The organism is Streptomyces hokutonensis (assembly GCF_042751305.1).
GTDB lineage: Bacteria > Actinomycetota > Actinomycetes > Streptomycetales > Streptomycetaceae > Streptomyces > Streptomyces hokutonensis_A.
The window spans coordinates 162721-328383 of the sequence record NZ_JBHYWD010000004.1 but is presented as its reverse complement, the minus strand read 5'-3'; the positions used below and the strand labels follow the sequence as shown (position 1 = coordinate 328383).

The following is a 165663-nucleotide window of genomic DNA, read 5'->3' as shown; positions in this document are numbered from 1 at the left end:
TTATCTATAAACCCCCCCCGCGCGCGGGCTTTACACCGCCGGAATACCCCAACCCCCGCGCGCCCCAATCACCCCCCCTCCCAAACCGCCTCCCCCCCCCTCTTCCGTGTCTCAACGGCCGCGCAGCTCCCGGTACTTGGCGACCAGGGCCGTCGTCGACGCGTCCAGGCCCGGCACCTCTGCCCCCTCGGTCAGGGCGGGTTCGACGCGTTTGGCGAGGACCTTGCCCAGCTCGACGCCCCACTGGTCGAAGGAGTCGATGTTCCAGACCGCGCCCTGCACGAACACCTTGTGCTCGTAGAGCGCGATGAGCTGGCCGAGGACCGACGGGGTCAGCTCGCGGGCCAGAATCGTAGTGGTGGGGTGGTTGCCCTTGAACGTCTTGTGCGGGACCAGCTCTTCCGGCACACCCTCGGCACGCACCTCGTCGGGTGTCTTGCCGAATGCCAACGCCTGTGTCTGCGCGAAGAAGTTGGCCATCAACAGGTCGTGCTGCGCCTTGAGGCCGCCGCTCAGCTCGGCCACCGGCTCGGCGAAGCCGATGAAGTCGGCCGGGATCAACTTCGTTCCCTGGTGGATGAGTTGGTAGTACGCGTGCTGCCCGTTCGTACCGGGCGTGCCCCACACCACCGGCCCGGTCTGCCAGTCGACCTCCTGGCCGTCCCGGCCCACGTACTTGCCGTTGGACTCCATGTCCAACTGCTGGAGATACGCGGTGAACTTGGAGAGGTAGTGGCTGTAGGGCAGTACGGCGTGCGACTGCGCGTCGTGGAAGTTGCCGTACCAGACGCCCAACAGGCCAAGCAGCAAAGGCACGTTGGACTCGGCGGGTGCGGTGCGGAAGTGCTCGTCGACGAGGTGGAAACCGTCGAGCATCTCGCGGAAGCGGTCCGGTCCGATCGCGATCATCAGCGACAGTCCGATCGCCGAGTCGTACGAGTAACGCCCGCCGACCCAGTCCCAGAACTCGAACATGTTGGTCGTGTCGATGCCGAACTCGCTCACCTTGCCGGCGTTCGTCGACAGCGCCACGAAGTGCTTGGCGACGGCGTCCTGACCGGCCTTCAGCTCGGTGAGCAGCCAGTCGCGGGCGGAGGTCGCGTTGGTGATCGTCTCGATGGTGGTGAACGTCTTCGACGCGATGATGAACAGCGTCTCGGCCGGGTCGAGGTCGCGGGTGGCCTCGTGCAGGTCGGCGCCGTCCACGTTCGACACGAAGCGGACCGTCAGATCGCGGTCGGTGAAGCTGCGCAGCACCTCGTACGCCATCGCCGGACCGAGGTCGGAGCCGCCGATGCCGATGTTGACGATGTTCTTGATGCGCTTGCCGGTGTGACCGGTCCACTCGCCGGAGCGGACGCGCTCGGCGAAGTTCGCCATCTTGTCGAGTACGGCGTGCACGGCCGGGACGACGTTCTCGCCGTCGACCTCGATCACCGCGTCGCGCGGGGCACGCAGCGCGGTGTGCAGGACCGCGCGGTCCTCCGTCACGTTGATCTTCTCGCCGCGGAACATGGCGTCCCGCAGCCCGAACACGTCCGTGGCCGCGGCCAGCGCGTGCAGCAGCCGCAGGGTCTCGTCGGTGACGAGGTGCTTCGAGTAGTCGAGGTGCAGGTCACCGACCCGGAGCGTGTAGCCGGTGCCGCGTCCGGGATCGGCGGCGAACAGCTCCCGCAGCTGCACCTCGCCGAGCTCCTCGCGGTGCTTGGCCAACGCGGTCCACTCGGGCGTCTGGTTGAGCCTGGTACGGCCGTCTGCGTTCATTGCGACTTCAGCCTTCTTTCCTACCGACCTGGGGGCCGGTTCCAACCTAATTGATCAGCCCGTGGCGTGAGCCGACGTCGCGCCGTCCTGCGGGGCAACAACAGGTACGTCCGGCTTGACCCCAGGTATCAGTGCGATGACCGACAGGACGAAGAAGGCGGCGGTGAGCAGCGCGGGTGTGTTCAGTCCCCAGGCCGTCGCGGTGAGGCCGCCGAGGAGGGCGCCCAGCGGGGCTCCGGCGACGGCCAGGGTACGGAAGGCGGAGCTGACCCGGCCCAGCATGTCGGCGGGGGTGCGCTGCTGCATCAGCGTGGTCGTGTTGACGTTCCACAGCATTCCCATGAAGCCGAAGACCGCGAGAGCCGCCACCACGGCGGTCAGGCTGCGCACGCTGCCCATGACGACGAGGGCGGCGATCTGGACGAGGCCCGCGAGCAGCACGCTCCGCAACGGACCGAGCCGGACCGTGATCCGCCGGTTCAGGACTCCCCCGGCCAGGCCGCCGACGGTGTACGCGGTGGTCGCCGCCGCGTATCCGGTGGTGCCCGCGTGCAGCCGGCCGGTCACCAGGACGACCAGGGTGGCGATCAGGGCGCCCATGCCGATGTTGCACAGGGCCGTCGCGGCGCACAGCCCGCGCAGGGGCCGGTCGCGCCACAGAGTGCGCAGCCCGTCGGCGATCTCCCCGCGCAGGGTGCCGCCCGCCGGTCTCGGCGTCCGCTCGGGTGCCCCGGCCCGCAGGGAGGCGACCAGCGCGGCGGCCAGGAGGAAGGTCCCCGCGTCGGCCACGAAGGGCACCGCCGCCCCCGCGGCGATCAGCAGGGGCACCACGGGTGCCCCGATCAGACCGCCAGCGATCTGCTGGCCGGTCATCAGCCGGGCGTTGGCGCTGCTGAGCGCCGCGCGGTCGACGAGGGCCGGCAGCAGGGCCGTAGAGGCGTTGTCGAAGAGGGTCTGGAGTGTGGTCAGTGCGAAGGCCAGCGCGATGAGCAGCAGGATCGAGGCGTGGCCGAGGGCGACGGCCACCGCGAAGACGGCCACGAGCAGGGCGCGGACCGCGTCCACCGTCCACATCGCGCGCCGCTGGTCCACCCGGTCGGCGACCGCGCCGCCGAGCAGTCCGAAGACGATCCAGGGCAGATAGCCGCAGGCGGTCACGGAGGCGATGAGCAGGGGCCGGTCGGTGAGCGAGACGGCGAGCAGGGGCAGTGCGGCTCCGCGCAGCGCGTCTCCGAACCGGGAGATCACGGCGGCGCTCCACAGCCGCCCGAATCCCCCGCGCCACGCGGGCACATGACTGCCCGTCACCTCGACCGTCGTCACTGCTCCCCCTCACGATTCGCCGATGCGCAAACCGTAGAGGGTGCCACTGACAATGGGTCCGGAGGCGGCCTGCCGCCGGGGTGTGAAACAGCTCCGGCCAGACACCTTGTGGGCGTCCGGCCGGTTCAACTCCTAGATTTCTCCCCGCAGTTTGGCGAGCGCCTCGGCGAGGATCGCCTCGCCGTCCGCGTCGCTGCGCCGCTCCCGTACATACGCGAGGTGCGTCTTGTAGGGCTCGGTGCGCGGCGGGTCCGGCGGGTTGTCCCGGTCCTGTCCGGCGGGAAAGCCGCAGCGCGGGCAGTCCCAGGTGTCGGGGACCTGCGCGTCGCTGGCGAAGCTGGGCTGCGTCTCGTGCCCGTTGGAGCACCAGAAGGAGATGCGCAGCCGGGGCGCGGACTCGCCACGCTCGGCCTCGCCCATCGGCCCCGCCCCGACCCGGCTTCCACGGATCGCGTTGCCACTTGCCACGGTCGTAACTCCCTGCGTGATGGTGCCGCGAAGCGAGTCGGCGTTTCGCTCCGTTGCGAGCGCCTCAGTCTACGTAAGGCCCAACGCGCGTCCAGTGGTTGGAGTTACAGCCCCTACACCTAGACGCAAGCCCCATGATAGGCCGCGCTCAGCTGCGCGTACCGAACATGGGGCCTTACGTACGGAATGTGCGAAGGAACGTGCGGTCAGTTGGTCTTCATCAGCAGACCGAGCACGACGATGCAGGCGAACCAGAGCAGACCGAGCACCACGGTGATGCGGTCGAGGTTGCGCTCGGCGACCGAAGAACCACCGACGGACGACGCCATGCCGCCACCGAACATGTCGGAGAGACCGCCGCCCTTCCCCTTGTGCATCAGCACCAGCAGCATCAGCAGCAGGCTGAAGACGATCAGGGCGATCGAGAACCCCAAAACCACGGCTGGACCAACTTCCTCGGATTCGGACGGACGACGGGGACACGGCTGTGGAGCCATGTCCCCGCAAGGGTACGACGGATCGTCGCTAAGGCCTACTCACGGTCTCACTGGTCGCGGAAGCGCACGATCTTGACGAACTCGTCGGCGTCCAGCGAGGCACCGCCGACCAGGGCGCCGTCGACGTCGGGCTTGGCCATGATCTCGGCGACGTTGCCGGACTTGACGGAGCCGCCGTACTGGATGCGGACCTGGTCGGCCAGCTCCTGGGTGTACAGCTCGGCGAGCTTGCCGCGGATGGCCTCGCAGACCTCCTGGGCGTCGTCGGCGCCGCAGACCTTGCCGGTGCCGATGGCCCAGACGGGCTCGTAGGCGATGACGACGGTCTCGGCCTGCTCGGCCGGGACGTCCTTGAGGCCGCCCTCGACCTGGGAGAGCGTGTGGGCGACGTGGTTGCCCGCCTCGCGGATCTCCAGCTCCTCGCCGACGCACAGGATCGGGGTGAGGCCGTGCTTGTAGGCGGCCTTGACCTTGGTGTTGACGATCTCGTCGGTCTCGGCGTGGTACTGGCGGCGCTCGGAGTGGCCGACGGCCACGTACGTGCACTTCAGCTTGGCCAGCATCGCTCCGGAGATCTCGCCGGTGTAGGCACCGGAGTCGTGCGCCGAGATGTCCTGGGCGCCGTACTTGATCTTGAGCTTGTCGCCGTCGACCAGGGTCTGCACGGAGCGCAGGTCGGTGAAGGGCGGCAGGACGGCGACCTCGACGGCCTCGTAGTCCTTGTCCGCGAGGGCGAAGGCGAGCTTCTGGACGTGGGCGATGGCCTCGAGGTGGTTGAGGTTCATCTTCCAGTTGCCCGCCATCAGCGGCGTGCGCGTGCTCATTAGTGGTCAGTCCTCCAGTGCGGCGAGGCCGGGGAGCGTCTTGCCCTCGAGGTATTCGAGGGAGGCGCCGCCGCCGGTCGAGATGTGTCCGAATGCCGTCTCGTCGAAGCCCAGGATGCGGACGGCGGCGGCGGAGTCGCCACCGCCGACGACGGTGAAGGCCTGGGAGTCGACGAGGGCCTGGGCGACCGCCTTGGTGCCCTCGGCGTAGTCGGGGTGCTCGAAGACGCCCATCGGGCCGTTCCAGAAGATGGTGGCCGCGTCGGCGAGCTTCGAGGCGTACAGGGCACCGGTCTCGGGACCGATGTCGAGGCCCATGTGGTCGGCCGGGATGGCGTCCGCGGCGACGGTGACGGGGTGGGACGGGGCCTTCGTCTTCAGGTCCGGGAAGGCGGTCGCGGCCACGACGTCGACGGGGACGACCAGTTCGACGCCGTTCTTCTCGGCGCGCTCGACGTACTCGGTGACGGCGGGCAGCTGGTCGTCCTGGACCAGGGAGGCGCCGATCTCGTAGCCCTTGGCCTTGAGGAAGGTGAAGGCCATGCCGCCGCCGATGAGCAGCCGGTCGGCCTTGCCGAGGAGCTGGTCGATGACGGCGAGCTTGTCGGAGACCTTGGAGCCGCCGAGGGCGACGACGTAGGGCCGCTTGACGTCCTCGGTGAGCTTCTTCAGGACGCCGACCTCGGTGGCGATGAGGTAGCCGGCGTAGTGCGGCAGCCGGGCCGGGAGGTCGTAGACGGAGGCGTGCTTGCGGTGTACGGCGCCGAAACCGTCGCCTACGTAGACGTCGGCCAGGGCGGCGAGCTGGTCGGCGAACTCGCCGCGCTCGGTGTCGTCCTTGGCGGTCTCGCCGGCGTTGAAGCGCAGGTTCTCGATGACCGCGACCTGGCCGGGCTCGAGGCCGCGCACCGCGTCGTGGGCGGCGGGGCCGATGGTGTCCTGGGCGAACGCGACGGGCGCGCCGAGGAGTTCGGCGAGCCGCTCGGCGGGCTGGAGCAGGGAGAAGGCCGGGTCCGGGGCGCCCTTGGGGCGGCCCAGGTGCGAGGCCACGATCACCTTGGCGCCGGCCTCGACGAGGGCCTTGATCGTGGGCAGTACGGCGCGGATGCGGCCGTCGTCGGTGATGAGGCCGTCGGCCAGCGGGACGTTCAGGTCGGCGCGGACGAAGACCCGCTTGCCGTCCACGCCTTCGGCGAGAAGTTCGTCGATCGTCTTCATGAAAGGGGCTCCTAGGGAGGGCTCTTCAGGCTCTTCGGATCCGAGAGGGCTGATCGATCACTACGTAGTAGCCGATCGATCACCACGCAGCGCAGGGCTCGGACAGCGCGGCGTGCGCTGCCCGAGCCCTGGCTCACATCGAGTTGCCTGCTCTGGGAACTAGAGCTGGCCGCCGACGAAGACCGTGAGGTCGACGAGGCGGTTGGAGTAGCCCCACTCGTTGTCGTACCAGCCGAGGATCTTCACCGTGTTGCCCTCCTGGACCATGGTCAGGAGGGAGTCGAAGGTGCAGGAGGCCTGGTCGCCGACGATGTCGGAGGAGACGATCGGGTCCTCGGTGTAGGACAGGTAACCCTTGAGGTCGCCGTCCTCGGAGGCCTTCTTGAACGCGGCGTTGACCTCGTCCTTGGTGACCTCGCGCTGCAGGGTCACGACCAGGTCGGTGGCGGAGCCGGTCGGGACCGGGACGCGCATCGCGATGCCGTCGAGCTTGCCCTTGAGCTGCGGGAGGACCAGGGCGGTGGCCTTGGCGGCGCCGGTGGTGGTCGGGATGATGTTCTCGGCGGCGGCACGCGCGCGGCGCAGGTCCGAGTGCGGGAAGTCCAGGATGCGCTGGTCGTTCGTGTACGCGTGGACCGTCGTCATCAGGCCCTTGACGATGCCGAAGTTCTCGTCGAGAACCTTGGCCATCGGCGCCACACAGTTGGTGGTGCAGGAGGCGTTCGAGATGACGTGGTGCTGGGCCGCGTCGTACTTGTCCTGGTTGACGCCCATCACGATCGTGATGTCCTCGTCCTTGGCCGGAGCCGAGATGAGGACCTTCTTGGCGCCGCCGGCGATGTGCTTCTCGGCGTCGGCCTTCTTCGTGAAGATGCCGGTCGACTCGATGACGATGTCGACGCCCAGCTCGCCCCACGGGATGTCCGCGGGGTTGCGCTCGGACAGCACCTTGATGGTGTGTCCGTCGACGGTGATCGTGTCGGCGGTGTGCGACACCTCGGCCTTGAGTCGGCCCAGGATGGTGTCGTACTTCAGAAGGTGAGCGGTGGTCGCGGTGTCACCCAGGTCGTTGACAGCCACGATCTCGATGTCAGCACCCTGCTCCAGCAGCGCGCGGAAGTAGTTACGACCGATGCGGCCAAAGCCGTTGATGCCTACGCGGATCGTCACGAACCGATCTCCTCGTTGGTACGCCGGCTCAGTGCCGGCGAGTTGTATGGGATGTCCCCGACCGCCTACGACCCTACCCTCCTGAGGCCTCCGTGGTGACATCGAGATGCCCCATACACCGCAGGGCGGTCCGTACCCGCCAGTAGGGGTACGGACCGCCCTGGATGTTCATGACATCGTCACACCGAGTCAGCTCTTCAGAGCCGCCAGTGCCTTCTTGAGCAGGGCCGCGCGGTCGGCGGCCGAGGTGACCTGTTCCAGGCCGAAGCCCAGCAGCACGGTCCGGTCGGTGGTGACCGCGCCGTACGTCTGGAAGAGGGCTCCGGTGCGGGTCCAGTCGTTCAGGACCGCGGGGCTGCCGGCGGGCGGGCCGGTCACGGTCCAGGCGCCGAGGGAGGTCTCGAAGCCCTCGGTCTGGGTGGCCGTGCCGCCCACGACGAGCGAGGTGTCGTCGGCGAGGACGCCGTGGCCGCCGGTGCCCGGGTCGGTGATGTAACTGAGCGAGACCTCCACGGACTTGCCCGCGTAGGCGCTCAGGTCGAAGCCGACCTGCTGCCAGCCGTTGGAGGCGCCGGTGAGGCTGTTCCACGAACCGGTGGTGCCGGTCGCGGTGCAGCCGCTGCTGGCGACCGTCAGGTAGTGCTTGAGCCACGGGTGCTCGGCGACCAGGAAGCCGGCCTCGCACTCCGTCGGTACGGCGGTGCTGGTGGCGCCGCCGACCTCAGGGAGCGTGGTCCAGTCGTCGGCCCCGCTGGTGTGGACCTCGACGACTGCGTGGTCGTAGCCGGGCTCGGTGTCCCACAGCAGCTCGGTGCGCAGCGTGGGCTTGTCGGCCGCGGTCACTCCGCTGAGGTCGATCGTGCGGGTGAGCCGCTTGTAGGCGTCGTCGGTGTGGACGGCGGCGGCCATGTAGGAGCCCGCGTAGGGCCCGTACGGGTTGACGGTCCCGGCGAACTTGCCCGCCCCCGCGCTCGCGAACTGCGGGTACTTGGTGGGCGACAGCGAGTCGGAGGTGACGCTGTAGGTACCGGCCCGGTCCAGCGGGTTGCCAGGCGCGCCGCTGAGCGGTCCGATGAAGCCGTCGAGCTTGCCGGAGCCGGTGAAGCCGGTGGCCCCGGGGGTCGACGTACGCGAGTAGGCGCCCAGGTAGTACTGGCTGAAGTCGTTCGAGGGGGTGCCGTCGGCGAGGGAGACGGAGCCGCCTGCCTGTTCGCCGGCCTCGATCAGCTTGCCGCCCTCGTTGAGGAAGGCGCGCAGCTGGAGCTGGGTGTCGTTGCCGGGTCCGGCCGGGCCCGAGTAGTGGACGACCGTCTTGAAGTGGTCGAGCACGGCGAGCGCGTCGGGCGCGCCCTGGGTGGCGACGTCCCAGACGAGCGCCTTGCGGCCGTTCGCCTTCAGCGCGTCGACATAGGCCTGCGCCTGGGTGGCGGCAGCGCCCTCCTCGGCGACGACAAGGGTGTCGGCCGAGGGCAGCTTGGCGACCGTGTACGTGAAGTGGGCGCTGGAGGTGGGCTTTCCGGCCTTCGTCCGGCCGGTGAACCACACCTCGACCTTGTCGCCCGGGTCGCCGTCCTTGACCTTGGCCCGGTACTCGTCGAAGTACAGGTTGTCGTCCCCGCCGTAGGTCTGGCCGCCCTTCCAGGACTTGAGGGCCGCGTCGTGCGTACGACCTCCGTTGACGCGGTACTTGAGCTCCTTGTCGCGCACGGACTTCCGTACGACCACGGAGACCGTCTGGTCGGCGCCGCGCGCGTACGACGTGGCGAAGGTGGCCGGGGTGAAGTCGGCGGCGCTGAGGCCGACGGACGACTTCGGCTGGTCGGGGTGGACGGCCGTCTCGGCGACGGAGAGCGCGAAGGGGATGTTCTTCGCGAACTCGTCCTGGATCAGCTTCTCGTCGTCGGGGAAGTTGAAGACGGACTGGCAGTCGGCCGCGTTCCAGGCGTCGTTGGGGTCGATGTTCGACGCGGTCTGGCAGGTCGACATCTCCGGGGTGAACATCGACATGCCGTTGACGTTCGACGCGTGGCCGTCCGCCTCGCCGTTGGTCGTGTACAGCTCCGAGGAGACCTGCGAGTGGTAGCCGGGGATCGCCGGGTTGTCGGGCGTACCCGCGAGCGCCTTGTAGAGCACGTCGTCCGGGGTGGGCGTCGCGACCTGCCAGCCGACTCCGTAGAGGAGGAGTTCGGCGGCGGAGTGGTAGTTGATGCCGTAGGTGAAGCCGATGCGCTTCTCGAAGTTGTCGAGTGCCTGTGTCTCGGGCTCGGAGGCGGGGGCCGTGCCGCGGTAGGTCTCGCTCGTCGGGTTCGGGGACGAACCCTCGTCGTCGTAGCCCCACTTGTAGGCGAAGTTGCGGTTGAGGTCGACGCCGTCGCCGGCGGAGATGACACCGTCGCCGTTGACGTCCCGCAGGTTCTTGCGCCACAGACGGGTGTTGGAGTCCTTGAAGGTGTAGTCGTAGCCGTCCGGGTTGGCGGAGAGCACGAACCACAGTTCCGTGGAGTCGACGATCTTCTTGATGCGCTTGTCGGTCTTGTAGTTGTCCAGGTAGTAGTGCATCAGCCGGCGGGTCATTTCCGGCGTGATCCACTCGCGCGCGTGCTGGTTGGACACGTACAGCACCGAGGGCTTGGAGCCGTCCTTGGTCTTCTTCGCGTTCTTGGTCAGTTTGAGCGCGAGGATGTCCTGGCCGTTGATCGTCTTGCCGATGGACTCGACCTTGGTGAGACCGGGGTTGGCCTGCCCGGTCTTGACGATCTCCTCCTTCAGACCGCCGCTTCCGCTGTACGGCCGGAACACGCCCTGCGCCGCGTCCTCGACGCGTGTCTCGGCCTTCGCCGAGAGGGTGTGCTCGGTGAGATCGACGCCCTGCTTCTCCAGCTTCTGTGCCTGCTGGTCGGTCAGGTAGACCTCTACGGAGGTCTTGCCGGCGGCCGAGAACTGGTTGTCGCCGAGTTCGTGCGCGTCCTGTCCGGCCTTCAGGAGCAGGGGTATCTGCTTCTGGGTGACGTCGGCGTGGAAGACCTTGACCTCGTCGGGGTCGGCCTTCGTGGAACTCCCGCCCTGCGCCTGGGCGATGGGTGCGATGCTCGCCCCGGCGATCAGGAGCGCGCCGACAGCGAGGATCGATCTCGCTCTGTGTCTCATGAACCCCCCTTGCGGTTGTCCGCCACAGCAGCGAACAGTTGCCAGGCTCATGACACTTCATGATCGAGTCAAGGGGGCGCATCGCGACGGTCAAACGCCGATGCGGCTGCCCAAGGGGACATCCGCACCGGCGTGTTGAGTGATCGTCAGGTGACAGGGGGGCCTCAGCCGACCATGTTGTCGGCCATCTCCTCGGTGATGCTGGACTCCGTGCCCGGGATGCCGAGGTCCTGGGCCCGCTTGTCGGCCATCGCCAGCAGTCGGCGGATACGGCCGGCCACGGCGTCCTTGGTGAGCGGCGGGTCGGCGAGCGCGCCCAGCTCCTCCAGGGAGGCCTGCTTGTGGTCCATGCGGAGCCGGCCTGCGGCGGCCAGGTGCTCGGGGACCTCGTCGGCGAGGATCTCCAGGGCGCGCTGGACGCGGGCGCCGGCGGCGACGGCCGCGCGGGCCGAGCGGCGCAGGTTGGCGTCGTCGAAGTTGGCGAGACGGTTCGCCGTGGCGCGCACCTCGCGGCGCATCCGGCGCTCCTCCCAGGCCAGCACCGACTCGTGCGCGCCGAGCCGGGTGAGCAGGGCGCCGATCGCGTCGCCGTCGCGGACGACCACCCGGTCGACCCCGCGCACCTCACGGGCCTTCGCCGCGATCGACAGCCGACGGGCTGCGCCGACCAGCGCGAGCGCGGCCTCCGGACCCGGGCAGGTGACCTCCAGGGAGGAGGACCGGCCGGGCTCGGTCAGCGAGCCGTGGGCCAGGAACGCCCCGCGCCAGGCCGCCTCGGCGTCGCAGGTCGCCCCGGAGACCACCTGCGGCGGCAGGCCCCGGATGGGGCGTCCGCGGCCGTCCACGAGGCCTGTCTGCCTCGCCAGCTGATCGCCGCCCGCGACCACCCGGACGACGTAACGGGAGCCGCGGCGCAGTCCGCCGGGCGCCATCACGATCAGTTCGGAACTGTGGCCGAAGATCTCCAGGATGTCCCGCTTGAGCCGGCGCGCCGCCATCGCGGTGTCCAGCTCCGCCTCGATCACGATGCGCCCGCTCACCAGGTGGAGGCCTCCGGCGAACCGCAGAATGGCGGAGACCTCCGCCTTCCTGCAGCAGGTACGGGTGACGGGGAGCCGGGAGATCTCATCCTTCACCGCTGCCGTCATCGCCATGGGCCGATCCTTCCATGCATCCGAAAAATACGGTCGTACGCGGCGGCCAACAGCTCCGGGTCGTGCCTTGGAGTTCCGTCGGTCCGGGCCACCGGCGCCAGCTCGACCGCGGCGTCCAGCCGCTTGGCGGCTTCGGTGAGCGACGCGCGATCGGGCACGGCGGCCTCGTCGGCCAGCACCACGTCCAGGGCGAGTTTAGGGGCGTGTCGTCCCAAAACCTCCAAATGACGCTGCGGGGAGAAGCCATCGGTTTCTCCGGGCTGCGGAGCGAGGTTCAGGGAGAGTACCCGGCGCGCCTTCGTCTCGGTGAGCGCGTCGAGCAGTTCCGGCACCAGCAGGTGCGGGATCACCGACGAGAACCAGGAGCCGGGACCGAGCACCACCCAGTCCGCGTCGAGCACGGCGGCGACGGCCTCGGGCACGGCCGGCGGGTCGTGCGGCACGACGTGCACGGACATCACCTCGCCGGGTGTGAGCGCCACGGTCGCCTGCCCCCGGACGGTGTCGACGTCGTCGGGCCGCGCCGGATCGTGCCCCTTGACCAGCGCCTGGAGCTCCAGCGGTACGGCGGACATGGGCAGCACGCGCCCGTGCGCGCCGAGGAGCTTGCCGACCAGGTCGAGGGCCTGGACATGGTCGCCCAGCTGCTCCCACAGGGCGACGATCAGCAGATTGCCGACCGCGTGCTCGTGCAGGTCGCCCTTGGACTGGAAGCGGTGCTGGATGACCCGGGCCCAGGTCTGGCCCCAGTCGTCGTCGCCGCACAGCGCGGCGAGGGCCTTGCGCAGGTCGCCCGGGGGCAGCACGCCTAGTTCGTCGCGCAGGCGCCCGCTGGAGCCGCCGTCGTCGGCCACGGTGACGACGGCGGTGAGGTCGCCGGTGATCCGGCGCAGTGCGGTGAGCGAGGCGGACAGGCCCATTCCGCCGCCGAGGGCGACCACCTTGGGCTGGGTGCCGCGCCGGCGCGGTTTGCCGCCGCGCGCCTCCACGGGCCTGGTCGTACGTCCCTCCGGCACCACTCGGCGCAGCCGGCCGAGCCGTGGGCTGCGTCCCGTCATTCCCGTCCCATGTCCCGGTGTACGACCACCGTCTCGACGCCCTCGGCCACGAGCCGCGCGGCGAGCTTCTCCGCCGTGGCGACCGAGCGGTGCTTGCCGCCGGTGCAGCCGATCGCGATCGTCACGTACCGCTTGCCCTCACGCCGGTAGCCGGCCGCGATGAGGCGCAGCAGCTCGGCGTACCGGTCGAGGAACTCCTTGGCGCCGGGCTGGTTGAAGACGTACGCCGAGACCTCTTCGTTGAGGCCGTTGAAGGGGCGCAGCTCCGGGATCCAGTGCGGGTTGGGCAGGAAGCGCATGTCGGCGACCAGGTCGGCGTCGACCGGGAGGCCGTACTTGAAGCCGAAGGACATGACGGTGGCCCGCAGTTCGGGCTCCTCCTCGCCGGCGAACTGGGCGTCCATCTTGGCGCGCAGTTCGTGCACGTTGAGGCTGGAGGTGTCGATGACGAGGTCGGCGTCGCCGCGCAGTTCGCGCAGCAGCTCGCGCTCGGCGTCGATGCCGTCGACAATGCGGCCGTCGCCCTGGAGGGGGTGCGGGCGGCGCACCGACTCGAAGCGGCGCACCAGGGCGTCGTCGGAGGACTCCAGGAAGACGATCCGCCGGGTGACGTTCTTCGACTCCAGGTCGGCGAGGGACTCGCGGAGGTTGTCGAAGAAGCGCCGGCCGCGTACGTCTACGACGACCGCGATCCGGGCGACGTTGCCCTGGGAGCGGGCGCCGAGCTCCACCATGGTGGGGATCAGCGCGGGCGGGAGGTTGTCGACGACGAACCAGCCGAGGTCCTCCAGGCACTTGGCGGCGGTGGACCGCCCGGCCCCGGACATGCCGGAGATGATCACCAGCTCGGGGATGGCCGCCTCGGGCACCCCGGGGGTCGCGCTGTCCGTACTCACCTGTGCTCCGTCGTCCTGGACCTCTTGCTGCGGAGCCTGATCGTCGCCGGTTTCCTTGTGCGTCCGATCTCGGTCCGCTGTGGGCTGCTTCTCTTGTTCGCTCATGTCTCCTGCCCCCGTCGCTCGTCCGGGGCGCCCGCGGGTACGGGCTCCCCCGGTGCACCCGCCGTCGTCGGGGGTGTCCCGTCTTCCATGTCATCCATGATCTCTCCAGTCGCCGTGTTCACGGCGGGTGCGGCCGGGGCCGCCTGGGCGAGGGCCACCGCGATGGTCTCGGCGGTCTTGCGACCTATGCCCGGAACCTCGCAGATCTGATCGATTGTCGCGGATCGCAGCTTCTTCACCGAACCGAAGTGCTTGATCAGTGCCTGTTTGCGGGTCTCGCCGAGTCCGGGCACGTCGTCCAGGGGGCTCGCCCGGAAACGCTTGGCACGCTTAGCGCGCTGGTAGGTGATCGCGAAGCGGTGGGCCTCGTCGCGGACGCGCTGGAGGAGGTAGAGGCCCTCGCTGCTGCGGGGCAGGACCACCGGGTCGTCCTCGCCGGGCAGCCAGACCTCTTCCAGGCGCTTGGCGAGACCGCACACGGCGATGTCGTCGATGCCGAGTTCGTCGAGGGCCTTCTTGGCGGCGGCGACCTGCGGCTGCCCGCCGTCGACGACGACGAGCTGCGGTGGATAGGCGAACCGCTTGGGGCGCCCCTCGTCGTCCTTCAGGTCCGCCAGCTCGTCGCCGTCCGCCCACTCCCCCGTCTTCTCCTTCTCGGCGAGATAGCGCCGGAAGCGGCGGGTGATCACCTCGTGCATCGAGCGGACGTCGTCCTGGCCCTCGAAGCCCTTGATCTGGAAGCGGCGGTACTCGCTCTTGCGGGAGAGCCCGTCCTCGAAGACCACCATCGACGCCACGACGTCGTCGCCCTGGAGGTGCGAGATGTCGTAGCACTCGATCCTGAGGGGGGCACTGTCCAGGTCGAGGGCCTCGGAGATCTCCTCCAGGGCGCGCGAGCGGGTGGTGAGGTCGGAGGCGCGCTTGGTCTTGTGGAGGACCAGGGACTGCTGGGCGTTGCGCGCGACGGTCTCCATGAGGGACTTCTTGTCGCCGCGCTGCGGGATGCGCAGCGACACGTTCGCCCCGCGCCGGTCGGTCAGCCACTGCTGGACCGGCTCAACCGGGTCGGGCAGCGCCGGGACGAGGACCTCCTTGGGGACGGAGTCCCCGGTCTCCTCGCCGTAGAGCTGCTGGAGTGCGTGCTCGACGAGGGCCGCGGTGGTGACGTCCTCGACCTTGTCGGTGACCCAGCCGCGCTGGCCGCGCACGCGTCCGCCGCGGACGTGGAAGATCTGGACGGCCGCCTCCAGCTCGTCCTCGGCGAGCGCGATCAGGTCGGCGTCGGTGGCGTCGGCGAGGACGACCGCGCTCTTCTCCATGGCCTTGCGCAGGGCCTCGATGTCGTCGCGCAGGCGGGCCGCCCGCTCGTACTCCATCTCCTCGGCCGCCTCCGTCATCCGCTGCTCCAGGCGGCGGATGTACGTGCCGGTGCGGCCGGCCATGAAGTCGCTGAACTCCTCGGCCAGTTCGCGGTGTTCTTCCTCGGAGACGCGGCCGACGCAGGGCGCGGAGCACTTGCCGATGTAGCCGAGCAGACAGGGGCGGCCGGTGCGGGCGGCGTTCTTGAAGACGCCCGCCGAGCAGGTGCGGACGGGGAACACGCGCAGCAGGAGGTCCACGGTGTCGCGGATCGCCCACGCGTGTCCGTACGGCCCGAAGTAGCGGACGCCCTTCTTCTTGTGACCGCGCATCACCTGTACGCGCGGGTACTCCTCGTTCATCGTCACCGCGAGGTACGGGTAGCTCTTGTCGTCGCGGTACTTGACGTTGAAGCGGGGGTCGTACTCCTTGATCCAGGAGTACTCCAGCTGAAGTGCCTCGACCTCCGTGGACACCACCGTCCACTCCACCGACGCGGCCGTGGTGACCATCGTGCGCGTGCGCGGGTGGAGTCCGGCCAGGTCCTGGAAGTAGTTCGCCAGGCGCTGGCGCAGGCTCTTCGCCTTTCCGACGTAGATCACCCGGCGGTGCTCGTCGCGGAACTTGTAGACCCCGGGCGAGTCCGGGATCTCTCCCGGCCTGGGGCGGTAGCTGGAGGGATCGGCCATGTTTCACACCCTACTGGCGCGGAGTGACAGCGCGGCGGGGCTGTGGACAACGCCGGGCACGCCCGGCTGAACTCCGGCCGGAACTCCTACCGCGACTCCAGAAAGGTGAGAACCGCCAGGACCCGGCGGTGGTCGTCGGCGGCCCCCGGGAGACGGAGTTTGCCCAGGATGCTGCGCACGTGCTTCTCGACGGTGCCCTCGGTGCCCCACAGCCTGCGGCCGATGCCGGAGTTGGAGCGGCCCTCCGCCATCAGTGCCAGCACCTCGCGCTCGCGGGCGCTGAGGACGGACAGCGGATCGTCGCGGCGCTGCGCCGAGAACAGCTGGTGCACCAGGGAGGGGTCGACGACCGAGCCGCCCTTGTGGATGCGGTCGAGGGCCTCGATGAAGTCGTCGACGACCGTGACCCGGCTCTTGAGGAGATACCCGATCCTGTGCCCGCCTGCCAGCAGCTCCAGGGCCTCCTCGACCTCGACGTACGCCGAGAGGACGAGGATGCCGGTGCCGGGGTGGCGCTCCCGGATCGTACGGGCCGCCTTCAGTCCCTCGGTGGAGTGGTCCGGGGGCATCCTGATGTCGACGATCGCGAGGTCGGGCCGCTCGGTGTGGACCAGTTCCAGGAGCCGTTCCGCGTCACCGGCCTGGCCGGCCACCTCGTAGCCCAGGCGTTCGCACAGGCTCGCCAGACCCTCTCTGAGCAGGACGTCGTCGTCCGCGAGGACGACCCTTCCCCGCGCGGTCTGCTGCGATGCGTCCATCGTCTCAGGCGCCCCTTGCCCGACCGGTGCCGTGCGCCAGGCACAGCCTGCCGGACCGGGTCGGGTACGGCTAGCGGGTGTGGGAATTGGAGGTTGACCGTGACGACAGGGGCCGGGTCCGGACGATTCTCGTAGCAGTGCGGACGCGAGCGGAGCGGTCGCCCCGGGTGAGGGGTCGCGGGCCGCGGTTCGGAAGGGCTGCGGGAGATGCGGCGGACACGGGCGGGGAGACGACGGCGGTCGGTCCGTGTCCGCCGGTACGAGGACGACACCCGGTCCCCGAAGGACATTCTGGACCCCCGGGACCCGGACGTGGTGCGCGCCAGGCAGCTGTGCGCGAGTCCCTCGCGGCGCCAATAGAGCCGGACGGTCGCCTCTCCGTCCGAGAAGACCGCCCGAGGCGTACGCGACGTCAATGAGTCCACGCTCCCCCGGCCTGGACCCCCACCGCGTACTCCTCGGGGGGTCACGACTCCGTCCGGGGCTGCGGCAGCCGTACGGTGAGTGTCGTGCCCCCTCCCGGTGGGCTGTCGACGCGACAGCTTGCCGCCGATCGCCTCGACCCGGTCGACGAGTCCGATGAGCCCCGAGCCGTGCCCGAGGTCGGCGCCGCCCACTCCGTCGTCGGCGATCGTCACCTCCAGGCCGTCGTCCCCGGCCCGCGCGGTCACCCGCACGAAGCTCGCGCGCGCGTGCTTGGCGGCGTTGGTGAGGGACTCGGAGGTCACGTAGTAGACGGCGACCTCCGTCTGTTCCGGGAGGCGGTCCGGGGGCAGCCGCAGGTCGAGCTCCACCGCGACGGCCGAGCGGCGGGCGAGCGCGCGCAGGGCGGGGCCGAGGCCGCCCTTGGAGAGGATCGCGGGGTGGATGCCGCGCGCGACCTGCAGCAGGTCGGTGAAGGCGTCGTCCAGGCCCTTGGCGATGTGTTCCAGTTGCTCGGCGAGTTCCTCCGGCTGTTCGTCCAGCATCGACTGGGCGATTCTGAGGTCGAGTTGGAGCGAGACGATCCGCTGCTGGATGCCGTCGTGCAGATCGCGTTCGATACGGCGCCTGGAGGCGTCCCCGGCGGCCACCACGCGTGCCCGTGACGCCGTGAGCTGGTCGCGGCTGTCGGCGTTGGCGAGTGCGGTGGCGACGAGTTCGGTGAAGTCGGCGAGCCGGGACTCGGTGCCTGGGGGCAGCGGTTCGGGTCCGGCGGCGGTCGCGACGACCGCGCCCCACAGCCGGTCGTCCAGGACGATGGGGGCGCCGACCGAACGGCCCACGCGCGCGGGGCGGGCGGTACGCGCCACCTCCGCCGCCGCGGCCGTCTCGGCCTCCACGGCGGGACTGCGGGCGGAACCGACGACGGTGGCCGTGCCGTCGGCGCCGTAGCGCAGGACGGCGGCCGAGCCGCTGCTCAGGACCTTGCCGACCTGGTCGGCGACCTCGGAGAACACCTCGTGCGGTGGCACCCCGCGCGCGACGAGGGTGGCGACGCGGCGCAGGGCGGTCTGTTCACGGGCGGCGCGGCGGCTCTCGGTGACATCGCGCACGGCGGCGTAGATCAGGCCCTCCGCGGTGACCGGGCGGGCGCTCCACTGGAGCCAGCGTTCGGTGCCGTCGTCCCGGAGGAAGCGGTTCTCGAACTCGCCCAGTTCGGCACCCTTCGCCAGCCGGTCGAGGGCGGCACGCGTGCGTGCCCGGTCCTCCGGGTGCACGAACTCCAGCCACGGTCTGCCGAGCAGCGCCTCGGCGGAGTGGCCGAGGGTCCCCTCGAAGGCGGGGTTCACGCGCTTGAAGTAGCCGTCGAGTCCGGCGATGCACAACAGGTCGCGAGAGAGGTGGAAGATGCTCGCCAGTTCCTGCTCTGCCTTGTCGCGTCGCCCGTGGGCGGCGGCGAAGGACGCCATGGTGCCGTTCACGCCGTCCAGGAGCCGCGCCCAGGCCCCTTCGAAGGCGACGACGTCCGCGCGGTGGCCGAGCCGGTTGTCGTCGATCGCCGCGCTCATGGCGTTGATCTCGGCGGCGAGCCGCCCGGTGGTGACCCGCAGTTCGCGGAACGTGTCGGCGACGGCGCCGAGTTCGTCCCGGCCGGTGTACCAGATGTCGTACGACAGATCGCCCTCGGAGAGCACGCGGGCGCCCGCGGAGACCTCGCTGAGCGGGCGGGTGATCGACAGCCGCAGGGCCAGTGCGAGGACGGTGACGGCGGCCAGGACGGCCAGGACGGCCAGCGAGACGGTGAGGTCGCGGGTCTCACGCGCGCGTGCGGTGTCCAGGTCGCGCGTGGCGTCACGGCCGAGTTCGGCGACGGCCCGGTGCCGGACGACGCGCAGCGCCTCGATGCGTTGGGTGGAGGCGGTCAGCCAACTGTCGTACGTGGGCCAGGCGTTCCGCTCGGCCTGCGGGTCGGCGAGGGTCTCGCGGGTCTTGCGGACGACGAGCCCGGGGTGCTGGAGGAGGACGACGTACAGCCTGCTCCTGAGGCCGGCGGGCGCGGTCTGGCCGAAGTCGTCCAGGAGCGCCTTCTCCAGGGCGGCCCAGCGGTCCGTGACGATGGGGTGCGGGGCGCCCGGGGCGGCGAACAGGACGGCCAGCTCGGTGCGTTCGCGTTCGGCGGCCTCGATGGCGTTCAGGAGCGCGATGTGGGCGTCGGCGGCCTGGCCCGAGGTGCGGGTCGGGCGGCCGGACTCCAGGGTGGCGGCCAGTTCCAGGAGATCGTGCTCGATCGTGTCGTACTGGTCGGCGAGTTGGGGCGCTGTGAGCGAGCCGGTCCCGGTCTGCAGCCGCAGGGCGCGGAGTTGACGGCTGCGGGCGTCGAGTCGGCCCGGCACGTCGAGCGGTCCGATCCGGTCGGCGGCGTCGAGGTCGTCGGTATTGCCTCGACGGGCGCGGACGCCGTCTCCCGGGCCCGGGAGACGGCCCCTGACGTCGTCCTGGTCGATCTCGACCTCGACGGCGAGAACGGCTTCGACGTCGCGCGCCGCCTGGCGGGCGACGTACCGGCGGTGATTCTCTTCTCGACCCACTCCAGGGAGGACTTCCAGGAACTGATCGCCGCCAGCCCCGCGCGCGGATTCCTGGACAAGTCGTCCCTGTCCGCGCGGGCGATCAGAGACGTCCTGAGCGACGGCGACCCGGCCCCACCGCCCTGAACCCACCCACCACGACTCGGCCAGGTCACACCGGACTGTTGGGCGACAGGTGTTGTCGGGACTTGGTCAACACGCTTCAATGCGGGGGAACTCGGGGCGTGAACGACGGCGTACGGATGTGAAGACCCTTCTCCGGCGCCGACGGGGGCCCCGAAGCAACCCGCGCGAACGGCCTGACCAGCCGTTGTGAACATTCACAGAAAGGGCCCTGCATGCCGCACGCCACACAGCAGGCGGATGCCGCCACCGCCGAACTCGACTTGGCCCTGCGCGGCGGCCCGTTCCATGTCGCACTGCGCGCCGCCATCGCCGCCCGCGGACTGCCGCTGCAGCGCGTCCAGCACCATCTGACGCGCTACGGGGTCAAGGTCGGCGTCACCAGCCTGAGTTACTGGCAGCAGGGCGCCCGCCGCCCGCAGCGCCCCGAGTCGCTGCGCGCCGTACGCGCTCTGGAGGAGATCCTCCAGCTCCCGGAGGAGTCCCTGATCCGGCTGCTCGCCGAGGCCGAGGAACGCGCTGTCGCCGCCCGTCCCGCGGCCCGCTCCTACCGCTCCTTCGTCGAGGCCTCGGGCGTCCTGGAGCAGCTGCTGGCCGAGCTGGAGTCCACGCCCGACAGCGGGCTGCACACCTTCGGGCACCACGAGCGGGTGCGCGTCGGCCCACGCCGCGAGCTGGCGAGCCGCGAGTCGCACCACATCGTCCGCGCCCACCGGGACGGCATCGACCGCTTCATCGCGGTCCACTACGGCGACCCGGGCTGCACCCCGGAGCACATGACAGTGCACGCCCTGGAGAACTGCCGCACGGGCCGCGTCCGCCGGCACCACGACACCGGCATGCTGGTCGCCGAACTCCTCTTCGGCACCCGGTTGCGCTCCGGAGATACGTTCCTCTTCCGCTACGGCGTCGAGGACGGCACCGCCGGTGTCTCCCGCGAGTACGTCCGCGACTTCGGTTCCGCGGGCGGCCAGTACGCGCTTCAGGTGAGCTTCGACGAGAACACCCTGCCGACGCGCTGCCACCGCTTCACCCAGCACTCGGCGGCGGCCCCGCGCAGCGGCCGTCAGGAGCTGCGCCTGACCGGACACCACTCGGTGCACCTCGTGGAGCCGCGGATGCGGTCGGGGATCGTGGGCATCGGCTGGGACTGGGAGTGAGCCGCCGCGGCCTCGGCGCCCCAGGGGTCAGGCGCCCGGCCCCGCGACGATCCTGCCGTTCTCGGCCGTCACCTTCAGCTCCGTCAGCGGCTCGGTGGCCGGCGACTGGAGCACCTTGCCCGTGGTGGCGTCGAACTGGCTGCCGTGGCACGGGCAGATGAGAGTCGTGCCGTCCAGCTTGTTGATGGGGCACTGCGCGTGCGTGCAGATCGTGCTGAACGCCTTGAGGGTGCCGTCCGCGGCCCGGCTGACCACCACGTTGCTGTCCCGGTAGAGCTTGGCACTGCCCTTGGCGACCTCGCTCTCCGCGCCGAGGTCCACGGGCGCGGTCGGCGTCGCGGAGGCCCCTGAGCCGCCGCCCGAGCAGGCGGTGAGTCCGAGCCCGGCGACGGGCGCGACGGCCGCTCCGCGCAGGACGGTACGACGGCTCGGGACGGGGCGGCCGGGCATGCGGGTCTCCAGCTGTTCGGGCTGTGTTCGGGCTGTTCAGAGGTCGTGCAGGCCGACGATACCGGTGGAGGTCCGCCCCCTTTTGAGCCGGGTTCACACCATGAGCGCTCACGGTACGTAAACGTTTGCGCAAGCGTTTACGTCGAGCGCCGGATGGGATAGGTTCCGGGCCGGAAGACCTGCCGTGCTTCAGACAGGGGGGACCCACGGTGGCCACCATGGCGGACGTCGCACGCAGCGCCGGAGTGTCCGTAGCGACCGTCTCGCACGTCCTGAACGACACGCGCCCGGTGCTGCCGGGCACCCGGCAGGCCGTGCTGAGCGCGATCGAGGAGCTGGGCTACATCCCCAACACCCTTGCCCGCTCCCTGGTGACGTCCCGCACCCGTTCCATCGGCCTCGCGGTGTCGGCGATCAGCAACCCGTACTTCACGGAGATCCTCCAGGGCGTCGAGGCCGGCGCCCTGGAGCACGGTTACAGCCTGCTCATCGCCGACCCGCACGACGACCCGGAGCACGAGCTCAAGGTCGGCCGACTCCTGCACGAGCGCCGGGTGGACGGCATGATCGTCGCACCGTCGGCGGACCCCGACGCCCTGGTCGCCTACCTCGGGCGGCACTCCGTACCGACGGTGTTCCTGGACCGGGTGGTCGAGGCGCCCTCGGACGACATGTCCCCCTCCGACCAGGCGCGCCCCTCCGGCCAGGCGGCCCCCTTCGACCAGGTGTGCGCCGAGAACATCGAACCGACGGCGCAGCTGGTCACCCACCTCGCCGGACTCGGCCACCGCCGGATCGGCCTCGTCGCGGGCCTGCCCGGGCTCAGCACCACCGGCGAGCGGATCGCCGGATACCGGCACGGCCTCGCCGCCGCCGGACTCCCTTACGACGAGCGGCTGTTGGCGCACGGCGACTCCGAGTCGGCCGCCGCCGAGCGGGCCACCGCGGCCCTGCTGTCCCTCGCCGCCCCGCCCACGGCCCTGGTCACCGCCAACAACGCGATGACCATCGGCGCCCTGCGCGCCCTGCGCGAGCGCGGTCTGTCCGTCCCCGGCGACCTCGCGCTGTGCTGCTTCGACGACTTCGCCTGGGCCGACCTGTTCGAGCCCCGGCTCACCGCGATCGCCCAGCCCAGCAAGGAGATCGGCGCCGAGGCCGTACGGCTGCTGCTGGACCGGCTCGCGACCCCGGACCGGCCCGCCCAGGTCTTGCGGCTCCCCTCCGCCTTCGTCCACCGCACGTCGTGCGGCTGCTCCGAACAGCCCGAACAGTCCACGAAGGGAAGCGTCTCGTGATCGTCGTCGCCGGTGAGGCCCTGATCGATCTGGTACCGCAGGGCCCGGGCGCCCTCGCGCTCCTCAAGCCGGCGCTCGGCGGCGGCCCCTACAACACCGCCGTCGCCCTCGGCCGTCTCGGCTCCGCCGCCGCCTTCTGCTCGCGCGTCTCCCAGGACGCCTTCGGCGAGGCCCTGCTCGCCGGGCTGCGGCAGGCCGACGTGGACGTCCTGGACGTACAGCGCGGCCCGGAGCCGACCACCCTCGCGGCGGCCACGCTCGACGCGAACGGCTCGGCCACCTACTCCTTCTACGTCGACGGCACCGCCGACCGGCTCTTCGCGATGCCCTACGCGCTGCCGGCCGAGACCGAGGCGGTCTCCTTCGGCACCTGTTCGCTCGTCCTGGAGCCGGGCGCGAGCGCGTACGAGGAGTTGATGCGGACCGCTGCCGCGCAGGGCGTGTTCACCGCGCTCGATCCGAACATCCGGGCCGGTCTGATCCCCGACGCGGACGCCTACCGGGCGCGTTTCAGGAGCTGGCTGCCGCATGTGTCGCTGCTGAAGCTCTCCGAGGAGGACGCGCTGTGGCTCGGGGGCAATCCCGTCGAGTGGCTGGCCGCCGGTCCCTCGGCCGTCGTGATCACCCAGGGCGGCGACGGTCTCACCGCGTTCACCCGGGACGGCAGGGTGTATCCGGTGCCGGGCGAGAAGGTCGACGTCGTGGACACGATCGGGGCCGGCGACACCGTCAACGCGGCGCTGCTGCACGGTCTGTCCGCCCGCGACGCGCTGTCCCCGGAGGGGCTGGCCGGCCTCGGCCGCGACGGCTGGACCCGGTTGCTCCGGTACGCGGCGCGGGCGGCGGCGATCACCTGTTCCCGGGCGGGGGCGGAACCGCCGTACGCCTCCGAACTGGGCGATCTGTAGCGGGCGTTGAACAGATGCGGCGCCCTACGGGAGTTCCCGTAGGGCGCCGCATCCGTGTGTCCGCTCCGCGCCGGTCAGGCCTTGCGGGCCCGCGTCGTCTTCTTCGCGGGCGTGGCCTTCTTGGCGGGCGCGGCGGTCTTCTTCGCGACCGCCGCGGTCTTCTTGGCAGCCACCTTGCGCGGGGCCTTCACGGGGGCGCCGTCGCTGATCCGGTCGGAGTCGAGGATCTCGCGCAGGAACTTCCCGGTGTGGCTGGCCCCCACCGCGGCGACCTGCTCCGGGGTGCCCTCGGCGATGACGAGACCGCCGCCCGCGCCGCCCTCGGGGCCCATGTCGACGACCCAGTCGGCCACCTTGATCACGTCGAGGTTGTGCTCGATGACGATGACCGTGTTGCCCTTGTCGACCAGGCCGCCGAGCACGGTGAGGAGCTTGCTGATGTCCTCGAAGTGCAGGCCGGTGGTGGGCTCGTCCAGGACGTAGACCGTACGGCCGGTGGAGCGGCGCTGGAGCTCGCTGGCGAGCTTGACGCGCTGGGCCTCACCGCCGGACAGGGTGGTCGCGGACTGGCCGAGCCGGACGTAGCCGAGGCCGACGTCCTTGAGGGTGTTGAGGTGGCGGGCGATCCCGGGGACCGCCTCGAAGAACTCCGTGGCCTCCTCGATCGGCATGTTCAGGACGTCGGCGATGGACTTGCCCTTGTAGTGGACGTCCAGCGTCTCCCGGTTGTACCGGGCGCCGTGGCACACCTCGCACGGGACGTAGACGTCCGGCAGGAAGTTCATCTCGATCTTGATGGTGCCGTCGCCCGCGCAGTTCTCGCAGCGACCGCCCTTGACGTTGAAGGAGAAGCGGCCGGGCAGATAGCCCCGGACCTTCGCCTCGGTGGTCTCCGCGAACAGCTTGCGGACGTGGTCGAAGACTCCGGTGTACGTCGCCGGGTTGGACCGGGGGGTGCGGCCGATGGGCGACTGGTCGACGTGCACGACCTTGTCGACGAGGTCGTCGCCGTCCACGCGCGTGTGCCGCCCCGGTACGTTCCTCGCGCCGTTCAGCTCGCGGGCCAGGTGCGTGTACAGGATGTCGTTGACCAGGGTCGACTTGCCGGAGCCGGAGACGCCGGTGACCGCGGTGAACACACCCAGGGGGAACGAGACGTCGATGTCCTGGAGGTTGTTCTCCCGGGCGCCGTGCACCGTGAGCCGGCGGGACGGGTCGAGCGGGCGCCGCATCTCGGGCAGCGGGATGGCCTTCTTGCCGGACAGGTACTGACCGGTCATCGACTCTTCGTTGGCGAGCAGCTCCTTCAGGGAGCCGCTGTGCACGACCTTGCCGCCGTGCTCGCCGGCGCCGGGGCCGATGTCGACGATCCAGTCGGCGACCTTGATGGTGTCCTCGTCGTGCTCGACGACGATGAGCGTGTTGCCCATGTCGCGGAGCCGGACCAGGGTCTCGATCAGCCGGTGGTTGTCGCGCTGGTGCAGGCCGATGGACGGCTCGTCGAGGACGTACAGGACGCCGACGAGTCCGGAGCCGATCTGCGTGGCCAGGCGGATGCGCTGGGCCTCGCCGCCGGAGAGGGTGCCGGCCGCGCGGTTCAGCGAGAGGTAGTCGAGGCCGACGTCGACCAGGAAGCGCAGCCGTTCGTTGCACTCCTTCAGCACCCGCTCGGCGATCTTCTTGTCGCGGGCGTCGAGCTTCATCGCGCCCAGGAAGTCCGCGCAGTCGCTGATGGACATCCCGGAGATCTCGGCGATCGACTTGTCCATGATCGTGACCGCGAGGACGACGGGCTTCAGTCGCGTGCCGTGACAGGTGGGGCAGGGCACCTCGCGCATATAGCCCTCGAAGCGCTCCCTGCTGGCGTCGCTCTCCGCCTCGCCGTGCCGGCGCTTGACGAAGGGGACGGCGCCTTCGAAGGGCGTCGTGTAGACCCGCTCACGGCCGTACCGATTCCGGTACCGGACCTCGATCTGGGTCTTGTGGCCGTAGAGCAGGGCCTTCTTGGCGCGCTGCGGGAGGCCCGCGAAGGGGATGTCGGTGCGGAAGCCCAGGGCGTCCGCGAGGGCGCCGATGAGACGGCCGAAGTAGTCCTTGGTGTGGCCGTGCGACCACGGGTGGATGGCGCCCTCGTCCAGGGATTTGTCCTCGTCCGGGACGATCAGCTCGGCGTCGACCTCCATGCGCGTGCCGATGCCGGAGCACTCGGGGCAGGCGCCGAAGGGCGAGTTGAAGGAGAAGGAGCGGGGCTCCAGCTCCTCGAAGGACAGGTCGTCGTAGGGGCAGTACAGGTGCTCCGAGTACATGCGCTCGCGCTCGGGGTCGTCCTCGGGGAGGTCGACGAAGTCGAGCACGACCATGCCGCCGGACAGCCCGAGGGCGGTCTCCACGGAGTCGGTGAGGCGGCGCTTGGCGGAGTCCTTCACCGTGAGGCGGTCGATGACCACCTCGATGGTGTGCTTCTCCTGCTTCTTCAGGACGGGCGGCTCGGAGAGCTGGATGGTCTCGCCGTCCACGCGCGCGCGGCTGTAGCCCTTGGTCTGGAGGTCCGCGAACAGGTCGACGAACTCGCCCTTGCGCTCGCGCACCAGCGGCGACAGGACCTGGAAGCGGCTTCCCTCGGGCAGTGCCAGGACCTTGTCGACGACGGCCTGCGGCGACTGGCGCGTGATCGGGCGGCCGCACTCGGGGCAGTGCGGCTTGCCGATGCGCGCGAAGAGCAGACGCAGGTAGTCGTAGACCTCGGTGATGGTGCCGACCGTCGAGCGCGGGTTGCGCGAGGTCGACTTCTGGTCGATGGAGACGGCCGGGGAGAGACCTTCGATGAAGTCGACGTCCGGCTTGTCCATCTGGCCGAGGAACTGGCGGGCGTACGAGGAGAGCGATTCCACGTAGCGCCGCTGGCCCTCGGCGAAGATCGTGTCGAAGGCCAGGGAGGACTTGCCCGACCCGGACAGGCCCGTGAAGACGATGAGCGAGTCGCGTGGCAGGTCGAGCGAGACATTCTTCAGATTGTGCTCGCGCGCGCCACGGACGATGAGACGGTCGGCCACGCCGGTCCGCACCTTTCTTGAGAGAAGTGACAGGGGCGGGGCCCCCGTCGTTCTCAGACTAGGGGGAGCCACTGACAACGCCGGTCGGAATCCCGGCCGAGGCATAACAACCTCCGGCCTTCCAGCATGCCCGACGCCGCACCCGACGATATAGCACGTGCATTCGATTTACGGCACGGCTTCACCACCTTCACCCAAAGGTGTGGCGGGGCTAGGGTCAGCAGCATGATTGATCACGCTCATGACCTGGCCTCTGTACATGACGCGACCGAACGGCTCCTCACCGCAGCCGCCGCACTGGACAACGCCTCGGCCGCCGAGCCGTCACGGCTGCCCGGCTGGAGCCGCAATCACGTCCTCGCCCACATCGCCCGCAACGCGGACGCCCTCGTGAACGTCCTGGAGGGGCGCCCCATGTACGCGACGGCGCACGTCCGCGACGCCGACATCGAGCGCGACGCCCCGCGGCCCCTCGACGTCCAGCTCGCCGACGTGCGCGAGAGCGGGGCCCGCTTCCAGGCGGCGGGCACCGCTCCGGCGGACTGGTCGCGCCGGGTGGAGCTGCGCAACGGGGTCGTCGACACCGCGTCGCGCGTGCCGTTCCGGCGGTGGGTCGAGGTCGAGCTGCACCACGTGGACATGGGGATCGGGTACGAGCTGGAGGACCTGCCCGAGGAGTTCACCCAGCGGGAGATCGACTTCCTCGCCGAGCGGTTCACCGGGCACCCCGACGTGCCGTCGACACACCTTTCGGACGGCACGCGCGCGTGGAGCACGGGCCGGCCCGCCGAGAAGCCCGAAGCCACCGTCACCGGCGGCCCGGCAGATCTGCTCGGCTGGCTCTGCGGACGCCGCGACGGGTCCGGCCTGACGGTCGACGGCGGCTCCTTGCCGGCGCTTCCCCCGCTATAGACCCCCGGCCCTGGCGTAGAGCCGCTGATGCCACTCGTTGGCGTCGCGTGCGGGCCGGGTGGCGAGGACCGGGTTCGGGCCGGTCTCGATGAGGTGCAGAAGCGTCCAGGCGACGCCGTAGCAGTCGTCCGGGCCGAAGCAGGAGACGAGCGCCCGGGCCTCCTCTCCCGTGACCGGCTTCGGGATCGCGTCGAGTTGGCCGGCCCGTCTGTCGATCTCCTCTTCGCTCGAGTCCCGGTCGGGAAGCGGGCCGTCGGCGAGGAACGTGCGCACTTCGGCTCTCATGGGGGAATGATCGGCCTCCGCCGCCACCGCGCTCAAGGCATCCCGGTTCCGCACTCGAATGTCCGGGAGATGTCGGCCGCTTCGGAACGTCCTCCGGAAACGGATTAGGCTGACCGCCATGACGTACAGCGGCGAGGTCACGGTCGGCGGACCGGCGGATGTGCACGAACTCACGGACCTGATGATCACCAAGATCGCGGTCGGGCCCATGAACAACAACGCCTATCTGCTGCGCTGCCGGGCCACGGACGAGCAGTTGCTGATCGACGCGGCCAACGACGCGGAGACCCTGCTCGGCACGATCGGCGACGACGGCATCGTGTCCGTCGTCACCACCCACCAGCACGGCGACCACTGGCAGGCGCTCGCCGAGGTCGTGACGGCCACGCGCGCGCGTACGTACGCGGGCCGCGAGGACGCCGACGGCATCCCGGTGCCGACCGACGTCCTGGTCGACGACGGCGACACGATCCGGGTGGGGCAGGTCGAACTGACCGCGCGTCACCTCGTGGGCCACACCCCGGGCTCGATCGCGCTCATCTACGACGACCCGCACGGGCATCCTCATGTGTTCACCGGGGACTGCCTGTTCCCGGGCGGTGTGGGCAACACCCGGAAGGACCCCGAGGCGTTCGCCAGCCTGATCCACGACGTCGAGACGAAGATCTTCGACGCGCTCCCGGACGAGACCTGGGTCTACCCGGGGCACGGCAACGACACGACGCTGGGCACGGAGCGTCCGCATCTGCCGGAGTGGCACGCGCGCGGGTGGTGAACCGTTGAACCGCGCCGGGGCCGCCCTCAGATGGGTCGGCCCCGCTTTGGTGCTGGGGCACCGCAGCAGGCCTCGGGAGGCCGAACCACCGCCTTCAACACGTTTGAGTGAATCCTCCCGGTAAGCGGCAACCGGGCGTCTTCCCTGCAAGTCACACATCTCGCATTCATCAGCGAGGACCCCAGGGGAACCCATGAGCAACCAGCCGCCCTACCCGCCCCAACAGCCCTACGGACAGCCCCCGTTCCAACCGGAGCCCCCAAAGAAGCGCTCCGTCGGAAAGGTCGTCGGCCTCGGCTGCCTCGGCATCGTCGGCCTGTTCGTCGTCGTCGGCATCATCGCCGCCGTGATCGGAGGCGGCAGCAGCGACTCGAAGAGCTCGGCGTCTGTCGGCAAGAGCCCCGACAAGGCCGCCGCCGACACCAGGAAGAGCGACACGAAGAAGGACGCCACCGACGACAAGGTGGTCTTCAAGGTGTGGGGCACTGCCCCCGCCGGCGCCCTTGGCGGTCTCGACATCGGCTACGGCTCCGACTCGGACACACGCAAGGGCACGTTCAAGGACGGCAAGTTCGAGGCGACGCTGACCCTCGACAAGGGCGCCTTGTACTACAACGTGCACGCGCAGCTCCAGGGCTCCGGGGACATCAACTGCTCGGTCACCGCGGACGGGAAGACGAAGAAGGGCCACGCGTCCGGCGGCTACAACATCTGCACCGCACAGCTGAGCAGCAACTTCACCGGGGGCTGGTCGTAGCCGGTTCTGCGGGCGGGGAGCGCGGGGGCGGCGCGGGCCATCGCCGGCCACCCGAACACGAACGGAACGACTGCCTCTGGGGGGACCATGACCGACACCAGCGTGCCGCCGATGCCACCGATGCCACCGATGCCACCGGACAATCCGGCGCCACCGGCAAAGAAGTCGCGCACCCATCTCGTCGTCATCGCCGCCGTCGTGGCCACCGGCGTCGTGGTCGTGCGGTCCGGCAATGACGACAGCATGCCGACCGCCACCGCCAAGGCGAACGCCTACAACGGGGACGCCGTCACCCCGGAGCAGCCGGCTCCGGAGCCGACGTACGCCGAGGTCGACGCCGACAGTTTCACGATCGGGCTGAAGACCACCGAACGGCAGTGCTTCGGGTCGGCGGGCTGCAACGTGACGGTCGAACCGGATCTGACCTTTCTGGGCGACAGCGAGGGGATCGATCCGGACGCCGTGTACCGGATCACCTACGAGATCCACGGCGATGAGTCCGGCCCGGTCATCGAGACAGCTGACCTGTCGGATCGGTCGAGCCTGAACTACTCGCCGTCCGTAATCAGTACGGCTTCGGCGGCCACCACGGTGTCCGTGGAGATCACGGATGTCTCGGTTCAGGCAGGATGAGACGCTGCGGGTTGGTCGTACATGGGCTCAACTCCCAGCGTGAACGACTCCGCACGCGCCCCGCGCAGCCTCCGCGCGCGCCCCGTGTGAATCCTTCGCACGCGCCGGTGTCGTACGCGCGCTCCCGGCACACATGGTTGCGCGGTCAACTGGAAGCAGCCCCGTTCAGGATGACGGCTCCTGTGCGGATGGGCCGCCGGTCCATCGATCCCCGCCCTCGACCGGCGGCCCCGGCAAGCGCGTCGCGGGCGGGATCACACACGGGTTGTTCACGAAAACGCAACACCCGTTCCCAATATGCGGACATTGAGGGCTGTGACCTCGACAAACAGGACGTTTGGCTGTCACTCTCCCGCCATGCACCTTGCCCCTCGCGCACCGCGTCGCGCGATAGCCGCCGTCACCATAGCCCTCTTCGCCACCGCTGTCGGCTGTGCTCCGCAACCGGACGACAAGGCCTCCGACAAGGCCTCCACGTCCGCCGGGACCACCTGCGCCAAGGGCAAGCTGGCCACCCAGACCTCCGGCAAACTGACCATCGCGACGGACGAACCGGCGTACGAGCCCTGGTTCGAGGACGACAAGCCCGCCAACGGCAAGGGCTTCGAGTCGGCGGTCGCTTACGCCGTGGCGAAGCAGCTCGGCTACGACAAGAGCGCCGTCGTCTGGCAGAGCGTCCCCTTCAACAAGGCCTTCGCGCCCGGTGTGAAGACCTTCGACTTCGACATCAACCAGGTGTCGATCAGCGCCGAGCGCAAGAAGGCCGTCGACTTCTCCTCCGGCTACTACGACGTGCGCCAGGCCGTCATCGCGCTCAAGAGCAGCAAGGCCGCCAAGGCGACGACCATCGCGGGTCTGAAGGGCCTCAAGCTGGGCGCCCAGGTCGGCACCACGAGCCTGAACTACATCAGCGACGTGGTGAAGCCGACGCAGCAGGAAGCCGCCTTCTCCAAGAACGACCAGGCCGTCTCCGCGCTCAAGAACGGCCAGGTCGACGCGATCGTGGTCGACCTGCCGACCGCCTTCTACATCACCTCGGCCGAGGTGACCAACGCGAAGATCGTCGGCCAGTTCGAGAACCAGGGCGGCACGCCCGAGCAGTTCGGGCTCGTGCTCGACAAGGGCAGCGACCTCACCTCGTGCGTGACGTCGGCCGTGGACGCCCTCCGCAAGGACGGCACCCTGGCGGCGCTGGAGAAGCAGTGGCTGTCCGACGCCGTCGACGCCCCGGTCCTCAAGTGACCGTGGTGAAGGACGAGTCGGGCCGGGAGGGCGCGGACGACAAGGGCGACATGCCCGGCGGGGGCGACTCGTACGTCCCCTCCCAGCGCCGCCTGGAGCGTGAGCGGCACAAACGCGCGCGTGCCCGTCGCGCGACTGCGATCGCCGCGGTGTCGACCCTGGTCACGGCCGTCGTCCTCTACCTGGTCGTGGTCAGCGCGCCGGGCTGGGAGCGCACCGAGGAGACGTTCTTCGACGGGCACTACGCGCGCGAGGCGTTCCCCAAGGTTCTCGAAGGTCTGTGGCTGAACATCCGGCTGCTGCTGATCTGCGGCGTCCTGGTGCTCCTCCTGGGGATGCTGATCGCCATCGCCCGTACCTTGCGGGGCCCGGTGTTCTTCCCGCTTCGGGTGCTGGCGGCGGCGTACACGGACTTCTTCCGCGGACTTCCGCTCATCATCAACCTGATGATCGTGGTCTTCGGAGTGCCCGCTCTGCGTCTCCAGGGCGTGACCGTCGACCCCGTGTGGCTGGGCGGTACGGCGCTGACGCTGACGTACTCGGCGTACGTGGCCGAGGTGTTCCGCGCCGGCATCGAGTCCGTGCACCCCTCGCAGCGCGCGGCGGCCCGTGCGCTGGGCCTGTCCAACCGGCAGGCGCTGCGGCACGTGGTGCTCCCCCAGGCCGTACGCCGGCAGGTGCCGCCCTTGTTGAACGATCTGGTGTCCCTCCAGAAGGACACCGGGCTCGTGTCGATCGGCGGCGCGATCGACGCCGTACGGGCGTCCGACATCATCGCGCAGCGCGCCCTCAACTACACCCCGTACATCGTCGCGGGGCTCGTCTTCGTGGCGCTGACCATCCCGATGACCCGCTTCACGGACTGGGTGACGGCCAGGATGGACCGGCAGCGCGCCCAGGGAGGCACGACATGAGCACCGACGACACCGCTCCCGTGCTGCACATGGAGTCCGTCCGCAAGACCTTCGGTACGTCCGTCGTCCTGCGGGACGTCGACCTGGAGGTTCCGCAGCACACCGTGACCGCGCTGATCGGCGCCTCCGGCTCCGGTAAGTCGACTCTGCTGCGGTGCGCGAACCTCCTGGAGGACATCGACGACGGCGCGATCTGGCTGGACGGCGAGGAGATCACCGACCCGCGCGTCGACCAGGACGCGATTCGGCGCCGTATCGGCGTGGTGTTCCAGGCGTACAACCTGTTCCCGCACATGACGGTCCTGGAGAACATCACCCTCGCCCCGCGCCGGGTGCACGGCGTGTCCCGCGCGGAGGCCGAGGCGCACGCGCGTGAGCTGCTGGAGCGGCTCGGGCTCGGGGACAAGGCGGGCGCCTACCCGGACCAGCTGAGCGGCGGCCAGCAGCAGCGGGTCGCGATCGTGCGCGCCCTTGCCGTACGGCCGCGGCTGCTGCTCTTCGACGAGATCACCGCCGCGCTCGACCCCGAGCTGGTGGGTGAAGTGCTCGCCGTCGTCCGGGACTTGAAGGACGAGGGCATGACCATGGTGCTGGCCACGCACGAGATGGGTTTCGCCCGGGACGTCGCCGACCAGGTGTGCTTCCTGGACGGAGGCGTGGTCCTGGAGCGCGGCACCGCCCAGCAGATCTTCGGCGACCCGCAGCAGGAGCGCACCCAGCGCTTCCTGCGACGGATCGTGGAGGCCGGCCGGCTGTGACGGGGCGTCTGTAACTGGTGGTCTGTAAGGGGCGTGCGCCTGGAGGCCGGTGCTTACGCGTCGGCCTTCCCCGCCCCCGCCAGCGCGGCCACCCGCTCCACGCCGAACACGTACCCCTGCACTCCGCACCCGGCGATGACACCGTCGGCGCGCAGCGAGACGTAGGAGTGGTGCCGGAACGACTCGCGCTGGTGGATGTTGGAGATGTGGACCTCCAACACCGGTAGCCCGTCACAGGTGTTGAGGGCATCCAGGATCGCGATGGACGTGTGCGAGTACGCCCCCGGGTTGATCACGATGCCGCAGTGGTTGAGCCGCGCCTCGTGGATCCAGTCGACCAGCTCGCCCTCGTGGTTGGACTGGCGGAAGTCCACCGTGCCGCCGTGCCCGGCCGCCGCCTTGACGCACAGGGCCTCGACGTCGGCGAGCGTGTCGGAGCCGTAGATCTCCGGCTGGCGCTGGCCGAGGAGGTTCAGGTTGGGGCCGTTGAGGATCATGATCGGGGCGTTGGCCAGGGTGCGGGGCACGGTTCCTCCGGTCCGTTCGGACATGTCGTTCGAGATGGACCGCCGATTGACGGCCACTGCTCGGACCCGGTCTATCACGCCGCCTCCGCACCACCGTGCGCCCCCCGTAACCGTTGTTCACTGTGGGTAGTTGACGCGGCATGCACGATGCACGCACCGTAAGCCCACCGTCCATGCTGCGGCTCGCCGCCGCCTCCCTCGCCGGAACAGCGATCGAGTTCTACGACTTCTTCGTCTACGGCACGGCGGCGGCCCTGGTCCTCGGCCCCCTGTTCTTCCCGACGTTCTCGCCGGTCGCGGGGACGCTGGCCGCCTTCGGAACGTTCGGGGTGGGCTTCGTGGCGCGGCCGCTGGGCTCGATCCTGTTCGGGCACTTCGGAGACCGGCGCGGGCGGCGGCCGGTCCTGGTCGCCTCGCTGCTGCTGACCGGTGCCTCGACGGTCGCGGTCGGCTGCGTACCGTCGTACGGCTCGATCGGGGTGGCCGCTCCCGTGCTCCTCCTGGTGCTGCGTTTTCTGCAAGGGCTGGGGCTCGGCGGGGAGTGGGGCGGGGCGGTACTGCTGACCGCCGAGCACGCGCCCGCCGGGCGGCGGGGACTGTGGTCGAGCTTTCCGCAGATCGGGCCCGCGGTGGGATTCCTGCTGGCCAACGGCGTGATGCTGGCGCTGTCCGCGACCCTGACCGACGCGCAGTTCGCGCAGTGGGGCTGGCGGGTGCCGTTCTGGGTGGCCGGGGCACTGGCACTGGGCGGGCTGTGGCTGCGTTCGTCGCTAGTCGAGAGCCCCCGGTTCCTCGAAATCGACGACCACGCGCGCGTGCCCCTCGCCGAGGTCGTACGCGAGCACTGGCGACTGGTCCTGCTGACCGCCGGGGCGCTGTCCGTCGGGTACGCCATCTTCTACGCGGTGACGACATGGTCCCTCGCCTACGGCACCGAGCGGCTCGGGGTCGGCCGTACCGAGATGCTGGCCTGCATCATGGCCGCCGTGGTGGTGAAGGGCTCGCTGACCCCACTGGTGGCGCTGCTGAGCGACCGCTACGGGCGCCGGCCGCTGTGCCTGCTGGGGTGCTCGGCCGCCGCGCTGTGGATGTTCCCGATGGTCGCGCTGCTCGCCACCGGCGCGCCGCTGCTGATGTTCCTCGGATTCCTGGGGGCGCTGCTCGCGTTCGTGACGATGTTCGCCGTGCTCGGCGCGTATCTCCCGGAGCTGTACGAGCCGCGGGTGCGCTGCACGGGCGCGGCCGTGGGCTACAACCTCGGCGGGGTGCTCGGCGGCGCGCTCACCCCGATCGTGGCGACGGCGCTCGCCGAGCACGGCGGACGCGTCCCCTGGGGTGTGGGCGCCTATCTGACGGGGGTCGCGCTGTTCAGCCTGGGCTGCTTCGCGCTGCTGCCGGAGACCAGGCCGGTGGCGGTGGCAGTCCCCGAGCCTGCCGTCGGGTGACACGGCTACGGGTTGATCGCCAGCTCCAAGTACGCCGCGAACAGCACCAGATGAACCCCGCCCTGGAGCGGTGTCGCCCGTCCCGGCACCACCGTCAGGGAACTGACCACCACGGTCAGGGCGAGCAGCACCATGTGGGTCGAGCCGAGGCCGAGGACGAGCGGTCCGGAGAGCCAGATGGACGCCAGGGCGACGGCGGGGATGGTGAGACCGATGCTGGCCATGGCCGAGCCGAGCGCGAGGTTGAGGCTGGTCTGTACGCGGTCGCGGCGGGCGGAGCGCAGGGCGGCGATGGTCTCGGGAAGCAGGACGAGCAGGGCGATGATCACGCCGACGACGGCGTGGTGCAGCCCGGCGGCCTCGACGCCGGACTCGATGGTCGGCGATACCCCCTTGGCCAGCCCTACGACACCGATCAGGGCGAGGCCGAGCAGGCCCAGGCTGATCAGGGCGGTGCGGGCGGTCGGCGCGTCCGCGTGGTGGTCCTTGGTGATCACCGCACCCTGCCGGGAGACCGGCAGGAAGTAGTCGCGGTGCCGCACGGTCTGCGTGGCCACGAAGAGGCCGTACAGGGCGAGTGAGGAGAGTGCGGCAAAGGTGAGCTGGGCGCCGGAGAACTCCGGGCCCGGCTTGCTGGTGGTGAAGGTCGGCAGAACCAGGCTGAGCGTGGCCAGGGTCGCCACGGTGGCGAGGGCGGCGCCGGTGCCCTCGGGGTTGAAGACCGCCGTGCCGTGCCGCAGCGAGGCGACGATCAGGCACAGGCCGACGATGCCGTTGCAGGTGATCATGACGGCCGCGAAGACGGTGTCTCTGGCGAGGGTCGAGCTCTTGTCGCCGCCGTCGGCCATCAGGGTGACGATCAGGGCGACCTCGATGATCGTGACGGCGACGGCGAGGACCAGGGAGCCGAAGGGTTCGCCGACGCGGTGGGCGATGACCTCGGCGTGGTGCACCGCGGCCAGGACGGCCCCGGCGAGGACCAGAGTGACCAGGGCGACGACCACGCCGGGCAGGTCCTTGCGCCCCCAGGTGAAGATCAGCAGGACGGCTGCGAGCACCGGTACGAAGGTCGTCCACCGGGTGGTGAGCGACCTGAGCCGAGTGATCATGAAGAGATCCTCGCAGAGGCGTACGGGCCCCGCACTCCGGCGTCGCGGAGCCCCTCGCGCACTACTTGAACTCGGTCATCTCCAGTACGTCGCAGTCGGTGAAGGACGGTGGCCTGGTACACAGCGCGGCCATCTGCTGGGCGAATTCGGTGGTACCGGGATCGCTGCTGTTGCGCATGGCCTCCTCGTACGAGTCGAACTCGATCACGACGAGGACATGGCCGGGCTTGCTCCGGTCCCGCAGGACGAGGCGGTGGGTAGGCCCGCCGTCGCGGCCGGCCATGCGCTTGTCCGCCTCCTCCGCCAGCGCTCGCATCTCGTCGAAGCGGTCGGTCTCGAAGTCGACGATCTGCACGAATTTCATCGCTGCGTCCATGGATGCCTCCACCCGGCCGTGCCACCCCCGGGGCGGGGGCGCTCGGTATCCAACGAAGCACCGGGAGCGGCGGTCGGCAATTCATCGTGCGGTGCTCCCGGTGATCGTTGTTCCTACGTCCGGCGTGGTCAGACGTCGACGCTGTCCTTCGCAGCGCCTTCGGTCCCCCTCTGCGCCGCCTCGGCCGCCGCCTGCTTCTTGTTGGCCATCAGGCTGGTGATCGTGGTGACGATCAGGACCCCGCAGATCACGCCGAGGGAGACCGGTATGGAGATCTCCGGGACATGGACGCCGGACTCGTGCAGCGCGTGCAGCACCAGCTTGACGCCGATGAAGCCGAGGATGACCGACAGGCCGTAGCTGAGGTGGACCAGCTTCTTGAGCAGGCCGCCGATGAGGAAGTACAGCTGCCTCAGGCCCATCAGGGCGAACGCGTTGGCCGTGAACACGATGTACGGGTCCTGCGTCAGGCCGAAGATCGCGGGGATGGAGTCGAGGGCGAACAGCACGTCCGTCGTACCGATGGCGAGCATCACGACCAGCATCGGGGTCATGACCCGCTTGCCGTTCTCCTGGATCCACAGCTTGGTGCCGTGGTACCGGTCGGCCACGCCGAAGCGGCGCTCGGCGGCCTTGAGCAGCTTGTTCTCCTCGAACTCCTCGTCCTCCTCGTCGGTCCGGGCCTCCTGGATGAGCTTCCAGGCGGTCCAGATGAGGAAGGCGCCGAAGATGTAGAAGACCCACGCGAAGTTGGCGAGGACGGCCGCGCCCGCCGCGATGAAGATGGCCCGCAGGACCAGGGCTATGAGGACGCCGACGAGCAGCACTCGCTGCTGGTACTGCGAGGGCACGGCGAACTTCGCCATGATCAGGACGAAGACGAAGAGGTTGTCGACGCTCAGCGACTTCTCGGTGATGAAGCCGGCGAAGAACTCGCCGCCCGCCTGGCCGCCTCCGAAGACGAGCAGACCGAGTCCGAAGAGTCCGGCGAGGGCGATCCAGACGATCGTCCAGATGCCGGCTTCCTTGATCGACACGTCATGCGGCTTGCGGCCGATGAAGAAGTCGACGGCGATGAGGGCGGCCAGCCCCACGATGGTCAGGACCCACAGGGTCACGGAAACATCCACTACTGCTCCTCCGGCGGTATTAACGGCAAATGGTCAGCGTCGTCGCTACCGGAGGTCTCTTCCACCTTGGACGGGCGTCCAAGGCCGACGCCCCGGGATCTGGCCTGATCCGTATTGACGGGTACGCCGCAGCAGATAGGGAGTACTCCCCTCCGTACGGAGAAGCTTACCCCAATCACCAAGGAAAGGTAAAGCAATTACCAAAGAAAGGATAAAGATGCAGGTGGGGGACCTTTACCTGTACTTGGTGCGAGCCGTCGCGACCTCGGTCAACACCCGCTGGAGCACCTGGCTGCCGGGCGGCACGAGCGAGGGCTCGTACGTCCAGGCATGACCGACCCACGGGTCGGCGAGATGGTCGTCGGGCAGCGGGGTGAGTCGCATCAGCGAACGCCAGAGCGGGTCGAGCAACGGGCCGTAGCCTGCCGCGTCCTCGCGGTCCGCGACCATCATCAGATGGACGCCGACGGCCGGTCCCTCGTCCGCGAGATAGCGCAGCTGGGTCACGGCACGGTCGTCGAAGCCGTGCGGGAAGTCGTTGACGATCAGCAGCTGTTCGGCCGTGTCGAGGCCGGGCGGCAGCGAGTCGGCGGCTCCGCCGCGCACCGCCATCTGCACCAGGTCCACCCGCTGGGTGAGCCGGGCCAGCACGTCCGCGACCCCGGCGGCCCCCACGGCGGGCGGCGCCGCGAGCACGCCGGTGTGCACCAGCGGGACCAGCGCCTGCGCCGCCGAACCGGCCGGGTCGATGACGTGCACGGCGAACTCGCCCACCGGATAGACGGCCAGCAGCCGGGCCGCGTGCGCCACGGCCGTGTCGAGCGCGAGGCGCCGCAGCTCGTGCGAGTCGGCGAACGAGCCGTCCAGGGACTCCCCGCCGCCGCTGTCGATCCACAGACCGCGCTCCAACGGCAGCCGCACCAGCATCGGAATCCGCAGGTCGGGGCTCTCCGGGAGATGGAGGTCGCCCAGGCGCAGGGCCATGGGGATCTCCATCGGGACGCGGTAGCCGTGCCAGACCGGGTTGTCCCAGCCGGCGAAGGCAAGCGGGAGCGCGGGTTCGACCACCTCGGACTCGGCAGCCAGTTGGGCGAGGTCCCGGTCGAGGGCCGCCCGCGCCTGGTCGACGAGTTGGGCGTGCTTGGCCTGGGCCGTCTCGCGGGCCGCGTCGCCCTGGCCGCCGATCCGGCTGCGCGGGTCGGACAGCGCCTGGTCGAGCTCCTTCTCCATGCGCGAGTCGGCGAAGTCGACCGCGCTGCGATAGGCGGCCATGGTGCGGGCCAAATCCTCGAACATGCCCCACACCTGGTTGTAGAGCCGCTCCTCCATCGACCACCCGGTCGCGTCACCGGCGACGGGCTGCGCGGCCTGTCCGGGCGGAGCCGGGGGCACGGTCGGCGCGGGCGACGGGGGCGCCCCGGTCTGCCGACGCGGGTGGCTGTAGTCGATCGGGCCACCGGTGGCGGGGGCTGCAGGCTGGGCGGGAGCCGGGTCGGCGGGGTATCCGGGCGGCGGCGCCACAGCGCCTTGCGCACCGTACGGAGAGGTCGACGGCTGCGGTGCTACGGCGCCGGAGGCACCCGGTGTCGCAGGGCCGCTCCCGTCGGGACCGATGCCCGGTGTGGCCGTCTGGCGGGAGCGGTCGCCGTCCGTGGTGCGCGGCGGAGGTGCCGCCACTGAGCGGGCCAGGCCCCGGGCCACCGCTTCGTTGATGGTGCCCGCGAGGTGGGCGGCCTGGGGCAGGCCCTGGTCGGTGAGGAGTTCGGCCAGGCCGCCCGCGTAGCCCTGGCCGACGGCGCGTACTTTCCAGGCGCCCTGTCTGCGGTACAACTCCAGGGCCACTACGGCCGATTCGGCGTCCAGGCCGGTGATCGTGTAGGTGGCGACCTCGGTGCCGTCGAGGCCGGTGACCGCGACGAAGGGTGCGGCGACGGCCCCGAAGCGGGTGGGGCCGTCGGCGCCGAGGGGCAGCGCGAGCAGCACGCTGACACGGTGGACGGCCTCCGGCATGGCTCCGAGGTCCACCGCGAGGCGGTGGTCGGCGGCGGCCTGCTTGGAGACCTCAAGGCCGGGCAGGGTGGGTGTGCCCGGGTGGGCCACCCACTCCACGCCGTGGATCCTGCCGCGCTCGTCGCCGAGCGTGGCGGCGGCCACGACCGGCTTGCCGGCCGCGACCCGGATCTCCAGACGCATCTGGGAGAGCGGGTGGTTCTGCCCTCGCACCAGCTCGGCCGCCATCGCTCTCGTCCCCCTGCTCAGCCGTGTCGTCTCGTGTGCGCCGGGCCGCCGCCCTAGAGGTGCGGCAGGATCGCCGGCATCAGGTCCTGGAAAGTGCGGCCGTTGGTCGGTGTGCCGAGGGCCGTCAGGGTCCAGCCGGAGCCGGAGCGGTGCACCTTCGCCATGATCTGGGCCGTGTACTGACCGCCGCCCGCGAGTGTGTAGCGGGCCAGTTCCTGGCCGTTGGTCTCGTCGACCAGGCGGCAGAACGCGTTCTGCACCTCCTGGAAGGTCTGGCCCGTGAAGGAGTTCACGGTGAAGACGATCTGGTCGATGTGGACCGGCACGCGCGCGAGGTCGACGAGGATTGCCTCGTCGTCGCCACCCTGGCCGACACCGCCGACGAGGTTGTCGCCCGTGTGCCGGACGGAGCCGTCGTCGCTCACCAGGTGGCGGAAGAACACCACGTCGACCGGCTGCTTGTCGGCGAACAGCACGGCGGACGCGTCGAGGTCGATCTCCCGGGTACGCGTGCCGAACAGGCCGCGCCGGGGAGCCGCCTGCCAGCCGAGACCCATGCGCACCGCGGTCAGGCCGGTCCCGTCGTTCTTCTCAAGACTGATGGCCTGACCCTTGGTCATGTTGACGGTCACGGCTGTTCCCCTCTCGAACTGTCCCCTGTTGCCGCGGAATCCGCGGCTGCCCAGAACCCTACGCAGCGGCACTGACAGTGCCGAACCCCGCATCGGACTTTGTGTCGGTCTTGCAACACAGAGCGCATACCCCGAGGTCCGGCGGTCCACCCGGGCGATCAGGCCAGGCCGCCCTCCTTCATCTGCCGCAGCTCCTTCTTCATCTCGTGCACCTCGTCGCGCAGCCGGGCGGCGACCTCGAACTGGAGGTCCGCGGCGGCGGCGCGCATGCGTGCGGTCATCTCCTCGATCTGCTCGGCGAGTTCGGCCGCGGGACGGTCGGTGGGCACCCCGTCCTTGGCCTTCCCCTTGGCCGACTTGGACGCCTTCGCGGCCTTGCCGCCGAGCGCGGGCACGGGAGCCTTTGCGCCCTTCCCGTCCTTGCCCGCCTTGCGGTAGCCGGAGCCGAGCAGCTGCTCCGTGTCGACGTCCTCGCGGGCGATCTGCGCCACGATGTCGTTGATCTTCTTGCGGAGCGGCTGGGGGTCGATGCCGTGGGCCGTGTTGTACGCGACCTGCTTCTCCCGGCGGCGGTTGGTCTCCTCGATGGCCTTCTCCATCGCCGGGGTGATCTTGTCGGCGTACATGTGGACCTGGCCGGAGACATTGCGCGCCGCGCGGCCGATGGTCTGGATCAGGGAGGTGCCGGAGCGCAGGAAGCCCTCCTTGTCGGCGTCCAGGATGGCGACCAGGGACACCTCGGGCAGGTCGAGGCCCTCGCGCAGGAGGTTGATGCCGACCAGGACGTCGAACTCGCCGGAACGCAGCTCGCGCAGCAGCTCGATACGGCGCAGGGTGTCGACGTCGCTGTGCAGGTACCGGACCTGGATGCCGAGTTCGAGGAAGTAGTCCGTGAGGTCCTCGGCCATCTTCTTGGTGAGGGTGGTGACCAGGACGCGTTCGTCCTTCTCGGTGCGCTTGCGGATCTCGTGCACCAGGTCGTCGATCTGGCCCTCGGTGGGCTTGACGACGACCTCGGGGTCGATGAGCCCGGTGGGGCGGATGATCTGTTCGACGGTGCCGTCCGCCCGGGAGAGCTCGTACTTGCCGGGGGTCGCCGACAGGTAGACCGTCTGTCCGATGCGCTTCTGGAACTCCTCCCACTTCAGGGGGCGGTTGTCCAGGGCGGAGGGCAGCCGGAAGCCGTGGTCGACGAGGGTGCGCTTGCGGGAGGCGTCGCCCTCGTACATCGCGCCGATCTGCGGGACCGTGTTGTGCGACTCGTCGATGACGAGGAGGAAGTCCTCCGGGAAGTAGTCGATCAGCGTGTTCGGCGGGGAGCCTGGCTCGCGGCCGTCGAAGTGCATCGAGTAGTTCTCCACGCCGGAGCAGGAGCCGATCTGGCGGAGCATCTCCAGGTCGTACGTGGTGCGCATGCGCAGGCGCTGGGCCTCCAGGAGCTTGCCCTGCTTCTCCATCTCGGCCAGCCGCTCGCCGAGTTCCTTCTCGATGTCGTTGACGGCCCGCTCCATGCGCTCGGGGCCCGCGATGTAGTGGGAGGCCGGGAAGACGTAGAGGTGCTCGTCCTCGCTGATGATCTCGCCGGTCAGCGGGTGGAGGGTGGAGAGGGCCTCGATCTCGTCGCCGAACATCTCGATGCGGACGGCCAGTTCCTCGTAGACCGGGAAGATCTCGATGGTGTCGCCGCGGACGCGGAAGGTGCCCCGGGTGAAGGCCACGTCGTTGCGCGTGTACTGGATGTCCACGAAGCGGCGCAGCAGCTGGTCGCGGTCGATCTCGTCGCCGACCTTGAGGGGGACCATGCGGTCCACGTACTCCTGCGGAGTACCGAGGCCGTAGATGCAGGAGACCGAGGCGACGACGATGACGTCGCGGCGGGTGAGCAGCGAGTTGGTCGCGGAGTGGCGCAGGCGCTCGACCTCCTCGTTGACCGAGGAGTCCTTCTCGATGTAGGTGTCCGACTGCGGGACGTAGGCCTCTGGCTGGTAGTAGTCGTAGTACGAGACGAAGTACTCGACCGCGTTGTTCGGCAGGAGCTCGCGGAACTCGTTGGCCAGCTGGGCGGCCAGGGTCTTGTTCGGCGCCATCACCAGGGTGGGGCGCTGGAGCTTCTCGATCATCCACGCGGTGGTGGCGGACTTGCCGGTGCCGGTCGCGCCGAGCAGGACGACGTCCTTCTCACCTGCCTCGACGCGCCGGGCCAGCTCGGCGATGGCCGCCGGCTGGTCGCCGCTGGGCTGGTAGGAACTGACGACCTCGAAAGGCGCCACCGTGCGTTCGATGTGGGAAACGGGCCGCATGGAACCAACCGTACGACCCGCCACTGACAACGGGGTCGGATCAGCGGTTCTGCGGGGTGCGGGAGCGGCGGTGTCCGAGCTCGCGGTCGGCGCGGACCGGGGTGCGCCGGGGGTGCGGGACGAGGGCGCCGGCCGGGACGCCGGGCTTGTGCTCGACGGGGACCCTGGCGGGCTTGCCCATGACCATCATCGGGTCGAACATCACGACGACGCCGGCCAGGAGGAGGAAGGCGAGGGGGCCGATCATCATGGGCGCGAGCAGTGACGCGGCGGAGACTCCGTCGGTGGTCGCGGCCGTGCCGTGGATGTGGACGGTGAGGGCGGCCATCCCGGTGTAGTGCATGCCGGTGACGGCGAGTCCCATGACGAGGCTCGCGCCCACGCTCCACAGGAATCCGCGGACCTGTCCGGCCGCCCACAGGGCGCTGATCGCGGCGACGACCGCTATGACGACGGAGGCGGTGACCGTGAAGGTGTTGTATTCGAGCTTCCCGTTGAGGCGCATGCCGGCCATGCCCAGGTAGTGCGCCGAGGCGATGCCCAGGCCGGTGAGGGTGCCGCCGGTGAACAGGGCCGTCCCCCTGGCTCCCCGGTAGCCGACGATGAAGATCCCGACGCCCACCATGACGATGGCGACGGCGAGGCTCGCGAAGGTCATCGGTTTGTCGTAGTGGACCGGTGTCTGGCGGACCGAGAAACCCATCATCGCGATGAAGTGCATCGTCCATATGCCGGAACCGATCGCCGCCGATCCCAGGGCGAGCCAGCCGGGCCTCCAGGACTGGGCCACGAGCATCGATCTGGTGGTGCAGCGCAGGCCGAGCGCACCGCCGAGGCAGGCCATGAGGTAGGCCACCAGCGGTGTGACGAGTCCGTAGCTGAAACCGTCGACCGTGCCCTGCATGCGCAGTAACCCTTCCGCCCTGTTCCGTCCCGCAAATTCCTGAAACCCGCCCAGCCCCAGGACCGCAGGAACGGTCAGGGTCGACGCAGAGAGTATGACCCCCACCGGAATGGTCGAACGATTTTCCGGCAAAGAAACACGGCCCCGCCCCACTTGTGCGGCACCGGTGAGCGGACTTGGGCAACTCCATTCATTCTGTGTCCATCCCGTACCCCACGGGTAGTGACGTTCCGCTGTCATCCTTGAGCTGTATGTGATCGCTTGACGCGAGGAGTACGCATGCACCTGCGCGCAGTTGCCGCCTCGACCACCGCGCTCCTGGGGGCCGCCGCCCTCCTGCTCCCCTCCCCCCGGGCCAGTGCCGGTGACGCCGCCCAGTGGCCCACCGTGGTCGCCCATCGCGGCGCGTCCGCCTACGCCCCCGAGAACACCCTGGCCTCCATCGACAAGGCGGCCCGGCTCGGTTTCCAATGGGTGGAGAACGACGTCCAGCGCACCAAGGACGGCGAACTCGTCGTCATCCACGACGACAGCCTGAAGCGCACCACCGACGTCGCGAAGGTGTTCCCCGACCGGGCCCCCTGGAAGGTGAAGGACTTCACCGCCGCCGAGATCGCCCGCCTCGACGCGGGCGGCTGGTTCGGCCCCGCGTTCACTGGCACCCGCGTGCCCACGCTCACGCAGTACATGCGCGAGGTGGAGCACAACCACCAGAGCCTGCTCCTGGAGATCAAGAACCCGGAGCTGTACCCCGGGATCGAGCAGCAGACCCTCAAGGTCCTGGGCAACGAAGGATGGCTCGACCAGTCCCACCTCGGCGGCCGGCTGATCGTGCAGAGCTTCAGCGCGGACAGCATCCGGATCGTGCACGACCTCGCCCCGGGCATCAGGACGGGCTTCCTCGGCACGCCTTCCGTGTCCGCCCTGCACGATTACGCCGCCTTCACCGACCTGATCAACCCGTCGTACGGCTCGATCTCCGCGAGCTATGTCTCCGCCGTGCACGGGTTCACGGGCCCGCACGGCACTCCGATGGAGGTGTACGCCTGGACCGTCGACGACGTGCCCACGGCGTGGAAGGTCGCCGGGTACGGCGTGGACGGCATCATCACCAACAAACCGGACGTGGTGCGTTCCGCGCTGAACGGGTTCTGAGACCGCTCGCGGGGCGTTGTCAGTGCCGGGTCGTACGGTGGGCGCATGGACAGCCATGGGCAGAACGAGCAGCGGGTCGTGTGGACCGTCGTCGGCACCGACATCGGTCCGCTGCTGCTGGCCGCGACACAGGACGGCCTGGTCAACGTCGTGTTCCACGCCACGGACACGGTGCGCGACAGGACACTCGACCGGCTGGCGTCCCGGCTGGGCACCGAACCGGTCGAGGCACCCGACTCCCCCTTGCTGGCCGAGGCGATACGCCAGTTCGAGGCCTACTTCGCCGGTGCGCAACGGGACTTCGACCTGCCGCTCGACTGGTCCCTGATCTCCGGCTTCAACCGGCAGGTGCTGCGCGAGCTGGCGTCCGGCGTGCCGTACGGCTCGGTCGTCGGTTACGGCGATCTGGCCGGGCGGGTCGGTCAGCCTCGCGCGGCCCAGGCGGTGGGGGTGGCGATGGGTTCCAATCCACTGCCGGTCGTGGTGCCGTGCCACCGGGTCGTGGAAAGCGATGGTGGCATCGGCGGGTTCGGGGGCGGCCTGGAGACGAAGAGGAAGCTGCTGGCGCTGGAGGGAGTGCTGCCCGAGCCGTTGTTCTGAGCTCGAGCAGGGGACTACGGGGGGAGAGACCGTGCTGGGGAAGACCGGTTGCACATGCGGTCACAGTGGCATCGGGTGCGCGCTGTGACCGCCGTGGAAGAGCGAGCCGTCACGGCCGAACGGCTGCCCGCCCTGCGGCGCCGGGTGTCCGGTGTGCTGATCACGACCCAGATCCTGGGCGGGCTCGGTGTCGCCACCGGGATAGCGCTGGCCGCCGTCCTGGCCAAGCAGATCAGCGGGACCGAGTCGCTGTCCGGGCTGGCACCCACGGCGACCGTGACGGGCACAGCGCTGCTGTCGATGCCGTTCGCTGCGCTCATGACGGCGCGCGGCCGGCGTCCCGGACTGGTCCTCGGCTATCTGGTCGGGGCGCTGGGAGCCGGTGTCGTGGTGCTCGCGGCGAGCATCGGGAGCTTTCCGCTGCTGCTGGGCGGCATGGCCTGCTTCGGGGCGGCCTCGTCGGCGAATCTGCAGTCCCGGTTCGCCGCCGCCGATCTGGCCGAGCCGGAGCAGCGGGCCCGGGCCATCTCGCGTGTCGTGTGGGCGACGACCATAGGCGCGGTCCTCGGACCCAACATCGCAGCGCCCGCGGGCCGTAGCGTCTCCGGGCTCGGGATACCCGAGGCTGCGGGCCCCTTCCTGTGGGCGGGCGGGATCTTCCTGGTCGCCGCGGTCGTGGTCGCCGTACTGCTGCGGCCCGATCCGTTGTTGACGGCCCGGGCGCTCGCGCCGGAGGAGGACCGGTCGCCGGCCGCGCGGTCGTTGCGGGCGGGGTTCGCCGCGGTGGCCACCTCGCCTCGGGCCCGGCTCGCGTTGGTGACGGTGGCCGTGGTGCACACCGCGATGGTGTCGGTGATGGCGATGACTCCGGTCGAGCTGGGCCATCACGGGGCGAGCATCGATCTGGTGGGGCTGGTGATCAGCGGGCATATCGCGGGGATGTACGCGTTCTCGCCGCTGATGGGGAGACTGTCCGACCGGGTGGGGCGGCTGTCCGGGATAGGGCTCGCGGTGGGGCTGCTGGCCTGTGCAGCGTTCCTCGCCGGTACGGCGGGCGGGAGTCACGGACGGATCGCGCTGGGGCTGTTCGTGCTGGGCCTGGGCTGGTCGGCGGGGCTCGTCTCCGGCTCGGCGCTGCTCACCGACTCGGTGCCGCAGCCCGCGCGGGCCGCCGCGCAGGGCCTGTCCGACCTCACCATGAACACCTCGGCGGGCATCGGCGGGGCGGTGGCCGGCCTGGTGGTCGCGAAGGCCAGCTACGGCTGGCTGAACCTGGCCGCCGCCTGCCTGCTGATACCCCTGGCCGCGCTGGCGCTGGTCACCCGCTCCCGGAAAACGCCGGTTTCCGATGGCCCGCGGAGGGTGGCCGGGACGCCGAGCCGGTAGCAGACTCCGCCATGCGCGCGCACAGCCACTGGCATCCGGGGGATCGGAGCCGAAGGGACGGCGATCACGCATGAGTGGAAGCGGAAACAGGGCAGTCGCGTATCTCAAGCCGGGAGCGGTCGAAGTCAGGACCATCGACTACCCGACGCTTGAACTGCAGGACGGGCCGGGAGTCGCACCGGACAACGTGGGCCGCAAGGTCCGGCACGGGGTGATCCTGAAGGTGCTCGCCAGCAACATCTGTGGCAGTGACCAGCACATGGTGCGCGGTCGGACGACCGCGCCCGAGGGGCTGGTCCTCGGACACGAGATCACCGGAGAGGTCGTCGAACGGGGTCCGGACGTCGAGTTCATCGACGTGGGCGACATCGTCTCCGTACCGTTCAACATCGCCTGCGGGCGGTGCCGCAACTGCAAGGAACGCAAGACCGGCATCTGCCTGAACGTCAACCCGGCCCGTCCGGGGGCGGCTTACGGCTATGTCGACATGGGCGGCTGGGTCGGCGGTCAGGCCGAGTACGCCTTGGTCCCGTACGCGGACTTCAACCTGCTGAGGTTCCCGGACCGGGACGAGGCACGCGAGAAGCTGCTCGATCTGACCATGCTGTCGGACATCTTCCCGACCGGTTTCCACGGTGCGGTCACCGCGGGCGCCGGGGTCGGGTCCACGGTGTACGTCGCCGGGGCGGGTCCGGTCGGGCTGGCGGCGGCAGCGTCGGCGCAGCTGCTGGGCGCCGCGGTCGTCATCGTCGGCGACCTCAACGCCGAACGCCTGGCCCAGGCGAGGAGTTTCGGCTGCGAGACCGTCGACGTCTCGCGCGGCGACATCGGGGAGCAGATCGCCGAGATCCTCGGCGAGCCCGAGGTGGACGCGGCGGTCGACGCGGTCGGCTTCGAGGCGCGGGCCCATGGCCCGAACGCCCCGGAGGCGCCGGCGACCGTCCTGAACTCGCTGATGGGCGTCACGCGCGCGGGCGGTGCCCTGGGCATCCCCGGGCTGTACGTCACCGATGACCCCGGTGGCATCGACGAGGACGCGAAGAGCGGCACCCTGAAGGTGCGGCTCGGCCTCGGCTGGGCCAAGAGCCACCGGTTCACGACCGGTCAGTGCCCGGTGATGACGTACCACCGGAGTCTGATGATGGCGATCCTGCACGGGCGCGTGCACATCGCGAAAGCGGTCAACGCGACCCCGATCGCCCTGGAGGACGCACCGCGCGGCTACGCCGAGTTCGACCAGGGCGCCAGCCGCAAGTACGTGCTCGATCCGCACGGGACGCTGGCGGGCATCAGCCCGGTCTGACGTACGGGAAAGTGGGGGTCACGCACGCGTGGCCCCCTTTTTCCACGTCAGGTGCTGGTGGTGTCCCCCACATTCGGCGAGGGTTTGACCGGGCACGACGCCCGCCAGGGATGAGGGAAGACCGAAAAACAGGAGGCGCGTGGTGCTGGTGGTGTCCGAGGAAGTACGCGAGGCGATCGACGCGCGTCGACCCGTGGTGGCCCTGGAGTCGACGATCATCGCGCACGGGCTGCCGCGCCCGCGCAATCTGCAGGTGGCGCTGGAGCTGGAGGCGGCGGTACGCCAGGAGGGCGCCGTCCCCGCGACGATCGCCGTGCTCGACGGGCGGCCTCATGTCGGCCTGGACAAGGAGCAGTTGGAGCGGGTCGCCAACGAGGACGGGATCCGCAAGCTCGGCCACCGTGATCTGCCGCTCGCGGTGGCGGCGGGGGCGAGCGGGGCGACGACGGTGTCGGCGACGGCGCTGCTGGCGGCGCGTGCGGGCGTCCGGGTGTTCGCGACCGGGGGCCTCGGCGGGGTGCACCGGGAGTGGACGGTGACGCAGGACGAGTCCGCCGACCTGGGGCTGCTGGCCTCCACCCGGATCACGGTGGTGTGCGCGGGCGTGAAGTCGATCCTGGACGTGCCGGCGACCTTGCAGCGCCTGGAGACGCTGGGCGTGGCGGTCGCCGGCTACGGCACGGACCGCTTCCCCGGCTTCTACCTCTCCGACTCCGGATACCCCGTGGACTGGACGCTGGAGACCCCGCAGCAGGTGGCGGCCGTGATGCGGGCGCAGGACGCGCTCGACGCCCCGGAGTCGACACTGATCGTCGCCAACCCCGTGCCCGAGGACGAGCAGTTGGATCCCGCGCTGCACGCGCGCGTGCTCGCCGACGCCCTGCACGCGTGCGAGGCGGAGGGCATCACCGGGCAGGCGGTCACCCCGTTCCTCCTCGGCTACCTCGTGGAGCACACCGACGGCGCCTCGCTGAGCGCCAACCTGGCGGCCGTGCGCGGCAACGTACGGCTGGCGGGGCGGATCGCGGCGGCCTGGGCCGAGGAGGCGTGACGACCGGGCCGACCGGCGCGCTCCTGGTCGTCGGGGACGTCGTCACGGACATCGTGGCCCGGCATCGGGGCCCGCTCGCCCCGGGCACCGACACGGCCGCGGTGATCCGGACCGTGCCGGGCGGCGCGGGCGCCAACGTGGCGTGCTGGGCGGCCCATTGGGGCTGTGCGGACGTGCGGCTGCTCGGCCGCGTGGGTGCGGACGCGGCGGCGTGGCACGAGCGGGAGCTGGTCGCTTCCGGGGTGCGGCCCCGTCTCGTCGTCGATCCGGAGGCGGCGACCGGGACGGTGATCTGCCTGGTCGACACGGGAGCCTCGGCCGAGCGGACGTTCCTGACCGACAGTGGCGCGGCGCTGCGGCTCGGCCCCGAGGACTGGTCGGACTCGCTGCTGGACGGCGTCGTGCGGCTGCATCTGTCGGGCTATCTGCTGTTCTCCGCGCCGAGCCGGGCGTTCGTGGCCGCGGCGGTGGAGTCGGCACGCGCGCGTGGAGTGGCGGTGAGTCTGGATCCGGCGTCGGCGGGGTTCCTGGTGGAGCTGGGCGTGGACCGTTTCCTGGCGCTCGTCGAGGGGGTGGACGTGCTGCTGCCGAGCCGGGACGAGGCGTGTCTGCTCACCGGGTTGCCCGATCCGGCGGACGCGGCGGCCAAGTTGAGCCGTCATGTCCCCCTGGTCGTCACCAAGCAGGGCGCCGAGGGAGCCCTGCTGGCCCACTCCGGCACGGTCCACGCGCGCGTACCGGCCGAGCCCGCCACACCCCGGGACACCACGGGCGCGGGCGACGCGTTCACGGGGGCGTTCCTCGCGACCCTGCTGACGGGCGCCGATCCCGAGAAAGCAGCGCGGGAGGGATGCCGGGCGGGGGCGCGAGCGGTGGAACGGGTGGGAGGGCGGCCGCCTGGGCGGGAGTGACGAAGCAAGCCCGCCTCCCGCAGCCACCCGGGGCCAACTCCCGCTCCCCGCCTACCCCTTCCGCCCCCACGCCGAGATCATCGGTGCCGTCGCCAGGTCCATCGTGCCGGAGGCGACGTTGGCCAGGTGACGGTCGATGTCCTCGTCCGTGGCGAGGCCTGCGGTGACGAGCTGGTCGCGGATCTGGCGGACCGTGGCGGATTCCAGGGCGGCGCAGGCCGGTGAGGTGACCGGGAAGTACGCGTCGGCCTCCACCCGGCGCAGGCCCGCCTCGCGGAGCAGGCGCGGGAGTTTGCGGCCATAGGAGAGGTCGGCGCCGCGGTCGGCGAGGAGGGCGCGGAAGCCGTTGCGGAGACGGTTCGCGAGTTGCTGCTCGGGACCGTGTTCGTCGGGGCAGAGCAGGGGCTGGAGGGCGGGGTCGGCGTCCTCGATCAGGAGGCGTCCGCCGGGGCGCAGGGACTTGATCATCGAGCGCAACGCCCGTTCCCGGTCCGGGACATGGACCAGGACCAGCCGGGCGTGCACCAGGTCGAAGCCCTCCCCCGGCGGCTCCTCGGCGCCGACGTCGTGGACGCGCACCTCGATCGGCGGGCGGCCCGCCGAGGCGACCTGGGAGGTGTCGATGTCGGTTGCGAGAACCTTCCCCGTCGGTCCGACCTTCTTGGCCAGCCAGGACACCACCGAGGTGCCGCCGACGCCGACCTCCCAGACCCGCCAGCCGGGTCCTACGCCGAACCCCTCCATGTGCCGGAACGTGGTGGGGTCGAAGAGCGTGGCGAAGGCGTCGAAGCGCTGCCCCGCCTCTGACTGCCGGTTGTCGAGGAGATACCCGTCGGATCGCGTCATGCCGCGATCATCCCAGTTGCTCCGCTTCTCGGGAGGGGACGACGCTCCGGTTCCCCACCCCCTCGCCACGACCGTGCACCTGTTCATCCACAGCCGGGAACAAAGCGGAGGATTCCGTTCCCACAGGCTTACCCGCCGCTCACGTCGGCCTGGCAAACTGGCACGCCAGGCGCAGAAATGCGATGCGAGGGGATCCACGCAAGGAGATCCGGATGTCCATGGCAGGGAATCTTCGGAAGGTCACGGGCCTCGGCAGGGTCGGCGGCCTCCGCAAGGTGGCACGGCTGGCGCGGCGGCGCCCGCGGGTCGACCTGAGCCACCACGCCCGGTCGCCCCTGGGCTCCTCGGTGGTGAAGTGCGTCACGTATCAGGACGGTGTCCGGGTCCCGGTCGGCGGCGATCTGGTGGACGCCGTCGAGCGGGTGCGCAAGAAGGACGACGGGTTCGTCTGGCTCGGTCTGCACGAGCCGACGAACGAGGAGTTCGCGGGCATCGCCGAGCTCTTCGACCTGCACCCGCTGGCGGTCGAGGACGCGATCGAGGCCCATCAGCGCCCGAAGGTGGAGCGCTACGGCGAGACGCTGTTCGCGGTGTTCAAGACGGTCTGCTACGTCGAGCACGAGAAGCTGACGGCGACGAGCGAGGTCGTGGACACCGGCGAGATCATGGTGTTCGTCGGCGCCGAGTTCGTCATCACCGTGCGGCACGGACGGCACGGCTCGCTGGGGCCGCTGCGCGAGGAGTTGGAGTCGAACCCCCGGCAGCTCGCCAAGGGGCCGGCCGCGGTGCTGCACGCGATCGCGGACCACGTGGTCGACGACTATCTGAGCGTCACGGACTCGGTGCAGGCGGACATCGACCAAGTGGAGACGGACGTGTTCGCGGAGAACGGCGCGCGGGCCGACCCGGGCCGTATCTACCAACTCAAGCGTGAACTGCTGGAGTTGAAGCGGGCGGTGGTCCCCCTCAGCGGTCCGCTGGAGGCGCTGTCCACGCGGCCGATGCGGGTGGTCGGACCGGAGATACAGGCCTACTTCCGCGATGTCTCCGACCACCTGCTGCGGGCGAAGGAGCAGATCGCGTCCTTCGACGAACTGCTCAACTCGATTCTGCAGGCGCACCTCGCCCAGGTGACGGTCGCGCAGAACGAGGACATGCGGAAGATCACGGCCTGGGCCGCGGTGATCGCCGTACCGACGATGGTGTGCGGTGTGTACGGCATGAACTTCGACAACATGCCGGAGCTGCACTGGCGGTTCGGCTATCCCCTGGTCCTGGTCGTGATATCCCTGGCCTGTCTGGCGCTGTACCGGGGCTTCCGGCGCAACGGCTGGCTCTGAGAGGCAGCCGCTGAACCGGAACCGCCCGGCGGTTCAGCGCATGCCGCTCCGGGCGTAGACGCTCTCGACCCAGCCGGCGAGCTGTTCCTCCGTCAGATGCTGGGCGAGGTCCGCCTCGCTGATCATGCCGACGAGGCGTTTGTTCTCGATGACGGGAAGCCGGCGGATCTGGTGTCCCTGCATCTCCTGGAGCACCTCGCCGACATCGGCGCCGGCGTCGATCCAGCGGGGTGTGCCCTGGGCCATCTCGCCCGCGGTGATCTTCGCCGGATCGTGGCCCATGGCCACACAGCCGACGACGATGTCCCGGTCGGTGAGGATGCCGCAGAGCCGTTCGTTCTCGTCGCTGATGGGCAGGGCTCCTACGCCCAGTTCGCGCATCAGCTGGGCGGCGCGGTCCAGGGTTTCATGGGCGGGGATCCACTGGGCGCCCCGGTGCATGATGTCTCCGGCGGTGGTCATGAAGTACCTCCCGGTGCCGGACGGTCGGCGCGGCACAGAACGTTCCGCTAGTCCCGGCGCTCTACATTCTCGCCGCGCTGCGGTGCGAACGCACCCGGACGGTCGGGACTTCCGGTGCCCCGACCGGAAATCCGGGACGGCACTCGGACGGCGCTCAGACCTGGAAGCCCACGATCTTCTCCGGCGCGACGCGGACGATCACCCGCACCTGGTCGTCCCGTTCGCCGGGCGGGTCGATGCCGAGGTACTTGTGCGAGAGCTCGTGCGGGAGCCGCTTGTCCGGGTCGGGGAGGATCTCGGCGGTGCCGCGGATCTCGACCGAGACGTAGGGGTTGGCGAGGTCGAACACCGACAGGCTGACGCGGGGGTCGTGGCGGAGGTTGCGCACCTTCTGACGGTCCTGGAGGGAGGAGAAGAGGACGGTGTCGTCCTCGCGCTTGATCCAGACCACCGAGGTCTGCGGGGCGCCGTCGGGGCGGAGGGTGGCGACGCTGGCGAAGTTCTTGCCGTCGAGAAGGGCACGGACGGAGTCGTCGAAGATCGGCATGACGACACCCTAACTAAATGCATGCGCATATAAAAGCCTTTGCGCGAGGCAGGCCGCTCAGCCCTTGGGCAACCCGCCCCACGCCGGGTGACGTGGATCGTCGGCGCGCACCAGGACGTCCGCCGTACCGGCCGGGTCGGTCTCGTCCTCGTAGCGCTCGAAGGCGGGCAGGGTCCAGTGCTCGGTCTCGGGGGTGCGGCGGCGCAGGGCGCCCGGCGAGAGGAGGACGTGGAGGGTCAGGTCGAAGGGGAACCAGTGCCGAAGGAGGAAGGGACCGTGCAGCAACAGGAGGGCGCCGGGCGGGAGTTGGACGTAGGGGCTGCGGGTGGCGCGGTCGGCGGCCGGGTCCCACAGGTCGGGCAGGACACGGCCGTCGCCGTCCGCTTCGAGCGGGCCGAAGACCTCGCGCCACAGGGCCCGGGTGTCGAACCAGCCGTCGTAGTAGGCGTCGGCGTCCTGGCGCCCGTACTCCAGCCGCAGGGAGGCGGGGCGCAGGAAGCCCTCCGTGCCGACGACGAGCGAGGGACGGCCGCGGATGCGCAGCGCCTCCGCGACCCGCTCGGCGAGTTCGCCCGGGCGGGCCGCCGGGGCGCCGTCGAAGGCGATGCGCGGCCAGGGGCCGCCGTCGGCCGGCTTGAGGTCGAGCAGGCGCTCGGCGAGGAGGTCGCCGAGCCGGTCCCAGGTGATCGCTTCCAGTCGCACAGGCCCCATGATGCGCCAGGCCCCGGTCAGGAGGTGTCGCGCGAGTGGCTCCGTCGGGCGGCGAGCAGGTGCGGGAGATGGGTCTCGCTCCAGGCGCGGGCGACGTCGAGGAGAGGAATGAGGCTGCGGCCGAGAGGGGTGAGGGCGTATTCGACACGCGGCGGGTTCTCGTCGTATGCGGTCCTGGTCAGCAGGCCGTCGCGCCGCATGGCGCGCAGGGTCTCGCTGAGGACCTTGGGGGTGACGGCCCTGAGCGGGACCTGGAGTTACGTGAAACGGCGCGGGCCGCCTTCGAGGCAGCGGACGACCATGCCGGTCCTCCCCCACTGCCTTAAGGGCGTGGGCGGTGCCCCCAGTCCCCCACCCTGAAGGGCATCACGGAGGAAGGGCAGACGGGGTCGAACATGTCGGGGGCCAGTGGGTGTTGCCCTTCGTCGGCCGTCGCTTCGGTCATCCGTCGAGGCTAGGCGCCGATACCGTTGAAGTAACCGGGCCTCCGGTCCCCAACGTCCTGGTCGGGCGGCGAAGGACGTTGCCGGGCAAGGGGGTTGGGCATGGACGGGATCGTCGTCTTCGGGGCCGGGGGCCGGGCGGGACGGGCGGTGACGGCGGAGGCGCTCGGGCGCGGGTACGAGGTGACGGCCGTGGTGCGGGATCCGGCGCGGTACGCGGAGCTCGCCACGGAGGGCGTCTCGGTCGTACGGGGTGATGTGACCGATGCCGGGTCGGTGCGGGACGTCGCGGGCGGGGCGGTGGGCGCCGTGCACGCGGTGTCGCCGTTCAGCGGGCCCGAGCAGGGGTTCGCGTCGCTCGATCCCGAATTCTTCGTCAAGGCGGCGGACGCGCTGCTGGCCGGGCTGGCCTCGGCGGGGGTGCGACGGCTTGTCGCGGTCGGGCTGTTCGCGAACCTCATCGGGGCGGACGGGCGGCCGGTGATGGACGACGCCTCGGCCTTTCCGCCGGAGATCCGACCGTTCGCGCTGGCTCACACGGCGGGTCTGCGGCGCCTGCGGGAGGCGGGCGAGGGCGCGGTCGACCGGCTGACGCTCACGCCGGGCGGCGGGCTGGACCAGGACGCCCCACGCACCGGGCGCCACCGCTTCGGCGACAAGCGGGTGCCGGAGGGTGCGCCCGGGCTGTCGTACGCGGATCTGGCCGTGGCGGTGCTCGACGAGATCGGGACGCCGAGCCGGCACCGGACGCGTGTGTCGGTGTTCGTGCCGCGCGAGGCGCATGTGCGGCGGACGTAGAAGACAGGAGAGGAAGGCAGGAGAGAGCAGGAGAGAGGTGGTCGGTGGCAGGGAATGGATCTCGTATGGCATCGCTCTCGACTCCCCCGATCCGCAGCGGACTTGTGGTCGGCAGCGGACTTGTGGTCGTCCAGCCGCTCAGGAAACGGCACTGTGCGGGGTGTCGTCGTGGGCCGTTGGCGCTGCTGGTCGTCGAGGGCGGGGTGCCGCGGTGTCTCGACTGCGTCGACCTCGGGCATCTGGTGTTCCTGCCGCGCGGCGACACGGCGCTGACACGCAGGGCGCGGGAGGAGAGCGCGCTGTCGGCGGTGGTCGTGCGGTTCAACCGGCGGCGGGGCCGGTACGAGCGGCAGGGCGTCCTCGTCGAGGAGGCGGGGCTCGCCCGGGCCGAGGAGCGGTGCCTCGCGGACGCGGAGGCACGGCGGCGGCGCCGGGTGCGGGACGCGGGGCGGCGGGCTGCGGAGGACGTGCGGTTCACGGAGGCGTTCGCGGCGGAGATACGACGGCTGTTCCCCGGTTGCCCCGAGGTACGGGCCCGGACGATCGCCGCGCACGCCTCGCTGCGGGGCAGCGGGCGGGTGGGGCGGAGCGCGGCGGGACGGGCGCTGTCCGAAGGCGCGGTGGTCTCGGCGGTGGTGGCGTCCGTACGGCATGTGGACACGCCCTACGACCAGTTGCTGATGAGTGGGGTGCCGAGACACGAGGCACGACGGCGGATCTCTGCGGGGGTGGAACGGGCGCTGCGGGACTGGCGGGATGCCCCGGCATGACGTTCGCCGGTGTCGACAGGTGTCCGTGGCCGGGCGGCCTCGTGGACGCACCCGTATGCCCCGGCGATTCTCGGCCATGGTTGCGCGGGCGGGGATGGGTTCGACTTGTCGTGATGGTTGGTGGTGGGCAGGATCTCGGCTCTACGGGCGGGAGTTGGTGTCGGCATGATCGGTGAACCGTACTTCGCGCTGACGGTTCTGGGGGTGCTCGCGACCGGGGTGATGGCGGGCGTGTTCTGTGCCTTCTCCGTGCTGGTCATGCGGGGGCTGGCCGAGTTGCCGCCGGCGCAGGGTGTCGCCGCGATGAACGCGATCAACAGGGCGGCGACGACTCCCGCGTTCATGCTGCTGTTCGCCGGTTCGGCGCTGGTGTGCGCGGTGATCGCGGTGGTGACGTTCGTGCTGTGGCCGGATCAGGGGACGGCGGAGTTGCTGTTGGGCAGCGCGCTGTATCTGTTCGGGTCGTTCGGGCTGACCCTCGTCGCGAACGTGCCCCGCAACGACGCCCTGCTGAAGCTGGACCCGGGGACCCCGGAGGCCGCCGCGTACTGGCCGTCGTACGTACGCGAGTGGACGATGTGGAATCACGTCCGCGCGGTGACCTCGGCCGCCGCCGCGCTCGTCTACATGCTGGCCCTCGCCTGAGCGAAGTCCCAAGATCAACTGGGCGCGGGCTGAGGAACGCAGGCAAAGGGCGGCACAAGCCTGCGGAAACCTCCGTGAGAAAGCGGTCTCGCCCACTCTGCGCGCTCGGCCGGGGAGCCTTATCGTGGCTGAAAGAGTGCCGCTCGATGACGCACGGCCTGTCGCATGCGGACGCAAGGAAGACCGCCATGGCCGATCCCAAGGGATTTATGACCACTCCGCGCGAGGAGTGGCCCCGCAGGCCCGTCGACGAGCGGGTGCGGGACTGGGACGAGGTGTATGTCCCGGGCGCGCTGCTGCCGATCGTGAGCAGACAGGCCGACCGGTGCATGGACTGCGGTGTCCCGTTCTGCCACGACGCCTGTCCGCTCGGCAATCTGATCCCCGAGTGGAACGATCTGGTCAGCCGGGAGGACTGGCGGGCGGCGGCCGACCGGCTGCACGCCACCAACAACTTCCCCGAGTTCACCGGGCGGCTGTGCCCGGCGCCGTGCGAGGCCGGTTGCGTGCTCGCCATCAACCAGCCCGCGGTCACCATCAAGAACGTCGAGGTGGCCATCGCCGACCGCGCGTGGACCGACGGTTTCACGCCACCCAGACCGCCGGACCGGTTGTCCGGGCGGACCGTCGCGGTGATCGGCTCCGGGCCCACCGGCCTTGCCGCGGCACAGCAGTTGACGCGCGCCGGGCACACGGTCGCCGTGTACGAGCGGGACGACCGGCTGGGCGGGCTGATGCGGTACGGCATCCCCGCGTTCAAGATGGAGAAGCGGCATCTGGAGCGGCGACTGGAGCAGATGCGGGCCGAGGGCACCAAGTTCCGTACGTCCACGACGGTCGGGCGGGATGTCGGAGCGGCCGAACTGCGGGCGCGCTACGACGCGGTGGTGATCGCCACGGGAGCGACGGCGTGGCGTGAACTCGCCGTGCCGGGGCGGGAGTTGACCGGCATCCACCAGGCGATGGAATACCTGCCGCTGGCCAACCGGGTGTGCGAGGGTGACCTGGCCGAGTCCCCGATGTCCGCCGCCGGGAAGCATGTCGTCATCGTCGGCGGCGGCGACACGGGGGCCGACTGTCTCGGCACGGCGGTGCGTGAAGGGGCCGCGTCCGTCACGCAGTTGGACATCTACGCCCAGCCGGACGCCGAGCGCGACGAGGACGCGGAGCCCTGGCCGACGTATCCGAAGATCTACCGGCTGTCGGCCGCGCACGAGGAGGCGCGGGATCTGGAGACCGCGCCCGCCGCGCACGCGGACGCCCGGCTGTTCGCGGCCTCGACCCTCCGCTTCGAGGGGGACGCGGACGGGCGGGTGCGGTCCTTGCACCTGGTCGAAGTGGACGCGGAGCGGCGCCCGCTGGACGGTTCCGGGCGCAGCCTGCCCGCCGATCTGGTGCTGCTCGCCCTCGGGTTCTCCGGGCCCGACCGGGCCGACGGGCTCATCGATCAGCTGAAGCTGGCGATGGCACCGCGCGGCACGATCACCCGGGACGCGGACTTCGCGACGAGCGCGCGGGGCGTGTTCGTCGCGGGGGACGCCGCCCGGGGCCAGTCGCTGATCGTGTGGGCGATCGCGGAGGGACGGGCCGTGGCGGCGGCCGTCGACCGCTATCTGACGGGGAGTTCGCAGCTGCCGGCGCCGATCGGGCCGTACGACCGGCCGATGACGGTGTGACGCGTGGGGGTGTGATGGGCCGGCTCAGCGTCGCTGGTCCGTGCCCGCCACCTTGGCGGTCGCCAGGGCCACCCGGTTCCAGGTGTTGATCGTGAGGATCAGGGACAGGACGTGGGCCAGTTCCTGCTCGTCGAACTGGGCGGCCGCCTGCGCGTAGACGTCGTCCGGGACACCGCCGTCGGCCACCAGGGTCACCGATTCGGTGAGGGCGAGGGCCGCCTGCTCGCGCTCGGTGAAGAAGTGCCGGGCCTCGCGCCAGACGGCGACCATGTGCAGCCGGTCCTCGCTCTCGCCGGCCTTGCGGGCGTCGTTCGTGTGCATGTGGAGGCAGTACGCGCAGTGGTTGAGGTGCGAGGCGCGGATCTGGATCAGTTCGACCAGGGCCGGGTCCAGGCCCTCGCGGGCGGCGGCGTCGAAGCCGATGAGCGCGCGGAAGACCTTCGGGGCGGAGCGGGCGAGGTCGAGGCGGGGCGTCGTAGTGATGACCTGGGCGTTCGTGTTCGCGTTCGTCGTCATGTGACAAATCTACGAGCCGGAAAGACCCCCTGTAGGGTGCATTTCCATGGCGGAATCATGGGTCAATTCGGCGGAGCGGATCGGCGCCGATCTGCATCTGGAGCTGGCGGGCGGCGGCGGTCGGCGGGCCGCGCTCATCGACGCGCTGCGGGAGGCCGTGCACGGCGGTCGGCTCGCCCCCGGTACCCTGCTGCCGCCGTACCGCTCGCTCGCCGCCGACCTCGGGGTCGCCCGCAACACGGTCGCGGACGCGTACGCGGAACTCGTCGCGGAGGGCTGGCTGACCGCGCGGCAGGGCTCGGGCACCCGGGTCGCCGACCGAACCCGGCCTCTACGGACGCAGCAGGCGCGACACGCCGAGAACGGCCCGGTTACGGCACCTCCACGCGCGCGTGCGCCCCGGCACGACCTGCGGCAGGGCACGCCCGACGCGTCGGCGTTCCCGCGCGCGGCCTGGCTGGCGTCCTACCGGCGGGCGCTCCAGCGGGCGCCCGACGAGGTGTTCGGGCCCGGCGACCCGGCCGGCCGGGTCGAGCTGCGGGAGGCGCTCACCGAATACCTGGCACGCGCGCGTGGCGTACGCACCGCACCCGACCGGATCGTGATCTGCTCCGGCTTCGCGCACGGGCTGCGACTGCTGTTCGGCCAGGGCGGTGGCGGGCCGCTGCGCGGACCGCTGGCCGTGGAGGCGTACGGACTCGGCTTCCACCGGGAGCTGCTGCGGACGGCCGGCGTACGGACCGTGCCGCTGTCGGTCGACGAACACGGCGCGCGCGTCGAGGAGTTGGCGAAGGAGCGGGCCGTACTGCTCACGCCCGCGCACCAGTTCCCCACCGGCGGCCCGCTGCACGCCGAGCGCAGGGCCGCCGTGATCGACTGGGCACGCGCGCGTGGCGGGGTGGTCCTGGAGGACGACTACGACGGCGAGTTCCGCTACGACCGCAGGCCCGTCGGCGCCGTCCAGGGCCTCGACCCGGAGCGGGTGATCCTCCTCGGCTCGGTCAGCAAGAGCCTGTCCCCCGCACTGCGTCTGGGCTGGATGGTCCTGCCGGAGCGGTATGTCGAGGGCGTGCTCGCGGCCAAGGGCGAGCGCGAGGCCTGGGCGAGCGTCCTCGACCAGCTGAGCCTCGCCGACCTCATCACGTCGGGGTCCTACGACCGTCATGTGCGGCGGATGCGGCAGCGGTACCGGAGCCGCCGTGACCGCCTGGTCGCGGCGCTCGCCGCGCGGGCCCCGGGCATCGAGGTCACCGGGGTCGCCGCGGGCCTGCACGCGGTGCTGCGGCTGCCGCCCGGCACGGAGCGCTCCGCGCTGAAGGCCGCCGCGTGGCAGGGCGTGGCGCTGGACGGCCTGGCCGCGTTCCGGCATCCGGAGGCGCCGACCACCGTGCCGGGGACGGCAGTTCAGGACGGTCTCGTCGTGGGGTACGCGACACCCTCGGAGGCCAGGTTCGGTGCCGCGCTGGAGGCGCTGTGCGAGGTGCTGCCGCCCGGCGAAGCCGCCTGTGGCCCGTGACGCGCGCCTCTCCCGCGGCTAACCGCGCACATGCAGGCCGAATCCCTTGCGGCCAGGCACTTCCAGGCCCTCCTTCAACCGCAGTGACGGGATCTCGTAGTCGCCGAAGTTCTGGCGCCGGAACGCGATCGGCTCGGTCGTCTCCAGCGACAGCAGCCGCTCCTTCCAGGCTTTCGCGGCGTCCTCGAAGTCGCTGTCGGTGATCCTGTCGGTGCCGTACAGCACGAACGGCGGCAGCACCTCGACACCCGGGTAGTACAGGATCCCGTGGTGGATCGGGAACAGGAGGTCCTCGATCGGGCCGTTGATCCCGCGGTCGGTGTAGTGGGACTCCGGGCCTCCGACGGTCACCGACAGGATCGCCCGGCGCCCCTGCAGCGTCCCCTCGCCGAAACGCTCGCCGTACCGCGTCTCGTCGTGCACACCGACTCCGTACGCGAAGTGGAAGGAGAACACCCGGTCCACCCAGCCTTTGAGGATCGCCGGCATGGTGTACCACCACATGGGGAACTGGAAGACGACCGTGTCGGCCCACAGGAGCTTCTCCTGCTCGGCTGCCACGTCGGGCGTGAGCGCGCCGGCGTCGTACGCCCCGGCCGAACTCGGCACCACCCGCAGCGGGTTCGTGGCGTGCTCGCCGAAGTCCGCCGCGTCCACCACGGCCTTCCAGTTCATCGCGTACAGGTCGCTCACCCGCACCTCGTGCCCGGCGGCCCGGAGAGTGGACACGGCGAGGTCCTTCAGCGAGCCGTTCAGCGAACGCGGCTCGGGGTGGGCGTGGACGATGAGCGTCTTCATGGCGGATCCCTTCGACAAGGTGTACAGCCACAGATGCTCGGCGGCCCGAGGTCGCGTCGTACAGGGGCGCCTCTTCCGTCGGACGGGACTTCCTGGTATCGGCAGGACCATCCTCAAGTGTCTTGTCCGCGGCGATACTCGGGGGCATGGATGATCTTGCGGGATTCCTGCGGACCCGGCGTTCGCGGGTCGACCCGGCGGCCGTCGGCATCCCCGTCGACAGCCGTCGCCGGGTCGAAGGGCTGCGCCGCGAAGAGGTCGCGCACCTGTCCGGAGTCAGCGTGGACTACTACGTACGCCTGGAGCAGGGACGCGCGACCCAGCCCTCCGGGCAGATCCTGGACGCGCTCGCCCGTGTCCTCGGCCTCGACGAGACCGAGCGCGGGCACCTGTACCGGCTCGCCCGGCAGCGCCGCCGGCGCGCGAAGGCGCCGGGCGGGCGGCTCCGGCCGGAGCTGCTGCGGGTCCTCGGCCTGGTCGCCGGCGCACCCGCGCTGATCATGGACCACCGCCTGGACGTGCTCGCCGGGAACCGCCTCGCCGGGCTTCTCTTCGGCCGACCGCTGCCGGGCCTGAACACCGCGCGGCACATCTTCCTGGAGGAGGCCGAGCGCGGCCTCTACGCGGAGTGGGAGCAATGCACCCTGGACGTGGTCGGGCATCTGCGTCTGGCCGCAGGCCAATACCCCGAGGATCCCCGACTGGCCTCGCTCATCGGCGAGTTGGCGATGGGCAGCGAGCGTTTCCGCCGCCTCTGGGCCCGTGCGGACGTGCGCGCCCGCACCCATGGACGCAAGGCTTACCGGCACCCGCTGGTCGGGCTGCTGGAACTGCATCAGGAGAACTTCGCACTGCCGGGCGAATCAGGCATGGAACTGCTGGTGCTGTCCGCGGCCCCCGGCAGCCCCGCCGAGGACGGGCTGCGCCTGCTCGGGAGCCTGGGCGCGGACAGCGATGGGGCGCATCCCATCTCAGCGGAATCGACGGATTCAATCAGAACCAATGGTGACTGATACCAAATTAATCAGGTTCGGTAAGGAAAAAGCATTCAGCACAGCTGGGTCAGGGACCGGGTCAGGACAGCAGGAAATCCGCCGCGCCCGCTTTCGCCCCCTCGATGAAGGCCGTCATCTCGTCGGTGGTGTAGATAAGTGCCGGCCCGTCCGGGTCGGTGGACTGGCGGACGGCGATCCGGCCGTCGGCGAGCTTCATCGCCTCCAGGCAGTTGCCGCCGTTGCCGCCGCTCCACGGCTTGTGCCAGCCTTCGCTCCCCAAGTCCCGCGCGGGCATTCCGTTGTAGACGCTCATACGCGGCTTGATGCGATCCATTCACAGCTCCTTGCGGAGATCCTTGAGGATCTCCTTCGTGCGATGTGCCGTAGCGGCCTGCGCCGCCATGCGGTCCATGACCTCGAGATGGGTCGCCACCTCTTCGCGCGCGTCCAGGTAGACGGCGCCGGTCAGGTACTCGCTGTAGACCATGTCCGGAAGTTCCGGCATGGCAAATCGGAACAGCACGAAGGGCCCGTACGTGCCCGGGTGCGGCCCCGAGGAGAACGGGGCGACCTGAAGGGTCACGTTGGGCAGCTTCGTGGCGTCGAGCAGTTTGTCGATCTGGGCACGCATCACCTCCGGGCCGCCGACCGGGCGGCGCAGGGCGGTCTCGTCCATGACGGCCCAGAAGCGGGGCGCATCGGGACGCGTCAGCAGGTCCTGGCGCTGCATACGCAGCGCGACATGGCGCTCGATCTCGTCGGGCTCGGTCTGGCCGATGGCTCCCGACAGCAGCACACCGCGCGCGTACTCCTCGGTCTGCAGCAGCCCGGGCACGAAGTGCGGCTCGTACGACCGGATCAGCGCGGCGGCGCCCTCCAGGCTGACGTGCATCGAGAACCAGCCGGGCAGGATGTCGTGGAAACGCTGCCACCAGCCCGGCTTGTTGGCCTCCTCGGCCAGCTGGACGAAGGCCACGGCCTCCTCGTCGGAGACTCCGTAGGACTTCAGGAGGAGCTGGAGGTACGGGATCTTGAGGGAGACCTCCGCCATCTCCATACGGCGGACCGTGGCGGGCGCGACGCGCAGGACCCTGGCGGCCTCCTCGCGCTTGAGCCCGGCGCGTTCCCGCAGGTCCAGCAGGCGCCGGCCGAGGACGACCTGGCCGACCGTCGGTGCGGACCGCGGCTCGCTCACGCTCCACCTCCCCCCAATGAGTCCCGTTGAGTCCCGTACGGCGAATGAGCCCGGCGGTTGAATCCTGACAGCCCTGCGGCGCCATTCGAAGACTCATTCGAAGATCGGAAGAGACCTCCGGAGATTCCAACTGGCGCCGCGCGACGTTCTGTTGCGAGCAGTGTGCCACGACCGTGCAGAGCGTCATACGGCACTCTGCATATTTCATAGTGACACTTGCCAAGTGTTCACGGCGGGGCGATAGTGGCAAGCGTGATTCCGTCCGCGCCCTTAGGAACAGACGCCGCCGCAGGCCGCCTCGGCCTCGGTGCCGCCACGGGAGCCGCCCCAGGTGGGGCCGCTGCCGAGCGCCGGTTCCGGTTCGAGCTGGCCGCCCATCCGGGTTCCCCCGCCCAGGCGAGACGCCTGACGCGGGCCCGGCTGTCCGGCTGGTCCGTGTGCGAGGACACCTGCGACACGGCGGTTCTGGTCGTCTCCGAGCTGGTCACCAACGCCATCGTGCACACCGCGAGCAGCCACATAGTCTGCGAGCTGCACGACGGTGACGACCTGGTGCGGATAGCCGTCCGTGACGAGGGCTGCGCTCCTGGTGAGTCGTATCCGTCCCCGCAGCGGCCCGATGAGGAGCACGGGAGGGGACTGCTTCTCATCGACGGCCTGTGCCGGGCCTGGGGCGCTCAGGAACACGGACCCGGCCTGCTCGTCTGGGCCGACCTGCCCCGGCAGGCCGACCCGGCCCACGGCCACCACCCGGCCCCCGGCCACGACAGCTCCGTACCGCGCAACGACCTGGGATGGGGCGCACGACCCAAACCGGTGCCGTCGGGCGGTGCGGGCGACGAGGACGAGGCGACGGCACACTTCGGGGCCTTCGAGAATCTGGGCGTATATCCGGCACGGGGGCATGGGGATGCCCCCCGCGGGCATGGGGGTGCCGGCGAGTTCGGAGGCCTGGATCTCGGCGGCTTCGGGGGCCGGGAGCACGGAAACGGGGTGGGTCCCGGCAGCGGGACCGGCTCCGTTCACCGGAGCCGGGAGGCCGCCGGACACTTCGGGGAGCCGGGCCGGGAGGAAACAGGATCCTCCAGAGGCCGGGGCCACCTGGACGCCGGCGACCTCCCGGACTCCGCGGACTCCGCGGACATGGCCGGTACCGGGGATTCCGGCGGGTTCGGGGACTTCGGGTCGGGGGTCGAATGGGTCTGAGCGGCGCTTCCGGTCCCGGCCAGGTACTCAGTCTCGACACGCTGGTCCGTCTGGGGCGCGCGCTGCACGGACCGGGCACGCCCCGGCGACTGCCCGTCCCCGAGGGCATGACGGCTCCGCTCGGCTGCGACGCGGTGGCGGTGCCCGCGCGTTTCGGACCGCTGGTCCTGCCCCGGCTGCCGCGCGTCGGCTGTGTCTACGCCGACGAGGCGCACTGGTGGTGGATCGTGCCGTCCGACTCCGACTACGCGCTGGACTGGCCTTCTCCGGCGCGGTACACCGCCGGGGCGCTGGTGCCGGACGCGCCGCGCGCGCCCGGGCTGATTCATCGGCCTGACGGGAAGCTGCCGTATACGCCGCCGATACCGTTGTATCTGGCTGTGTGCCGGGTTACGGGGGCCACGCCTTCCTGGTCCCGTCCTATTAGCGCGTAGCGCGTAGCGCTTCGCGGGGCGGGGTGTTTCTTGTCTGCGGGCCGGTGGGGGCTGGTCGCGCAGTTCCCCGCGCCCTTTTGGGGCGCGCTCTTCCCGGCGTACGCCCGCGCGTCCGTAACCCCCTTCCCATGCGCTCTCCCCCACACCGCCCCGCCCCGCGATAGTGGCCGTTCGTCCGCTATCGGGGGAGGTCGACGGTGGGAAGCAAGGGTGACTCGGGGCAGGCGGGGCCGTCCGCGTCGGAGCAGCTGCTCTTCGGTGGGCCCTTGCGGTACGACATGGGGTGGAACCAGCACACCGACGCGTTCCTGGAGCTGAGTTTCCGGGCCATGGTGACGCGGTTGCCGGCGATGCTGGGGTCGAGTTTCCGGCTGGCCTGGCAGGCCGATCCACGGGCCGCGCGGATCGTGCTGGCCGCCGAGGCGGGCCGGGGTGTCACGCAGGCGGTGAGTCTGCTCGCGGTCAACAGCGTGCTCGGACGGCTGATCACGGGCGGCGCGATCGCGGACCGGCTGCACGGTGCCGTACCGGCGCTGGTCACGGTGGCCGCCGTACTGCTGGTGGGCGCGCTGCTGCGGGCCGCGTCGACGTATGCGACCGGGCGGCTGGAGCCGAAGGTGGAGCGGGTCGCCACCGAGTTGTATCTGGAGCGGGCGGCGGCCGTGGAGCTGGCCGCGATCGAGGACCACGCGTTCCACAAGCTGCTGGACACCGCGCAGTACGGTGCCTCATCGGCCCGCCGCATGATCTCGCTGGCGACGCGGGTGATGAACGCGGTGATCTCGCTGATCGCGGCGGCCGGTGTGCTGACCGTGCTGCATCCGGCGCTGCTCCCGCTGCTGGTGACGATGACGCTGCCGAGCGCGTGGGGCGCCCTGACGAACGCGCGGCGCCGCTACGAGTCGTTCCACATCTGGGTGCAGCACGCCCGCGCCGGCCATCTCATCAGCGAACTGCTCACCGAACCGGAGGCGGCTCCGGAGATCCGCGTCCACGGGGTCGGCCCGTTCCTGCTGCGCCACTTCCATGAGATGTCGGAGAGCGCGGAGGCGGAGCAGGCCCGGCTGGCCCGGCTCGCGGCCCGTACCGGGCTGATCGCGGCGACCTGGACGGGTCTCGCGACGGCGGCGACGTACGCGACGCTGGGCGGGCTGCTGCTGTCGGGTGCGATGGCGCTGTCGGTGGCGGGTACGGCGGTGATCGCGATCCGCACCGGTTCCGGGAGCCTCGACACGCTGGTGCTGGCGGTGAACCAGCTGCACGAGGAGGCCCTGTTCGTGGGCGATCTGGAGAAGCTGTACAAGGAGGCGGCGGAGCGGGCGATTCCGGTCGGCGGGGCGGCGCTGCCCGAGGAGCCGCGGGAGATCCGCTTCGAGAACGTCACGTTCAGCTATCCGGGCGAGTCCACCCACCCCGCGCTCGACGACGTCACGCTGAGTCTGCCGCTCGGCCGGATCATCGCGCTGGTCGGCGAGAACGGCTCCGGCAAGACGACCCTGGTCAAGCTGCTGGCCGGGCTGTACCGGCCGGACCGGGGCCGGATCCTGTGGGACGGTGTCGACGCGGCGACGGCCGACCGGCACCAACTGGCCGACCGGATCGCGATGGTGGCGCAGAACTTCAAGCGGTGGCCGTTCACGGCCCGGGTCAACGTGGCCGTCGGGCGGTCCGCCGCGCCGCTCACCGAGGAGCGGGTGGCCGGTGCGCTCGCCGAGGCCGGTGCCGAGGACGTGGTCGCGGATCTGCCGCGCGGCCTGGACACCCTGCTGGCCCGAAACTTCAGCGGCGGGCACGAGCTGTCGGGCGGCCAGTGGCAGCGGCTCGGCATCGCCCGGGCCGCCTACCGCAAGGGCCGCATCCTGATCGTGGACGAGCCGACCGCGGCCCTCGACGCCCGCGCCGAGCTGGAGGTCTTCGAGAAGATCCGCGCACTGGCCGGCACCGGCCAGACAGTCGTCCTGATCACCCACCGGCTGGCGTCCGTACGCCACGCGGATCTGGTGCACGTCCTCGACCAGGGGCGGCTGGTGGAGTCCGGGACGCCCGACGAACTCCTGCTCAGCGGCGGTGTCTACGCGGAGTTGTACGCGCTCCAGGCGGACCAGTTCACGGCGAAGGTGCCCGCCCCGAAGGCGGGCTGACGGGTCAGGCGGCCACGTCCACGGTGTCGGCGCTGCGCACGATCACCAGGAACATGTCGCTCGCGATGTCCATGACGACCTCGGCGGGCAGCCCTTCCAGACGGCGTGCCTGCGCGAACTCCTCCGCCGGCCAGGAACCACGCGGCCCGCCGGCGGGAAAACGCTGAAGCACCGTTCGCCCGTTCACCCTGTACCTCCCTGTCGTGCTGAACCCTGAGACCTTTGTGAAGCCTCGTAGAGTTAAACGCCGACAGTACGGTGAACGGCTCGCGAAGTGACGGTACTGAGACATAGTCGACACCTGGCCACACATCTTGAACACAGGTTCCCGTATCAGTCCTCGTACTCGTCGTGATAGCGGATGCGCTCGCTGCCCGCGGGCGCCCCGAGTGCCGACGCGCGCCCCTTCGGCTCCTCCCACTCCTCCTGCCGCCCCAGCGCGGTCAGGTCCAGGAAGGACGTGGTCGAGCCGAGCCCGTCGAGCCCGCGCTCATAGGTCGAGTAGGTGTGGAACACCCGGTCACGGTCCCGCAGGAAGCAGCTGACCCCGGGCCGCTCGACGGGCTCCCCGTCCCCGACGAGCGTCACGTCGAAGTCCCAGTTGAACTCCCCGCCGAAGGACGAGTACCAGGGCACCGTCCACCCCATCCGCGCCTTGAACGGCAGGATCTTCGTGTACGGCGCCCTCGACACGGCGGCGAACGTGGTGCCGCGCGCCTTCAGATGGGCGAGATGTCCGATCTGGTCGAGGAATGCCGAGCAGCTGCGGCAGCCGGCATCCCACTCCGGCGCGAACATGAAGTGGTAGACGACGAGTTGGCCGCGCCCTTCGAAGAGGTCGAGCAGGGTGGCCTTCCCGTCGCCGCCCTCGAAGAGATACTCCTTGTCGATCTCGACCATGGGCAGCCCGCGCCGCTCGGCGTTGAGCGCGTCCCGCGCGCGTGTGGCCGCCTTCTCCTTGCCGAGCAGTTCCTCGCGCGCCGCGCGCCACTGCGCTCGCGAGACGATCTCCGGAAGCGACATGGGCCCTCCTGTGACAACGGTCCGTTGAGGGGTGGACCGGGGCACGGACCGGAACTCATCGCTGCCGCGGGAAACTTCTGGAGATTCGTCGGAAACCTCTGGGGATCGGTCGGCCTCTAGAGATTCGTCGCGTACGACACCGGGAGCGTGAGCAGCCCCCGCGCGCGCAGCGAGGGCCGCCACCGCACCTCGCCCTCCCCCAGCTCCAGCCGGGGGAACCGCTCCAGCAGCGCGGCGAGCGCGATCTCGGTCTCGGCGCGGGCCAGCGGCGCGCCGAGGCAGTAGTGGATGCCGTGGCCCAGTGAGAGATGCCCGGTGGTGTCGCGCGCGAGGTCGAGCCGGTCCGGGTCGGGGAAGCGGTCGGAGTCACGGTTCGCGGCGGACGGGGACACCCAGACCGTCTCGCCGGCGGGGATGGTGACCCCGCCGATGGTGACGTCCTGGACGGGGAAGCGCCGGATGGCGAGCAGCGCGGGCCCTTCGTAGCGCAGGAACTCCTCTACGGCGGCGGGCAGTTGGCTGGGGTCCTTGCGCAACGCGGCGAGCTGCTGCGGGTGTTGCAGCAGGGCGAGCACGGCGTTGCCGATGAGCTGGACGGTGTTCTCGTACCCGGCGAAGAGGATGAGGAAGGCCAGCGACATCAGCTCGTCCTCGCTGAGCCGGTCGCCCTCGTCGCGTACCGCGATCAGGTCGGAGAGCAGGTCGTCGCCGGGCTCCTCCCGTTTGTCGGCGAGGAGTTGGGTGAAGAAGCCGAGCATCGCGACGACGGCGTGCCTGCCGGCCTCGGGCGGTGTCCCGGGGGCGGGCGCGACCAGGGTGTCGGTCCACACCCGGAAGTCCCGCCGGTGCCGGTCGGGCACGCCGAGCAGGTCGCAGACGACGGCGATGGGGAGGGGCGCCGCGTAGGAGGCGATGAGGTCGGTGTCGCCGTTCTCGCCCAGTGCGTCGAGGAGTTGGTCGGCGGTGCGCCGAACGGGCGTACGGAGCTGCTCCGTTCGGCGCGGGGTGAAGGCACGGCCGACCAGGCGGCGGATGCGGGTGTGGTCCGGCGGATCCATGTTGAGGAGGTTCGCGTCGAGCGCGGGCGGCAGCGCGAACCCCTTGTAGGTCCCGGCCGTGGCATGCCTCTTGTCCAGCGAGAGCCGCGGGTCGGCCAGCGCCGCCCGGACGTCCTCGTACCGGGTGACGAGCCAGGCGGGGGTGCCGTCGGGGCCGGCGATACGGTGCACGGGGGCGCTGTCGCGCAGGCGCCGGTACACGTCGTACGGGTGGTCGAGAAGGCCGTCCGCGAGATCCATGGAGAACAGCCTAGAGGCGAACGGGGCGCGGCTCAGGTGTCGTATTCCTGGATGCGCCGCCCGTGACTCCGGTCGACCAGCGCGGGCAGCCGGTCCCCCAACTCCCGTACGACGGCGGGCACATCGAGGGTCAGCAGCTCGCGGTCGCGCATCAGGACACGGCCGTCGACGATCGTGGTGCGGACGTCGGCGGAGCGGGCGCTGTGCACGAGGGTGGCGGCGAGGTCGTGGACGGGCTGAGTGTGCGGCCCGGTGAGGTCGACGAGGATCAGGTCCGCCCGCCGCCCCGGCGCGACGGACCCGATCGAGTCACCCAGTCCGACCGCCCGGGCGCTCTGGAGGGTGGCGTGGTGCAGCGCCTGACGGGACGTCAGCCAGCGCGGGTTGCCCTCGGTCGACTTCTGGACGAGGGAGGTGAGGGCCATCGACTCCCATACATCGAGGGAGTTGTTGGAGGCGGCACCGTCCGTGGCGAGTCCGACCGGGATGCCGATGGCGCGCAGGGCGCGGATCGGAGTGGTGTCGGGCCAGCCGAACCTGAGGTAGCCGCGGGGCGCGGTGGCGACCGCGACACGGCCGCTCGCGCGCTCCAGGACGGGCAGGTCGCGTTCGGTGATGCCGGTGCCGTGGGCGATGAGCAGATCGGTGGCCAACAGGCCGGTGCGGTCGAGGACTTCGATCGGTGTGAGGCCGTGGCGGGCGAGGCTGGTTTCGGTCTGGTCTCGGTTCTCGGCGGCGTGGAGGTGGACGGGGAGGCCGTGTTCCAGGGCGAGTTGGGCGGTGGCGGCGAGGTCGGCGTCGGTGACCGTGTAGGGGGCGTGCGGGGCGAGGGCGGTGGTGATGCGACCGCCGGCCGCGCCCCGGTGCCGTAGCGCGAACTCCACTGACTTCTCCCGGCCTTGAGGCCCCTGGGAGGAGAAGTAGGCCTCGCCGAGGTGGGCGCGGATCCCGCACTCGGCGACCACGGCGGCGACCGTGTCCATCGAGAAGTAGTGGTCGGCGAAGCAGGTGACCCCGGCGCGGATCATCTCGGCGCAGGCGAGCCGCGCCCCCAACTCGACGTCTTTTTCGGTGAGGTTGGACTCGACGGGCCAGACGACGTCGTTGAACCACTCCTCGGTGGGGAGGTCCTCGGCGAGCCCGCGCAGCGCGACCATCGGCGCGTGGGTGTGACAGTTGATCAACCCCGGCAGGACCACCTGCCCGCGCGCGTCGAGGCGTTCGACGGCGACGAGGCCGGCCACGTCCGCCGCGCCCGTCACCGACGCGACGAGCCCGTCCCGTACGACGATCGCGGCGTCCTCCCTGAACCCGATCCGCTCTTGATCGTCGTGCACGAGGACGGTGCATCGGGTGATGATGAGATCGGCGGCAGCTTCGGTTCGAGAGGGCCTCATCACGCCAACGTACGACGCCGTCCTCGTGTCGCGTGAGCCGAACCGCGCATCCCGGCGTTGCTCTGTCGCGGACCGGTCCGGGCCAGCACCCTTGGCTCAGGACAAGGCTTCTGGAAGGAGCCCGACATGCTCCTCGGCACCTGGAACCTGGAGAACCTGTACCGTCCCGGCGGCCCGTTCGGCCCCAAGGACAAGGCCGCCTACGAGACGAAACTCGCCGCCCTCGCCGCGGTGATCACGGAGCTGGACCCGGTGCTGCTGGGCGTCCAGGAGGTCGGGGAGCCCGAGGCGCTCCAGGACCTGGCCGGGATGCTGAGCGGCGAGTGGCACATCGCCCTGTCCGCGCATCCGGACGGCCGCGGCATCCGGGTCGGCTTCCTCAGCCGTACGGCACCGCAGGTGATCGCCGACACGAACACGTTCCCGGCGAAGCTGCGCCCCGTGCAGTCCGACGACTCGGGGGCCGTGGAACCGACCGCGGGCCGGGGCTTCCTGGCTGTGGAGGTCACGACGGACAGCGGCACGGTGACGGTGGCGGTCGCCCATCTGAAGTCGAAGCTGCTGACCTACCCGGGCAACCGTTTCTTCCCCCACGACGAGGGCGAACGGGCCCGCTACGGCGCCTACGCGCTCTACCGGCGGGCCGCCGAGGCGGCTTCGCTGCGGGCGCTGGCGGACGAGCTGCTGGCCGGCGAGGGGAAGACCCGGGACGTGGCGGTGCTCGGCGACATGAACGACGAGGTGCAGGCGGCCACCACGCAGATCCTGCTCGGCCCGCCCGGCTCGGAGATCGGCACACCCGGCTACGACCGGCCGGACCGGGGCGACGCGGTCCGGCTGTGGGACGTGGCCCCGCTCATCCCCGCCGACCAGCGCTACTCCCGGATCAACTCCGGGCGCCGCGAGCTGATCGACCACATCCTGACCAGCCACCATCTGGTCCATCGGGTCACGACAGCCGGGACCGGGCTGCCGGGTGACGGAACGTTGCGGCTGCCGTCGGTGGGGCCGGATCCGGCGGAGCGGCGCGGGGCGCCGGGATCGGATCACGCCCCGGTGTGGGTGCGGGTGGAGTGACCGGCGGCCCAAGTGGCTATACGGCGACCGGGAGTTCGATGGCGCGGAGCCCGACCCGCCCGCGCCCCCGCTCGAACTCCTGTAGCAGCTCGGTGAGTTGCTGGACGTGCCGCGGCGTGAGCCGTCCCGTGTCGTCGAGGTGGACGGCGCAGGCGGTGGTGGTGTCGACGAGCCGTTCGAGGACGGCGGCGACCTCGTCGGTGCCCTCCGTGTGCCGGGCGAGGGCGGGGAGTTCGGCGGCCGAGACGGCGATGGTGCCGCGGGCCTCGGCGAGCGTGCGGTAGGCCTCGCGGCGCAGGGTCCAGCGCTCGGCACGGTCGCCGGACTCGCTCAGCACGTGCACGAGATAGGCGTGCGCGGCATCGCCGGCGGCCGCGAGCCGTGCCCGCACTCCCCCACCGCTCTTCCCCGGCATCGGCAGATGTCCGACGATCAGCACGATCGCGCAGGCCAGCAGTGTCTCGCCGATGCGGCTCGCGGAGGCCTGCGGTTCCCCGCCGACCATCACGAGGGAGAGCACCAGGACGGTGACGACGGCGGTCTGCGCGGCGAAGTGCCGGGTGGCGACCGGGATGAGCGCCCCGCTCAGCGCCACGAGCGCGATCAGCCCCTCGGGCCGGGGCAGCACGGCGGCGAACCCGGCGAAGAGGAGCGCCCCCAGTACGGTCCCCGCCGCCCGGCTCAGCGCCCGGGAGGCGAGCGGCCCGAGGTCGGGCTTGACGAGGAAGACGGCGGTGGCGGGCAGCCAGTACCAGTGCTCGTGCAGCCCGTACCAGCGGGCCTGGTGCAGGGCCTGCGCGACCCCGACACTGGCCCCGAAGCAGAGGGCGACCCGCAGCCCGTACTCCCGCCCACCGGCCCCGAGTGCCCTACGCAGCAGATCGGTTGCCGTCCGCTTCCGCGTGTGCAGATCACTCCCCTCCGCCTGGTCGAAGGCGTCGGCGGCGTGCAGCAGGGCGTCGTCGAGGGCGCGCAGCGCGGGCGCGGAACGGTTCGGGGCGGGCAACGGCCCGGTGTGCGCGTTGTCGCGCACGGCGGCGGCGAGCCGGCGCGGCCCTTCACCCGCGCGGGCCGACACCGCCTCCCCCGCCCAGGCGAGCGCGGTCGCGGCCTCGGCGAGCGGCAGCGCGGCGGCGTACTGCCCGTGCAGCCGCCGCTCGGCCGCGGAACTGGCGTACCGCCGCAGCCTGGGCCCGGCAAGGGCGTCCTGCGCGTGATCGAGAGCGGCGGTGAGCGCGGCGCGCCGGGCCGTCGCGTCCGGCCCTCCGGTGGCGTCGAGGAGCGCGGCGATCGCGTCGTAGACGGCGGCTACGGCGTCCCGCTCGCCGTCGAAGCGGTAGTCGCCGGCGATGGCCCCGGGCGTGGGCAGCGCCAGCCGCAGCCCGACCAGCCAGGCGGCCCCGGCGAGGAACGCGAGGGCCCGCTGCCAGCCCGGTTCGGGCAGGGGCATCCCGGCGCCGATGGCGGAGGCGACGAGCAGTTGCGTACCGGCACCGGACGCGACCGGCCCGATGGCGCTGAACCCGCCGGCGACCAGCCCGATCCCGGTGAGGAGGAGCGTCAGTACGACAGCTCCGACGTGCTGCCCCGCATACGTCCCGACGAGCAGCCCCGAGGCGCCCGCGAGGGCGGGCCCACCGAGCCGCTTGACGGAGGCCCGCCGGCTGCCGGGCCGGTCGTTGATCCCGGCGAGCATCGCGCCGAGCGCGGCCAGCACGCCAAGAGACGTCCGGTCGAGGAGTACGGCGAGGAGGAGAAGCGGCCCGGCGGACAGCGCCCCCCGCGTGACCGCGCTCCAGGGAACCGGCCCGCGCTGGGCGCGGAGCGTGTGGGCGAGCCAGGGTGGAAGGGACAGTGCGACGGTGCGTCGGGACACGGAGCTCCTGTCGTGACGAGGGCGGGGTGTGCCTTCGGGCGACGGTGGCCGGGGCGGAACTGAGGCTGTGTGTCCACGGTAGTTCGGGGACTTGTGCGGAGCGGGCCGGTGGTATTTCGAGGGTGTGAAGGTTGGCCGTAGCGGCGCCTTCTTTATGAACGCAACGCCCGGAAGACGGCTTCCGCGTCGGAAACCGCGTGCGTGAGCGCCTCCGGTTCCGGGCGCAGCCCCGCCACGATGTCGTCGACGCGCCGCAGCCCGGCCCGCTCCAGCAGCCGCTTCTCGTTCGTCACCCACTCCCCCCGCCCCGCCAGCACACCGTGCCCGGCCTGTACGGCGGCCACGGCGAGCGCGCCGGCGACCTCGGTGAGGCGGCCCTTCGGCGCGTGGTTGTCCCGCGCGTACGCGAGGGTGGCACGGGCGGTGCCGTGCCAGCGTTCGGCGGCGGAGCGCCGCAGCTTCTCGGGATAGGCGTCGGGGCGGGGCAGTTCACCCCGCAGCACTCGGTTGATCGCGAGTTCGGCGACCACCAAGTAGCTGGGGATTCCGGCCAGATGGAACAGCAGCGGCTCCACCCGGAACCGCCCTTCCTCCGCCTCCGCCGACTCCCGCTCCACCACGGCCAGATCGCGATAGTGCACATCGACCCGCCGCCAGTCGACGGTCAGCCACGCTCCCCCGTTGCGCCGGATCGTGGTGGTGCCAGGCGTGCAGGGTGACGGGGTGGAGCCGCCAGCCGCCGTCGGCCGCCGGTGCCGGCAGGCTGCGTACGCGCAGCTCGGCGACGCCGTTCGCGGCCCGCCGCGCGGCGACGGCCCTGGGCACCCGGTCGGCGGCGGGCTCGGGGCGCTCTCGCGGCCTGAGATCAGGCCCCCGGACCGATTGTCAGTGGTGCGCGCTTCAATGGAGTGGTCACTGAGAGTCACCACGGGGGAGCGGTCGATGACAGCGCACGAGACGAATGACGGCGGGCAGGGGCAAGCCGACGGTGAGGGCGACTCGCAGGCCGCGCGTACGCATCTCTCGGCGGCCGGGCTGCGTGCACGGGGATGGACGGCCGGCATGGTGCGTCAACTGCTCGGCGAACCAGACCTGTTCCGGGCCAACCCGCATGTCGGGTCGTCCCCGCCGACCCGCCTGTACCACGTCGAACGGGTCGAGGCCGCCGAGCGCAGCGACGCGTTCCGGGCCGTCGCGGCGGCTGCCGCGCGCCGGTCCGCCGCGGCCAGGGCCGCCGCCCGGCGCAGACGGCGCGAGGTCCTGACGCGCATCACGGCCGAGCGCCGATCGACGTAACGCGCCCAACCCCGCAGAGGCTGACGGAGGAGTAATTCGGATGCGGGACCGTCGTCCACGTGATCCGCTGTCGTCCTGCAATTCCACGCCCGCCGCCGCCCCTGGGAGACCCCGTGCTCGAACGCGTCACCGTCCCCGGTCTCTTCCCACCGCCGACGTACTCCCACGCCACCGTCGTCGAGGCCGGTACGAAGCTCGCCTTCCTCGCCGGGGCCGTTCCGCTCGACGCCGGCGGCAAGGTGGTCGGTGAGGGGGACGCGGTGCGGCAGGCCGAGCAGGTGCTCGCGAATCTGGGTGAGCAACTGCGGGCCGTCGGCAGCGACTTGGGGCATGTCGTGGCGACGGACGTGTACGTCGTGAGCAGTGAGCCCTCGGTGCTGTCCGCCGTGTGGGAGGTGGTCGAGGCATCCGGGCTGAGCGCGGGGCCGCACTCGTCGACGCTCATCGGCGTGGCCTGCCTCGGGTACACCGGGCAGCTCGTGGAGATCACGGCGACGGCCGTCGTACCGCCCGCACCGGCGGAGGTGGCTCAGCCGTGAACTCCGGCCCGGAGACCGTCGTCACGCTCCGCCGGGCGACCGCTCCCGACGCCCGCTCCGTCGCCGACGTGTGGCTGCGGTCCTTCGCCGCCGCGCTGCCGACCGTTGTCAGCCCGCGGTCCGCCGATGACGTGCGCGGGTACTTCCGGGATGTCGTCGTGCCGTTGCGCGAGGTGTGGGTGGCCGATGCGGGGGACGGTGGCGGAGTCGTGGGGCTGATGGTGCTCAACGGCGGTCTGCTGTCGCAGCTCTACCTCGATCCGGACTGGCGCGGGCGCGGCCTCGGGGATCGGTTCGTGGAGCTGGCCAAGGAGCGGAGTCCGGGGGGCCTGCGGCTGTGGACCTTCCAGGTCAACAAGCCCGCCCACCGGTTCTACGAGCGGCACGGCTTCGTCGCCGTCGAGTTCACGGACGGCAGCGGCAACGAGGAACGCGAGCCGGACGTGCGGTATGTGTGGGAGCCCAAGTCCTAGGTCAGGGGGCTGCGTTGCGGGCCAGTTCCAAGGCGTACGACGGCCACCACTGGCCCGCGGGCGGGCCGCCCCGGCAGGTGCCGTCGGACTCGCCGGGGCGTTTGATCCAGAGGTAGGCGTCGAGAAGGGGGTTGTCCGTGCGGGTCGTCGGCGGGGTGCCCAGGGCGCGGCCGGGTGGATTGCACCAGGCGTCGGTGCCGGCGTAGGGGCCGTTGCCGTTGCGGCTGGTGTCGATGACGTAGTGCGTGCCGGCGAGGTCCTTGGAGAGCTGGTCGCCGTACGCCGAACTCGCCTTGTTCGTCTGGAAGTTGGAGACGTTCAGGGCGACCCCGTCGGCGCGGGCGACCCCGGACGCCTTCAGCGCGTCGACCAGTCGCCAGGCCTCGGGGATCCAGCCGGAGTTGCCGGCGTCGAGGTAGACGTGGGTGCGCGGTTGGCGTTTGAGGTGGTCGACGGCGTAGGCGAGCAGGGCGTAGCGGTCGTTCGCCACGACCCGGGTGCAGCCGGCGACCACCTGGGCGACGGCGTCCGGTTCGACGATGACGTAGGCGCCCCGGCCGCCGAGGGCGGTCGCGAACTCGTCGATCCAGGTGCGGTAGGCGGCCGCGGTGGGGGCGCCGCCGAGTGAGTACTGGCCGCAGTCGCGGTTCGGGATGTAGTACGCCACGAGTACGGCGAGGCGGCCTGCGCGGGCGGCGGCGGTGGTGCGGGCGCGGACGAGTGGGCCGGGGTCGGGGCCGTTGAGCCACTCGGCCTCGGGTCTGGTGGCGATGCGGTCCATGAGCGTGGCGTCGGCTGTTCGGCCGTCCTCGCGCCAGGTGGCCGCCTGTTGCGCGGCTCGGGAGTCGGGGGTGGTCCAGAAGGGTTCCGGTACGTCGCGGGTGGCCCCGGCGCAGAGTCCTGCGAGGAGCGTGGCGAGGAGGGCTCGCTGTACCGGCGTGGGCAAGGGAGGCTCCGTTCTTGCCGGTGGGGAGTTGTCCTTCCGGGAGTTTGCGGGGCACGCCTCAACGAGTCGCCGTAGCTTCGGTCAGGTCGTTGCGAGATCACCCCTATGGATGAGCTATCGAGAGTGCCGCGATGTGTTGTTCGGCGGCTGCGGCGGCGTCGTGGCTGGTCGCGCGGTTCCCCGCGCCCCTGAAGGGGCGCTGCCCCACGCCCTCCTTTTAGGCACCGGCCGCGCATAGCTCCCCGCCCTGCTCGTCCTCAGCCCCAGCCCCACCAGTGACTCCGCCAGTTTCACCGCCGCGCCGACCCCGTCGACCACCGGCAGCCCCAGCTTCTCCCCCACCGCGCGCTGCAGCCCCGTCATCCCGGCGCAGCCCAGCACCAGCACCTCGGCGCCGGCCGCCCGTGCCCGTTCGGCCGCCGTGAGGAAGGCCGCCTCCGTGCGGGCCTCGTCACCGCCCAGGTCCAGGACACTGAGCCCCGTCCCGACCACCGCCGCGCAGTTGCGGCCCACCCCGGCCAGCTCCAGGCTGTCCTCGATCTGGCCGCAGGACCGTTCCAGCGTGGTGACGACGCCGTAGCGGCGGCCCAGCAGGCAGGCCAGATGGGCGGCGGCCTCGGTGATGTCGACTACGGGTACGTCCACCAACTCCCGGACGCCTTCCCGCCCGTGCTCCCCGAAACCGGCCATCACGACCGCGTCGTAGGACGGGCCGTCGTAGGTCCGCAGCAGGTCCATGACGGCCGCCGCCGAGAGGTAGCTGTCGAGCCAGCCCTCCGCCGACTCCGGTCCCCACGCGGGGGTCAGTCCGGTCACGGTGGTGCCCGGGCCTGCGGCGGCCCGGGCACCTCGTACGATCTCCTCGGTCATCTCCTGCGTGGTGTTGCAGTTGGTGACGACGATGCGCACGCTCGTCAGACCTCCAGAGGCTGGGCGGCGGTTCGCTCGGAGCGGCAGATCAGCAGGTACAGGCCGGCGCCGAGGGCCGTACCGATGAACCAGGAGTACGGGGCGACGTCGCTGAACGTCTTCACCAGTGCGAGTACGGCCGCGACGCCCGCCGAGGGCAGGAACGCCCACAGGGCCTTGGGGTTGACGCCCTTGCGGTAGTAGTAGCGGGAGCCGGGGGTCGCGTCGAAGAGTTCTTCGACGTCGATACGGCCGCGCTTCACCCAGTAGTAATCGACCATGATCACGCCGAACAGCGGGCCCAGGAAGGCGCCGAGGCCGCCGAGGAAGTAGTTGACGACCGTGGGGTTCGAGAAGAGGTTCCACGGGGTGACGACCAGTGCGGCGACCGTGCTGATCATGCCGCCGATCTTGAAGGTGATCTTCTGCGGCCAGACGTTGGCGAGGTCGTACGCCGGTGAGACGAAGTTGGCGACGATGTTGACGCCCATGGTGGCGACGGCGAACGTGAACGCGCCGAGCACCATCACCCAGGTGTTTCCGACCTTGGCGACCAACTCCGCCGGATCCGTGATGGCCTGTCCCCAGACCTCCAGCGAGCCGGCCGTGACGATCACCGAAACGACCACGAACGCCGTGGAGTTGATGGGCAGGCCCCAGAAGTTGCCGCGGCGGACGGTCTTGTAGTCGGGCGCGAAGCGGGAGAAGTCGCAGAAGTTGAGCATCAGCGTGCCGTAGGTGGCGAGGATCAGGCCGATCGCGCCGAACCACTGCCGCCACTGCTCGCCGAACGAGACCGGGTGCGGGGTGGAGGTCAGCGAGATCGACCAACCGGCCTTCGCCAGCACCCAGACGGCGAGCGCGATCATCACCAGCCAGATCGCCGGGCCGCAGAAGTCCTGGAACTTCCGCACCGACTCCATGCCCTGGCTGATGATCACCGCCTGGATCAGCCACAGGGACACGAAGGAGACCCAGCCGAGGGCGTCAAGTCCCAGGAAGGAGTGGTGGGTCCAGGACTCCAGGCCCGGCCAGGCGGCCAGCAGCATCACGTTGACGGCGACGGAGGCCAGATAGGTCTGGATGCCGTACCACATGATGGCGATCACGGCCCGGATGAGGGCCGGGATGTTGGCACCCCACACGCCGAAACTGATGCGGCTGACCACCGGGAACGGGACGCCGTGGGCCTGTCCGATCCTCCCCATCCAGTTCATGCCGACGTAGATGAGCACGAAGCCGACGAGGAGGGAGGTGAAGACCTGCCAGACGTTCATGCCGAGGACCAGCAGGCCAGCGGCGAAGGTGTAGTTGCCGAGGTTGTGGACGTCCGACATCCACATGGCGAAGAGGTCGAAGACCTTCCAGTTGCGCTTGTCGGCGGGGGCGAGGTCTTCGTTGGTGAGCCGGGGGTCGGGGACGAACGCTGGTGTGCCGGTGGCTTCGGCACGGTCGGCGAGGGACACGGGGCCTCCAGGACAAGGGGACGGAGGATCTGGGAGGGGGTGGGGGGTGAGAGCAGGATGGCTACCGATGTCGTTTGGTATACCAAACTGCCGTCATAGTCCTCCCGTCAACAGTTCCGGCCGATGTCCCCACTGTTAACGCTCCGTAAAACACCCCCGGAGTCGGCGAAGATGGCCCCATGAGCTCCATGACAGCGAAGATCGAACCCCTCGGGGCGGTGCGCGAACGCGTCCTGGCGACCCTGCGGCAGGACATCATCGCCGGTCGTCTCCGTCCCGGAGACCGGCTGGTGGAGCGCGAGCTGGCCGAACGCTTCGGGGTCTCGCGGGTGCCGGTCCGGGAGGCGATCCGGGCCCTGGTCGCGGAGGGCTTCGTCCTGTTCGAGTCGGCGCGCCGTACGGTCGTACGGCGGCTGACCCCGACCGACGTAAAGGAGCTGTTCGAGCTGCGCGAGGCGCTGGAGGTCTACGCGGCCGGGCTCGCCGCGTCCCGCGCCACCCCTCAAGCACTCGCCGAACTACGGGAGCTGCTGGACAGCGCGGCGGAGGCCACCCGGTCCGACGACGCCGAGGCGATCACCGACGTCAACACCCGCTTCCACGACCGCATCCTGGCCCTGGCCGGCAACAGCCTGCTGATCTCGGTCATGGAACCGGTCGACGGCCGGCTGCGCTGGCTCACCCGGCAGAACGAGGAGTGGCCCCAACTCCTCACCGAGCACGAGGAGTTGTACGAGGCGATCGCCTCCGGCGACCCGGACCGCGCCCGGGCCCACGCCCTCAGCCACGTCCAGGCGAACTACCGCTCCACGGTGCGCCACCTCTTCGGCGACCAACCGGACTAGCCGACGAACGAGGCCGGCCGGCCAACTGGGCTAGCGGCGGGCGTACTTGTCCGTCGCCGCCACCAGTGCGTCCACGACACCCGGCGTGCCCAGGTCGTGCCCGGCCTCGTCCACGATCACCAACTCGCTCTCGGGCCAGGCATGTTGAAGCCGCCAGACGATGCCGAGCAGGTTGCCGAGGTCGAGGCTGCCCTGGACCAGGGTGCCGGGGATGCCCTTGAGCAGGTGCGCGTCCCGGAGCACCACCCCCTCGTCGTTGCCCTCGCCGAGAAAGTGGTCGTTGCCGAAGTAGTGCGTGACGGTACGGGCGAAGCACATCCGGAACTCCGGGTCCTCGTACCGCTTTTCGGAGCGCGGCGGGGCGGGGATGATCGCCGTCTCCCAGTCGGTCCACGCACGCGCCGCCCGCTCCCGCACGGCGCGGTCGGGGGACTCGATGAGCCGGTTGTAGGCGGCGGCGAGGTTCCCGTCGCGTTCGCCCGCGGGCAGTTCACCGACGAACCGCTCGAACGCCTCCGGGAAGAGTTTCCCAAGTCCCCTGGTCAGCAAGGCCACTTCGGCGTTGGATCCGGTGGCGACACAGGTCAGCACCAGCTCCGACACCGCTTCGGGATGCGTCTGCGCGTACCGCAGTCCGAGCACCGAGCCCCAGGACGCGCCCCGCACCAGCCACCGTTCGATCCCCAAGTGCGCTCGCAGCAGTTCCAGATCGGCGATCAGGTGAGCCGTCGTGTTCACGCTCATGTCGGTGTCGTAGGCGCTCGCGTGCGGCGTGGAGCGTCCGCACCCGCGCTGGTCCAGCAGCACGATCCGGTAGGCGGCGGGGTCGAAGAAGCGCCGGGCGTATGGGGAACAGCCCGATCCCGGACCGCCGTGCAGCACGACCGCGGGCTTGCCGTGCGGGTTTCCGCAGGTCTCCCAGTGGACGAGGTTGCCGTCTCCGACGTCGAGCATGCCGTGGTCGTACGGTTCGGTCTCCGGATACAGGCCCATCCGGCGACCGTAACGCCCGCCGCGACCCGCCTGCCACCGGTTATCACGCGACCGGCAGCCCCGCCGCCCCGGCCGCCGTGCGCAGCACGTCCCGCAGCATCGCGGGGGTGAGCTTCCCGGTGAAGGTGTTGCGCTGGCTGACGTGGAAGCAGCCGAAGAGGTCGAGGCCGTCGAGCGGCACCCGCACCCCGTGCCCGAACACCGGACGCGGTCTCGGCACGGCCCATCCCGCCGCCGCGAACGCGGGCAACGCGGCCTGCCAGCCGAAACCGCCGAGCACGATCACGGCCTTCAACGTCGGCCGCAGCAGCGTCAGTTCCTCGACGAGCCAGGAGCGACAGGTGTCGCGCTCCTCGGGCGTGGGCTTGTTGGCGGGCGGTGCGCAGCGCACCGGCGAGGTGATGCGCACGCCGTACAGCTCCAGGCCGTCGTCGGCACTCACGGCGGTCGGCTGCGAGGCGAGGCCCACGTCGTACAGGGCCTCGTACAGTACGTCCCCGGAGCGATCGCCCGTGAACATGCGGCCGGTCCGGTTCGCACCGTGCGCGGCCGGGGCGAGGCCGATGATCAGCAGGGGCGCGTCGGCGGGACCGAAGCCGGGTACCGGGCGGCCCCAGTAAGTCCAGTCGGCGAAGGCCGCGCGTTTGGTGCGGGCGACCTCCTCACGCCAGGCGACCAGCCGGGGGCAGGCCCGGCAGCCGGTGATCCGGCGATCGAGGTCGGACAGGTCCATCCCCTCACCGTACGGTCTCCGCCGATCACCGCGCGGGCTCCGGTGCGGACCGGGCCGAGCTCCGAGCAGCCGCGGATCAGCCGATCACCCTGACCAGCAGCGTCGGCAACCGCCCTGCCCGCTGTCCCCCGGGGACTAAAATCGCGGCATGGCTTCCGAGGGCGTGCACGAGAGCGACGACGTGAGCGACGAGACCGACGACCATCGCCCCGCGCCCGAACCGCAGGGCGATGCCGTGGCCGCCGCCGCCGTCGCCGCCGGTCCCTCGAACGGCGAGAGCGTCCGCGTCGACAGCTGGATCTGGTCCGTCCGTCTGGTCAAGACCCGCTCCATGGGCGCCGCCGCCTGCAAGGGCGGCCACGTCCGCGTCAACGGCGAGCGGGTGAAGCCCGCCCACTCCGTCCGCGTCGGCGACGAGGTACGACTGCGCCACGAGGGCCGGGAACGGATCGTCGTCGTGAAGCGCGTCATCCGCAAACGGGTCGGCGCTCCCGTCGCCGCCGAGTGCTACGTGGACAATTCCCCGCCGCCCCCGCCCCGCGAGACCGTCGCCCCGGCCGGTATCCGCGACCGCGGCACCGGCCGCCCCACCAAGCGCGACCGCCGCGAGCTGGAACGGCTGCGCGATCTGCCCAACCCCGATGCCGGTCCCGACGCGCCCCGCGACACACATCGCAGGGCCCACCGGGGCACGCAACGGTGAGATCCGGCGCGGCTGTCAGTCCATCGGCACCGCCCGCACCCACACCCGGTCCGGTGTCAGATAGCTGTCCACCTTCAGTCCCGCCTCCGCCAACGCCTCCTCGAACTGGTCTTTCGTCAGCGGCCGGGACCGGAACGTCTGGGTCCAGACCGCGTCCGGGAACACATACTCCGCGCGCACCGAGTTGACCCCGTCCCCGACCGGCTCCGCCGACACCAGCCGCAGGGTGAAGCCGCTGGGGTCGACCCGCTCGCGCGGCAGGTTCGAGTGGTAGTCCTCGCCCTCCCGCTGGATCAGCACACAGCCGCCCGCCCCGACATGCCGTACACAGGTCCGCAGCAGTCCGCGCCGCACCTCGGCGTCCCCGGCGTGCACCAGGAACGACGCCAGCATCACGACGTCGAAGGTCTCGCCCAGGTCGAGGTTCTCGATCGGACTGCATATCGTGCGCGCGCCCCGGACCCGCTCCAGCATCTCGGCGGACTCGTCGACAGCCGTGACCGTGAACCCGCGCTCCAGGAGGGGATGGGTCGCCCGTCCCACCCCGCTGCCCAGCTCCAGGATGCGCGCGCCCGCCGGCACGGCCGCCGTGACGATGTCCGGCTCCGCTCCCACGGGCAGCCGTGAGTACAGCTCCACCGCGCAGCCGTCCGGGGTGATCACCCCGGGTCCGGTCCCCTCGTACCCCTCACGCATTTCGAGTCGCATGCCCGCCCAACGGCTCGCGACCGCACGCCCGTTCCCGACTCGCACTGGTTCACCCGTACGAGTCAATTCCCTTGGGAGAGGCAACCGTTGGGGCGGCAACTGTCGAAAAGGAACCCTCCGGATCCGGTTGGCGGTCCGGGCTCAGAGCGGGAACCACCCATGCCCGATGTACCAGTGCCCGCCCGCCCGCAGATGATCCCCGACGACCCGCTCCACGGACGTACGCCGGGGCAGGGTCTCCACCGCCAGACCGCCGTTGCCGAAGACGAACTGGACCGGCTCGGCGTCGGCCGGCTCCGTGTCGTCGTGGGCCACCCGGAACCGTTCCTGGAAGTGGACGATGTTCGAGTCGGCCGGGAGGTGTTGCTTCAACTGCCGGTCCAGCAGCCAGGAGTGGCAGACCGCGACCGCGTGGCGTTCCTCGGGGAAGTGCCGGGCGAAGAACGGGCGGGCCAGGTCGAGCGAGCGGTCGCAGGCGGTCGGCGAGAGCGGTCCATGGAAGTCGGGGATGTGCAGGTTCAGGCAGGGTGTCCCGGGCTCGACGTCGAGTCCGGCCGCCGCGAGCGCCCGCGCGGTGCGCTCTCCGAGCCGCGCCCGTTCGTACTGCAGCCGCCCCAGTTGGTACAGCTCGCCGCGGAAGTGCGGGACGAGCCACTGCGGGGCCGGCACGCCTCCCCCGCCGTACCGTCTGTGGTTGACCGCGATGTTGCGGCCCAGGTCGGCGAGGGTGCGCCGGGAGACGTCGGCGGGGATGCCGCGTTCGCGGTGGTACGCGCGCGTGGCGGGCAGCGCGGCGGCGAACACGTACACGGAGAAGTAGGTGCCGATCTCCGGCGGGGCCTCGGGCAGCCGGGCCCGGAACAGCTCGGTGAGCCGGGTCCAGTGGCCGTACTCCCCGATGTCCTTCAGCAGTTCCCCGACGCACTCCTCCAGGAGCCCCATCGCGTCGGTGTCCCGCGCCAGCACCCGGCGCAGTCGGACCAGTTCGTTGATGTCCTCGTGGGGTACGGCGAGGTCGAGCAGGATCTCGGGCAGTTCCTCGGCGTCCGGCAGCACAGTGCGTTTCCCCTCCCTGTCGGGTCTCCTACCTGTGGAGAACGTCCGACCCGAAGAGTACGTTTCAGGGAGGAGTAGTGATCCTGATGCGTACGGGCAGTGAGCCGACGACCGCGCGCAGTCCGCTGCGGGCGCGGTTCTGGCTGAGCGTGTGGGGGCTGGTCTGGACGATCTTCGGCACGGCGGCGTTCGCGCTGGCCGGGCGCCCCGGGTGGGCGGCAGCCTGCGGGGTGCTGTGGTTGGTCGTCACGATCGACATGACCATGATCCTCAGACATATGCGCCAGGGCCCGCACTACCAGCCGGGCCCCGACATCCCGCCCTACCGGCCGCCGGAGCACCGCCACCCCTGACCGGCTCGCGCGCGGGCGCCTACCCGTCGAAACGGGCCGCCTTCAGGTACTGCGGCTGGGGATCGAGCGCGGCGGCCAGCCGGAAGTGGCGTTTGGCCTGGTCGGCGCGTCCCTGCCGCTCGTAGGTCCGGGCGAGCGCGAAGTGCGCGAACGCGTTGTCCGGCTCTCGCTCCAGGACGATGGTGAACTCCAGCTCGGCGGGGCGCAGTTGCGCGGCGGCGAAGAAGGCACGCGCGCGCAGCAGGCGGGCGGCGGTGTTCTCGGGGTGCGCGTCGATGACGTTGTCGAGCAGCTTCACCGCGCCCCGCGGGTCCCGCGCGGCGAGCAGTTGCTCGGCGGCGCGGAAGTCGATGACATGCGTCTCCGGAGTACGTCCGGTCGTTCCGCTGTTCTCGGGCACGGCGAATTCCTTCCCTCGCTCGCGCGTTTCAACGCCCGGTGGAAGGCCCGCTATTCCTGGGGTGGCTGCTGGGGCGCGTGGGCCCTGCGCACGAGTTCGGCCCATACGTCCCGTGCGCGCCGCTCCAGCGCCTCCAGGGGTACGTCGTTGTCGATGACGATGTCCGCGATGGCGAGCCGCTTCTCGCGCGTCGCCTGGGCGGCCATACGCGCGCGTGCGTCCTCCTCGGTCATGCCACGCAGCCGCACGAGCCGGTCGAGCTGTGTCTCGGGACTCGCGTCGACGACGATCACGAGGTCGTAGAGCGCGGCCAGGGCGTTCTCGGCGAGGAGGGGGACGTCGTGGATCACCACGGCGTCGTCGGCCGCGGCGGTTTCGAGCTCGCGGGAGCGTCTGCCGACCAGGGGGTGGACGATCGAGTTGAGGACGGCCAGCTTCTCGGGGTCGGCGAAGACGATGGAGCCCAGCTTCGGCCGGTCCAGGCCGCCGTCCGCGCCGAGCACGTCCTCGCCGAAGGCCTCGACGACGGCCGCGAGCCCGGGAGTTCCGGGCGCGACGACCTCGCGCGCGATGCGGTCGGCGTCGATCAGCACGGCGCCGTACCCGACCAACAGCCGTGACACTTCACTCTTACCGGCACCGATGCCGCCGGTCAGGCCCACCTTCAGCATGAGCCGAAGCTTAGGGCCTGCCACCGACAAGGCATCCGGCGACCGTCAGCCGTCCCCCTCGCGCTCCGCCAGGAAGCGCTCGAACTCCTGCCCGATCTCGTCCGCCGACGGGATCTCGACCGGCTCGGCGAGCATGTTGCCGCGGCTCTCGGCGCCCGCGGCGGCGTCGTACTGGTGCTCCAGGCCCTGGACGAGTGCCACGAGCTCCTCGTCGCCCTCCTGGATCTGGCGGTCGATCTCGGTCTGGGTGCGGTGGGCCTCGGTGCGCAGGGAGTGCGCGATGCCCGGCAGGACCAGTCCGGTGCCCGCCGTGATGCCCTCCAGGACAGTCAGGGCCGCGTCCGGGTACGGGGAGCGGGCGATGTAGTGCGGGACGTGCGCGGCGACGCCCAGGACGTCGTGGCCGGCCTCCATGAGGCGGTACTCGACGAGCGCCTCGGCGCTGCCGGGGACCTGCGCCTCGTCGAAGGGGCTGCGGTGGCCCGGGACGAGGTCGGTGCGGTTGCCGTGCGGGGTCAGGCCCACCGGGCGGGTGTGCGGGACGCCCATGGGGATGCCGTGGAAGTTCACGGACAGACGGACGCCGAGCCGCTCCACGATCTGCTGGACGGCCAGGGCGAAGCGCTCCCACTCCACGTCCGGCTCGGGGCCGGAGAGCAGCAGGAAGGGCGCTCCGGTGGCGTCCTGGACCAGCCGTACGTCGAGGGTGGGCTCCTCGTAGTCGGTCCACCGGTCGCGCTTGAAGGTGAGCAGCGGGCGGCGGGCGCGGTAGTCCACGAGCCGGTCGTGGTCGAATCTGGCCACGACCTGGTGGGGCAGCGTATCGAGCAGTCGTTCGACGATCTGGTCGCCGGTCTCGCCCGCGTCGATGTATCCGTCGAAGTGGTAGAGCATGACAAGACCGGCCGACTCCTGGGCGAGCGCCATGTCGACGACGGCCAGGCCCTTCGGCTCCCATGCGTACAAACCCTGCGGATCAAGCACTGTGACCGCTCCTCCTCGTGTTCGTACTGCACAACGCCCTACAGGGCATGGGCATTCCCGCCCATGCCCCTGATCAGGCACCTCTTACGGGCTTTTCATGCGCCGCTCCCCTGTGTCACCAGGAGGGCGCCCACGTCAGGAGGACAGCACGCGCGCGTGGAGCGCGGTCACGGCCCTGCGGGCGGAGGAGAACGCGCCGTGCTGCCAGGCGTCGGTGTAGCTGAGCCAGTCGCCGGCGAAGTAGACGCGTCCCGTGGGTTCGTTGAGCGGCTTGTAGCGGACGTCGTCGGGGCCGCCCGGGGTGTCGTGCCACGCGGCCTCCAGGTGGGGCGTCTGACGCCAGTGGTGGGAGAAGGACGATGCCAGTTCGCTGCGGTACTTCTCCCCGTAGATCTTCACGCCCGCGGCCACCGCCCGCTCCTCGCGCCCCTTCGGGGTGAGCTTCGCGTACGAGTCCGCGTCGTCGTCGTAGTTGTAGTACCCGATGAGGACGCCCCGCTCACCGTGGAAGCCGTACGAAGGGTGCCAGATGTGGGTGACGTCCTGGTCGGTCTCGGTGATACCGCCGTAGATCCGGTGATCCAGCTCCCACCAACGGGACTTGTACTCCAGGCCGATCTTCGCGGCGGAGGACGGGGTGATCGCCTCCAGTGCGGTCTGGACGCCGGTGCCGAGGTTGTGCGGGATCTTGGCGAGGATGTTGGGCGGGAGGGCGCCCACGCAGTAGTCGGCCTCGACGACCTTCGTACGGCCACCCTGCGTGTAGGTGACCGAAACACCGCTCCCCTTGTCGGTGATTTTCGAGACGACCGCTCCGGTGCGGATGCGATGCGCGCCGATCGCGCGGGTCAGCGCCTTCGGTATCTGGTCCATGCCGCCGACCGGCTGGAACATCAACATGGCCTGGTCGAAGCCGAATTCGAAGGAGAAGTAGCGGCCGACACCGCTGGCGAGGACCTCGGAGGCGGTGGGTACGTCTCCGAGCAGCACACCGGGGGTGCCCGCGGCGGCCGGTACGGTCGTGTACCCGCGCCGCTCACCGCCCGTGTACGCCAGCGTGTCGCCCAGCTCGCCCCAGTCCTTCAGGAACTCGACGAGCCGCTCCTGGTCGGTGACGGTCAACTCCTTGTCCAGGGCGCCCTTGTCGGTGGCCTTGGCCAGCAACTCCGAGACATAGCCGTAGACATCGGCCTTGGCGGTGCGATAGCGCTCGGGTTTGGTCATGCCGGCGGACTCGTTGTAGATGTACGCGTCCGCGTTGACGTTGGTGAACACCTGGATGGGGACGCCGAGTTCACGGCAGTAGTCGAGGGTGACCATCCACTGCGGGATCCGCGCGGGACCGCAGTTCATGTAGTGCCCGTCGGCGAAGCGGGCGGTCTGCCGGTTGCCGTAGAGGTCGGTCGTCGTGTCGCCGCCGCGGACGGTGAAGTTGCGGCCGCCGGTACGGCCCCTGGCCTCCAGGATCGTACAGTCGTAGCCGGCCTTGCCCAGTTCGTACGCCGTGGCCAGTCCGGCGATGCCGCCGCCGACGATGACGACCTTGGCCGCGCCGCGTCCGGTGAGCGTGAAGTCACTTGCGTTCAGGGCGCGGAAGGGCTGCTCCCGCCGGGCGGCCTGTGCGGTGGGGGCGAGCCCGAGGGCGCCCATGGTGGCGAACATGGTGCCCGCGCCACCGGTGAGACCCACGTTCCGCAGAAAAGCACGTCGGCTCTGGTTGCTTGCCATGGTCCGGCTCCCCTCTCCGATCATGATGACCGGGGAAGAGTGCCAACGGCCGGTTACGGTACGGCAGTTACTGATGTATCCCGCAAGTTTCTGCAAGGCCGGGGAAACGGCTGAGGGGCCGCACCTCGAAAGGTACGGCCCCTCAGTTCAAGAGCTACTGCTCAGGTGATCAGCTCTGGCCGCCGGCCAGCTTCTCACGCAGGGCAGCGAGCGCCTCGTCGGACGCCAGTGCACCGGAGGTGTCCGCACCCTCGGAGGAGTACGAACCGCCACCACCGGCGGCGGCCGGAGCCGCACCCGGGGTGTCGACACCCTCGGCCGCCGCCTGGGCGTCGGCCTCGCGGGACTTGATGACCTGCGCCTGGTGCTGCTCGAAGCGCTGCTGCGCCTCGGCGTACTGGTGCTCCCACGCCTCCCGCTGGGTCTCGTAGCCCTCGAGCCAGTCGTTGGTCTCGGGGTCGAAGCCCTCGGGGTAGATGTAGTTGCCCTGGTCGTCGTACGACGCGGCCATGCCGTAGAGCGTCGGGTCGAACTCGACCGAGGCCGGGTCGGCACCGAAGGACTCGTTGGCCTGCTTCAGGGACAGCGAGATCCGGCGACGCTCAAGGTCGATGTCGATGACCTTGACGAAGATCTCGTCGTTGACCTGGACGACCTGCTCCGGGATCTCCACGTGGCGCTCGGCCAGCTCGGAGATGTGCACCAGACCCTCGATGCCCTCGTCCACGCGGACGAACGCACCGAACGGAACCAGCTTCGTGACCTTGCCGGGCACGACCTGGCCGATCTGGTGGGTGCGGGCGAACTGCTGCCACGGGTCTTCCTGGGTCGCCTTCAGCGACAGGGAGACGCGCTCGCGGTCCATGTCGACGTCGAGAACCTCGACGGTGACTTCCTGGCCGACCTCGACAACCTCGGAGGGGTGGTCGATGTGCTTCCAGGACAGCTCGGAGACGTGAACCAGACCATCGACGCCACCCAGGTCCACGAAGGCACCGAAGTTGACGATCGAGGAGACCACGCCGGAGCGGACCTGACCCTTCTGGAGGGTCGTGAGGAAGGTCTGGCGGACCTCGGACTGGGTCTGCTCCAGCCAGGCACGGCGGGACAGGACCACGTTGTTGCGGTTCTTGTCCAGCTCGATGATCTTGGCCTCGAGCTCCTTGCCCACGTAGGGCTGGAGGTCGCGGACACGGCGCATCTCGACGAGAGAAGCCGGCAGGAAGCCACGGAGGCCGATGTCGAGGATGAGACCACCCTTGACGACCTCGATGACGGTACCGGTGACGATGCCGTCCTCTTCCTTGATCTTCTCGATGGTGCCCCAGGCGCGCTCGTACTGGGCGCGCTTCTTCGAGAGGATCAGGCGGCCTTCCTTGTCCTCCTTCTGGAGAACAAGGGCTTCGATCTCGTCGCCGACCTTGACGACCTCGTTCGGGTCGACGTCGTGCTTGATCGAGAGCTCGCGGCTCGGGATGACACCTTCGGTCTTGTAACCGATGTCGAGCAGGACCTCGTCCCGGTCGACCTTCACGATGACGCCGTCGACGATGTCGCCGTCGTTGAAGTACTTGATCGTCTCGTCGATCGCGGCGAGGAAGGCTTCCTCGTTACCGATGTCGTTGACCGCTACCTGCGGGGTGGTGGCGGTGGTCTCGGTGCTGCTCGTCATGTGGGAAAGGGCTCCGGTACGGACATTGAAGTCGTAGGTACTGCTCACGCCGAGAGCCTTTTTCGCTTCGCTCTGCAGAAGGCCGGACAGCCAAGGAAGCGCCGATCCGGAACACCAGGTGTCCGATGGCGCCTCGAAAACCGAGGGGACATACATACAGATGCGAGCGCAACCTGCTACGTCTGAGGTGCGCAGGCCCGCAGCGCAACTTGTAGCATACGGGGGCAGCCAGGCAGGGTCAATGCGCGAAGGCGCACACCCGGGGCGGATCGCCGCATACCCGGCACAAAACGTGTCCCGCGAGGCCACGCAGGCCTGACACACCCCTTCAGTGACGCCACCGGGGCAGCCGCACCGTAGAGGTGACGGAAGAGTACGACGAGGGAGCCGATCATCCAAGAGCCCGATACGTTCGAACCGGAAGCCACCCGACGTGACGCCGACGTCACCGAGAGTTCCCGCGCCAACCGCGGCTGGTGGGACCGGAACGCGGACGACTACCAGGTCGAGCACGGCACGTTCCTCGGCGACGACCGGTTCGTGTGGGGCCCCGAGGGCCTCGACGAGGTGGAGGCCGAACTCCTCGGCCCGCCCGAGGAGCTGAAGGGCAAGGACGTCCTGGAGATCGGCGCCGGCGCGGCCCAGTGCTCGCGCTGGCTGGCCGCCCAGGGCGCCCGTCCGGTGGCCCTGGACCTCTCGCACCGCCAGCTCCAGCACGCGCTGCGGATCGGCGGATCGTTCCCTCTGGTGTGCGCCGACGCCGGCGCGCTGCCCTTCGCGGACGCGTCGTTCGACCTGGCGTGCTCGGCCTACGGGGCGCTGCCGTTCGTCGCCGACCCCGCCCTGGTGCTGCGCGAGGTGCACCGGGTGCTTCGGCCCGGCGGCCGGTTCGTCTTCTCGGCCACCCACCCGATCCGCTGGGCGTTCCCCGACGAGCCGGGCCCCGAGGGACTGACGGTCTCCGCCTCCTACTTCGACCGCACTCCGTACGTCGAGCAGGACGACGAGGGCCGCGCGGTCTACGTCGAGCACCACCGCACCCTCGGCGACCGCATCCGCGACATCGTGGCGTCGGGCCTGCGCCTGGTGGACCTGGTCGAGCCGGAGTGGCCGTCCTGGAACACCGCCGAGTGGGGCGGCTGGTCGCCCCTGCGCGGCAACCTGATCCCGGGAACGGCCATCTACGTCTGCGAACGCGACCGCGGGCGGGACTGAGCAAGAACGCGGGCACGCGCGCGTAGAGGCCGTTTCGCAAGCCGTACGACACTGGGGGCGTGATCCGCTACGACGCCCTCGACGCGCTGCCCGTCCGCAGTGCCCTGCCCGGACTCGACGCCGCCCTGGAGGCGGGCGGTGCCGCCGTGCTCGTGGCACCGCCCGGTACCGGCAAGACGACGCTGGTGCCGCTCGCGCTCGCCGGGCTGCTCGGCAAGGGGAACGAGGGGCCCGCGCGGCGGGTGGTCGTCGCCGAACCGCGGCGGATCGCGGCGCGGGCGGCGGCCCGGCGGATGGCGTGGCTGCTCGGCGAGAAGGTCGGGGAGAGCGTCGGCTACACCGTGCGCGGTGAGCGGGTCGTGGGACGGCACGCACGCGTGGAGGTCGTCACGACCGGAGTGCTGCTCCAACGCCTGCAGCGGGACCAGGAGTTGTCGGGCGTCGACGCCGTGATCCTGGACGAGTGCCACGAACGGCACCTGGACGCCGACACCGTGGCGGCCTTCCTGGTCGACGTACGGGAGGCGCTGCGCCCGGAGTTGCGTCTGCTCGCGGCGTCCGCGACCACCGACGCGCAGGGCTGGGCCCGGCTTTTGGGCGGGGCACCGGTGGTCGAGGCGGAGGGCGTCGCGTACCCGGTGGAGGTCGTGTGGACGCCCCCGGCACGACCGGTACGGCCGCCGCACGGGATGCGCGTGGACCCGGCGCTGCTCACGCACGTGGCGTCCGTGGTGCGGCGGGCGCTGGCCGAGCGGGACGGGGACGTGCTGTGTTTCCTGCCCGGCGTGGGTGAGATCGCCCGTGTCGCCGGGCAGTTGGGGAACCTCGGTGACGTCGAGGTGCTCCAGGTGCACGGGCGGGCACCGGCCGCCGTACAGGACGCGGTGCTGTCTCCCGGCGTGCGGCGGCGGGTGGTGCTGGCGACGTCCGTGGCCGAGTCCTCGCTGACGGTTCCCGGTGTACGGGTGGTCGTCGACTCCGGGTTGGCTCGGGAGCCGCGGGTCGACCACGCGCGCGGGCTGAGCGCACTCGCGACGGTACGGGCCTCGCAGGCGGCCGGGCGGCAGCGGGCGGGGCGGGCCGGGCGGGAGGCGCCGGGGGCGGTGTACCGGTGCTGGGCGGAGGCCGAGGATGCGCGTCTGCCGCGTTTTCCGGCGCCGGAGATCAAAGTGGCCGACCTGACCGCGTTCGCCCTCCAGGCGGCCTGCTGGGGCGATCCTGGGGCGTCGGGGCTGGCGTTGCTCGACCCGCCTCCCGCCGGGGCGATGGCGGCGGCGCGGGGTGTGCTGACCGCGGTGGGGGCGGTCGACTCGGGTGGGCGGGCCACGTCCCGGGGTGTGCAGTTGGCTCGGCTGGGGTTGCATCCCCGGTTGGGGCGGGCCTTGTTGGACACGGGGGCGGCCGGTGCGGAGGTTGTCGCGCTGCTCAGCGAGGAGGCTCCGCGGGAGTACGGGGATGATCTTGCCGGGGCCCTGCGGCTTGCTCGGCGTGGGGGTGACGCCTACTCCGGGCGGTGGCGTACGGAGGTTCGGCGGCTGCGGGCCGTAGCAACAGAATTTTCCCACCCACCCACCCGTTACAACAGCGACGACGCCCTCGTAGGCCTCGTGGCCGCCCTCGCGTACCCCGAACGTGTGGCCAAGGCCGACGGCGGTTCCTATCTCCTCGTCTCCGGCACCCGCGCCGAACTCGGCGACAACAGCCCCCTCCGCGGCGCCCCTTGGATCGCCATCGCCGCGGCCGACCGGCCCATCGGCAAGGGGCACGCGCGCGTGCAGCTCGGCGCTGTCGTCGACGAGGACGTCGCCCGGTTCGCGGCCGGGGCGTTGCTCAGCGAGGTGGACGAGGTGCACTGGGCCGGCGGTGACGTGGTCGCCCGGCGCGTCGAGCGGCTCGGGGCCGTCGAGCTTGCGGTACGGCCGCTCAAGGACGCCGACCCCGTTGCCGTACGGGACGCGCTTGTTGAGGGGCTGCGGCAGGAAGGGTTCGGACTGTTGCGGTGGTCGGCGGATGCCCAGGTGTTGCGGCAGCGGCTGGCGTTCCTGCGGCTGAACGTCGCGGCGCCGTGGCCGGACGTGTCCGACGAGGCGCTGCACGCGCGCGTGGACGAGTGGTTGGAGCCGGAGTTGGGGCGGGCGCGGCGGCGGAGTGATCTGGGGCGGATCGAGGCGGGGCAGGCGCTGCGGCGGTTGTTGCCGTGGGCCTCGGGGGACGCGGGGCGGTTGGACGAGCTGGCGCCGGAGCGGTTTGCCGTGCCGAGTGGGTCCAGGGTCCGGATCGACTACGGGAACCCCGAACAGCCCGTGCTGGCCGTGAAGTTGCAGGAGATGTTCGGGCTCCACGAGTCGCCGGAGGTCGCCGGGGTGCCGGTGCTGGTGCATCTGCTGTCCCCCGCCGGGCGGCCCGCCGCCGTGACCGCCGATCTCGCGTCCTTCTGGAAGGACGGGTACCGGGGTGTGCGGGCCGAGTTGCGGGGGCGCTATCCGAAGCATCCATGGCCCGAGGACCCGGCGACCGCCGAGGCCACGCGGTTCACCAACGCGCGGCTCAGGCGGTGACGGGTTCCGGTTCCTGGACCTCGGTGGGGGCGGGGTCGCCGGGGCGCCTGCTGCGGGCCTCCAGGTAGAGCGAGAGGGCCAGCAGGAGGAGGCCGAGGCTCAGGAAGCCCCAGGGGAGGTAGGAGACCATCAGAAGGACGAGCGTGCGGTTGGACTTCACCAGGGCGACGGTGTGCTTGATGTAGTCCTCGCGCATCTTCACGTCGCCGGCGAACGCCGTCACCTTCGCGCGACCGCTCAGGAGGGTGCCGCCGCGCAGTTCCTCCTTGTGGATCTCCTCGCCGTAGACCGGTGCTCCGGTGACGGGCTCGACCCAGAACTTGCGGACCGTGGTGTACCAGCGGGTGGTGCCGGTCTTGGCGACGTCCTCCGGGGTGATGCCCTTGACGGGCATCGTCCTGGGCAAGGGAACCTTGGTCCACGGGATGGTCTGCTCGAAGTAGTAGACCTTGACGCCGCGGAAGTTCTGGGTGCCCTTGTAGTGGATCGGGTTGGTGGTGCGGGTCTGCGCGTCGAAGTACTCGTAGTCCCGTTTCTGGGTCAGGAACGGCCACTTGAACTCGATGCCGTCCCGTTTCACCGGGTCGCCGTCGACCATCTCTCCGGCGGCGTGGACGGGCTCCTGGGTGTGCGCGTCGAAGATGTAGCGCTCGGGGATCGAGGAGACCATCTTGCCGTCGGGGCCCTGGACGTAGGACAGGCCGTCCCAGACGACGACGTCCCGCCCCGTCGTCTTGTCGATCTTCTTGGCGGCCTCCACGTTGCCCTTGAGGGTCTGCACGATGGTGACCTTGGGGACCGTCTTGGCCTTCAGGCCGTCGTAGTCGAGGAGGGTGGCGTTCTTCGCCTCCAGGACCATGTCCTGGTACTGGTTCGCCGGGATCTTGGCCAGCCGGGGGAAGGCGTACCAGCGCAGCAGCGGGGACAGTGCCGTGAAGAACACGGCGAGGGCGAGCAGGATCAGGCTGGCCTTGCGGCGCATCTCGGCCTCCCCCTCAAGGAGTCAAACGCTTGCGCAAACGTTTACGGGTGCGCGGGCACCGTCGTCAGCAGCGGTTTCGGGGAGGTCTTCCCCATCGGCGAGCCCATCGCGGTGATCGTCAGGACCAGCGCGAAGGCGAGCACGAGTCCGGTCGCGGCGGCGATCAGGGCACGCATGACGGGCCTCCCGACGGACAGGAACTGATAGGTCGTCAGGTCGGGCACCGTAGCAACGCACGGGCGAGATGAGAACACGTTGCACACGGACGAGGGGCGGACACGACGAGGGCGCCCGCCCGCCGGAGCGGAGGGGCGCCCTTGTCGCAGGGTCGCGCGGTGGGACTACGCGCTCGGCGACGCCGACGGGCTCGGGTCGGCCGAGGCACTCGGGCTGGGCGAGGAGGTGTCGGTCGCCGCGGCCACGGTCAGTTCGACCGTGAGGGTCGCGCCGCCCGTGGTGGTGATGCGGAGGAGGAAGGTGCCGGTGGTGTCGTCCGCGTACAGCTTCGGCAGCTTCAGGAGGCCGTCGGCGTCCGTGGCCAGGCCGGTGAGGGTGCGGACGGTCTTGCCGTCGGCGTCCTTGAAGTAGGGGCCCTTGTCGTTCTCGGTGGCGTCGTCGGCCGCCTTGATGAGGGTCGCCGTGGCCGCGACCTTGCCGGCGACCGCGCCGCCGTAGGTGGCCTTCACCTCGACCTGGTCGGCGAACTCGCCGCCCGGGGTACAGGTCAGCGCGGTGGTGCTGGTGCGGGCGAGGGTGTCGGCGACGCGGGGCGTGACAGTGGCCGTGTAGTCGAGAGCGGCGATCGTACGGCCCAGCAGCGTGGCGCGGACGGTGAAGTCACCGGTGGTCTCGCCGGCCTCCAGGGCCGGGGCGACGGCCACACCGGAGGCGTTGGTGACGGCCAGGGCGACCTTCTCGCCACCGGCGAACGTGGCGTCCGTGGTGCCGACGATCGTGAACCGGACCTTGACCTTGGCGACGCCCTTGCCGGCCGAGTCCTGGGCGCGGGTGCTGATCTTCTTGGTGAACGCGCCGCCCGCCGTCGCGGTGAGCTTCGCCGTGCCCGCGTCCGCCAGCTTGGCCACCGTGTCGGTGGGGGTCGGCGTGGGCGTGGGTGTCGGGGTCGGCGTGGGCGTCGGGGTGGCCGGCGTGGAGGGGCTCGGCGTCGAGGTCGTCGGAGTCGACGGGGAGGGCGAGGGCGAGGGGCTGGCCTCGGAGCCGTCGTCGCTGCGGCCGGAGGGCAGGGTGCCCGTGCCGTCCGGGACCGAGTGGGTGCCCTTGCGGTAGTACTCCAGCCACGACAGGACCGTGTTCAGGTAGTCCGTGGAGTTGTTGTAGCTGAGGATCGCGCTGTGCAGGCCCGCGTCGGTCGACAGGTTCCAGTCGTTGCGGCACAGGTAGTGGCCGGCGGCGAGCGCGGCGTCGTAGACGTTGTTGGGGTCCTTGACCCCGTCGCCGTTGCCGTCACGGCCCGCCCACGCCCAGGTCGACGGGATGAACTGCATGGGTCCGACGGCCTGGTCGTACTCGCTGTTGCCGTCGTACTTGCCGTTGTCGGTGTCCCGGATGAGCGCGAAGCCGTTGCCGTCGAGCGCGGGGCCGAGGATCTTGGAGGTCGTGGTGCCGTTCGCGTCGACCTGGCCGCCGCGCGCCTGGCCCGACTCCACCTTGCCGATGGCGGCGAGGAGTTGCCAGGGCAGGTTGCAGCCGGGCTTGGAGGTGGCGAGTTCGGCCTCGGCCTTCTTGTAGGCGTCGAGAACGGTCGCGGGAATGCCCGCCTCGGCCTCGCCCACCGAGACCGGGGTCCCTATGGAGGGCGACTGACTGGGGCTCGTACTGGGGTTCGGGCTGCTCAGCGGCGGGAGATCCGTGTAGTACGGCGAGTCTCCGGTGGCGCTGCTGTGGTCGGTGATCCCGTCGGGCGTCTCCTGTCCGGCAACGAGCGTTCTGTGACCGCCGGTCGCCGCCGGAGCCTGGGACGCGGACAGTGCCGCAACCGCTGCCGCGGCCACCGCTGTCGTCGCCGCACCCTTGCGCAGCCGCCTGCCGAAATGCGCCGTCATGGAGTGAACCCCTCCCAGGGACGCCCGAGCGCCCGTCCTTGTCTGTTGCCTCTGCGCCTGTTGTGACGGTCGAGCCGCACCGCAGGTTGCCCTCGTGGTGGTTATCGGATGGTGTGTACTTGTTCTCCGTCTCCGCCCGCCCGCGGGCCCCGCGTGGGGACCCAGGCGACCCTACGACAACTTGCTTTGCACGGGCACCCGTTGGTGGCCGTTATTCACCACCTGGCCATATGCCGATGACTCCTACGGGGAGCCCCTGTTGCCGTTCACTTTGAGTCATGCCGCCGCCGTACTGCCCGCCGTGCGCGGCGACGGCAGCGGGCGCGGCCGACTGGTACCGGCGGTGCTGGTGGCGGGCTCCTTCGCCCCCGACATGACCTACTACGCGGCGAGCGCGGTCCCCGGGGCGATGGAGTTCGGGAACGTCACGCACTCCTTCCCCGGCGTCTTCACGGTCGACGTCCTCATCACCTGGACGACGACCGCCCTGTGGCTCCTGCTGCGCGAACCCCTGGTGGCCCTCCTCCCCCGCGCCCGGCAGGCCCGGACGGCGACCCTGCTGCGCTGCGGCACGCCACGCGCGCGTGCCACCCCGTCACTGGCCGCGTGGTGGTACGTCTCCGCGGTCCTCGGCGGCCTGACCCATGTCGTGTGGGACGCGTTCACGCACCACGACCGGTGGGGCGTCCGGCTGTTCCCCGTCCTCGACCGCACGGTGGGCGGCCGACCGCTGTTCTCGGCTCTCCAGTACGGCAGTTCGGCGGTCGGCGCGCTGCTGATCGCCGCGTTCGTCGTACGTGCGCTACGACGTGTTCCGGCCACCGCGCCGGTGGGGGTGCCCGTGCTGTCGGTACGGGACCGGTGGGCGGCCGGTGCCGTCCTCGGTGGCTGCGCGCTGGTGGCGGCGGTGGAGCGGGCGTCCCACTGGTGGGCCTACTGGGGGTCGACGGCGAGCGCCTGGGACCTGATCCCGACCCTGTGCTTCGGGGCGGGGGCCGGGCTGGTCCTGGGCGTGCTGCTGTACGCCGTGGGCGTCCGTGTGTGGCGCCCGGCGACCTCCGGGTCACCCGACGAGGTCAGCGCGGAGCGGAGCCGTCCGGCGGGGTCGCGATGAACACCGTCATGGTGTGCACGGAGCGTGACCTCGGGAGCCGGGTGAGCACGAGGTCCAGGTAACTGCGGCCCAGCTCGGCCCAGAGCCGCCACACGGGGGTGCCGGTGGGCGTGGTGGCCGGCCCCTGCGGGTGTCTGGCCTGTTCTCGGGGGTCCACGGCCGTGTCGTCCCGGAACGTGAGGCGGCACCGGAGTCCTGCGGCCGTGTGCCGTACGGCCATGGCGAGGTCGGCGGGGATGCGGGCGGTGCTTGCGCCGGCGGCGAGGGCCGGGACCGGCGGGCGGGGCGTGACCTGGGCGGCAGCGGCGCCCGCTGCCTGTATCCGGGTCCGCGACCGGCCCGACCGGCGATGGAGCATGCGTATACCCATGCCCGCATCCTTACGGTCACCGGGCGCCGGGGGCCCCTCCGCGAGGGCCACGCGGGTGACGGGTCCTCCGGGGGTTGCGGCGGAGAGTCGGAGCGGGCTCAGTCGGAAAGCCCGCTCGGGACAACCCTCCGCCGCGGCGCCGCAGGCTAGTGCGCCGCCGACTCCCAGTCCGGGCCCACCCCCACCGAGACGTCCAGCGGCGCCCGGAGATGTACCGCGCCCGCCATCTCGTGGCGGACCAGTTCCTCCGTGGCCGCCCGCTCCCCGGGGGCGATCTCCAGGACGATTTCGTCGTGGACCTGGAGAAGCATGCGGGACTTGAGGCCGGCCTCGCGCAGGGCGGCGTCGACCTTGAGCATGGCCATCTTGACGATGTCGGCCGCGGTGCCCTGGATCGGGGCGTTGAGCGCCATCCGCTCGGCGGCCTCTCGGCGTTGGCGGTTGTCGCTGTTGAGGTCGGGGAGGTAGCGGCGGCGCCCGAAGAGAGTCGCCGTGTATCCGGTGGCCCGTGCCTCGTCGACCGCGCGGCGCAGATAGTCCCGTACACCGCCGAAGCGCTCGAAGTAGGTGTCCATGAGGACCCGTGCCTCGCCCGCGTCGATGTTCAGCTGCTGGGAGAGGCCGAAGGCTGAGAGCCCGTAGGCGAGGCCGTAGGACATGGCCTTGATCTTGCGGCGCATCTCCGCGTCGACCTTGGAGCCCTCGACGGAGAACACCTGGGAGGCGACCGTGGTGTGCAGGTCCTCGCCGGAGGTGAACGCCTCCAACAGGCCCTCGTCCTCGGAGAGATGGGCCATCACGCGGAGTTCGATCTGGCTGTAGTCCGCGGTCATCAGGGACTCGAAGCCCTCGCCGACGACGAAGCCCCGGCGGATCGCCCTGCCCTCGTCCGTGCGGACGGGGATGTTCTGCAGGTTCGGGTCGGTCGACGACAGACGTCCCGTCGCGGCGACGGTCTGGTTGAACGTGGTGTGGATACGGCCGTCCGTCGCGATCGTCTTGATCAGGCCCTCGACGGTGACGCGCAGCTTCGCCTGTTCGCGGTGGCGGAGCATGATGACCGGCAGTTCGTTCTCCGTCTGGTTGGCGAGCCAGGCCAGGGCGTCGGCGTCGGTGGTGTAGCCGGTCTTCGTCTTCTTTGTCTTGGGCAGGCCGAGCTCGCCGAAGAGGACTTCCTGGAGCTGCTTGGGCGAGCCGAGGTTGAACTCGTGTCCGGCCGCCGCGTGCGCCTCCTTCACCGCCTGCTGGACGGCACCGGCGAACATCTGCTCCATGGCTTCCAGGTGGGCCTTGTCGGCCGCGATGCCGTACCGCTCCAGGCGGGCGAGCAGGATCGAGGTGGGCAGCTCCATGTCGCGCAGGAGGTCCGCCGCGCCGACCTCCTGGAGGCGCTCCCCGAAGGCGTCCCCCAGGTCGAGGATCGCGCGGGCCTGCACCATCAGGGCGTCCGCCTCGGCGCCGTCGTCCGCGCCGAAGGCCAGCTGGCCGGCGGCCGTGGCGGCGGGGGCCAGCTCGCGGCCGAGGTACTCCAGGGACAGCGCGTCCAGGTCGAAGGAGCGGCGGCCGGGCTTGACGAGGTAGGCGGCGAGCGCGGTGTCCATGGTGATGCCGTTGATGGTCCAGCCGTGCTCGGCGAAGACCCGCATCGCGCCCTTGGCGTTGTGGAACACCTTGGGGCGGCCGGCGTCGGCCAGCCAGGCCGCGAACGCGTTCTCGTCGCTCTCGTCCAGCTCGGCGGGGTCGAACCAGGCGGCCGCTCCCCCGGCGGTGGCGAGCGCGACCTCGGTCACCGAACCCGAGCCGAGGGCCCAGGTGTCGACGGTGGCGACGCCGAGGGGCTCGGTGCCGTAGTCGGCGAGCCAGCCGGGCAGTTCGCCGGTGGCGAGGACCGAGCCGTCGACCGCGACACCGCTCTCGGCGGGCGGGGTCGCGTCGGCCTCCTCGGCGCCCGGGTCGACGGCCAACAGGCGCTCGCGCAGCGAGGGGTTGCGGATCTCCAGGGTGTCGAGAACCATCGCGACGGCCGTGCGGTCGTAGGGAGCCCGCTCCAGGTCGACGACCGTCTTGGGCAGCTCGACGTCCTTGACCATCTCGGTCAGTCGGCGGTTGAGCTTGACCGCGTCCAGATGGTCGCGGAGGTTCTGCCCGGCCTTGCCCTTGACCTCGTCGACGCGCTCTACGAGGTCGGCGAAGGAACCGAACTGGTTGATCCACTTCGCGGCGGTCTTCTCGCCGACGCCGGGGATGCCGGGGAGGTTGTCGGACGGGTCGCCGCGCAGGGCCGCGAAGTCGGGGTACTGGGCGGGCGTCAACCCGTACTTCTCGACGACCTTCTCCGGAGTGAACCGGGTCAGCTCGGAGACGCCCTTCGTCGGGTACAGCACCGTGGTGTGGTCGGACACCAGCTGGAAGGAGTCCCGGTCGCCGGTGACGATCAGCACGTCGAAGCCTTCGGCCTCGGCCTGGGTGGCGAGCGTGGCGATGACGTCGTCGGCCTCGAAGCCGTCGACCGCGAACCGGGAGACGTGCATCGCGTCGAGCAGCTCGCCGATCAGCTCGACCTGGCCCTTGAACTCGTCCGGGGTCTTGGAGCGGTTCGCCTTGTACTCGGTGAACTCCTCGGAGCGCCAGGTCTTGCGGGACACGTCGAAGGCCACCGCGAAGTGCGTGGGCGCCTCGTCGCGCAGGGTGTTGGCCAGCATCGACGCGAAGCCGTAGATCGCGTTCGTCGGCTGGCCCGTCGCGGTCGTGAAGTTCTCCGCGGGCAGCGCGAAGAACGCGCGGTAGGCCAGCGAGTGCCCGTCCATCAGCATCAGCCGTGGACGGTCTCCGCCGGAGCTGTTCCCGGAGGTCTTGTCGGTCTTCTTCGATGCTGTCTCTGCCACGACCCCGATCCTGCCACGCCCCACTGACAGTCGGGGTCACGGTCGCCGCGTCGGACCGCGCGGCCGCGGTCGAACGCGCCCCGGCCCGCCGCAGCGAGGAGCAGGAGCCGGACGGGCCCACCCCGTCCCACCCCGGACCCCACGCCTCACGCACAGGCCGAAACCATTGAGCCCACGAACCGACCTCGGCCTTGTCACTGCCGCGTGCGAGGATCGGAGACGTAGTGCACACGTGCCAGCGAAGGAGAGGCCCGCGATGGCCACGAAGCCGCCCAAGGGCGATCCGGTCCAGGACGCCCCGCAGGTCACCGAGCCGAAGCATGCCGCGGCCGGCCTCCCGGCGATCGGGCACACACTGCGCATCGCCCAGCAGCAGATGGGGGTGAAGCGCACCGCGCTGACCCTGCTGCGGGTCAATCAGAAGAACGGCTTCGACTGCCCGGGCTGCGCCTGGCCGGAGCCGGACCACCGGCACGCGGCGGAGTTCTGCGAGAACGGCGCGAAGGCGGTCGCCGAGGAGGCCACCCTGCGCCGGGTGACCCCCGAGTTCTTCGCCGCGCATCCGGTGGCCGATCTCGCGACCCGCAGCGGCTACTGGCTGGGCCAGCAGGGCCGTCTCACGCACCCCATGTATCTCCCCGAAGGGGCCGACCGCTACGAACCGGTCACCTGGGAGCGGGCGTTCGACATCGTCGCCGAGGAGATCGCCGCCCTCGGCTCACCCGACGAGGCGCTGTTCTACACCTCGGGCCGCACGAGCAACGAGGCCGCGTTCCTGTACCAGCTGTTCGCGCGGGAGCTGGGCACCAACAACCTGCCGGACTGCTCGAACATGTGCCACGAGTCGTCGGGTTCCGCGCTGAACGAGACGATCGGCATCGGCAAGGGCAGCGTCCTCCTTGAGGACCTCTACCAGGCCGACCTGATCGTCGTCGCCGGCCAGAACCCGGGCACCAACCACCCGCGCATGCTCTCCGCCCTGGAGAAGGCCAAGGCCAACGGCGCGAAGATCATCAGCGTCAACCCGCTGCCCGAGGCGGGCCTGGAGAGGTTCAAGAACCCGCAGACCCCGCAGGGCATGCTCAAGGGCGCCGCCCTCACCGACCTGTTCCTGCAGATCCGCATCGGCGGCGACCAGGCCCTCTTCCGCCTCCTGAACAAGCTCGTCCTGGAGACGGAGGGCGCCGTGGACCATGCCTTCGTCGACGAACACACGCACGGCTACGAGGAGTTCGCCGCAGCCGCGCGGGAAGCCGACTGGGACGAGACGCTGCTCGCGACCGGGCTGACCCGCCCGGAGATCGAGAAGGCCCTGGAGATGGTGCTCGCCTCCGAGCGCACCATCGTGTGCTGGGCGATGGGCCTCACCCAGCACAAGCACGCCGTGCCGACCATCCGCGAGGTCGTCAACTTCCTTCTGCTGCGCGGCAACATCGGGCGCCCGGGCGCGGGCGTGTGCCCGGTGCGGGGCCACAGCAACGTGCAGGGCGACCGCACCATGGGCATCTTCGAGCGCCCCGCGCCGGCCTTCCTGGACGCCCTGGAGAAGGAGTTCGGCTTCGCCCCGCCGCGCGAGCACGGCTACGACGTGGTCGCGGCGATCCGCGCGCTGCGCGACGGCGACGCGAAGGTGTTCTTCGCGATGGGCGGCAACTTCGTGTCCGCCTCCCCCGACACCGAGGTCACCGAGGCGGCCATGCGGCGCGCCAGCCTTACCGTGCATGTGTCGACGAAGCTCAACCGCTCGCACGCCGTCACGGGCGCGCGTGCCCTCATCCTGCCCACTCTGGGCCGTACCGAGCGCGATCTCCAGGGCGGCGGCGAGCAGTTCGTGACCGTCGAGGACTCCATGGGCATGGTGCACGCCTCGCGCGGCCGGCTGGAGCCCGCGAGCGCCCACCTGCTGTCCGAGCCGGCCATCGTGTGCCGCCTCGCCCGCCGCGTCCTCGGCGCCGGATCCCGCACTCCCTGGGAGGAGTTCGAGAAGGACTACGGGACGATCCGCGACCGCATCGCGCGCGTGATCCCCGGCTTCCAGGACTTCAACGAGCGGGTCGCCCACCCCGGCGGCTTCGCCCTCCCGCACGCCCCGCGCGACGAACGCCGCTTCCCCACGGCCACCGGCAAGGCCAACTTCACCGCGGCGCCCGTCGAATACCCCGAACTCCCCGAAGGGCGCCTGCTGTTGCAGACGCTGCGCTCGCACGACCAGTACAACACCACGATCTACGGCCTCGACGACCGCTACCGGGGCATCAAGAACGGCCGCCGGGTCGTCATGGTCCACCCCGACGACGCCGCCCGGCTCGGTGTCGCCGACGGGTCGTACGTCGATCTGGTCGGCGAGTGGAAGGACGGCGTGGAGCGGCGGGCGCCCGGCTTCCGGGTGGTGCACTACCCGACCGCGCGGGGCTGCGCCGCCGCCTACTACCCCGAGACCAACGTCCTCGTCCCGCTGGACGCCACCGCCGACACCAGCAACACCCCGGCCAGCAAGTCCGTCGTCGTCCGTCTGGAACAATCGGCTACCGACTGAGCGTTTGCTCAGCAGCCGAACCAGTGATCACGACGAACGGAGTCGGGCCCCATGGGCGAGCAGCAGCAGGTGCAGTTCCCGCAAGAGGTCGTCGACGAGTACGCCGCGCTCGGCGTCGACCTGCCCGCACTCTTCTCCGCCGGATACCTGGGCTCGCGCATGGGCCTGGAGATCCTGGAGGCGTCCGCCGAGCGTGTCGTCGGGACACTGCCGGTCGAAGGGAACACCCAGCCGTACGGGCTGCTGCACGGCGGCGCGTCCGCCGTGCTCGCCGAAACCCTCGGGTCCATCGGATCGATGCTGCACGGCGGCAGCACGAAGATCGCCGTCGGCGTCGACCTGAACTGCACCCACCACCGCGGCGCCCGCTCCGGCCTGGTCACCGGAGTGGCCACACCCGTGCACCGGGGGCGCTCGACGGCGACGTACGAGATCGTGATCAGTGACGAGGAGGGTCGACGGGTGTGCACTGCGCGGCTGACCTGTCTGCTGCGGGACGTGAAGCCCGGGGACGGGATCCCCGCGAGCTGATCCCGCCGGTCCGTCATCCCGTCGGGGGTGGTGGGCCGGACTCCGTCTTCCGCACCCCCGTCCACTCCCCTACCGTTTTCCCATGAGGCTGCCGGCATGAGCGGTATCGGGCCCGTCGAATCCGTCGACTCGCCGGAGACGAACGGGAGTTACGAAGTCATCGGCGGCGATCCGCCCCATCTGACGGACCGTTGGCACACCCTGTCGCCGCGCACCCGCAGAGCCGCGCTCGCGGCGGGCGCGGTCGCCGCCCTGGGCGTCGGAGCCGTCCTCCTGCCGCCCGTCCACACCTCCCGGCGGAGCGACCCGCAACCACCGACGCCATGGCCCGCGAACGTCACCGAGTGGCGCTATGTCGGACTGGCCCAGACCACCGACTCCCCCACCACGACCGGTTTCTTCCGCTTCGCGGTCACCGTGGACAGCGGACCCGCCGTCACCCTGCGGGTCACCGGCGCCGCCTTCGACGGACTCACCGCCGAGGCCGTGCCGGAACGGTCCTTCACCGTGCGCACCGGAGCGACCCGCCGCGTCACGGTGGAGATTTCGGTTTCCGACTGTTCGGGACTGCCCCTGAATGCGGACCTCGCCTTTCTGGACGTAACGCTCCGTAACACGCGCGCAATACAACGCCACAGTTTCATCTTCGGCGCCTCCTACTCCAAGGACCTTTCCCAGCTCCTCCACAGGGCCTGCGGTACGACAAACGCCAGGCCAGGCCCGCGGCCAAGCGGAAGTGCAGGTTCTCAAAATGTGGACCTCGGCTGAATTCCGCCAAACCGGCTGAGACCCACCTTTCGCGAAGCCCGCCAACCGGCACGTCATAACAAGAAAGTCACAAGCCCGCGCACGACGATGCCCATGCCTACAGACCGGGCTTAGAGTCACGGCCAGTCACCGCTCCATCGGGAGTTCGGTACCAGCGCAGCACTCTCCGCCCTACCCGGGCGACTGTGCCTGCGGAAAGGACAGATTGTGCGACAGCGTTCTCTGGTGATTCTTACCTCCGTACTCACCACCGGAGCTCTGACCCTCACCGCCTGCGGCTCCCGTGACAGCGGCAGCAAGAGTGACAGTGGGTCCACCACCCTGACCATCGGCGTCGACGCTCCCCTGTCCGGTGAGAACTCCACCACCGGCCTCGGCATCCAGTACGGCGTCCAGATCGCCATCGACGACGCCAACAAGAACAACTGGGTCCCGGGCGTCAAGTTCAAGATCAAGGCCCTGGACGACAAGGCGCAGCCCGCCACCGGCCAGTCCAACGCCACCGCCTTCACCGGCGACAGCAACGTCGTCGGCGCCGTCGGCCCGCTGAACTCCGGCGTCGCCCAGTCGATGCAGCAGGTCTTCGCCTCGGCCAACATGGTCGAGATCTCCCCGTCGAACACCAACCCGGCCCTGACCCAGGGCAAGGACTGGGCGACCACCAAGACGCGGCCGTACAAGACGTACTTCCGCACCGCCACCACCGACGCCCTCCAGGGCGCCTTCGCCGCCGACTACGCGTACAACGGCCTCAAGAAGAAGAAGGCCTTCGTCGTCGACGACAAGCAGACCTACGGCGCCGGCCTGGCCGGGATCTTCAACAGCGCCTTCAAGAAGCTCGGCGGCTCCATCGCGGGCACCGACCACGTCAACACCGGCGACACCGACTTCAGCTCGCTCGTCACCAAGATCAAGAACTCCGGCGCCGACCTGCTCTACTACGGCGGCCAGTACGACGAGTCGGAGAAGATCACCAAGCAGCTCAAGGGCGCCGGCGTCAAGATCCCGCTGTTCGGCGGTGACGGCATGTTCGCCACCACCTACATCCAGACCGCCGGCAAGGCCGCCGAAGGCGACCTCGCCACCTCCGTCGGCGTCCCCGCCGACACCCTGCCCGCCGCCAAGCAGTTCATCGCGACCTACAAGGCCAAGGGCTACAAGGGTGACTACGGCGCCTACGGCGCCTACGCCTACGACGCCGCCACCGCCATCATCAAGGCAGTGAAGGCCGTCAAGGACGCCAACGGCGACAAGCTCCCCGCCAGCAGCGACCTCCGCTCCAAGGTCGTCGACGCCGTCCAGAAGTCCGACTTCGAGGGCATCTCCGGCAAGGTCGCCTTCGACCAGTACGGCGACACCACCAACAAGCAGCTCACCGTCTACCAGGTCACCAGCGGCGCCTGGAAGGCCGTGAAGACCGGCACCTTCAACGGCAGCTGACCTCAGCTCCAGCACCACCGCACCACGGGCCGCGCGGAAGGAGGATCCCGACCGCGCGGCCCGTTGTCACACCCCCACCCCCAGGCACGCGATCTGTGCACACGACCCAAGCGACAATGGAGGCCACGCGGTGAACACCCTGCCGCAGCAGCTGGCCAACGGGCTGCTCCTAGGCTCGATGTACGGGCTGATCGCCATCGGCTACACGATGGTGTACGGCATCGTCCAGCTCATCAACTTCGCGCACGGCGAGATCTTCATGACCGGGGCCTTCGGTGCCCTCACGGTCTACGCCTACATCCTGCCCGACGGCACCTCGATGGTGGTCGCCGTACCACTCATGCTGATCGGCGGCGGAATCGTCTCCGTCCTCGTCGCGGTAGGGGCCGAACGATTCGCCTATCGCCCCCTGCGGCAAGCACCACGACTGGCGCCCCTGATCACCGCCATCGGCCTCTCCCTCGCGCTCCAGGAACTCGTCCGGAACTTCTACCCGGGCGCCGACAAGGACCGCTCCTTCCCCAGCCTCGACGGCACCCACGACCTCGGCTCCATCACCATCACCGACGCCGACATCTTCCTGGTCATCGCCGCCATCGTCTGCATGTCCGGCCTCGCCTGGTTCGTCCGCAAGAGCCGCACCGGCCGCGCCATGCAGGCCACCGCCCAGGACCCGGACACCTCCCAGCTCATGGGCATCGACACCAACCGCATCATCGTCATCGCCTTCGCCATCGGCGGCTTCTTCGCCGCCGTAGCAGCCGTCTCCTACGGCCTCAAGTACGGCAACATCGGCTACCGCATGGGCTTCCTGATGGGCCTCAAGGCCTTCACCGCGGCCGTCATGGGCGGCATCGGCAACATCTACGGCGCCATGCTCGGCGGAGTCGTCCTCGGCGTCGCCGAAACCCTCGCCTCCGCCTACATCAACCACATCCCCGGCATGCAGCAGCTCGGCGGATCCGGCTGGGCCAACGTCTGGGCCTTCTGTCTCCTCATCCTCGTACTGCTGTTCAGGCCACAGGGCCTGCTCGGCGAACGCGTCGCGGACAGGGCGTGATCACATGACCGAGACGACCGAGACCCCCAAGACGCCGGCCGCCGCCCCCGCGGAACAGCGCGGCCTCATCCCGCTGCCCCTCGCAGCCGCCCGCGCCCTCATCCTGGTCGGCGGCATCGCCACCACCGCCTCCACCTTCCTGCGCTGGACCTGGACCTCCGACTTCCCCGGCGACCTCACCGTCAACGGCTACCCCGGCGGCCTCCAGATCCTCACCCTCGTCGCAGGCCTCATCACCACACTGTTCGCCCTCGCCTCCTACGGCGTCCGAGGACTCGGCTGGCTCCTGCCCGCCCGCAACAACGCACCCCTCGTCCTCACCGCCCTCGGCGGCTTCGCCGTCACCTGGTACACGGTCCTCACGATCGCCGGCGAACTCGGCGGCCTCGTCAACTGGGAACCCGGCACCTACATCGCCGCCGTCGCCTCCCTGCTCCCCGTCATCGGCGCCTTCGCCCTCCCGCAGAACGCCACCGACAACACCAAGGAAGCGCTCAAGGCGTACATCGCCAAACCCGACCGCATCCCGGCCCCCCAGGCCACCGCCCCCTGGATCCAGCGACTCGTCATCACGATCATCGCCGCCCTCGCCCTCACCGTCTTCGCCTACGGCATCGACGCGGAGGACGAACTCTTCATCGGCTTCCTGATCGTCGTCGTCTTCACCTCCTGGGCACTGCACAGCGCCGGCCTCTTCGACCGGTTCAGCCACCTCACGGCCACCAACCGCAGCTTCGCCCTCGCCATGGGCTTCGTCGCGGCCATCGCCTTCCCGTTCACGCAGACCAACGACCACTACGCCAACCTCGGCGTCAACATCCTGATCTTCGGCACCGTCGCCCTCGGCCTCAACATCGTCGTCGGCCTCGCCGGACTCCTCGACCTCGGCTACGTCGCCTTCCTCGGCGTCGGCGCCTACACCGCCGCCCTGGTCTCCGGCTCCGAGTTCTCCAAGTTCTCCGGCGTCCAGTTCCCCTTCTGGGCCGCCGCCCTCACCGGCGCGGCCGCCAGCCTCGTCTTCGGCGTCCTCATCGGCGCCCCGACCCTGCGCCTGCGCGGCGACTACCTCGCCATCGTGACCCTCGGCTTCGGAGAGATCTTCCGCATCGCCGTCAACAACATGGACGGCGTCTCCGGCCCCGACATCACCAACGGCCCCAACGGCATCCCGTCCATCCCCGACCTGTCGTTCTTCGGCTTCAACTTCGGTGACAGCCACGACATCGCCGGATTCACCATCGGCCGGTTCGCCAACTACTACCTGCTCATGGTCCTGATCATGGCGCTCGTCATCACGATCTACCGCCGCGCCTCCGACTCCCGCATCGGCCGATCCTGGATCGCCATCCGCGAGGACGAGACCGCCGCCACCGCCATGGGCATCAACGGCTTCCGCGTCAAGCTCATCGCCTTCGCCCTCGGCGCCACCCTCGCCGGCCTCGCCGGCACGGTCAGCGCCCACGTGACGTACAGCGTGGTGCCCAACCCGTACCAGTTCGCCGGAGCGGCCCCGCCCAACTCCGCGTTCCTCCTCGCCGCCGTGGTCCTCGGCGGCATGGGCACCGTCTCCGGCCCCTTCCTCGGCGCCGCCCTGCTCTACCTGCTCCCGGAGAAGCTCGTCGCCCTCCAGGACAAGTCCCTCCTCGCCTTCGGCATCGCGCTCATCCTCCTGATGCGCTTCCGCCCCGAAGGCATCATCCCCAACCGCCGACGCCAGCTGGAGTTCCACGAGACCGGCCAGCTCGACGTACCGGAAACCACGACCCTGACCGACGAACCGGCCATCACCAAGGCAGGGGCGTAGAGAGCCATGACGACACCAGTACTCGAAGCCCGTGACGTCACCATGCGCTTCGGCGGCCTCACCGCCGTCCGCTCCGTCGACTTCACCGTCAACGCCGGCGAGATCGTAGGCCTCATCGGCCCCAACGGCGCCGGCAAGACCACCTTCTTCAACTGCCTCACCGGCCTCTACGTCCCCACCGAGGGCACGGTCTCCTACAAGGGCACGGTGCTTCCCCCGAAGCCCCACCTCGTCACCAAGGCCGGCATCGCCCGCACCTTCCAGAACATCCGCCTGTTCGCCAACATGACGGTCCTGGAAAACGTCCTCGTCGGCCGCCACACCCGCACCAAGGAAGGCCTCTGGTCGGCCCTCCTGCGCGGCCCCGGCTTCAAGAGAGCCGAAAGGGCCAGCGAAGAACGCGCCATGGAACTCCTGGAGTTCATCGGCCTCGCCCACAAGCGCGACCACCTGGCACGCAATCTTCCCTACGGCGAGCAGCGCAAGCTGGAGATCGCGCGGGCGTTGGCGTCCGAGCCGGGCCTGCTCCTGCTCGACGAGCCGACGGCCGGCATGAACCCCCAAGAGACGCGCGCCACCGAAGAGTTGGTCTTCGCCATCCGCGACAAGGGCATCGCCGTCCTCGTCATCGAGCACGACATGCGCTTCATCTTCAACCTCTGCGACCGCGTCGCCGTCCTCGTCCAGGGCGAGAAACTCGTCGAAGGCACCTCCGACGTCGTCCAGGCCGACGAACGCGTCGTCGCCGCCTACCTCGGCGAACCGTTCGAAGGCACAACCGAGGACACCCCGCCCGCGACGGAAGCGGAGAGCACCACCAGCACCAAGGGAGAAGCCCAGTGACCGCACTGCTAGAGGTCGAGGACCTCAGGGTCTCCTACGGCAAGATCGAAGCCGTCAAGGGCATCTCCTTCAGCGTCGAGGCCGGCCAGGTCGTCACCCTCATCGGCACCAACGGCGCCGGCAAGACGACGACCCTACGCACCCTCTCGGGCCTGCTCCAGCCCTCCGGCGGCAAGATCACCTTCGACGGCAAGCCGCTCAACAGCGTCCCCGCCCACAAGATCGTCGCCCTCGGCCTGGCCCACTCCCCCGAAGGCCGGCACATCTTCCCCCGCCTCACCATCGCGGAGAACCTCCAGCTCGGCGCCTTCCTCCGCAAGGACAAGGAAGGCATCGAAAAGGACATCCAGCGCGCCTACGACCTCTTCCCCATCCTCGGAGAACGTCAGAAGCAGGCCGCCGGAACCCTCTCCGGCGGCGAGCAGCAGATGCTGGCCATGGGCCGCGCGCTCATGTCCCAGCCGAAACTGCTGATGCTGGACGAGCCGTCCATGGGCCTCTCCCCGATCATGATGCAGAAGATCATGGCGACGATCGTGGAGCTCAAGGCCTCCGGCACGACGATCCTCCTCGTCGAACAGAACGCCCAAGCAGCCCTGTCGCTCGCCGACCAGGGCCACGTCATGGAGGTCGGCAACATCGTCCTCTCCGGCACGGGCGAGGACCTGCTGCACGACGAGTCGGTACGGAAGGCGTACCTCGGCGAAGACTGAGGTCACCAACGTCCTTCGCTACGACGAGGCCCGCGCCCCCAGCTCAGGGGGCGCGGGCCTCGTCGTAGTCACCGTCCGGCGTGTCAGCCCTTCGAGGACTTCTTCTCGTCCGCGTCCTGGATGACCGCCTCGGCGACCTGCTGCATCGACATCCGGCGGTCCATCGACGTCTTCTGGATCCAGCGGAACGCGGCGGGCTCGCTCAGCCCGTACTCGGTCTGCAGGATCGACTTCGCCCGGTCGACCAGCTTGCGGGTCTCCAGCCGCAGCGTGAGGTCGGCGACCTCCTGCTCCAGCTGCTTCAACTCGGTGAAGCGCGAGACGGCCATCTCGATCGCGGGCACGACATCGCTCTTGCTGAAGGGCTTCACGAGGTACGCCATCGCACCGGCGTCCCGGGCCCGCTCGACGAGGTCGCGCTGCGAGAACGCGGTGAGCATCAGCACGGGCGCGATGCCCTCCTCTGCGATCTTCTCGGCGGCGGAGATACCGTCCAGCTTCGGCATCTTCACGTCGAGGATCACGAGGTCGGGCTTGTGCTCACGGGCCAGCTCGACGGCCTGCTCACCGTCACCGGCCTCACCGACGACGGTGTACCCCTCTTCTTCGAGCATCTCTTTGAGATCGAGCCGAATCAGGGCCTCGTCCTCGGCGATGACGACACGGGTCGTCAGCGGAGGCACGTGCGACTTGTCGTCGTCGGGCGCGTCTACGGGCTGGGGCGACTCGGGGGCGGTCACGGGGGCTCCTCGTTCAGGGCACGGGGGTAGTGCTGAGCAAGAGCCTACCTAGCTGCACCTCTACACGGAGACCCGGTACACTCCTCTCGGGTTGGCCAGCCGGGTTGGCGGAATGGCAGACGCTGATGTCTCAAACACATCTGTCCGAGAGGACGTGCGGGTTCGACTCCCGCACCCGGCACCTCTGAAGCGGAGGTTCACGTTCGCGTGAACCTCCGCTTTTTTCTGCGCTCGATGTGGATCAGTCACGCAGAGTGTTCGCATGAACTTTCACGGCACTGAGGATCCTGCTGGCCAAATGTCGTGTCCTGCAGCGTGGGGGCGCGGTTGGCACGGTGGTGGCTGGTCTTGTCGTTCCCAGCCGCTGGGGTGGGAGTCATGTCGTTGCGGCCGGAGGAATGGCCTGAGGTTCCTGAGCTCACGGCGCGGGTTGCACGGGCTGCTGCGGGGCGTGGGGCGCCACCGTTGGCGATGCGGGTGCGAGACGAGCTCGGCGCGCTGTTCGCGGATGCGGAGTTCGCCGTGGCGTTCGGCCGGCGGGGCCGACGGGGATGGTCACCGGGGCGGCTGGCGATGGTGACGGTGCTGCAGATGGCGGAGAACCTGACCGACCGCGCCGCCGCTCATCGGGTCCGGTTCGACCTGTCATGGAAGTACTGCCTGGGCTTGGAGCTGGAGGACGTCGGCTTCGATGCCTCGGTCCTCTCGGAGTTCCGCACCCGGGTGGTCGAGCACGGCCTGGAAGAACGCGTGCTGGATCTGCTGCTGGCCGCATTGAAGGAGAAGGGCCTGGTCAAGGCCGGAGGCAAGCAGCGTACCGATTCCACTCATGTGCTGGCGGCGGTGCGGGAGTTGAACCGCCTGGAGCTGGCCGGGGAGACCGTGCGGGCCGCGCTGGAGGCGCTGTCCGCCGCGGCCCCCGACTGGGTGGCGCAGGCGCTGGACGTCGGCGGGTGGAACCGGCGTTACGGGCGGCGGATCGACGCGTACTGGCGTCCGCCCGGCTCCCAGGCCCAGCGGGACCAGCTCGCCCTGGACTACGGCCGCGACGCGGTGGCCCTGCTGCGGGCGGTCTACCACCCGGACTCGCCGCCGTGGCTGCGTCAGCTGCCCGCGGTCCAGACGCTGCGGCAAATCACTGTGCAGAACTACCTGATCACTACCGACAACAGCGGAGCGGAGGTGGTCAAGCGGCGGGAGGCGGACAAGGACGGTCTTCCGCCCGGCAGTTTGCGGTTGGCCTCGCCCTATGACCTCGATGCCCGCTACGGCGGCAAGGAAGATCTTCGCTGGACCGGGTACAAACTGCACATTAGCGAGGTCTGCCAGCTGCCCCGGCCCGAGGACGAGGTTCCGTGGCAATGCCGGCAGTCGCGGCCCCCGGCCCCAAACGTGATCACCCATGTCGCGACCACCGATGCGACGGTGCCCGACGTGAAACTCGTCGAGCCCGTCCACCGGGCCCTCGCCACCCGGGGCCTGCTGCCCGGCGAGCACTACCTGGACTCCGGTTACGCGAGCATCGAACTCATCGTCGGGGCCCAGGCTGTCTTCGGCATCACCCTGGTCACACCGCTGCTGACCGGCACGTCCCGCCAGTACCGGGAGAACGCCGGCTACCAGCGCGAAGCCTTCGCCCTCGACTGGGACGCCCACCAGGCCACCTGCCCTCAGGGCGCCACCAGCCGGTTTTGGAGCCCGGCCAGACAGAAAGGCCGCGACGTGATCGTAGTCCGCTTCGACCAGGCCGACTGCGGTCCCTGCCCCGTCAGAGCCGTCTGCACCAACGCCACCCGCTGGGGCCGCCAACTCACCCTGCGGCCCAGGCCGCTGCACGAACTCATCCACGCCAACCACACCGCCCAGGAAGACGGGAAATGGCGGGCGAAGTACGCCCTGCGGGCCGGCATCGAAGGCACCATTCGCCAGGCCGTGGCGGTCACCGGAAACCGCCGGGCCCGCTACCGCGGGCTGGGGAAGACCCATCTCGAGCACGTCTACTCCGCCGTCGCCCTCAACCTGATCCGCCTCGACGCCTGGTGGAACGGCCAGCCCCTCGACCACACCCGCACCAGCCACCTCGCCCGACTCGACCTCACACTCGCCGCATGACCCCGCATTTGGCCAGCAGGATCACTGAGGTCCGACACAAAGCACTCACTCTGTTGCGAAACGGCGCCAGGAACGCGGACGTAGCGCGACAGCTCAACGTTCCACTCGGCACGGTCGGTTACTGGAAGCACCTGGACCGCGCGAAGCGCGGCGAGTGCCCAGGGAAGCACGACCCGAAGTGCCCTCGCTGCGACGGCCGAGACCTCGATCACGCGGCATACAGCTACCTGCTCGGGCTGTATCTCGGTGACGGCCACATCAGTCAGTACTCAGCGCACCGCGTCCCCAACCTCATGATCACGTGCGACGAGTCATGGCCAGGGCTCATGGACGACTGCGAGGAAGCCATCCGCGCCGTCTTCCCCGACAACTCCGTCTGCCGAGTCCGCAAGGTCGGCTGCCGCAACGTGAAGGTGTACTCGAAGCACCTGCACTGCCTCTTCCCTCAGCACGGCCCCGGCAAGAAGCACGACCGCCGGATAGCCCTCGAACCCTGGCAAGAGGACATTGTCGACGCCCACCCCTGGGAATTCATCCGAGGCCTCATCCATTCCGACGGCTGCCGCATCACCAACTGGACGACCCGGGTCGTCGCCGGCGAGCGCAAGCGCTACGAATACCCCCGTTATTTCTTCACCAACGTCTCCGACGACATCCGCCGCCTGTGCACGGACACCTTCGACAAACTCGGTATTCAGTGGACGCACTGCACTCGGAACGGCAACCCCTACAACATCTCCGTCGCCCGCAAAGCCTCAGTAGCCCTCATGGACACCCACGTAGGCCCCAAACACTGACCCCCCGCCGCTACTTGGGACTGTCGTCCTCGCCGACATGGTGCACGCGGACGAGGTTCGTGGAGCCGGCCACCCCGGGGGGCGAGCCCGCCGTGATGACGACGATGTCGCCCTTCTGGCAGCGGCCGTACTTGAGGAGGAGTTCGTCGACCTGGTCGACCATCGCGTCGGTGGAGTCGACGTGGGGGCCGAGGATGGTCTCGACGCCCCAGGTGAGGGTGAGTTGAGCGCGGGTGGCCGGGTCGGGGGTGAAGGCCATCACGGGGATGGGGGACCTGTAGCGGGAGAGCCTGCGGACCGTGTCGCCGGACTGGGTGAAGGCGACCAGGTACTTCGCGCCGAGGAAGTCGCCCATTTCGGCGGCGGCTCGGGCCACCGCGCCGCCCTGGGTGCGGGGCTTGTTGCGTTCGGTCAGTGGGGGCAGGCCCTTGGCGAGGATGTCTTCCTCGGCGGCTTCGACGATGCGGGCCATGGTGGTGACGGTGGCGATGGGGTAGTTGCCGACGCTGGTCTCGCCGGAGAGCATCACGGCGTCCGTGCCGTCGATGATCGCGTTCGCCACGTCCGAAGCCTCTGCCCTGGTGGGGCGGGAGTTCTCGATCATCGAGTCGAGCATCTGGGTGGCGACGATGACCGGCTTTGCGTTGCGCTTGGCGAGTTTGATCGCGCGCTTCTGGACGATCGGGACCTGTTCGAGGGGCATTTCGACGCCGAGGTCGCCGCGGGCGACCATGATGCCGTCGAAGGCGGCGACGATGTCGTCGATGGCCTCGACGGCTTGGGGCTTTTCGACCTTGGCGATGACGGGGAGGCGGTGGCCCTCCTCGTCCATGATGCGGTGGACGTCGTCGATGTCCTTGCCGCTGCGGACGAAGGAGAGGGCGATGACGTCGAAGCCGGAGCGCAGCGCCCAGCGGAGGTCGTCCTCGTCCTTGTCGGAGAGGGCGGGGACGGAGACGGCGACTCCGGGGAGGTTGAGGCCCTTGTGGTCGGAGACCATGCCGCCTTCGACGACCTTGGTGTGGACGCGGGGGCCGTCGACGGAGGTGACTTCGAGGCAGACCTTGCCGTCGTCGACGAGGACGCGTTCGCCGGGGGTGACGTCGGCGGCGAGGCCGGCGTAGGTGGTGCCGCAGGACTGGCGGTCGCCTTCGGCGCCTTCTTCGACGGTGATGGTGAAGGTGTCTCCGCGTTCAAGGAGTACGGGGCCTTCGGTGAATCGGCCGAGTCGGATCTTCGGGCCTTGAAGGTCGGCGAGCATTCCGATGCTGCGGCCGGTCTCTTCGGCGGCCTTTCGTACGCGCTGGAAGCGCTCCTCGTGTTCGGCGTGGGTGCCGTGGCTGAGGTTGAAGCGGGCTACGTCCATTCCGGCTTCGACCAGGGCTTTGATCTGGTCGTACGAGTCGGTGGCGGGGCCCAAAGTACAGACGATTTTTGCTCGGCGCATGGTTTGAGCCTAGGCCTTACCGACGGGTAGGGAATTGGTCGCGCATGACTACTCAACAACCTTTGGGTGAAGGGTTATTGACAAGGCTTGAATGTGCGGCCGGGTGCTCCAATGAGCGTTCGAATGGTCGCCGTGTGAACTCCGGTCACAGAATCGGGGGTGCCATCGTGAAGCGTGCGTTGACCTGGGCGTAGACGTGTTGCCGTTGGGGTTCGAGGTCGAGGGGTGCGGCGGCGGTGTCCTCGGTGGCCGCGCCGGCGAGGGACATGGAGCGCATACGGCGCTGGGGGGTGCCGTAGGTCTCGGCGTTCTCGGCGCCGATGTCGGCGAGTTCGACGAGGGCGGCGAGGGTGGTGCCGAGTGCTTCGGCGTATTCGCGGGCGCGTTGGACGGCTTCGCGGACGGCTTGCTGGCGGGCCTGGCGGTGGACGGGTGAGTCGGGTCGGAGGGCCCACCAGGGGCCGTCGACGCGGGTGAGTTCGAGGTCGGCGAGGCGGGTGGTGAGTTCGCCGAGGGTGGTGAAGTCGGCGAGTTCGGCGGTGATGTGGACTCTGCCGTGGTAGCGGTGGACGCGTTCGCCGCGGCCGTGTTTGGTGAGTTCGGGGGTGATGGAGAAGCCGCCGGTTTCGAGGCGTTCGACGGCGTCGCCGTAGCTTTTGACCAGGTCGAGGACGGTGGCGTTGCGGCGGGTGAGGTCGTCGAGGGCGGTGCGGCGGTCGGTGCCGCGGGCGGCGACGGTGATGCCGATGCGGGCGATCTCGGGGTCGACTTCGAGGCGGGCTTCGCCGCGGACGGCGATGCGGGGGGCGTCGGGGGTGCCGTAGGGGACGGCGGGTTGGGGTTCGTCCGGGGTGGTCATACGTCCCACTCTGTCAGTCGTGGCGTCTTCTGGTCATCAGATCGAAACCTGCGGAGCCTGTCGCTGCTGGTAAGAAGCGAGTAAGAATCTACGCGCGTTGTTGACCGTTTCCCGAGGAGATCCAGACATGCCCTTGAACCGCCGGAAGTTCCTGAAGACGTCCGCCGTGACGGGTGCGGGGGTGGCGCTGGCCGGTGCGGCGGCGGCTCCGGCGGCGCAGGCCGCGGAGAAGAAGCCTGGCAGGCCTGCCAAGCGGTACTCGTTGACCGTGCTGGGCACGACCGACCTCCACGGGCATGTCTTCAACTGGGACTACTTCAAGGACGCGGAGTACTCGGACGCCAAGGGCAACGCCATGGGTCTGGCGCGGGTGTCGACCCTGGTGAACCAGATCCGGCAGGAGAAGGGGCGGCGGAACACGCTGCTGCTGGACGCGGGCGACACGATCCAGGGCACCCCGCTGACGTACTACTTCGCGAAGGTGGATCCGATCACCGCCAAGGGCGGTCCGGTGCATCCGATGGCGCAGGCGATGAACGCGATCGGGTACGACGCGGCGGCGCTGGGCAACCACGAGTTCAACTACGGCATCGAGACGCTGCGGAAGTTCGAGGAGCAGTGCCGTTTCCCGCTGCTCGGTGCGAACGCGCTGGACGCGAAGACGCAGAGGCCCGCGTTTCCGCCGTACTTCATCAAGAAGTTCCAGGTGCCGGGGGCGCCGCCGGTGAAGGTGGCGGTGCTGGGGCTGACGAACCCGGGTATCGCGATCTGGGACAAGGCGTATGTGCAGGGGAAGTTGACGTTCCCGGGGCTTGAGGAGCAGGCGGCGAAGTGGGTGCCGAAGCTGCGGTCGATGGGGGCGGACGTCGTCGTGGTGTCGGCGCATTCGGGGTCGTCGGGGACGTCGTCGTACGGTGATCAGCTGCCGTACGTGGAGAACTCGGCGGCGCTGGTCGCGCAGCAGGTGCCGGGGATCGACGCGATCCTTGTCGGGCACGCGCATGTGGAGATCCCGGAGTTGAAGGTCACGAACACGGCGACGGGGAAGACGGTCGTGCTGTCCGAACCGCTGTGCTTCGCCGAGCGGTTGAGCGTCTTCGACTTCGAGTTGGTTTTCGAGAAGGGCCGTTGGGTCGTCGAGTCGGTGGCGGCTTCCCTGCGGGACGCGAAGACGGTCGCGGACGATCCGAAGATCACGCGGTTGCTGAAGGACGAGCACGCGCTGGTCGTGGAGTACGTCAACCAGGTGGTCGGTACGGCGACGGCGACGCTGACGACGGTGGAGGCGCGGTACAAGGACGCGCCGATCATCGACCTGATCACCAAGGTCCAGGAGGACGTGGTGAAGGCGGCGTTGGCGGGGACGGCGTACGCGTCGCTGCCGGTGGTCGCGCAGGCGTCGCCGTTCTCGCGGACCTCTCAGATCCCGGCGGGCGAGGTGACGATCCGGGATCTGTCGGGGCTGTATGTGTACGACAACACTCTGGTGGCGAAGTTGCTGACGGGTGCTCAGGTGCGGGCGTATCTGGAGTACTCGGCGCAGTACTTCGTGCAGACGGCCGCCGACGCGGTCGTCGACACGGAGAAGCTGACCAACGCGAACGGCCGTCCGGACTACAACTACGACTACGTGTCGGGGTTCTCGTACGACATCGACATCGCGCAGGCGGCCGGTTCGCGGATCAAGAACCTGACGTACAACGGTGCGGCGCTGGACGACGCGCAGCAGTTCGTGCTGGCGGTGAACAACTACCGGGCCAATGGTGGCGGTGCGTTCCCGCATGTGGCGTCGGCGACCGAGGTGTGGTCGGAGTCGACGGAGATCCGGACGCGGATCGCGGAGTGGGTGACCGCGAAGGGTGTGCTGGATCCAGCTGAATTCGCTTCGGTGGACTGGAAGTTGACGCGGAACGGCACGCCTGTCTTCTAGTGCCCGCTGGTCTTCTGGTGTGCTGGTCTTCTGGTGTGTGCTGGAGCCCTCACCTGCCTTCGACGAGTGGGGTGAGGGTCCGGGCCTGCCGGGCCGGGGGGATCTGCGGCTGCGGGTCGAGTCCGAAGGTCGTGAAGGCCGTTCGGTCCGGCAGGGGGTAAGGCTCCTTGCCGGTCAGGGAGTTGAGGATGGTGGCGCTGCGCCAGGCGGCGAGGCCGAGGTCGGGGGCGCCGACTCCGTGGGTGTGGAGTTCGGCGTTCTGAACGTAGACGTGGCAGTCGGCGCCGGTGACGGAGGGGTCGAGGACGAGTCTGAACTGCTCGTCGACGCGCGGGCGTTCGGCGCTGTCGCGGCGCAGGTAGGGGTCGAGTCCGGCGAGGATGCGGCCGAGGGGGCGTTCGCGGTAGCCGGTGGCGAGGACGACGGCGTCGGTGGTGAGACGGGAGCGGGTGTTCTGCTGGACGTGTTCCAGGTGGAGTTCGACCTTGGTGGTCGCGATCCGGCCCGCCGTTCGGACGCGGACGCCGGGGGTGAGGACGGCGTCGGGCCAGCCGCCGTGCAGGGTGCGGCGGTAGAGCTCGTCGTGGATGGCGGCGATGGTGTCGGCGTCGATGCCCTTGTGGAGTTGCCACTGCGAGGTGACGAGGCGGTCGCGGACGGGTTCGGCGAGGGCGTGGAAGTAGCGGGTGTAGTCGGGGGTGAAGTGCTCCAGGCCGAGCTTGGAGTACTCCATGGGGGCGAAGGCCTCGCTGCGGCCGATCCAGTGGAGTTTCTCGTGTCCTGCGGGCCGGTTGCGGAGCAGGTCGAGGAAGACCTCGGCGCCGGTCTGTCCTGAGCCGATGACGGTGATGTGTTCGGCGGCGAGGAAGGTCTCGCGGTGGGCGAGGTAGTCGGCGGCGTGGATCACGGGGACGCCGGGGGCTTCGACGAGGGGTTTGAGCGGGTCGGGGACGTAGGGGGTGGTGCCGACGCCGAGGACGATGTTCTTGGTGTAGGTCCGGCCGAGGGCCTCCGCCTCCCCGTCGCTGTCGAGCTGGGTGAAGTCGACCTCGAAGACGTCGCGTTCGGGGTTGAAGCGGACGGCGTCGACCTGGTGGCCGAAGTGGAGTCCGGGGAGGCTGTCGGCGACCCAGCGGCAGTAGGCGTCGTACTCGGCGCGCTGGATGCGGAAGCGCTCGGCGAAGTAGAAGGGGAAGAGCCGGTCGCGGTCCTTCAGGTAGTTGAGGAAGGACCAGGGGCTGGCGGGGTCGGCGAGGGTCACCAGGTCGGCGAGGAAGGGGACTTGGACGGTGGTGCCGTCGATGAGCAGGCCGGGGTGCCAGTCGAAGCCGGGGCGCTGTTCGTAGAAGGCGGTGTCGAGTTCGGTGAGGGGCTGGGCGAGGGCGGCCAGGGAGAGGTTGAAGGGGCCGATGCCGATGCCGACCAGGTCGCGGGGTGGATCGGGTTCGTGGCGTGGGGGGTTGGGGGTCCGGGGGTGACCCGTCGGGGGGTGGCTCATCGGGGGGTGTGTCCTTCCACCAGTTTCAGGAGGGCGGCCAGGTCGTCGGGCCGGGTGTGGGGGTTGAGGAGGGTTGCCTTGAGCCAGAGCCGGCCGTCGAGGGCGGCCCGGCCGAGGACGGCGCGTCCGTCGTGGAGGAGTTGTCGGCGTACGGCGGCCACGGCGTCGTCGGTGGCTTCGGCGGGCCGGAACAGGACGGTGCTGATGACGGGCGGGTCGTAGAGCTCGAAGCCGGGGTGGTTGTGGACCATGGCGGCGAACTCCCGTGCGCGGGCGCAGACTTGGTCGACGAGGGTGCCGAGTCCGGTGCGGCCGAGGGTTTTCAGGGTGACAGCGAGTTTGAGGACGTCGGGGCGTCGGGTGGTGCGCATGGAGCGGCCGAGAAGGTCGGGGAGGCCTGCTTCGGTGTCGTCGTCGGCGTTGAGGTAGTCGGCGCGCTGGGTGAGGGCGGCGAGGTCGCGGGGATGCCGTACGGCGAGGAGGCCCGCGGCGACGGGCTGCCAGCCGAGTTTGTGCAGGTCGAGGGTGACGGTGTGGGCGCGGTCGAGGCCGGCGAGTTTGTCGCGGTGGCGGTCGCTGAAGACGAGGCCTCCGCCGTAGGCGGCGTCGATGTGGAGGCGGGCGCCGTGGGCGGCGCACAGGCCGGCGATCTCGGGGAGCGGGTCGATGAGTCCGGCGTCGGTGGTGCCGGCGGTGGCGGCGACCAGGACGGAGCCGCGCGGGCCCGGGAGTGCGGTGAGGGCTTCGTCGAGGGCGGCGGGGTCGAGGGTGCCTGCGGGTGCGGGGACGACGACGGGGTCGGGCAGGCCGAGGAGCCAGGCGGCGCGGGGAAGGGAGTGGTGGGCGTTGCTTCCGCAGACCAACTGGACGGTGCCGCTGTGGGCTTCGCGGGCGAGGAGCAGGGCGAGTTGGTTGGCTTCGGTGCCGCCGGTGGTGACGAGGGCGTCGGCGAGGCCGATCTCGTGGGCGAGGGTGCGGGTGACGAGGGCTTCGAGGGCGGAGGCGGCGGGGGCCTGGTCCCAGGAGTCGAGGGACGGGTTCAGCGCGCTGACGGCGAGGTCGGCGGCGACGCTGACGGCGAGCGGCGGGCAGTGGAGGTGTGCCGCGCACAGCGGCTCGGCGGGGTCGGCGGCGCCTTCCGCGAGGGCGTGCACGAGGGTGCGCAGCGCGTCGGGGTCGCCGTCTTCGGGGAGTACGTCTCCCACGGCGTCCCGGAGCCGGGCGGCGACCGCGTCGGGGCCGCCGGCCGGGAACGGTCCGCCGCGGGCCCGCCGTCCGGTGCCGAGCGCGTCGAGGACGGTGTCGAGCAACGGCCGCAGGGCGTCGGGGCCTTCGGCGCCTGAGGCGAGGGGCGCGTTGCTCATGGGCTGTCCTCCGGGGCGCGGGGCAGGGGAGTTCCAGCTTGTACGCAGGTGGGTCGACGCGCCCGGAAAGTACAACGATCAGAACCCGAAAGTGTTGTGTGAGCGGGGTGGGAGGGTCACCGGAAGTCGTCCGCGTGGTCCTTCGCCCAGGTGCTGAACGGGCGGGCGGGTACGCCGGTGATCTCCTCCACCGTGGTGGTGATCTCCGGTGTCGTGCCGACGCTTCCGCCGAAGGCCTTGAGGAGGCCGGGGAGCATCTCCGGGGGTACGTGGGGGAAGAGTTCGGGGCCGACCTCGTCCACGGGGATCTCGTCGAAGCGGAGATCGCGGCCGATGGCGTGGCCGATCGCGGTGATCTGCTGGGCCGTGGTGACCGCTTCGGGGCCTGTGAGGCGGTGGACAGCTCCCTCGTGGCCGGGGTCGAGGAGGGCGCGTTCGGCGACGGCGGCGATGTCGTCCTCGTGGATCGGTGCCGAGACGCCGTCGGCGAAGGGGCCGCGTACGGTGTCGCCCGCGCGGATCTGCGGGGCCCATTGGAGGGCGTTGGCCGCGAAGGCGTTGGGCCGCAGGATGGTCGCCGCGAGGCCGCTGTCGCGTACCTGTTGTTCGGCCTTGGCGTGCCGGATGTGGATGGGGTGGCTGGTGTCGGCGCCCTCGCGGATGATTCCGGAGGAGAGCATGACGACGTCCCGGACGCCGGCCGCGCGGGCGGCGTCGAGCAGTACCGGGGTCGTGTCGCCGGTGGCCTGAAGGTTCAGGAAGAGCTGGGTCGCGCCGGTGAACAGGGCGGCGGGGTCGTCGAGTTGGTGGCGGACGACCTCGGCCTGCCGCGGTAATCCGGCCCGCCGGGGGTCGCGCGTGAGCGCCCGCACGGGCCGGCCGGCGGCGGTGAGGCGTTCCACCAGTGCGCGGCCGACGTTGCCGGTGGCACCTGTCACTACGATCACGGGTTCCTCCTGGGGCTGATCGTCCTTGGCGGCATCGAGCCTAGGAAGGACGATCAGCCCGCCGCATCGTCGGCAGGGACGAGGCGTATCCGTGAGGGCGTAGGGCGAGGGTCCTACGCCTCGCGGACTCGCAACGCCCGTCCCAGGTCGTCGAGTTGGTCGACCAGTTTGCGGCGCAGGGCCGGGGTGAGGTCGGCGTCGCGGAGGCATTCCTCGCCGAGGCGGAGGGTTTCGGGGTCGACGGCGTGGGCGGGGAAGGCCCAGCGGCCGGCGGCGTCGGCCATGGCGGGGCCGCGGCGGGCGGCGAGGGCGACCGCGTCCTCGTAGAAGCGGGGCACGTACTCCCGTACGAGATCGGCCTGTTCGGGTTGCCAGAAGCCCTGGGCGGTGGCGGTGAAGAGGTAGTTGGAGAGGTCGTCGGTGGTGAACATCGCCTCCCAGGCCGTGCGCTTGGCCTCGGGGTCGGGCAGGGCGGCCCGGCAGCGGGCGGCGCCTTCCTGGCCGGTGGCGGACGGGTCGCGTGCCAACTCGGCGGCGATCGCGGTTTCTTCGGTGGCGCCGAGGACGGCGAGGCGGGCCAGGACGCGCCAGCGCAGCTCGGGGTCGAGTTCCGGGCCGCCGGGGACGGTGCCTTCGGCGAGCCAGGCGGCGATGGTGTCGGGGTGGGCGGCGACGTCGATGAAGTGGCGTACGGCGATGAGGCGCAGGCCGGGGTTGGAGCCGTCCTCGGTGCGGCGGATGAGGTCGCGGCACAGGTCGGTGAGGGTGGCGAGGGCGACCGGGCGGGCCTCGGGGGTGAGGTAGCGGTCGGTGACCTGGGCGGAGGCGAAGGCGAGGACGCCCTGGACGAGGGCGAGGTCCGTCTCGTGCGGGAGGTGGGCGCGGGCGGCGTCCAGGTAGGCGGAGGCGGGGAGTTCGCCGTCGCGGACGGCGTCGCGCAGGGCGTTCCAGGCGACCGCGCGGGTGAGGGGTTCGGGGAGGCCGGAGAGGCTGGTGCGGACCGTTTCGAGGGACTCGGTGTCGAAGCGGATCTTGGCGTAGGTGAAGTCGCCGTCGTTGAGGAGGACGAGGGCGGGGCGCGGGCCCATGGTGCTGGTGAGGCTGCCGCTGGGGGAGGCGGCGAGGTCCTGCTCGATGCGGTCTCGGAGGATCAGGCGGCTCGCGTCGTGGAGGTCGTGATCGTAGAGGCCGATGGTGATGCGGTGCGGGCGGGTGCCGCCGGACGGTACGAGGGTGTTGAGGTGGGTGAGTCCGTCGTGGTCCAGGGAGGGGTCGCGCTTCAACCAGACGCCGTCGCTGCCCTGGTGCTGGATGTCGAGGTGCCACCATCCGTCCTCGGCCCGGACTTCGGGCGTGAGCGTGTCCACCCCCGTCGTGCGCAGCCACGCGTCCGCCCAGGCGTGGACGTCTCGTTCGGTGCCGGAGGCGAGGGAGTCGAGGAAGTCGGCGAGGGTGGCGTTGGCGAACTTGTGGCGGGCGAAGTGGGTGTTGATGCCGGCGAGGAAGTCCTTCTCACCGAGCCAGGCCACCAACTGCCGTAGTGCGGAGGCGCCCTTGGCGTAGGAGATGCCGTCGAAGTTCAGGAGGGCGGAGGCGGTGTCGTCGACGTTCTCGGGGGCCACGGGGTGAGTGGAGGGGCGCTGGTCGGCGTCGTAGCCCCAGGCCTTGCGGACGACGCCGAAGTCGGTCCAGGTGTCGGTGAAGCGGGTGGCTTCGGTGAGGGTCTGGTAGCCCATGTACTCGGCGAAGGACTCGTTGAGCCAGATGTCGTCCCACCACTGGAGGGTGACGAGGTCGCCGAACCACATGTGGGCCATCTCGTGGGCGATGACCATGCCGCGGGTCTGGCGCTCGGTTTCGGTGACGGCGGAGCGGTAGACGAACTCGTCGCGGAAGGTGACGAGTCCGGGGTTCTCCATGGCGCCGGCGTTGAACTCGGGGACGAAGGCCTGGTCGTAGGAGTCGAAGGGGTAGGGCTCCTCGAACTTCTCGTGGTAGCGGTCGTAGCACTGGCGGGTGATGTCGAGGATCTCCTCGGCGTCCGCGTCGAGGTGGGGGGCCAGGGAGCGGCGGCAGTGGATGCCGAAGGGCAGGCCTCGGTGTTCGGTGCGGATCGAGTGCCAGGGGCCGGCGGCGACGGCGACGAGGTAGGTGGAGATGAGGGGGGTGGGGGCGGCCTGCCAGCGGCCTTCGCCGAGGTGTTCGGTGATGCCGTTGGCGAGGACGGTCCAGCCTTCGGGGGCGGTGACGGTGAGGTCGAAGACGGCCTTGAGGTCGGGCTGGTCGAAGGCGGCGAAGACGCGCTGGACGTCCTCCATGAAGAGCTGCGTGTAGAGGTAGGTCTCGCCGTCGGTGGGGTCGGTGAAGCGGTGCATGCCCTCGCCGGTGCGGGAGTAGCGCATGCTCGCGTCGACGCGGAGCTCGTGCTCGCCCGCGGTGAGGCCGGGCAGCGGGAGCCGGTTCTCGACGAGTTGTTCCGGGTCGAGGGGGTGTCCGTCGAGGGTGACGGAGCGCAGCTCGGCGGGCTTGAGTTCGACGAAGGTGTCCGCGTCGGCACGAGCGGTGAACCGGATGACGGTGCGGGAGTCGAAGGTGTCTTCGCCCGTCGTCAGATCGAGTTCGATCGTGTAGCGGTGGACGTCGAGGAGCCTGGCACGGGTCTGCGCTTCGTCGCGCGTCAGTACGGACATGGTGGACATGCTGCCTGATGGCACTGACATGGCACAGAGCCGGTCCGGTATGCGGCTTATGTTCGGTCGGGGGTGGAGGTGGTGGGAGTGGTGGTGTTCTGGGGGTCGCGCTGGTAGGGCACGCGCGCGTCCGGGTGCGGCAGGGCGGGGCGGGGTTCCCGGGACTCCTCGATGAGGGCGCGCAGTTCGCGGAGCTCCTGTTCCAGGGCCTGGTGGCGCTGGTGGGCGTCGTAGAGGTAGCGGATCTTTGTGCGCAGGGTCCAGGGGTCGACGGGCTTGGTGATGAGGTCGGCGACGCCGAGGCCGAAGGCGGCGGCGGTCAGTTCGGGGTCGAGGCCGAAACCGGTGAGGAGGACGACGGGGATGCGCTGGGTCTGTTCGAGGCGGCGCAGATAGCGGACCACGTCCAGGCCGCTGACGCCCGGCATGCGCACGTCGAGGAGGAGCAGGCCGACCTGGCCGCGGAGCACCTGCTTGAGCGCCTCGTCGCCGCTGGTGGCGCGGGCGAGCCGGTAGCCCAGCGGGGCGAGGGCGCTCTCCAGCGCGTACAGCGTGTCCTCATGGTCGTCGACGATGAGGATCCTGGCATCCGACGGCATGACCCGAGGTCCCTCCCGCGTGGGACGACCAGCTTATGACGCAGGCGCTGACGGGGTGTGCCCGTCGGCTGACGAGGAGTGCACATGCAGGTGCACAGCGCAGCATCGCCCCGAACACACCCCGCTGTCACGCCCCTTACGGGACTCGTGCGGTCAATTCGCCGTGGGTGAACCGCCGTTGACGGCGTCCTCCGCGATGCGCTCGTGGTGCCGGATCACCTCGGCGATGATGAAGTTGAGGAACTTCTCGGCGAACGCCGGGTCCAGCTTGGCGTTTTCGGCCAGGGTGCGCAGGCGCTCGATCTGGCGGGCCTCGCGGGCCGGGTCGGCGGGCGGCAGCCGGTGTGTGGCCTTGAGGAAGCCGACCTGCTGGGTGGCCTTGAAGCGTTCGGCGAGCATGTGGACGACGGCCGCGTCGATGTTGTCGATGCTGTCGCGCAGCCTGGCCAGTTCCTCGCGCACGGCGGGGTCGACGTCACCGGTTCCGTTGTTGCTGGTGGTCATGGGCGACCACCCTACGTGGAGTGTGCCCACCCGATGATCGGCGGATCGGCCGGATCGGGGACCTGGTCGCTCCAGCCGCCGGGGACGGTGCGGCCCTGCTGGGCGCGGAAGCGGACGGGGGGCATGCCGACGCGGCGGGTGAAGAGGCGGGAGAAGTAGGCGGGGTCATCGTAGCCGACGCGGCGGGCGACGGCGGCGACGGGGAGTTCGGTGGCGGCGAGAAGTTCCTTGGCGCGGCCCAGGCGGATGCCGAGGAGGTAGTCCTTGGGGCTGCACCCGGCGCCCCGGCGGACGGCGGCGCGCAGGGCGGCTGGGGTCATGCCGTGCCGGGCCGCGTGGTCGGCGACGGTCAGCGGCAGACAGGCGTCGCGGGCGAGGCCCTGGAGGACCGGGTCGCCGTCGGGGGCGAGGTCGGCGCGGGCCCGGCGCAGGGCCACCAGGAGCTCGTGGACGGCGGCCCCGGTCTCCACCTCCAGGAGGGGGTTTCCGCGCCGCGCGGCGCGGGCCATGCGCCCGATGACCGCGCGGGGCCCGCTCGCGTCCGAGAGGGCCACCACGGGCCGCTCCGGCTCGATGTAGCCGAGTTCGGTGTACGTCGCCGTAGCGGGCCCGGTGAAGTCGACGAACCCCTCGTCCCAGCCGGCGCCGGGGTCGGGCGCGTAGTGGTGCGGCACGCCGGGGGTGAGCCACAGCAGCGCGGGCGCGGTGACGGCGGTGCGGCGGCCGTCGGGGGTGAGGTACCAGCCGCCGCCCGCGCTGATCACGACGGCCACGTGGTGGTCGAGGGTGCGGGGGCCGACCGTGGGCAGCTCGCCGTACTGGAGGCCGACGCCGAGGCAGGCGAGGCCGAGGCGGTGGTGGGCGGGTGTGGGCGTGAAGAACCGCATCCAGGTGTGGTACATCCGCGCCCCCTCACACGTCACTCGGTCCAAGTAGTGGCGATCTTTGTCCATGGACGTGATCGCCGCCAAGGGGAGAGAGTCGGCGCATGAGTGAGTTCACCGTGGGCGACAGGGACTTTCTGCTGGACGGGCGGCCGGTGCGGCTGCTGTCCGGGGCGCTGCACTACTTCCGGGTGCACGAGGCGCAGTGGGGGCACCGGCTGGCGATGCTGCGGGCGATGGGCCTCAACTGCGTGGAGACGTACGTCCCGTGGAACCTGCACGAGCCGGCGCCGGGCGGGTTCCGGGACGTGGAGGCGCTGGGCAGGTTCCTGGACGCGGCCCGGGAGGCGGGCCTGTGGGCGATCGTGCGCCCGGGGCCGTACATCTGCGCGGAGTGGGAGAACGGCGGGCTGCCGCACTGGCTGACGGACGAACTGGGGCCGCGCGCACGTACCCGTGACGCGCGCTTCCTGGGCCACCTGGAGCGCTGGTTCGGCCGGCTGCTGGCCGAGGTCGTGCCCCGCCAGCTGGACCGCGGCGGCCCGGTGATCATGGTGCAGGTCGAGAACGAGTACGGCAGCTACGGCTCCGACGCGGTCTATCTGCGGGCAGTGGAGGCGCTGTTGCGCGACCAGGGGGTGACGGTTGCGCTGTGCACCTCGGACGGCCCCGAGGACCACATGCTGGACGGCGGCTCGCTCCCCGGTGTCCTGGCGACGGTGAATTTCGGGTCCCACGCGCGCGTGGCCTTCGAGACGCTGCGGAAGTACCGCTCCGAGGGGCCGTTGATGTGCATGGAGTTCTGGTGCGGCTGGTTCGACCACTGGGGCGGCGAGCATGTCGTCCGCGCGGCCGAGGACGCGGCGTCCGCCCTGCGGGAGATCCTGGAGTGCGGCGCGTCGGTGAACGTCTACATGGCGCACGGCGGCACCAGCTTCGCCGGCTGGGCGGGCGCCAACCGGGGCGGCGGCGCCCTCCACGAGGGCCCGCTGGAGCCCGACGTGACGTCCTACGACTACGACGCCCCGATCGACGAGTACGGGCGCCCCACGGAGAAGTTCTGGCGGCTGCGCGAGGTGTTCGCCGAGTACGCCGACGCCCCGCTGCCCGAACTCCCGCCCGCACCGCCCGGGTTGGCCCACCCGGCCGAGGCGAGCCTGACCGGCTGGGCGCCCTTGAGCGACGTCCTGGAGGCACGCGGCGGACCGGAGTCCGAGGGTCCGGTCCCGCCCACCTTCGAGGAGCTGGACGTCGACCGCGGTCTCGTCCGCTACGCGGTGACCGTGCCGGGACCGCGCGCCCCGTATCCGCTCACCGCGCGGGGGCTGCGGGACCTGGCCGTGGTCTACGTAGACGGGCAGCGGGCCGGGATCCTCACGGAGGGCGACGAGCAGCTCAAGGAGCCAGTCGCGGGGCACGCGCGCGTGGAGCTGTGGGTCGAGTCCCTGGGGAGGGCCAATTACGGTCCCCGGCTCGGGGAGCCGAAGGGGATCACCGGGGGCCTGCTGCACGAGCGGCAGTACCTGCACGACGTCCGCGCGCGTGGGCTGCGGCTGGACGCGCTGGACGACGTCGGGGGCATCGCGCTGGGGGCGCTGCCTCCGGGCGACTCCCCCGGCCTGTACCGGGGCACCGTCGAGGTGCGGGGCGCCGGGGACGCCGTACTCGAACTGCCGGGCTGGACGCGGGGGTTCGTGTGGGTCAACGGGTTCAACCTTGGGCGGTACTGGTCGGCCGGGCCGCAGCGGGAGCTGTACGTACCCGGGCCCGTGCTGCGGGAAGGGGTGAACGACGTGTGGGTCCTTGAGCTCCAGAAGGCGCCGCTCGCCGGGAAGTCCGTCTCCTTGCGTGCTCAGCGGGAGACGGGGGCGGAGCCGATCTCGACCACGCGGGCCCAGTCGGGCGGGGTGTCCGGCACGTAGTCGGGGTCGTCCTCGTCGTACACCCCGGTCTCGTAGCGGCGCGGGAACAGGCCCACCACCGTCCGGCACGGCGGCCGCCGCTCCGGCCAGGGGGTCTGGCCGTCGGTGAGGACCACGACGGCGTCGGGCCGGGTGCGCAGCGCCTTGGTGAAGCCGGTGCGCAGGTCCGTCCCGCCGCCGCCGAGCAGTTCGATGCCCTCGGCGCGGCACAGTGGTTGCGCGACGCGGGCCGCCGCGTCGCACGACACCACGGAGACCAGGTCGCGGCGGCCGCCGACCGCGCTGGAGATCGCGGCGACTTCGAGGAGCGCGCTGCCCAGTTCGGCGTCGCTGACCGACCCGGAGGTGTCGATGACCACGCAGACCCGGGGCGGTCTGCGGCGCAGGCTCGGCAGCACCACGCCGGGCAGCCCGGCCGAGCGGCGCGAGGGCCTGCCGTAGCTGTAGTCCTCGCCCGCGCCGGGGGCGGAGACCGCCGAGCGGACGGCCGCGCCCAGCAACTCCCGCCAGGGCTGCGTCGGATGGAACGCCTCCTCGGCCCACCGCCGCCAGCCGCTCGGGGTGCTGCCCGGGTGGCCGGTGATGCCCTGCGCCACCCGGAAGCGGACCGCGTCGCGCTGCTGCTCGCTGAGCCCGTTCGCGCCGTCCGGACCCAGCTCCCAGCCCCGGTCGAGCCCGTCGGCGCCGCTGCCGCAGTCCAGCCACGCCAACGCCTGGGTGCGCGGCCCCAGTTGGAACCAGCGCAGGTAGTCCTCCATCAGGTTCCCGGCGGGCAGTCCCAGCGTCTTCGGCTTGATCGCGCCCGCGGGGGTGACCAGGCCCTCGCCGTACGCGTCGTCGTTGATCTCCATGTCGGCGGCGATGTTCATCCGCAGCCGCTCCCCCGGGCCGGTCAGTCCGCGTTCGCGGGCGAGGCGGTCGCCGCGTCCGTGGTGGTCGCGCAGCAGGTGGGACACCTCGTGGACCCAGACTCCGGCCAGGTCCTCGACCGGCATCCGGTCCACGAACCCCGGCGAGACATAGCAGCGCCAGTGCCGGTCGACGGCCATCGTCGGCACCTGCCGGGACGCGACGGTGTGCAGGGCGAACAGGGCGGTGGCCAGGTAGGGGCGCACGCGGGCCGCGTAGAGGCGGGCGGCGAAGAGCTTGTCGAGGTCGAGGTCCATGGCCGGGTCGGGGTTCATCGGCCGCCCTTCACGGTCGCGGCGGCGCGGTCCGCCCGTTGCGACAGGGCGACCACTCCGGCGAGTTGCTCGATGGACTCGGGTACGTCCCAGTCCTCCCGGCGCAGCGAGGCGAGGGTGGTCGCGGGGACGACGACGAGGTCCGGGGCGCCGGTCTCCAGCGCCCGGACCAGGAGCGCCCAGGCCGCGTCCCAGCGGGCCCGGTCGGGACGGTTGCGGACCGCGGCCACCACGCCGTCGAGAACGGCCTGGCGCAGATCCCCGCGCTCGGGCAGCTCACCGGCGGTCGGATCGGCGAGGAACGTCTCGGGATCGGGGAGGTCCATCCGGTCCACGGCGGCCAGCAGTTCCAGCCCGGGACCGTCCCCGACCGTGCCCCGGACCAGCAGGGACAGCATTTCCCGGGAAGAGCCGGCCGCGGTGGCGAACGCGGTCAGGCACACGGCCATCTCCCAGCTCCGGGGCGAGGGCCAGGCACCGCCCCTCCGTGCCTCGCTGCTGGGCAGTTGGTGGACCAGCTTGGGGCGGCCGGTGAGCAGTCCGCACACCGCGCGGCGCGCGTACTCCACGGCTCCGGGCAGCTTCTCCGGGTCGAGCCGCGGCAGGGTCGCCACGGGCCAGGTGCCGCCGAGGCCGCGTACGACGACCTCGTGGTCGTGGGTCCACTGGAGGTGCACGAACCGGTTGGCCAGCGGCGGGCTCAGCTCCCAGCCGTCGGCCGCCGAGGACCGGGGGTTGGCGGCGGCCACGATCCGCACCCCGGGCGGCAGTTGGAGCGCGCCGATCCGCCGCTCCAGCACGAGCCGCAGCAGCGCGGCCTGCACGGCGGGCGGCGCGGTCGACAACTCGTCCAGGAACAGCAGCCCCCGGCCCGTCCGTACGAGCCGTACGGCCCAGTCCGGCGGGGCCATCGGGACGCCCTGCTCGGCGGGATCGTCGCCCACGACGGGCAGCCCGGAGAAGTCGGACGGCTCGTGCACGCTGGCGATCACCGTCGTCAACGGCAGGTCCAGGGCCGCGGCGAGCTGGGTCAGGGCGGCCGTCTTGCCGATGCCCGGCTCGCCCCACAGCAGCACGGGGAGGTCGGCGGCGACGGCCAGGGTAAGAGCCTCCAGCTGGATGTCGGGGCGCGGTTCGGTGGTGGTGTCGCGCAGGAGGGCCAACAGGTCGCCGGCGACGTCGAGTTGGGTGGGGTGGGAGGGGTGGGAGGAGGTGTCGGTGGCGGCGTACAGGGTGCGTGTGGGCATATGTGGTCACCTTTGGGGTCGGAGTGAGACGTGCGTGGGTGAGGCGAAGGCCCCGGGCGGTCAGCGGCCGGCGGTGCGGCGGCGGACGTTCCGTGGGCGCGGAAGTCCTGGGAAGAAGTGGCCGGACCGAGGTCCGGGGCCGGCCAGGCCCGCCCTGAACAGCCCGTAACTGAGCCGCCGTTGGGCCGCCGCCCGGAGTTCGTCCCGCAGCGCGCCGCCGCGCAGCACCGCGTCGGGACCGAGCAGTCCCTCCACGACGGCGAGCGCGCCGGCGGTGTCGCCGTGGATGAGGCGTTCGCGGACGCCGGTGAGGCAGTCCGGGTGGCGGTGGGCGTCGTCGACCGCCTGGAGGCAGGGCAGCGGGGTGCCGGTCAGCGCGACGAGCAGTTCCTCGCGCCGGATCTCGTCCGGATCGTGGTCGAGAGGTGCCAGTACGCCGTCGACCAGCCCGATCCGGTGCAGGGCGCCCCGGCATTCGACCAGGTGCGGTTGCCCTGCCCGGTCCGGGATCCGTACGGAACCGTCCGGCCGGGGGCGATCCGGTACGAGTGCGGCGGCGACCAGCGGATGGAGCCGGCCGGCCTCGATCGCGCCGGTGCGGAGGAGTTCCAGGTCGGGTGGGACCCAGGTCGCCGCGTCGGGCAGGACCGGGAGGGCGGCGGCGCTGCCGTCGGTCGGTGCCGGTGCGATGCGCAGGGTGTCGGCGGCCGGATCCAGCACGAACCGGTGCCGGGAACCGAACCGTACGGTGACGGGACCGGCCGTCCGTCCCTCCGCGTGGAGCAGGATCGCCGCCTCGTCCGCCCACCGGTCGACGGCGCAGTTCCACGCCTCGGGCACGGTGTCCAGCGGAGCCGGGACCGGTGGAGGTTCGTCGGCGGCCGGCCGGTCGGCTCCGGAGCGGACCCGCAGCTCACCGCTCCTTCCCGCGTCCCACAGGTGTCGGTGCAGGTCGAGCCGGAACCGTCGGCTCGGCCGGGGATGCGGATGCCGCCGGGCCACGGCGTCCCGGCGGGTGCCGTCCCACAGCGCGAGGCCGATCCGCTGGCCGCCGTCGGCCCAGGCGGGTGGAGTCCGGACCACCAGGTGGAGCGGGTGGGCGGCATCGTGCTCGTAGCGGGCCAGGGTGATGGTCAGCCCCGGGCGCAGCAGCCCGTCCGGGGCGATCCTCGGCAGATGCCAGCGGAGCAGGTCGGGGGCGAGTCGGCGGAGGTCGGCGCGCACCTGGACGGCCAGTTCCCGGCCGTGGGTGCGCGCGAGGGACCGTAGGTCCAGATCGACGTCGACACCGGCGGCGGCGCAGGCGCCCGCCCAGTCCCCGGCGGCGCGGCGGACCGTGGCGGTCTCGATCATGGAGGGCGGCACGGCGAACTCGCGCACGCGCGGCCAGAAGGAAAGCCGGGAGTTCCCGTTCGCGGTGTGAGGGAGCATCAGCACTCACCTTGCGCGGACGGGACCCCCATTCTGTGAACAGAGTGAGTCGTCATCGCGGGGAGCATAGCCTTCTCCGCCGCGATCCGGCAGGGAATTATTGGGGGCGTGCATCCACGCCCCTCGGCATAGAGTGGATGCGGGTTCAGGGCGTCTCTGGGGGTTGTGGACGTGGCGGACGACGGACCGGTCGAGCACGGCTACCCGCATCTGGACACGGTGCGGGACTCCATCACCGCGCTCTACAAGCGCTTGTCGTACGACACCGTCCAGACGTTCGCGACCAGTGTGGCCCCCGTCGACGTGGCGTTCTGCGACACGGACGATCTGCATCTGGGGGCGCAGCGGGTGGCCCGGGAGATGGTCCGGCACTACCGGCTCCCGGATGCCCGGCTGATCGTCAGCTTCCGTGAGATGCAGCATGCGGCGAACGTCGAACTCACGGCCGGGCCCGAGTACTTCGTCGAGTTGAACGACCGGTTCCGCACCCATCGGCGGGACATCGGCGCGGCTCTCGCGCACGAGGTCATGCATGTCTACCTGCACCGCCTCGACCTGTCCTTCCCCGGCACCCGCGAGAACGAGATCCTCACGGACACGGCGGCGACGTATCTCGGCGCGGGATGGCTGCTGCTGGACGCGTACCGGGAGGACTCGGCTTCCTCGCAGAAGCTCGGCTATCTCACGCCGGAGGAGTTCGGGTACGTCCTCGCCAAGCGGGCGCTGGTCTTCGGTGAGGATCCCTCGGTGTGGTTCACGAGCCCGCAGGCCTACACGGCGTACGTCAAGGGCATGGAGCAGGCCCGCCGTGACGAGCAGCAGCCTCCGCTGACGGCGGCGGGGTGGGCGGGCCGGCGCCGCTACGCGCACGACCGGCGGCACGGGCCCGGAGTGCAGAAGGGGGTGCCGTACGCCTTCAGCGGGGACGGCCACGGCAGCTTGCGGGTGTCGTTCCCCTGCCCCACGTGCCATCAGCGGATCAGGGTGCCGGTGCGGGGGCGAGTGCGGGCGCGGTGTTCTTTGTGCCGGACCGTGTTGGAGTGCGACACGTAGGCCGGTGGGGCCGCCCTGGGGGCTCCGCCCCCCAGCCCCCGGCCTATGCCCTCCAGCACCCGTCTCGGTGAGACAAAAGGGCAGGTCCAACTACCACTACGCCCCGTACACCGCCCCCGGAACCTCCGCCTCCGCCAGCAGCTTCAGCACCGCCTCCCCCGCCTCCCCCGCACTCCACCGCGCCCCCTTGTCCGCGCTCGGCCCCGCCCTCCACCCCTCCATCACGGTGATGCGCCCGCCCTCTGCCTCGAAGACCCGACCCGTGACCCCCGCACTCGCGGCGGAACCCAGCCACACCACCAGGGGTGAGACGTTCTCCGGGGCCATTCTGTCGAAGCCGGCGTCGGGGGCCGTCATCGTCGCGGCGAAGGTGTGTTCCGTCATGCGGGTGCGGGCCGCGGGGGCGATGGCGTTGACCTGGACGCCGTAGCGGGAGAGTTCGGCCGCCGCTACGAGAGTGAGGCCTACGATGCCGGCCTTGGCGGCGCTGTAGTTGCCCTGGCCCACGGAGCCCAACAGGCCTGCTCCGCTGCTGGTGTTGATGATCCGGGCGGTCGGGGTGCGGCCCGCCTTGGTCTCGGCCCGCCAGTGCGCGGCAGCGTGCTTCAGGGGCAGGAAGTGGCCCTTCAGGTGGACGCGCAGCACCGCGTCCCAGTCGTCCTCGTCGAGGTTGACGAGCATACGGTCGCGCAGGTAACCCGCGTTGTTGACAAGGGTGTCGAGGCGGCCGTAGGTCTCCAGGGCGGTCGTGACCAGGGACGCGGCACCGGTACCCGTGGCGATGTCGCCGCCGTGGGCCACCGCCTCGCCGCCCGCCGCGCGGATCTCCGCGACGACCTGCGCGGCGGGGCTGTCGGGGTCCGGGGTGCCGTCGAGGCCGACGCCGAGGTCGTTGACGACGACCCTGGCGCCCTCGGCTGCGAAGGCGAGGGCGTGGGCCCGGCCGAGGCCCCGGCCCGCGCCGGTGACGACGACGACCCGGCCGTCGCAGATTCCGCTCATCTCACGTCTCCTTGTTGGCAGTTGCGGCGTCCAGGAACGCGGGCCGCTCCCCGCCCCCGTGGACGAGGAGGCTCGCGCCGCTGATGTACGCGGCGGCGGGGGAAGCGAGGAAGACCGCCGCCGCGCCCACGTCGGAGGGGTCGGCGAGGCGGCCGAGCGGGACGGTGCGGGAGACGGCCGCGATGGCGTCCTCGCCGCCGTAGTGCAGGTGGGACGACTCCGTGCGGACCATGCCGACGACGAGGGTGTTGACGCGGATGTCCGGCGCCCACTCCACCGCCATCGAGCGGGCCAGGTTCTCCAGGCCCGCCTTGGCCGCCCCGTACGCCGCCGAACCGGGCGAGGGCCGGCTCCCGCTGACGCTGCCGATCATCACGACCGACCCCCTGGCCCGCCTGAGGTGTTCGTACGCGGCGAGGGAGGCGGTGAGCGGGGCGAGGAGGTTCAACTCGATGATCCGCGCGTGGCGTTCGGCCTTCGCGTCGACGAGCGGGCGGTACGGCGCGCCGCCCGCGTTGTTGACGAGGACGTCGAGCCGGGGCAGCGCGGCGAAGAACTCCCTTACGGCGTCCGGGTCGCGCAGATCGAGGGGACTGAACTCGGTTCCCTCGACCGGGACTTCGGGCGGTTTGCGGGCGCAGGTCAGCACCTTGGCACCGGCCTCGACGAAGGCGCGCGCGATACCGGCGCCGACGCCCCGGGTGCCGCCGGTGACGAGGACGGTCCGGCCGTTCAAGGGGCGGTCGGGCGAGTTGTCCACAGGGCGGTTGTCCACGGAGTGGTTGTCCACAGGCCCTCCCGCTCGGATTCTGCGGCTGCTAGCTTCGAAGCCTCACACCTAACAAATGTTTGGTGGAAAGGTAGCTGATGCGTCCATGGGTGTCTCCACCTCCTCCCCGGAAAACTCGTTCGCGGGCAAGGGGATCTCGGTCGTCACGGTCGACTACCCGCCGGTGAACGCGCTGCCGGTGGACGGCTGGTTCGCCCTGGCCGACGCCGTGCGCGCGGCGGGCCGCGACCCCGGTGTGCGCTGTGTGGTGCTGGCGGCCGAGGGGCGGGGCTTCAACGCCGGCGTGGACATCAAGGAGATACAGGCGCGCGGACAGTCGGCCCTGGCCGGGGTGAACCGGGGCTGTTTCGAGGCGTTCGCCGCGGTGTACGAGTGCGAGGTGCCCGTGGTGGCGGCCGTGCAGGGCTTCTGTCTGGGCGGGGGCATCGGTCTGGTCGGCAACGCGGACGTGATCGTGGCCAGCGAGGACGCCACCTTCGGGCTGCCCGAGCTGGACCGGGGCGCGCTGGGTGCCGCCACGCATCTGGCCCGGCTGGTCCCCCAGCATCTGATGCGCGCCCTGTACTACACCTCGCGCACGGCGACGGCGGCCGAGCTGCACACGCACGGCTCGGTGTGGCGGGTCGTACCGCGCGCCGAACTGCTGCCGTCCGCGCTGGAGTTGGCGGCCGAGATAGCCGCCAAGGACGGCGAGCTGATCCGGCTCGCCAAGTCCGCGATCAACGGCATCGACCCCGTCGACGTCCGCCGCAGCTACCGCTTCGAGCAGGGCTTCACCTTCGAGGCCAGCGTCAGCGGGGTGGCCGACCGGGTGCGCGACACGTTCGGGAAGGAGGGGGCCGAGAGTGGCTGACAAGACGATGACCGCCGACGAGGTCGTGTCCCGGCTGACGAGCGGCATGACCCTGGGCATCGGCGGCTGGGGTTCCCGCAGGAAGCCGATGTCACTGGTCCGTGCGCTGTTACGGAGCGGCATCGGCGATCTCACCCTGGTCTCGTACGGCGGCCCGGACGTCGGGATGCTGGTGGCGGCCGGCCGGGTCCGCAGACTGGTCGCGCCGTTCGTCACCCTCGATTCCATCCCGCTCGAACCGCACTACCGCGCGGGGCGGGAGCGCGGGGAGTTCGAGCTGACGGAGGTCGACGAGGCCATGTTCATGTGGGGTCTGCGCGCGGCGGCGAACCGGCTGCCGTTCCTGCCGGTGCGCGCGGGGATCGGTTCGGACGTGATGCGGGTCAACCCCGGTCTGCGGACGGTGACTTCGCCGTACGAGGACGGGGAGACGTTCGTGGCGATGCCCGCGCTGCGGCTGGACGCGGCCCTGGTGCACGTCAACCGGGCCGACCGGCTGGGCAACGGGCAGTATCTGGGCCCGGACCCGTACTTCGACGACCTGTTCTGCGAGGCGGCGGACGCGGCCTATGTCTCCTGCGAACGGATCGTGGACACGGCCGAGTTGACGAAGGAGGCGCCACCGCAGTCCCTGCTCGTCAAACGGCTGCACGTGACCGGGGTCGTCGAGGCGCCCGGCGGCGCCCACTTCACGTCGTGCGCCCCCGACCACGGCAGGGACGAGGAGTTCCAGCGGCTGTACGCGACGACACCCTGGGCGGGGTTCTCCGAGCGCTTCCTCGCCGGGGACGAGGCGGACTACCGGTCGGCGGTGCGCAACTGGCAGGAGGAAGAGGGGTGATGGAGGTACTGCGTTCCGAATACTGCGTGATCGCCTGTGCGGAGGCGTGGCGTGACGCCGGTGAGATCCTGGCCAGCCCGATGGGCCTGATCCCGTCCGTCGGCGCGCGCCTGGCCCGGCTCACCTTCGCGCCCGACCTGTTGCTGACCGACGGCGAGGCGATGATCGTCCGTCCGGACGGGACACCGGAGGGCTGGCTGCCGTACCGGCAGCACCTCGCCCTGGTGTCCGGCGGACGCCGCCACGTGATGATGGGCGCGAGCCAGATCGACCGGTACGGCAACCAGAACATCTCGTGCATCGGTGACTGGGCGCGCCCGAAGCGGCAGTTGCTCGGGGTGCGCGGGGCGCCGGTCAACACGCTGAACAATCCGACGAGTTACTGGATATCGCGGCACTCCCGACGCGTGTTCGTGGAGAAGGTCGACATGGTGTGCGGGGTGGGCTACGACCGGGTCGCCGAGCACCCGGGGACAGCCCGTTTCCACCGCATCCCCCGGGTCGTCTCCGACCTCGGTGTCTTCGACTTCGCGACCCCCGACCGCTCCATGCGGCTGGCCTCGCTGCATCCGGGGGTCACGGTGGAGCAGGTCAGGGAGGCGACCGGCTTCGAGCTGACGGTCCCGGACGAGGTACCGCCGACCCGTGAACCCACCCCGGAGGAGCTGCGGTTGATCCGCGAGGTCCTCGACCCGGCCGACGCCCGCCGCAGGGAGGTGGCTGTCTGATGGAGACCGCGCTGACCAGGCTGGTCGGGGTGCGGCATCCGATCGTGCAGACGGGGATGGGCTGGGTGGCGGGCCCGCGTCTGGTGTCGGCCACGGCGAACGCGGGCGCGCTGGGCATCCTGGCCTCCGCGACCATGGACACCGACCGGCTCCGGGAGGCGATCCGCGAGGTCAAGTCCCGTACGGGAGCGCCGTTCGGGGTGAATCTGCGGGCGGACGCGGCGGACGCCGGCGACCGGGTGCGGATCATGATCGAGGAGGGCGTTCGGGTCGCGTCCTTCGCGCTCGCGCCCTCCGCCGAGCTGATCGCCGAGCTGAAGGAGGCGGGTGTGGTCGTGATCCCGTCGATCGGGGCGCGGCGGCACGCGGAGAAGGTCGCGGCGTGGGGCGCGGACGCGGTGATCGTGCAGGGCGGGGAGGGCGGCGGCCACACCGGGGAGGTGGCGACGACGGTGCTGCTGCCGCAGGTGGTGGACGCGGTGGACATACCGGTGGTGGCGGCGGGCGGCTTCTTCGACGGGCGGGGCCTGGTCGCGGCGCTGGCCTACGGGGCAGCTGGGGTTGCCATGGGCACCCGCTTCCTCCTCACCTCGGACTCGACGGTCCCGGACGCGGTGAAGGCGGCCTATCTGGCGGCGACGGTCAAGGACGTCACGGTCACGCGGGCGGTCGACGGCCTGCCGCACCGCATGCTCCGCACCGAACTGGTGGAGACGTTGGAGCACTCCGGCCGTACGCGGGCCCTGCTCCAGGCGATACGCCGGGCGGCCGGCTTCCGCCGCCTGTCCGGCCTGACCTGGCCGCGCATGATCCGCGACGGCCTCGCCATGAAGCACGGCAAGGAGCTGACCTGGAGCCAGATGCTGCTGGCCGCGAACACCCCGATGCTGCTCAAGGCGTCGATGGTGGACGGCCGTACGGATCTCGGGGTGATGGCGTCCGGGCAGGTCGCCGGGGTGATCGACGACCTGCCGTCGTGTGCGGAGCTGGTGGCGCGGGTGATGAAGGAGGCCGAGGAGGTGCTGTGGACGCTGGTCCGGGCCGACTCCTGAACCGCCCCGGGACTGCCCGGGATCAGAGCCGTTCGATGATCGTCACGTTGGCCTGGCCGCCGCCCTCGCACATGGTCTGGAGGCCGAACCGGCCGCCGGTGCGCTCCAGTTCGTGCAGGAGGGTGGTCATGAGCTTGACGCCGGTCGCGCCGAGGGGGTGGCCGAGGGCGATCGCGCCGCCGTTGACGTTGACCCGGTCGGGATCGGCGCCCGTCTCCTTCAGCCAGGCGAGGACGACGGGCGCGAAGGCCTCGTTGATCTCGACGAGGTCGATGGCGTCGATGGTCAGGCCGGTCTTCTTCAGGGCGTGGGCGGTGGCCGGGATGGGGGCGGACAACATACGGATCGGGTCCTCGCCCCGGACGGAGAGGTGGTGGATACGGGCGCGGGGCGTCAACCCGTGTTCCCGTACCGCCCGTTCGGAGGCGAGCAGCATCGCCGCCGCGCCGTCGGAGACCTGGGAGGAGCAGGCGGCGGTGATGGTGCCGCCGTCGACGACCGGTTTCAGGCCGGCCATCTTCTCCAGCGAGGTGTCCCGGCGCGGGCCCTCGTCGACCGCGACCGCGCCGTAGGCGACCGTCTCGCGTTCGAAGCGGCCCTCGTCGATGGCGCGCAGGGCCCGCCGGTGCGAGCGGAGGGCGAACTCCTCCTGGTCCTGCCTGCTGATGCCCCACTTCGCGGCGATCATCTCGGCGCCGGCGAACTGGTTCACCGGCTGTGTCCCGTACCGGGCGCGCCAGCCCTCGCTGCCCGCGAAGGGGCCGTCCGTGAGACCGAGCGGTTCGGCGGCCTGGCGGGAGGCGAAGGCGATGGGGATGAGGGACATGTTCTGGACGCCGCCGGCGACGACCAGGTCCTGGGTGCCGGACAGCACGCCCTGGGCCGCGAAGTGCACGGCCTGCTGCGAGGAGCCGCACTGCCGGTCCACCGTCACGCCCGGCACCTCCTCGGGCAGCCCGGCGGCCAGCCAGGCGGTCCGCGCGATGTCCCCGGCCTGCGGCCCCACCGCGTCCAGACACCCGAAGACGACGTCCTCGACGGCGGCGGGATCGATCCCCGACCGCGCGACCAGTTCCTTGAGCACATGCGCCCCGAGATCGGCCGGATGGACCCCGCTCAGCCCTCCCTTGCGCCGCCCGACGGGTGTCCGGACCGCTTCGACGATGTAGGCCTCGGCCATGCCAACTCCCCAGACTCACGCTTCGGTTACGTGCGTACGGCGATCCCGTCCAGCACCATCGACAGGTACTGCCGGGCGATCTCCTCGGCGCTGTGCTGTCCGCCGGGCCGGTACCAGGACGCGGCGACCCACACCGTGTCCCGCACGAACCGGTAGGTGAGCCGGACGTCGAGGTCGGCCCGGAAGACCTTGGCGGCGACCCCGCGCTCCAGCGTGGACAGCCACGCCTTCTCGAACTTGCGCTGCGACTCGGCGAGGAACGCGAACCGCTCCTGCGCGACCAGTTGTTTGCTCTCCTTCTGGTAGATCGCGACGGCGGCGCGGTGCCGGTCGATCTCCCGGAACGACTCGGTGACCAGGGCCTCCAGCGTCTCGCGCGGGCCCGACTCGGCGTCCAGGACGGTGTCGTAGCCGCCCCAGAGCTCGTCGAGGAAGGTCCGCAGGATCTCCTCCAGCATCGATTCCTTGGAGTCGAAGTGGTAGTAGAGGCTGCCCGCGAGCATGCCCGCATGGTCCGCGATCTTCCGTACGGTGGTGGCGTTGTAGCCCTGCTCGGCGAAGACCTCGGCCGCCGTGTCGAGGAGTTCACGACGGCGGGCCGGAGCGGCGGTCACCGGGGGTTTCTTCTTGGTCGGCACGGGACCATTCTCGTGCCACAGCGCCGGCACTTCGTCCCGCTACGCATGCTGGCTGCTCACGGAGACGACCTCGCCCGTCATGTACGAGGAGTAGTCCGAGGCCAGGAACACGATCACGTTGGCCACCTCCCAGGGCTCGGCGTACCGCCCGAAGGCCTCGCGGGCGGTGAGTTCCGCGAGCAGTTCGGGGGTCGTCACCTTCACCAGGTGCGGGTGCATGGCGAGGCTCGGCGAGACCGCGTTGACCCGCACGCCGTAAGCGGCGGCCTCGATCGCCGCGCACCGGGTCAGCGCCATCACGCCCGCCTTGGCCGCCGCGTAGTGCGCCTGTCCGGCCTGGGCGCGCCAGCCGACGACGGAGGCGTTGTTGACGATCACCCCGCCACCTGTTTCGCGCATCGCGCGCAGCGCGGCCCGGGTGCAGCGGAAGGTGCCGTTCAACGTCACGTCCAGCACCTTCGACCACTGCTCGTCCGTCATGTCGACGAGGTCCGAAGTGCCGCCCAGGCCCGCGTTGTTGACGACGACGTCGAGGCGTCCGTGCGCGGCGACGGCAGCGTCGAACAGCGCCCGCACCTGCGTCTCGTCGGTGACATCGCACGGCAGCGCGGCGACCGCCTCCGACCCGAACTCCGCTGCCAGCTCGGCCTCGTACTCCTTCAGCCGCCGTGTGTGCGCGTCGCTGATCAGCACGCGGGCGCCCTCCTGGAGGAAGCGGCGCGCGGTGGCCCCGCCGATCCCCGCGCCGGCGGCGGCGGTGACGACGGCGGTGCGCCCCTTCAGCAGCCCGTGCCCGGGGACGTGTGCCGGACTCTCGACGCCTGTCATACGGCCACGCTAACCTACCAAACACTTGTTAGGGAAGGATGGTTGGCGATGGACCTCGACTTCGCTCCCGCCGAGGAGGCGTTCCGCGCCGAGGCCCGCGCCTGGCTGCGCGCGCATGTGCCGGCCACTCCGCTCCCCTCCCTGGAGACGAAGGAGGGCTTCGCCGCGCACCGCGCGTGGGAGGCCCAACTCGCCGCGGACCGCTGGTCGGTGGTGTCCTGGCCGGAGGAGTACGGCGGCCGGGGCGTGGACATCGTGCGGTGGCTGCTGTTCGAGGAGGAGTACTACGCGGCGGGTGCGCCGGGCCGGGTAGGCCAGAACGGCATCAGCCTGCTCGCCCCGACCCTCTTCGACCACGGCACGCGGGAGCAACGCGCGCGCGTGCTGCCGCCGATGGCGACCGGCGAGGTGGTGTGGGCGCAGGCGTGGTCGGAGCCGGAGGCGGGTTCGGATCTGGCCTCGCTCACCTCACGGGCGGTGCGCACGGGCGGGGGCTGGCTGCTGAGCGGGCAGAAGACGTGGTCCTCGCGCGCGGCCTTCGCGGACCGCGCGTTCGGCCTGTTCCGCAGCGAGCAGAACACCCCGAAGCCCCAACAGGGCCTGACCTACCTGATGTTCGACCTGCGCGCGCCCGGCGTCACGGTCCGCCCGATCGGCCGCCTCGACGGCAGACCGGCCTTCGCGGAACTCTTCCTGGACGAGGTGTTCGTCCCCGACGAGGACGTGATCGGCGAGCCGGGCCAGGGCTGGCGGGTCGCCATGTCGACCGCCGGCAACGAACGCGGCCTCACCCTCCGCTCCCCCGGCCGCTTCCTCGCCGCCGCCGACCGCCTGCTCAACCTCTGGCGGGAGCAGGGCAGTTCACCAGCGGCAAGAGACCGGGTGGCGGACGCCGTGATCGGCGCCCGCGCCTACCAGCTCTTCACCTACGCCAACGCCTCCCGTTTCCTGGACGGCGAGTCCATCGGCCCGGAGTCCAGCCTGAACAAGGTCTTCTGGTCCGAGTACGACATCGCCCTGCACGAGACCGCCCTCGAACTACTGTGCACAGAGGGCGAGTTGGCGGACACCGACTGGGCCGAGGGCTACGTCTTCTCCCTCGCGGGCCCCATCTACGCCGGTACGAACGAGATCCAGCGCGACATCATCGCCGAGCGCCTGCTCGGCCTGCCGAAGGGCCGCCGCTGATGCGCTTCCTCCTCGACCCCGAACAGCGGGCGTTCGCCGACTCGTTGAACGCGATGCTGACGGCCGCGGACACTCCGTCGGCCGTACGGTCCTGGAGTCGCGGCGAGCATGCGAGCGGGCGGGCGCTGTGGCGCCGTATCGCGGGGGCGGGGGTGTTCGCGCTCGCGGTGCCCGAGGCGTACGAGGGGCTCGGTCCCCGGCCGGTCGAAGTCGCGGTGGCGTTCGTGGAGTTGGGGCGGCACGCGGTTCCGGGGCCGCTGGTGGAAACGGTCGCGGCAGCCGCGCTGCTGAGCGAACCCGCCCTGGCCAAGCGCCTGTTGCCCGCGCTGGCGGCGGGCGGGGCGATGGCCACGGCGGCGCCGGCGGGGTCGTACGCGCTGGACGGCGACGTGGCGACGATCCGGCTGAGCTGGGACGCCGACGGACTGCGGCTGGCGCCCGGGCACGACGGACCGGTACACGCGTCCCTCGACCCGGCGCGCCGTCTCACCCGCCTGCTCCCGGGCGGTGAACTCCTCACCCCGGAGCCGCCCTTGGCCCAGGCCCTCACCTGGGCCCGGCTGGCCACCGCCGCCCAGGCGCTCGGTGTCGGCCTCGCGCTGCTCGACAGGACCGTCGCGTACGTCAAGCAGCGCACCCAGTTCGGGGTCCCCGTCGGCTCGTTCCAGGCGGTGAAGCATCAGCTGGCCGATGCGAAGATCGCGTTGGAGTTCGCGCGTCCGCTGGTCTTCGGTGCCGCGCTCACCATGACGGAGTCGGACGTGGCCGCCGCGAAGGTCGCCGCGTGCGAGGCGGCGTACGCGACGGCCCGGACGGCGCTCCAGCTGCACGGCGCGATCGGCTACACGGCGGAGTACGACCTGTCGCTGTGGCTGACCAAGGCCCGTGCCCTGCGCGCGAGTTGGGGCGACCCGGGCGAGTGCCGGGCCGCCGTACTCGAAGGCCTCAGTGGTGGTGATCGCCGCTCGTGAGTTCCTTGTACTCCTCCACCGTCGGCTTCGGGATGTGGGTCTCGGGGCCGAACATCGCCTTGGCGAGCCGGGCCCGCACCCGCTGTCCGCCCTTGACCTGGCGGCGCACGCCGTTCGCGTCGACGAGCGGGCCGATCTCGTAGGGCGGTTCCTGTTCGTGCTGGGTGAGTCTGAACAGCTCGTCCTGCGCGAGGGGTTCGTGGACCTCGACGTACTCGCCGTGCGGCAGCATCTTGATGAGGCCGGACTCGCGGCCGTGCAACACCTTGTCGCGGTCCCGGCGTTGGAGTCCCATGCAGACGCGCTTGGTGACGAGGAAGGCGACCACGGGCATCACGAAGAAGGAGACCCGTACGAACCAAGTGATCGCGTTGATCGAGAGGTTGAGATGGGTGGCGACCACGTCGTTGCCGCCGCCGATCAGCAGCACGCCGTACAGGCTCAGCCAGGCCACCCCGAGTCCGGTGCGCACGGGCATGTTGCGCGGCCGGTCGAGGATGTGGTGTTCGCGTTTGTCGCCGGTGATCCAGGCCTCGATGAAGGGGTAGGCGCCGATGGCGGCGAGGATCAGCGGGAAGAGCGTGAAGGGGATGAAGACGCCCAACTCCAGTGTGTGGCCCCAGGCGTTGATCTCCCATCCCGGCATCACGCGGATGAGCCCCTCGGAGAAGCCGAGATACCAGTCGGGCTGGGCGCCGGTCGTCACCAGGTCGGGCCGGTACGGGCCGAAGGCCCACACGGGGTTGATGCTGGCGATGCCGCCCATGATGGCGAGCACCCCGAAGACGAGGAAGAAGAAGCCGCCCGCCTTGGCCATGTAGACGGGCAGGAAGGGCATGCCGACCACGCTCTTCTGGTCCCGTCCGGGCCCGGGGTACTGCGTGTGCTTGTGGTAGAAGACCAGGATCAGATGCGCGACGACCAGGCCCAGCATGATCCCCGGCAGCACCAGGACATGGATCGGGAAGAGCCGCGAGATGATGTCGTGCCCCGGGAACTCCCCGCCGAACAGGAACATCGAGAGATACGTCCCGACGATCGGCACGGACAGGATCGCGCCGTCCGCGAAACGGATGCCGGTGCCGGACAGCAGGTCGTCGGGGAGCGAGTAGCCGGTCAGCCCGGTGATGATGCCGAGGAACAACAGGGTCCAGCCGAAAACCCAGTTGAGCTCGCGCGGCTTGCGGTAGGCGCCGGTGAAGAACACCCGCATCATGTGGATGAGCATGCCCGCGATGAAGACGACGGCCGCCCAGTGGTGGATCTGCCGGATCAGCAGCCCGCCGCGCACATCGAAGCTGATGTCGAGCGTGGACTCGAACGCCCGGGTCATCGGGATGCCGTTCAACGGCGTGTACGAGCCGTGGTAGATGACCTCGACACCGCTCGGCTCGAAGAACAGAGTGAGATAGACGCCCGTGAGGATCAGGATGATGAAGCTGTAGAGGCAGATCTCGCCCAGCATGAACGACCAGTGGTCCGGGAAGACCTTGCGCATATTGGCCTTGGCCAGCGCGTACAGCCCGAGCCGTCCGTCCGCCCAGTCGGCGAGCTTCTCCCCCTTGCCGGCCTCACCCGGCCGTCCGCCGCCCGCTGTGCCGTTCACCGTTCGTGCGCCGTCCATACGTTCGCCGCCCTCCCCGCCCGGATCACTCCACAGGGTGTCACGGGGGCGGGGCTAAGCCAACGGTGCGTCAGCGGGCAATGGCAGCCCGATCACGGCGGTACGACCCCGGGCGTGCAGCACCGCCTCCTGGTCGCCCAACTGGACGGCGTCGTAGGGCCCGAGGGTCAGTCCGGCCACCTCCGCGACCCCGTCCAGCGCCACCACCAGGGCGCCCGCGCGCAGGGGCAGCCGCCCCCGGACGACGGCGACCGTGGGGGCCGTGGCACCCGCGCCCCGGCGCCACATGACGTTGAGGTTGACGACCGGGCCGTCGAGCAGCCGGCAGTCGGTCGGCACGTCTCCCCTGAAGTCCCTTGGTACGTAACGGGTGTTGACGAGTTGCCGGTCGCCGTCGACGGTGAGGTCCATGCCGGTGCCCTCGACGAGGGTCAGGGTCCGGTCGACGTCCGGGAAGGCGGAGAACGGCCCGTCCGCGCCGACCTCGGCGAGGCTCACCCGCCACGCGAAGTCGTCCATGCCCGCGCCCTCGGGCCAGACGGCGATCTCCCGTGTCACACCGCCACCGTTCTTCCAGGGCAAGGCAGTTCGCGCCGAGGCGGGCAGGACGCGGGTCACTGGACGATCCCCCGCTCTCGTGCCGTCGACAGCCACTGCGGGAACTCGCCCACGAGCCGGTCGTAGAGCTCCGCGTCGGACATCTTCAGCGGATCCGAACCGGCGTGGAAGAAGCCCGCGTTGTCGACGGCACGCTTCTGTGGCACCGCCAACTCGTCGAGTTTGCGCAGGAATTCGAACTGCTTGCTCTTCGCGTCGCCGAAGCCGACGAACTGCCAGAACATCGGCAGCCTGGCGGCCTTGCACACATACCGTTCCGCCGCGAGCTTGTTGATCGGGCCGCCGTCGGTCTGGAAGACGACGAGGGCGGGCGCCTTGGAGCCGCTGTCGAGGTAGTGGTCGATGACGGCGTCCATGGCGAGGTGGTAGCTCGTCTTGCCCATGTGTCCGAGTCCGGCCACGATGCGGTCGATCCGGCCCGCGTGGTCGGCGAGTGCGATGTCCGTGACAGCGTCGACGTCGGTCGAGAAGAAGACGACCGGCACGGTCCCGTCGTCGTCCAGGTGTGCCGACAGCCCCAACACCCGGTCCGCCAGCGCCTGCACGCTGCCGTCCTTGTAGTACGGCTTCATGGAACCCGAGTAGTCGACCACCAGATAGACGGCCGCCCGCTGCCCGTCCAGCCCGTGCTTGCGGAGCGAGACCCCGGCGCTCTTGTACAGGCTGACCAGCGCGGGCGCGGTCTCCTCGACCTTGCTGAGCGAGATCGCGGCCACAGGGGCTCCCTTCGGATCACGGCGAAAGGAGAGAGATTACGCCACGCGGGTCCGGCAGTCCCCATGTCCCCCCAACCCCCGGAATTGGGGACGTAACCTCCCTACTCTGGGCCCCATGAAACGCGCCGGCGTCCTGATCCTCGCCGCCGTACCCCTCGTCCTCCTCGCGGCGACGGCCTACGGCTCCTCACCCACCGCCCACGACGACCCGCGGCCCGTGCACCCGGCCGCCGAGGCACAACACAGAGCACCCGAGGGACTGGCCGCGCCGGCCATGAAGAACCTCGCCCAGGAACTGGTGGCCAGCGCGGAGAACTCGACGCTCGACTGGCGCAGCGCGTACGGATATGTGCAGGACATCGGCGACGGCCAGGGCTACACCGCGGGCATCATCGGCTTCTGCACCGGCACCCACGACCTGCTCGTCCTGGTCGAGAAGTACACCGCCGCCCACCCCGACAACGGTCTCGCCCGCTACCTCCCCGCCCTGCGCAGGGTCGACGGCACGGACTCCCACCAGGGCCTCGACCCCGGCTTCCCGGCCGCCTGGCGCGCCGAGGCGAAGGTCCCCGCCTTCCAGGCGGCACAGGAGGAGGAACGCGACCGCATCTACTTCGACCCGGCGGTCAGCGCCGCGAAACGCGACGGCCTGGGCCCGCTGGGGCAGTTCATCTACTACGACGCGATCGTCTTCCACGGCCCGGGCACGGACGGCTTCTACGGCATCCGCACGCGCGCGATGCAGCGGGTCGCGCCTCCTGCCCAAGGCGGCGACGAGAAGGCCTACTTGAGCGCCTTCCTCGACGTCCGCCGCGCCACGATGCGGGCCAAGCACCCCGGGATCGACACCTCCCGCGTCGACACGGCGCAGCGGAGGTTCCTGGACGAGGGGAACCTGAGCCTGCGGACGCCGTTGGTGTGGAAGGTGTACGGGGAGACGTACAAAATCCCCTAGAAATCCGGGACTTGAGCCTGCACATGCGGCGGCGCCTGCCGTGTCCGGTCGGGGACGAGGCAGGCGCCGTCTCGTGTTCCGCACGCCATTGTGCGGGACGTCTATTGAGGGGATTCCCCCACTTTTTTTCTCGGTGCCGTCAGACCATCAGCGAGCGGTCCGTCGGGCGGATCGGGGCCGGGAGTTCGCTGGCGCCCGTGAGGAAGCGGTCGACGCCGCGGGCGGCCGAGCGGCCCTCCGCGATCGCCCACACGATGAGGGACTGGCCGCGGCCCGCGTCACCGGCGACGAAGACGCCGGGGACGTTGGTCTGGAAGTCGGCGTCGCGGGCGATGTTGCCGCGCTCGTCCAGGTCCAGGGCGAACTGGTCGACCAGGCCGTTCTCGCGGTCGGTGCCGGTGAACCCCATGGCCAGGGTGACCAGTTGGGCGGGGATCTTGCGCTCCGTGCCCGGCTTCTGGGTCAGCTTGCCGTCGACGAACTCGACCTCGACGAGGTGCAGCCACTGGACGTTGCCGTCCTCGTCGCCCTCGAAGTGGGTGGTGTTGACGGAGTAGACCCGCTCACCGCCCTCCTCGTGCGCGGACGTCACCTTGTAGAGCATCGGGAAGGTCGGCCACGGCTGGGAGACCGGGTTCCGCTCGTCGCCCGGGCGGGGCATGATCTCCAACTGCGTGACGGAGGCGGCCCCTTGGCGGTGCGCCGTACCCACGCAGTCCGCGCCGGTGTCGCCGCCGCCGATCACGACGACGTGCTTGCCCGCGGCCGAGACCGGGGCGGTGACGTAGTCGCCCTCCTGCACCTTGTTGGACAGGGGCAGGTACTCCATCGCCTGGTAGACACCGGTCAACTCCCGCCCGGGGACGGGGAGATCACGCGCGGTGGTGGCACCGGCGGCGATGACGACCGCGTCGTAGCGCTTGCGCAGGTCGGTGGCCTTGAGGTCGCGGCCGATCTCGACGCCCGTGCGGAAGCGGGTGCCCTCCGCGCGCATCTGCTCGATACGGCGGTTGATGTGCCGCTTCTCCATCTTGAACTCGGGGATGCCGTACCGGAGAAGGCCCCCGATGCGGTCCGCGCGCTCGAAGACGGCGACGGTGTGGCCCGCCCGGGTGAGCTGCTGGGCGGCGGCGAGGCCCGCCGGGCCCGAGCCGACGACCGCGACGGTCTTGCCGGAGAGACGCTCCGGGGCCTGGGGGGCGACGTCGCCCGTCTCCCAGGCCTTGTCGATGATGGAGACCTCGACGTTCTTGATGGTGACCGGCGGCTGGTTGATGCCCAGCACGCACGCCGACTCACAGGGAGCCGGGCACAACCGCCCGGTGAACTCGGGGAAGTTGTTCGTCGCGTGCAGGCGCTCCGACGCGGCCGTCCAGTCCCCGCGGTAGGCGTAGTCGTTCCACTCGGGGATCAGGTTCCCCAGCGGACAGCCGTTGTGACAGAACGGGATACCGCAGTCCATGCACCGGCCGGCCTGCTTGCCGATGATCGGCAGCAGCGAACCGGGGACGTAGACCTCGTTCCAGTCCTTCAACCGGACGTCTACGGGACGGGACTTGGCGACCTCGCGCCCGTGGTTCAGAAAGCCCTTCGGGTCAGCCATTGATCGCCGCCTCCATCATCTTCTCGGTGATCTCGGTCTCGGAGAGACCCGCTCGCTCGGCGGCGTCCTTGGCGGCGAGCACTGCCTTGTATGCGCTGGGGATGATCTTGCTGAAGCGGTCCACGGAGACGGCCCACTCGGCGAGCAGCTTCTCGGCGACCGTCGAGGCGGTCTCCTCGGCGTGGCGGCGCACCACGTCGTGCAGCCACTGCTTGTCGTCCTCGTCCAACTCCTCGACGGCGCCCGCGTTTCCGACGTTCACGTTGTCGGGGTTCAGGTCGATGACGTAGGCGATGCCGCCGGACATGCCCGCCGCGAAGTTGCGGCCGGTCTCGCCGAGCACGACCGCCCGGCCGCCGGTCATGTACTCGCAGCCGTGGTCGCCCACGCCCTCGGAGACCACCGTGGCACCGGAGTTGCGGACACAGAACCGCTCACCGGTCCGACCGCGCAGGAACAGCTCGCCGCCGGTCGCGCCGTAGGCGATGGTGTTGCCCGCGATGGTGGAGAACTCGGCGAGGTGGTCGGCGCCCCGGTCGGGGCGCACGATGACCCGGCCGCCCGAAAGGCCCTTGCCGACATAGTCGTTGGCGTCGCCCTCCAGGCGCAGCGTGACACCGCGCGGGAGGAAGGCGCCGAAGGACTGGCCCGCCGAGCCGGTGAAGGTGATGTCGATGGTGTCATCGGGCAGGCCCGCACCGCCGAACTTCTTCGTCACCTCGTGGCCGAGCATCGTGCCGACCGTGCGGTTGATGTTGCGGATCGCTACCTGGGCGCGGACCGGCTGGGCGTCGGTCGCGCTGGACGCGGCCAGCGCGTCGGCGGCGAGCTTGATCAGCTCGTTGTCGAGCGCCTTCTCCAGGCCGTGGTCCTGCTCGATGACCTGGTGGAGGGCCGCTCCGTCCGGGAGTTCGGGGACGTAGAACAGCGGGGCCAGGTCGAGGCCCTGTGCCTTCCAGTGGTCCACCGCGCGCTCGACGTCGAGCGTGCCCGCCTGGCCGACGGCCTCCTCGATGGTGCGGAAGCCCAGCTCGGCGAGGATCTCGCGGACCTCTTCGGCGATGAACTGGAAGAAGTTCACGACGTATTCGGCCTTGCCGGCGAACCGGTCGCGCAGCACCGGGTTCTGCGTGGCGATGCCGACCGGGCAGGTGTCGAGGTGGCAGACGCGCATCATGACGCAGCCGGAGACGACGAGCGGCGCGGTCGCGAAACCGAACTCCTCGGCGCCGAGCAGCGCGGCGATGACGACGTCACGGCCGGTCTTGAGCTGGCCGTCGGTCTGGACGACGATCCGGTCGCGAAGTCCGTTGAGCAGCAGGGTCTGCTGGGTCTCGGCGAGGCCCAGCTCCCAGGGTCCACCGGCGTGCTTGAGGGACGTCAGCGGGGAGGCGCCCGTACCGCCGTCGTGGCCGGAGATGAGGACGACGTCCGCGTGCGCCTTCGACACACCCGCCGCGACCGTGCCGACGCCGACCTCCGAGACCAGCTTGACGTGAATCCGCGCCTGCGGGTTCGCGTTCTTCAGGTCGTGGATCAGCTGGGCGAGGTCCTCGATGGAGTAGATGTCGTGGTGCGGCGGCGGCGAGATCAGACCGACACCCGGGGTCGAGTGACGTGTCTTGGCGACCCACGGGTAGACCTTGTGGCCGGGCAGCTGGCCGCCCTCTCCGGGCTTGGCGCCCTGGGCCATCTTGATCTGGATGTCGTCCGCGTTGACCAGGTACTCGGAGGTGACGCCGAAGCGGCCGGAGGCGACCTGCTTGATGGCGCTGCGCCGGGCCGGGTCGTAGAGCCGGTCCGCGTCCTCGCCGCCCTCACCGGTGTTGGACTTGGCGCCCAGCTGGTTCATGGCGATGGCGAGGGTCTCGTGCGCCTCCAGGGAGATGGAGCCGTACGACATGGCTCCGGTGGAGAAGCGCTTGACGATCTCGGAGACGGGCTCGACCTCGTCGATGGAGATCGAGGGGCGGTCCGACTTGAAGCCGAAGAGGCCGCGCAGGGTCATCAGCCGCTCGGACTGCTCGTTCACGCGGTCCGTGTACTTCTTGAAGATGTCGTAGCGGTTGGTGCGCGTCGAGTGCTGGAGGCGGAAGACCGTCTCCGGGTCGAACAGGTGCGGCTCGCCCTCGCGGCGCCACTGGTACTCGCCGCCTATGTCGAGGGCGCGGTGCGCGGGCGCGATGCCGGAGGCGGGGTACGCCTTGGCGTGCCGGGCGGCGACCTCCTTGGCGATGACGTCGATGCCGACGCCGCCGATCTTGGTGGCCGTACCGCTGAAGTAGGCGTTGACGAACTGCTCGTCGAGGCCGACCGCTTCGAAGACCTGGGCGCCCCGGTAGGAGGCGACGGTCGAGATGCCCATCTTGGACATGACCTTGAGGACGCCCTTGCCGAGCGCGTAGATCAGGTTGCGGATGGCCTGCTCGGCCTCGATGTCGGTGAGGAACGTGCCCGCGCGGACGAGGTCCTCGACGGACTCCATCGCCAGGTACGGGTTGACGGCGGCGGCGCCGAAGCCGATGAGCAGGGCGACGTGGTGGACCTCGCGCACGTCACCGGCCTCGACCAGCAGGCCCACCTGGGTGCGCTGCTTGGTGCGGATGAGGTGGTGGTGGACGGCGGCGGTGAGCAGCAGCGACGGAATCGGCGCGTGCTCGGCGTCGGAGTGCCGGTCCGAGAGGACGATCAGGCGGGCGCCGTTCTCGATCGCCGCGTCGGCCTCGGTGCAGATCTCGGCGAGGCGGGCCGCGAGGGCGTCGCCGCCGCCGGAGACCCGGTAGAGGCCGGAGAGGGTCGCGGCCTTCATGCCGGGCATGTCGCCGTCGGCGTTGATGTGGATGAGCTTGGCCAGCTCGTCGTTGTCGATCACCGGGAAGGGCAGGGTGACGCTACGACAGGACGCGGCCGTCGGCTCCAGCAGGTTGCTCGCCGGGCCGAGGGACGAGCGCAGCGAGGTCACGAGCTCCTCGCGGATCGCGTCCAGCGGCGGGTTGGTGACCTGCGCGAACAGCTGGGTGAAGTAGTCGAAGAGCAGCCGCGGGCGGCTGGAGAGCGCGGCGATCGGCGAGTCGGTGCCCATCGAACCGATCGGCTCCGCACCGGCCTTGGCCATCGGCGCGAGGATGACGCGCAGCTCTTCTTCGGTGTAGCCGAAGGTCTGCTGGCGGCGGGTGACCGAGGCGTGCGTGTGCACGATGTGCTCGCGCTCGGGCAGGTCGGACAGCTCGATCTCGCCGGCTTCGAGCCAGTCGGCGTACGGGTTCTCGGCGGCGAGCCCGGCCTTGATCTCGTCGTCCTCGATGATGCGGTGCTCGGCGGTGTCCACGAGGAACATGCGGCCGGGCTGGAGGCGGCCCTTGCGGACGACCTTCGCGGGGTCGATGTCGAGGACGCCGACCTCGGAGCCGAGGACGACGAGGCCGTCGTCGGTGACCCAGTAGCGGCCGGGGCGCAGGCCGTTGCGGTCGAGGACCGCGCCGACCTGGGTGCCGTCGGTGAAGGTGACGCAGGCCGGGCCGTCCCAGGGTTCCATCATCGTGGCGTGGAACTGGTAGAAGGCGCGGCGGGCCGGGTCCATGGAGTCGTGGTTCTCCCACGCCTCCGGGATCATCATCAGCACGGAGTGCGGCAGCGAACGGCCGCCCAGGTGGAGGAGTTCGAGCACCTCGTCGAAGGACGCGGAGTCGGACGCCTCGGGCGTACAGATCGGGAAGATCCGGTCGATCTTGTCCTGGTCGCCGAAAAGGTCGGAGGCGATCTGCGACTCGCGGGCCGCCATCCAGTTGCGGTTGCCCTTGACCGTGTTGATCTCGCCGTTGTGCGCGACGAAGCGGTACGGGTGGGCGAGCGGCCACGACGGGAAGGTGTTCGTGGAGAACCGGGAGTGCACGAGCGAGATCGCGGAGGCGAAGCGCCGGTCGGACAGGTCCGGGAAGAAGGGCTCCAGCTGACCGGTGGTGAGCATGCCCTTGTAGACGATGGTCCGCGCGGAGAGCGACGGGAAGTAGACGCCGGCCTCACGCTCGGCGCGCTTGCGCAGCGCGAAGGCCTTGCGGTCGAGGTCGATGCCTTGGGTCTCGCCGTCGCTCACGAAGACCTGCCGGAAGAGCGGCATGGTGGAGCGGGCGGTGGCACCGAGGAGTTCGGGCGCGGTCGGAACCTCGCGCCAGCCGAGGACGGTGAGGCCTTCTTCGGCGGCGACCGTCTCGATCTGTGAGACGGCGGCGTCCGCTCCGTCCGGGGGCAGGAAGGCGATGCCGACCGCGTATCCACCGGCGGCGGGCAGTTCGAATCCGGCCACCTCACGGAAGAAGGCGTCCGGCACCTGGGACAGGATTCCCGCGCCGTCGCCGGAGTCGGGCTCGGCACCCGTCGCACCGCGGTGCTCCAGGTTGCGCAGCACCGTGAGCGCCTGCTCGACCAGCGCGTGGCTCGCCTCGCCGGTGAGGGTGGCCACGAAGCCGACGCCACAGGCGTCGTGCTCGTTGCGGGGGTCGTACATACCCTGCGCGGCAGGGCGAGCATCCATGAAAGACCAGTTCTGGCCATTCGCGGTCTGCTGGGACGGCTGGCGCGGCGTACGCATCGGCTCTCCCGTCGTCGTCGTGGCATATGCAAGTGCGTAGGGACGACGTTGGCCCTCTGCGAGTTAGCGCAAAATTTCGTGCAGGTTACATGATGGAACGGTTCTCGGGAACCGGATACTCCGTTCCAACATGCGGACGCCGCGGGTTGGCGGCGGTGCACCGCACAGGCGGTGAAGGTTAAGGGGACCAAAGCGGACAGATCGATGTCCGTCAGTCCACGGCAGAGGGAGCGTCGTCGCCCATCCCGCGGGTGCGCCGCGAGCGTCATTGCCCACAGCGCTTACGGCTCATGCCCAGTGGTTAAGCGTTCGAAACCAGCGAGTAACGGCTACTTATGCGGCCCAACGCATAAGTGCGCGTCGAGCTATCCTACGACCGTTCCGAACAAGGTGCCCAGGGCGTACGTCACACCGGCCGCCGCACCGCCCAGCGCGAGCTGCCGCAGCCCGCTGAACCACCAGGTCCGCGCGGTCACCCGGGCCACCACCGCACCACAGCCGAACAGCCCGACGAACGCGAGCAGCAGCGCCGGCCACAGCGCGGTCGCCCCGAGCAGGAACGGCAGTACGGGAAGCAGCGCACCCAGCGCGAACGACCCGAAGGACGACACGGCGGCGACGAGCGGCGAGGGCAGATCGCCCGGGTCGATGCCGAGTTCTTCGCGGGCGTGTATCTCAAGGGCCTGCTCGGGGTCGCGCGACAGCTGCCGGGCGACTTCGCGGGCCAGCTCCTTCTCGACCCCACGGGAGACATAGAGGGAGGCGAGCTCGTCCTCCTCGTCCTCCGGGTGCTTGCGCAACTCCCGCCGCTCGACGTCGAGTTCGGCCTCGACCAGCTCACGCTGGGAGGCGACGGAGGTGTACTCGCCGGCCGCCATGGAGAAGGCGCCGGCGGCGAGCCCGGCCAGCCCGGTGATGACGACGGTCTGGTGACTGACGGCACCGCCGACGACACCGGTCATCAGGGCGAGGTTGGAGACGAGACCGTCCATCGCGCCGAACACCGCCGGGCGCAGCCAGCCGCCGTTCACATCGCGGTGGGTGTGGTTGTCGCGGTGCGCCTCGTGAAGCGTCGCCTCGGTCTCGATGATGGCCATGCGGTGATCCCCCAGGGGCTAAGGTAAGGCTAAGTTTAGACAAGTTCTACTCTTCGACAACACCGAACATACGCCTTTCATTTCATGGCCACCAGCAAGGAAAGGCTGGGCTAACCAGCACGTTTACCCTCGAACGCTCATCCGAGCCAATAGCCCATCAAATGTCGACCGGGTGATGCTGCACTCCGTCAGGCTCTGCCGAAGGCCTCCCGTGGGAGACATCCGCAAAGGGTTCCGCGCCCTGAGGTGCTCTGAGGGAACCCCGTAGGAGAGGCCGTGCGTATGGCATCGATCGCCTGCATTCCCCCGGTCCCGGCGCCCAAGAACGCCACCGAACTCCGCGAACGGGCACGCGGCGCGCTGCTGGGCCTGGCGGTCGGGGACGCCCTCGGCGCACCCGCGGAGAACATGAAGCCCTCCGAGATCCGCGCCCGCTGGGGCCGTATCGAGGGATACGTGGCGGAGAACCCGGCGGGCACGGACGACACCGAGTACGCGATCTTCTCCGGCCTCCTCCTCGCCCGCCACGGTTCGGCTCTGACCCCCTCCCATGTGGAGGCGGCCTGGCACGAGTGGATCGCGGACCGGGACGAGGGCCCGTTCCGGGGCGCGGGCTTCAGCGAACGCGGCACCCTGGAGAACCTCCGCCGGGGCCTCGCCGCCCCCATCTCCGCCCAGCACCGCCACGCCTGGAGCGACGGCCTGGCCATGCGGGCGGCCCCCTTCGGCGTCTTCGCGGCCGGCCGCCCCGCCGAGGCGGCCCGCCTGGTCGCGATCGACGGTTCGGTGAGCCACGACGGCGAGGGCATCTACGGTGGCCAGGCGGTGGCGGCGGGTGTGGCGGCGGCGATGGCGGGCGCCCCGACGATCGCGGTGGTCGCCTCAGCCCTCGCCGTGGTCCCCGACGACTCCTGGACGGCCCGCTCCCTGCGCCGCGCGGTGGCGGTCGCCCACCGCGGCGAACGCGCGGTCCGCTCCGCGGTCGTCATCGGCGGCTACCCCTGGACCGACCTCGCCCCCGAGGCGGTCGCCCTCGCCTTCGGCGCGTACGCGGCGGCCGACGGCGACTTCGTGGACTCCGTCCTCACCGCGGTCAACATGGGCCGCGACGCGGATACGACGGCGGCGGTGGCGGGCGCGCTGGCGGGAGCGACGCGCGGCGCGTCCGCGATCCCTTCGGACTGGGCATCGGCGATCGGCCCGGCCCACGGCAGCTGCCTGCCGGCGATGGCGGGCCACCATGTGCTGGACATCGCGGAGTTGCTGGTGCCGGGGGACGGCGGCAAGTGGGGCGCGGTGCGACGAGATCAGGGGGCGTACCTACTGGCGGCGGACGAGGACGAGGTACGGCGATGAGACCAACCAACGGCGAAGGCCTGACCGCCGAGGACACGAACACTCCGCGGTACCCGCTGGAACCGACGGCGACCGAGGGGTGTTGCACCGAGCAGGAACCACCCGCGCCAGCCGCCGCGCTTCACGAACCCGCAGCCGCCAACGGCGATCCCGCCCCACAACGGCCACCCGCACCCAACAACGACAGCCGCACACCCCACCCCGCACCCCGCGAACCCGCAACCGCCAACGGCCATCCCGCCCCACAGGGACCACCCGCACTCCACAACAAAACCCGCACACCCCACCCCACCCCCCACCGCCCCGCAGCCGCCAACGGCGATCGCACCCCACAGGGACCACCCGCACCCGACGACGAATGCCGCACGGGCGGTGCGGGTGGGAAAACAAAGGCCGATGGCGGAGCCGAGGCGTGTCGGATCGAGGGGCTGCTGCTCGGGCTCGCCGCAGGGGATGCCGCCGGTTGGCCCGCCGCAAGGCACCGCGCCGCTCGGATGCCGGAGTGGACTCGTCGGCTGACCCGCGAGCTCGACACCTTCGCCGAGCAGAACGCGACCACGACACTCCCCGTCCCCATCGCCCTCAACCAACCCCCCGAGCCGCTCCGCCTGGGCCCTTCCGACGACGCCGAGTGGGCAGCGTTCGCCGCAGAAGCCGTACTACGAGCCGGCGACGACACAGTCCTCGGCGACCTCAGCAGAGAACGCCGGACGCGCGCCTCGATCGACCTCAGCTGGAACGCCGTAGCCAGCGAAGTAGCCGCCGCAGCGGACCGCGCCCCCGAGGTCGAGTCCGCCGTACTCCCCCTCCGCGCCCGCATCTCCGTACGAGCCGGCCTCGGCAACCTCGCCGCCGGCCTCCGCCCGCCCGCCACCGGCCACGACAACCCCCACTATTTCGACGACGCGGCCTGCGTCAGAGCCTGCGTACTGGCGGTGGCCCACCCCGGCGACCCCCAACGCGCCGCCGCCCTGGCCGAGTTCGACGCCCGCTACACCCAGGACGGCGACGGAGTCCACGGCGCCAGAGCCATGGCGGCGGCCCTCGCACTCGCCCTGGTCGGGGCGGACGTGGACGAATGCGTGGCAACCGCCCTCGCCGAACTCCCCGAGGCCACCGAGATCGGCCGCAACGCCCGCCACGCACTGAAGTTGGCCCGGGACAGCGACAACGCGTTCGCCCTGATCCCCCTCCTGGAACACCAGATCGTCGACCACGTCTACAGCTACGGCATCGCCGCCGCCGAAACCGTCCCGGTCGCCCTCGCCCTCGCCACCGCGTCCCGCGGCCGTATCGCGGAAGCGGTCCCCGCCGCGGCCTGCCTCTCCCGCGTCGCCGATTCCGCACCGGCCCTCGCGGGCGCTCTCACCGGCGCGTTGAGCGGCGGCGCGGCCATCCCCGCCACCTGGCGGGACGCCTGCCGTACCCTCTCCGGCTGCGCTCTCCCCCGTCTCACCGGCACCGACCTCGTAGAACTCGCCGAACTCCTGGAAGCCACACAACCGCCCCCACCAGGAGGATGATTCGGTGCATGACGCCCAAAGAACCAGAAAGCAGCCTTGACGAGAAGATCACCGGAGCCCTCGTCGGGGCGGCGGTCGGCGACGCCCTCGGCGGTCCCGTCGAGGGCTACTCCCCCGACCAGATCCTGGAACGCCACGGCGGTCGCGTCCACGGCATCGTCGGCCCCTGGAACGGCGACGCCTGGCGCACCGCCCGCCCCATCGCGCCTTACCACAAGGGCGACGGCCACGTCACCGACGACACCTTGATGACCCACGCTCTGGTACGGGTCTACGCAACCGTCCGCGACCACCTCGACGCGTACGCGATCGCCGACCACCTCGTCCCGGACCTGATGCAGAACCCGCGCTGGATCCCGGAGTTGGAGACGGAGGCCATCCCGCTCCAGCGGATCTTCCTCGCCGAGAAGTGGCTCGCGACCCGTCTCCACTACGGCCATGTCGACCCCCGCGAGGCCGGCGTCGGCAACATCGTCAACTGCGGTGCCGCGATGTACATGGCGCCGGTCGGCCTGGTCAACGCGGCCAATCCTGCCGGTGCTTACGCCGAGGCCGTCGACATCGCGGGCGCGCACCAGTCGTCGTACGGCCGTGAGGCGGCCGGTGTCTTCGCGGCGGCCGTCGCCGCGGCCTGCGCACCGGGCGCGACCCCCGACTCCGTGGTGACCGCCTGCCTCGCGCCGGCGAAGGACGGCACCCGTACCGCCATCGAGAAAGTCTGCGAAGTGGCCGCCCGTTACTCGGACTTCGAGTCGGCGCTCGCCCCGCTGCGGGAGGCCGTCGCGCCGTACGACACGGTGGGCCCCGTCTACCGCTCCCCCTCCCTGGACGCCCGCCGCCCCTCCCGCACCAAGGCGATCGAGGAACTCCCCATCGCACTGGGCATGTTGGTGGTCTCAGGCGGCGACTACCGCCACGCGGTGCTGGGTTCGGTGAACTACGGCCGGGACTGCGACTCGATCGCGACGATGGCGGGCGCGGTGGCCGGTGCGCTCGGTTCGCCGGTTCCGCAGGACTGGTCGAAGACGGTCGCCGAGGCCAGCCGCCTGGACCTCTGGGAACCGGCGGCCACGCTCGCCCGGGTGACGCGGGAGGTCTTCGCCCAGGACGTCCGCCGACGCCGGGCCCACGAGGCCGCGTTCACCGAGATCGGAGGACTCCGGTGCTCCGACTGACCTGGGTCCAGCCGGAGGACCTGCTCGGCCACGAACTGCGCCAGGCCGTCCAGGACGGACGCGAACCGTCGGCGATCGCGGGGCGCTGGCGGGCGGCGGGCGGTGCGGAGGCACCGGCCAGGGCGGGCGCGTCGGACCAACCCGCCTCCCGTTACCTCCGGTTGCTCGCGGAGGATCTGCTGGACGAACTGGCCGACCTGCCCGGCCGGTTGGCGGACCAGGAGCCGACGGACCTGGCGAGGATCAAGGCCCTGTGCCCCAACTGGCCCGCCCCACAAGCCACTTCGGCACCCCGTCCGGCCACCCTCCAGGCCGCCTGGCTGGGCCGGGCCGTCGGCTGTCTCCTCGGCAAGCCGGTCGAGAAACTCCCCCTCGACGGCATCCGCCAACTCGCCCGGGCCACCGGCAACTGGCCCCTGAACACCTACTTCACCGCCCGGGGCGTCCCCGCCGAACTCCTCGCCGCCCACCCCTGGAACCGCCGCTCCGCCCCCACCTCCCTCGCCGAGAACATCGACGGCATGCCCGAGGACGACGACCTCAACTACCCCCTGTTGAACCTTCTGTTGCTGCAGCGCCACGGCAAGGGCTTCACCACCTCCGACGTGGCGAAGCTCTGGCTCGACGAACTCCCCGCGGGCCGCACCTTCACCGCCGAACGCATCGCCTACCGCAATCTGCTCTCCGGCCTGGAACCCCCGCGAACGGCCCGCCACCGCAACCCGTTCCGCGAATGGATCGGCGCCCTGATCCGCGCCGACGTCCACGGCTGGACCAACCCCGGAGACCCGGGCGCGGCAGCCGAACAGGCCCACCGCGACGCCACCTTGACCCACACCGCGAACGGCGTCTACGCGGCGATGTTCACGGCGGCCGTCATCGCCACCGCGGCCACCGGCACCCACGACATCCACACCTGCCTGCGCTCCGGACTGACGGTCTTCCCGCCCGCCTCCCGGCTCGCAAGGGCGATCCACCACGCCCTCCAACTCGCCCGGAAACACCGGGACTTCGACGCGGTCGTGGACGAACTCCACTCGACCTACTCCCCCACCCACCACTGGGTCCACGCGATCCCCAACACCGCCCTGATCGCCGCCGCCCTCACCCACGCGGACGGCGACTTCACCGGCTCCATCTGCCGTGCGGTGTCGGGAGGTTGGGACACCGACTCAAACGGCGCCGCGGTCGGCTCCATCTCCGCCCTCCTCGCCGGCACCCCCGCCGCGCTCCCCGACCGCTGGACGACCCCCCTCAAGAACCGACTCGCCACCTCCGTAGGCGACTTCAACGGCATCGGCTTCGACACCCTCGCCCGGCTCACCCACCAGGAGACCGCCCGCCCATGACCCTCATCGCCGTGCTCGGCAGCACGAACATGGACCTAGTCGCCTACGTCACGAAGGCCCCGCGGCGCGGGGAGACCGTGACGGGACGGGAGTTCCGTACGATCCCCGGCGGCAAGGGCGCCAACCAGGCGATCGCCGCGGCCCACGCGGGCGCCGACGTCACCATCATCGGAGCGGTCGGCGACGACGCCTACGGCGCCCGACTCCGGTCCACCTTCGAGCACTCGGGCGTCGACACCGACCATCTGCGCACCGTCCAGGGCCCGTCCGGCACCGCGCACATCGTGGTGGACGACGAGGGCGGCAACGCGATCGTCGTGATCCCCGCCGCCAACGGCACCGTCGACCACCTCGCCCCCGGCGACGAGGCCCTCATCGCCTCCGCCGACGCCCTGCTCCTCCAACTGGAGATCCCGCCGGCCGCCGTGATCGCGGGCGCGGAGGCGGCCCGCCGCCACGGTGTCCGGACGATCCTCACCCCCGCGCCCGCACAACCCCTCCCGCCCGAACTCCTCGCCGCAACCGACCTGTTGGTCCCCAACGAGCACGAGGCCACCGCCCTCACCGGACACACCGACCCGCGCAAGGCAGCGGCAGCACTGCTCGACCAGGTACCCGAGGTGATCGTCACCCTGGGCGCGGCGGGCAGCCTGTACGCGGCCCGGGGCGCCGAGCCGTTCACCGTCCCCGCACCCCAAGTGACCGCCGTGGACTCGACGGGCGCCGGCGACACCTTCGTCGGCGTGCTGGCGGTGGCCCTGGCGGAGAGCCGCCCGATGCGGGAGGCGCTTGGATGGGCGGCAGCAGCGGCAGCCCTGTCCGTACAGCGGCCGGGTGCGACGGCGTCGATGCCGTACCGCGCGGAGATCGACAAGCAGTACGCCTCATGACCGAGACGACGACCACAACTCCCCTGTCCGGCCTGCGTGTTCTGGACCTCGCCACGCTCTTCGCCGGCCCCCTCGCCGCCACCATGCTCGGCGACTTCGGCGCCGAGGTCATCAAGGTCGAACACCCGGCGAAGCCCGATCCGTCCCGGGGCCACGGTCCCTCGAAGGACGGTGTCGGCCTGTGGTGGAAGCTCCTCGGCCGCAACAAGCGCACCATCACCCTCGACCTGTCGACACCGGGCGGGCACGACACCCTCCTCCGCCTCGCCGCCACCGCCGACGTGATCATCGAGAACTTCCGCCCCGGCACCCTGGAGAAATGGGACCTCGGCTGGGCCGAACTCTCCGCCGCCAACCCGAAGTTGGTCCTCGCCCGGGTCACCGCCTTCGGCCAGTTCGGGCCGTACGCGCACCGCCCCGGCTTCGGCACCCTCGCCGAGGCGATGAGCGGCTTCGCCGCGATCACCGGCGAACCGGACGCGCCCCCGACGCTCCCGCCGTTCGGCCTCGCCGACTCGATCGCCGGGCTGGCGACGGCGTACGCGGTGATGACGGCCCTCGCGGCCCGCGACCGCACCGGCGAGGGCCAGGTGGTGGACATGGCGATCATCGAACCCATCCTGACCGCGCTCGGCCCGCAACCCCTCTGGTACGACCAGCTCGGCCACGTCCAGCCGCGCACCGGCAACCGCTCCCAGAACAACGCCCCGCGCAACACCTACCGTACGGCGGACGGCAGTTGGGTCGCCGTCTCCACCTCGGCCCAGTCGATCGCCGAGCGCGTGATGCGGCTGGTCGGCCGCCCGGAACTGATCGACGAACCGTGGTTCGCGACGGGCGCCGACCGGGCCCGGCACGCCGACGTCCTCGACGCGGCGGTCGGCGACTGGATCGCACAGCGCTCGCGTTCCGAGGTCCTGGCCGCCTTCGAGAAGGCGGAGGCGGCGGTCGCCCCCATCCAGGACGTGCGGGACGTGATGACGGACCCCCAGTACCAGGCCCTCGACACCATCACCACCGTCGACGATCCCGAACTCGGCCCCCTCCGCATGCAGAACGTCCTCTTCCGCCTCTCCGCCACCCCCGGCGCCATCCGCTGGCCCGGCCGCCCCCACGGCGCCGACACGGACACGGTCCTGACCGAACTGGGCCTGACCGAAACCGAGTTGAGCACTCTCCGCGAGGAGGGCGCCCTGTGACCCCGTACCCCCTGACCTGGCTCTACGTCCCCGGCGACCGCCCTCAGATCGTCACCAAGGCCCTCGTCGCCGGCGCCGACGTGGTCGTGATCGACCTGGAGGACGCGGTCGCCCCGGACCGCAAGGAGTACGCCCGGGAGGCTACGGCGGAGCTTCTCGCGGAACCTCAACTCGATGTCCATGTCCGGGTGAACGCGCTGGACAGTCCGTGGGCGGCGGACGACCTCCGGGCGCTCGCTCCGCTCCCGGGGGTGTCCGGGCTACGGCTCCCGAAGGTGACGTCCGCCGAGGATGTCGTAGCCGTGGCGGAAACGACGGATGACGTCCCCCTGTTCGCCCTCCTGGAGACGGCCCTCGGCATCGAGCGGGCCTACTCGATCGCCACCGCGCACCCTTCACTGCACGGCATCGCGCTCGGCGAGGCGGATCTACGGGCCGACCTGGGCGTTCGCGACGACGCGGGGCTCGACTGGTCCCGGTCGCGGGTGATCGTGGCCGCTCGGGCGGCAGCTCTGGCTCCGCCGCCGCAGTCCGTGCACCCGGACATCCGCGATCTGGACGGCCTGGCGGCCTCCTGCGCGCGCGGCCGTGCCCTCGGCTTCCTCGGGCGTGCGGCGATCCACCCCCGTCAACTCCCGGTGATCGAGAGCGCGTTCCTCCCGACCGACCACGAACTCGAACAGGCCGAGACGATCGTCAAGGCGGCCGTGCGGGAGGAGGGCGCCCAGGCGCTGCCCGGCGGGCAGTTCATCGACGCGGCGGTGGTGGCGGCCGCGCAGCGCACGCTGGCGCTGGCGCGCCGGACCTGACATGCGACGAGGGCGCCCTGTCGATCACAGGGCGCCCTCGTCGTCGTAGAACCAGCCGTCAGCTCTTCTTGGCCGACTCGGGCTCGTCCTTCTTCAGGTCCACGTCCGCGTCCTCGGTCTCCGGCGCGTCTTCCTCGGCCTCGGAGGCTTCGGGCTCGTCGGTCTCCGGCTCTTCCTTCGCCGTGGGCTCGTCGTCCCCGTCGGTTCCGCCGTCGGAGACATCCGGTTCGACGACCTCTTCGCGGCCCGGGCGCTTCTTCGCCGAGATCACGAAGTACGTCACCGCGAGGATGAAGACGATCATCGCGGTCCAGTCGTTCAGCCGCAGGCCCAGGAAGTGGTGGGCATCGTCGACGCGCATGTACTCGATCCAGCCGCGGCCCACGCAGTACGAGGCGACGTACAGCGCGAACGCCCGGCCGTGGCCCAGCTTGAAGCGGCGGTCGGCCCAGATGACCAGGAAGCCGACGCCGACGCACCACAGGGACTCGTACAGGAAGGTCGGGTGGTAGTAGCCCGGCACGCGGCCGTCCGTCGAGGACGTGATGTGCAGTGCCCAGGGGAGGTGCGTCTCGCGGCCGTAGAGCTCCTGGTTGAACCAGTTGCCCCAGCGGCCGATGGCCTGCGCGAAGGCGATGCCGGGGGCGAGGGCGTCGGCCCAGGCCGGCAGCGGGATGCCACGGCGGCGGCAGCCGATCCACGCGCCCACCGCACCGAGCGCGATCGCGCCCCAGATGCCGAGGCCGCCCTGCCACACCTTGAAGGCGTCCACCCAGTCGCGGCCCTCGCTGAAGTACAGCTCGTAGTCCGTGATCACGTGGTACAGGCGACCGCCGACGAGGCCGAACGGCACGGCCCAGACAGCGATGTCGGCCACCGTCCCGACCTTGCCGCCGCGGGCGACCCAGCGTTTGTTGCCGAGCCAGACGGCTACGAAGACGCCGATGATGATGCAGAACGCGTAGCCGCGCAGCGGAATCGGGCCGAGGTGGATGACCCCGCGCGACGGGCTGGGAATGTAGGCAATGGTTTCCATGGCAGGGTCGACGCTACCGTGCCGGACCGCGACCGCGGCAAGCGGCCCGGCTACGGCTCCATAACGGGCCGGTGTGAAACCCGGCCCGCCGACTTACCCCTTGTTGGCGGCCTGGACCAGCTGCTTCAGCTTCGCCGGGGTCATCGTCTGGTCCGCGTAGATATTCTTGCCGTCGAAGAGGACGGTCGGCGTGCCGGTGAATCCGCCGGCCTGGAACGCGGCGGCGGACTTGGTGACCCAGCTGTCGTGCGTACCGTCGTTGACGCACTTCTGGAAGGCGGGCGTGTCGAGACCCTTCACCTTGCCCGCCAGCTCGATCAGCTTGGCGTTGTCGGCGAAGGCGTCGTCCGTCTCCTTGGGCTGGTTCTCGTACAGCACGTCGTGGAAGTCTCGGAACTTTCCGGCGTCCTGGGCGCAGGCCGCCGCGTTGGCCGCGCGCTTGGAGCCGGAGCCGCCGAGGTTGCCGTCGATGATCGTGACCAGGTGGTACTGCACCTTGAGCTGGCCGGAGTCGGTCAGTTCGTGGAGCGTCGGGCGGTACGCCGTCTCGAAGGCCTGACAGGCCGGGCAGCGGAAGTCCTCCCACACCGTGAGCGTCGGCCTGGCGCTGTCCTTGCCGACCTGGATCGCCAGGCTGTCCTTGCCGGTCGCCCCGGAGGGCGCCACGACCGGGCCCGTGCTCTTGCTGCCGCTGTCGTCCTTGCCGTGGTTCGCGGCGAGGACGCCGACCACCGTCGCCAAACCCAGCACGCAGACGACGCTCGCGGCCACGATCAGCGTGCGGCGCCGCCGCTCCGCGGACTTCTGCTTCTCACGCTCTGCCGCCAGCCGCTCGCGGGCGGTGCGCTTTCCGTCACGGTTCTTCTCGCTCACACCCCGCAGAACGAACCGGGGGGGGGGCCGCCCCCCCCCCCGCCCCCCCCCCAACCAAAAAAAGGTCCACATGTTAGGGTTTGCCAGTGCCCGCCACCCCCGAGCCCCCACGCCCCCCCAGGGACGGGCCCCC

The 165663-nt window shown here is 70.6% G+C and carries 145 protein-coding genes, 1 tRNA gene and 3 pseudogenes; 66 read left to right on the top strand and 83 right to left on the bottom strand.

Features of this window, described 5'->3' with window-relative positions:
• Window positions 1–111: 111 nt before the first annotated feature.
• From pgi to ACFXC1_RS13810, 14 genes and pseudogenes are all read right to left on the bottom strand, one after another.
• A complete protein-coding gene (pgi, locus tag ACFXC1_RS13875; RefSeq protein ID WP_381242371.1) occupies window positions 112–1764 on the bottom strand; it encodes a glucose-6-phosphate isomerase in 1653 nt (550 codons plus the stop codon).
• Window positions 1765–1818: 54 nt separating this feature from the next.
• Entirely contained in the window at window positions 1819–3087 is a 1269-nt protein-coding gene (locus tag ACFXC1_RS13870; RefSeq protein ID WP_381242369.1) for an MFS transporter, read from the bottom strand.
• A gap of 132 nt (window positions 3088–3219) precedes the next feature.
• On the bottom strand, window positions 3220–3555 hold the full coding sequence (locus ACFXC1_RS13865; protein WP_003957010.1) for an RNA polymerase-binding protein RbpA: 336 nt from the start codon (window positions 3553–3555) through the stop codon (window positions 3220–3222).
• Between the two features lie 206 nt (window positions 3556–3761).
• Complete coding sequence (gene secG, locus ACFXC1_RS13860; RefSeq protein WP_078532404.1) at window positions 3762–3995, bottom strand: preprotein translocase subunit SecG; 234 nt, start codon at window positions 3993–3995, stop codon at window positions 3762–3764.
• Window positions 3996–4099: 104 nt separating this feature from the next.
• Window positions 4100–4876, bottom strand: a complete 777-nt coding sequence (gene tpiA / locus ACFXC1_RS13855) for a triose-phosphate isomerase (RefSeq protein WP_381242367.1) — start codon at window positions 4874–4876, stop codon at window positions 4100–4102.
• A gap of 6 nt (window positions 4877–4882) precedes the next feature.
• The gene (locus ACFXC1_RS13850; protein ID WP_381242365.1) at window positions 4883–6094 is read right to left on the bottom strand and encodes a phosphoglycerate kinase; all 1212 of its coding nucleotides are present in this window, start codon (window positions 6092–6094) and stop codon (window positions 4883–4885) included.
• A gap of 159 nt (window positions 6095–6253) precedes the next feature.
• Window positions 6254–7264 (bottom strand): type I glyceraldehyde-3-phosphate dehydrogenase, encoded by a 1011-nt coding sequence (gene gap, locus ACFXC1_RS13845; RefSeq protein WP_359605297.1) that lies wholly within the window; start codon window positions 7262–7264, stop codon window positions 6254–6256.
• 189 nt (window positions 7265–7453) lie between these two features.
• Entirely contained in the window at window positions 7454–10411 is a 2958-nt protein-coding gene (locus ACFXC1_RS13840) for a M14 family metallopeptidase (protein WP_381242363.1), read from the bottom strand.
• Between the two features lie 164 nt (window positions 10412–10575).
• Window positions 10576–11565, bottom strand: coding sequence for a DNA-binding protein WhiA (gene whiA / locus ACFXC1_RS13835; RefSeq protein WP_019067568.1), 990 nt, complete (start codon window positions 11563–11565; stop codon window positions 10576–10578).
• Window positions 11556–12623, bottom strand: a complete 1068-nt coding sequence (locus tag ACFXC1_RS13830) for a gluconeogenesis factor YvcK family protein (protein ID WP_026150944.1) — start codon at window positions 12621–12623, stop codon at window positions 11556–11558. The genes whiA and ACFXC1_RS13830 overlap by 10 nt, the downstream gene beginning before the upstream one ends.
• Window positions 12620–13624: an RNase adapter RapZ gene (gene rapZ, locus ACFXC1_RS13825; protein WP_381242360.1), complete on the bottom strand. Its 1005-nt coding sequence runs from the start codon at window positions 13622–13624 to the stop codon at window positions 12620–12622. Before rapZ ends, ACFXC1_RS13830 begins: the two co-directional genes overlap by 4 nt.
• The gene (uvrC, locus tag ACFXC1_RS13820) at window positions 13621–15672 is read right to left on the bottom strand and encodes an excinuclease ABC subunit UvrC (protein WP_381242358.1); all 2052 of its coding nucleotides are present in this window, start codon (window positions 15670–15672) and stop codon (window positions 13621–13623) included. Before uvrC ends, rapZ begins: the two co-directional genes overlap by 4 nt.
• A gap of 86 nt (window positions 15673–15758) precedes the next feature.
• The gene (locus ACFXC1_RS13815; protein ID WP_381242356.1) at window positions 15759–16430 is read right to left on the bottom strand and encodes a response regulator transcription factor; all 672 of its coding nucleotides are present in this window, start codon (window positions 16428–16430) and stop codon (window positions 15759–15761) included.
• 917 nt (window positions 16431–17347) lie between these two features.
• A pseudogene (locus tag ACFXC1_RS13810) lies at window positions 17348–19261 on the bottom strand (PAS domain S-box protein); the annotation flags it as partial.
• Between ACFXC1_RS13810 and ACFXC1_RS13805 the strand changes: the two are divergent.
• Together ACFXC1_RS13805 and ACFXC1_RS13800 are read left to right on the top strand one after the other, a co-directional pair.
• Window positions 19214–19567: a response regulator gene (locus ACFXC1_RS13805; RefSeq protein ID WP_381242354.1), complete on the top strand. Its 354-nt coding sequence runs from the start codon at window positions 19214–19216 to the stop codon at window positions 19565–19567. The pseudogene ACFXC1_RS13810 and the gene ACFXC1_RS13805 sit on opposite strands and share 48 nt — an antisense overlap.
• A 212-nt stretch (window positions 19568–19779) precedes the next feature.
• The gene (locus tag ACFXC1_RS13800; RefSeq protein WP_381242353.1) at window positions 19780–20724 is read left to right on the top strand and encodes a hypothetical protein; all 945 of its coding nucleotides are present in this window, start codon (window positions 19780–19782) and stop codon (window positions 20722–20724) included.
• Between the two features lie 27 nt (window positions 20725–20751).
• Here ACFXC1_RS13800 and ACFXC1_RS13795 read toward each other — a convergent pair whose 3' ends face one another.
• Window positions 20752–21174: a Rieske (2Fe-2S) protein gene (locus ACFXC1_RS13795; RefSeq protein WP_381242351.1), complete on the bottom strand. Its 423-nt coding sequence runs from the start codon at window positions 21172–21174 to the stop codon at window positions 20752–20754.
• Between the two features lie 209 nt (window positions 21175–21383).
• Between ACFXC1_RS13795 and ACFXC1_RS13790 the strand changes: the two genes are divergently transcribed.
• Window positions 21384–22469 (top strand): LacI family DNA-binding transcriptional regulator, encoded by a 1086-nt coding sequence (locus ACFXC1_RS13790; protein WP_381242349.1) that lies wholly within the window; start codon window positions 21384–21386, stop codon window positions 22467–22469.
• Complete coding sequence (locus ACFXC1_RS13785) at window positions 22466–23377, top strand: carbohydrate kinase family protein (RefSeq protein ID WP_381242347.1); 912 nt, start codon at window positions 22466–22468, stop codon at window positions 23375–23377. Before ACFXC1_RS13790 ends, ACFXC1_RS13785 begins: the two co-directional genes overlap by 4 nt.
• A 74-nt stretch (window positions 23378–23451) precedes the next feature.
• Here the strand turns inward: ACFXC1_RS13785 and uvrA are convergent, their stop codons facing one another.
• On the bottom strand, window positions 23452–26430 hold the full coding sequence (uvrA, locus tag ACFXC1_RS13780; protein WP_381242345.1) for an excinuclease ABC subunit UvrA: 2979 nt from the start codon (window positions 26428–26430) through the stop codon (window positions 23452–23454).
• Window positions 26431–26655: 225 nt separating this feature from the next.
• On the opposite strand from uvrA, the gene ACFXC1_RS13775 reads away from it, so the two are divergent.
• Window positions 26656–27342 carry a maleylpyruvate isomerase family mycothiol-dependent enzyme gene (locus ACFXC1_RS13775; protein ID WP_381242343.1) on the top strand — a complete coding sequence of 229 codons (687 nt, stop codon included), beginning with the start codon at window positions 26656–26658 and terminating at the stop codon, window positions 27340–27342.
• Here ACFXC1_RS13775 and ACFXC1_RS13770 read toward each other — a convergent pair.
• Entirely contained in the window at window positions 27337–27627 is a 291-nt protein-coding gene (locus ACFXC1_RS13770) for a hypothetical protein (RefSeq protein ID WP_381242341.1), read from the bottom strand. The two genes, ACFXC1_RS13775 and ACFXC1_RS13770, sit on opposite strands and share 6 nt — an antisense overlap.
• Window positions 27628–27745: 118 nt before the next feature.
• Here ACFXC1_RS13770 and ACFXC1_RS13765 point away from each other — a divergent pair, with 118 nt between their 5' ends.
• From ACFXC1_RS13765 to ACFXC1_RS13740, 6 genes are all read left to right on the top strand, one after another.
• The gene (locus tag ACFXC1_RS13765; protein WP_381242339.1) at window positions 27746–28402 is read left to right on the top strand and encodes an MBL fold metallo-hydrolase; all 657 of its coding nucleotides are present in this window, start codon (window positions 27746–27748) and stop codon (window positions 28400–28402) included.
• A gap of 193 nt (window positions 28403–28595) precedes the next feature.
• Window positions 28596–29159 carry a hypothetical protein gene (locus ACFXC1_RS13760; protein WP_381242337.1) on the top strand — a complete coding sequence of 188 codons (564 nt, stop codon included), beginning with the start codon at window positions 28596–28598 and terminating at the stop codon, window positions 29157–29159.
• An 87-nt stretch (window positions 29160–29246) separates the two neighbouring features.
• Complete coding sequence (locus ACFXC1_RS13755) at window positions 29247–29792, top strand: hypothetical protein (RefSeq protein ID WP_381242335.1); 546 nt, start codon at window positions 29247–29249, stop codon at window positions 29790–29792.
• 357 nt (window positions 29793–30149) lie between these two features.
• Entirely contained in the window at window positions 30150–31034 is an 885-nt protein-coding gene (locus ACFXC1_RS13750; RefSeq protein WP_019067584.1) for an ABC transporter substrate-binding protein, read from the top strand.
• A complete protein-coding gene (locus ACFXC1_RS13745) occupies window positions 31031–31948 on the top strand; it encodes an amino acid ABC transporter permease (RefSeq protein WP_381242332.1) in 918 nt (305 codons plus the stop codon). Before ACFXC1_RS13750 ends, ACFXC1_RS13745 begins: the two co-directional genes overlap by 4 nt.
• Entirely contained in the window at window positions 31945–32706 is a 762-nt protein-coding gene (locus ACFXC1_RS13740; RefSeq protein WP_381242330.1) for an amino acid ABC transporter ATP-binding protein, read from the top strand. The genes ACFXC1_RS13745 and ACFXC1_RS13740 overlap by 4 nt, the downstream gene beginning before the upstream one ends.
• Window positions 32707–32759: 53 nt before the next feature.
• Here the strand turns inward: ACFXC1_RS13740 and aroQ are convergent, their stop codons facing one another.
• Window positions 32760–33233 carry a type II 3-dehydroquinate dehydratase gene (aroQ, locus tag ACFXC1_RS13735; protein WP_026178372.1) on the bottom strand — a complete coding sequence of 158 codons (474 nt, stop codon included), beginning with the start codon at window positions 33231–33233 and terminating at the stop codon, window positions 32760–32762.
• Between the two features lie 173 nt (window positions 33234–33406).
• On the opposite strand from aroQ, the gene ACFXC1_RS13730 reads away from it, so the two are divergent.
• Window positions 33407–34678: an MFS transporter gene (locus ACFXC1_RS13730; RefSeq protein ID WP_381242700.1), complete on the top strand. Its 1272-nt coding sequence runs from the start codon at window positions 33407–33409 to the stop codon at window positions 34676–34678.
• 5 nt (window positions 34679–34683) lie between these two features.
• Here ACFXC1_RS13730 and ACFXC1_RS13725 read toward each other — a convergent pair whose 3' ends face one another.
• The 7 genes from ACFXC1_RS13725 to ACFXC1_RS13695 form a co-directional block, all read right to left on the bottom strand.
• Window positions 34684–35787 carry a calcium:cation antiporter gene (locus ACFXC1_RS13725; protein WP_019067589.1) on the bottom strand — a complete coding sequence of 368 codons (1104 nt, stop codon included), beginning with the start codon at window positions 35785–35787 and terminating at the stop codon, window positions 34684–34686.
• A 61-nt stretch (window positions 35788–35848) separates the two neighbouring features.
• Window positions 35849–36163, bottom strand: a complete 315-nt coding sequence (locus tag ACFXC1_RS13720) for a hypothetical protein (RefSeq protein ID WP_381242328.1) — start codon at window positions 36161–36163, stop codon at window positions 35849–35851.
• A gap of 128 nt (window positions 36164–36291) precedes the next feature.
• Window positions 36292–37293 (bottom strand): TerC family protein, encoded by a 1002-nt coding sequence (locus ACFXC1_RS13715; RefSeq protein WP_381242326.1) that lies wholly within the window; start codon window positions 37291–37293, stop codon window positions 36292–36294.
• Between the two features lie 234 nt (window positions 37294–37527).
• A complete protein-coding gene (locus ACFXC1_RS13710; protein ID WP_381242324.1) occupies window positions 37528–39531 on the bottom strand; it encodes a TerD family protein in 2004 nt (667 codons plus the stop codon).
• A gap of 53 nt (window positions 39532–39584) precedes the next feature.
• Entirely contained in the window at window positions 39585–40163 is a 579-nt protein-coding gene (locus ACFXC1_RS13705; protein WP_381242322.1) for a TerD family protein, read from the bottom strand.
• A 158-nt stretch (window positions 40164–40321) separates the two neighbouring features.
• Window positions 40322–42463: an excinuclease ABC subunit UvrB gene (gene uvrB / locus ACFXC1_RS13700; protein ID WP_381242320.1), complete on the bottom strand. Its 2142-nt coding sequence runs from the start codon at window positions 42461–42463 to the stop codon at window positions 40322–40324.
• Window positions 42464–42503: 40 nt separating this feature from the next.
• Window positions 42504–43367, bottom strand: coding sequence for an MHYT domain-containing protein (locus ACFXC1_RS13695; protein WP_381242318.1), 864 nt, complete (start codon window positions 43365–43367; stop codon window positions 42504–42506).
• 279 nt (window positions 43368–43646) lie between these two features.
• Between ACFXC1_RS13695 and ACFXC1_RS13690 the strand changes: the two genes are divergently transcribed.
• The 6 genes from ACFXC1_RS13690 to ACFXC1_RS13665 all read left to right on the top strand — a co-directional run bounded on the left by ACFXC1_RS13690 (window position 43647) and on the right by ACFXC1_RS13665 (window position 49773).
• Window positions 43647–44522 (top strand): glycerophosphodiester phosphodiesterase, encoded by an 876-nt coding sequence (locus ACFXC1_RS13690; RefSeq protein WP_381242317.1) that lies wholly within the window; start codon window positions 43647–43649, stop codon window positions 44520–44522.
• A gap of 45 nt (window positions 44523–44567) precedes the next feature.
• Window positions 44568–45122, top strand: a complete 555-nt coding sequence (locus ACFXC1_RS13685; protein WP_381242315.1) for a methylated-DNA--[protein]-cysteine S-methyltransferase — start codon at window positions 44568–44570, stop codon at window positions 45120–45122.
• Between the two features lie 54 nt (window positions 45123–45176).
• Window positions 45177–46508: an MFS transporter gene (locus ACFXC1_RS13680; RefSeq protein ID WP_381242313.1), complete on the top strand. Its 1332-nt coding sequence runs from the start codon at window positions 45177–45179 to the stop codon at window positions 46506–46508.
• 70 nt (window positions 46509–46578) lie between these two features.
• Window positions 46579–47811 (top strand): formaldehyde dehydrogenase, glutathione-independent, encoded by a 1233-nt coding sequence (gene fdhA / locus ACFXC1_RS13675; protein WP_381242311.1) that lies wholly within the window; start codon window positions 46579–46581, stop codon window positions 47809–47811.
• 139 nt (window positions 47812–47950) lie between these two features.
• Entirely contained in the window at window positions 47951–48862 is a 912-nt protein-coding gene (locus tag ACFXC1_RS13670; protein WP_026178375.1) for a pseudouridine-5'-phosphate glycosidase, read from the top strand.
• Window positions 48859–49773, top strand: coding sequence for a carbohydrate kinase family protein (locus ACFXC1_RS13665; protein ID WP_381242309.1), 915 nt, complete (start codon window positions 48859–48861; stop codon window positions 49771–49773). The genes ACFXC1_RS13670 and ACFXC1_RS13665 overlap by 4 nt, the downstream gene beginning before the upstream one ends.
• A 51-nt stretch (window positions 49774–49824) precedes the next feature.
• Here ACFXC1_RS13665 and ACFXC1_RS13660 read toward each other — a convergent pair whose 3' ends face one another.
• Window positions 49825–50619 carry a methyltransferase domain-containing protein gene (locus tag ACFXC1_RS13660; RefSeq protein ID WP_381242308.1) on the bottom strand — a complete coding sequence of 265 codons (795 nt, stop codon included), beginning with the start codon at window positions 50617–50619 and terminating at the stop codon, window positions 49825–49827.
• A gap of 212 nt (window positions 50620–50831) precedes the next feature.
• On the opposite strand from ACFXC1_RS13660, the gene ACFXC1_RS13655 reads away from it, so the two are divergent.
• Window positions 50832–51959, top strand: a complete 1128-nt coding sequence (locus ACFXC1_RS13655; protein ID WP_381242306.1) for a magnesium and cobalt transport protein CorA — start codon at window positions 50832–50834, stop codon at window positions 51957–51959.
• 33 nt (window positions 51960–51992) lie between these two features.
• Here the strand turns inward: ACFXC1_RS13655 and ACFXC1_RS13650 are convergent, their stop codons facing one another.
• The 4 genes from ACFXC1_RS13650 to ACFXC1_RS13635 form a co-directional block, all read right to left on the bottom strand.
• Window positions 51993–52421: a CBS domain-containing protein gene (locus ACFXC1_RS13650; protein WP_019067604.1), complete on the bottom strand. Its 429-nt coding sequence runs from the start codon at window positions 52419–52421 to the stop codon at window positions 51993–51995.
• A 154-nt stretch (window positions 52422–52575) separates the two neighbouring features.
• A complete protein-coding gene (locus ACFXC1_RS13645) occupies window positions 52576–52968 on the bottom strand; it encodes a PPOX class F420-dependent oxidoreductase (RefSeq protein ID WP_381242305.1) in 393 nt (130 codons plus the stop codon).
• Window positions 52969–53025: 57 nt separating this feature from the next.
• Window positions 53026–53679, bottom strand: coding sequence for a nucleoside/nucleotide kinase family protein (locus ACFXC1_RS13640; RefSeq protein ID WP_381242303.1), 654 nt, complete (start codon window positions 53677–53679; stop codon window positions 53026–53028).
• Between the two features lie 17 nt (window positions 53680–53696).
• Window positions 53697–53879, bottom strand: coding sequence for a winged helix-turn-helix transcriptional regulator (locus ACFXC1_RS13635; RefSeq protein WP_381242302.1), 183 nt, complete (start codon window positions 53877–53879; stop codon window positions 53697–53699).
• Window positions 53880–54224: 345 nt separating this feature from the next.
• Between ACFXC1_RS13635 and ACFXC1_RS13630 the strand changes: the two genes are divergently transcribed.
• The 4 genes from ACFXC1_RS13630 (at window position 54225) to ACFXC1_RS13615 (ending at window position 58011) form a co-directional block, all read left to right on the top strand.
• On the top strand, window positions 54225–54920 hold the full coding sequence (locus ACFXC1_RS13630; protein ID WP_381242301.1) for an NAD(P)-dependent oxidoreductase: 696 nt from the start codon (window positions 54225–54227) through the stop codon (window positions 54918–54920).
• Window positions 54921–54985: 65 nt separating this feature from the next.
• A complete protein-coding gene (locus ACFXC1_RS13625; RefSeq protein ID WP_381242300.1) occupies window positions 54986–55690 on the top strand; it encodes a DUF2293 domain-containing protein in 705 nt (234 codons plus the stop codon).
• A 165-nt stretch (window positions 55691–55855) separates the two neighbouring features.
• The gene (locus ACFXC1_RS13620) at window positions 55856–56335 is read left to right on the top strand and encodes an anthrone oxygenase family protein (RefSeq protein WP_381242298.1); all 480 of its coding nucleotides are present in this window, start codon (window positions 55856–55858) and stop codon (window positions 56333–56335) included.
• Between the two features lie 188 nt (window positions 56336–56523).
• Entirely contained in the window at window positions 56524–58011 is a 1488-nt protein-coding gene (locus tag ACFXC1_RS13615; RefSeq protein WP_381242297.1) for a glutamate synthase subunit beta, read from the top strand.
• Between the two features lie 24 nt (window positions 58012–58035).
• Here ACFXC1_RS13615 and ACFXC1_RS13610 read toward each other — a convergent pair whose 3' ends face one another.
• Window positions 58036–58527 carry a carboxymuconolactone decarboxylase family protein gene (locus ACFXC1_RS13610; RefSeq protein WP_381242295.1) on the bottom strand — a complete coding sequence of 164 codons (492 nt, stop codon included), beginning with the start codon at window positions 58525–58527 and terminating at the stop codon, window positions 58036–58038.
• Between the two features lie 46 nt (window positions 58528–58573).
• Between ACFXC1_RS13610 and pdxR the strand changes: the two genes are divergently transcribed.
• Window positions 58574–60043 (top strand): MocR-like pyridoxine biosynthesis transcription factor PdxR, encoded by a 1470-nt coding sequence (gene pdxR / locus ACFXC1_RS13605; protein ID WP_381242294.1) that lies wholly within the window; start codon window positions 58574–58576, stop codon window positions 60041–60043.
• 18 nt (window positions 60044–60061) lie between these two features.
• On the opposite strand, the gene ACFXC1_RS13600 is transcribed toward pdxR, so the two are convergent.
• A complete protein-coding gene (locus ACFXC1_RS13600; protein WP_381242292.1) occupies window positions 60062–60841 on the bottom strand; it encodes an NAD(P)H-dependent oxidoreductase in 780 nt (259 codons plus the stop codon).
• A gap of 146 nt (window positions 60842–60987) precedes the next feature.
• Here ACFXC1_RS13600 and ACFXC1_RS13595 point away from each other — a divergent pair, with 146 nt between their 5' ends.
• Entirely contained in the window at window positions 60988–61854 is an 867-nt protein-coding gene (locus tag ACFXC1_RS13595) for a helix-turn-helix transcriptional regulator (protein WP_381242291.1), read from the top strand.
• 61 nt (window positions 61855–61915) lie between these two features.
• Here the strand turns inward: ACFXC1_RS13595 and ACFXC1_RS13590 are convergent, their stop codons facing one another.
• Both ACFXC1_RS13590 and ACFXC1_RS13585 read right to left on the bottom strand, forming a co-directional pair.
• Complete coding sequence (locus ACFXC1_RS13590) at window positions 61916–62170, bottom strand: DUF397 domain-containing protein (protein ID WP_381242290.1); 255 nt, start codon at window positions 62168–62170, stop codon at window positions 61916–61918.
• Window positions 62171–63031 (bottom strand): helix-turn-helix domain-containing protein, encoded by an 861-nt coding sequence (locus ACFXC1_RS13585; protein WP_381242288.1) that lies wholly within the window; start codon window positions 63029–63031, stop codon window positions 62171–62173.
• A 243-nt stretch (window positions 63032–63274) separates the two neighbouring features.
• Here ACFXC1_RS13585 and ACFXC1_RS13580 point away from each other — a divergent pair.
• The 3 genes and pseudogenes from ACFXC1_RS13580 to ACFXC1_RS13570 all read left to right on the top strand — a co-directional run.
• A pseudogene (locus ACFXC1_RS13580) lies at window positions 63275–63889 on the top strand (ATP-binding protein); the annotation flags it as partial.
• A gap of 338 nt (window positions 63890–64227) precedes the next feature.
• Window positions 64228–64671, top strand: coding sequence for a hypothetical protein (locus ACFXC1_RS13575; protein ID WP_019067617.1), 444 nt, complete (start codon window positions 64228–64230; stop codon window positions 64669–64671).
• A 197-nt stretch (window positions 64672–64868) separates the two neighbouring features.
• A complete protein-coding gene (locus tag ACFXC1_RS13570) occupies window positions 64869–66812 on the top strand; it encodes an ABC transporter ATP-binding protein (RefSeq protein ID WP_381242287.1) in 1944 nt (647 codons plus the stop codon).
• Between the two features lie 4 nt (window positions 66813–66816).
• Here the strand turns inward: ACFXC1_RS13570 and ACFXC1_RS13565 are convergent, their stop codons facing one another.
• The 4 genes from ACFXC1_RS13565 to ACFXC1_RS13550 form a co-directional block, all read right to left on the bottom strand.
• A complete protein-coding gene (locus tag ACFXC1_RS13565) occupies window positions 66817–66999 on the bottom strand; it encodes a hypothetical protein (RefSeq protein ID WP_381242286.1) in 183 nt (60 codons plus the stop codon).
• Window positions 67000–67145: 146 nt separating this feature from the next.
• On the bottom strand, window positions 67146–67835 hold the full coding sequence (locus ACFXC1_RS13560) for a DUF899 domain-containing protein (RefSeq protein ID WP_381242285.1): 690 nt from the start codon (window positions 67833–67835) through the stop codon (window positions 67146–67148).
• Window positions 67836–67951: 116 nt separating this feature from the next.
• Window positions 67952–69133 carry a cytochrome P450 family protein gene (locus tag ACFXC1_RS13555; RefSeq protein ID WP_381242284.1) on the bottom strand — a complete coding sequence of 394 codons (1182 nt, stop codon included), beginning with the start codon at window positions 69131–69133 and terminating at the stop codon, window positions 67952–67954.
• Window positions 69134–69165: 32 nt separating this feature from the next.
• Window positions 69166–70530 (bottom strand): amidohydrolase, encoded by a 1365-nt coding sequence (locus tag ACFXC1_RS13550; RefSeq protein ID WP_381242283.1) that lies wholly within the window; start codon window positions 70528–70530, stop codon window positions 69166–69168.
• 126 nt (window positions 70531–70656) lie between these two features.
• Between ACFXC1_RS13550 and ACFXC1_RS13545 the strand changes: the two genes are divergently transcribed.
• A complete protein-coding gene (locus ACFXC1_RS13545; protein WP_381242281.1) occupies window positions 70657–71607 on the top strand; it encodes an endonuclease/exonuclease/phosphatase family protein in 951 nt (316 codons plus the stop codon).
• A gap of 16 nt (window positions 71608–71623) precedes the next feature.
• On the opposite strand, the gene ACFXC1_RS13540 is transcribed toward ACFXC1_RS13545, so the two are convergent.
• Together ACFXC1_RS13540 and ACFXC1_RS13535 are read right to left on the bottom strand one after the other, a co-directional pair.
• The gene (locus tag ACFXC1_RS13540) at window positions 71624–73483 is read right to left on the bottom strand and encodes an FUSC family protein (RefSeq protein ID WP_381242280.1); all 1860 of its coding nucleotides are present in this window, start codon (window positions 73481–73483) and stop codon (window positions 71624–71626) included.
• Between the two features lie 152 nt (window positions 73484–73635).
• Window positions 73636–74166 (bottom strand): annotated as a pseudogene (locus tag ACFXC1_RS13535) (nucleotidyltransferase domain-containing protein); the annotation flags it as partial.
• A 259-nt stretch (window positions 74167–74425) separates the two neighbouring features.
• On the opposite strand from ACFXC1_RS13535, the gene ACFXC1_RS13530 reads away from it, so the two are divergent.
• The 3 genes from ACFXC1_RS13530 (at window position 74426) to ACFXC1_RS13520 (ending at window position 75791) form a co-directional block, all read left to right on the top strand.
• Window positions 74426–74779, top strand: a complete 354-nt coding sequence (locus ACFXC1_RS13530) for a hypothetical protein (protein WP_381242278.1) — start codon at window positions 74426–74428, stop codon at window positions 74777–74779.
• Between the two features lie 113 nt (window positions 74780–74892).
• On the top strand, window positions 74893–75318 hold the full coding sequence (locus ACFXC1_RS13525) for a RidA family protein (RefSeq protein WP_381242277.1): 426 nt from the start codon (window positions 74893–74895) through the stop codon (window positions 75316–75318).
• Window positions 75315–75791, top strand: a complete 477-nt coding sequence (locus ACFXC1_RS13520) for a GNAT family N-acetyltransferase (RefSeq protein WP_381242276.1) — start codon at window positions 75315–75317, stop codon at window positions 75789–75791. Before ACFXC1_RS13525 ends, ACFXC1_RS13520 begins: the two co-directional genes overlap by 4 nt.
• 1 nt (window position 75792) lies before the next feature.
• Here ACFXC1_RS13520 and ACFXC1_RS13515 read toward each other — a convergent pair whose 3' ends face one another.
• The 3 genes from ACFXC1_RS13515 to ACFXC1_RS13505 all read right to left on the bottom strand — a co-directional run bounded on the left by ACFXC1_RS13515 (window position 75793) and on the right by ACFXC1_RS13505 (window position 79112).
• Window positions 75793–76737, bottom strand: coding sequence for a glycoside hydrolase family 6 protein (locus ACFXC1_RS13515; RefSeq protein WP_381242274.1), 945 nt, complete (start codon window positions 76735–76737; stop codon window positions 75793–75795).
• Window positions 76738–76851: 114 nt separating this feature from the next.
• Entirely contained in the window at window positions 76852–77646 is a 795-nt protein-coding gene (locus ACFXC1_RS13510; protein ID WP_019067632.1) for an aspartate/glutamate racemase family protein, read from the bottom strand.
• Window positions 77647–77651: 5 nt separating this feature from the next.
• Complete coding sequence (locus ACFXC1_RS13505; protein WP_381242273.1) at window positions 77652–79112, bottom strand: NCS1 family nucleobase:cation symporter-1; 1461 nt, start codon at window positions 79110–79112, stop codon at window positions 77652–77654.
• Between the two features lie 179 nt (window positions 79113–79291).
• On the opposite strand from ACFXC1_RS13505, the gene ACFXC1_RS13500 reads away from it, so the two are divergent.
• Window positions 79292–79957, top strand: coding sequence for a GntR family transcriptional regulator (locus ACFXC1_RS13500; RefSeq protein WP_381242271.1), 666 nt, complete (start codon window positions 79292–79294; stop codon window positions 79955–79957).
• A gap of 30 nt (window positions 79958–79987) precedes the next feature.
• On the opposite strand, the gene pip is transcribed toward ACFXC1_RS13500, so the two are convergent.
• Both pip and ACFXC1_RS13490 read right to left on the bottom strand, forming a co-directional pair.
• The gene (pip, locus tag ACFXC1_RS13495; protein WP_381242269.1) at window positions 79988–80950 is read right to left on the bottom strand and encodes a prolyl aminopeptidase; all 963 of its coding nucleotides are present in this window, start codon (window positions 80948–80950) and stop codon (window positions 79988–79990) included.
• Window positions 80951–80993: 43 nt separating this feature from the next.
• Window positions 80994–81683 carry a uracil-DNA glycosylase gene (locus ACFXC1_RS13490; RefSeq protein WP_381242268.1) on the bottom strand — a complete coding sequence of 230 codons (690 nt, stop codon included), beginning with the start codon at window positions 81681–81683 and terminating at the stop codon, window positions 80994–80996.
• A 148-nt stretch (window positions 81684–81831) separates the two neighbouring features.
• Here ACFXC1_RS13490 and ACFXC1_RS13485 point away from each other — a divergent pair, with 148 nt between their 5' ends.
• Window positions 81832–82386 carry an RNA-binding S4 domain-containing protein gene (locus ACFXC1_RS13485; RefSeq protein ID WP_381242267.1) on the top strand — a complete coding sequence of 185 codons (555 nt, stop codon included), beginning with the start codon at window positions 81832–81834 and terminating at the stop codon, window positions 82384–82386.
• Between the two features lie 15 nt (window positions 82387–82401).
• Here the strand turns inward: ACFXC1_RS13485 and ACFXC1_RS13480 are convergent, their stop codons facing one another.
• Both ACFXC1_RS13480 and ACFXC1_RS13475 read right to left on the bottom strand, forming a co-directional pair.
• Window positions 82402–83094, bottom strand: coding sequence for a class I SAM-dependent methyltransferase (locus ACFXC1_RS13480; protein WP_381242266.1), 693 nt, complete (start codon window positions 83092–83094; stop codon window positions 82402–82404).
• 141 nt (window positions 83095–83235) lie between these two features.
• Window positions 83236–84150: an acyltransferase domain-containing protein gene (locus ACFXC1_RS13475; RefSeq protein ID WP_381242264.1), complete on the bottom strand. Its 915-nt coding sequence runs from the start codon at window positions 84148–84150 to the stop codon at window positions 83236–83238.
• Window positions 84151–84236: 86 nt separating this feature from the next.
• Between ACFXC1_RS13475 and ACFXC1_RS13470 the strand changes: the two genes are divergently transcribed.
• Complete coding sequence (locus ACFXC1_RS13470) at window positions 84237–84503, top strand: DUF6343 family protein (RefSeq protein WP_043259387.1); 267 nt, start codon at window positions 84237–84239, stop codon at window positions 84501–84503.
• A gap of 19 nt (window positions 84504–84522) precedes the next feature.
• Here the strand turns inward: ACFXC1_RS13470 and ACFXC1_RS13465 are convergent, their stop codons facing one another.
• From ACFXC1_RS13465 to rpsA, 5 genes are all read right to left on the bottom strand, one after another.
• Window positions 84523–84903, bottom strand: a complete 381-nt coding sequence (locus tag ACFXC1_RS13465) for a tetratricopeptide repeat protein (protein WP_019067641.1) — start codon at window positions 84901–84903, stop codon at window positions 84523–84525.
• A gap of 50 nt (window positions 84904–84953) precedes the next feature.
• The gene (gene coaE / locus ACFXC1_RS13460) at window positions 84954–85574 is read right to left on the bottom strand and encodes a dephospho-CoA kinase (protein ID WP_381242262.1); all 621 of its coding nucleotides are present in this window, start codon (window positions 85572–85574) and stop codon (window positions 84954–84956) included.
• Between the two features lie 45 nt (window positions 85575–85619).
• Window positions 85620–86558, bottom strand: coding sequence for a PAC2 family protein (locus ACFXC1_RS13455; protein WP_381242260.1), 939 nt, complete (start codon window positions 86556–86558; stop codon window positions 85620–85622).
• A gap of 135 nt (window positions 86559–86693) precedes the next feature.
• Window positions 86694–88220 carry a flavin monoamine oxidase family protein gene (locus ACFXC1_RS13450; protein ID WP_381242698.1) on the bottom strand — a complete coding sequence of 509 codons (1527 nt, stop codon included), beginning with the start codon at window positions 88218–88220 and terminating at the stop codon, window positions 86694–86696.
• A 235-nt stretch (window positions 88221–88455) separates the two neighbouring features.
• Entirely contained in the window at window positions 88456–89958 is a 1503-nt protein-coding gene (gene rpsA, locus ACFXC1_RS13445; protein ID WP_019067645.1) for a 30S ribosomal protein S1, read from the bottom strand.
• 393 nt (window positions 89959–90351) lie between these two features.
• On the opposite strand from rpsA, the gene ACFXC1_RS13440 reads away from it, so the two are divergent.
• Window positions 90352–91173: a class I SAM-dependent methyltransferase gene (locus ACFXC1_RS13440; protein WP_381242696.1), complete on the top strand. Its 822-nt coding sequence runs from the start codon at window positions 90352–90354 to the stop codon at window positions 91171–91173.
• A 59-nt stretch (window positions 91174–91232) separates the two neighbouring features.
• Window positions 91233–93731 carry an ATP-dependent helicase HrpB gene (gene hrpB / locus ACFXC1_RS13435; RefSeq protein WP_381242259.1) on the top strand — a complete coding sequence of 833 codons (2499 nt, stop codon included), beginning with the start codon at window positions 91233–91235 and terminating at the stop codon, window positions 93729–93731.
• Here the strand turns inward: hrpB and ACFXC1_RS13430 are convergent.
• The 3 genes from ACFXC1_RS13430 to ACFXC1_RS13420 form a co-directional block, all read right to left on the bottom strand.
• Window positions 93721–94713, bottom strand: a complete 993-nt coding sequence (locus tag ACFXC1_RS13430) for a cell envelope lipid trafficking protein PgfA (protein WP_381242257.1) — start codon at window positions 94711–94713, stop codon at window positions 93721–93723. The genes hrpB and ACFXC1_RS13430 overlap by 11 nt on opposite strands.
• 41 nt (window positions 94714–94754) lie before the next feature.
• Window positions 94755–94889, bottom strand: coding sequence for an SPW_0924 family protein (locus tag ACFXC1_RS13425; protein WP_106437209.1), 135 nt, complete (start codon window positions 94887–94889; stop codon window positions 94755–94757).
• Window positions 94890–95054: 165 nt separating this feature from the next.
• Entirely contained in the window at window positions 95055–96776 is a 1722-nt protein-coding gene (locus tag ACFXC1_RS13420; RefSeq protein WP_381242255.1) for a lytic transglycosylase domain-containing protein, read from the bottom strand.
• Between the two features lie 259 nt (window positions 96777–97035).
• On the opposite strand from ACFXC1_RS13420, the gene ACFXC1_RS13415 reads away from it, so the two are divergent.
• Entirely contained in the window at window positions 97036–97890 is an 855-nt protein-coding gene (locus ACFXC1_RS13415; RefSeq protein ID WP_381242253.1) for a DUF4184 family protein, read from the top strand.
• On the opposite strand, the gene ACFXC1_RS13410 is transcribed toward ACFXC1_RS13415, so the two are convergent.
• Together ACFXC1_RS13410 and polA are read right to left on the bottom strand one after the other, a co-directional pair.
• On the bottom strand, window positions 97853–98260 hold the full coding sequence (locus ACFXC1_RS13410) for a hypothetical protein (protein ID WP_381242252.1): 408 nt from the start codon (window positions 98258–98260) through the stop codon (window positions 97853–97855). The two genes, ACFXC1_RS13415 and ACFXC1_RS13410, sit on opposite strands and share 38 nt — an antisense overlap.
• A gap of 146 nt (window positions 98261–98406) precedes the next feature.
• Complete coding sequence (gene polA / locus ACFXC1_RS13405; protein WP_381242250.1) at window positions 98407–101145, bottom strand: DNA polymerase I; 2739 nt, start codon at window positions 101143–101145, stop codon at window positions 98407–98409.
• Window positions 101146–101401: 256 nt separating this feature from the next.
• Here polA and ACFXC1_RS13400 point away from each other — a divergent pair, with 256 nt between their 5' ends.
• The 8 genes from ACFXC1_RS13400 (at window position 101402) to ACFXC1_RS13365 (ending at window position 110840) form a co-directional block, all read left to right on the top strand.
• Window positions 101402–103681: an FdhF/YdeP family oxidoreductase gene (locus ACFXC1_RS13400; protein ID WP_381242249.1), complete on the top strand. Its 2280-nt coding sequence runs from the start codon at window positions 101402–101404 to the stop codon at window positions 103679–103681.
• 51 nt (window positions 103682–103732) lie between these two features.
• Window positions 103733–104212 carry a PaaI family thioesterase gene (locus ACFXC1_RS13395; RefSeq protein WP_381242248.1) on the top strand — a complete coding sequence of 160 codons (480 nt, stop codon included), beginning with the start codon at window positions 103733–103735 and terminating at the stop codon, window positions 104210–104212.
• Window positions 104213–104308: 96 nt separating this feature from the next.
• Window positions 104309–104980: a hypothetical protein gene (locus tag ACFXC1_RS13390; RefSeq protein ID WP_381242246.1), complete on the top strand. Its 672-nt coding sequence runs from the start codon at window positions 104309–104311 to the stop codon at window positions 104978–104980.
• A 222-nt stretch (window positions 104981–105202) separates the two neighbouring features.
• Window positions 105203–106420: a branched-chain amino acid ABC transporter substrate-binding protein gene (locus tag ACFXC1_RS13385; RefSeq protein ID WP_381242694.1), complete on the top strand. Its 1218-nt coding sequence runs from the start codon at window positions 105203–105205 to the stop codon at window positions 106418–106420.
• 130 nt (window positions 106421–106550) lie between these two features.
• The gene (locus ACFXC1_RS13380) at window positions 106551–107480 is read left to right on the top strand and encodes a branched-chain amino acid ABC transporter permease (protein WP_381242244.1); all 930 of its coding nucleotides are present in this window, start codon (window positions 106551–106553) and stop codon (window positions 107478–107480) included.
• A gap of 4 nt (window positions 107481–107484) precedes the next feature.
• Window positions 107485–109284, top strand: a complete 1800-nt coding sequence (locus ACFXC1_RS13375) for a branched-chain amino acid ABC transporter permease (protein ID WP_381242242.1) — start codon at window positions 107485–107487, stop codon at window positions 109282–109284.
• Between the two features lie 6 nt (window positions 109285–109290).
• Window positions 109291–110127 (top strand): ABC transporter ATP-binding protein, encoded by an 837-nt coding sequence (locus ACFXC1_RS13370; protein WP_381242240.1) that lies wholly within the window; start codon window positions 109291–109293, stop codon window positions 110125–110127.
• On the top strand, window positions 110124–110840 hold the full coding sequence (locus ACFXC1_RS13365; protein WP_329247674.1) for an ABC transporter ATP-binding protein: 717 nt from the start codon (window positions 110124–110126) through the stop codon (window positions 110838–110840). Before ACFXC1_RS13370 ends, ACFXC1_RS13365 begins: the two co-directional genes overlap by 4 nt.
• Before the next feature lie 83 nt (window positions 110841–110923).
• Here the strand turns inward: ACFXC1_RS13365 and ACFXC1_RS13360 are convergent, their stop codons facing one another.
• The gene (locus ACFXC1_RS13360) at window positions 110924–111580 is read right to left on the bottom strand and encodes an ANTAR domain-containing response regulator (protein WP_019062225.1); all 657 of its coding nucleotides are present in this window, start codon (window positions 111578–111580) and stop codon (window positions 110924–110926) included.
• A 98-nt stretch (window positions 111581–111678) separates the two neighbouring features.
• On the opposite strand from ACFXC1_RS13360, the gene ACFXC1_RS13355 reads away from it, so the two are divergent.
• The 3 genes from ACFXC1_RS13355 to ACFXC1_RS13345 all read left to right on the top strand — a co-directional run bounded on the left by ACFXC1_RS13355 (window position 111679) and on the right by ACFXC1_RS13345 (window position 114489).
• Window positions 111679–111761: transfer RNA gene (locus ACFXC1_RS13355), tRNA-Leu, on the top strand.
• A gap of 290 nt (window positions 111762–112051) precedes the next feature.
• Window positions 112052–113692 (top strand): IS1182 family transposase, encoded by a 1641-nt coding sequence (locus tag ACFXC1_RS13350; RefSeq protein ID WP_381242238.1) that lies wholly within the window; start codon window positions 112052–112054, stop codon window positions 113690–113692.
• Window positions 113689–114489 carry a helix-turn-helix domain-containing protein gene (locus ACFXC1_RS13345; protein WP_381242236.1) on the top strand — a complete coding sequence of 267 codons (801 nt, stop codon included), beginning with the start codon at window positions 113689–113691 and terminating at the stop codon, window positions 114487–114489. Before ACFXC1_RS13350 ends, ACFXC1_RS13345 begins: the two co-directional genes overlap by 4 nt.
• A 10-nt stretch (window positions 114490–114499) precedes the next feature.
• Here ACFXC1_RS13345 and pyk read toward each other — a convergent pair whose 3' ends face one another.
• Window positions 114500–115936, bottom strand: coding sequence for a pyruvate kinase (gene pyk, locus ACFXC1_RS13340; protein ID WP_381242234.1), 1437 nt, complete (start codon window positions 115934–115936; stop codon window positions 114500–114502).
• Window positions 115937–116081: 145 nt separating this feature from the next.
• On the bottom strand, window positions 116082–116795 hold the full coding sequence (locus tag ACFXC1_RS13335; protein ID WP_381242232.1) for an SIMPL domain-containing protein: 714 nt from the start codon (window positions 116793–116795) through the stop codon (window positions 116082–116084).
• Window positions 116796–116922: 127 nt separating this feature from the next.
• Here ACFXC1_RS13335 and ACFXC1_RS13330 point away from each other — a divergent pair, with 127 nt between their 5' ends.
• Complete coding sequence (locus tag ACFXC1_RS13330; RefSeq protein WP_381242230.1) at window positions 116923–118725, top strand: bifunctional metallophosphatase/5'-nucleotidase; 1803 nt, start codon at window positions 116923–116925, stop codon at window positions 118723–118725.
• Window positions 118726–118774: 49 nt separating this feature from the next.
• Here ACFXC1_RS13330 and ACFXC1_RS13325 read toward each other — a convergent pair whose 3' ends face one another.
• The 7 genes from ACFXC1_RS13325 to ACFXC1_RS13295 all read right to left on the bottom strand — a co-directional run bounded on the left by ACFXC1_RS13325 (window position 118775) and on the right by ACFXC1_RS13295 (window position 127229).
• Window positions 118775–120223, bottom strand: a complete 1449-nt coding sequence (locus ACFXC1_RS13325) for a lysine N(6)-hydroxylase/L-ornithine N(5)-oxygenase family protein (protein WP_381242228.1) — start codon at window positions 120221–120223, stop codon at window positions 118775–118777.
• A complete protein-coding gene (locus ACFXC1_RS13320) occupies window positions 120220–121587 on the bottom strand; it encodes a pyridoxal phosphate-dependent decarboxylase family protein (protein ID WP_381242226.1) in 1368 nt (455 codons plus the stop codon). The genes ACFXC1_RS13325 and ACFXC1_RS13320 overlap by 4 nt, the downstream gene beginning before the upstream one ends.
• 116 nt (window positions 121588–121703) lie before the next feature.
• Window positions 121704–122534 carry an NmrA family NAD(P)-binding protein gene (locus tag ACFXC1_RS13315; RefSeq protein ID WP_381242224.1) on the bottom strand — a complete coding sequence of 277 codons (831 nt, stop codon included), beginning with the start codon at window positions 122532–122534 and terminating at the stop codon, window positions 121704–121706.
• A gap of 113 nt (window positions 122535–122647) precedes the next feature.
• Window positions 122648–125224: an aminopeptidase N gene (gene pepN / locus ACFXC1_RS13310; RefSeq protein WP_381242222.1), complete on the bottom strand. Its 2577-nt coding sequence runs from the start codon at window positions 125222–125224 to the stop codon at window positions 122648–122650.
• A 56-nt stretch (window positions 125225–125280) separates the two neighbouring features.
• Window positions 125281–125823, bottom strand: coding sequence for a response regulator (locus ACFXC1_RS13305; protein WP_381242220.1), 543 nt, complete (start codon window positions 125821–125823; stop codon window positions 125281–125283).
• A gap of 153 nt (window positions 125824–125976) precedes the next feature.
• Window positions 125977–126327 carry a chorismate mutase gene (locus ACFXC1_RS13300; RefSeq protein WP_093625585.1) on the bottom strand — a complete coding sequence of 117 codons (351 nt, stop codon included), beginning with the start codon at window positions 126325–126327 and terminating at the stop codon, window positions 125977–125979.
• Window positions 126328–126338: 11 nt separating this feature from the next.
• Window positions 126339–127229, bottom strand: coding sequence for a helix-turn-helix domain-containing protein (locus ACFXC1_RS13295; protein ID WP_381242218.1), 891 nt, complete (start codon window positions 127227–127229; stop codon window positions 126339–126341).
• 86 nt (window positions 127230–127315) lie between these two features.
• On the opposite strand from ACFXC1_RS13295, the gene ACFXC1_RS13290 reads away from it, so the two are divergent.
• Complete coding sequence (locus ACFXC1_RS13290) at window positions 127316–129133, top strand: glycoside hydrolase family 35 protein (protein ID WP_381242216.1); 1818 nt, start codon at window positions 127316–127318, stop codon at window positions 129131–129133.
• Here the strand turns inward: ACFXC1_RS13290 and ACFXC1_RS13285 are convergent.
• From ACFXC1_RS13285 to ACFXC1_RS13275, 3 genes are read right to left on the bottom strand one after another with little or no spacing between them, the layout of a single operon-like run.
• Entirely contained in the window at window positions 129064–130317 is a 1254-nt protein-coding gene (locus ACFXC1_RS13285) for a vWA domain-containing protein (RefSeq protein WP_381242214.1), read from the bottom strand. The two genes, ACFXC1_RS13290 and ACFXC1_RS13285, sit on opposite strands and share 70 nt — an antisense overlap.
• Window positions 130314–131564: an AAA family ATPase gene (locus ACFXC1_RS13280; RefSeq protein WP_381242212.1), complete on the bottom strand. Its 1251-nt coding sequence runs from the start codon at window positions 131562–131564 to the stop codon at window positions 130314–130316. Before ACFXC1_RS13280 ends, ACFXC1_RS13285 begins: the two co-directional genes overlap by 4 nt.
• 60 nt (window positions 131565–131624) lie before the next feature.
• The gene (locus ACFXC1_RS13275) at window positions 131625–132995 is read right to left on the bottom strand and encodes a hypothetical protein (RefSeq protein WP_381242210.1); all 1371 of its coding nucleotides are present in this window, start codon (window positions 132993–132995) and stop codon (window positions 131625–131627) included.
• A gap of 171 nt (window positions 132996–133166) precedes the next feature.
• Between ACFXC1_RS13275 and ACFXC1_RS13270 the strand changes: the two genes are divergently transcribed.
• Window positions 133167–134048: a hypothetical protein gene (locus ACFXC1_RS13270; protein ID WP_381242208.1), complete on the top strand. Its 882-nt coding sequence runs from the start codon at window positions 133167–133169 to the stop codon at window positions 134046–134048.
• A 96-nt stretch (window positions 134049–134144) separates the two neighbouring features.
• Here the strand turns inward: ACFXC1_RS13270 and ACFXC1_RS13265 are convergent, their stop codons facing one another.
• A complete protein-coding gene (locus tag ACFXC1_RS13265) occupies window positions 134145–135050 on the bottom strand; it encodes an SDR family oxidoreductase (protein WP_381242206.1) in 906 nt (301 codons plus the stop codon).
• Window position 135051: 1 nt separating this feature from the next.
• Entirely contained in the window at window positions 135052–135786 is a 735-nt protein-coding gene (locus ACFXC1_RS13260) for an SDR family oxidoreductase (protein WP_381242692.1), read from the bottom strand.
• 139 nt (window positions 135787–135925) lie between these two features.
• Here ACFXC1_RS13260 and ACFXC1_RS13255 point away from each other — a divergent pair, with 139 nt between their 5' ends.
• From ACFXC1_RS13255 to ACFXC1_RS13240, 4 genes are read left to right on the top strand one after another with little or no spacing between them, the layout of a single operon-like run.
• The gene (locus ACFXC1_RS13255; RefSeq protein WP_381242204.1) at window positions 135926–136693 is read left to right on the top strand and encodes an enoyl-CoA hydratase family protein; all 768 of its coding nucleotides are present in this window, start codon (window positions 135926–135928) and stop codon (window positions 136691–136693) included.
• Window positions 136686–137534: a CoA transferase subunit A gene (locus ACFXC1_RS13250; protein WP_381242202.1), complete on the top strand. Its 849-nt coding sequence runs from the start codon at window positions 136686–136688 to the stop codon at window positions 137532–137534. The genes ACFXC1_RS13255 and ACFXC1_RS13250 overlap by 8 nt, the downstream gene beginning before the upstream one ends.
• Entirely contained in the window at window positions 137534–138262 is a 729-nt protein-coding gene (locus tag ACFXC1_RS13245) for a CoA-transferase subunit beta (protein ID WP_381242200.1), read from the top strand. The genes ACFXC1_RS13250 and ACFXC1_RS13245 overlap by 1 nt, the downstream gene beginning before the upstream one ends.
• Window positions 138262–139314: an NAD(P)H-dependent flavin oxidoreductase gene (locus ACFXC1_RS13240; protein ID WP_381242198.1), complete on the top strand. Its 1053-nt coding sequence runs from the start codon at window positions 138262–138264 to the stop codon at window positions 139312–139314. Before ACFXC1_RS13245 ends, ACFXC1_RS13240 begins: the two co-directional genes overlap by 1 nt.
• 22 nt (window positions 139315–139336) lie before the next feature.
• Here the strand turns inward: ACFXC1_RS13240 and ACFXC1_RS13235 are convergent, their stop codons facing one another.
• Genes ACFXC1_RS13235 through ACFXC1_RS13225 form a run of 3 tightly spaced genes read right to left on the bottom strand, consistent with a single transcriptional unit; the run spans window position 139337 to window position 141960 of the window.
• Window positions 139337–140494, bottom strand: a complete 1158-nt coding sequence (locus ACFXC1_RS13235; RefSeq protein ID WP_381242196.1) for an acetyl-CoA C-acetyltransferase — start codon at window positions 140492–140494, stop codon at window positions 139337–139339.
• Window positions 140495–140520: 26 nt separating this feature from the next.
• Entirely contained in the window at window positions 140521–141132 is a 612-nt protein-coding gene (locus tag ACFXC1_RS13230) for a TetR/AcrR family transcriptional regulator (RefSeq protein ID WP_381242194.1), read from the bottom strand.
• Between the two features lie 39 nt (window positions 141133–141171).
• Window positions 141172–141960, bottom strand: a complete 789-nt coding sequence (locus ACFXC1_RS13225; RefSeq protein WP_381242192.1) for an SDR family oxidoreductase — start codon at window positions 141958–141960, stop codon at window positions 141172–141174.
• 48 nt (window positions 141961–142008) lie between these two features.
• Here ACFXC1_RS13225 and ACFXC1_RS13220 point away from each other — a divergent pair, with 48 nt between their 5' ends.
• Window positions 142009–143148 (top strand): acyl-CoA dehydrogenase family protein, encoded by a 1140-nt coding sequence (locus ACFXC1_RS13220; RefSeq protein ID WP_381242190.1) that lies wholly within the window; start codon window positions 142009–142011, stop codon window positions 143146–143148.
• A complete protein-coding gene (locus ACFXC1_RS13215; RefSeq protein ID WP_381242188.1) occupies window positions 143148–144119 on the top strand; it encodes an acyl-CoA dehydrogenase family protein in 972 nt (323 codons plus the stop codon). Before ACFXC1_RS13220 ends, ACFXC1_RS13215 begins: the two co-directional genes overlap by 1 nt.
• Here the strand turns inward: ACFXC1_RS13215 and qcrB are convergent.
• The 3 genes from qcrB to ACFXC1_RS13200 are packed head-to-tail and all read right to left on the bottom strand — an operon-like array spanning window position 144094 to window position 147077.
• Window positions 144094–145743: a cytochrome bc1 complex cytochrome b subunit gene (qcrB, locus tag ACFXC1_RS13210; RefSeq protein WP_381242186.1), complete on the bottom strand. Its 1650-nt coding sequence runs from the start codon at window positions 145741–145743 to the stop codon at window positions 144094–144096. The genes ACFXC1_RS13215 and qcrB overlap by 26 nt on opposite strands.
• Before the next feature lie 54 nt (window positions 145744–145797).
• Window positions 145798–146361, bottom strand: coding sequence for a HutD/Ves family protein (locus tag ACFXC1_RS13205; protein ID WP_381242184.1), 564 nt, complete (start codon window positions 146359–146361; stop codon window positions 145798–145800).
• On the bottom strand, window positions 146358–147077 hold the full coding sequence (locus ACFXC1_RS13200) for a vWA domain-containing protein (RefSeq protein WP_381242182.1): 720 nt from the start codon (window positions 147075–147077) through the stop codon (window positions 146358–146360). Before ACFXC1_RS13200 ends, ACFXC1_RS13205 begins: the two co-directional genes overlap by 4 nt.
• A gap of 115 nt (window positions 147078–147192) precedes the next feature.
• On the opposite strand from ACFXC1_RS13200, the gene ACFXC1_RS13195 reads away from it, so the two are divergent.
• Window positions 147193–148032 (top strand): chitosanase, encoded by an 840-nt coding sequence (locus ACFXC1_RS13195; protein WP_381242180.1) that lies wholly within the window; start codon window positions 147193–147195, stop codon window positions 148030–148032.
• A 139-nt stretch (window positions 148033–148171) separates the two neighbouring features.
• On the opposite strand, the gene ACFXC1_RS13190 is transcribed toward ACFXC1_RS13195, so the two are convergent.
• The 3 genes from ACFXC1_RS13190 to ACFXC1_RS13180 form a co-directional block, all read right to left on the bottom strand.
• Window positions 148172–149635 (bottom strand): glutamate synthase subunit beta, encoded by a 1464-nt coding sequence (locus ACFXC1_RS13190; protein WP_381242178.1) that lies wholly within the window; start codon window positions 149633–149635, stop codon window positions 148172–148174.
• On the bottom strand, window positions 149628–154223 hold the full coding sequence (gene gltB / locus ACFXC1_RS13185) for a glutamate synthase large subunit (RefSeq protein ID WP_381242176.1): 4596 nt from the start codon (window positions 154221–154223) through the stop codon (window positions 149628–149630). Before gltB ends, ACFXC1_RS13190 begins: the two co-directional genes overlap by 8 nt.
• 365 nt (window positions 154224–154588) lie before the next feature.
• Window positions 154589–155320 (bottom strand): VIT1/CCC1 transporter family protein, encoded by a 732-nt coding sequence (locus ACFXC1_RS13180; RefSeq protein WP_381242174.1) that lies wholly within the window; start codon window positions 155318–155320, stop codon window positions 154589–154591.
• A 282-nt stretch (window positions 155321–155602) separates the two neighbouring features.
• Here ACFXC1_RS13180 and ACFXC1_RS13175 point away from each other — a divergent pair, with 282 nt between their 5' ends.
• Genes ACFXC1_RS13175 through ACFXC1_RS13145 form a run of 7 tightly spaced genes read left to right on the top strand, consistent with a single transcriptional unit; the run spans window position 155603 to window position 163621 of the window.
• The gene (locus tag ACFXC1_RS13175; protein WP_381242172.1) at window positions 155603–156676 is read left to right on the top strand and encodes an ADP-ribosylglycohydrolase family protein; all 1074 of its coding nucleotides are present in this window, start codon (window positions 155603–155605) and stop codon (window positions 156674–156676) included.
• Window positions 156673–158199 (top strand): ADP-ribosylglycohydrolase family protein, encoded by a 1527-nt coding sequence (locus tag ACFXC1_RS13170; protein ID WP_381242170.1) that lies wholly within the window; start codon window positions 156673–156675, stop codon window positions 158197–158199. The genes ACFXC1_RS13175 and ACFXC1_RS13170 overlap by 4 nt, the downstream gene beginning before the upstream one ends.
• Before the next feature lie 8 nt (window positions 158200–158207).
• Window positions 158208–159374, top strand: coding sequence for an ADP-ribosylglycohydrolase family protein (locus tag ACFXC1_RS13165; protein ID WP_381242168.1), 1167 nt, complete (start codon window positions 158208–158210; stop codon window positions 159372–159374).
• Entirely contained in the window at window positions 159362–160723 is a 1362-nt protein-coding gene (locus ACFXC1_RS13160; protein ID WP_381242166.1) for an ADP-ribosylglycohydrolase family protein, read from the top strand. The genes ACFXC1_RS13165 and ACFXC1_RS13160 overlap by 13 nt, the downstream gene beginning before the upstream one ends.
• Window positions 160720–161613 (top strand): ribokinase, encoded by an 894-nt coding sequence (gene rbsK / locus ACFXC1_RS13155; RefSeq protein WP_381242164.1) that lies wholly within the window; start codon window positions 160720–160722, stop codon window positions 161611–161613. Before ACFXC1_RS13160 ends, rbsK begins: the two co-directional genes overlap by 4 nt.
• A complete protein-coding gene (locus tag ACFXC1_RS13150; RefSeq protein ID WP_381242162.1) occupies window positions 161610–162812 on the top strand; it encodes a CaiB/BaiF CoA transferase family protein in 1203 nt (400 codons plus the stop codon). Before rbsK ends, ACFXC1_RS13150 begins: the two co-directional genes overlap by 4 nt.
• On the top strand, window positions 162809–163621 hold the full coding sequence (locus ACFXC1_RS13145; RefSeq protein ID WP_381242160.1) for an HpcH/HpaI aldolase/citrate lyase family protein: 813 nt from the start codon (window positions 162809–162811) through the stop codon (window positions 163619–163621). The genes ACFXC1_RS13150 and ACFXC1_RS13145 overlap by 4 nt, the downstream gene beginning before the upstream one ends.
• A gap of 58 nt (window positions 163622–163679) precedes the next feature.
• On the opposite strand, the gene lgt is transcribed toward ACFXC1_RS13145, so the two are convergent.
• Together lgt and ACFXC1_RS13135 are read right to left on the bottom strand one after the other, a co-directional pair.
• A complete protein-coding gene (gene lgt / locus ACFXC1_RS13140) occupies window positions 163680–164657 on the bottom strand; it encodes a prolipoprotein diacylglyceryl transferase (protein WP_381242158.1) in 978 nt (325 codons plus the stop codon).
• Window positions 164658–164750: 93 nt separating this feature from the next.
• Window positions 164751–165530: a DsbA family protein gene (locus ACFXC1_RS13135; protein ID WP_381242156.1), complete on the bottom strand. Its 780-nt coding sequence runs from the start codon at window positions 165528–165530 to the stop codon at window positions 164751–164753.
• Window positions 165531–165663 lie beyond the last annotated feature (133 nt).

Coding starts and splice junctions, on each gene's coding strand:
- ACFXC1_RS13830 (WP_026150944.1), bottom strand. CDS start 12,623: ATGACGGGACGCAGCCCACGGCTCGGCCGGCTGCGCCGAGTGGTGCCG.
- ACFXC1_RS13530 (WP_381242278.1), top strand. CDS start 74,426: ATGACAGCGCACGAGACGAATGACGGCGGGCAGGGGCAAGCCGACGGT.
- ACFXC1_RS13840 (WP_381242363.1), bottom strand. CDS start 10,411: ATGAGACACAGAGCGAGATCGATCCTCGCTGTCGGCGCGCTCCTGATC.
- ACFXC1_RS13660 (WP_381242308.1), bottom strand. CDS start 50,619: ATGACGCGATCCGACGGGTATCTCCTCGACAACCGGCAGTCAGAGGCG.
- ACFXC1_RS13410 (WP_381242252.1), bottom strand. CDS start 98,260: ATGGGTATACGCATGCTCCATCGCCGGTCGGGCCGGTCGCGGACCCGG.
- ACFXC1_RS13620 (WP_381242298.1), top strand. CDS start 55,856: ATGATCGGTGAACCGTACTTCGCGCTGACGGTTCTGGGGGTGCTCGCG.
- ACFXC1_RS13730 (WP_381242700.1), top strand. CDS start 33,407: ATGCTGCGGCTCGCCGCCGCCTCCCTCGCCGGAACAGCGATCGAGTTC.
- ACFXC1_RS13625 (WP_381242300.1), top strand. CDS start 54,986: ATGGCATCGCTCTCGACTCCCCCGATCCGCAGCGGACTTGTGGTCGGC.
- ACFXC1_RS13190 (WP_381242178.1), bottom strand. CDS start 149,635: ATGGCTGACCCGAAGGGCTTTCTGAACCACGGGCGCGAGGTCGCCAAG.
- ACFXC1_RS13350 (WP_381242238.1), top strand. CDS start 112,052: ATGCGGGTGCGAGACGAGCTCGGCGCGCTGTTCGCGGATGCGGAGTTC.
- pdxR (WP_381242294.1), top strand. CDS start 58,574: ATGGCGGAATCATGGGTCAATTCGGCGGAGCGGATCGGCGCCGATCTG.
- ACFXC1_RS13770 (WP_381242341.1), bottom strand. CDS start 27,627: ATGAGAGCCGAAGTGCGCACGTTCCTCGCCGACGGCCCGCTTCCCGAC.
- ACFXC1_RS13255 (WP_381242204.1), top strand. CDS start 135,926: ATGGGTGTCTCCACCTCCTCCCCGGAAAACTCGTTCGCGGGCAAGGGG.
- ACFXC1_RS13265 (WP_381242206.1), bottom strand. CDS start 135,050: ATGAGCGGAATCTGCGACGGCCGGGTCGTCGTCGTCACCGGCGCGGGC.
- ACFXC1_RS13235 (WP_381242196.1), bottom strand. CDS start 140,494: ATGGCCGAGGCCTACATCGTCGAAGCGGTCCGGACACCCGTCGGGCGG.
- ACFXC1_RS13710 (WP_381242324.1), bottom strand. CDS start 39,531: ATGGCGGCCGAGCTGGTGCGAGGGCAGAACCACCCGCTCTCCCAGATG.
- ACFXC1_RS13640 (WP_381242303.1), bottom strand. CDS start 53,679: ATGGGGCCTGTGCGACTGGAAGCGATCACCTGGGACCGGCTCGGCGAC.
- ACFXC1_RS13485 (WP_381242267.1), top strand. CDS start 81,832: ATGGCTTCCGAGGGCGTGCACGAGAGCGACGACGTGAGCGACGAGACC.
- ACFXC1_RS13285 (WP_381242214.1), bottom strand. CDS start 130,317: ATGAACCCCGACCCGGCCATGGACCTCGACCTCGACAAGCTCTTCGCC.
- ACFXC1_RS13390 (WP_381242246.1), top strand. CDS start 104,309: ATGAGCGGTATCGGGCCCGTCGAATCCGTCGACTCGCCGGAGACGAAC.
- ACFXC1_RS13725 (WP_019067589.1), bottom strand. CDS start 35,787: ATGATCACTCGGCTCAGGTCGCTCACCACCCGGTGGACGACCTTCGTA.
- ACFXC1_RS13575 (WP_019067617.1), top strand. CDS start 64,228: ATGGGTCTGAGCGGCGCTTCCGGTCCCGGCCAGGTACTCAGTCTCGAC.
- whiA (WP_019067568.1), bottom strand. CDS start 11,565: ATGGCGATGACGGCAGCGGTGAAGGATGAGATCTCCCGGCTCCCCGTC.
- ACFXC1_RS13655 (WP_381242306.1), top strand. CDS start 50,832: ATGTCCATGGCAGGGAATCTTCGGAAGGTCACGGGCCTCGGCAGGGTC.
- ACFXC1_RS13375 (WP_381242242.1), top strand. CDS start 107,485: ATGACCGAGACGACCGAGACCCCCAAGACGCCGGCCGCCGCCCCCGCG.
- ACFXC1_RS13150 (WP_381242162.1), top strand. CDS start 161,610: ATGACCGAGACGACGACCACAACTCCCCTGTCCGGCCTGCGTGTTCTG.
- ACFXC1_RS13595 (WP_381242291.1), top strand. CDS start 60,988: ATGGATGATCTTGCGGGATTCCTGCGGACCCGGCGTTCGCGGGTCGAC.
- ACFXC1_RS13800 (WP_381242353.1), top strand. CDS start 19,780: ATGCCGCACGCCACACAGCAGGCGGATGCCGCCACCGCCGAACTCGAC.
- ACFXC1_RS13850 (WP_381242365.1), bottom strand. CDS start 6,094: ATGAAGACGATCGACGAACTTCTCGCCGAAGGCGTGGACGGCAAGCGG.
- ACFXC1_RS13755 (WP_381242335.1), top strand. CDS start 29,247: ATGACCGACACCAGCGTGCCGCCGATGCCACCGATGCCACCGATGCCA.
- ACFXC1_RS13760 (WP_381242337.1), top strand. CDS start 28,596: ATGAGCAACCAGCCGCCCTACCCGCCCCAACAGCCCTACGGACAGCCC.
- pgi (WP_381242371.1), bottom strand. CDS start 1,764: ATGAACGCAGACGGCCGTACCAGGCTCAACCAGACGCCCGAGTGGACC.
- uvrC (WP_381242358.1), bottom strand. CDS start 15,672: ATGGCCGATCCCTCCAGCTACCGCCCCAGGCCGGGAGAGATCCCGGAC.
- rpsA (WP_019067645.1), bottom strand. CDS start 89,958: ATGACGAGCAGCACCGAGACCACCGCCACCACCCCGCAGGTAGCGGTC.
- ACFXC1_RS13225 (WP_381242192.1), bottom strand. CDS start 141,960: ATGACAGGCGTCGAGAGTCCGGCACACGTCCCCGGGCACGGGCTGCTG.
- ACFXC1_RS13650 (WP_019067604.1), bottom strand. CDS start 52,421: ATGACCACCGCCGGAGACATCATGCACCGGGGCGCCCAGTGGATCCCC.
- ACFXC1_RS13740 (WP_381242330.1), top strand. CDS start 31,945: ATGAGCACCGACGACACCGCTCCCGTGCTGCACATGGAGTCCGTCCGC.
- ACFXC1_RS13765 (WP_381242339.1), top strand. CDS start 27,746: ATGACGTACAGCGGCGAGGTCACGGTCGGCGGACCGGCGGATGTGCAC.
- ACFXC1_RS13615 (WP_381242297.1), top strand. CDS start 56,524: ATGGCCGATCCCAAGGGATTTATGACCACTCCGCGCGAGGAGTGGCCC.
- ACFXC1_RS13245 (WP_381242200.1), top strand. CDS start 137,534: ATGGAGGTACTGCGTTCCGAATACTGCGTGATCGCCTGTGCGGAGGCG.
- ACFXC1_RS13680 (WP_381242313.1), top strand. CDS start 45,177: ATGCGGTCACAGTGGCATCGGGTGCGCGCTGTGACCGCCGTGGAAGAG.
- qcrB (WP_381242186.1), bottom strand. CDS start 145,743: ATGGACGGCGCACGAACGGTGAACGGCACAGCGGGCGGCGGACGGCCG.
- ACFXC1_RS13545 (WP_381242281.1), top strand. CDS start 70,657: ATGCTCCTCGGCACCTGGAACCTGGAGAACCTGTACCGTCCCGGCGGC.
- ACFXC1_RS13400 (WP_381242249.1), top strand. CDS start 101,402: ATGGCCACGAAGCCGCCCAAGGGCGATCCGGTCCAGGACGCCCCGCAG.
- ACFXC1_RS13645 (WP_381242305.1), bottom strand. CDS start 52,968: ATGCCGATCTTCGACGACTCCGTCCGTGCCCTTCTCGACGGCAAGAAC.
- ACFXC1_RS13550 (WP_381242283.1), bottom strand. CDS start 70,530: ATGAGGCCCTCTCGAACCGAAGCTGCCGCCGATCTCATCATCACCCGA.
- ACFXC1_RS13180 (WP_381242174.1), bottom strand. CDS start 155,320: ATGGCCATCATCGAGACCGAGGCGACGCTTCACGAGGCGCACCGCGAC.
- ACFXC1_RS13480 (WP_381242266.1), bottom strand. CDS start 83,094: ATGCGACTCGAAATGCGTGAGGGGTACGAGGGGACCGGACCCGGGGTG.
- ACFXC1_RS13335 (WP_381242232.1), bottom strand. CDS start 116,795: ATGACCACCCCGGACGAACCCCAACCCGCCGTCCCCTACGGCACCCCC.
- ACFXC1_RS13695 (WP_381242318.1), bottom strand. CDS start 43,367: ATGCAGGGCACGGTCGACGGTTTCAGCTACGGACTCGTCACACCGCTG.
- ACFXC1_RS13590 (WP_381242290.1), bottom strand. CDS start 62,170: ATGGATCGCATCAAGCCGCGTATGAGCGTCTACAACGGAATGCCCGCG.
- gltB (WP_381242176.1), bottom strand. CDS start 154,223: ATGCGTACGCCGCGCCAGCCGTCCCAGCAGACCGCGAATGGCCAGAAC.
- lgt (WP_381242158.1), bottom strand. CDS start 164,657: ATGGAAACCATTGCCTACATTCCCAGCCCGTCGCGCGGGGTCATCCAC.
- ACFXC1_RS13220 (WP_381242190.1), top strand. CDS start 142,009: ATGGACCTCGACTTCGCTCCCGCCGAGGAGGCGTTCCGCGCCGAGGCC.
- rbsK (WP_381242164.1), top strand. CDS start 160,720: ATGACCCTCATCGCCGTGCTCGGCAGCACGAACATGGACCTAGTCGCC.
- ACFXC1_RS13600 (WP_381242292.1), bottom strand. CDS start 60,841: ATGAAGACGCTCATCGTCCACGCCCACCCCGAGCCGCGTTCGCTGAAC.
- uvrB (WP_381242320.1), bottom strand. CDS start 42,463: ATGCGGCCCGTTTCCCACATCGAACGCACGGTGGCGCCTTTCGAGGTC.
- rapZ (WP_381242360.1), bottom strand. CDS start 13,624: ATGAGCGAACAAGAGAAGCAGCCCACAGCGGACCGAGATCGGACGCAC.
- ACFXC1_RS13395 (WP_381242248.1), top strand. CDS start 103,733: ATGGGCGAGCAGCAGCAGGTGCAGTTCCCGCAAGAGGTCGTCGACGAG.
- ACFXC1_RS13275 (WP_381242210.1), bottom strand. CDS start 132,995: ATGCTCCCTCACACCGCGAACGGGAACTCCCGGCTTTCCTTCTGGCCG.
- ACFXC1_RS13215 (WP_381242188.1), top strand. CDS start 143,148: ATGCGCTTCCTCCTCGACCCCGAACAGCGGGCGTTCGCCGACTCGTTG.
- ACFXC1_RS13555 (WP_381242284.1), bottom strand. CDS start 69,133: ATGGATCTCGCGGACGGCCTTCTCGACCACCCGTACGACGTGTACCGG.
- ACFXC1_RS13330 (WP_381242230.1), top strand. CDS start 116,923: ATGCCCTTGAACCGCCGGAAGTTCCTGAAGACGTCCGCCGTGACGGGT.
- ACFXC1_RS13300 (WP_093625585.1), bottom strand. CDS start 126,327: ATGACCACCAGCAACAACGGAACCGGTGACGTCGACCCCGCCGTGCGC.
- coaE (WP_381242262.1), bottom strand. CDS start 85,574: ATGCTGAAGGTGGGCCTGACCGGCGGCATCGGTGCCGGTAAGAGTGAA.
- ACFXC1_RS13425 (WP_106437209.1), bottom strand. CDS start 94,889: ATGCGTGCCCTGATCGCCGCCGCGACCGGACTCGTGCTCGCCTTCGCG.
- ACFXC1_RS13720 (WP_381242328.1), bottom strand. CDS start 36,163: ATGGACGCAGCGATGAAATTCGTGCAGATCGTCGACTTCGAGACCGAC.
- ACFXC1_RS13500 (WP_381242271.1), top strand. CDS start 79,292: ATGAGCTCCATGACAGCGAAGATCGAACCCCTCGGGGCGGTGCGCGAA.
- ACFXC1_RS13450 (WP_381242698.1), bottom strand. CDS start 88,220: ATGTTCGCCACCATGGGCGCCCTCGGGCTCGCCCCCACCGCACAGGCC.
- ACFXC1_RS13775 (WP_381242343.1), top strand. CDS start 26,656: ATGATTGATCACGCTCATGACCTGGCCTCTGTACATGACGCGACCGAA.
- ACFXC1_RS13815 (WP_381242356.1), bottom strand. CDS start 16,430: ATGGACGCATCGCAGCAGACCGCGCGGGGAAGGGTCGTCCTCGCGGAC.
- ACFXC1_RS13170 (WP_381242170.1), top strand. CDS start 156,673: ATGAGACCAACCAACGGCGAAGGCCTGACCGCCGAGGACACGAACACT.
- ACFXC1_RS13290 (WP_381242216.1), top strand. CDS start 127,316: ATGAGTGAGTTCACCGTGGGCGACAGGGACTTTCTGCTGGACGGGCGG.
- ACFXC1_RS13470 (WP_043259387.1), top strand. CDS start 84,237: ATGCGTACGGGCAGTGAGCCGACGACCGCGCGCAGTCCGCTGCGGGCG.
- ACFXC1_RS13430 (WP_381242257.1), bottom strand. CDS start 94,713: ATGCGCCGCAAGGCCAGCCTGATCCTGCTCGCCCTCGCCGTGTTCTTC.
- ACFXC1_RS13685 (WP_381242315.1), top strand. CDS start 44,568: ATGGACAGCCATGGGCAGAACGAGCAGCGGGTCGTGTGGACCGTCGTC.
- pip (WP_381242269.1), bottom strand. CDS start 80,950: ATGGGCCTGTATCCGGAGACCGAACCGTACGACCACGGCATGCTCGAC.
- tpiA (WP_381242367.1), bottom strand. CDS start 4,876: ATGAGCACGCGCACGCCGCTGATGGCGGGCAACTGGAAGATGAACCTC.
- ACFXC1_RS13750 (WP_019067584.1), top strand. CDS start 30,150: ATGCACCTTGCCCCTCGCGCACCGCGTCGCGCGATAGCCGCCGTCACC.
- ACFXC1_RS13635 (WP_381242302.1), bottom strand. CDS start 53,879: ATGCGGCGCGACGGCCTGCTGACCAGGACCGCATACGACGAGAACCCG.
- ACFXC1_RS13195 (WP_381242180.1), top strand. CDS start 147,193: ATGAAACGCGCCGGCGTCCTGATCCTCGCCGCCGTACCCCTCGTCCTC.
- ACFXC1_RS13240 (WP_381242198.1), top strand. CDS start 138,262: ATGGAGACCGCGCTGACCAGGCTGGTCGGGGTGCGGCATCCGATCGTG.
- ACFXC1_RS13345 (WP_381242236.1), top strand. CDS start 113,689: ATGACCCCGCATTTGGCCAGCAGGATCACTGAGGTCCGACACAAAGCA.
- ACFXC1_RS13325 (WP_381242228.1), bottom strand. CDS start 120,223: ATGAGCCACCCCCCGACGGGTCACCCCCGGACCCCCAACCCCCCACGC.
- fdhA (WP_381242311.1), top strand. CDS start 46,579: ATGAGTGGAAGCGGAAACAGGGCAGTCGCGTATCTCAAGCCGGGAGCG.
- ACFXC1_RS13420 (WP_381242255.1), bottom strand. CDS start 96,776: ATGACGGCGCATTTCGGCAGGCGGCTGCGCAAGGGTGCGGCGACGACA.
- ACFXC1_RS13295 (WP_381242218.1), bottom strand. CDS start 127,229: ATGTACCACACCTGGATGCGGTTCTTCACGCCCACACCCGCCCACCAC.
- ACFXC1_RS13165 (WP_381242168.1), top strand. CDS start 158,208: ATGACGCCCAAAGAACCAGAAAGCAGCCTTGACGAGAAGATCACCGGA.
- ACFXC1_RS13280 (WP_381242212.1), bottom strand. CDS start 131,564: ATGCCCACACGCACCCTGTACGCCGCCACCGACACCTCCTCCCACCCC.
- ACFXC1_RS13305 (WP_381242220.1), bottom strand. CDS start 125,823: ATGCCGTCGGATGCCAGGATCCTCATCGTCGACGACCATGAGGACACG.
- pyk (WP_381242234.1), bottom strand. CDS start 115,936: ATGCGCCGAGCAAAAATCGTCTGTACTTTGGGCCCCGCCACCGACTCG.
- ACFXC1_RS13560 (WP_381242285.1), bottom strand. CDS start 67,835: ATGTCGCTTCCGGAGATCGTCTCGCGAGCGCAGTGGCGCGCGGCGCGC.
- ACFXC1_RS13610 (WP_381242295.1), bottom strand. CDS start 58,527: ATGACGACGAACGCGAACACGAACGCCCAGGTCATCACTACGACGCCC.
- pepN (WP_381242222.1), bottom strand. CDS start 125,224: ATGTCCGTACTGACGCGCGACGAAGCGCAGACCCGTGCCAGGCTCCTC.
- ACFXC1_RS13490 (WP_381242268.1), bottom strand. CDS start 81,683: ATGGACCTGTCCGACCTCGATCGCCGGATCACCGGCTGCCGGGCCTGC.
- ACFXC1_RS13630 (WP_381242301.1), top strand. CDS start 54,225: ATGGACGGGATCGTCGTCTTCGGGGCCGGGGGCCGGGCGGGACGGGCG.
- ACFXC1_RS13690 (WP_381242317.1), top strand. CDS start 43,647: ATGCACCTGCGCGCAGTTGCCGCCTCGACCACCGCGCTCCTGGGGGCC.
- ACFXC1_RS13320 (WP_381242226.1), bottom strand. CDS start 121,587: ATGAGCAACGCGCCCCTCGCCTCAGGCGCCGAAGGCCCCGACGCCCTG.
- ACFXC1_RS13795 (WP_381242351.1), bottom strand. CDS start 21,174: ATGCCCGGCCGCCCCGTCCCGAGCCGTCGTACCGTCCTGCGCGGAGCG.
- ACFXC1_RS13370 (WP_381242240.1), top strand. CDS start 109,291: ATGACGACACCAGTACTCGAAGCCCGTGACGTCACCATGCGCTTCGGC.
- ACFXC1_RS13175 (WP_381242172.1), top strand. CDS start 155,603: ATGGCATCGATCGCCTGCATTCCCCCGGTCCCGGCGCCCAAGAACGCC.